This is a genomic window from Chitinophaga sp. SYP-B3965 (assembly GCF_009647655.1).
Taxonomy (GTDB): Bacteria; Bacteroidota; Bacteroidia; order Chitinophagales; family Chitinophagaceae; genus Chitinophaga.
This window is the reverse complement of sequence record NZ_WJFD01000001.1, coordinates 1,614,801-1,845,486: the sequence shown is the minus strand read 5'-3', so window position 1 is coordinate 1,845,486 and position 230,686 is coordinate 1,614,801. Positions and strand designations below refer to the sequence as shown.

At 45.8% G+C, this 230,686-nt stretch carries 167 protein-coding genes and 1 tRNA gene (2 of these 168 only partly in view); 95 read left to right on the top strand and 73 right to left on the bottom strand.

The window, feature by feature from the left end:
• The 3 genes in view from GFS24_RS07170 to GFS24_RS07160 are tightly spaced (at most 3 nt apart) and all read left to right on the top strand, a layout consistent with a single transcriptional unit that may run on beyond the window.
• On the top strand, positions 1 to 526 hold the 3' portion of the coding sequence (locus tag GFS24_RS07170) for a class I SAM-dependent methyltransferase (RefSeq protein WP_153658891.1). Its footprint begins 365 nt before the window's first position; 526 of the gene's 891 nt are visible here — the last part of the coding sequence; the start codon falls outside the window, past its left edge; its stop codon occupies positions 524 to 526.
• Between the two features lie 3 nt (positions 527 to 529).
• The gene (locus tag GFS24_RS07165; RefSeq protein ID WP_153658890.1) at positions 530 to 1,264 is read left to right on the top strand and encodes a bifunctional 2-polyprenyl-6-hydroxyphenol methylase/3-demethylubiquinol 3-O-methyltransferase UbiG; all 735 of its coding nucleotides are present in this window, start codon (positions 530 to 532) and stop codon (positions 1,262 to 1,264) included.
• On the top strand, positions 1,261 to 2,046 hold the full coding sequence (locus tag GFS24_RS07160) for a family 6 glucosyltransferase (RefSeq protein ID WP_153658889.1): 786 nt from the start codon (positions 1,261 to 1,263) through the stop codon (positions 2,044 to 2,046). The genes GFS24_RS07165 and GFS24_RS07160 overlap by 4 nt, the downstream gene beginning before the upstream one ends.
• Here the strand turns inward: GFS24_RS07160 and GFS24_RS07155 are convergent.
• Entirely contained in the window at positions 2,035 to 3,531 is a 1,497-nt protein-coding gene (locus GFS24_RS07155) for a polysaccharide biosynthesis C-terminal domain-containing protein (protein ID WP_173003002.1), read from the bottom strand. The genes GFS24_RS07160 and GFS24_RS07155 overlap by 12 nt on opposite strands.
• Before the next feature lie 109 nt (positions 3,532 to 3,640).
• Between GFS24_RS07155 and GFS24_RS07150 the strand changes: the two genes are divergently transcribed.
• From GFS24_RS07150 to GFS24_RS07135, 4 genes are read left to right on the top strand one after another with little or no spacing between them, the layout of a single operon-like run.
• Complete coding sequence (locus GFS24_RS07150) at positions 3,641 to 4,495, top strand: alpha-1,2-fucosyltransferase (protein ID WP_153658887.1); 855 nt, start codon at positions 3,641 to 3,643, stop codon at positions 4,493 to 4,495.
• Between the two features lie 4 nt (positions 4,496 to 4,499).
• The gene (locus GFS24_RS07145; protein WP_173003001.1) at positions 4,500 to 5,300 is read left to right on the top strand and encodes a glycosyltransferase; all 801 of its coding nucleotides are present in this window, start codon (positions 4,500 to 4,502) and stop codon (positions 5,298 to 5,300) included.
• The gene (locus GFS24_RS07140; RefSeq protein ID WP_153658885.1) at positions 5,279 to 6,586 is read left to right on the top strand and encodes a glycosyltransferase family 4 protein; all 1,308 of its coding nucleotides are present in this window, start codon (positions 5,279 to 5,281) and stop codon (positions 6,584 to 6,586) included. Before GFS24_RS07145 ends, GFS24_RS07140 begins: the two co-directional genes overlap by 22 nt.
• Complete coding sequence (locus tag GFS24_RS07135) at positions 6,583 to 7,500, top strand: glycosyltransferase family 2 protein (RefSeq protein ID WP_153658884.1); 918 nt, start codon at positions 6,583 to 6,585, stop codon at positions 7,498 to 7,500. Before GFS24_RS07140 ends, GFS24_RS07135 begins: the two co-directional genes overlap by 4 nt.
• Here GFS24_RS07135 and GFS24_RS07130 read toward each other — a convergent pair.
• Positions 7,497 to 9,995 (bottom strand): YfhO family protein, encoded by a 2,499-nt coding sequence (locus GFS24_RS07130; RefSeq protein WP_153658883.1) that lies wholly within the window; start codon positions 9,993 to 9,995, stop codon positions 7,497 to 7,499. The two genes, GFS24_RS07135 and GFS24_RS07130, sit on opposite strands and share 4 nt — an antisense overlap.
• A 62-nt stretch (positions 9,996 to 10,057) precedes the next feature.
• On the opposite strand from GFS24_RS07130, the gene GFS24_RS07125 reads away from it, so the two are divergent.
• The 3 genes from GFS24_RS07125 to GFS24_RS07115 are packed head-to-tail and all read left to right on the top strand — an operon-like array spanning position 10,058 to position 11,604.
• On the top strand, positions 10,058 to 10,339 hold the full coding sequence (locus GFS24_RS07125) for a hypothetical protein (protein ID WP_153658882.1): 282 nt from the start codon (positions 10,058 to 10,060) through the stop codon (positions 10,337 to 10,339).
• A complete protein-coding gene (locus GFS24_RS07120) occupies positions 10,336 to 11,133 on the top strand; it encodes a queuosine precursor transporter (protein ID WP_153658881.1) in 798 nt (265 codons plus the stop codon). The genes GFS24_RS07125 and GFS24_RS07120 overlap by 4 nt, the downstream gene beginning before the upstream one ends.
• A gap of 15 nt (positions 11,134 to 11,148) precedes the next feature.
• Entirely contained in the window at positions 11,149 to 11,604 is a 456-nt protein-coding gene (locus GFS24_RS07115; protein ID WP_153658880.1) for an NUDIX hydrolase, read from the top strand.
• A 42-nt stretch (positions 11,605 to 11,646) separates the two neighbouring features.
• On the opposite strand, the gene GFS24_RS07110 is transcribed toward GFS24_RS07115, so the two are convergent.
• The 3 genes from GFS24_RS07110 to GFS24_RS07100 form a co-directional block, all read right to left on the bottom strand.
• Positions 11,647 to 12,585, bottom strand: a complete 939-nt coding sequence (locus GFS24_RS07110; protein ID WP_153658879.1) for a magnesium transporter CorA family protein — start codon at positions 12,583 to 12,585, stop codon at positions 11,647 to 11,649.
• A gap of 44 nt (positions 12,586 to 12,629) precedes the next feature.
• Positions 12,630 to 13,409: a diaminopimelate epimerase gene (gene dapF / locus GFS24_RS07105; protein ID WP_153658878.1), complete on the bottom strand. Its 780-nt coding sequence runs from the start codon at positions 13,407 to 13,409 to the stop codon at positions 12,630 to 12,632.
• Between the two features lie 281 nt (positions 13,410 to 13,690).
• Positions 13,691 to 14,563 (bottom strand): nucleoside phosphorylase, encoded by an 873-nt coding sequence (locus tag GFS24_RS07100; protein ID WP_153658877.1) that lies wholly within the window; start codon positions 14,561 to 14,563, stop codon positions 13,691 to 13,693.
• 98 nt (positions 14,564 to 14,661) lie between these two features.
• On the opposite strand from GFS24_RS07100, the gene GFS24_RS07095 reads away from it, so the two are divergent.
• A tRNA-Cys gene (locus tag GFS24_RS07095) sits at positions 14,662 to 14,732 on the top strand.
• 240 nt (positions 14,733 to 14,972) lie between these two features.
• On the opposite strand, the gene GFS24_RS07090 is transcribed toward GFS24_RS07095, so the two are convergent.
• The 4 genes from GFS24_RS07090 to GFS24_RS07075 all read right to left on the bottom strand — a co-directional run bounded on the left by GFS24_RS07090 (position 14,973) and on the right by GFS24_RS07075 (position 19,682).
• Entirely contained in the window at positions 14,973 to 15,713 is a 741-nt protein-coding gene (locus GFS24_RS07090; protein ID WP_153658876.1) for a DUF1080 domain-containing protein, read from the bottom strand.
• A 4-nt stretch (positions 15,714 to 15,717) separates the two neighbouring features.
• Positions 15,718 to 17,004 (bottom strand): Gfo/Idh/MocA family protein, encoded by a 1,287-nt coding sequence (locus GFS24_RS07085; RefSeq protein ID WP_153658875.1) that lies wholly within the window; start codon positions 17,002 to 17,004, stop codon positions 15,718 to 15,720.
• A 66-nt stretch (positions 17,005 to 17,070) separates the two neighbouring features.
• The gene (locus GFS24_RS07080) at positions 17,071 to 18,567 is read right to left on the bottom strand and encodes a sigma 54-interacting transcriptional regulator (RefSeq protein ID WP_153658874.1); all 1,497 of its coding nucleotides are present in this window, start codon (positions 18,565 to 18,567) and stop codon (positions 17,071 to 17,073) included.
• A gap of 20 nt (positions 18,568 to 18,587) precedes the next feature.
• Positions 18,588 to 19,682, bottom strand: coding sequence for a VWA domain-containing protein (locus GFS24_RS07075; protein ID WP_153658873.1), 1,095 nt, complete (start codon positions 19,680 to 19,682; stop codon positions 18,588 to 18,590).
• A 120-nt stretch (positions 19,683 to 19,802) separates the two neighbouring features.
• Here GFS24_RS07075 and GFS24_RS07070 point away from each other — a divergent pair, with 120 nt between their 5' ends.
• Positions 19,803 to 20,645 (top strand): sugar phosphate isomerase/epimerase, encoded by an 843-nt coding sequence (locus tag GFS24_RS07070; RefSeq protein WP_153658872.1) that lies wholly within the window; start codon positions 19,803 to 19,805, stop codon positions 20,643 to 20,645.
• A 140-nt stretch (positions 20,646 to 20,785) separates the two neighbouring features.
• A complete protein-coding gene (locus GFS24_RS07065; protein ID WP_153658871.1) occupies positions 20,786 to 21,607 on the top strand; it encodes a hypothetical protein in 822 nt (273 codons plus the stop codon).
• A gap of 330 nt (positions 21,608 to 21,937) precedes the next feature.
• Here GFS24_RS07065 and GFS24_RS07060 read toward each other — a convergent pair whose 3' ends face one another.
• From GFS24_RS07060 to GFS24_RS07040, 5 genes are all read right to left on the bottom strand, one after another.
• Positions 21,938 to 24,679 carry a hypothetical protein gene (locus GFS24_RS07060; RefSeq protein WP_216647367.1) on the bottom strand — a complete coding sequence of 914 codons (2,742 nt, stop codon included), beginning with the start codon at positions 24,677 to 24,679 and terminating at the stop codon, positions 21,938 to 21,940.
• Between the two features lie 8 nt (positions 24,680 to 24,687).
• Positions 24,688 to 26,142, bottom strand: coding sequence for a RagB/SusD family nutrient uptake outer membrane protein (locus tag GFS24_RS07055; protein WP_153658870.1), 1,455 nt, complete (start codon positions 26,140 to 26,142; stop codon positions 24,688 to 24,690).
• A 23-nt stretch (positions 26,143 to 26,165) separates the two neighbouring features.
• Entirely contained in the window at positions 26,166 to 29,558 is a 3,393-nt protein-coding gene (locus GFS24_RS07050; RefSeq protein ID WP_153658869.1) for a TonB-dependent receptor, read from the bottom strand.
• Between the two features lie 180 nt (positions 29,559 to 29,738).
• Positions 29,739 to 30,773 (bottom strand): FecR family protein, encoded by a 1,035-nt coding sequence (locus GFS24_RS07045; protein WP_153658868.1) that lies wholly within the window; start codon positions 30,771 to 30,773, stop codon positions 29,739 to 29,741.
• A gap of 59 nt (positions 30,774 to 30,832) precedes the next feature.
• Positions 30,833 to 31,432 carry an RNA polymerase sigma-70 factor gene (locus tag GFS24_RS07040; RefSeq protein WP_253906409.1) on the bottom strand — a complete coding sequence of 200 codons (600 nt, stop codon included), beginning with the start codon at positions 31,430 to 31,432 and terminating at the stop codon, positions 30,833 to 30,835.
• 170 nt (positions 31,433 to 31,602) lie between these two features.
• On the opposite strand from GFS24_RS07040, the gene GFS24_RS07035 reads away from it, so the two are divergent.
• A complete protein-coding gene (locus GFS24_RS07035) occupies positions 31,603 to 34,065 on the top strand; it encodes an ABC transporter permease (protein ID WP_153658867.1) in 2,463 nt (820 codons plus the stop codon).
• Here GFS24_RS07035 and GFS24_RS07030 read toward each other — a convergent pair.
• Complete coding sequence (locus GFS24_RS07030) at positions 34,030 to 34,353, bottom strand: hypothetical protein (protein WP_153658866.1); 324 nt, start codon at positions 34,351 to 34,353, stop codon at positions 34,030 to 34,032. The two genes, GFS24_RS07035 and GFS24_RS07030, sit on opposite strands and share 36 nt — an antisense overlap.
• A 5-nt stretch (positions 34,354 to 34,358) precedes the next feature.
• Positions 34,359 to 35,693: a serine hydrolase gene (locus tag GFS24_RS07025; RefSeq protein ID WP_153658865.1), complete on the bottom strand. Its 1,335-nt coding sequence runs from the start codon at positions 35,691 to 35,693 to the stop codon at positions 34,359 to 34,361.
• Between the two features lie 462 nt (positions 35,694 to 36,155).
• Here GFS24_RS07025 and GFS24_RS07020 point away from each other — a divergent pair, with 462 nt between their 5' ends.
• The 5 genes from GFS24_RS07020 (at position 36,156) to GFS24_RS07000 (ending at position 44,215) form a co-directional block, all read left to right on the top strand.
• Positions 36,156 to 36,725 (top strand): RNA polymerase sigma factor, encoded by a 570-nt coding sequence (locus GFS24_RS07020; protein WP_153658864.1) that lies wholly within the window; start codon positions 36,156 to 36,158, stop codon positions 36,723 to 36,725.
• 67 nt (positions 36,726 to 36,792) lie between these two features.
• Positions 36,793 to 37,920, top strand: coding sequence for a FecR family protein (locus GFS24_RS07015; RefSeq protein ID WP_153658863.1), 1,128 nt, complete (start codon positions 36,793 to 36,795; stop codon positions 37,918 to 37,920).
• A gap of 154 nt (positions 37,921 to 38,074) precedes the next feature.
• Entirely contained in the window at positions 38,075 to 41,437 is a 3,363-nt protein-coding gene (locus GFS24_RS07010; RefSeq protein ID WP_153658862.1) for a SusC/RagA family TonB-linked outer membrane protein, read from the top strand.
• Between the two features lie 14 nt (positions 41,438 to 41,451).
• Positions 41,452 to 42,876, top strand: a complete 1,425-nt coding sequence (locus tag GFS24_RS07005) for a RagB/SusD family nutrient uptake outer membrane protein (RefSeq protein WP_153658861.1) — start codon at positions 41,452 to 41,454, stop codon at positions 42,874 to 42,876.
• Positions 42,860 to 44,215, top strand: coding sequence for a hypothetical protein (locus GFS24_RS07000; RefSeq protein ID WP_153658860.1), 1,356 nt, complete (start codon positions 42,860 to 42,862; stop codon positions 44,213 to 44,215). The genes GFS24_RS07005 and GFS24_RS07000 overlap by 17 nt, the downstream gene beginning before the upstream one ends.
• Positions 44,216 to 44,262: 47 nt before the next feature.
• On the opposite strand, the gene GFS24_RS06995 is transcribed toward GFS24_RS07000, so the two are convergent.
• From GFS24_RS06995 to GFS24_RS06980, 4 genes are all read right to left on the bottom strand, one after another.
• Entirely contained in the window at positions 44,263 to 44,535 is a 273-nt protein-coding gene (locus GFS24_RS06995) for a DUF6520 family protein (protein WP_153658859.1), read from the bottom strand.
• A 74-nt stretch (positions 44,536 to 44,609) separates the two neighbouring features.
• A complete protein-coding gene (locus GFS24_RS06990; protein ID WP_153658858.1) occupies positions 44,610 to 45,056 on the bottom strand; it encodes a MauE/DoxX family redox-associated membrane protein in 447 nt (148 codons plus the stop codon).
• Positions 45,057 to 45,066: 10 nt separating this feature from the next.
• Positions 45,067 to 45,624, bottom strand: a complete 558-nt coding sequence (locus tag GFS24_RS06985; protein WP_153658857.1) for a redoxin domain-containing protein — start codon at positions 45,622 to 45,624, stop codon at positions 45,067 to 45,069.
• Between the two features lie 205 nt (positions 45,625 to 45,829).
• Complete coding sequence (locus GFS24_RS06980; protein WP_153658856.1) at positions 45,830 to 46,162, bottom strand: AraC family transcriptional regulator; 333 nt, start codon at positions 46,160 to 46,162, stop codon at positions 45,830 to 45,832.
• A gap of 211 nt (positions 46,163 to 46,373) precedes the next feature.
• On the opposite strand from GFS24_RS06980, the gene GFS24_RS06975 reads away from it, so the two are divergent.
• The 9 genes from GFS24_RS06975 to GFS24_RS06935 all read left to right on the top strand — a co-directional run bounded on the left by GFS24_RS06975 (position 46,374) and on the right by GFS24_RS06935 (position 60,736).
• Positions 46,374 to 47,660: an alpha-L-fucosidase gene (locus tag GFS24_RS06975; RefSeq protein ID WP_153658855.1), complete on the top strand. Its 1,287-nt coding sequence runs from the start codon at positions 46,374 to 46,376 to the stop codon at positions 47,658 to 47,660.
• A 90-nt stretch (positions 47,661 to 47,750) separates the two neighbouring features.
• Positions 47,751 to 48,320 carry an RNA polymerase sigma factor gene (locus GFS24_RS06970; RefSeq protein ID WP_153658854.1) on the top strand — a complete coding sequence of 190 codons (570 nt, stop codon included), beginning with the start codon at positions 47,751 to 47,753 and terminating at the stop codon, positions 48,318 to 48,320.
• A 52-nt stretch (positions 48,321 to 48,372) separates the two neighbouring features.
• On the top strand, positions 48,373 to 49,623 hold the full coding sequence (locus GFS24_RS06965; RefSeq protein ID WP_153658853.1) for a FecR family protein: 1,251 nt from the start codon (positions 48,373 to 48,375) through the stop codon (positions 49,621 to 49,623).
• Between the two features lie 390 nt (positions 49,624 to 50,013).
• Positions 50,014 to 53,337, top strand: a complete 3,324-nt coding sequence (locus GFS24_RS06960) for a SusC/RagA family TonB-linked outer membrane protein (protein ID WP_173003000.1) — start codon at positions 50,014 to 50,016, stop codon at positions 53,335 to 53,337.
• Between the two features lie 10 nt (positions 53,338 to 53,347).
• Positions 53,348 to 54,766, top strand: coding sequence for a RagB/SusD family nutrient uptake outer membrane protein (locus GFS24_RS06955; RefSeq protein ID WP_153658851.1), 1,419 nt, complete (start codon positions 53,348 to 53,350; stop codon positions 54,764 to 54,766).
• A gap of 11 nt (positions 54,767 to 54,777) precedes the next feature.
• Entirely contained in the window at positions 54,778 to 55,545 is a 768-nt protein-coding gene (locus GFS24_RS06950) for a peroxiredoxin (RefSeq protein ID WP_153658850.1), read from the top strand.
• A gap of 11 nt (positions 55,546 to 55,556) precedes the next feature.
• On the top strand, positions 55,557 to 56,756 hold the full coding sequence (locus GFS24_RS06945; RefSeq protein WP_153658849.1) for a TlpA disulfide reductase family protein: 1,200 nt from the start codon (positions 55,557 to 55,559) through the stop codon (positions 56,754 to 56,756).
• A gap of 18 nt (positions 56,757 to 56,774) precedes the next feature.
• Positions 56,775 to 57,917, top strand: a complete 1,143-nt coding sequence (locus tag GFS24_RS29170; protein WP_253906408.1) for a peroxiredoxin — start codon at positions 56,775 to 56,777, stop codon at positions 57,915 to 57,917.
• Positions 57,918 to 57,931: 14 nt separating this feature from the next.
• Positions 57,932 to 60,736: a M16 family metallopeptidase gene (locus GFS24_RS06935; RefSeq protein ID WP_153658848.1), complete on the top strand. Its 2,805-nt coding sequence runs from the start codon at positions 57,932 to 57,934 to the stop codon at positions 60,734 to 60,736.
• 85 nt (positions 60,737 to 60,821) lie between these two features.
• Here the strand turns inward: GFS24_RS06935 and GFS24_RS28975 are convergent, their stop codons facing one another.
• From GFS24_RS28975 to GFS24_RS06885, 10 genes are all read right to left on the bottom strand, one after another.
• Entirely contained in the window at positions 60,822 to 62,411 is a 1,590-nt protein-coding gene (locus tag GFS24_RS28975; protein ID WP_173002999.1) for a DUF4919 domain-containing protein, read from the bottom strand.
• A gap of 240 nt (positions 62,412 to 62,651) precedes the next feature.
• Positions 62,652 to 63,056, bottom strand: a complete 405-nt coding sequence (locus tag GFS24_RS06925; protein ID WP_153658847.1) for a hypothetical protein — start codon at positions 63,054 to 63,056, stop codon at positions 62,652 to 62,654.
• A gap of 677 nt (positions 63,057 to 63,733) precedes the next feature.
• A complete protein-coding gene (locus tag GFS24_RS06920) occupies positions 63,734 to 64,360 on the bottom strand; it encodes a hypothetical protein (protein ID WP_153658846.1) in 627 nt (208 codons plus the stop codon).
• Positions 64,361 to 64,364: 4 nt separating this feature from the next.
• Positions 64,365 to 65,615 (bottom strand): RHS repeat domain-containing protein, encoded by a 1,251-nt coding sequence (locus tag GFS24_RS06915; RefSeq protein ID WP_153658845.1) that lies wholly within the window; start codon positions 65,613 to 65,615, stop codon positions 64,365 to 64,367.
• A 347-nt stretch (positions 65,616 to 65,962) separates the two neighbouring features.
• Entirely contained in the window at positions 65,963 to 66,814 is an 852-nt protein-coding gene (locus GFS24_RS06910; protein WP_153658844.1) for a hypothetical protein, read from the bottom strand.
• Positions 66,815 to 66,913: 99 nt separating this feature from the next.
• Positions 66,914 to 67,399, bottom strand: a complete 486-nt coding sequence (locus GFS24_RS06905) for a hypothetical protein (protein WP_153658843.1) — start codon at positions 67,397 to 67,399, stop codon at positions 66,914 to 66,916.
• Positions 67,400 to 67,569: 170 nt separating this feature from the next.
• Positions 67,570 to 70,794 carry a DUF2723 domain-containing protein gene (locus GFS24_RS06900; RefSeq protein WP_153658842.1) on the bottom strand — a complete coding sequence of 1,075 codons (3,225 nt, stop codon included), beginning with the start codon at positions 70,792 to 70,794 and terminating at the stop codon, positions 67,570 to 67,572.
• Between the two features lie 140 nt (positions 70,795 to 70,934).
• Complete coding sequence (locus tag GFS24_RS06895) at positions 70,935 to 71,222, bottom strand: putative quinol monooxygenase (RefSeq protein WP_153658841.1); 288 nt, start codon at positions 71,220 to 71,222, stop codon at positions 70,935 to 70,937.
• Complete coding sequence (locus tag GFS24_RS06890; RefSeq protein ID WP_153658840.1) at positions 71,219 to 72,046, bottom strand: S-adenosyl-l-methionine hydroxide adenosyltransferase family protein; 828 nt, start codon at positions 72,044 to 72,046, stop codon at positions 71,219 to 71,221. The genes GFS24_RS06895 and GFS24_RS06890 overlap by 4 nt, the downstream gene beginning before the upstream one ends.
• 95 nt (positions 72,047 to 72,141) lie before the next feature.
• Positions 72,142 to 72,960: an SDR family oxidoreductase gene (locus GFS24_RS06885; RefSeq protein ID WP_153658839.1), complete on the bottom strand. Its 819-nt coding sequence runs from the start codon at positions 72,958 to 72,960 to the stop codon at positions 72,142 to 72,144.
• Between the two features lie 170 nt (positions 72,961 to 73,130).
• On the opposite strand from GFS24_RS06885, the gene GFS24_RS06880 reads away from it, so the two are divergent.
• Genes GFS24_RS06880 through GFS24_RS06870 form a run of 3 tightly spaced genes read left to right on the top strand, consistent with a single transcriptional unit; the run spans position 73,131 to position 74,369 of the window.
• Positions 73,131 to 73,646 carry a GNAT family N-acetyltransferase gene (locus GFS24_RS06880; RefSeq protein ID WP_153658838.1) on the top strand — a complete coding sequence of 172 codons (516 nt, stop codon included), beginning with the start codon at positions 73,131 to 73,133 and terminating at the stop codon, positions 73,644 to 73,646.
• Positions 73,647 to 73,691: 45 nt separating this feature from the next.
• On the top strand, positions 73,692 to 74,126 hold the full coding sequence (locus tag GFS24_RS06875) for an SRPBCC domain-containing protein (protein WP_153658837.1): 435 nt from the start codon (positions 73,692 to 73,694) through the stop codon (positions 74,124 to 74,126).
• Between the two features lie 24 nt (positions 74,127 to 74,150).
• Positions 74,151 to 74,369, top strand: a complete 219-nt coding sequence (locus GFS24_RS06870) for a hypothetical protein (RefSeq protein WP_153658836.1) — start codon at positions 74,151 to 74,153, stop codon at positions 74,367 to 74,369.
• On the opposite strand, the gene GFS24_RS06865 is transcribed toward GFS24_RS06870, so the two are convergent.
• Both GFS24_RS06865 and GFS24_RS06860 read right to left on the bottom strand, forming a co-directional pair.
• Entirely contained in the window at positions 74,358 to 77,597 is a 3,240-nt protein-coding gene (locus GFS24_RS06865) for a M1 family aminopeptidase (RefSeq protein WP_153658835.1), read from the bottom strand. The two genes, GFS24_RS06870 and GFS24_RS06865, sit on opposite strands and share 12 nt — an antisense overlap.
• Positions 77,591 to 78,460 carry an ABC transporter ATP-binding protein gene (locus tag GFS24_RS06860; protein WP_153658834.1) on the bottom strand — a complete coding sequence of 290 codons (870 nt, stop codon included), beginning with the start codon at positions 78,458 to 78,460 and terminating at the stop codon, positions 77,591 to 77,593. The genes GFS24_RS06865 and GFS24_RS06860 overlap by 7 nt, the downstream gene beginning before the upstream one ends.
• A 177-nt stretch (positions 78,461 to 78,637) precedes the next feature.
• Here GFS24_RS06860 and GFS24_RS06855 point away from each other — a divergent pair, with 177 nt between their 5' ends.
• From GFS24_RS06855 to GFS24_RS06845, 3 genes are read left to right on the top strand one after another with little or no spacing between them, the layout of a single operon-like run.
• Positions 78,638 to 80,062 (top strand): sensor histidine kinase, encoded by a 1,425-nt coding sequence (locus GFS24_RS06855; RefSeq protein ID WP_173002998.1) that lies wholly within the window; start codon positions 78,638 to 78,640, stop codon positions 80,060 to 80,062.
• The gene (locus tag GFS24_RS06850; RefSeq protein ID WP_153658832.1) at positions 80,037 to 80,735 is read left to right on the top strand and encodes a LytTR family DNA-binding domain-containing protein; all 699 of its coding nucleotides are present in this window, start codon (positions 80,037 to 80,039) and stop codon (positions 80,733 to 80,735) included. Before GFS24_RS06855 ends, GFS24_RS06850 begins: the two co-directional genes overlap by 26 nt.
• 1 nt (position 80,736) lies before the next feature.
• Complete coding sequence (locus GFS24_RS06845) at positions 80,737 to 81,465, top strand: hypothetical protein (RefSeq protein ID WP_153658831.1); 729 nt, start codon at positions 80,737 to 80,739, stop codon at positions 81,463 to 81,465.
• Here GFS24_RS06845 and GFS24_RS06840 read toward each other — a convergent pair whose 3' ends face one another.
• Together GFS24_RS06840 and GFS24_RS06835 are read right to left on the bottom strand one after the other, a co-directional pair.
• On the bottom strand, positions 81,466 to 82,572 hold the full coding sequence (locus GFS24_RS06840; protein ID WP_153658830.1) for a FecR family protein: 1,107 nt from the start codon (positions 82,570 to 82,572) through the stop codon (positions 81,466 to 81,468). It lies immediately after the preceding gene.
• 41 nt (positions 82,573 to 82,613) lie between these two features.
• The gene (locus GFS24_RS06835) at positions 82,614 to 83,114 is read right to left on the bottom strand and encodes an RNA polymerase sigma factor (protein WP_153658829.1); all 501 of its coding nucleotides are present in this window, start codon (positions 83,112 to 83,114) and stop codon (positions 82,614 to 82,616) included.
• A gap of 177 nt (positions 83,115 to 83,291) precedes the next feature.
• On the opposite strand from GFS24_RS06835, the gene GFS24_RS06830 reads away from it, so the two are divergent.
• From GFS24_RS06830 to GFS24_RS06800, 7 genes are all read left to right on the top strand, one after another.
• Complete coding sequence (locus GFS24_RS06830) at positions 83,292 to 86,720, top strand: TonB-dependent receptor (RefSeq protein WP_173002997.1); 3,429 nt, start codon at positions 83,292 to 83,294, stop codon at positions 86,718 to 86,720.
• A gap of 7 nt (positions 86,721 to 86,727) precedes the next feature.
• Positions 86,728 to 88,404 (top strand): RagB/SusD family nutrient uptake outer membrane protein, encoded by a 1,677-nt coding sequence (locus GFS24_RS06825; RefSeq protein WP_153658827.1) that lies wholly within the window; start codon positions 86,728 to 86,730, stop codon positions 88,402 to 88,404.
• 1 nt (position 88,405) lies between these two features.
• Positions 88,406 to 90,007 carry an FAD-dependent oxidoreductase gene (locus GFS24_RS06820; RefSeq protein WP_153658826.1) on the top strand — a complete coding sequence of 534 codons (1,602 nt, stop codon included), beginning with the start codon at positions 88,406 to 88,408 and terminating at the stop codon, positions 90,005 to 90,007.
• Between the two features lie 3 nt (positions 90,008 to 90,010).
• Positions 90,011 to 91,618: a GxGYxYP domain-containing protein gene (locus GFS24_RS06815; RefSeq protein ID WP_153658825.1), complete on the top strand. Its 1,608-nt coding sequence runs from the start codon at positions 90,011 to 90,013 to the stop codon at positions 91,616 to 91,618.
• Positions 91,615 to 92,826 (top strand): MFS transporter, encoded by a 1,212-nt coding sequence (locus GFS24_RS06810; RefSeq protein ID WP_153658824.1) that lies wholly within the window; start codon positions 91,615 to 91,617, stop codon positions 92,824 to 92,826. Before GFS24_RS06815 ends, GFS24_RS06810 begins: the two co-directional genes overlap by 4 nt.
• Entirely contained in the window at positions 92,826 to 94,811 is a 1,986-nt protein-coding gene (locus tag GFS24_RS06805; protein ID WP_153658823.1) for an FAD-dependent oxidoreductase, read from the top strand. Before GFS24_RS06810 ends, GFS24_RS06805 begins: the two co-directional genes overlap by 1 nt.
• Before the next feature lie 61 nt (positions 94,812 to 94,872).
• A complete protein-coding gene (locus GFS24_RS06800) occupies positions 94,873 to 95,586 on the top strand; it encodes a DUF3667 domain-containing protein (protein ID WP_173002996.1) in 714 nt (237 codons plus the stop codon).
• 17 nt (positions 95,587 to 95,603) lie between these two features.
• On the opposite strand, the gene GFS24_RS06795 is transcribed toward GFS24_RS06800, so the two are convergent.
• The 3 genes from GFS24_RS06795 to GFS24_RS06785 all read right to left on the bottom strand — a co-directional run bounded on the left by GFS24_RS06795 (position 95,604) and on the right by GFS24_RS06785 (position 97,724).
• Positions 95,604 to 96,887 (bottom strand): DEAD/DEAH box helicase, encoded by a 1,284-nt coding sequence (locus GFS24_RS06795; protein ID WP_173002995.1) that lies wholly within the window; start codon positions 96,885 to 96,887, stop codon positions 95,604 to 95,606.
• A gap of 101 nt (positions 96,888 to 96,988) precedes the next feature.
• Positions 96,989 to 97,360 (bottom strand): hypothetical protein, encoded by a 372-nt coding sequence (locus GFS24_RS06790; RefSeq protein WP_153658821.1) that lies wholly within the window; start codon positions 97,358 to 97,360, stop codon positions 96,989 to 96,991.
• 13 nt (positions 97,361 to 97,373) lie between these two features.
• Positions 97,374 to 97,724, bottom strand: a complete 351-nt coding sequence (locus GFS24_RS06785) for a hypothetical protein (protein ID WP_153658820.1) — start codon at positions 97,722 to 97,724, stop codon at positions 97,374 to 97,376.
• Between the two features lie 157 nt (positions 97,725 to 97,881).
• Between GFS24_RS06785 and GFS24_RS29165 the strand changes: the two genes are divergently transcribed.
• The 9 genes from GFS24_RS29165 (at position 97,882) to GFS24_RS06740 (ending at position 114,497) form a co-directional block, all read left to right on the top strand.
• Positions 97,882 to 100,227 carry a TlpA disulfide reductase family protein gene (locus GFS24_RS29165; RefSeq protein ID WP_153658819.1) on the top strand — a complete coding sequence of 782 codons (2,346 nt, stop codon included), beginning with the start codon at positions 97,882 to 97,884 and terminating at the stop codon, positions 100,225 to 100,227.
• A gap of 92 nt (positions 100,228 to 100,319) precedes the next feature.
• The gene (locus tag GFS24_RS06775; protein ID WP_153658818.1) at positions 100,320 to 100,958 is read left to right on the top strand and encodes a hypothetical protein; all 639 of its coding nucleotides are present in this window, start codon (positions 100,320 to 100,322) and stop codon (positions 100,956 to 100,958) included.
• Positions 100,959 to 101,086: 128 nt separating this feature from the next.
• Positions 101,087 to 103,423: a family 10 glycosylhydrolase gene (locus GFS24_RS06770; RefSeq protein ID WP_153658817.1), complete on the top strand. Its 2,337-nt coding sequence runs from the start codon at positions 101,087 to 101,089 to the stop codon at positions 103,421 to 103,423.
• Between the two features lie 288 nt (positions 103,424 to 103,711).
• Entirely contained in the window at positions 103,712 to 104,263 is a 552-nt protein-coding gene (locus tag GFS24_RS06765; RefSeq protein WP_153658816.1) for an RNA polymerase sigma factor, read from the top strand.
• A 71-nt stretch (positions 104,264 to 104,334) separates the two neighbouring features.
• The gene (locus GFS24_RS06760) at positions 104,335 to 105,465 is read left to right on the top strand and encodes a FecR family protein (RefSeq protein WP_153658815.1); all 1,131 of its coding nucleotides are present in this window, start codon (positions 104,335 to 104,337) and stop codon (positions 105,463 to 105,465) included.
• A 250-nt stretch (positions 105,466 to 105,715) separates the two neighbouring features.
• Positions 105,716 to 108,949: a TonB-dependent receptor gene (locus GFS24_RS06755; protein WP_173002994.1), complete on the top strand. Its 3,234-nt coding sequence runs from the start codon at positions 105,716 to 105,718 to the stop codon at positions 108,947 to 108,949.
• 19 nt (positions 108,950 to 108,968) lie between these two features.
• Positions 108,969 to 110,582, top strand: coding sequence for a RagB/SusD family nutrient uptake outer membrane protein (locus GFS24_RS06750; protein WP_173002993.1), 1,614 nt, complete (start codon positions 108,969 to 108,971; stop codon positions 110,580 to 110,582).
• Between the two features lie 25 nt (positions 110,583 to 110,607).
• The gene (locus tag GFS24_RS06745) at positions 110,608 to 113,145 is read left to right on the top strand and encodes a discoidin domain-containing protein (RefSeq protein ID WP_173002992.1); all 2,538 of its coding nucleotides are present in this window, start codon (positions 110,608 to 110,610) and stop codon (positions 113,143 to 113,145) included.
• Positions 113,146 to 113,219: 74 nt separating this feature from the next.
• Entirely contained in the window at positions 113,220 to 114,497 is a 1,278-nt protein-coding gene (locus tag GFS24_RS06740; RefSeq protein ID WP_153658811.1) for a DUF5690 family protein, read from the top strand.
• On the opposite strand, the gene GFS24_RS06735 is transcribed toward GFS24_RS06740, so the two are convergent.
• Positions 114,447 to 114,818, bottom strand: coding sequence for a DUF1304 domain-containing protein (locus GFS24_RS06735; protein ID WP_153658810.1), 372 nt, complete (start codon positions 114,816 to 114,818; stop codon positions 114,447 to 114,449). The genes GFS24_RS06740 and GFS24_RS06735 overlap by 51 nt on opposite strands.
• Positions 114,819 to 114,968: 150 nt before the next feature.
• On the opposite strand from GFS24_RS06735, the gene GFS24_RS06730 reads away from it, so the two are divergent.
• Positions 114,969 to 117,383 carry an ABC transporter permease gene (locus tag GFS24_RS06730; protein ID WP_153658809.1) on the top strand — a complete coding sequence of 805 codons (2,415 nt, stop codon included), beginning with the start codon at positions 114,969 to 114,971 and terminating at the stop codon, positions 117,381 to 117,383.
• Positions 117,384 to 117,983: 600 nt separating this feature from the next.
• On the opposite strand, the gene GFS24_RS06725 is transcribed toward GFS24_RS06730, so the two are convergent.
• The 8 genes from GFS24_RS06725 to GFS24_RS06690 are packed head-to-tail and all read right to left on the bottom strand — an operon-like array spanning position 117,984 to position 129,625.
• Positions 117,984 to 118,901, bottom strand: coding sequence for a glycerophosphodiester phosphodiesterase family protein (locus tag GFS24_RS06725; RefSeq protein ID WP_153658808.1), 918 nt, complete (start codon positions 118,899 to 118,901; stop codon positions 117,984 to 117,986).
• Entirely contained in the window at positions 118,898 to 119,494 is a 597-nt protein-coding gene (locus tag GFS24_RS06720) for a histidine phosphatase family protein (RefSeq protein WP_153658807.1), read from the bottom strand. Before GFS24_RS06720 ends, GFS24_RS06725 begins: the two co-directional genes overlap by 4 nt.
• Complete coding sequence (locus GFS24_RS06715) at positions 119,487 to 120,968, bottom strand: FGGY-family carbohydrate kinase (protein WP_253906407.1); 1,482 nt, start codon at positions 120,966 to 120,968, stop codon at positions 119,487 to 119,489. The genes GFS24_RS06720 and GFS24_RS06715 overlap by 8 nt, the downstream gene beginning before the upstream one ends.
• Positions 120,929 to 122,362: an FGGY-family carbohydrate kinase gene (locus GFS24_RS06710; RefSeq protein WP_153658806.1), complete on the bottom strand. Its 1,434-nt coding sequence runs from the start codon at positions 122,360 to 122,362 to the stop codon at positions 120,929 to 120,931. The genes GFS24_RS06715 and GFS24_RS06710 overlap by 40 nt, the downstream gene beginning before the upstream one ends.
• The gene (locus GFS24_RS06705) at positions 122,362 to 123,363 is read right to left on the bottom strand and encodes an NAD(P)-dependent oxidoreductase (protein ID WP_153658805.1); all 1,002 of its coding nucleotides are present in this window, start codon (positions 123,361 to 123,363) and stop codon (positions 122,362 to 122,364) included. The genes GFS24_RS06710 and GFS24_RS06705 overlap by 1 nt, the downstream gene beginning before the upstream one ends.
• A complete protein-coding gene (locus GFS24_RS06700) occupies positions 123,360 to 124,625 on the bottom strand; it encodes an MFS transporter (protein WP_153658804.1) in 1,266 nt (421 codons plus the stop codon). The genes GFS24_RS06705 and GFS24_RS06700 overlap by 4 nt, the downstream gene beginning before the upstream one ends.
• A 28-nt stretch (positions 124,626 to 124,653) precedes the next feature.
• Complete coding sequence (locus GFS24_RS06695; protein WP_153658803.1) at positions 124,654 to 126,387, bottom strand: RagB/SusD family nutrient uptake outer membrane protein; 1,734 nt, start codon at positions 126,385 to 126,387, stop codon at positions 124,654 to 124,656.
• Between the two features lie 7 nt (positions 126,388 to 126,394).
• Complete coding sequence (locus GFS24_RS06690; RefSeq protein ID WP_216647366.1) at positions 126,395 to 129,625, bottom strand: TonB-dependent receptor; 3,231 nt, start codon at positions 129,623 to 129,625, stop codon at positions 126,395 to 126,397.
• Positions 129,626 to 129,956: 331 nt separating this feature from the next.
• Between GFS24_RS06690 and GFS24_RS06685 the strand changes: the two genes are divergently transcribed.
• From GFS24_RS06685 to GFS24_RS06660, 6 genes are all read left to right on the top strand, one after another.
• The gene (locus GFS24_RS06685; RefSeq protein WP_153658802.1) at positions 129,957 to 130,721 is read left to right on the top strand and encodes a DeoR/GlpR family DNA-binding transcription regulator; all 765 of its coding nucleotides are present in this window, start codon (positions 129,957 to 129,959) and stop codon (positions 130,719 to 130,721) included.
• 167 nt (positions 130,722 to 130,888) lie between these two features.
• Positions 130,889 to 132,673: a hybrid sensor histidine kinase/response regulator gene (locus GFS24_RS29415; protein ID WP_173002991.1), complete on the top strand. Its 1,785-nt coding sequence runs from the start codon at positions 130,889 to 130,891 to the stop codon at positions 132,671 to 132,673.
• A 179-nt stretch (positions 132,674 to 132,852) separates the two neighbouring features.
• A complete protein-coding gene (locus GFS24_RS06675; RefSeq protein ID WP_153658800.1) occupies positions 132,853 to 133,839 on the top strand; it encodes a hypothetical protein in 987 nt (328 codons plus the stop codon).
• Between the two features lie 86 nt (positions 133,840 to 133,925).
• Entirely contained in the window at positions 133,926 to 135,761 is a 1,836-nt protein-coding gene (locus GFS24_RS06670) for an ABC transporter ATP-binding protein (protein WP_153658799.1), read from the top strand.
• A gap of 14 nt (positions 135,762 to 135,775) precedes the next feature.
• The gene (locus tag GFS24_RS06665) at positions 135,776 to 136,492 is read left to right on the top strand and encodes a 3-ketoacyl-ACP reductase (RefSeq protein WP_153658798.1); all 717 of its coding nucleotides are present in this window, start codon (positions 135,776 to 135,778) and stop codon (positions 136,490 to 136,492) included.
• 66 nt (positions 136,493 to 136,558) lie between these two features.
• Positions 136,559 to 137,815: a TnsA endonuclease N-terminal domain-containing protein gene (locus GFS24_RS06660; protein ID WP_153658797.1), complete on the top strand. Its 1,257-nt coding sequence runs from the start codon at positions 136,559 to 136,561 to the stop codon at positions 137,813 to 137,815.
• 22 nt (positions 137,816 to 137,837) lie between these two features.
• On the opposite strand, the gene GFS24_RS06655 is transcribed toward GFS24_RS06660, so the two are convergent.
• The gene (locus GFS24_RS06655) at positions 137,838 to 138,932 is read right to left on the bottom strand and encodes a Fic family protein (RefSeq protein WP_153658796.1); all 1,095 of its coding nucleotides are present in this window, start codon (positions 138,930 to 138,932) and stop codon (positions 137,838 to 137,840) included.
• A gap of 554 nt (positions 138,933 to 139,486) precedes the next feature.
• Between GFS24_RS06655 and GFS24_RS06650 the strand changes: the two genes are divergently transcribed.
• Positions 139,487 to 141,955: a family 78 glycoside hydrolase catalytic domain gene (locus GFS24_RS06650; RefSeq protein ID WP_216647365.1), complete on the top strand. Its 2,469-nt coding sequence runs from the start codon at positions 139,487 to 139,489 to the stop codon at positions 141,953 to 141,955.
• 7 nt (positions 141,956 to 141,962) lie between these two features.
• On the opposite strand, the gene GFS24_RS06645 is transcribed toward GFS24_RS06650, so the two are convergent.
• Positions 141,963 to 142,820 (bottom strand): AraC family transcriptional regulator, encoded by an 858-nt coding sequence (locus GFS24_RS06645; protein ID WP_173002990.1) that lies wholly within the window; start codon positions 142,818 to 142,820, stop codon positions 141,963 to 141,965.
• A 127-nt stretch (positions 142,821 to 142,947) separates the two neighbouring features.
• Between GFS24_RS06645 and GFS24_RS06640 the strand changes: the two genes are divergently transcribed.
• Positions 142,948 to 143,745: a phytanoyl-CoA dioxygenase family protein gene (locus tag GFS24_RS06640; protein ID WP_153658793.1), complete on the top strand. Its 798-nt coding sequence runs from the start codon at positions 142,948 to 142,950 to the stop codon at positions 143,743 to 143,745.
• 42 nt (positions 143,746 to 143,787) lie between these two features.
• Here GFS24_RS06640 and GFS24_RS06635 read toward each other — a convergent pair whose 3' ends face one another.
• Positions 143,788 to 145,449: a DUF4932 domain-containing protein gene (locus tag GFS24_RS06635; RefSeq protein WP_153658792.1), complete on the bottom strand. Its 1,662-nt coding sequence runs from the start codon at positions 145,447 to 145,449 to the stop codon at positions 143,788 to 143,790.
• A 66-nt stretch (positions 145,450 to 145,515) separates the two neighbouring features.
• Entirely contained in the window at positions 145,516 to 146,361 is an 846-nt protein-coding gene (locus GFS24_RS06630) for a helix-turn-helix domain-containing protein (protein WP_153658791.1), read from the bottom strand.
• A 109-nt stretch (positions 146,362 to 146,470) separates the two neighbouring features.
• Here GFS24_RS06630 and GFS24_RS06625 point away from each other — a divergent pair, with 109 nt between their 5' ends.
• The 5 genes from GFS24_RS06625 to GFS24_RS06605 all read left to right on the top strand — a co-directional run bounded on the left by GFS24_RS06625 (position 146,471) and on the right by GFS24_RS06605 (position 150,941).
• Entirely contained in the window at positions 146,471 to 146,770 is a 300-nt protein-coding gene (locus GFS24_RS06625) for a DUF3817 domain-containing protein (protein ID WP_153658790.1), read from the top strand.
• Between the two features lie 53 nt (positions 146,771 to 146,823).
• Positions 146,824 to 147,414 carry a hypothetical protein gene (locus tag GFS24_RS06620; protein WP_153658789.1) on the top strand — a complete coding sequence of 197 codons (591 nt, stop codon included), beginning with the start codon at positions 146,824 to 146,826 and terminating at the stop codon, positions 147,412 to 147,414.
• Positions 147,414 to 148,157, top strand: a complete 744-nt coding sequence (locus GFS24_RS06615; RefSeq protein ID WP_173002989.1) for an LVIVD repeat-containing protein — start codon at positions 147,414 to 147,416, stop codon at positions 148,155 to 148,157. The genes GFS24_RS06620 and GFS24_RS06615 overlap by 1 nt, the downstream gene beginning before the upstream one ends.
• 145 nt (positions 148,158 to 148,302) lie before the next feature.
• Positions 148,303 to 149,388, top strand: coding sequence for a hypothetical protein (locus tag GFS24_RS06610; RefSeq protein ID WP_153658787.1), 1,086 nt, complete (start codon positions 148,303 to 148,305; stop codon positions 149,386 to 149,388).
• Positions 149,389 to 149,408: 20 nt separating this feature from the next.
• Positions 149,409 to 150,941: a prenyltransferase/squalene oxidase repeat-containing protein gene (locus GFS24_RS06605; RefSeq protein WP_153658786.1), complete on the top strand. Its 1,533-nt coding sequence runs from the start codon at positions 149,409 to 149,411 to the stop codon at positions 150,939 to 150,941.
• Here GFS24_RS06605 and GFS24_RS06600 read toward each other — a convergent pair.
• Together GFS24_RS06600 and GFS24_RS06595 are read right to left on the bottom strand one after the other, a co-directional pair.
• On the bottom strand, positions 150,938 to 152,110 hold the full coding sequence (locus GFS24_RS06600; protein ID WP_153658785.1) for a cytochrome P450: 1,173 nt from the start codon (positions 152,108 to 152,110) through the stop codon (positions 150,938 to 150,940). The genes GFS24_RS06605 and GFS24_RS06600 overlap by 4 nt on opposite strands.
• 103 nt (positions 152,111 to 152,213) lie before the next feature.
• Positions 152,214 to 152,711 carry a DinB family protein gene (locus GFS24_RS06595; protein WP_153658784.1) on the bottom strand — a complete coding sequence of 166 codons (498 nt, stop codon included), beginning with the start codon at positions 152,709 to 152,711 and terminating at the stop codon, positions 152,214 to 152,216.
• A 121-nt stretch (positions 152,712 to 152,832) separates the two neighbouring features.
• Between GFS24_RS06595 and GFS24_RS06590 the strand changes: the two genes are divergently transcribed.
• From GFS24_RS06590 to GFS24_RS06580, 3 genes are read left to right on the top strand one after another with little or no spacing between them, the layout of a single operon-like run.
• Positions 152,833 to 153,297, top strand: coding sequence for a hypothetical protein (locus tag GFS24_RS06590; RefSeq protein WP_153658783.1), 465 nt, complete (start codon positions 152,833 to 152,835; stop codon positions 153,295 to 153,297).
• A 3-nt stretch (positions 153,298 to 153,300) separates the two neighbouring features.
• Positions 153,301 to 154,158 (top strand): AraC family transcriptional regulator, encoded by an 858-nt coding sequence (locus tag GFS24_RS06585; protein WP_153658782.1) that lies wholly within the window; start codon positions 153,301 to 153,303, stop codon positions 154,156 to 154,158.
• Positions 154,159 to 154,191: 33 nt separating this feature from the next.
• The gene (locus tag GFS24_RS06580) at positions 154,192 to 154,590 is read left to right on the top strand and encodes a DinB family protein (protein ID WP_153660236.1); all 399 of its coding nucleotides are present in this window, start codon (positions 154,192 to 154,194) and stop codon (positions 154,588 to 154,590) included.
• Positions 154,591 to 154,620: 30 nt separating this feature from the next.
• Here GFS24_RS06580 and dusB read toward each other — a convergent pair whose 3' ends face one another.
• The 6 genes from dusB to GFS24_RS06550 form a co-directional block, all read right to left on the bottom strand.
• Positions 154,621 to 155,658 (bottom strand): tRNA dihydrouridine synthase DusB, encoded by a 1,038-nt coding sequence (gene dusB / locus GFS24_RS06575; RefSeq protein WP_153660235.1) that lies wholly within the window; start codon positions 155,656 to 155,658, stop codon positions 154,621 to 154,623.
• 83 nt (positions 155,659 to 155,741) lie between these two features.
• Positions 155,742 to 156,146: a hypothetical protein gene (locus GFS24_RS06570; RefSeq protein ID WP_153658781.1), complete on the bottom strand. Its 405-nt coding sequence runs from the start codon at positions 156,144 to 156,146 to the stop codon at positions 155,742 to 155,744.
• A 96-nt stretch (positions 156,147 to 156,242) separates the two neighbouring features.
• Positions 156,243 to 158,015 (bottom strand): peptidoglycan DD-metalloendopeptidase family protein, encoded by a 1,773-nt coding sequence (locus GFS24_RS06565; protein WP_153658780.1) that lies wholly within the window; start codon positions 158,013 to 158,015, stop codon positions 156,243 to 156,245.
• A 142-nt stretch (positions 158,016 to 158,157) separates the two neighbouring features.
• Positions 158,158 to 158,889 (bottom strand): metallophosphoesterase family protein, encoded by a 732-nt coding sequence (locus tag GFS24_RS06560; RefSeq protein WP_153658779.1) that lies wholly within the window; start codon positions 158,887 to 158,889, stop codon positions 158,158 to 158,160.
• Between the two features lie 7 nt (positions 158,890 to 158,896).
• Complete coding sequence (locus GFS24_RS06555; protein ID WP_153658778.1) at positions 158,897 to 159,451, bottom strand: GNAT family N-acetyltransferase; 555 nt, start codon at positions 159,449 to 159,451, stop codon at positions 158,897 to 158,899.
• 112 nt (positions 159,452 to 159,563) lie between these two features.
• Entirely contained in the window at positions 159,564 to 160,004 is a 441-nt protein-coding gene (locus tag GFS24_RS06550; protein WP_153658777.1) for a hypothetical protein, read from the bottom strand.
• 299 nt (positions 160,005 to 160,303) lie between these two features.
• Between GFS24_RS06550 and GFS24_RS06545 the strand changes: the two genes are divergently transcribed.
• Both GFS24_RS06545 and GFS24_RS06540 read left to right on the top strand, forming a co-directional pair.
• Positions 160,304 to 161,935 carry an FAD-dependent oxidoreductase gene (locus GFS24_RS06545; protein WP_153658776.1) on the top strand — a complete coding sequence of 544 codons (1,632 nt, stop codon included), beginning with the start codon at positions 160,304 to 160,306 and terminating at the stop codon, positions 161,933 to 161,935.
• Entirely contained in the window at positions 161,932 to 164,562 is a 2,631-nt protein-coding gene (locus GFS24_RS06540) for an alpha-L-rhamnosidase (protein WP_153658775.1), read from the top strand. The genes GFS24_RS06545 and GFS24_RS06540 overlap by 4 nt, the downstream gene beginning before the upstream one ends.
• 149 nt (positions 164,563 to 164,711) lie before the next feature.
• Here the strand turns inward: GFS24_RS06540 and GFS24_RS06535 are convergent, their stop codons facing one another.
• Genes GFS24_RS06535 through GFS24_RS06525 form a run of 3 tightly spaced genes read right to left on the bottom strand, consistent with a single transcriptional unit; the run spans position 164,712 to position 166,308 of the window.
• Positions 164,712 to 165,053, bottom strand: coding sequence for a DHCW motif cupin fold protein (locus GFS24_RS06535; RefSeq protein ID WP_153658774.1), 342 nt, complete (start codon positions 165,051 to 165,053; stop codon positions 164,712 to 164,714).
• Complete coding sequence (locus GFS24_RS06530; RefSeq protein ID WP_153658773.1) at positions 165,050 to 165,463, bottom strand: EamA family transporter; 414 nt, start codon at positions 165,461 to 165,463, stop codon at positions 165,050 to 165,052. Before GFS24_RS06530 ends, GFS24_RS06535 begins: the two co-directional genes overlap by 4 nt.
• An 8-nt stretch (positions 165,464 to 165,471) precedes the next feature.
• On the bottom strand, positions 165,472 to 166,308 hold the full coding sequence (locus tag GFS24_RS06525; RefSeq protein ID WP_153658772.1) for an AraC family transcriptional regulator: 837 nt from the start codon (positions 166,306 to 166,308) through the stop codon (positions 165,472 to 165,474).
• Between the two features lie 96 nt (positions 166,309 to 166,404).
• Here GFS24_RS06525 and GFS24_RS06520 point away from each other — a divergent pair, with 96 nt between their 5' ends.
• Together GFS24_RS06520 and GFS24_RS06515 are read left to right on the top strand one after the other, a co-directional pair.
• Complete coding sequence (locus GFS24_RS06520; protein WP_153658771.1) at positions 166,405 to 167,568, top strand: MFS transporter; 1,164 nt, start codon at positions 166,405 to 166,407, stop codon at positions 167,566 to 167,568.
• Positions 167,569 to 168,783 (top strand): MFS transporter, encoded by a 1,215-nt coding sequence (locus GFS24_RS06515; protein ID WP_153658770.1) that lies wholly within the window; start codon positions 167,569 to 167,571, stop codon positions 168,781 to 168,783. It begins immediately after the preceding gene.
• Here the strand turns inward: GFS24_RS06515 and GFS24_RS06510 are convergent.
• Positions 168,683 to 169,282, bottom strand: coding sequence for a pseudouridine synthase (locus GFS24_RS06510; RefSeq protein ID WP_153658769.1), 600 nt, complete (start codon positions 169,280 to 169,282; stop codon positions 168,683 to 168,685). The two genes, GFS24_RS06515 and GFS24_RS06510, sit on opposite strands and share 101 nt — an antisense overlap.
• 114 nt (positions 169,283 to 169,396) lie before the next feature.
• Between GFS24_RS06510 and GFS24_RS29155 the strand changes: the two genes are divergently transcribed.
• The 3 genes from GFS24_RS29155 (at position 169,397) to GFS24_RS06495 (ending at position 173,724) form a co-directional block, all read left to right on the top strand.
• On the top strand, positions 169,397 to 171,235 hold the full coding sequence (locus GFS24_RS29155; protein ID WP_153658768.1) for a family 16 glycoside hydrolase: 1,839 nt from the start codon (positions 169,397 to 169,399) through the stop codon (positions 171,233 to 171,235).
• A gap of 20 nt (positions 171,236 to 171,255) precedes the next feature.
• Positions 171,256 to 173,214, top strand: coding sequence for a c-type cytochrome (locus GFS24_RS06500; RefSeq protein ID WP_153658767.1), 1,959 nt, complete (start codon positions 171,256 to 171,258; stop codon positions 173,212 to 173,214).
• A gap of 69 nt (positions 173,215 to 173,283) precedes the next feature.
• Positions 173,284 to 173,724 (top strand): hypothetical protein, encoded by a 441-nt coding sequence (locus GFS24_RS06495; RefSeq protein ID WP_153658766.1) that lies wholly within the window; start codon positions 173,284 to 173,286, stop codon positions 173,722 to 173,724.
• Here the strand turns inward: GFS24_RS06495 and GFS24_RS06490 are convergent.
• Positions 173,685 to 174,251, bottom strand: coding sequence for a DUF4256 domain-containing protein (locus GFS24_RS06490; protein ID WP_153658765.1), 567 nt, complete (start codon positions 174,249 to 174,251; stop codon positions 173,685 to 173,687). The genes GFS24_RS06495 and GFS24_RS06490 overlap by 40 nt on opposite strands.
• Before the next feature lie 395 nt (positions 174,252 to 174,646).
• Here GFS24_RS06490 and GFS24_RS06485 point away from each other — a divergent pair, with 395 nt between their 5' ends.
• The 9 genes from GFS24_RS06485 to GFS24_RS06445 all read left to right on the top strand — a co-directional run bounded on the left by GFS24_RS06485 (position 174,647) and on the right by GFS24_RS06445 (position 198,956).
• The gene (locus GFS24_RS06485) at positions 174,647 to 177,052 is read left to right on the top strand and encodes a hypothetical protein (RefSeq protein WP_153658764.1); all 2,406 of its coding nucleotides are present in this window, start codon (positions 174,647 to 174,649) and stop codon (positions 177,050 to 177,052) included.
• A gap of 7 nt (positions 177,053 to 177,059) precedes the next feature.
• Entirely contained in the window at positions 177,060 to 178,160 is a 1,101-nt protein-coding gene (locus tag GFS24_RS06480) for a DUF928 domain-containing protein (RefSeq protein ID WP_153658763.1), read from the top strand.
• Between the two features lies 1 nt (position 178,161).
• A complete protein-coding gene (locus tag GFS24_RS06475) occupies positions 178,162 to 178,653 on the top strand; it encodes a hypothetical protein (RefSeq protein WP_153658762.1) in 492 nt (163 codons plus the stop codon).
• Positions 178,650 to 186,119 carry a hypothetical protein gene (locus GFS24_RS06470; RefSeq protein WP_153658761.1) on the top strand — a complete coding sequence of 2,490 codons (7,470 nt, stop codon included), beginning with the start codon at positions 178,650 to 178,652 and terminating at the stop codon, positions 186,117 to 186,119. The genes GFS24_RS06475 and GFS24_RS06470 overlap by 4 nt, the downstream gene beginning before the upstream one ends.
• Positions 186,116 to 186,904, top strand: a complete 789-nt coding sequence (locus tag GFS24_RS06465) for a hypothetical protein (protein ID WP_153658760.1) — start codon at positions 186,116 to 186,118, stop codon at positions 186,902 to 186,904. The genes GFS24_RS06470 and GFS24_RS06465 overlap by 4 nt, the downstream gene beginning before the upstream one ends.
• A gap of 10 nt (positions 186,905 to 186,914) precedes the next feature.
• Positions 186,915 to 195,653, top strand: a complete 8,739-nt coding sequence (locus tag GFS24_RS06460) for an RHS repeat-associated core domain-containing protein (protein ID WP_153658759.1) — start codon at positions 186,915 to 186,917, stop codon at positions 195,651 to 195,653.
• A 13-nt stretch (positions 195,654 to 195,666) separates the two neighbouring features.
• Entirely contained in the window at positions 195,667 to 196,275 is a 609-nt protein-coding gene (locus GFS24_RS06455; protein WP_153658758.1) for a hypothetical protein, read from the top strand.
• Between the two features lie 68 nt (positions 196,276 to 196,343).
• Complete coding sequence (locus tag GFS24_RS06450; protein ID WP_153658757.1) at positions 196,344 to 196,601, top strand: hypothetical protein; 258 nt, start codon at positions 196,344 to 196,346, stop codon at positions 196,599 to 196,601.
• A gap of 150 nt (positions 196,602 to 196,751) precedes the next feature.
• Positions 196,752 to 198,956, top strand: coding sequence for a hypothetical protein (locus tag GFS24_RS06445; RefSeq protein WP_153658756.1), 2,205 nt, complete (start codon positions 196,752 to 196,754; stop codon positions 198,954 to 198,956).
• Between the two features lie 39 nt (positions 198,957 to 198,995).
• Here GFS24_RS06445 and GFS24_RS06440 read toward each other — a convergent pair whose 3' ends face one another.
• From GFS24_RS06440 to GFS24_RS06430, 3 genes are all read right to left on the bottom strand, one after another.
• The gene (locus GFS24_RS06440; RefSeq protein WP_153658755.1) at positions 198,996 to 201,374 is read right to left on the bottom strand and encodes an ABC transporter permease; all 2,379 of its coding nucleotides are present in this window, start codon (positions 201,372 to 201,374) and stop codon (positions 198,996 to 198,998) included.
• Between the two features lie 124 nt (positions 201,375 to 201,498).
• The gene (locus GFS24_RS06435) at positions 201,499 to 202,197 is read right to left on the bottom strand and encodes a hypothetical protein (protein WP_153658754.1); all 699 of its coding nucleotides are present in this window, start codon (positions 202,195 to 202,197) and stop codon (positions 201,499 to 201,501) included.
• Between the two features lie 23 nt (positions 202,198 to 202,220).
• Positions 202,221 to 202,922: a hypothetical protein gene (locus GFS24_RS06430; protein ID WP_153658753.1), complete on the bottom strand. Its 702-nt coding sequence runs from the start codon at positions 202,920 to 202,922 to the stop codon at positions 202,221 to 202,223.
• Positions 202,923 to 202,987: 65 nt separating this feature from the next.
• Here GFS24_RS06430 and GFS24_RS06425 point away from each other — a divergent pair, with 65 nt between their 5' ends.
• Entirely contained in the window at positions 202,988 to 205,189 is a 2,202-nt protein-coding gene (locus GFS24_RS06425) for a trehalose hydrolase (protein WP_153658752.1), read from the top strand.
• 114 nt (positions 205,190 to 205,303) lie between these two features.
• On the opposite strand, the gene GFS24_RS06420 is transcribed toward GFS24_RS06425, so the two are convergent.
• Positions 205,304 to 206,290 carry an LLM class flavin-dependent oxidoreductase gene (locus tag GFS24_RS06420; protein ID WP_153658751.1) on the bottom strand — a complete coding sequence of 329 codons (987 nt, stop codon included), beginning with the start codon at positions 206,288 to 206,290 and terminating at the stop codon, positions 205,304 to 205,306.
• A gap of 150 nt (positions 206,291 to 206,440) precedes the next feature.
• Here GFS24_RS06420 and GFS24_RS06415 point away from each other — a divergent pair, with 150 nt between their 5' ends.
• From GFS24_RS06415 to GFS24_RS06395, 5 genes are all read left to right on the top strand, one after another.
• Entirely contained in the window at positions 206,441 to 207,019 is a 579-nt protein-coding gene (locus tag GFS24_RS06415; protein ID WP_153658750.1) for an RNA polymerase sigma factor, read from the top strand.
• Between the two features lie 39 nt (positions 207,020 to 207,058).
• On the top strand, positions 207,059 to 208,195 hold the full coding sequence (locus GFS24_RS06410; RefSeq protein WP_153658749.1) for a FecR domain-containing protein: 1,137 nt from the start codon (positions 207,059 to 207,061) through the stop codon (positions 208,193 to 208,195).
• A gap of 240 nt (positions 208,196 to 208,435) precedes the next feature.
• Positions 208,436 to 211,795, top strand: coding sequence for a TonB-dependent receptor (locus GFS24_RS06405; RefSeq protein WP_153658748.1), 3,360 nt, complete (start codon positions 208,436 to 208,438; stop codon positions 211,793 to 211,795).
• Positions 211,796 to 211,814: 19 nt separating this feature from the next.
• Positions 211,815 to 213,359 (top strand): RagB/SusD family nutrient uptake outer membrane protein, encoded by a 1,545-nt coding sequence (locus tag GFS24_RS06400; RefSeq protein WP_153658747.1) that lies wholly within the window; start codon positions 211,815 to 211,817, stop codon positions 213,357 to 213,359.
• A 64-nt stretch (positions 213,360 to 213,423) separates the two neighbouring features.
• Positions 213,424 to 214,857 carry a glycoside hydrolase family 30 beta sandwich domain-containing protein gene (locus tag GFS24_RS06395; RefSeq protein WP_253906406.1) on the top strand — a complete coding sequence of 478 codons (1,434 nt, stop codon included), beginning with the start codon at positions 213,424 to 213,426 and terminating at the stop codon, positions 214,855 to 214,857.
• 3 nt (positions 214,858 to 214,860) lie between these two features.
• On the opposite strand, the gene GFS24_RS06390 is transcribed toward GFS24_RS06395, so the two are convergent.
• The gene (locus tag GFS24_RS06390) at positions 214,861 to 217,038 is read right to left on the bottom strand and encodes a DUF5916 domain-containing protein (RefSeq protein ID WP_371729977.1); all 2,178 of its coding nucleotides are present in this window, start codon (positions 217,036 to 217,038) and stop codon (positions 214,861 to 214,863) included.
• Between the two features lie 97 nt (positions 217,039 to 217,135).
• Here GFS24_RS06390 and GFS24_RS06385 point away from each other — a divergent pair, with 97 nt between their 5' ends.
• Positions 217,136 to 218,749 carry a DUF4139 domain-containing protein gene (locus tag GFS24_RS06385; protein ID WP_153658745.1) on the top strand — a complete coding sequence of 538 codons (1,614 nt, stop codon included), beginning with the start codon at positions 217,136 to 217,138 and terminating at the stop codon, positions 218,747 to 218,749.
• A 35-nt stretch (positions 218,750 to 218,784) separates the two neighbouring features.
• Here the strand turns inward: GFS24_RS06385 and GFS24_RS06380 are convergent, their stop codons facing one another.
• Genes GFS24_RS06380 through GFS24_RS06365 form a run of 4 tightly spaced genes read right to left on the bottom strand, consistent with a single transcriptional unit; the run spans position 218,785 to position 223,512 of the window.
• On the bottom strand, positions 218,785 to 220,626 hold the full coding sequence (locus GFS24_RS06380; RefSeq protein WP_153658744.1) for a PQQ-binding-like beta-propeller repeat protein: 1,842 nt from the start codon (positions 220,624 to 220,626) through the stop codon (positions 218,785 to 218,787).
• Positions 220,623 to 220,943 (bottom strand): cupin domain-containing protein, encoded by a 321-nt coding sequence (locus GFS24_RS06375; protein WP_153658743.1) that lies wholly within the window; start codon positions 220,941 to 220,943, stop codon positions 220,623 to 220,625. Before GFS24_RS06375 ends, GFS24_RS06380 begins: the two co-directional genes overlap by 4 nt.
• Positions 220,944 to 222,197, bottom strand: coding sequence for a lipopolysaccharide assembly protein LapB (locus tag GFS24_RS06370; protein ID WP_153658742.1), 1,254 nt, complete (start codon positions 222,195 to 222,197; stop codon positions 220,944 to 220,946).
• Between the two features lies 1 nt (position 222,198).
• The gene (locus tag GFS24_RS06365) at positions 222,199 to 223,512 is read right to left on the bottom strand and encodes an AAA family ATPase (protein ID WP_153658741.1); all 1,314 of its coding nucleotides are present in this window, start codon (positions 223,510 to 223,512) and stop codon (positions 222,199 to 222,201) included.
• A 75-nt stretch (positions 223,513 to 223,587) separates the two neighbouring features.
• On the opposite strand from GFS24_RS06365, the gene GFS24_RS06360 reads away from it, so the two are divergent.
• Both GFS24_RS06360 and GFS24_RS06355 read left to right on the top strand, forming a co-directional pair.
• Positions 223,588 to 224,067 (top strand): RNA polymerase sigma factor, encoded by a 480-nt coding sequence (locus tag GFS24_RS06360; protein WP_253906405.1) that lies wholly within the window; start codon positions 223,588 to 223,590, stop codon positions 224,065 to 224,067.
• Positions 224,055 to 224,600, top strand: coding sequence for a hypothetical protein (locus tag GFS24_RS06355; RefSeq protein WP_153658740.1), 546 nt, complete (start codon positions 224,055 to 224,057; stop codon positions 224,598 to 224,600). The genes GFS24_RS06360 and GFS24_RS06355 overlap by 13 nt, the downstream gene beginning before the upstream one ends.
• 182 nt (positions 224,601 to 224,782) lie before the next feature.
• Here the strand turns inward: GFS24_RS06355 and GFS24_RS06350 are convergent, their stop codons facing one another.
• Positions 224,783 to 225,931: a putative sensor domain DACNV-containing protein gene (locus GFS24_RS06350; protein WP_173002988.1), complete on the bottom strand. Its 1,149-nt coding sequence runs from the start codon at positions 225,929 to 225,931 to the stop codon at positions 224,783 to 224,785.
• A gap of 110 nt (positions 225,932 to 226,041) precedes the next feature.
• Between GFS24_RS06350 and GFS24_RS06345 the strand changes: the two genes are divergently transcribed.
• The 3 genes in view from GFS24_RS06345 to GFS24_RS06335 are tightly spaced (at most 48 nt apart) and all read left to right on the top strand, a layout consistent with a single transcriptional unit that may run on beyond the window.
• Positions 226,042 to 227,985, top strand: coding sequence for a PKD domain-containing protein (locus GFS24_RS06345; protein ID WP_153658739.1), 1,944 nt, complete (start codon positions 226,042 to 226,044; stop codon positions 227,983 to 227,985).
• A 20-nt stretch (positions 227,986 to 228,005) separates the two neighbouring features.
• On the top strand, positions 228,006 to 228,515 hold the full coding sequence (locus tag GFS24_RS06340) for a GNAT family N-acetyltransferase (protein WP_153658738.1): 510 nt from the start codon (positions 228,006 to 228,008) through the stop codon (positions 228,513 to 228,515).
• 48 nt (positions 228,516 to 228,563) lie between these two features.
• A protein-coding gene (locus tag GFS24_RS06335; protein ID WP_153658737.1) for a glycosyl hydrolase crosses the window boundary here: on the top strand, positions 228,564 to 230,686 show its 5' portion. The gene runs 946 nt beyond the window's last position; the window shows 2,123 of its 3,069 coding nt (coding positions 1-2,123); its start codon is at positions 228,564 to 228,566; its stop codon lies beyond the right edge, outside the window.

Sequence of the window (230,686 nt, the reverse complement as noted above, 5' to 3'; positions counted from 1 at the left end):
AGCCATTAGTAACGCCATGCAAATGGTAAAACCGGGAGGTCACTTCCTCAGTATACAAATTGCCAATAACTTTTTCGGACATGGCTTTTACCAGTTCAGCCCGGAATTATTTTACCGGGTACTGTCACCCGAGAACGGATATGTGATGGAACAAATGTATTTCACCACTACACGCCCCTTTGCACCCTGGTACGAAGTGCCTGATCCCAAGGTCGTGAAGAGCAGGGTGTTGCTGGAAAACTCCCGGCAATCCTACCTGCTGGTGCTGGCAAAGAAAACGGCCCATTTACCTTTATTCTCCACCACGCCGCAGCAGAGTGATTATGAATTCATTGCCTGGCAGCAGGAGGGAACGCAGGTAGAGAAAAGCAAAGGTGCTGTACAATCCCTCGCGGCCATGTTACCCGAATCACTAAAGAACAAGATCCGGGAATGGCGCAAGGCTATCCGGAATAAAAGATGGCAGGTGATCACTAAAGATTCCGGCAACGGGCTAAAAGATTTTTTCAGGAAAGTAAATAACTAAGCTATGGATCTGGTGGAGCAACAATACTGGGATGATGCCTACAACAACTTTCAATATTTTGTAGCGGACGATATCGTTACCCAATGGATGGATAAGCAGGCTGCTTTCCTGAAAAAGGGCGAACAGTTATTTGAACTGGGATGTTTTCCCGGAAGATACATGGCGCACCTCGGTAAGATGGGCCTCGTGGTGAATGGAATGGACCTGGCGCCTAATATGAATGAAGGTTTTACAGCATGGCTGCAAAAACAGGGCGTAAGCACCGGCTTGCTGGAAAGAGGGGATGTGCTGGCGTATGCTGCCAATTCAAAAGACCGGTATGATGTGGTATGCTCTTTTGGATTTATTGAACACTTTCAGAATTTCCCGGAGATCATTGCCCTACATAGCAACCTGGTAAAACCCGGTGGCACACTCATGATCACTACACCTAATTTCCGCGGAGGACTGCAACAGTTCCTGCACAGGAACCTGGATAAAGAAAACCTGGATCGCCACTACCTGCCTTCCATGAAACCACATCTCTGGAAAGCACAGCTGGAACAATTGGGATATGATGTAAAGTTTGCCGGATACTTTGGCCGTTTTGATTACTGGTATGATGCGCAGGAACGCAGTTCACTGCAAAAACTGGGTAATAAGGTGATCGGTAAGCTCACGCCGTTGTTAAGGCAGTTACCGGATGCTGCATTTCAATCTCCCTACTGTGGTATCCTGGCCCAAAAGCGTCATGCATGAAAATAGCGTTACTATTTATTTGTACGGGCAAATACAGTATTTTCTGGAAGGATTTTTATACCAGTGCCGAACAATATTTTGTACCGGGCGCAGAGAAAGAATATTTTGTATTCACAGATGATGCGGACCTGCCATTTAAAGATGCGCCGGGTGTACATGTACATCACCAGGAAAAGCTGGGCTGGCCCTATGATACACTGATGCGCTTTTCTATCTTTTCCCGTGTGGAAAAAGAACTGTCAGCTTTTGATTACATCTTTTTCTTTAACGCGAATACAGAATTCATACGGCCCATTGAAGCGGCAGAAATATTACCGGGTGATGCAGAAGATGGTTTAACGGTAGTATTACATCCGGGTTATTATAACAAACCGCTGAAGGCAGCCCCTTTTGAAAAAACACAGAAAGAATCCACTGCATACATGCCCCGCGAGGAACGTAAACAGTATTTCCAGGGCTGCCTGAATGGTGGAACCGGCAAAGCTTATGGCCAACTCATCAAACAACTAACTGCTAATACGCAGAAAGACCTCGATAACGGCATCATCGCCATCTGGCATGATGAATCACAGCTTAATAAATACGTAGCCAATAAACACCCCAAAGTACTCACGCCTGCTTACGCTTACCCGGAAGGTTGGGAAATGCCTTATGAACCCGCTATCCTGATGCGGGATAAAGGCCGTTTTGGCGGCAGTGCCTTCATGCGCCAAACCGCACCGGAACCACCGCTGAATATCCTTCAACTTATTATCCGCAAGATCAAACGGTTATTTTCTTAAGTACTTCCGCACCAGCGCCAACCCTTTGTTAAAGGTTTCCGTAACATCCTGCGACCATTCAAAGTAGATGATAGGTCCGAGGAATACGGCCATGAACCATCCTGTACGCAGGATCACCCGGAGGTAATGATTTTCCGGAACGATCAGGTAATAACCTACCACCCAGCCCAGTAAGGCCAGTAACACCACATACAGGGTTTTCATGGTGAAGGGCTGCAGTTGATACATGCGCGCCAGGAAACTATATCGTATGAGGGTGAAAAGGAAGATAGTGATCAGTTGAGAAATACCCGGGCCTGTGATACCCAGTTGTTTGATGAACAGATACGTAAGCGGAACGCTTAAGGCGATCAGGATCAGGTTGGAAACAAAATCAAAGCGCCACATATTGGAAGTACCAATGATCTGCCCGTTCACACCGGCGCCTAATTCTATGATCCTGCTCACGCCATAAAACAGAATGATATAGCGGCCTTCCCAGTAAAGCGGATTCAGGTGTAAGATATTATAGGCAGATTCAAGGTTCAGCCAGATCATCATGAATATGAGCAGGGAGAAGATCAGCATGGTCATGGAAGACCGTTTATAAATGCGCTGAATGGCATGCATATCCCGGTCTTTCCAGGCTTTAGCCAGTACCGGTACGGCAATGGCCACTACGCTCCGTTGCGGTACCTGGATCACATTACTCACATAAGTATTGAATTCCAGTACCGCCGTGTAAGAAAGCCCCTTGGTGCTGGTGATCATTAAGGCATCTATATTTTGCTGTACCGCATTAAATACGCTGCCACCAAAGATCCACAAATTGAACGTCATCATTTTACCTGCCAGCCGCCTGGTAATACTGCTGGTCTGAAAAGTAAAGTGCAGGGTCTTTTGCGTTTTAAGGTATAACAGTAAAGCAAAAAAGAGTAAAGCATATAAAAAGGCAAATGCCCAGATGAAATCTACCGTAGTAAATAAATTAAAGATCAGCAGAACGATCAGGATGGAGGTTAATGCACGCAGCAATACTTCCTTCAAAAATATCGGGAATACAGATTTATAGTGGTTGTAACTGAAGTTTTCAAAGAGGGTGAAGAGTAACAGGAAAAAGGCAAAAGGATATAAGAGGTAAAAATATTGCAGGAACAAGGGCGCCATGAGCTGATACTTGCGGTCTATCACATCATGGAACACAATCGTGCCTGCCGTCACCAGCAGGAATCCCGTCATACTAACGATCAATACGATCCCGAAAAGGTCCCTGCTTTTAATAGGCAGGTAATCACGGTAGTAAGGATAGAATTTATTGAGCAGGGTAGCCGTACCGAAAGAGGCAAAGGCATAAAAGAGCATAGAGGTGCTGAAGAAGATCCTCGTAAGGCCGTATATCTCAGGGGGTACGTATTTACTAAAAAGGTAGGCATTCAAAGCACCGATGGCAAAACCTATATAGGTAATGAAGGAGGATCTGATACTTTGATTTCTGATAATTCCCATAATATTTGGCTCCGGCTGGTGCAACATTCGTTTATTTGCACCATATATAAACGTAATCAATAATAATGAACGCGAAAATAAATATTTTTACGGCCAAAATGAGAAAGCTTTGATCCTTGTTCAACTGAAAGGCGGCCTGGGTAACCAGATGTTTCAATATGCTGCAGGCCGTTCCCTGGCTGCAAAATACCAGGTGCCCCTGCTGCTGGATCCGGAGAGTTACGAGTCCCGGCAGAAAGGGATGTACGGGTTGAACGGGTTGAACATACAGGCAGGCATTGCTACCCCGGCAGACCTGGCTGCATTTAAACAGGGCACGGTGGGTAAGGTATTGAACCGGGTATTGCCCACGCCGTATCGCCGGGTTTATAAAGAACGGCATTACGAATTTGATGCGTTATTGTTTCAGGCGCAGCCACCTGTTTACCTGAAAGGATACTGGCAAAGCTGGCGGTATTTTGAACCGGTACAGGAAACTATTTTAAGCGATTTTACTTTTTCGATCCCCTTTTCTCCCAACATATTGAACAAAGCAGCAGAACTACAGGCTACAGAAAGTATTGCCATGCATTTCCGCCGTGGTGATTATACAGATGCTGCCACCGCTGCTTATCACGGGATCTGTGAACCAGCGTATTATGACGCAGCTGCCAGGTATATGCTCACGCGTCATCCGCATGCAAAATTCTATATTTTTACGAACGACCCGGCCTGGGTGAAAGATAATCTCCCATCGGGCATCACTTACGAGATCGTGAGCGGGGACCTCAGCCATACGCAGTATGAGGACCTGTTCCTGATGAGCCATTGCAGGCACCAGATCATTGCCAACAGTAGTTTTAGCTGGTGGGCGGCCTGGTTGAACACCTATAAAGAAAAACGGGTGGTAGCACCCGCAAAATGGTTTGCTGTTGCAGACGTGGATGCAAAAGACCTTGTTCCTGCCAGTTGGCACAGAATATAAACATATGCGTTTAACAGTTTTATTGCCGGTTTACAATAGTGCCGCGTTCATTGCAGCTACCATGCAAAGCATCCTTTCGCAAACGGAAGGAGACTTTGAATTGCTGGTGCTTAATGATGGCTCTACGGATGAAAGTGAACAGGTGATCAGATCTTTTTCAGATAGCCGGATCCGTTATTTCCATCATCCCAATATGGGATTGGTGGGTACGCTGAACCGCGGCATCGCAGAAGCGAAGGGCACTTATATTGCCAGGATAGATGCAGATGATCTCTGTTTGCCGGAACGCTTTGCCAAACAGGCTGCCTGGCTGGAAGCCTATCCGCAAACGGCGTTAGTGGGTTGCTTCATCACATTCATCAATGAGCAGGGGGTGGAAACCGGTACCTGGCCGGCAGACCGGCAGAATTACACAGCTGCACAGATCAGGCAAACGCTGCCTTATGCCAACTGCATCGCACACCCTGGTATTATGGTGCGAACGGCTGTATTAAAGCAATACCTTTACAATCCTGCACAACAGCATATAGAAGATTATGATCTCTGGCTGCGCATGCAGGCCGGGGGAGAAGTGATGGAGAAAGTACCGGAAACATTATTATTGTACCGCGTGCACAGTGCTTCCATCACAGCGGTGAATCTGAAACGGCAGAACCTTTTCTTTAAACAGTTCCGCTGCAAAAGACGTTTCCTGGCAGCCAGGCTGGCCAAAGGGGCGTTTAATGGTTTTGATGCAAGGGTAGTGGCAGGCATGTGTAAAGATGGGGTAACAGGCATCGCTAAATGGATCAAACAAAGGATGTAATGTATCAGTGGCTCATTTTAAAAAGACGGATAGAAGGGATCTTTATTTTCCCGTTTGCTTTGCTGGGCAGGCTGATAGCCCGTTTTAAACCATTACCGGAAGAATACGATCTCTTTTTGTTCTTTCCCTTTTACCATGTTGGTGGTGCTGAAAAAGTACACAGTGAAATAGCGCAGTTGTTCCCGGAAAAGAAAGTGATCATCTTCTTTACAAAGAAATCCATGAATGATGCGATGCTGCCGAAGTTTACAGGCAGCAATATCACCATCCGGAATATTTCTACTTATACGGATAACAAATACCTGTATTTCAATAACCTCATCTGGCGTGGTATCACCGCTGCTTATATCAGCAGGCAGCGCAACGCGCCGGTAGTGTTTAACGGCCAATGCAACTTCGCCTATAAACTCAGCCCGCATTTGCCGGAGGGTATCCGGCAGGTGGAACTGATCCATTCCTTTTGCAGTTTTTCTTATATACGCATACCTTTCATTCCTTTTTATACAACTACGGTGATGATCAGCCGGGATAGTATTGCTGAACACATCAAATTATATAAAGCATATAAGATCCCTAAAAGCTACGCGGAGAAAATTCAACTGGTGATGAACGGAATTCCATTACCACCAATGGAAACAACATTGTTGCAATCAGCATCGCTGCAGCCAGGTGAAACATCCTTGCAATCAGCATCGATGCAACCAGGTGAAACACCCTTGCAATCAGCGCCAGCAGCATCGCTGCAGCCAACGCAAGCCGCGCATGGCGAAGCCATGCCGCGCATGCTCTACGTAGGCCGCGGCACAGCAGAAAAACGCCCGCACCTCGTAGCCCGCATTGCACAACAAGCCAACACCATCGCCGGTTTTATGGGTGCCGTAGAAGATGCCATCCCAACAGAACTTCGCCCATACTGCCATTTTTACGGCGAACAAACAGATGCCGCCACCATAGACGCCATCTACCGGGAACACCAGGTGATCGTGATCACTTCTTCCCGCGAAGGTTTCCCCATGGTGATCATGGAAGCCATGGCCCGCGGACTGGCCGTACTGGCAACAGATGTGGGAGATATTCCGTATCATGTGAAGAACGGAGAGAACGGTTTCCTGCTGGACCATACCAAAAAAGAAAAAGACCTGGTATCACTGGCCGCAGACCTGCTGGAGATCTGGCAATCAGATCCCTCACTGCTGCAAACCATCGCCCGTAATAACATCGCCTATGCGCAGGAACATTTTGGCATGCGCGCCTTTGCAGAGGCCTACCGTAAGTTATTATTATGAAGCAATTATCCATCATCATCATCACATATAACCGCCCGGACGACCTGGGAATTTTGTTGCGCAACATTACAGAGCAGCAACAGGCCTCGGAGTTACTGGAAGAAGTGATCATCATCAATAACGCCTCCACAGCAGATTACAGCCCTATAGAACAATTTATAGAAACACACCCGGAGATCCCTTTCCGCTACCAGTATTCACAGGAGAACCTGGGTGTGGCAAGAGGCCGTAACCTGGGCATCGTGCAGGCTAAAGCTGCTTTGCTGGTAACGATAGACGATGATGCCTGGTTCCGGGATAAAGATGCGCTGGTGCAGATCGTGGATGCATTCCATTCTACTTACCTTACTTCCCATCATACCGGCATCCTCTGTTTTAAAGTATTATATGCCAGTACAGGGCAAATGCAGGTGAATGCTTTTCCGCACAAACAATTTGAAGCCTACAAAGATAAAGCACAGTTCCTGGCGCCTTATTACATTGGCTGCGGGCATGCTATAAGAAAAGAAGTGTATGATAACGCCGGTGTATATCCGGAAGATTTCTTTTATGGCATGGAAGAATATGATCTTACCTACCGGGCGCTGGACAAGGGATACACTATTGCCTATACCGCAGATATTGTAGTGCTGCACAATGAATCTCCGTTAGGGCGCACGCCGCTGATGATGAAGATGAAAATGTTGTGGATCAACAAAAGTAAAGTGGCTTACCGTTATCTGCCCTTGCGGTATTTCATCAGCACAGCCGCCATGTGGTCTTTTGAATTCCTGCAAAAGAGCGGCTGGAACTGGGGGGAATGGTGGAAAGGCTGGATAGCCATCCTGCAGATACCGGGCAAAGAAAAGCGGCAGCCATTACATGCTGCCGCCCGGAAATATCTGAAGGCCGTGAAGGCCCGTTTATGGTATTAAACTTTTGGTGCTGCTTTCGCACTCTTCCTCACCTCAATGGCGATGGCGCCAGCCAGCAAGATCAGCATCAGCACAGAAGACCAGCGCGTGATGGCATTACCCAGGTAATAAGAGCGTGGCTCGAATTTCATTTCAATCTTATGGTCACCAGCTGGTATTTTCACACCACGTAACAGGTAGTTCACCCGAACGATCTCATCTTTCTTACCATCAATATACACGTTCCATCCTGCAGGATAATAGATGTCAGAGAACACGGCAAAACCGGGTTTGCTGTTGGCACTTATGTAATCCAGTTGGTTCAGTCCGTATTTCGTGAGTTTGATATGGCTGGCGGAATCTTTCGCTGGTGCATATCCATTCAGTACAGGTTTAAAGCGTTGATCTATCACGGCAGCATGATCGGTAGGCAGGCTATCCAGTGTTTTCATTTCTTCATCTGCATTTTTTGCCCATACCAGGCTGTCTACAAACCAGGCATTACCCAATGCGCCGGGGTTCTGCTGATAAGCCAGCTGCTGGCTTGGCTGACCTTGTGGTCCCGGTTGATTATTGGCAAAGATCACATACTTGGCATTCAGCATATTGAGCACATGAGGATTGCCTTTGCTCAGCTGATGTTCTATAAGGTCCTGGTAAAGCGCCAGTTTCACCGGGCTGTAACCACCCACTGCCCTGTGATGATAAGAGCTCATGGCATCCATGAAATTAACGGTATTGAATACACGGTAATAAGGATCGGGATCTTGTTTGATGGCCTGATCTACCGGGCTGGGTGCAAATGCACTCTTATAATCTGTAGGTGTTACATAGTATTTTTTACCAAGGTAGCGGCTGTCTATCAGCATCTCGTCCAGCGCTACAATAATGGTGAGCGCAACGAGGAACTGAGCGCCCTGGATCTTCTGTTTAATGAAGGCCCAGATCAAACCTGCTGCCAGCAATACGATCACGAGGGTGCGGAAAGTATCTATCCGCATTAAAGAAGCGCGGTCTTCTATCAATGCATTCAATAAAGTATCAAAAGCCTGTTGATTTCCGCCGGTGAACTGCTGGTAGAAATTCTTCGCAGGGTCCGTAGCAGAACTGAAATTCATCATGCCAAAGGAAGCCACCAGCAACAGGAGGCAAAGGCCGCCTACGATATAAACTGTTTTCTTCAGTTGCTTCAGGAGCAGGTCTTTATTAATAGCGCCGGTCACCACATCATTCAATGCCCAGCAGGCGAGGAAAGGTACCAGCAATTGCGGTAACACCAAAGCCTGGGAAGGTGCGCGGAACTTATTATATAAAGGAAGATGATCAAAAATGAAATAGTTGAAGATGGCAAAATGATCGCCCCATGCCAGGAACACACCCAGGATGCAGCCTGCCAGGATCCACCATTTATGAAAACTCTTCACGGTGAACAATGCCAGCACAAACAGGAAAATGATCACAGCACCCCAGTAGATACCGCCATCCGTCATGGGTTGCGGCCCCCAGTAGCGGGGCATGCCCTCTATTATCTGCTCTGCCTGTACAGGCGGTACGCCCAGTTCAGTAATAGCTTTATAGGTTTTGCTGGAAGTACTCAGCGGTCCCTGTGTAGGGCCGCCATATAAGTTAGGTGATAAGATGGTCAATGTTTCAAAAGGCCCCTGGCTCCATTGGAAAGCATATCCTTTATCCAGGCCACCAGCAGATTTGTCTGACTCCTGGCCCGGAGGTGGTGTTAATTCAGAATGCCCGCCACGCATGGTGTACTTACTGAATTCAGTAGTGGTCCATAAACTTACCGTAGAAGGCAGTACAGACAGAATGCCAAAGAATAGCAGCACACCCGTAGCTTTTACATATTGCGGCACCTGTTTTTGCCGGATAGCATTTACCAAATGTGCAATGCCGATGAAAAGGCAAAGGAGCAGCATATAATATACCATCTGGTAGTGCCCTGAAGTGATCATCAGGCAGAGGGTGATACAGGTAATAATGCCTCCTATCAGGTATCTTCCCCGGTAAGTAAGCAGTATCCCCGCCAGCAACGGCGCCATATAGGCGATCGTAAACATCTTGGTATCATGCCCTGCGGAAATGATGATAGGTGTATAAGAAGCAAAAGCAAAGGCGATGGCGCCGAGAATGGTCACCCATTGCCGGAAACGCATTACCTGCAATAAAATATAAAAACCTACCATGGCCAGGAAAAAGAAATTCACCGGCTTAGGTAAACCCAGGGTAAGCAGGGTATGAAGGTGGTAAGTATAATTATCCTGTGCCATGAAGATCTGGTAGGTAGGCATACCACCGAACATGGCATTGGTCCAGATAGGATTGATGCCCGTGCTGTCTTTATAAGCACGCGCCTCCTGGCTCATGGCCTGCCATGATACCGTATCAGATTGCTTGATCTCCAGCCCGTTCAATACCGGAAAGCAAAATACGAAACTCAATGCCAGGAAAATAAGAATGGCATACACATGCGGAAGAACAGCTTTTTGCCAGTTTTGCTTCATCGGGTATTTCAGGTTTAATTTTAAAGAATCCAAAATAACTGTATTTTATCGGAAATTTCAATATGAGTTGGTTACGTTTCCTGTTAAAGTTCAGCTTTATCTGTAATTGCTGTTATTTAATAGGTTTTATTATCAGGATGGTGGAGTACACGGATTCTTATCAGCATGTGGTGAAACATATCATGGTATTGGGCGGACTGGTAGCCGCACCCCTCAATATCATCGTTTGCCTCTTAACAACCATACTATTATTGGTCAGGAAAGTGCAGTGGACCAACATCCATCCCTATATTTTTGTTTTGAATGTAATTATATTGCTGATCCAATTGGAACTCTTCATATGATAATCAATATTTTAAAGGATAAACCGACAAAACTCTTCGTTATACTGAGTGGGATTTTTGTAGCCAATGCACTCATTGCAGAGATCATCGGGGTAAAGATCTTTTCACTGGAAGCCACACTGGGCTTAGCACCCGCTAACCTGCACATCTTAGGGGATGTATACACCTTCAGCATGACTGCCGGCGTATTGCTCTGGCCGGTAGTGTTCATTATGACGGACATCATCAATGAATATTATGGCGTAAAAGGCGTGCGCTTCCTGTCCGTGATGGCCGCCTGCCTGATCGTATTTGCTTTCTTTATTTTCTTCTGGGCCATCCGTTTAACACCGGCGGATTTCTTTGTAACCAGTAAAGTGAATTCCGGCGTACCCAATATGGATAAAGCCTATCAGCAGATCCTGGGGCAAAGTTCCCTGATCATCATCGGCTCACTCACCGCCTTCCTGGTGGGGCAGCTGGTAGACGTATTTGCCTTTCACAAGATCAAAAAAGTAACAGGGGAGAAGAAGATCTGGCTGCGTGCCACCGGGTCTACGCTCATTTCCCAGCTCATAGACAGTTTTGTGGTGTTGTTCATTGCCTTTTATATTGGCCCCAAGATCTATAACCCTAACGGGGATTTTGTTTGGCCATTAAGCCTGATCATCAGTGTTTGTATTATCAATTACATGTATAAATTTGCAGTAGCTATCCTGTTAACGCCGGTCATTTATTGGGTGCATGGTATCATAGAACGTTACCTGGGCCATGAGAAAGCCGCAGAAATGAAACAGATGGCAATGAACAATTAATAATCAAAGTTTACCATGTCCGATCTATTTACAGTCCGTGTATACGGGATCATGATCAACGAAAAAAAGCAGGTGCTGGTGAGCGACGAACATATTCGTGGCGGATTATACACCAAGTTCCCAGGCGGTGGCCTCGAGTTTGGAGAAGGCACGCTGGAATGTATGGTGCGGGAATGGAAAGAAGAGATCAACCAGGATATTGAAGTAGTGGAACATCTTTACACCACGGACTTCTTCCAGATGAATGCATTTAATAACAAACAGCAGATCATTGCTATTTATTATCTCGTAAAAGGCATTTCCCCGTTTAATGTAAAAACAGGCAGCAAACCCTTCGATTTTGAATTACCGGATGATCCGATGGTGCAGATAGAAGGTGTGCGCTGGGTAGATTGGGAAGATTTTACAGAAGACGCCATTACGCTCCCTACAGATAAAAGAATAACGAAGATCGTAAAGGAAAGGTTTTAGAACCATTTCTTCTTCAGAAAAAATAGCTCATGATCACGGCCGTTAGAACCATTTCTTCTTCATAAAATACCAGCTCATGATCACCGCAGTTACAATGGCAATGGTGATAGGTATATAGAACGCATACGTAGAATGCGCATAAGGAATTTCCACGTTCATACCATAGATGCTGGCTACCAATACAGGCAGGGTAAGCACGATGGTGATGGACGTGAGCCGTTTCATCACAAAGTTGAGGTTATTGGAAATGATGCTGGCAAAGGCATCCATGGTGCTGCTGAGGATGTTGGTGTAGATATTCGCCATTTCAAGCGCCTGGGAAGTATCTACGATCAGGTCATGCAGGAATTCCTTTTCATCTTCATTCAAACCAAGGAAGTTGGTACGTTCCAGCTTCATCAGTAACAGTTCATTACTGCGCAGGGCCGTTACAAAATACACCAGGCTTTTCTGGATCCGCATCAGGTAGAGCAGTTCCTCGTTCTTATTGGAATCGTACAGTCTTTGTTCAGAAAGGTTACGGCGGTGGTTGATCTCCTTCAGGTAATCCAGGAAGTTCATAACCACTTTTTCAAACACTTTCAGCACCATCATGTTCCGTTTTTCCGGATGGCGGTTATGGAAGGTGTTCAGGAATTTTTTAATAGCCGCATTATCGAAAGAATTCACCGTTACGATCTGGTTGTGGGTAAGGATGATCACAATGGGGATCGTAATGTAAAAGGCGTCACTTTCGTTGATGGAGTTGTTTTCTGTGGGGGTTTTTAATACAATAAGCTTCACATTGTCTTCCAGTTCAAAACGGCTCTTTTCGTCAATGTCCAGGGAGTCCGTGAGGAAGTCCAAAGGAATGTCCAGTTCTTCAGACAACTGTTCAAATTCTGACTGCTTCAAAGGGGGCGTAATATTCACCCAGGCGCCGTTTTCGGCCTCCTCAATTGCAACAGTGCGCGCATCTATATTTTTAAAGTACTGGATCATCCGGGCGCAAAGGTAGGGGAATTAATTTACCTGTAGCCTGCGGGCTAAATTTTAATATTTCCTTCAAATACGAGCGTAGCGGGGCCACAGAGCCAGATGTTGGAGAAGCTGCGTTCCCCGTTCCTGGCAAACTGGATCTCCAGGTGCCCGCCGATGGTTTCTACGGGAATGGTGTATTCCCCGGCTTCTGCGGGTGCAGCTGTTAATGCTGCGGCGGTTACGCCCGTACCGCAGGAATAGGTTTCGTCTTCCACGCCCCGTTCGTAAGTACGTACAAAGATGCCTTTGTCCATTTCCTGTACAAAGTTCACATTGGTACCTTCTGCAGCGAAGCGTTCATTATAACGTATGGCGCGCCCTTCTTCGTATACATCCACTTCCTGTACATCCGTCACAAATTTCACGAAATGGGGAGAGCCCGTGTTGAGATAAAAATACGTATTGCCATTTTCCACCCAGTCCACATCCTGCATTTTGAGGTTCACCCAGCCGTTTTCCCGGAAGCTCGCTTCGTGGGGGCCATCAACTGCAATGAACTTTACTGCGGGTTTGTCAATGCCCATGTATTTGGCAAAAGCACTCAGGCAGCGGCCGCCATTGCCGCACATGCTGCCTTCCCGGCCATCGGAATTATAGTACTTCATCTGGAAGTCGTAATCCGCATGGTTTTCCAGCATCATCAATCCATCCGCGCCAATGCCAAAGCGGCGATCGCACAGATGTGCTATCTGCTGGGTGGTGAGGGAGCTGTATTCGCCGTTCCTGTTGTCTACGATCACAAAATCGTTGCCGGTACCCTGGTATTTATAGAAGTGCATGTTCATGACGATGCAAAGGTAAAACAGTTTTTTGAGGAATTATGGAACGGGCATTTGATGCGCAAAGAAACCAACATCCCCCAAAAAAGCTTCTGATGCGCAAAGAAACCAACATCCCCCAAAAAAGCTTCTGATGCGCAAGAAACCAACATCCCCCAAAAAAGCTTCTGATGCGCAAAGAAACCAACATCCCCCAAAAAAGCTTCTGATGCGCAAGAAACCAACATCCCCCAAAAAAGCTTCCCTCCAAAAGAAAAAAACTCCGCCCTTTCTTGCGCGGCAAAAGCTTATTCCGCGATCTTCTCCAGCGCCTGTACGATCAGTCTTTCCACCGCAGCCCCGCCATCCGCACTAAATTCCTTTTTGATCCTGTTAGCCACAATCGCGCTGATAGAAAGGCATTCATGCCCTAAAACGCGCCCTAAGCCATAGATCCCCGCTGTTTCCATTTCAAAGTTGGTAATGTGCTTATTTTCATAGCTGAAACCCGTGAGCTGATCAATCAGTTCAGGATGGGAGAGCGCACCGCGTAACACACGCCCCTGCGGTGCATAAAAGCCCGGGCAGGTAACGGTGATGCCTGTGTGAAAACCTTCCCTGAACTTTTCTTTCAGTTCTTTGGAAGCTTCTATGAGGTAAGGTCTTGCAGCGCTGGGCTGCATTCTGATCTGTCCGCGGAAAGCTTCCAGCAGTGCCAGTTCTTCCGGCGTGTTCTGGTAAGTATAGAAGGGCAGGAGGTTATCAAGGCCAAGGCCATGGGAAGAAACCACAAAGCTGTCCACCGGGATGGATTCCTGCAAAGAACCCGAAGTGCCCAGGCGGATGATGCGGAGCTTTACCAGTTCTTCCTTCACTGTTCTGGTAGCAAAATCAATATTCACCAACGCATCCAGTTCATTCAGCACAATATCAATGTTATCTGTACCAATACCGGTAGAAACAACAGAGATCCTTTTCTGTCCGATAAACCCGGTATGTGTCACAAATTCGCGGTGCTGGTATGTACCTTCGATCTTGTCAAAATGTTTGCTGACAGCTTTAACACGTTCCGGATCACCCACGGTGATGATGGTATGTGCTAATTCTTCCGGGCGTACATCTAAGTGGTAAACAGCTCCGCGAGCGTTGAGTATCAGTTCAGATTCTGCTATTCTGGTCATATTATCTTTCATTTTTTATAATCCGTAAATGAATATCTTTGAATCAGATTTGGCAAATATCGAAAATTTACTACTTTTGCAGTCCACAAAATATTGATGGTTTCGTGGCCGAGTGGCTAGGCAGAGGTCTGCAAAACCTCCTACAGCGGTTCGAATCCGCTCGAAACCTCCCAAAAAGGGCCTTCTCAGCTGAGAAGGCTTTTTTTATTTTATGCCTGGAAACAGTTGTTTCACAAAAAAGTCCTCTCTGCCGAGAAGGCTTTTTTATTTTATGCTTATAAACACAGCTATTTCGAAAAAAAACATCTTCCCCCAAAATAAAAAAAACCGCCCTTTGCTGCGCGGCAAACTCCCTACAAGCAAAAAAAGCCCCCCGCATAACACGAAGGGCTTTAAAAATATAAAGGAATCATAACTTCCTGATCCAGATATTCCGGTAACTCACCAGATCTCCATGATCCTGCAAAGCCAGCGGCATAGCCCCATGCTTCACATACTTCGGCTGACCAATGTATTCCGTTTTCCCTTTCAGTTCAGTATTATTCTGTACCAGAATATTGTTATGCAGTACCGTAATACGCGCAGGAGATTTCACGGAACCATCTTCATTAAAACGCGGTGCCGTCCAGATCACATCATACGTTTGCCATTCTCCGGGTTTCTTACAGGCATTCACCAGTGGAAGGGCTTGTTTATAGATACTTCCGGCCTGGCCATTGGAATAAGTCCTGTTATTGAAATTATCCAGCACCTGCAACTCGTAATAAGACTGCAGGAAGATACCGCTGTTGCCGCGTCCCTGGCTTTCGCCTTTTACAACTGAGGGAGAGCGCCATTCTATGTGCAATTGGAAATCTTCGAAAGATTCTTTGGTTTTGATGCCACCTTTCTTAGGAGTAACGGTCATAGCGCCATCTTCTATTACAAAAGTAGCGGCGCCGCCTTTTTCACTTACCCAATTATTCAGGTTCTTGCCATCGAATAGTACAATGGCGTCAGAAGGGGCAGCAGTACCAGCGCCGGGTGTTACAACAACGGGTACTGGTTCCCAGAACTCAGTGTCTTCAGGTTTGGCTTTTTCCTGTGCGTTGGCATGTATGACAGGCAACAGGATAGCTGAGCATACAACGAGCGTTTTGATCAGATACATTTATTTATAATTTAGGAAGTTTGTAACCATTATGATACTCCGCGGCCATCAGTTTATTGGCGGCTGCAGTCGTGAATTCCTGCTTTGCTTTATCCCAGAACACTTTGTTCCCGGTTTTAAAGGCAATGTTCCCCATCTGCGCATTCACGGCCACATTAGCACCCGTTTGAATATCGCAACGCAGATCACTGAGTTTACGGGATTTGATCACTTCCAGGAAGTTCTTCGTGTGTTTGATCAAACCATTATCAGATGCTTTTGTATAAGCGATGGCTTCCATTTTACCTTTCTCCGGTATCACTTCCCATCCGCCACGGTCCAGCACCAGCGTACCATTGTTGCCAATGAAGGCAATCCCGTGTGTACGGCCGTAAGGACCACCATCAATGCCGGTAGCATGTTCCCACTGCATATTGAAACCTTCAAACTCATAGATGGCTGTGAGGGTATCCGGAGTTTCTGCCGCATCATCCGGGTAAGCAAATTTACCGCCGGCTGCCACTACAGATTTAGGGTTGGAAGCTTTCATGCCGTAGAGTGCATAGTCGATAAGATGCACACCCCAGTCCGTCATCAAGCCACCTGCATAATCCCAGTACCAGCGGAAGTTGAAGTGAAAGCGGTTAGGGTCAAAGGCGCGTTTCTGCGCAGGCCCCAGCCAGGTAGTGTAATCAACACCTGCGGGAACAGGGGTAGCCGGTTGTTTGGGAACCGGTTTCATCCAGCCCATATAAGCCCAGGCTTTTACCAGCCTCACATTGCCCAGTTTGCCGGAATGCACAAAGTCTATGGCATCCTGGAAGTGCTGCATGCTGCGTTGCCACTGGCCTACCTGTACAACGCGGTTATGGCGTTGCTGGGCACCCACCATGGCGCGGCATTCTAAGATGGAATTGCCGATGGGTTTTTCCACATACACATCCTTACCGGCGGAACAGGCATCCGTCATTTGCAGGCAATGCCAATGATCCGGTGTGCCTATGACTACGGCGTCTATGCTTTTATCTTCCAGCAGTTTCCGGTAATCGCTGTAGAGCTTCACCTTGATATTTTTGGCAGCCAGTTCAGCCGCGCGTTTGTCCAGGACGTTTTTGTCAACATCACAAAGCGCTACGCATTCCGCTTCCGGGTGATTGAGCAGGGCGCTGAGATCGCTCCATCCCATGCCGTTGATGCCAATGGCGGCAAAACGGACACGGTCACTGGGGGCTATTGCCCGCAGTGAAGAGGGCAGCAAGGCTGAACCCGCCAGGATAGCAGAGGTATTGAGCAGGAAGTTCCTTCTGTGCATAAGATTTTCATTTGGTTAAGACGTGGAAATAATCTTTCAACCAAGATATAAAATTCAATCAGACAATTATAATTCTTCCTCAGTATCTTCTTCCGTTGTGCTAAAGTTCATCATGGTACCCAGCAGATCGGAGAACCGGGTAGAGTTTTCCACCGTCTTTTTGCTCAGCAGGGAATAGGCAGAGAGGCCATGGAGCACCATTTCCATCATCAGCAGGGATTCCTGTTTATTGGCTTTCGGGAAAAGCTGTTTCACCAGTTCCGGCAGGCCGGTCACTTTCAGCAAAGCCGCTTCGTATTGCTTGTCCGTAGTGTCCTGCAGCAGTTGAAGGCTGTTTCCTTTATCAAACCATTGAATGATACCGCGGTAAGGGTTCACGTCCGCTGCGCCTGCTTTGCGTTTCTTGAAAGCATCCGGGTTAGGGAAGTATTGGGCAAAAAGGGTGCGGAGGCTCTTTTCCAGCAGGTTTAAAGCTACCTGGAGGGGGCCTTCCTGTTCTCCTTCATATACCAGTTCTATTTTACCCGTGATGGCAGGTATAATACCCTGCAGATCATTGATCCGTACAAAAGTAGTTTTCTCCTTATTAATGATGGCCCTGCGTTCTGCGGCGCTCACGGCATTCTCAAAGGCCGCGATGGTGAGCCTGGCGGAAACACCGCTCTTTTTGTCTACCCATTCACTCGTTCGGGCTTCAAAAGCAACTTGTTCTATCAGCCTTTTGATGATATCCGGCATTTGCACGATATCCTGTTCCTTATGGATATTGGCTTCCTGTTCTGTGATGAGCAGGGAGTTTTCCAGTGTTTTAGGATAGTGGGTGATGATCTGGCTTTCTATCCGGTCTTTCAGCGGCGTAACGATGGCGCCACGATTCGTGTAGTCCTCCGGGTTAGCGGTGAACACAAACAGGATATCCAGTGGCATCCGCACTTTGAACCCGCGGATCTGGATGTCTCCTTCCTGCAGGATATTGAAGAGGGCTACCTGTATGCGGGCTTGCAGATCGGGTAATTCATTGATCACAAAAATGCCGCGGTTGGAGCGGGGGATGATGCCGAAGTGGATCACCCTTTCATCCGCATAGGTCAGCTTCTCATTGGCAGCCTTGATAGGATCTACATCACCGATCAGATCTGCCACGGACACATCCGGCGTAGCCAGTTTCTCTCCGTATCGTGCTGCGCGGGGTAACCATTCTATGGGTGTTTTATCGCCCATATTGGCTACCATGTCCCGGCCGTAATGGGAGAGAGGCGCGAAGGGATTGTCGTTTATTTCAGAACCGGCAATGATGGGGATGAATTCATCCAGTAACTCCGTCATTTGCCGCGCCATGCGTGTTTTAGCCTGTCCCCGTAAACCAAGGAACAGGATATTATGCCGGCTGAGGATGGCTCTTTCCGTATCGGGGATCACCGTATCATCATACCCGATGATGCCGGGGAAGGTGCTTTCTTTTCTTTTTAACTTCTCTATCAGGTTCTGGCGGATCTCTTCCTTTACAGACCTGTATACGTAACCGCTCTTTTTGAGATCACCAAGTGTTTTGATCTTTTCCATGTCTCGTGTTTCTTGTTATTTTAAACTCTTTTTCTTTTACCGCTTTCAAAATCACGGAACAGGAACTGTCCCAGCTGGTCTGTGCCGGAAAAGAAAGCTTTACCATTATTGGTTTCGGTGAATTCATTCACAAATTGCTGCAACCAGGGGTCCGTAGCTACCATAAAGGTAGTGATAGGGATCTTCAGCTTTTTGCATTGTGCCGCCAGGTTGAGCGTACGGCTCAGGATCTTGCGGTCCAGCCCGAAGCTGTTCTTATAATACTCTTTACCCTGTTTGAGGCAGGTAGGCTTCCCGTCTGTGATCATAAAGATCTGTTTGTTAGGGTTGCGCCGCCTCCGCAGGATGTCCATCGCCAGTTCCAGACCGGCCACCGTATTGGTGTGATAAGGCCCTACCTGTAAATAAGGGAGGTCTTTGATCTCGATCTGCCAGGCGTCGTTGCCAAACACGATGATATCCAGGGTATCCTTGGGGTAGCGGGTGGTGATCAGCTCGCTGAGGGCCATGGCCACCTTTTTAGCTGGTGTGATCCGGTCTTCCCCGTAAAGGATCATGGAGTGGGAGATGTCTATCATCAGTACAGTGGAGGTCTGGGTCTTGAAGTCCGTTTCCCGGATCTCCAGATCGTCCTGCTGCATGGAGAAGGCGTCTATGCCATGATTGATCTGGGCATTCCGGATGGAAGCCGTCATATCTATCTGCTCCAGCGGGTCCCCGAACTCGTAAGGGCGGGTTTCCGCATTCATTTCGTCGCCCATGCCGGATTTACGGATGTTATGGTCGCCAATGGAAGATTTCTTTAGTTTCCCAAATATTTCGTCCAAAGCGCGCTTTCGGATGGTTTGTTCTGTTTTCGATGTTATTGCAAAATTGCCGTTCTCCTCGTTTTCACGAATAAAACCTTTGTCTTTCAGATCCTGTATAAAGTCCCCAATGCCATACTCGTTGTTGCTCAGCTGGTATTCTTTATCTAACTCAGTGAGCCACTGTAGTGCTTCTGCCACATCACCGCTGGTGTAGGTGAGTAGCTGGGTAAAAATGTCCAGCAGCTTCTCAAATGGGCTCTGGCTATTTTCGGACGGATCGTACCTGGAGAAAATAAAGCCTTTCATATCAAGACTAAAATTACGATAAAATGAGTTACCACACCTTTTCTGGTGTTATCCTTGCATTACTGAGAAAAGGCGCTTATTTTTCCATCATCTTTCATTACGGATAAATTGAACACGTCTATGATTTCATTGAGAAAAGGCTTGTTGGCACTGGGTATGATGGCCGTTATGTACGCCATGCCCGCGGCTGCCCAACAAAAGGAAGCAAAACTGGGTTGGAAATTTGGCGCCCAGGCCTATTCATTCAGACTTTTTACCCTGGCGGAAGCCCTGGATAAAATGGATTCCTGCGGATTGCAATATGTGGAATGTTACCCGGGCCAAAAGATCGGCGGTGGAATTGAGGGCAGTATGGATTACAAAATGGACGCTGCCAAAAGGGCCGAAGTACTGAACCTTCTGAAAAGCAAGAAGAAAACCCTGCTGGCGTTTGGCGTAGTAAACGGCAATAACCCGGAAGAATGGAAACAGATCTTCGAATTTGCCAAAGCAATGGGCATTAAAAGCATTACGTCAGAACCTGCCCGGAAAGACCTGGACATCGTATCCAACCTCTGCGACGAGTACAAGATCAAGCTGGCAATCCACGATCACCCGAAACCGAGCCATTACTGGCATCCGGACAGTGTGCTGGCAGCTATCAAAGGCCGCAGCAAATACATGGGCGCCTGCGCGGATATTGGTCACTGGGTACGCTCAGGCCTGGATCCGGTAGAATGCATCCAGAAACTGAACGGCCATGTGATCAGCCTGCACTTTAAAGACCTGAATGAGAAATCGCCTAAAGCCCATGATGTGATCTGGACTACCGGCGTTTCCAACATGGAAGGCGTGCTGAAAGAACTGAAAAAACAAAAGTTCCAGGGGCTTTTCTCTGCGGAGTATGAGTATAACTGGACGAACAGTGTGCCGGACCTTACAGAAAGTGCAAAGAACATCCGTGCGTTGATCGAGAAGTTATAAGTTTTACAATATTGAAGAAAAGCCACCTTGCGTTTGCAGGGTGGCTTTTTTATTTAACGCAGTTCGTCATTTCTTGTCATTTGACAACCCGGCGGGAGCTGATATTTCGTAAATTGAAGGTTCACCAAAAAACAATCTTTATGGGATTTCAGGAAGGAGTAATAAAAGTAAACGGCAGCCTCGGTGATGAGGTCGGTTACAGGGTGGATGGAAAACTCCGCATCCGCAAAAAAGCAAAAAAGGTACGAAGAAGTGAGGCCACCAAACGCGCCGCTATCGATTTTGGCACTGCCAGTAAAGCCGGAAAGATCATCCGCCGGGGCGTAAAACAGGGGCTGGATATCCGCACGGATAATAAGCTGACCAACCGCCTGAATGTAAGAACGAAGCAGGTACTCTATGCCGGCAGCAATGAGCCCGGCGAGAGAACTTTTAAGCGGGAAGCAATAGCGGGATTAACAGGCTTTCAGTTCAACAGCCACACAGACCTGGGCCGGTTGTTAAATTTCCGGCCTAAGGTAAAACAGGATGGCAAAGGAAACCTCCGCATTGCCCTGCCTGCCCTGACAGCCAGTGATATCCTTCATGCAAAGAACACCACGCACATACAGATCAAAGCGATTGCTGTGGGTGTGAACTTCACTGATGGTGAATACCAGGATGCAGTATCTGACAAAGTATTGATCGATCTCAGGAAACCGGCAGTGGCAAACGAATTGATCCTGCCTTTCACTGCAGGCGATGATGAAACCATCGTAGTATTACAGGTGACTGCATTCAGGGAATATGGCGGACAGCTGTGTGCATCGGGCAACCGAAAATACTTCGCAGCAGATATCATTGATGTGATACCATCACTGGTGATAGAAGAAGCAAACCTTGTACACCACAGCCATGCAACAAGTAAACCGCTCTTCCGGCTGCACGGAAATAACACCTTCGCCACTCCGCAACGGGAATGAAACAAGGCGAGGCGGGTGACAGGAATTGATGTGAAGTTTTTCTTCCGCCAGGGAAATTATATTCATCACCCAAAAAATGCCCGTAAATTTGTAAAACGAAAGTGCATATGAAACATCTTGCTGTAAAAAACACCACTTCAACGCTTCAAAAAGCACTCAAAAGTGCAATCATCCTCCGTGCAAACAACTAAATATACCCTTCACCACATCTTCACCTCCGGTACACATTCTCTCCACATCAAGTCCACCTTCCCTTCGTCTTTCTCTAGGTAATCCTTCGTCAATCAAGCATCTTTCGCAAGTAACATACCCCAGATACAATCCCAGCAACTATTTACGATGAATAACCAGCGTCCCCGCCTCATTTGTAGCGGGTAGCGTAAGCTGTAGTACGCCCTTCCCTAAACGTTTAATAACAATCGGTTTACCGGAAAACTGTGCCTGATAGTCAAACGCCGGATTCATGCCTGCCAATAACGCACGTTTATGCGGAGCGGTAGCTTCATCAAAAGAAAGATCCGCTTTATACGATGAATGATCATTGTTAAACGACTGCCCGTTGATCCAGATCTCAAACCCCGGTGTTATCGTACCTGTTTTGTAATAGGCATCAAACCACAGCAGCACCGGTGTAGATAAACCGGAGAACTGATGCCAGCCAGCCCCTCTGCCGGACGCCGCCAGGAAGTGCTCAAAGGTGTAATAAGAAGCATCCGTTTCTCTTTTATATACATCCAGGCCCTTCGATGCCACCTGATAAGCAAGGTCACTTCTATCTATGTCCAGCAAACTTTTCCAGACAAACCACTGATGCGGCATCCATACCGCTCCGTTCCAGTATCCATCTGTACGATAGTAAGGAGCGGATTGATCCACCACGGTAATGCCGGAAGGGCTCCACATATGTTTGGGAGAAAATATCTTATCTGTTAAAATTTCCTGCTGGCCGGGTGTACAGATCCCGGATATAATAGGATAGGCCCCATCCAGGCCCATATTGAAATTAGCACCTGATGCAGGGTCTTTATAAAAGCCGGTAGCACGGCCGGCGCTGTCGTGCATCACATAGGAATAGTATCCGCTCTTTGCATCCCAGGAATGGTTTTGCAGGGCGGTAGTAAACCTTTTAATATCATCATCATATGCTTTGAGGTCTGAGCGTTTATCGAGTGCTACAGCCGCCATTCTCAGTATTTTGGCTACACGGATCACGTGTGCCGTGGTAACTACCGGCGTTACCCGTTTTTCCAGATGCTGGTTATGTACACCTACCTGCGGCGGATAATCATCCCAGCCGCCGGAATTGTAAAAATAGTCCCAGGTTTTCAGCAGATCGGAAGGCAACACATTGGTAGAAGAACTCCCGTAACGCCCAGCCAGGAATTCATAGTATTGTTTAAGCCTGGGATAAAAATAACTGAGCAATTCCCTGGATTGCGTTTTATTCCACAGTTCAAGGAACGCATACACCTGAACAGGCAGCGGCGATCCATGATGAACGAAGGCAGACTGGCTTCCCGGTGGTGTTACATAAGCATTGATACAATCCACTGCAAGCGCCGGATTAACGGATGAAAGGCCCAGCGCAACAAAGCCAAGGTCCCAGGTATACAAACTGTTCCACCACTTGCCGGGCGTAAAATGCCGGATGTATTGATCTTGCGTATAAACAGGATATACTACATTGGAAAGTAAAGTACTTTTCAGCATCTTATGGCTGAAAAGATATTTTTTCCCCGCTGCGAGTATGCCTTTTTCTTCCGGTATGGTATCTTTTAGCGGCACCTTATTTTTCAATGCGGCGAGTGCACCATCATGCGTACCAACACTAAGCAATGCAGTACACGTTTGCGAGGAAAAAGGCTTCAGTTCTACAGGCCTGATAAAAACATTGGCATAATCACCTTTCATATTTCCATTCAGCACTTTGGCTACATGGTTATGCGTTTCATTCCGGAGAAAAATATCCAGTTCATCATTTTTAATACTACGGACCTTAAAAGGTTCCTTATCCCATGTGATCCCATAATACAATGGCACATCGGGGTATTTCAGCAGCAGGGTGCGTGCTTTAAGGTCCTCTTCCGTTTCAGGCGTTTTAAGCATGGGTGTGGGAACGATCGTAAAAGGTTCTCCTGATTGTACGGTAGTGATAACAAAACCATTCAGCAGTATATTACCACCGCCAAGCAAAGTAAGGGGCAAATGTCCACCGGTTACTTCAAACGGGATGTCCAGTACAGCAAGCGTATCACTGGGCTTAAATATAACTTTCTGATTGATCAGTCCTGATAATTGTACAGCAGATTCCTTTCCGTTCTTCAGCGAATAAATAAAAAGAAGCCGGGCTTTTTTGCTACCTGATGGTATGGTTACATCATACTCGATTTTATCGCCTCCCTGAACACCACGGCCATTGATGAGCCGTGCATCCCGCACTTCTCCACGTTTCCATCCGTCATACACAAGATCGGTAGCAGGCTTCTTTACGGCATGTGAAAGAGAACGATAGTCCGCGGCATTATACCATTGTGTGCCTTCGCCATATTTCAATGTCCGCATACCATAGTTCTCCGGGTATTCCACAGATGCCACCAGGTTGAGCGAAAGGTTCTGCGGAAGCGCAGTATTGTTCACACAATGCATGGATACCAATACAGAAGATGTATCGATCAATGTATACGTAATATCTGTATACACCTGGTCCTTCCATTCCAGTTCATACCGGTAGGTAATAGCGCTAAGGTCATTTTTCACATTCCAGGGAAAATAGGAAGATTCAAACCGTACGTTGGGCACCAGTAACTTATTGCGGTAATAACCAGGCAGCACAGAGAAATCGAACCGTTTGCCGGTTGTAATATCCGGGATATGGGAAATGCCTGCATAATGTTTGGAATAGGGACCCCAGGCCGGCAAACGCAGGTCGTGATTGCCATTCAGTTTTGTCGTATCAAAGTTTTGCGCAACGCTGTAGGTAGTAAATAAGAATACCAGGCAGAAAGTAAGCCCTGCTATTTTTTTCATGGCAGATGTATTGAGAGAGAATGCCTGCCAATATACGGCAGGCATTCCTTTTTTTAGTTAGAACCTTCGTTCTGGGTGATCTTTGTTTTATTAATATCTATCTGGCTTTGCGGGATAGGGAATACCAGGTTCTGCGGTGTAACAGGATTTACGGGTTTGATCGTGCCGGCTTTTCCATTGATCACGGTGATGGCGCGATCCGTTCTTACCAGATCATACCAGCGCAGATTTTCAAAAGCAAACTCCACTCTTCTTTCATGTTCCATCGTTAACCGGAATGCTGCCTGATTGGGCACCTCCACAGCAGTGAGGTTACCAAGCCCGGCACGCCTGCGCACATCGTTCAGATAAGTGAAGGCATCTCCGTTGGCAACGAATCCTGCTTCATTCAAACATTCCGCATACATCAGTATCACATCTGCATAACGGATGATGGGGATATTATTGCCATTATCATTGGCAACGCCCGGAACATCAAAGTATTTTTTAACGAAGTTGCCCGGAATGGTGGTGCCACCGGGATTCACATAGGAAGTGGCAATGGTGGCCGTCTTCCGCTGATCGCCTGCTTCGTAGTCATTTACCAGGTCGTCAACCGGCACATTATTGCCGCCACCGCCAAACTGGATCACAGCATTCCCTGAATTCTGCGGGGCAAATGAATTGGGCCAGGAATTTCCCTGTCCTATACCGCCAGACCTGTATTGCACATCAAAGATGGCTTCTTTGTTGTTTTTGTTGGTCACTTTGAAGAAATCCGCATACGAAGTTAATACCAGCCCATACAGATTCCCGTCAATCACTGCTTTCAGTTGTATGGCAGCCGGTGCATATTTCTTTTGTGTGAGCAATACACGGCCAAGAATGGCCTGGGCAGCGCCTTTTGTAGCCCGGCCAATATCTGCACCGGTATAGGAAGGAGGCAACGCTGCTGCAGCTTCTGTAAGGTCTTTTTCTATTTGTGCATATACTTCTTCCTTCGGATTTCTGCCATAATCATACCCTTCATCCGAGTTAGTGATCTCTTTTAATACCAGTGGCACATCCCCGAATGTGTTGACCAGGTTAAAGTAAAAGAGCGCGCGGAGGAACTTGGCTTCAGCAATGTAGCGGGCCTTTAGCGCAGCGTCCATTGTAATAGGGTCTATACGCCCGAGAATGGCATTGCACCGTGCAATGGATGTATAGCTGTTACTCCAGCGGTTATTGATGAAGGGATTAGTGGTGCGTATATAAAAGCGGTCAAATTCGTCCTGGTCCGTTACGGAACCGGAAGCTACCGCCATGGAGTTGTCAGACCTGATCTCTCCGAAAATATAACTGTCCACGCCATAAGTGCCACCCGTTCTGAGTGCGTTGTAAGCACCGTTCACCGCGTTCTTAAAGTCTTCCGCGGTTTGGTAGAAATTATCCGTGGTGATGTTGGATATCGGCTTCAGGTCTACGAAACCTTTGCCGCAGGATGACAGCAAAAAGGCAACTAGTATAATGTTATGTGAAAATTTCATGAGTTTGTAGTTTAATGGGAACATTAGAAACCAACGTTGATACCAAAAGTCACTGTTCTTGCCAGCGGATAGCTGCCGTAATCAACGCCGCCTGTAAGCGGTCCTTCATAATTACTTACTTCCGGATTGAAATTCAGATAGTTTGTCCAGGTGTAAAGATTTTGTGCAGAAGCGTATATCCGTACCTGTTGCAGTTTAAGCCGGCTGATAAGCGCTTTGGGCAACTTGTAACCCAGGCTTACATTCTGGATCCGCAGATAAGAACCGTCTTCTACCCAGCGGGAAGAAACTGCATTGTTATTCCCTGTTGTACGCGCATTCGCCCTTGGTACCAAACCATTGCCGGGGTTCTCCGGAGAACGCCAGCGGTCCAACGCTACGGTCAGGTTGTTACCTCCGCCTTCCAGGTTATCAAAAAAGCGGCGGCTCAGGTTGAGGATCTGCCCGCCCTGCGTGCCCTGTATGGAAACGCTCAGATCAATATTCTTATAAGCGAAGGTGTTGGTCATACCGTAAATGAAATCAGGCTGGTTGTTACCAATGAGGGTCCTGTCCCTTGCATCAATGATGCCATCCCCGCTCACATCTTCATATTTCACATCTCCCGGCCTGGTCGTATTATCATGTGGATTAGTATGCAGGTCTGCTGCATCTCTGAAAATGCCGATCTGTTTATACCCGAAATAACTGCCGATGGGTTCGCCTATCATCGTAACATTTGTTTCGCCCACACCACTGCCGCTCAGGATCCGATCACCTGTGGGGCCCAGTTCCAGCACTTTGTTCTTGTTGAAAGAAAGGTTTGCGCTGGTATTCCAGGTAAAGGCGCCGGTAAGGTTGTAACTATTCAAACCAAATTCGAAACCCTTGTTACTCATCCTGCCGATATTCTTAACGGCAGAACTAAACCCGGTGAGTGTAGGCACATTTACGGACAGCAACAGGTCTTTCGTGATACGGTCGTAATAATCAACCGTGAGCGAGATCCTGTTCTGCAAGAGTCCGATGTCGATACCCAGGTCCAGCTGCTGGTTGAGTTCCCAGCTCAGGCCAGGATTACCGAGTGAACTGATGGCAAGGCCTGTAACCACATTATTGTTAAAGCTATAATTGGTAGCGCCTACACCGCCCACGTAGGGATAAGGATTGCTATACGCATTGTTGCCAGAAAGGCCGTAACTAACCCGCAGTTTCATCTCAGACAATACCGGCAGGTTTTTCATGAAGGGTTCTTCTGTTACTCTCCATCCTACAGAAGCAGCGGGGAAAGTACCAAACTTTTTATCCGGTCCGAAAATAGAAGAGCCGTCGCGGCGAACAGATACTTTCAGCAGGTATTTGGATTTATAATTATAATCCACCCTGGCAAAATAGGAAACGGTAGCCGTTTCGTTCAATTGAGAACTCACGGAAGCTGGTTGCCCGGCTGCATTCAGCGTTTGCACAATATCGTTGGCAAAGGTATTACCGGCTGCGTCGGAAGACTGGTATTGCAGTTTGTTGGATTCCGTGCCCGCCAGTATTTCCAGGTTATGCTTTTTATTGAAGGTTACATTATAGGTCAGTATCTGGTTCACCAGCCAGCTAAGCCCCTGGTCTGAAAACGCGCTGGCTACTGCAGCAGTGGGCGGCAATAGCTGGTTAAGCGGCATCTTTGAAGTGGTATAGGCATTTCTCCTGTTCTGGTAAAGATTAACATTACCGGAAACCCTGTATTTCAGGTTGGGGAGGAATTTGTATTCCGCGTATGCATTGGCCAGCAGGTTCGTTTCGTGGAACTTGCTGTTGTATTCAGTAATATTCGCAACAGGATTGGTGATGCCCGGCAGGTTGTACGGCGCTGCCAGCGCTGCCATCGAAGAATAACTGCCGTCCGCGGCGTAAATAGGCGCCATCGGCATGGTATTGAGCGCGGCATTAATAATGCGGTTGTCCGCCCAGTGCCCTTCAGCCCTTACTTCATCCGTTATCCTGTAAGATGGATTGAGGTTAACGCCGATAGTGAACTTCTCTGTGGCTTTAATATCCACATTAGCCCGCAGCGTATAACGGTCCATGGCGGACTTTTTGATAATACCATCCTGTGTGAGATAACCCGCACTCACGGTATACTGTACATTGTCCGTACCGCCGGAGGCAGAGAACTGGTAATTATGGATAGGGGCAGTGCGGAAGATGAGGTCCTGGTAGTTGTAGTCCGGAAGTGCAGCTATTTTTGCGGGATCATCAAAATTCAGCCAGTCAAAAACCTCTCCGCGCGGATAGCGGTAACGCAGGAAATTGGAAGGCCGCACACTGTTGGGATCCGAGATCTGTGCACCGGTTACATTATCCAGGTAAGCATTGTTAGATGCATCTTTGGCAAACTCCGCATACTCCTGAGAATTCAGTATATCCAGTTTTTTTGTCACCTGCTGAAATCCGGTATATACATTCAGGTTCAAACGTGTTTTGCCCGCACGGCCTTTTTTCGTAGTTACGAGGATCACCCCATTGGAACCACGGGAGCCATAGATCGCTGCGGAGGAAGCATCTTTCAGCACATCTATCTTGTCAATTTCCTCTGCATCAAACAAGCCAAATACCGCCGGTGAAACGATGTTACCGTCTACTACGATCAATGGGCTTGTGCCTGCGGACAAAGAGCCAAAACCCCTTACCTTGATAGCAGGTGTTCTGCCCGGGCTTCCTGAATTCTGTTGCACCACCACGCCGGCTATTTTACCCTGCAGGGCAGTGGCTACGTTGGACACGGGCATATCGCGGATCTCCTGCATGGGCACAGAAGCAATAGCGCCCGTAACATTTACTTTCTTTTGTGTACCATATCCTACCACCACCATTTCCTGGAGGTTGCTGGAAGTTGCCACCAGCGTCACATTGAGCGTTGTTCTGCCGGCCAGTGCCTGCTGCTGTGGTGCAAACCCGATATAGGTGAACAATAAAGTATCATTCACGGAAGGTACATTCAGTGTATAACGCCCATCCACACCTGAAGCGGTACCAATAGACGTTCCTTTTACATTGATGCTTACCCCCGGGAGCGGCTCATTCTTTTCATCCGTTATAACGCCGGTAACTGCAACCCGGGCAGGATTTGCCACTTCAACATTATTATTCCCCGCTGAAATAACGATCAGGTTATTGCCCATATCCCAGTGCCGCAGGCCGGAATGCTCCAATAGTTTATTGAGTGCATCCCCAACCGGTACGTTCTTTACGGAGAAGTCCATTTTTTTGGTGAGCGGAGTAAGGTCGTAATTATATAAAAACCTGACTTTGGCCTTTTTCTCGATCACATTCAGTATCGTGCGCAGTTCAACCTGTTCAAAACTGGCGGTGATCGTCTGGCTGAATACTTTCGCTGCATTGACCTGGGTAGCTGTAAGAATGATAATTAACACGGAAAGCTTCATACATAGAAGGAATTTAAGCAGACGTGGCGTCGTAACACCCCTCGCAGGCGGTGCATTTTTTTTCATAACTTTGGATTTACGGTTTAAGAAGAAAGAAACCCGTTGATTTTCCCGATCGGAGGTTTCTGGAACAATTAGACTTTTCGGGGAATGTTTCCGCATTTCCCGATTTTTTTGCTGTTACTTGTAGATGTTCACCTCATTATTGATGATTTTAAATGTGAAAGGAAGCGATAACCGTAAGGCAGAAAGGACTTCTGTGATACTTTCGTTCTCAAATTTTGCGTGGAACCTGTAACCCGCCACCGTAGAGTCATTAATGGATATTTTTACATTGTACCATCTTTCCATTTCGGCTACAATTTCCTGGAAATCCTCTCCGTCAAAAACTAGTTTATTATATACCCAGGCTGTTTCTGCCATGGAAGTATCTTTAGTGTTCTCTTTAAGATGTTTTACGATCATGTTATGGGGCACGGCGGTGCCTATATCGGAAACGCTTTTGCTGATCACCACTTTTTCGTGCGGGTGAAGCAGGAGTACTTCCTGAGGACCTTCGCCGGTTTTGGATACCTGCACCAGGCCCCTGATCAGGGTGGCTTCTGTTTTATTCTCATCCGGGTAACACTTCACATTGAAAGCGGTACCCAATACCCTGATATGAATGTCCCGCGTATGAACGATAAAAGGGCGGTTGGGATTTTTAGCGACGTCAAAGTAGGCTTCTCCTTCCAGTTCCACTTCCCGCAGCGAATCCGTAAAATTGGCAGGATAACTGATTCTGCTGCCTGAATTAAGCCATACAACACTTCCGTCCGGAAGTAATAATCTTGACCTGGCCCCGGGTTTAACAATAGTTTCTATACTGGATAACGCAGGCTGGCTCCGGTTTACGTATAACCAGGAGAAAAAGATCATCCCTGTAACCACGGCGGCCGCAGCAAGAATCTTACCTATATGATACGTGCGTCTTTCCCGTTCGGGGGTATCTTCGCTGGCGGCAGCGTTCAGTATATGGCGGAAATGCGCTTCTGCATCTGCGTCTTCATCAGCAATGGAGGAGAGGGGGGTGGTCCAGTAATCCGCTAAGAGGGAAAGTAAATAAGCATCTTCCGGATACACCGTTAAATGGGCATCCAGTTCCTTTATTTCCTCGGGAGATGCTTCTCCGGATAGCTTTCTGGCAATTAATTGTGTGATCTGTTCTTTATTCATTGAACCGTGGTTAATGATAAAGACAGGGAAAAGGAGAGATGACCTTAAAGGAAATGAAATTATTTTTTGACGGCCTTTTGGGGGAAAGTGGTAAAATGCGTCTGTACTTTTTCAGAAATGCGTTTAACGGCAATCACCATCTGGGCATCTACCGTATTTACCGTGAGGTTCAGGATCTCGGCCACATCCTTGTAACGGAGGCCATCTTCGCGCACCAGTTTAAAGATCATCTTGCACCGGGGCGGGAGGGATTCCACCGCAGCCGTGATCTTTCCCAGCAATTCTGCACTGATCATTTTCTCGTCCGGCGCGGGATCGTTGCTGAGCGCTATATCCAGATCATTGAAGGGTTCCGTGATCTGCCGGTGGGCTTTGGAAGAAAGATAATTAAGGGAACTGTTTTTCACTGCCACATAGAGATACACGCGGATATTGGCAATAGAAGGCGCCTTTTCCCTTTGTTTCCATAACTTAATAAATACATCATCCACTATTTCCGTGGCAACTTCCTTTATCTTAATGATGGAAAAGGCGAACTGGCTGAGCCGGGGACTATAATACTGAAATAACCGGCGAAACGCCTGTTCATCACCAACCCCGATCTGAGAAAGTGTTACAGATGACTCCGCACTTATCTGATGTGAAGTATTTCGCAGCAATCGATTATCAATGTTAGGTTGGTTCCAAAGTACACATTTTTAATCAAACCGGACATCCATTGTTCATATCCGAACAGATATGTAAATTTACTATTGTATAGATGCATTATTCCGAATACCTTCAAATATGGCAATCTTGTTGTTGTTAGAAAGCACCAAAATCCGCCCTGATGTTTAAAAACTACTTAAAGATCGCTTTCCGGAACCTGTTCAAGAACAAGGTGTATTCTTTGATCAATATATTTGGACTGGCCATAGGTATGGCCGCCTGTTTCTTTATATTTCAATACATCCGCTTTGAATTAAGCTACGATACCTTTCACAAAAACGTAAGCAATATATATCGGGTACCCATCACCTACAGCGGAGGTTTTTCACAAGGCACCCGCGCGGCTAACCACCCGGCGGTAGGCCCTGCCATGAAAGCGGAATTCCCTGAAGTAGTGGCACAAACAAGGGTAGCGCCCCAAAGCGTTTTTGCAAAAAGCCTCACCGTTTCTTTTGATAATGGAAAAGGAGATGTAAAACGATTTAACGAAAGCAGGATCTTCTCCGTGGATTCAACTTTCTTCAGCATATTTTCTTTCCCTTTGGTGGAAGGAGATCCCGCCACCGCATTGAATGCCCCCGGGAGCGTTGCGATCTCCGAAACTACCGCCAGGAAATATTTTGGTGATAGCAGCCCCCTCAATCAAACACTCAGCTTTAACGGTGGCCCTTTTAAAGTAACCGGTGTTTTTAAGGATGTACCGGAAAACGCGCATTTCAAATTTGATATGCTCGTTCCCTTCAGTGCGCATGGGGCGGATTTCGGCATAGCGGAATGGGGCTGGCCGGAGTTTTATAACTATGTCCAGCTGGCGCCGGGCGCCGATCCCCAAAAAGTGGAAGCAAAATTCCCGGCCTTCGTGAATAAATACCTGGGGAGCAAAATGAAAGAACTGAATTTTAAAGCCGCTTTCCATTTACAACCCATGGGAGAGATACATCTCAAGTCCCATTACGGGGAGGAACTGGAAGTGAACGGGAGCCAGAGCATCATTTATTTCCTTAGCCTGCTGGGTGTTTTTATCATCGTTATCGCCTGGATCAATTATATCAACCTGTCCACCGCCAAGTCCATGGAGCGGGCCAGGGAAGTAGGTTTACGGAAAGTGGTAGGGGCTACGCGTTTGCAACTGACCACACAATTCATTTTTGAATCCGTGATCATCAACTGCATTGCCCTGCTGATGGCAGTGGTACTGGTGATTACCTGCACGCCTTATTTTGAACAGTTCATCGGCAAACACATCGGAGAAGCTTTCTTTGCTTCCGGTTTATGGAAACACTGGTATTTCTGGGCTATCTTCCTGGGTATATTCATCGCAGGCGCCTTACAGGTAGGGGCTTATCCGGCTTTCATATTGTCTTCTTTCAAACCCATCATCGTATTGAAAGGAAGATTCCTTCCCGCAAAAGGCGGGATCTCCCTCAGAAAAGCATTAGTGGCATTTCAGTTCATCCTTTCTATCATATTGATCGCAGGCACCATCACCATGTACAGCCAGCTTTCCTATATGCGCAACCAGGAACTGGGATATAAGCAGGATCAGTTATTCGTTGTGAAAGCGCCACAACCTTCAGATTCTACTTACTTTTCAAGAATAAAGTTCTTTAAATCAGAACTTGAAAGGAACCCTGCTATTGCCCGCATGGCCCCTTCCAAAGATGTACCCGGTAAACCGATCTATGGAAGGAATGGGGTAAGAAAAGCAGATCAGGATAAAACAAAAAATACCGTAGTAGGACTAACAGAGATAGATAAGGATTTTATACCCGTGTACCAGATGAAACTGGCAGCCGGCACTAACATCCCGCAGAATGAAACAGAGAGTGTGTTTGACACAAAACAGGCGAAGGTATTGGTCAATGAAGCACTCGTAAAGAAACTGGGTTATAAGGATAACCAGGCTGCCCTCCACGAAAGCGTGATCTTTACATCCTGGTTCGGGGATATTAACTGCGAGATAGTGGGGGTGGTGAAGAACTATCACCAAAGGTCCCTGAAGGAACAATATGAGTCTATTCTCTTTTACTATTACAACCAGGCCGTACCGAATTATTTTTCCATGAATGTGGATACGAAAGACCTGTCTAAGGACCTGGCCTATATAGAAGATCTGTACAAGAAGGCCTTCCCCGGTGCTGCCTATGAAAGTTTCTTCCTGGATGATTATTTTAACCAGCAATATGCGGCAGATCAGCAGTTCGGGAATATATTCGGCCTCTTCACCATACTGGCTATTATTGTAGCCTGCCTGGGGCTGATAGGCCTGTCTACCTACGCCATTAAACTCCGCACCAAAGAGATCGGTATCAGAAGGGTGCTGGGTTCCACTGCTTATGGCATCGTATACCTTTTTTCGAAAGACTTCATTCTGCTGGTGGCTATTGCAGCAGTAGTAGCTATTCCGGTGATCTATGTAGCTGCTAATGAGTGGCTCAATGGTTTCGCGTTCCGCATCAGCCTGGGCTGGTTCATCTTTGTAACGCCGCCTTTGCTGTTGATGATGATCTCTTTGCTCACCATCGGCTGGCAGAGTTTCAAAGCAGCGTTATCTAACCCGGTGAAAAGTTTGCGAAATGAGTAAGCGGATCACCAGCGCAAGGATCGTCCAATAGATAGCAAATCCCACCAGGAAGAAAGGAGGAGGTGTATCCGGGTCCTGCTTCAAAAAATTAATGAAAGGCAGCATAGGGCCTATCAGGATTATTTTGACAGGGGAGAGGATGGTGGATATAACTGCCTGCCAGCCTGCCTGTGATGCCGATCCAAAGAGCGCCTCATTGGGCTGATCTAACAGTCCGGTAGTGCCAAAAAGAAAGGCAAATGCACAAACGAGGAAGATGAGAACGAATTTTATAGCGGACATTTTCATAGCTGTTAGTTTTCTTTGGTGAATATTCTTTCAACACCAACCCGGTTCATGATCATTTGTTTTTTTGCCACGTCGAATTCAAAAGTGACCCCGTTAACACCCTGGATATTGAATTTATTCGATGCCGTTGCTTCAAGCGGAGCAGGAGACCCTTCCCCTGGCGGCTTAATATAAAGTGTGCCGCCATTCCTGGTGATCGTAAATTTTACAGGTGCTTCGGTGGTGGCATAAACGCCCGTATATTTTTCCAGTATTTCTTCACTGATCACCATCGCTTCGAAGGTGGGGATCTCAAACGGTTTGTTGTAGTAGATCTCCATGATGCTTTTCATGATGTCTGCCACCGGGTGAACCTTTGCATTGGTAGTATAAGCCACCGCCAGCTTTTCTTCCGGCATATAAGCCAGCCACGCGCCAAGATTACCGCCTCCGCCTGTATGCCCGTAGAAGGTTTTACCGGCGAACAGAAAAGGTTCCATGCCTGAGCCATCACCATCTTTTATCGTTTTCATCAGCGTAAGATGTTCCGGTGAAATAAATTTTCCGCTAAACAGTGCGTGGATGAATTGAGCCATATCTGCCGGTGTAGAAATGATCGAACCTGCACCGAAAAGGATGCCGGCAGGTGTTTCAGGCTGCCGTAGCCAGCCACCCGTATACCGGTAGGTAAGACTTTCGTTTTTGTTCACATCCATATAGGCCGTAGCGATGTAGGTATCCTTCAGCCCGATCTTAGCCGTGATCCTTTTCCTGAGGGCTTCCGCATAAGACTGGCCGCTTAATTTTTCAACAATAACACCTAAAAGCGCATACCCGGAATTGCTGTACTGATGTTTTGTGCCCGGCTCAAAATCAGACTTGCCTTTGCAGACGATGGCCACTAATTCTTCCTTCGTGATCGATGCTGCCTTCACCTGAGAGAGCACATCCGGTTCCACGAGTACATCATGGATCCCACTGCGATGTGCAAGGATATGCGCGATGGTTATTTTACCGGCGTTAGCGATCTGCGGAAAGAATTTACCGATCGTATCCGTGAGTTGTAATTTTCCTTCCTCCACCAGCTGAAGGATCATTGCTGCCGTGTACATTTTAGTGATCGAAGCGATGCGGTACCGGCTTTCCGCGGTCAGTGGTTTCTTTGTGGTTTCGGTGATCTGGCCATAACCGATAGAGCGGGTGTAAATCTGCTTACCATCTTTGGAGATCACAAGGGTGCCCATCGCTTTATTCTTTTCAGCGAGCCGGTCGAAGTACTGATCCAGCTTTGCTTTATCAAAGGTTTGGGCATGAGTTGCCGTAAACGTCAGTAAAGACGCAATTAATAATTTTATGTTCATAGGGTTGAGTTTTAAAAGTGCTTTGCGTTACAAAGTTAAATGAAAATACTTTGCATTTCAAAGTGTTTTTAGAAATTTTCCTGAAAAAAGAGGGGAGATGGCTTATTTACGAGGTGTTCATCCGGCAGTCTGTTAACCTGCAGTTAATACCGCGGTTCGTCCAGAGAAGGAACAACAGGCAGAACATCCCGCTGGCGTAGCTTTTTACGGTTGCTGGCAAATGCGTATGTGTTATAATGATTAACAACATCTTCCATTGATGAAAATATTAAGTACATTGTTTGAAAGAATTTTATCATCTTTAGCCCCGTCGTATAGGGATTGAGGTTATTTACCTCACCGATCATCATAATTCACCCACCTGCTTCCTCCATTGCTGAATGACACAGCTATTTTTATTCATCTGGTTTTGATAGTAACTTTTGTTTCTATTTTTCGGGGTATGCTTTTTTCAATAAGGTAATGGAACAAAATTATAAAATATTATCGGAGGTTGACTTGTTTGCATTGTTTCTCGAAAGTGATCAACAGGCATTCACAGAATGTTATAACCGATACTCCCCGTTAATTTACAGCTACGCCAGGCGAATTTTGCGCGATGCATGCCAGACGGACGATGTGCTGCAGGACGTCTTTATCATTTTATGGGAGAAGCGCAGCAGGCTGGAAATAGAATCTGATCTGATTAACTACCTCTTTGGCATCACCAGGCACCGCGTCTTACACGAATTAAGAAAATCGAAAAAACTCCAAAACTTCATTGATACGCTGGAAAAGAAGATGGCGCTGTATGAATCTTCACCGGAAGAGTATATTATCAATAAGGAACGAACCAAAATCGTAGAAACAGAGATCAACCGCCTCCCCGAAAGAATGAAGACCATCGTGAACCTTAGCCGATCCGGTGATTACAGTTACCGGGAGATAGCCGAAGAATTTAATGTTAGTCCCGGTGCTATAAAAGATCAGGTTTACCATGCAACAAAAAAGCTGCGCCTGAAGCTTGTCAAACATTTCTTCTCTTTATTTTAAAAACTTTTGCGAGGTTTTACTTTTTCGCGACACTATATATTAGGGCCATCTACATAGCCTTGATGAAATGGGAAAACAAATACCTTCTGAACTACTCGATAAATACCTTAACGGAGAATGCACGCCGGCAGAGCGGGCTTTGGTAGAGTACACCCTCGACCAGCATGCCGGAGACAATCCGGAAGTGTATACTGAAAATGAACTCCGGGATGCAATAGCCTCATCCTGGCCTGTTATTGAAAAAGCTGTCTATAGCAAATCCAGGTTCAGGAGGATGCTTCCATACACAGCAGCGGCTGCTGCGGTAGCCTTGTTCGTGGCTTTCGTATACCTGTTTAGTGAAAAACAAACGCTGCCACCGCAGACGGTGCAATATATTCAGGATGTTGCGCCTGGTGGCAACCACGCGGTACTTACCTTACCTAACGGCAAACAAATTAACCTCAGTCAGGCGAATAAGGGAAATATACCCAATCAATTTTCTACTATTGAAAAAAGAGATGATGGGGAAGTAGTATTTACACCTTCTAACGCTGCTGCTTCATCTGAAATGAGCAGTATTACCACACCCAGGGGTGGCCAGTTCATTGTGCAGTTACCCGATGGCAGTAAAGTTTGGCTGAATGCAGCCTCCAGTCTCAAATTCCCCGTTGATTTCAAAGGCTTTAAAAACCGGCTCGTTGAGCTAACCGGAGAGGCTTATTTCGAAGTCGCAAAGAATACCAGCCAGCCATTCATTGTAGAAACACCTACTCAGCGTGTTCAAGTACTGGGGACACATTTTAACATCAATGCCTACCCCGAAGAACAGGTCGTAAAAACAACTCTTTTAGAGGGCGCTGTTCGATTATTCTCCACTCAGCTTAATACCGTAAGCGAAACATTAAAACCAGGCCAAATGGCCTACCACCAAGACAATAAGATCGAAGTTCTGCCGAAAGAAGAAAACGCCATTGCATGGACAGAAGGAAAAATGAAATTCTCCAATGTGGCACTTCCTCCATTGATGAGAGAAGTCAGCAGATGGTACAATGTGACTATCAAATATGAAGGTCCAATCTCCACAGAACGTTTTACAGCCAGTATTTCCAGGGATAGTAATCTATCTGAACTGCTTCACATTCTGGAAGGAATGGGGATACATTTTAGTATTGAACAACAGCCTGCGGGCAACGTATTGATCGTAAAGAATTAATTAACCATAATCAAATTACATGAGGGAAGACAACTAGCATATCTCCTTAAAGAAAAACCGGATACGTATCTCACACGCATCCGGTAAAGTGTTTTAAGGAAGATCAATATCACTATACAGAGACATTTTACTAACCATCAAACAAAGCAAAAGTATGGAATTATTTACTTGCTGCTCTCATCCCTTTTTTAAGGGGAAGAGAAGGTATTTCCTGTTGCCGAAAGGAGATCCTTCTACGAATTCAACCATAAAGAAAATAATCATGAGGATTCATATTGCGACCTTTCTGATCTTAATCTCCTGCCTGAACGTTTTCTCTAAAGCCAGCGCACAGAAGATCAGTTTGCAGTTTAAGCAGGTGGAGCTGGAGACGGTTTTTAAGGCTATTGAGCGGCAGACGGATTATGGGTTTGCTTATGGGGTGGCGCTGCTGGCGAATAGTGCACCGGTGACGGTTTTGCTGAAGGATGTGAGTTTGGTGGAGGCGTTGGATCATATTTTTGCGGGGTTGCCTTATAGGTATGAGATTGTTAATAAGACGATTTTGATTAAGGGGAAGGGGCAGGTGACTAGGCATACAGCCTCGGAAAATACCAAGCCCATACGTATTACTGGTAAGGTAACGGATATCAAAAACAATACCCTTATTGGTGTGAGTGTTAGGTTACGCGGCACTAACATCGGGACAATCACAGATAGAAATGGCAATTATCAAATTGTCGGTGAGCCTGATGGAACGCTAGTCTATAGCTTCGTAGGTTTCAAAACTATGCAGATCGAGGTAAATGGTCAGGCAGAAGTTAACTTGACCTTGATTGAACTTACAAGTAAACTTGAAGAAACTGTAATAAAAGGTTACTATAATACTACTAAGATTCGTAATACGGGAAATGTAAGTACGGTAAAAGCCGAAGATATTGCCAGACAGCCGATTGGTGATCCAATTGCTGCATTAATAGGTCGTGTACCTGGATTATTTATACAACCTGTCGACGGTACACCAGGGAGAGAATTAACAATCAGACTAAGGGGGCAAAATAGTTTAGCAAACGGTAACAATCCACTATTCATCATCGATGGGATACAATTTAACTCAAACAGTTTTACACTCATCGGCGCGACGGGAATAGCAACAGCACCGGTGGGTGGACCTATTAGTCCATTTAGTTTTCTTAATCCAAGCGATATCGAAAGTATAGAGATATTTAAAGATGCTGACGCAACTGCAATATACGGCAGCCGCGGGGCAAATGGTGTTATTTTGATTACCACAAAAAAAGGTAAGGCGGGTAAAACTCAGTTTGATGTGAATTTTTACACTGGGGGAAGTAAAGCACCACAACGTGTTAAGTTTATGAACACTCAAGAATACTTGTCAATGCGAAGACAAGCGTTTGCAAATGATGGTAAATCTCCCGGGCTAAATGATTATGATCTGAATGGGAAATGGGACACAACCAGTTATACCAACTGGCAAGATTATTTTGTAGGTGGTACAGGGAAATTAACTGAAGCTTCAGTTTCTGTTTCTGGCGGCAATGATTTTACCAATTTTAGAATAGGATCTACTTTGAGAAATGAGGGGACAATTTATCCAGGTGAATTTTTGACAAAAAAAATAAGCTTGCAATTCGGCTTAAATCATAGTTCGACAAACAAAAAATTTAATGCTTCTCTTATGGGCGCATATGTCTATAATGTGAATAATTTGCCATCTGGAGTATTCGAAGCTACAACATCATTTCGGTTGGCACCAAACCTCCCAAAGCCTTTTAAAGAAGACGGAAGCTTAAATTGGGCTCCTAATAGTGAATGGGTCAATCCTATGTCAGCATTCTTGCAGACCTCAGATGAAAAGGCCAATAACCTAGTGAGCAATCTATTACTAAGCTATAGGCCAATAAATAATTTAGAAATCAGAAGCAGCTTTGGATATAATGCTACGGATTTCTCCCAAAGTAATTTAACACCCTTTATTGCATATAATCCCTCATTGTCGGAATTTGCAAGTTTGCTGAGGTCAAATGAGTTCCTAGATAATAGATTGAAATCTTGGGTTATTGAACCTCAAATATCATATCAGGGTAAAGTTTTAGGGGGAAGGTTCGAAATGCTTGTTGGCACAACTTTCCAAAGTACAGTTAAAAATTATTTAGCAATGTCAGCCCGTGGATTTACCACGGATGCATTAATTGAAAACTTCGCTGCTGGTCCTACTGTAACAACAAAAGGGCGGTCAAACACAGTGTATAGATATAGTGCTATATACTCCAGAATTGGTTATTCATTTCATGATAGATATATATTAAATGTTACTGCTCGTCGGGACGGAAGCAGTAGGTTTGGTCCTGAAAATAAATTTGGGAATTTTGGAGCTATAGGAGCTGCCTGGGTTTTCTCTAACGAAGCGTTTTTTAAAGGAAGCCTTCCATTTGTTAGCCTGGGAAAAATACGATCCAGCTTCGGAAGTACCGGGAATGACCAACTGACAGATTATCAATATCTGGATACTTATAGCACTAATACTAGTTTTTATCAAGGCGTCAGCAGCTTAATACCAACGCAGCTTACAAACCCTTATTATGGTTGGGAAAGGGTTAATAAAATAGAAATTGGTTTAGAATTGGGTTTTATGGACAATAAGCTATTGCTGAATACAAGTGTATATCGTAATAAAACAAGCAATCAATTAGTTCAATACGGCCTGCCCTCTGTTGCGGGATTCACAAGCATCAGGGCGAATTTACCAGCTGTGCTTGAAAATTCTGGTTTAGAAATTGATCTACATTCAGATAACTTTAACAGTAAGGTATTTTCATGGTCAACGAATGTTAACATAACTTTTCCAACCAATAAACTCGTTTCATATCCTAATATTGAAGCATCAAGTTACGCGACTAGGTATGCCATCGGCCAACCGCTATCGTTACTGCGTTTGTATCATTACACGGGGAGGGATCCAGTCACCGGTTTATTTACATTTGAGGATTTTAATAAAGATGGAAACCTTACAACTGCATTCGATAATCAATTTTATTTTGTCGGTCAAAAATTCTATGGAGGCATTCAAAATAATTTTGGTTATAAAGGTTTTGAGCTTGATTTCCTGTTTCAGTTCACAAAACAAAACGGTAGAGCGTTTTTTAAGAGCATAATACCCCCTGGATTTTTTAACAGCGGCAATGGAAATCAACCTAACTATCTATTGGGTAGCGAGTACCAGTTGCCGTTCTCTCAATCTAAAGCATTGATATCTACATCAAATAACATTTTTAATTCTAGTGACGGGTTGTTAAGTGACGCGTCTTTTATGAGATTAAAAAATCTATCCCTCTCTTGGCGAATGCCATTAAATTATTCGATCCGCTCAATTTTAAAAAGTGTGCGATTATACGCACAAGGTCAGAATCTTTTGACATTTACAAAGTATGTTGGGTTCGATCCGGAGGCTCCATCTGATGCAGTAAGGCTACCGTCATTAAAAACGCTTACTATTGGTTTGCAGGTTACATTATAATTAAATCAAAAAAAATGAAAAATACGAGTCTATATATATTCATTTTTCTTGTAGCTATTACAGGGTGTAAAAAATTCGTGGAGATTGATCCACCTCAGGATAGGTTAGTTACTGAAAAGGTTTTTAGTGAGGATGCTACGGCTATCTCTGCTATGGGAGGATTATATACAAGTATGATGAGTGAACCACTACCCTATAACCTGGCTCTCTATTGCGGGTTGTATTCAGACGAACTTGATTATAAAGTAACCAATGTCGCTGGATTAGCTGTATATAAAAATGCATTAAACGCAAAAGACGCATTAACGAACGTGATTTGGGAAAAAGGTTATAATATAATTTACCAAGCAAATGGTATTATTGAAGGCTTGGGGAAATCTGAAAAAGTAACTAGTCAGGTAAAAAAGCAATTGTTAGGAGAGGCCCTCTTTATAAGAGCATTCTGGTATTTCTATTTGTGCAATTTGTATGGCGATATTCCACTGGTCTTGACTACTGATTATACCATAAATGGTGCTTCAGTACGTATCGCGGTAGCAGATGTGTACAGGCAAATTATTGCCGATTTAATCAAATCGGAAGAACTGCTGTCACCCAAATATGTATCCGGAAATGCGATAACAGAAACTGTTGATAGGGTTAGGCCCAACTTATTTGTTGCATCTGCTTTATTGGCACGGGTATATTTATACACCGGTCAATGGGGGTTAGCAGAGGAAAGGGTCAGTGCTATTGTCAACAGTTCATCAATATATTCTTTGGAGAAAATTGATGATGTTTTTAAGAAAGCGACAAAAGAAGCCATCTGGCAACTTCAAATGCCAACTGGTAACTCCGGGGCAGCTTTACGAGAAAATACTTATGAACAAAAGTTTATCTTGACTAGCATACCAACAGCGGGAAATAGCGGTTCGGATATTAGCAATAGCCTCTTAAAAGTATTTTCTGGTAACGATCTGAGAAAGTTAAACTGGATCAAATCTATCACTGTCGGAACAGGTACTTACTACTTTCCATTTAAGTACAAATCACGTGTTGTGAGTACAACAATTGAGGAAGTATCTATTGTATTTCGTCTTGCGGAAATGTTTATAATAAGGGCAGAAGCACGAGCACAACAGGGTAAAATATCAGAAGCTATTGAAGATATAGATAGAATTAGATCCCGTGCAGGAATAGATTTATTAAAAGATATCAATCCCGGCATTTCAAAAGTTGCAATGATAGATACAATATCTGTGGAAAGACGAAGAGAGTTGTTTTGTGAATGGGGGCATAGGTGGTTTGATATTAAAAGAACAAAAGTTGTTGATGTAATTATGAAACAGATAGAGTCTATTAAAGGGACGGTTTGGTCTTCAAAGTGGACTGTCTGGCCTTTGCCTTTAAATGACATTATAAATAATAACAAGCTCACCCAAAATGAAGGATATAATTAACAGTGTAAAAAAACAGTTTATTGATTTCATGCGAATCATCGTGATGCTTTCCTTGTTAATGTTTTTACATTCAGAAGTAAAAAGTCAAGATGAAAATTATCCAACTATCGGCAAGAAATTTCCAAATTTTACTTTGACAAACTTTCATGATGATCTTAAGGATGAACTATCTTTTGGTGATTTGTTTGGTAAATATGTAATAATAGATTTTTGGACCATTGGTTGTTCTTCCTGCATTGCAGGATTCCCAATGTTGAATTTGATTCAGAACAAGAATTCGGATAAACTCAAAGTGATTTTGGTTGGGCGTGAAGAAAAAATAAGGGACATCAGAAAATATTATGATATATATAGAAAGAAATCTTGTTTAACGCTTACGTCAACATATGACTCAATCTTTTTTAATAAGGTTGTACCTATGAGTGTGCCACATTACGTATGGATCGACAAGAATGGTTTAGTTAAAGCAATAACTTCATCTGACGATGTGACTGAACAAAATATTGAGAAATTCATTTCCGATTTGCCATTTTATTTTAGGGATATGAGCTACGCGAACGTCAAAGGAAATAAGCGCCAGGCGGATCAGTCAATGCCATTGCTTATTGATGGGAACGGAGGTGAATCAACAGACTACTTATTCAGGAGTATATTGATGAAACCAAATTATGGTCAAGGATGGTCACTAGTCCCTGATATCGCAAACTTTACATCAGATGGAAAAGTGAGGTACCAAGCAATGGCCGCTTCTCTTCCGGCGCTATATATGGTTGCTTATTTCGGCGCGCCATTTATAATCTCAAGGTACCCTAAAGTCTGGCCATGGCCTATAATTATAACGAAGGATTCACTTAGATTTCAGTATCAATCTGCAACTGCTGATGTTTATAACTATAGTATTGAAGCTCCACTAAGGAAAGGGACTCCCGCTGATCTAATGAAAATGATGCAGCGAGATTTAGAAAATTACTTTGGGTATAGGACAAGAATTGTCCAGAGGGACATGCCATGTCTGAAATTAGTTGTAATCAATAAAAATAAGGTTCGGAGAATTTTAAATAATGTTGGTGGTCCTTCCAGCGCTTGGGAACCAGAATCACGGATTAATCGATTTAATAATATAGCCATCGATAATATTCCAATTATTCTTTCATACAGATTAACGCATTCTAAATTTGTAACGATAAACGAAACAGGGATTACAGGTAATGTCAGTTTTTCAGTTGAGGCTGATATAGATGATCTTGAGAGCATTAGAGCCTCTTTGAGGCAAAGTGGATTAGACTTGATACCCAGTACCATGAAATTGGACGTCCTTGAAATAAGTGATAGCTTTTAATCTGAAAGCAACGACCGGTTTTGTGGTCGTTGCTTCCAGTTGATTGATTAAGGTTTTGGGAATGGAGTTTGGCATGGAACGTTAAGGGTCACACGCGTTTGGTAAATAGTGAGCAACTGTGCAGTTGTTTCACCTGGAGGAATAATGTTTAACTGACATTCACCACTGCTTCCTCCACATGGTGTTTCTTGAATGTCAAGGCACTGGTTATTAAAATTATAATAAACAGTTTGTAGTGCGGTGTTCTTGGCAGTAGCGAATGCACCAACGGCTGCGAATAAAATCAACGCCAGGCCCAAGAATAATTTTGAAACTTTCATAACTTTTCATTGAAGATTTAAAGATATTCCTACTCTGTTAAAGGTTTTCGGATTCCCCTTTTATCCCGCGAGAATTATTTTTTGGAGAGCGCTGTTGGGCTATGTCTGACGTTAGCTTCGCCATTTATTAAGTATAATCCCCAAGCAGCAAATCCAGTAAATAAAATATTGAATATCAGATGTTGTGGCCAGCTAAGTTCCCGAATGATTCCCCCGCAAGTGCAAGGGAGGTCTGGAGCAAACATTAGTACGTAGGCCACATATAAAGTAAAGGACGTCATCAGAATAAAGGATAACCAAAATCCGAACTTTCGCCAATTGGAAAATAAAAGCAACCCAGCGGCCAATAATTCTGAACCGGGAATAATAATGGAAATTGGCAATGCAAAAGCTCCTAACTCTGGTGATCGCTTGAGGTCATATAAATAAATCGGATATGAAAACCACTTACTCAATGCCGTGTAGACGAACAATAAGACAAAGGCGTAAGAGATTAGACTTAGGAATTTATCCCTTTGCATAGTTGAAAGTTTAACCATTAATACTTTTTGTGAGATCTTTCAAATCAGCTTTACCGGAGAAAATTGCACGGAGTATTTTGTTTTCATCGAATATTAAAGTTAGTGGTGTAGACCGTATTTTGAATTGTTTTGGTATTACAGATGCTGTATCAATGCCAATCTTTATATTACTATATGTATTCAATTTAAGATGGTCATGAAATACCATCATTTCATCATAAGGATGCCGTGTAATCAAATAAAAGTTAGTATTCTTAAACGAGCTAATATTGGCAAGAATTTCCTCCGTCTCTATCTGACAATCTCTACAGGCCGGATCAAACTGGATCAGCACGATTGTTTTTCCCATTGGTATGTCATTCGAATAAAACACTTTAGTGCTATCAGCCAAGCGCATTGAAAACTCCGGAATCGTTTGTGGCGTTTCCCCAACCTGGCAACCTGATATAAGTAATAGTATTAGCATCGCTAAAACTAGTGATCCTTTAATCATTGATGTAATAATTGAAAATGAATAATTACAGCACAAAACCATCCCCAGGCGGTTCCGGAAAATCCAAGCGCCCATAGATAAAAACAGGTTTCGTTAAGCTTAAGACAAAATTTGAATTGTATTCATAATTTGCGGAAAGAAGAATGGCTATCTGAATCTTACAGCTAAATAATATTAGTCGGGTTACTCTTTACTGTGTCTCTTTAATACATGCAATCTATACCACTTAAATTTACAAACCTAAATAATTCACCTGCCCAAAACCACATATACTACTGCATTATTTTCGCGCCTGAAAACTATTAGGACAAACAACAAACACCTTCCTGAATGCACGATTAAAATGTTCAGTAGAACTATAGCATAACAGGATAGAAAGTTCTTTCACCGTAAAATCCTTTTCCAGACAAGCTTTGGCGTACTCCATTTTTATAGTGGAGAAGTAATTGATAATAGTAGATTGATAAAGAAATTTAAAACACTGAATGAGTTTTGTCTCACTCATTTCTGCTGAGTCGCAAAGTTCCTTGATGTGTAAATGGCTAAAAATGGCAGATTGAACAAAGTGTCTGATCATTTCCAAGGTCTTGATATCGGCTATCGCTATACGCATTGACACTATTTTTTAAAACCGTGAACTAAATGGCAACATGAAAAAAGGCAGGATGGGCATTCTCAATTATGATGGAGGGGAACAAGATAATCGTTAAAGTTACCGATGTTATCTGCGCCAGCCTTGCAGTAATAACAATAACAGCGGATAGTCCATCAAACTAAAATGATAATCTATTGGTTCAGGTAACGCGACTCCCTAACTTTATCATATGATAAGAAGGATTTTCACGTTACTCTTTATTGTCTGCCTCTGTAGCAGCGCTATAGCCCAGCAAACCTCCAAAGCCGTAATGTCCGGCTTCATGGATAAACGTTTTGGCATGTTCATCCACTGGGGACCCGTAACCCTGAGAGGAACGGAGATCGGCTGGAGCCGGGATAAAGAAGTCCCAAAAGCAGATTATGACCAACTGTACAAAGAATTCAACCCTGTATTGTTCAATGCAGATGAATGGGTGAAAGCAGCAAAGGATGCCGGCATGCAATACCTCACCATCACCGCCCGCCATCACGATGGATTTTGCTTATGGCCTTCTGCCTTTACGGAGTATGATATCGCCGCTACACCTTATAAAAAGGATATCGTAGGTGCGCTGGCCAAAGCCTGTAAAAAAGCAGGCATTAAGTTCTGCATTTATTACTCTGTACTGGACTGGTATCACCCGGAGTATCCCATCCACTCCGCACACAACCAAACACCGGATCCTAAGTCTGATATCAATAAATACATTGTGTTCATGAAGGCCCAGCTGAAAGAACTGCTCACGAACTATGATCCTTACATGCTCTGGTTTGATGGCGGCTGGGAGAAGCCCTGGACAAATGACATGGGAAAAGACATCTATGCTTACCTTAAATCCATTAAACCGGATGTGATCATCAATAACCGCCTGGGCAAAGAAATGGCTGCCGTGGAAAATAAAAAGATAGACCCCGCAGCAATGGTAGGGGATTATGATACCCCGGAACAGGTAGTAGGCAGGATGAATATGACCATGCCCTGGGAAAGCTGCTTCACCATTTGCAATCAATGGGCCTGGAAACCGAACGATAAAATGAAATCGCTGAAAGAGTGCCTGACCATCCTGGAAAAAACGGCAGGCGGTAACGGCAACCTCCTCTTTAATGTAGGCCCTATGCCTGATGGCCGCATAGAGGCCCGGCAGGTGGCCCGTTTAAAGGAAATGGGAGATTGGCTGCAACAGAACGGTACATCCATCTATGGCACTTGGGGAGGCCCATACAACCCTACTGATCAATACACCGCTACCCGGAAAGGTAACAAGGTGTTTATACACATCCTTAAAACCGATGCCACACAACTTTCTTTACCAGCCATAAAGAAAGTAAAAAAGGCCTTTGTACTAAACACACACCAGGAGATCACATACAACCAGCAGGATGGAAAGATCCATCTAACCCTTACGCCTGCACCCATCAACTATGTGATCGTACTGGAAATGGATGGAGATGTGATGGCTGCCCCGGTTATATAATTAGGACACCTGCTCTGTCTATATAAGCCGCAAGTACTTACTTGCGGCTTTTTTGTTTTAAATTTACACACAGGGCAGACCTTACTATATATGAATGATGAGTTATTACAGCAGTTAGCAGACGGGCAGGCATCGGCTTTTACTACTATATATAATCAGTATTATCCAGAATTGTATTTCCTGTCCAGGCACCTGATAGGAGATGAAGCCCCGGACGTAGTAGCTGATGTTTTTATCCGTTTATGGACACAAAAGAAATTGTTTGAGAGCAGGCCCCATCTGCTGGGCTATCTGCGCGTAATGACCAGGAATGCCTGTTTTGATCATCTGAAGAAGCAACACCGGGATATACAGCAGTTGCAGGAACTTTTACACATCAGTGAACAGGAACATGAAGACCGGTATTTCCATGAGATCGTGGAAGCCAGGGTATTCACCCGCATCCGGGATGAGATAGAAGAACTGCCCCCACATATGCGGGAGGTATTTAAACTGGCCTATATAGACGGACTGAAGAACGCCGAAATTGCAGACCTCCTGCAAATGAAAGATGCTGCCGTAAGGGTCCGGAAGGCAGAAGCCTTAAAGATACTACGATCTTCCCTCTATCGTATCGAATTGATTATCATTATGAAATTGATAATTTTCCCACCACAATAAATATTTCTTATTTTTTTCCGTAACAATTATTTCATCCCGCAGTATATATAGTATGAGCGATGCCAGAGAGAGAATATCGGAACTAATAGTCAGGCTGCTGAAGCAGGAGGCAAGTGAGGAAGAAATAGCAGAGCTGGAAAGCTGGAAGCAGGCTTCTGCCGCCAATGCGGCGATGTTGGAAGCCATGCTGGAGGAAGGGTATGTAGCGAATGGCCTGAAAGAACTGGAAACAGCACAAAAGAGATCAACAGCGAAACTCGCGGAGGCGGGTATCCTGCTGCAGGATAATAACACTGGTGAAGCAGGTACACGCAGCAGCACGGGCGAAACGGGCACACGCAGCACCGATGAACGTCACGGCACAAGCGGATACAACAGGAAAACCGTATACAACCAATCACGGGTACGCCGCATCAACTACCGTCGTTGGGTAGCTGCGGCAGCGGTTCTGATGGCACTGGCTACGGGTTTTTACTTCTGGTCACAACGCTACCTCCGGCAGATCCCTGAATTAGCTGGTATAACACCGGGCAGCACAAAGGCCATCCTCACACTGGCGGACGGATCTACTGTAGCACTGGATAGCGCCGGCAACCAGGTGATTCGCCAGGGGAGCACCGCTATCCGTCAGCAGGGCGGCCAGCTGGAATATGATGTACAGGGTGCATCCAAAACTGAACACTTTAACACCCTGGTTACGCCAAGGGGCGGCCAGTTCCGGGTAACCTTACCGGATGGATCTAAGGTTTGGCTGAATGCCGCATCTTCCCTCCGTTATCCCACTGCTTTCATTAACAATACAAGAACAGTGGAAATCACCGGAGAAGCGTACTTTGAGGTAACACAGGATGCGCAAAAACCTTTTAAAGTAAAGGTGAACAACCAAACTGAGATCCTCGTATTAGGAACAGAATTTAATGTGAATGCTTATACAGATGAACCTACTATCAATACTACTTTATTAGAAGGCGCGGTAAGGATAAACACGCAGACCTTAACTCCCGGACAACAGGCGCAGGTAAATACAGATGGCGCAATAAAACTCATCAACGATGTGGATGTATCAGAAACAGTAGCATGGAAGAATGGCATCTTCTCTTTTAACAACGCAGATGTGCGTACCGTGATGCGGCAGATGGGACGCTGGTATAATATCGAGATCAATTATGAACAGGCTGTCTACACTGCCAAATTTAAAGGAAAGATAGACCGGACCCTGGATCTGACAGATGCATTAGAGGTATTAAAGAAAGCGGGTGTGAATTTTAAGATGGAAGGAAGAACATTGACCGTGATGCCTTAACACACATATTTGTACAAAAGAAGAATATAAATGGTCCCAACAAGATCATATCAGGATAATACTGCTTAGTCAGAAGAAAGAACCAACCAACATTAGAGGAATACATAGATCATAGACGGTACCCAAAACAGGTAAAAGAAAGTCGCTGCGGATTAGGCCCCGTAGCGACTGGATGCCTGGCTGGACCAAATGAAGTTACGCTTGTAAACGTCAATTATTTAATCAACCAAACTACTGCAAGTTATGCAAAAAAATGTGTATTGCAACCAGCCGGTTACGGAGCTTCATGCCCCGTATCATAAAGGCTGGGCATCAACCAGGATCCTGTTAGTCATGAGATTAATCACGGGAAGATCCCATCCCGCCAACAGGAGATTAATTTTGAATGCGATGAAACTAACTATCATCTTCCTCACCGCCGCTTGCTTACAGCTGAGTGCCAATAGCAAGGCCCAGTCTGTCACCTTCACCGGCAACAAAGTGGCTTTGGAAAAAGTAATTGCTGCTGCTGAAAAGCAAACCGGTTATTTTTTCTTTTACAATGAGGCGATACTCCGCAACATTGAGCCTGTAACGGTAAAAGCTACAGACATGCCGCTGGACCTCTTCCTGAAAGAAGTCTTTAAAAAACTTCCGCTGGATTATACCGTTCGCGGCAAACAAATTGTGATCAGTAAAAAGGCATTGCTGCCGGTAGACGGGCCCGCAGGTCGTCAACTGGAAGAAGCGCCGGTAGTAGTACCCGCTTACCAGGTGATTAATGGTGTGGTGGTCAGCGCTGATTTTACTCCGCTATCTGGTGCCAGTGTACGGTTGAAGAACAGTAAGGAAGGCACGCAGACAGACCTGAGAGGCCGTTTTTCTATTAACGCTAATGCGGGTGACATACTGGTGATTTCCTACATCGGTTATGAGGATAAAGAAGTAACCCTTGCCAATAACACACTTACTACTTATATCATATTAAAACCATCAGAATCCAAACTGGATGAGGTGCAGATCACTGCTTATGGTCAGACTACAAAGAGAATGAGCATTGGTAATATCTACACCGTTAAAGGAGAAGATATTGCCAGGAATCCTACACCTAACGTATTGCAGGCATTGCAGGGCCGTGTTCCTGGTATGTTTATACAACAGCAAAGCGGTCAGCCAGGTACACCTATCAGTGTTCAGATCAGGGGGAGAAGCACTTTAAACGGTAATAGTGCACCTTTGTTCATTGTGGATGGTGTGGCTTACCCCACTGAAGCGTTGCCATTTATTTTTGTGAATGGCCAGCCTAATATCCTCCGGGGCGGTAATGTTTTTGATTATATCAACCCTGAAGTGGTAGATCGCGTAGAAGTATTAAAAGATGCGGATGCCACTTCTATCTACGGTTCCCGTGGTGCTTACGGCGTAGTGCTGATCACTACCAAAAAAGGAAAACCCGGTAATCCGCAGCTGTCCGTGAATGTACGGTCCGGTATTACGTTAAAGGGGAAATCGCCGGAACTGCTAAATACAGAAGAATACCTGATGCTCCGCAGGGAAGCAATGAAAAATAATAATAATGCCCAGCCGACGGCTGCTGATTACGACCTGAACGGCACCTGGCCGGAAACCCGGTATACTAACTGGCTGAATGAACTGCAGGGTGGCAAGGCACAATATACTTCCACCAATGTGAGTTATTCCGGCGGTACAAATAATATCAATTTCCTGGTAGGTGGAAATTATAATGTACAGGAAAGCATACAAAGAGGAGCGGGTGCATCCAAACAGGGTGGCTTGAATTTTAATATCAACACTATTACCAACAACAGGCGGTTCTCTATTAACCTGAGCGGTCTTTATTCAATTACCCAGAACGACATGTTGCAGGTTGATTTCACCACCAATAGTACTTTATCTGCACTGGCCCCTAATGCCGCTCCTTTGTTCCTGCCAAACGGCGAGATCAACTGGGCGCCTGATGCTTTGTCAAATCCACTGGGCAGTGCGGGAACAAGTATTGTTTCTCCTTTTAAGATGATCTCCAAACACACCACTAATAACATTACCACTAATCTGGACTTTAAATACGAATTGGCGAAAGGATTAAGCATTCGTGCGCTGGTTGGATATAACTCGTTATATGGGAGGCAGCTGTATGGTAATCCTTCTACCTATTACAATCCCCAGAGCGCTTATATCACTACCAGCACCCTGAATCTTTTCAACGTTCGTACCTGGACGCTGGACCCTAACATCAATTATATAACCAAACTGGGATACCAGGGTACACTCACCGCCAGGGCCGGCGCCACGCTGATGGACAAGGTGAATTATGCCCAGGCCACCACCGGAAATGATTTCATCAGCGATGCGATGTTGTATAATCCAACATTCGCTGCTCCGGCAAATATAAGTACCAGCTACAACCAGATTCCTTCCCGATACCTGGGTTACTTTGGTCTTTTGAGATATGACTGGGCTAACAAATATTTTGTTAACCTGAGTGTTCGTTACGATGGATCTACCAAGTTCGGGCCTAATAAGCAGTTTGGTACTTTCGGTTCCGTGGGAGCCGGTTGGATCGTGAGTGATGAACGATTCTTTAAAGCTTTATTGCCTGTTGTGAGTTTTGCTAAAATAAGCGGAAGTTATGGTACATCCGGTGGTGATGGTATTAGTAATTACCAGTTCATGAACACTTACTTCCAGGGTACCGCTTACGGTGGAAGTCCGGGTTTGCGGCCGGGTGTGCTGGCCAATCCTGAGCTGCAATGGGAGCAAAACCTGAAAAGGGATATTGGCCTGAACCTTGAATTCTTAAAGGGAGGCCCCATTTCGCTGGATGTGTCTTATTACAGCAACCTCACCAAGAACCAGTTAATTCCGCAACCGTTATCTTCCATTACAGGGTATAGCACGATTACCCGTAACTCGCCTGCGCTGATCAGATCCACCGGGTTGGAAATGGTACTGAGCACCACCAATATTAAGAAGAAGAATTTTTCCTGGACAACTACGATCAATTTTTCTGTTCCAAAGAATATATTGGTTTCCTATCCGCAGAGCGAGAAATTGTTTGATTACGCTATCAAAGAAGGGCAATCCACCAATGGCCAGCCGATGTTTAAATATGCCGGCATAGATCCGCAAACAGGGGCGCATACTTTTTATAAGAATGGTGTGAAAGGAGAGTGGACCATTCTTTCAGGAGGAGCTTTAGATCAGATCAAAGACAGAACGGAGTTTGTGGACTTCGCGCCGAAGTTCTACGGCGGTATGCAGAATACCCTGAAGTACAAAGGTATCACGCTGGATTTCTTCCTGGTATATACCAGCAGGCTGGGACCTACTTACCTCGGCATGCAAACATATCCTTTCGGCATTTTCATGGGAAATACCACCAGGGATATCCTGAGGCGCTGGCAGAAACCAGGTGATGTAACAGACATTCCCAAACTGAGCAGCAGCTTCTTATCCTACCTGGGTCAGGTTAATTATCACTTTAGCACAGGTGCATATACCAAGGCAAACTACCTCCGCCTGAATAACCTGAACATCTCTTATGCCTTTCCTGCGGCACTGCTGAAAAGAGCGCATATTAAGGGAGCCAGCATTTTCCTGCAGGGGCAGAACCTGCTTACCATTTCCAAATATGGAGATCTTGATCCTGAGAACCTGGGAGCAGGCATGGCGCCGCTGCGGGTATTCACAGGAGGTATTTCAATGAACTTGTAAAAAAAGAAACATGAAACGTTTAATCATAGTTGGTATTGTTCTCGTTACAGCAGGGCTCAGCGGATGCGGGAAATTCCTGGAAATACCACTTCCAACAACAGCCATCGCAGGTAGCGGGGCTTATACAACAGACAAATCCAGTGCCGCCGTATTGAATGATCAGTTTGCCACATTGGCAAATGGCAGCGTGTTCGATGGAAGAGGCATTTCTTTTCAAACAGCTTTATATACGGATGAATTAAAGTGTATTGAACCCACGGCACTGACCGAAAATATTTTTTATTCCAACAACGTACAGGCTTCGAATACCGGCGCTATGTGGACGACCCTCTACAAACAGATCTATGCCGCTAACCTGGCCCTTGAAGGAATTTCCGGTTCACAGACGCTGAACTATAAAGACCAGTGGTTAGGAGAAGCTTATTTCTTAAGAGGTTTGCTGTATTTCTATGTAGCCAGCCTGTATGGCGATGCGCCCATTTCTACTACTTCGTTCTATAAAACGAATAACGCGCTTTCCCGCAGCCCGCAGAATGATGTGTACAAACAGGTGGTGAAAGATCTGTTGGAGGCGCAAAAACTTTTAAGTGTGGAATACAAAGGCGCAAATGGCCTGGTGGCCACCAACCGGGGAAGGCCTAATAAAGCGGCTGCCACTGCTTTGCTGGCCCGTGTGTACCTGTACCTGGGAGAATGGGAGAATGCAGAATTGCAATCCACTACCATCATTGCTGATCCTGCCTACATGCTGCCACAACCAGACCTTGCATTCCTGGCTGCCAGTAAAGAAACAATATGGGGGCTTATCCCCAGTGTAATAGGTTTTCAATTTGTAAGGGACTATGCCGCCTATAATAACGGTACGCCTGCTACAGTTGCACTCTTCCCATTCAATGGCGTGAATACGGTGCTCACTACAGACCTGTTGAATGCCTTTGAAGCAGGTGATGCACGTTTTACTTCCTGGACAAGAGAGGTCTCTTCAACAAGTGGTACACCTATCACTTACCGCTTCCCGAATAAATACAAAGTAAATACTACAGGCGCAGAATACCTCACGGTGTTCCGCCTCGCAGAACAATTGCTCATCCGCGCAGAAGCACGTGCGCAGCTGAATAAAATAACCGGTACCAACAGTGCAAAGGCTGACCTGGATGCGGTAAGGACAAGAGCCGCACTCACCGGCACAACAGCAACTACTAAAGATGATATGCTCGCTGCTATTGCAAAGGAACGCCGCATAGAATTCTTCACAGAAGGAGGGCACCGCATGCTGGACCTGAGAAGAACGAACAAACTGGAAGCATTGATGCTTACCGTGGCACCGCAAAAAGGCGGCGTATGGCAAACCTTCAAACAGTGGTGGCCTATTCCAACAGCAGATGTATTCGCTAATCCAAATCTGATCCAAACACCAGGGTACCAATAAACACCAATCATATGCGCTTTAGCTTATTAGCTGCGATCTTAAGTTTCGCAGCAGGGACCTTATTTGCTCAACCAAAAACGTTGCAGGCAGATAAAATTGATCCGAAAGTATACGCCAGGCAGGTAGCAGAATTGCAGGACCATATTGGCGACGAAACGGATAGTGCGATGAAAGCCTCGCTGGTACGAAGTTTTGTAGCACTGCATCCTGATTACTATCTCAGTCTGGTGAAGTTTCATGAAATGGTATTTACGGAATTGGTAGACCATGCAGAACGCCGCTTTGAGAAATTTTCGCCGCAGCTGCGGAATAGTGTACTGGGTAAAGAAGTAGTGGTGCTCATGAGAACACTGCAACTCATCCAGCCGGGGCAAATAGCGCCCGAGATCATTGCCAATACTGCAGAAGGCCAGCCCTTCAAACTATCAGACCTGAAAGGCAAGTACGTGCTCGTTGATTTCTGGGCCAGCTGGTGCGCACCCTGCCGTGCAGAGAGCCCTAACCTCGTGAAAGCATACGAACGCTTTAAAGATAAAAACTTTGAGATCGTAAGCTTTTCACTGGATAAAAGTCAGGACGACTGGCGGGCTGCTATTAAGCAGGATAAATATACCTGGCCACAGGTAAGTGATCAGAAAGAATTTCAGAGCGTGGCCGTGAAGAGCTACATGGTAGTGGTGGTGCCGAGGTCTTTCCTGCTGGGCCCTGATGGTAAGATACTGGCAACAGACCTGCGGGGAGATGCCCTCGATAAACAACTGGAAAAGATCCTTCATTAAATCATTCATTCATGTCACTTATGCAAAACAAATCGCTCTTATGCTGCCTCTTATTGACGGCAGTATCTGCAACGGCACAGAACAAACTGGAAAGCCCGATGCAGATACAGAACAGCAACACTTTTGTGCTGGAGGGAACACTGAAAGGTTTACCCATTATGCCTGAAAAAGTATACCTGATATACGATTCCACGAATGCAAAACCAGTGGATAGCGCTATCGTGAAAAATGGCCGGTATGCCTTTAAAGGAAAGATCAGCGATCCTGCACTGGTTTTTATCTCTCCAAAATTGCTCAACAGTATGGACTCCAAGGAGGCCGGTATACTGGGTACCAGTGAGTATGTGGCAAAGGTTTTCCTGGATAAAGGAAAATTGACGGCCACTTCTGACAAAAGCATGGATAATGTTACCGTTACCGGCTCAGCTGTTCATAAAGAGTATGTGGCCGCCGTGAAACAGGATAACATCTTGTGGAAGGATACGATCATGGGTATTGTGAAGCTTTACACGGAAACAAAGAACAGAACTTACTTCGATATGCTTTTCCTGAGTGGCAAATCAATGGAAAATACATACAGGGCCGGCCATTGGGATTTTATGAAGAAACATCCTGCATCTCCCGTAACTGCCTACCTGCTCTGCAGGGACCTGAAAATGAGTACCAGCCCTGCCGGGTATGTGGATAGCCTGGCCACGGTTTATAACCGCCTGCCGGAACATCTCAAAGCCAGCCCTGCCGGTATGAAAGCAGCTGAGTTATTGGATACGGAACTGAAATCTGCATTGGGCCATAAAGTACCGGACTTCACGCAGCTGGATAACAACGGTGATCCGGTGAGCTTGTCTTCTTTCAAAGGGAAATATGTGCTGGTCTCTTTCTGGAAAACTTCGGATCAGGGCTTTTATACAGGATTCCTTCCTTATATACAAAGAGCGTTTAACGATTATAAAGACAAAGGCCTGGCACTGATCACTGTATCGCTGGATGAAAACAGGGATACCTGGTTGCAGGCACTGGGGCAAGCCAAAATACCCGGTGCACACCTGTCAGACGGTAGAGGCGCAGCGAATGAAGTAGCACAACTGTTCGGCTACACTGCTTCCACCTATCCATTACACAACGTACTGATTGCGCCTAATGGAAAGATCATTGCCAAAAACCTGAGCGGCACATCGCTCACAGATATGATGACATCAATATTTAATTAACCGGATAAAAATAGGAATATGAATAAAGTTATGCTGACCTTACTCTTGGTCACTACGGCTTGCACACTCCATGCGCAGGATGTCAACTTTACGATCACCGGCCACCTGGAGAATGTAAAAGCTTCTTCCGTACAGGTCTCTTACTGGAGCAGCAAAGGTTATAAAACAGATGTAGTGGATGTAACAGGAAATACCTATAAGTTATCTATTGCTGCTTCAGCCAATGTGGATGTGGTATTAAAGGCCGGCAACCTGAATGGTATGCCTGATGCTAAAAATATGGTGCCTGTTTTCCTGGGTGGTACAGAGAATTTTTCCATTACGCATAAGAACACTTTTTCGAATGCTACTTTCACCGGCTCTCCGGAAAACATTGAATACCATAAACTGCTGGCCATCAATACAGCCTATAACGCAAAAATAAACGCGCTGAAGAAAAAACAGCAGGACCTGGACATGCTGGGGAATGGTAAAACAGACCCGGCTATAGATGAAGAGATAGCCACGCTCAACAAAAACTGGAATGATGAAGTGTATGGCGATTACATCCGGAATAATCCTTCCACAAAGATCCTGGCTTTTGCATTTAATTCATACGTGCAGAACATGGGCCAACTGGTAGGTGCTAAGCTCAATCCGATCATTGAATTGTTGCCGGACTCTTTCAAAGTAATGCCCGGTGTGAAAGACCTGCAGGCACGGATCAAAAATGCAGAAACCTTCGAGACCACTGTAGCCATTGATAAAATGGCGCCTGATTTCACCATGAAGGACCCTAACGATAATTCCATCAGCCTCTCTTCCTTCCGCGGTAAATATGTACTGATAGATTTCTGGGCCAGCTGGTGCGGTCCCTGCCGTGCAGAGAACCCCACTCTGGTGAAAGCCTACGAAAAGTATAAAGGTGAAAAATTTGAGATCCTGGGTGTATCGCTGGATGCTGAAGGCGCTAAAGAGAAATGGATGAAAGCCATCAAGGACGATGGGCTGACATGGCCGCAGATCTCTGATCTCAAATACTGGAAAAGTGAAGTAGTGAAATTATATGGCATCCAGGGCATACCGCTCAATTTCCTCATTGATCCGGATGGTAAGATCATTGGAAGAAGTTTGAGAGGTGCAGCATTAGAGCAAAAGCTGGGTGAGATCTTTCCTGATTAAAAATTATATAAACAGTGAACAATATCAAACAATGGATAGGTTTGGGCGCAACCGTATTGCTATGGCATACGGCTGCTGCCCAGAACATCCCCCTGGATCCTGCCGTAAAGCAGGGCAAACTGGCCAATGGTTTTACCTATTATATCCGGCACAACCAGGAGCCGAAAGGCCGCGCCAGTTTTTACCTCGTGAATAAAGCAGGCTCTATCCTGGAAGATGACGACCAGCGTGGACTGGCGCATTTCCTCGAGCACATGAACTTCAACGGCACCAAACATTTTCCCAAAAATAAACTGGTGGACTACCTGCAGAAAGCAGGCGTAAGTTTTGGTGCAGACCTGAATGCATATACCTTCTTTGATGAAACGGTATACAAGCTACCCATTCCTACGGAAGATCCTGCCATGGTGAAGAGCGCCGTGCAGATCATGCGAGACTGGGCGCAGGAAGCCACTTTGGACCCAGCCGAAATTGAAAAAGAACGGGGCATCATACTGGAAGAAGAAAGATTGACAAAAGGTGCGAAAGACCGTATGATGCGCCGTTATCTGCCCATGTTATTTAATAATTCCCGTTATGCAGAGCGTTTGCCAATTGGCCTGGACGAGATCCTCAAAAATTTCAACCAGGCCACTATCAAACGCTTTCACCAGGACTGGTACCGTCCTGACCTGCAGGCGCTGATCATAGTAGGGGATATAGATGTGAAAGAGGTGGAGAAAATGGTGAAGAAACATTTTGCCGATCTGAAGAACCCTGCAGGCCAGCGGGAACGCCCGGATTATACGATTCCACTTACAGGAAAGAACCAGTTCCTGGTGGTAACAGACCCGGAAGTATCTACCACTTCCATGCAGGTGTTTTTAAAGTACAGATCACCGTCCCTCCGTACGGAGGCGGATTACCTGGAGAGCATAAAGACAAACCTGTTCGTGCAAATGCTGGGATCAAGACGTTATGCAGAACTTACCCGTAAAACAAATGCAAGTTTCAGCAATGCTTCCACGGGAGTACAATCTTTACAGGGAGGCCTGCATGCGCTGACGTTTGAAGTAACCGCCAAAGAAGGGCAGTTGCAATATGCATTTGCGCAAACATGGGAAGTGCTGGAAAAAGTGAAACGTTTCGGCTTTACGCAAACAGAACTGGATCGCGCAAAAGAACAATATCTGCGTACCATGGAAAGATCGCTGAAAGAAAAGAGCAAAACTTCTTCCGTGAGCATGGTAGAAGAATATCAGCGTAATTTTTTAATAGGAGAAGCAGCGCCCGGCATTGAATGGGAACACAAATTTTCTTTGGGTCAAATTAAGGATATCACATTAGCAGATATAAAGGCCGTAGCGGAGAAATACATTTCAGATACCAACCGGGACATCCTGGTGATGGGACCTGAAAAAGTAAAAACCACCCTGCCGGACAGTGCCACTGTAATTACCTGGTTCAACAAAGCGCAAAAAGCAGACCTGGCAGCTTACCAGGATGTAGTGGAAGACCTGGCCCTCATGCCGGTGAAACCCACACCCGGAAAAGTGATCTCCAGGAGTGAAACACCCGCTATCGGCACCACCAGGTTAGTACTGAGCAACGGCCTCACCGTGATCCTGAAACCCACCACGTTTAAGAACGATGAGATAAAGTTCCGCGGTTTCAGCGCAGGAGGAAGTTCTGTATTGGAAGATGACGAGTTCGATGCCATTTCCGGTGTGGACAGGCTGGTAGAAAGCTTTGGCCTGGGCCGCCTGGACCCTGTGCAGCTTACCAAAGCGCTCAACGGAAAACAGGTAGCGGTGAGCACATTCATCAATCCCCGCTCACAAAGCGTTAATGGTGCTACTACCATAGACGATCTTGAAACAGCGCTGCAAATGGTATACCTCCGGTTTACCCAACCCCGGAAAGACAGCGCGTTGTATACTTCTATTATCAATAATTCGAAGGAAGCTATCCGCAACAGGTATGCGGATCCCAACAACGCGTTCAATGATACCATGGCCTACGCCATGAGCAATTATAATTACAGGAACAGTCCGCCCACGCTCATCAAACTGAGCATGATCACGCTGGACCGCTCGTTTGATCTCTACAAACAACGTTTTGCCGATGCTTCCGGTTTCACCTTCGTATTTACCGGCAACTTTGATATAGCCACTATTGAACCTTTGCTGGAACAATACCTTGGGTCTTTACCTTCCCTGAACAGGAAAGAGAAACCCCGTGACCTGGGCGTGCATATTCCTGCCGGTCAGCTGGTGAAGATGGTAAGAGGGGGAACAGAAGATAAAGCCATGGTGCGACTGGTATTTAGCGGAGATTATACCTATAGTCCGGCCAATAACACCCGCATGAATGCACTGAGCCAGATCTTACAGATCAAATTGCTGGAACGCCTGAGAGAGTCAGAAGGAGAGGTATACAGCCCTGCTGTGCAGTTTATGTACAATAAGCTGCCGAAGAACAGATATGCCTATGTAGTAGCCTTTGGCTGCGCGCCACGCAACATAGATCACCTGGTAACGATCGTGAAAGAGGAGATGGCGAAATTGGGATCGGAGGGTGTATCACCGGATGATGTGCAGAAGTTCAAAGCGGCGTATACAAAAAATGTAGAATTAGCATTGCAGGATAACAATTTCTGGCTGAACTACCTCTGCGGCCAGGAAGAAAATGGAGAAGATGTACTGGAAGTAACGAGGACTACAGCAACAATTAATGAAGTAACCCCTGCTGCGTTAAAAGAAGCCGCCAGTCTCTATTTAACAGGAAGGAATGCGATACAATTCATGTTGGTACCGGAGAGTTATTCGGTAATGAAGTAACAGGATGGAAATGAAGGATTATCAGGTAAGGAAATAATAGGTTGGAAATGTTCGATGGAAATACGGCCTCCGCTTTGCGGGGGCTTTATTTTTGCGATCCATAAAAACGATTCCTTGCTACCAGGTGATCAACAAAGAAATAGATGTCCCTTTTATATTCATCCTTATCAACGCATTTTATCAAATTTAATCTCATCCCATTAGTTAATCCTGCAGCAACATCTACTGATCCATTATTTCGGAGAGACCTTAGTTTTTTAAAGGACAGGTAATATCCATCATCAGCACCCTCCAGCTGAAAGATGGGATTTTCAGCAGTACCATCGCCGGTACAGGACATGGCATCAATGATCCGCATTATTTTCTTTGCACAATTCGTTTTCTCTTCTTCCATATTTAGTTGTTTATAAATGTCAAACATTTGTTCCAAAAGCGACAAATAAACAGGATATACTTCCGTCAGTTGTTCCCCTGTTTTCTTTGCTTCAGCCCATTGGCCGGCATCAACCATTGCCACTATCATCTTCAATGAATCACTATAGTTCGGATGATCCACAAATCCCTGTGTATTGGAAAACCCAACCAGTAATCCCACCATTTCAGTGTCTGTTAGCTCAGGATCATAATGGATAAAACGTTTTGCAAGATTAGGGTAATAGATAGGGGAGGCAGGATCTGCACTTAATGCCTGTATGTGTTTAAAGGCAGCCAGGTAGGCATTGCTGCCTTTTTCTTTCAATGGGAACAGAGTATAGAGGTTTTTAGGTTCGAAGAAGTTTTTAAGCCCTTTCCTCCCTGTTTCCTCATTAACGATGTTGAGGGTTATATTGAAATTGATACCCGGTCCATTGGGTTTGATATTTTCCGGATCTGTACTGAACCAGATCAGGTACTCTTTGCCCGGAACCAGTGGCTTGTGGGATTGCTGGTAGATCAGGCCTTTTTCATTATTTGTCAGGAAATTGGGAAATCGGGGTGATGCCGGATCTTTGTAATCTGTAAAGTATCTTCCTTCTTTATCCGTAATTATAAACCAGGACTTCTGCTTTTTAATATTATTGAAGGACCAGAATAGCATCCCCTCTTTGGTAGGTGTAAAGCGAAAGGCATCATAATAAACCAGACTTCCCTTTTCATAAAACTTTACAGGGTTTTTAAAAAGGACCACTTTTTGCGTGTCCAGTTCATTTTTGTATTCATTTAACCTCACCTGTGTGAAGGATTGCTTTTTAGCGATAAGCGCATCCTGTACTTCCGTTGTTTGCGCAGAATCACCAATAACCACAATGGACTGCCTGATGTTCTCTTTGGTAATGAACAGTACTACCGGTTCCCTTTTCCCATCCGTATAATCCGCTACAAACCAGGCACTGTCTTGTCCGGGCGCCCTGTCTGTGCCTGCGAAAAAATAATCTGCTTTCCATATGCCTGATACCACTCTTCCGTTCTGAAATATCATCTTTCCCTGTCCCTCTTTCAGATCATTTTTAAATTCCCCTTCATACCTGTTGCCATTAGTATAAGTGAGTTCACCCGTGCCATTTTTTTGATTGTTTTTCATCATGCCGGAGTAGCGGTTACCAAGAGAGTCGGTACTCGTGGTACGGCCTGCCTGTGCCATGGATGCAGAGAAGGCGAACATTGACAGTGCTATTATTAAGCTATTGCATTTCATGAGGTATAATTTATTGGGGGCAATAACTAAAGTAAGCTTAATAATTTAATTGTCAATCCTTTGGGATGTTATGAAATGGGGGTATAGGAGGATTTTTAATAAATTGAATTAGTTGTTTATGATTTGCACATTAATTATCAATCATCAGCAGGCTTTACTAATTACTTTCATCCCTTCACCTGATTTTGAAAATAAAATACTTATTTCTGGATATATGAAAATCATTTGCGCCAGCCTGGGTTAATCCGCAGCAAAAACTGTAATAATTTCATCAAATTTATCCACCCATAATTGTAATCCCCAATCATCAATGTCATAAACATCTTCTTCTCTCTCATCAAAAAAAGCAACCTTTTCCATTTTAATTTTATTCTTATCTATCTCAAATTTTGAAAAGAAACTATTAATATTCATCCCGGTTAATATCTCTCCCTTCATAAAGCAGTCTCCTCTACAAGCAATAGATGTAATAATCAGATCATCACCCGTATAAATATCCAGCGCGCCATCTTTGTAACTATAAGTATTCCAATCATCTTCTGAAGTTTTTGGAGTAAATACCATATCATATGTACTAAGATAGTTATCAATGCTTTTTTTAAACTCAAATGGTCCTACACTTTTAAAAGGAATTATTTCATACATATCATTATCTTTTATTTGCCCGTATTCCCGAATTTATATTTGCTGCTCATCAAAACTGTATTTGATTCTTTTATCCATAAAAATCCCCTCAAATAGTGTTTAATTATTTAGGGGAAGTACAATTTGCCAGGCTTTATTATATTTAACTCACACAAGAGTTGCTTTTATACTTCCATCCTATTTCAACTTAATCAGCATTCTAGCTAATGGGTACAATGATTTTTTAATCATACCCTAATGGGAACCAAACACCGCGATATATCGGAGGACTCATGCTTGGGATTACATGCCCTTGGTCAAGCATACTTATATCTACACCTTCAATCACCCTTTTGAAAGGAGGGCGACTAATTAAAGTGAATATTTTTTCATCTAAAATTTTAATTGCATCATCATAATCAAATGCGGTTACTCCACAACCAAATCCTATTCCAGGGGGTAGTTAAATGCAGAGTCTATTGTAAACTCGAACCAAAATCGTTTATACATATCTTTCATGAGTCATCTTAGTTTTGCCGTGGTATGATAGTAGGCTTTGCACCTGGCTAAACATCCTGCTCTGTTTCATTACTGGTGTACACATACAGGAACCCGCTCTTCTTTACCACCATTCTATCCTGTGCCAGCGTTTGTAACTGATCCGGCTTTGCTTTTAACTTCACCGGGTCATCATCTCATTACTTTTGAATAGCATTTGATACACTTTCATTCTCGAATATGGCAGTTTTCAATCCATCAAAGAAATTGCTATCAATACTGTTCTTTTGACGCATTAACTCCAGGTCCCTCAAAACTTCAGGTTTGCTTTCTATTTTAACTTTTGTAAAGAAGAGATCAGCAATAGCGTCTTTGTCTGATGGATTCCCTGCTACATATTCGGAGATCTCATGAATGATCTTTTTGTATTGTTTATAAATACCTGCAGAATCTCCCGCGCTTTCCAATGCCATTACCTTAAAATTTGCAAGGTAGAATTTCTTTTTATATGACTTATCAAATTTTGCTTCATCAAGAGAATCAATGAATTTATATCCACGATCATAGGTCTTTAGCAAGGTTAGGGACCGGACCTTCAAATTAACCATTTTGACTTCGTACTCCGGGCAGGCATTAATATTTTCATCAATAATAGATAAAACTGTATCCAGCTTTTTCTGATCAGCAAATTGATAATATTCATTCAATTTGTTATTGGCCTCTTTATAAAGCTTTTGACAATTACTGCTGTCGGACTTGTTGACCCCCTGGCAACTCACACATATTTTACTAAACATCAAAGCAAAAAGAAACAGATGCGATCTCATAAAATTATTTTTTATCAACGGTCCATTTGTGATTAAATGTTTTAGCTGTTGGAAAGAGCGGATGGGTCACCACTGGCGTCGTCAGATTTGAAGAGTTCTCAACCCAGAAGCTCCCATTTATTTTCACATTTGTCAGACTTTTTGATGAATTCAGATCTGATGCAGGAATAGTTGTTGCTCCCAGAAGGAGCTTTGTTCCTGTTTCATAAAAGAATTCACCCTGAGGTTTCGAAAGAGGGCTGGAATAAGTCTTCCCACCATAATTCGCGCTGATCTCAGCAATTAGAGTAACATTACCGTCTGCTACCGGGTCTTTTACAATCGCAGTTCCTCCAATAGCCACCCCTTCAAATTTTTTACCGCTTTTATTATCAGTAGTTGCCTCAGAAGGGTTTTCGCTCACTATAGCAGAAACAGATGCTTCACTTTTCACACGAAGATTTACCGTCGTATTAGTAACATATTTCCCTTCTTCAACATCACCGGCAATGAATCCAATAGTATTAGTCGATTTTTCAGCGAACCCTAAATGAAGACCCAGATCGGCTAATATATCCTTATTATTAGCTCCCACATATGTGGATCCCTTAGGAGTATTTTGGGCTGATGTCACATTATCCAACCAGGAATATTTCCCATTCTTATCTTTTACCCAGTCTTCTGGCCCCATTCCATCAGGATCAATAAACCTGATAGGGTTATCAAATGCATAATTAAATGGTGAATGACTCCTCATTTGATCTGCCAATGGATCCACCACATGCCATCTGCCGATCTGTGCATCATACATCCTCGCTCCATAATCGTAAAATTCTAAACCCGAACCATCTGAGAACTCATTATGCTGCAGTTCCTTTCCGTTGTAGAGATACTTGTTCTCCAGCGAACCTACTGCCTTCGATGAAATCCCCGCCATCGTCAACCCAAACGGATAATAATGCGTCTCCTCCAGCAATGCCCCCGGGGTATGCAGCAAAGTAACATTATCAAAATAAACATCCTGCTCCGTTTCATTACTGGTGTACACATACAGAAACCCGCTCTTCTTCACTACCATTCTATCCTGTGCCAGCGTTTGTAACTGATCCGGCTCTGCTTTTACCTGCTTAACCCCGCTATTCTCCTCTACTAATTTAAGATCATCATCGAATAATACAAAATTGAGATACGCCTTAGGGCGATCTGGATTCTGCCCGCTACCGGGTTCCTTTTCCTTTAATCGTTGGTATTCATTGCCCAGGAAACTGGCATTCATTAAGGAAGCAACACCTGCTGCGTTAATGAATGCCAGTCTCTATTTAACAGGAAGGAATGCGATACAATTCATGTTGGTACCGGAGAGTTATTCGGTAATGAAGTAACAGGATGGAAATGAAGGATTATCAGGTAAGGAAATAACAGGATGGAAATGTTCGATGGAAATAGGGCTCCCGCTTGCGGGGGGCCTATTTTTATAATACTTACCTGAAGCACTACAATGAAAAGATTTCCACTTTTTCAGCGAGTATCTTAATCTTGCTTCCGGTTGAAGATGTCTCAATAACGTAAGATTTTAATTTAACATGATCAAATGCCCCATTCCAGCTTGTAGGAATTGGCCAGTTATTGTTTAATGTCCTCCCACTTGTGTGTATAATGTCGTTTATTATCAAAACCAACATATTCCAGCTTTAATACCGGAGTTATATTTCCATCCACAACATTTGTATTCACAAAACTGAAGAACTTCAAATTTTTTAACTCCTGAATGAACTTTATTGAAGCCATCGGTCCACAGTCACCTAAGATCAATTTCTCTAACTTCTTAAGTTTGGCTAACACGGATTCATAATTAACTAATTTCCTGCAATAATCAAAAACAACTACTTTAAGGTGGGATGATAACGATTCCAATCCTTCCAGATTTTCCAGTTTTGATAAATAATGACCTTCAAAATGATTCAACGATTGCAGCGTTTCAATCCCTTTAAAAGATTCAATATTAGACTCAGTGATATGAAGATATTCTAATGCCTTACATCCGGCAATCACTGTAAAATCTTTTGACTTTGGCTTAAACTTCCATATACTCAGGCGTTTTATCTGATTCAAACTATCCAGTCCTGTAATTTTGTTATTCCAGTCAATAGAGCCTTCTTCCAGGTATTTGAATTTAGATAGATCAACAGGCTGCTTCCCATTGGAAAGGGACAAATATTTTAAATTAGTTAAATAATGAACACCTGATATTTCAATTAAGTCGTCTGTAATTGATATTTCTGTAATAAAATCATATGCCTTCAAAAAGTTCACGTTATCAAGTTTATATCCATCATAACTATGCATAAAAACCCTTGATATTTCATTGTCCAAAGCATATTTCATGCACTCTTCTATTCTATCCGATTCAATAGCTAATGCTAACCCTTTTTCCGAAGGGATTACCCTGAACCCATCAATTATTTGTATTCCCATACCTTACATTTTTAGTTCTTTTTCTTTGCTGCTGCCTGTGCTGCTTTTTTAGCATCTTCTTCCTCATATTTTTTCCCCGGAGAAGCTCTTTGGTTATAGTTATTTGTGCTTTTGTGGCCCCTGTTTCCCTGAGCATCCACATCGGAGATAGGTGATGGTAGCCCGCTCAGTTGGATCCAGATATGGTTTATTGAAATTGTTAACACCGTTGTTATACTGAGAACGCTCTTCATCCGGTAATCCTAAAGTAGTTCTTGTAACAGCTCCTCCGCAGTTTAAGCTCCAGCCCAGCCCTGTGTTGGAAGCCAGTTCATTTACACGGATGCCGTTTGAACTATAGTTCAGGGAAACCGGAAAGGAGATGAAACGGGAGGCCACATTAGCTATCGGGATCATCACGGTAGGCGCGCCAACAGACAAATTTACACTTACATCTCCTCCTTTGTTGATGGCAGCCGCCTCAGAAGGAGCAGGCAATATGGATTTGCTGTTAAAGTTCAATTCCTGGTCGTCGACAGGTGGCGTCATCATTAGCTGCTGTTGCTTTTGCTGCTTTTTTTGGGCAAAACCGACTTGTGCTATCATAAAAAAGCAGGCAAGAAGAAGGGACTTGGGTAAACAAGAAGAATGCATAGGTATATCGTATACGGGTTATTACATATTGGATACTAAAATAGTGAAAATCATAAATTTTACAGCATTAATTCCTGTAATAAAAAAAGCCCCTCAGTTTTTAGCTGAGGGGCTTTTTTTATCTATTTCTTACTCGTATCAGGCACCGTACTGATCTGCAGGTTACCTTCCTGCTGCTTCAGCGAATCCTTAGCGCCACTGAAATCAACTTTGAATTGTTTCAGCATCATTAAGAACTGCTCTGCGCGGCGGGAATCATCCTGCAGGTCATTTGTAAAGAGCCTTGCAGGTAGGCTGCGGTAGTAACGCATCTGTTGCTCAAGGTCTTTGGTAAGCTCGGCAGAGATCTTATCTGCTTTCTGAGAATTGCCGGCTATATAATAAGCATATACTATTTCCATGCTCCAGAGGTTATGCATATTACCCGGAGAGGTCATAGCATAAGGCATATTACCTGGCAGGAATACAGAATCCTGTCTATCTAATACTTCCAGCGCTTTCTCTTTCTTACCTTCTTTCACCAATGCAACACCCAGTTTGGTATAAGCATTCCGAACGCTTTGCAGCATACGGCGGTTAGGTTCATCAAAGTAAACACCAGCAATGTCCACACTGCCATACACGAATTTCTCCATGAGGTTAGTGTACATCTTGCGGGTTTGCACCTGGTCATTCAGACCCGGCAGCATTTCATCAGAAGGTAATCTGCGTGTAGGCACCAGGCGATAGGTAAGCCCTTCCACCTGCAGGAATTCATTGAATCCAAGATCAACCGGACTGGTGAAATAGATAGGCCGTTTAAAGGCGTTGGCTGCAATAATATCATATACGGCGAGGTCATTCTTGAAGACCGCCGTTTTTTGCTTAGGTATTACGATCGGCATCTGTGGCATGATGCGGCCGCTATCCTGGATATCCACCGTACCATTTTTCACCACTTCCTGTACATCTACCGGTACAAAGAAGTTCTGTGTAGGGAGGTAGTTCACTCTTTCGCCATTCTGTAAAGGTATCTTGGCACCTTCGTTATCTTCTCCAACAAACTGGAGTACTTCTTTCAGGTTGAAGAAACTGTTCTGCGGGATCTTACCATTATCATAGTACATCACGTAGTTACGATTTTCTCCACGGTATTTCTCAGGGCCAAGGATCATGTCAATACCCGGGCTTTGGTTCACCGCTTTGCGTTGCTGATCAATGTACCAGTCAACCCCTAAGAGGCTTAGGTTGATCACGCGGATGTCCGGCCGGATGCCTTCCACCTCTTGTGCATACCAGAGCGGGTAAGTATCGTTATCACCCACTGTGAAGAGGATGGCATTTTTATCGCAGGATTCCAGGTAATCACGGGCTACGTCGCGGGCAATCACTTTCTTGGAACGATCGTGATCATCCCATCCCTGCTGCGCCATCAGTAATGGCACCCCAACGAGGCTCAGACCAATGGCAACCGGTGCGGCAATAGCTTTTTGTTTCTTGGCAATGAAGTTATAGATGCTCAATACACCTAAACCGATCCAGATAGCAAACGCGTAGAAGGAGCCCACAAAGGCGTAATCCCGTTCACGCGGCTGGTTACCAGCCTGGTTGAGGTATACTACGATCGCTAAACCTGTGAAGAGGAAGAGCAGCCCTACAATGATGGCATCCCTTCTGTGGCGGTTATAATGGAAGAAGAATCCGAACAGCCCCAGGATAAGCGGGAGGAAGAAGAAGGTATTATGTGCTTTATTGTTCTTGAGGCTGTCTGGCATTTCAGACTGGTCTCCATATAATACATTATCTATGGGGGCTACACCGGAGATGGTATTACCATCACGGGGATTACCAAAACCCTGTACATCATTTTGTTTACCAATGAAGTTCCAGCCAAAGTAACGCAGGTACATGAAGCTTACCTGGTATTTTAAGAAGAAGTAAACGTTGTCTCCGAAAGTAGGTGCTTCACCATCTTTCAATCCCAGGAATGCCTTGTAATAATCGGCATGGCCCTGGTCATTGCTGGCATCCCATACACGGGGGAACAGCATTTTATCTTTGGCGGCATATACCGGTACCTGTTTTTTACCAACAACAACATATTCTTTATTGCCACGGGCATACAGGTTGCCTTGTTCCTCATAAGATTCAGGGCGGGCGGTGAACACCTGGCCGTACACTAATGGGAAGTCGCCATATTGCTCACGACCGAGATAACCTACCAGGGAAACCGGGTTGTCCACATTGTACATATCCACGGAAGGGTTGGCAGAAGAGCGCACCATAGTGGTTACGTAAGTGGAATAACCCATCAGCAGGAACAGGATGCAGGAATTGGCCAGCTGTGAAAAGTGCCGCAGTTTCTGTTCATTCAGTTCAATACCGAACAGTTTGATGAGGTAAGGAACGAGCAATACACCAGCAGCCACAACTATGCGGAAGATCATCAGGGTAGCGTTATCTCCGCCTGCAAATGCAGGGATCACGATAACGGAGCTCACGAGGATCAGCGGGCCATACCATCCATACTTAGGTTTGTAGTAGCTGAATATCAGCAAAGCAATGATGGCTATAAAATAGAAAGCGAAACCGGAGAAGAAAGGCATGCTCAGGCTGTTCACAAAGAACACGTCCATCATACCGGATGCCTTGATGGTATCTTGGATAATGAACTTCTGTACCATACCGGTGAGTACGCAACCTAATACAAATGCCCAGAAAGTACCGGCATTGGTAGGGTTTTTACTGCGTTTGTAGTAATAGATCATCACCATGGCGGGGATGGTGAGGAGGTTCAGTAAGTGCACCCCGATGGAAAGGCCCATCATATAAGCGATGAAAACGATCCAGCGGTCGCCGTACTTCGTATCTGCCTCATGTTCCCATTTGAGCATGGCCCAGAATACAAGGGCGGTGAAGAGGGAGGAAAATGCGTACACCTCACCTTCCACGGCGGAGAACCAGAAAGAATCAGAGAAAGTATATGCCAAACCACCTACTACGCCGGCGCCCATTACAGCCAGCATTTGCTGGTTGGTGAGTTCTTCTCCTGTTTTGGAGAACATGCGGCGTGCAAAGTGGGTAATGGTCCAGAATAAGAACAGGATGGTGAAACCACTGGCCAGGGCGCTCATGGTATTTACACCCAGGGCTGCTTCAGAAGGAGAGAAGGGAAGGGTAAAGAGCCTGCCCAGCAATACGAATAAAGGAGCTCCCGGAGGGTGAGGTACCTGTACCCTATAGGCCGCGGAAATGAACTCGCCGCAATCCCACAGGCTTCCCGTGGCTTCCATGGTCATTAAATATACACAGCAGGCAATAAAACACACGATCCAGCCTGTTATGTTATTAATCCGGTTAAAATTCATAAGGTTGTTTTAGATAATTCCGACAAAAATAGAAAAAGTAACCAATTAAGCTAATGTGAACAACAGTTTTAACTTTTTATAAATATTTTAACAATTGGATAGATGAGGGCCTTTGGGAGAGACGACAGTAAATCAGGGTGTTACGGAGTTCTGTTTTCCAGGCTCCAGGCTTCCGGTTTTCCGGTAAACCAGCCTTTGATGGCCGTCCAGATGTCCGCAAACATCTCAGAGTGCCGGTATACGTCCAGCGCCTCGATGTTTTCCCAGTGGCTGTAGGTGAAATATACCCCGATATGGGTTTTGTCTTTCCAGAGTTCCAGGTGGGTACAACCGGGAAAATGGCGGATATCTGCCTGGCGCTCAGCAAAAAGCAGTTCAAAGGCAGCCGTTTGTGCGGGGTCGAAGGTCAGTTTCACGATCCGGATCATTGTTCAAAGATGATTTTCACGGTTTGGTAAAAGGACAGCTGCTGGTAAACGCCCTGTTGCAGCTGGTCCCTCCGGAAGCCCTGCAGGCCAAAAAGCCCGGCGGCATTTCCCTTGTTCACGGCTATTTCGAGATACCCTGCGGCGTTAAAGAGCGCCAGTTTCTGTCCTTCCGCCACATCTGCATAGGTTTCACTGATCTGGGTGATCATTTCATCCCTGCGGAAGAAGATGGCGAATTTGCGCCCTTGCTGCTGGGCTATGAATTGTTCCCGGGTGATGTTCACCACCACGTTCTCAAAGTTGTCGATGTGAATGATCTGCCCTTCAATATAATCTTCTCCGGTGAGTGGCTGCAGGTTGTTCTTTTCCACCAGCGTTGCGGCGGCAGGGCCTACCTGTTCCATAGAAACGCCCTTCATCATTTGAGCAATGGCCAGGGCCATTACCTTCACCATGTTTAGCGTGTGTTTGCTTTCGCCGGGTATCAGGGGCAGGCGTACTACTTCGGCCGGTTTTTCCCCGGCTATCATGGTAACGATGCCGTTATCCGCACAGCAGATGAACTGGTTGTTGTGGCGGGCCATCAACAGGTAATCCGCTTTACGGTCAAACAGGTTGTTCAGTACCAGGTGAAAGGTGCCTTCCGGGAAATATTTAAAAGCGCTGCGGCAGATATAAGTGGCCTGCGGCAGGTTGAAGGGAGAGATGTGATGAGAGATGTCCACCACCTGAGCATCCGCACAGTGTTGCAGCAGCAGGCCCTTAATGGCGCCTGCGAGGTAATCCTGCAAACCGATATCGGATGTTAGTGTGATAATGGGCATGTTATAGTTTGGGCGCTAAAACCCACAAGGGTATTGCAAATCCTGTGCAAAGAAAGTCATTTTCACTGAGAGTAGGAGAATGTGGAAAGTAAAAATTATACACTTTTTAAAGGGGAGCCCGGTTCCTTTTTAAAGTGATTGAACACCAGCTTATCTGCAAGGCCAGGGAAAAGCTTGCTCAGCAGTACCGTGATCTTACCCTGAGAAGTAAGCACCAGGCTGCGTTTGCGTTTTAATATAGCCTTGAGCGTATGCTGTGCTACAGTCTCCGCACTCATCAGCTGGTCCTCATTTAAAGGTGTTTCTTTTTGGGACAACCCGCTTTTATCAAGCGCCGTATTACGGATATTGGAGGATGTAAAGCCCGGGCAGATCCACATCACATTAACGCCTGTATGTAAGTTCTCTGTGCGTAAAGCTTCGAGGAATCCCTGCATGGCAAACTTGGAGGCGGAATAACCTGTTCTGCCGGGTAAACCCCTGTAACCTGCTATGGAGGAGATGCCGGCCACTGTACCTTTATTCGCTAAGATAGAAGGGAAAGCATATTTAGTACAATACACCGTTCCCCAGAAATTAATATCCACCAGTGTTTTCAGCACTTCCACTTCAGCATCATGGAACAAAGCGCGCATGCTGATACCTGCATTATTGATCAGCACATCTATCTTCCCGAACTTTGCCAGTGCGCTTTCAATGAAGGCTTTACAATCTGCTTCTTTACTTACATCAGCCGGGAAGGTATGCAGGGCAGGTGTATTGAGTTCCTGCTGAAGGGCATCCAGGGTATCCTGCTTGCGGCCGCATACCGCTACATTGGCGCCGGCCTGTAAGAATGCAATAGCCAAAGCCTTGCCAATGCCGGACGTAGCGCCGGTGATCACAACCGTTTTATGCTGAAAGGAATTTTGCATGGCGCAAAAATAGCCAGATTTGTTGTTATATTTGCATTTCATGGACATTGCCTGACATACCCTCTCTGCCTGCTTCTAACGGCTCGCCTTTCACTTTAACATGGAGAGGGTTACCCCCCATTCTTACAGATATACATATTAAACGGGAAATCCCAGGTAAATTATTTTAAATGAAACCTAACGTCATTACTGTACAACAGGAAACGAAAGTTGACCGAAAATTTGTTTTTGAAGTTCACAAGCTGGCATTTAAACGGGAAGAGGAAGCGATTCTGGTAGATCGTTTACGCATAAGCCCTGCCTATATTCCAGCCCTTTCACTCGTAGCTATTATTGAGGACCACATTGTAGGGCATATCCTTTTTACAGAAATTAAGATTGATAAAAGGGATGTGCATGCGCTGGCGCTTGCACCCATTTCAGTACTGCCGGCTTTTCAAAACCAGGGGATAGGCGGTTTGCTGATCAGAGAAGGTCTTTCAAAGGCGGCAGAGACCGGATATGGTGCCGTGATCGTATTGGGGCATGAGCACTATTATCCGAAGTTTGGATTTGTGCCTGCTTCCAAGTGGCATATAACAGCACCGTTCGATGTGCCGGATAATTTTTTTATGGGGATGGAGTTGTTCCCTGGGGCATTGGATGGGGTTTCAGGGGAGGTAGAATATGCACCGGAATTTTATTAAGGTGCGGTTTTTGTACTAAGTAATTCCTCATTAATACTAAACACCATGTTGCAGGATTTCGTAGTCACCAAAGCGCTTGATATCAATGCTCCCGTTTCCAAAGTGTGGAATTTTATCACCACTCCGGAAGGCATTAAAGAATACCTGTTTGGCACCAATGCCATCAGTGAATGGAAAGTAGGCAGCCTGATCCGTTTTGTAGGAGTGTATGAAGGTAAATCTTATGAAGACAGAGGCACGATTGAAGTGTTTGATGAAGAGAAAGTGTTTGAGTATACTTATTACAGCAGCTTCAGTGGTGTGCCGGACCAGGCAGAGAATTACACGGTAGTAAGAATGGAACTGGAACCTACAGAAGAGGGCACCCGTTTAAAAGTAAAACACAGCAATTTTCCTACGGAAACTGCTTATCAGAATAACGAGAAGCAGTGGGATATTGTACTGGATATTATTAAAGATAAAACAGAAGAGCGCAATTAGCGCTCTTCTGATATTAGGAGGATTATGATGAAGAACTACAGGATTGTAATTGGAAGCCCGGTTGCTTATAAAGAATTAACGGCCGAAATTGTTATTAATGGTAAATATGTTGCATTAATACAAAAGGAAGAAGGAGATGATAAAATGATTATTGAGCTTTATGAAAAACCAGCTGATACAAAGATCTATTTCGATGATCTTATAGCTGCACTTCAGGAGGCTAAAGAAGAATTACTGAAATAACTCTAAAACCTTCATATTATCCTCCCGGTTCTTCTCCAATCGTAATACATCCGGATCAACCACTACCTTTGCGGGTTTATCTTTTACGATGATACGCGTTTGATCTCCTTCATACACTATCTTTCCGGCTGCATCATACAATGCAATGCCCAGCTTTTCTCCGGGTGCGTTGCTCTTCACCTGCAATATCACTTCATATTCACCGGAAGGTAATTGTTTCATACTGGCTTTACCTAAACTGAAATCATAGAGGAACAATGTTTCCCACCAGCGGTGTATCAATTCCTTTTGATAAGGCGTGGCAGCCGCATAGAAGGCAGAGAGAAGATCATTGGTGGTAGCACGTGTATGCATATTCAACAAGCTCCGCAATGCCGCGTTTATAGTATCAGTCCCTATTTCCACCATCATCGCCTGCATCACAATGCTTCCTTTCTGATAATGCACATAACCTTCCGTGCGGCTGTCTTTCAAAGGTGTTTCCTTATTACCCCGGGAAGAGATGTAAACGTTATGCTCAATGAGATGGTAATCCCTGAGCCAGTCTTTACCTTGCAACTGCTCCGTCATGATGGCTTCGGAATAATTGGCGAGTGTTTCTGTCAGCACTTTACTTCCGGGTATACCAACCGGTTCCAGTTGGTAAGCCCACCATTGATGTGCTACTTCATGCGCGGTAACAGAAGTGGCATAGTCCATCTTCTTGAGATCAGTACCGAATATGTAGTTCTCCCGAAGGAATACAATACCCGGATAAGCAGTGCCTGCACCAGGGTAATGTGGTATTTCTACCAAACGCAAGGTTTTATATTGATAAGGACTAAATATCTTACTATAAGTTGCAAGGGATTGCAAAGCAGAAGCTAACACAGCAGGCACATTCTGTTCATGATAATAATAAATTTCAACCCCATTCACCTGCTTTGAAAAGAACTTACCGGAAGCCAATGCAAACATAAATGCAATAGGCTGTTCTGTTTTGTAATGAAAATATTTCCGCCCGTTCTGTTCCCATTTTTTTAACAATGTGCCAACAGTCAGGGCAGTCTGATCCACCGCAGTGCCGATGGTAGTTTCGTATTGTATCCAGCTATAATGCCGCGTGCTGTCATCCTGCTCTATATCATACTCTTTCGTTAAACCGAGAGAAGGCGCATAACCGATGTAAGGGACATTTTTTTCCAGCTCAATGTAAGCACTGTTTTCCTGCACGGAGTTCTCCGGGTTGTAGTCAGTAAAGGCAGATGTGGATGTTTCTATGGCAAAAGAGAGTTCAATAGAATCCCCCGGCTGCAAAGGTTGTTGTAACCTGAACCGCTGCATTTTATAGTATTCATCGTTGGCCAGTAATTGCGCACCAGGGATGGAAATCGTGATACTGCTTACGCCCGGAGTAATACCTGTTAGTATTTCAGGGATGGTAGTTCTAGTCTTGTTCAGCAATTGGTAAGTACCTTTTACAGTATACCTTTTCTCCGCAGGATATAATTCAACGAAGGTTTTAACCGCTGTTATTTCAGGTTGTGGTAATGAGGAATAACGCATGTACTTCTCGCGGTATACATTGCCCCAGTTTTCATCTGAACGCGGTGTCTGATAAAAAATATAACCGGCTGTGAGCAACGCCAATGCACCAGCAGCATAACGCCAGATCCCCGCAACCAGTAAAGCAATACAAACACCCAGCAGCATATACCAATGGAAGGCCGCTTTATGATGGCCCCATCCGTTCAGCGCATCATACCGCAGTTTGAAAGGTGTAACAAAGTGCCACAGCGGATGTTTAAGTCCGAAGTTATCTCCTTCCAGCAGGATGTACAAGAGTATAGCACATAGTACCAGGCCGATGTATTTATTAGGGACACGCTGTTGTACGGCCAGAAATAGTATCCCGAAGATGATCATCGGAACACCGCTATAATAATAGAGGGAGAGGTAAACTCCCGGTTCATAATTTGTATACCCCACAGTGGTTTGCATGATGATAGAACACACAATATTCACCGTGACCAGCACCACCACGATAGTGATCATCGTGAGGCATTTAGAGAGGAACAATACCCGGCGTGGCGCTGCAGTAGCATCTATCAGATCATGGATGCGTGCATTCTTATCGCGCCAGATAATATCTGCAGCATAGTAGAGTAATACGAGCACTAACACATGTGTTTCCCGCAGTTTCGCCGCTATTTCCCCGGTGTAGGGAATGAAGCGCATACCAAACATCCCTCTCAGGATGGTCTGGTAAAATTCCATGCCTACCATGAAAAGCCAGAGCAGCACCATGATCAGGAACGGCACACTTTTCAGCACGCTTTTGATGCCCAGCCGCCAGGATGCCAGAAGAACCGAATAATTATTTTCAGTTACGGCAACTGCTGCATACGGAATACCCGGAGGGTTATAAACAACGAACTTCCTGACTTTTGCTGATGCAGAAAAAGAAGCAAAGGTAAAACGGAAATAAGTGAACGTGAGCAGCAGCAGGGAAACCAACATCCAAAACACCCTGTTGGCCATGAAATGAAGATCAGGCACAATAGTCAGCGTATTCATCTCAACCTCCGTCCAGCTTTTGGTTTGTGCTAATAGTGGCACAAAGCCAAAGGGATCTGCTAAGGCATACAGCAAGGTATGCTCCGTACCCGTAGGAGAGGCACCCGCTAACATCGGGGAATTACCTGCCAGCGAAGCCACAAAGTACAGGATATACAAAAGCACACCACCCGTATATACTGCCGCCACGCTACGGAAGAGGATAGCGATCATGAACAGGCAGGCAGCGCTGAAGAGCAGGTTAGGGATACCTATCAGGCACAACGCCTGAAAATAATACAACACCTGCACCGGCCCGCCCGGTTTCACCATGCCGCCTATGATCATGCCAATGATACTGGCCAGTAAAATACTCAACCCCGCTATCATCAGCCCGGAAAAACGCGTACCCAGATAAGTGTGTTTTTTAATACCGGTAGCATAGATGATCTCCTGCATCCGGTATTCACTATCACGCAGCACCGCGCTGGCACAGAGGATGGTCATGGCAAACAAGGCAGTGATGCTTACGAGGCATAGTATAAAATGGATGGCATAAGGCCCGTTGTTCCATACCAATGGCCCGCCAATACTACCTTGTGTGACGGCGAATCCCAGCACACCAAAGAACAGCACAGCGAAGAGGAACAGTTTCCTTTTATATTGATAGGTCCATTCAAATAAGATCAGCATGGGATAGCAGTTTTGGCGTAACCATAACGTTCAGAGAAATAAACATCTTCGAGAGAAGCGGCAGCAGGAGAGAAGCCTTCTCCGGGATCATCATCTGCATATACATGCAGCAATGTTCTCCCGGATACCATCCTTGCTGTGATAACGGGATAAGCTTTTTCATACACAGGTAGTTCTATTTTTGCGATGGTCTTCTTCCATACTTTACCTTTCAGCGATGCAATCAGCTCATCAGGTACCCCTTCCTGTATCACTTTGCCATGGCCCAGTATAGCCATACGCGGACAAAGCTCTTTTACATCTTCCACAATATGCGTGGAGAGGATCACAACAACCTGTTCACCTATTTCGCCCAGCAGGTTATGAAAGCGGTTGCGTTCCTCCGGGTCCAGGCCTGCGGTAGGTTCATCTGCAATGATCAGTTGAGGATTACCAAGCAGTGCCTGTGCAATTCCAAACCGCTGTTTCATACCGCCGGAATAAGTGCTCACGGCCTTGCGCCGCACGTTGTATAAGTTGGTCAATTCCAGCAGGGATAAGATCTGCGCCCTGCGTTCTCCTTTGTTGTGGATGCCTTTGAGAATAGCAATATGCTGCAACAGATCATACGCAGAGATGCCCGGGTACACACCGAATTCCTGCGGCAGAAAACCCAGTTGCTTTTTATCAACTGTCCCACCGTTAAAGGTAATGGTGCCGCTATCCGGCAATTGCAAGGTGGCAATGGTACGCATCAGCGTACTCTTTCCTGCACCGTTAGGGCCCAGCAGGCCAAACATGCCGCGTGGAATGCTGAGGGTGATGTTGTCCATCGCTTTCACACCGGTGGAATAAGTTTTGGTCAGGTGTTGTATCTCCAGCATTTTTTTAATGGCAAGCTACCGGTACAATGCTCCGCCGGAAAGTAAAAATGATCAAAGCACGCAGGCGCATGATGAAACGTTCAAATGAAAATCTGAGACCTTCATCACCCGAATGAGCGCCTTTGGCATTTATTTTTGCTCAACCCACCCGCAGGGCTTATTTTCAATGAAATGAATATGAAACGGGACACCTGGGTATACGGAGTAGTGGTGATCTGGGCTGCCATCTGGTTCGCTACCACCTGGCAACAGTATCTTTCTTCGCTAGCTTACTACGCATTGCTTCTCCTGCCAATAATGGCGTTTACATGGTTCAGGCAGGAGTTAAAAGCAAAACTGGCATGGTGGTTATACATAACGGCCTGGTTAACTGTTTTTGCAGGTTATGGTTTGCTCATCACTACGCTTACAGGTGGGAATACAGAAATAGCCACCGTATTCATTGTCTGCTGCTGCCAGGACCTTGTACTGGAAGCCAACGTATATCATTTTAAAGGCCTGAGCAAGATCAACCTGGATGCTGCCATCCTGCTGGGTATGGTATTGCTCACCGGGCTGGGCTCCGCCATGGCAGTGTCCGGCATCGGTGATCCCCGCTTTGATAACAATGGACTGTTACTGATAGGTGGCGTGTTCTCGCCGGCAAAGATTATAAACAGCTTCGCGCTCTTTCTGGGTTTCTGGTTGCAGTTCTTCCTGCTTTGGTTCACCGGTTTTATTATCTACTACCTGAATCATTATTTCCTGGTGCCGCGTTTGCTGAAAGAACGGGGCATTGTATATTATGCCGCAGGGGCAGCAGGCACAGTGGCAATATTGTATCCTGTGCTGGCACAGCTCATTATCTGGCTGCCATTTAATAAACGTTTCCAGATCGTCAGCAGCCAGGCCTTTGATGCGGAAAATGCCTGGGCAGTATTTGCTGTGCTCATTGGCACGCTGCCGGTGATAGTGGCTATTCACTGGTTCCGCCAGCATAGCAGGATAGCCTCACTGGAAAAGCAACAGGTACAGGCGGAACTGGATGTTCTCAAACAGCAGATCAATCCGCATTTCTTCTTCAATACTTTAAACAATCTCTATGCTTTAAGTCTCACCCGTTCCGCCAAAACACCGGAAGTGATCTTACAGCTTTCTGAACTGATGCGTTATGTGATCTATGAAGGACAGAAGGACCTGGTGACACTCAGTGCGGAAGTAAAATACATGGAAGACTACCTGCACCTGCAAAAGATCCGCATGCATAAATACGTAGATGTACAACTGGATCATGAAGGCTATGATCCTTCGCTGCAAATAGCCCCGCTCTTGCTGATCATCTTAATTGAGAACGCCTTCAAACATGGAGTGGAGCCGGCAGAAGGGGCATCCTTCCTGCACATAAAACTGCAAACTAAAAAAGATGAAGTATATTTCAGCTGCAAAAACTCCGTAGAACCATCTGGAAAAGAAACGGAAAAAGGGATAGGACTGGAAAACCTGCGCCGCAGGTTGGAACTGTTATATCCCGGCAGCCATACATTGCACACAGAAACAGATGGCCATACATTTTTCGCTTCCTTAAAATTACAACTGCATGCCGCTGCAAGCCCTCATCATTGACGACGAACCACTTGCCCACGAAGTGATCAGCCTGTATGCAAAGGACATTCCCTTCCTGCAAATTACCGGGCATTGCTACCAGGCCACAGAAGCCCTGGAATACCTCAGCAGGAACAACGTAGACCTCCTCTTCCTGGATATACAATTACCCCGCATCAAAGGCCTCGATCTCTTAAAGATCCTGAAGAGAAAACCACTGGTGATCATCACCTCCGCATTCGGAGAATTTGCACTGGAAAGTTTTGAACTGGATGTTTGCGATTACCTCTTAAAACCTTTTTCCTTCGAACGTTTCCTCAAAGCCGTAACGAAGGCGATGGAACAACACCGCCTGCAGCAACCCGTAGAAACACCCATAGAGAAGGCCACACCAGATCAGCTATTCATCAAAACAGATAAACGTTTTGTACAACTGGAGATGAAGGATATCTTCTACCTGGAAAGCGCCGGTAATTATGTGAAGATCTGGACGAAAGATGAATTCCTGCTCACCCCCCGCACGCTCACCAGTTTTGAAGAACAATTACCGGCCGGGGATTTTATCCGCATCCATAAATCGTTTATTGTAAATAAGCAACATGTAGATTATCTTGAGGGCAACATGGTGGTATTGAAGAATGGTAAAACATTGCTGGTGGGGAAGAATTACAAGAATGCTTTTAAGCTGATCTAAGATGAAACGTTCCGGTCTTTTAATGGTACTGGTTGTGGCCGTAGCCCTGGTATTAACAGGTTTGCGGTTTTTCCTGTTTGCTAAAAAAGAAGTAGCGCATTACACCAGCAAACCCTACCAGCGGGATGAAATGAAATATTTTCTTGAAATAGCGCCTGAAAATGGTAAAGTAATTATCAAATGGAATAAGGATATTAAAGTGCAGATACTCCCCGGCGCATCCCCTAAAGACTCCGCACACGTAAAGGCGATCATACAGGAGCTTATCCCCATACTGGGAAAAATAAAAATTTCCCTGGTGCCTGCCAATGGTAACCTCACCGTTAATTTTGTAAAGAGCGAAGAAGAATACAAGAAAATGGCGAATGGCATCTTCGATGAAGGATCTCCTAAAGGATATGCACAGCCGGATTTTAATAAGTTTAGAACACGAATAGAATCTGTAGCTATCGTAATCAGCCCATTGGCAATGGGAGTTGTAAGAGGAGAGGTAATAAGACATGAGTTTGGACATGCTTTAGGATTCTGGGAACATTCCAAAAGCTTTTATAATGAACCCAACCTGATGGGGAGAAAGAGTTTTAAAGATATAGAAAGTGCTATGAAGTGGAGAGATTCTCCGCACTTTACAAGATTAGACAAAGGAGCACTGGCCATTCTTTACAATGATAACATGCCTGTTGCCATTTCACATGCTGAACTGATGAAAGGGATCGATACTACAAAGTGATCACTTAAAATGCAACACCCTTCCCTTAAAATAATAATTCACCTCCGCAGTAGCCGTGAGGTTATCTAAGAACTCCTGCAAGGGCTGCTGTTTCTTAATGATCCCGGTAAAACATTTCTTACCCACAGTCTCATTATCAAATACCACTTCCATATCATAACAACGCTGCAGGATCTGAGAGATCTCCAGCACCGGCGTATTATAGAACACATATTGTCCCTTCATCCAGGAGAGCACCCTGCGCTCTTCAAATGCCTGCACCTGTATCGTTTCACCCGTTGAAACCATGCCCTGGAACCCCGGTTTCAACCCCACTGTTTCTGTAGGCGTGCGCATATTAACACCACCTTCCACCAGCGCTACTTTCACCACACCCGGATCATAGGAATTGATATTGAAAGCAGTGCCCAATACATGCACATCTGCACCAGGCAGGTGCACAATAAATGGCCTGGCAGCATCTTTGGCCACTTGCAGGTAAGCTTCTCCATTCACTTCTATCTCCCGTGTATCACCCGTGAAATGAACAGGGAACCGTGCGGTAGTAGCGGAGTTCAGCCATAAGGTGGAACTGTCTGAAAGCCTTACCTGGTAATCCATGCCGGCAGGTACAGTGATGGTGCTCCATTGTGTGCTCTGGCCACCTTCATAACTTAATACCTTCCCGTTATTATGCAATTTCGCATCTCCTGCAACAATCGCCTCATGCCCGGCTGCAGAAAGATCGATCGTTTCACCGTTATCCATTTTCAGGAGCACGGATTTAGGAGCCACTGATATAACAGCAGGGGCTGCTTTCTGTAAATTGAAATAGACTAATAAGCCCACAACAGCTGCTGCTGCGGCGGAAGCAAATCCTATATATCTTCTTCTCTTTGATCGTTTCAGTTGTTGTTGTAATGACTCCCATTCTTGCCCGGTATTCAGCCGCTCCATCACCTGCAAACCATCTCCTGAAACAAAGAGAGCCTGCATTTCATCCCATAGTTCCTGCACACGTTTATCCTCCGTAATGAGCCGCTGTAGCAGCAGCTCATCTTCCGGACCAATCTGATTGTCCAGCTTTTCTATCATCAGGCTCCTTATTTCTTCAACGTTGTGCTTCATATCTTCTTATTAGACTATTAATCCGGCAACCGGGTGACAGATCAGTGTATTTTTCCTCTTAAAAACTTCAGGGCACGGGATAAAACGGTTTTCACCGTATTAATGCTCACGCCTACTTCCATGGCCACATCATTGCGGCTCTTCTTCTCCATATAGTATAACTGGAATATCCTGGCTGTTTTAGGGGGCAGGTTCCGTATGGCCTGTAACAAATTTTCCGTTCGCTGCAGCGTTGCGGGGTCTTCTTCTTCCGTTTCTTTCACCAGGGCGGACAAGGAATACTGATAACCTATTTCTTTCTGCTCCCGGCTTTTGCTGGCCTTCAGTAAATTGAGGCAACGGTTGCGAACACTTTGGGTGAGGTAAGCTTTCACTGATACGATCTCTGCTATGTCATGTTTATGCCACAGATCAATAAAGATCTCCTGCACCACATCCTTTGCTTCCTGTTCATCACGAAGCAAATAAAAAGCCTCCATTACAAGCCTCCTGTAATGGGTGGAAAATATTTCGCTAAATGCATTCGGATCCTGGTTGGACATATGGTGGAATCAGTTCTGCAAACCTAAATAAAAAAAATCTTGAAAATCGTAACAAAAAATTGTCACCCCTTTTGTACCTCTGTTGTCTATAGCTCATATTTCACGTACTTGAAAAATTGATCGTTTATGCCGGGTAACGCACCACGTCCCTTACTTGTTTTTATTTTACTATGTATCATGTCTTTCTCCGCGCGTGCCCAGGCACTGCCGGAAAAGCTCTCCCTGCAGGTCAGGAATGTAACCTTAAAAGAGGTCTTTAACCAGATCACCGCCAAAACAGGGTACGACCTGTTCTATAGCAACCAGCAGATCAATGATCAGCAAAAGGTGACGGTGAACATGAAGGACGCCACAGTGCAGGAGGTATTGAAAACCGTGCTGGGAGAGAAGTTCACCTGGCGGGAAAAAGACAAGATCATCCACATCAGAAAAAAGGAGGACGCCTCTCCGGACAGCCTACCCAGCCCGTCCAAACCAATTGATTCATCCATTGTATCTATAAAAGGAAAAATAACGGATCTCAAAGGGGAGGGGCTTCCAGGAGCTTCCATCAAATTAAAGGGAACAGATAAAGGGACGGTGACCAATGAGAACGGGGTATTCAGCATACCAGATCCCACCAGGGGGAAAGGTACGCTGGAGGTATCTTTCATCGGTTTTCAAAGCAGGGAAGTACTGATAAAGGATCGGACGGTGATTAACATTAACCTTACCGGAGAAGGTTCTACGTTAAATGATGTAGTAGTGATAGGATACGGTTCTGTAAGAAAGAAAGATGTTACAGCGTCTGTGTCTTCCATTAACAAAGAGGCGATGTCTGAGCGGACATTATTCTCCCTGGCAGATGCCATGAAAGGTAAAGCAGCAGGTGTGCAGATCACGCAGAATGATGGTACACCCGGCTCTGAGAGCACCATCCGCATCCGTGGCGCCAGCTCTATCAGCGGCGGCAGCACGCCCTTGTATGTGATTGATGGCGTGATGCAGGATGATGCCAATAACATCAACCCCGGTGATATTGAATCTATTGAAATACTAAAAGATGCATCCGGTACGGCCATCTATGGTGCACGTGGCGCGAATGGCGTGATCATGATCACCACCAAAACCGGTAAAGCAGGGAAAACCAGGTTGGAATTATATGCCAACACCGGTTTCCAGAAACCGGGCCACCTGGTAGGTTTGATGGATGCTTCACAATATGCGCATGCGCGTTTCCTCGCTTCGTCTTATACCTATACACCGGCAGATGCCACAGACCCCAATAAGCCCGCTGCATCACTGGTGGGGTATACTTACTACAGAGATTCTCCACTGGGCACACCGGGCGGTTTCTGGGGCGTAGGCACGGATAACACATACCACGACTGGCAAAAATATAACAGCCCGGATTCCATTAACACGGATTGGCAAAATGCCATGTTCCAGAACAGCGCCATACAGGAATACCGCATTAACGTTTCAGGCGGTTCAAAGGATACCAAATTCTCCTTTAGCGGCGGTTACCTGGACCAGGGCGGATTGATCGTGTACAGCGGTTATAATAGGTATAACGGGCGTTTTAATTTTCAGCAGAAACTGGCGCCTTCCGTAAACCTTACCAGTAATATCTCCACCAGCCGCACAGAGATAGATGGTTATATAACGGGTTCCATGAATGGCGGCGTGGCCTCCAATAATGTGATCACCAGCATGTTTCACCAGCCGCCAGTTAAACCACTTACTTTTTCAGATGTAGAGGATAACGAAGGGGTAGACGGATACATCACTACCAACCCTTATTCACTGGCGCAGAAAGTAACCAACAGTCGTTACAATACAGAATGGATCACACGCCTGGCGCTGGATTGGACCATCAGCAAGAATTTCACTTTCAGAACAACCGGAAATTATTCTACTAACAACACTAATACAGACGCCTATTATCCCAAATATACTTCTGCAGGTGCCAAGTTTGGCGGGCGCGCAGTGCTGGCCCGCGGAGCCATCACCCGGTTCATGAATGAGAACCTCTTATACTATAAAGGGAAAGTGGGTAAGGACCATAGTTTTAATGTAATGGGCGGTGCCATATTCGAAACGAATAAGAACAGCATCATTACAGCAGAAAACCAGCATTATGATATAGAGATCCTGGGGCCATACGGCCTGGGAAATGGTACTGTTCCTGTTATCCCTACCTATAGCATTACCAAATGGGCCATGGCCTCTTTTCTCGGAAGAGCCGAATACAATTATAAAGAAAGATACATGGCCACGTTAACCATGCGCGGTGATGGATCTTCCCGTTTTTCCAGGAATAATAAATGGGGTTATTTCCCTTCTGCAGCTGTTGCATGGAGAGCCTCGGAAGAAAAGTTTCTGCGTAATGTACATGCGGTGAGCAACCTGAAATTCCGTGCCAGCCTTGGTCAGAGTGGTAACACGTCCATTCCTTCCTATCTCACTTTATCTACGATCGCTAATTATTTTTCGCCGATGGATGGCACTACACCAGACTATGGTGTAGTGGTGGAAAGACCGGAGAACGCAGATCTGAAATGGGAAACCACGACACAGTTCAATGGCGGTGTAGACCTTGGGTTATGGAACGACCAGGTGAGCATCACGGCAGACTGGTACGTGAAGAGAACGAAGGACCTGCTGATCCGCCAGGTAACACCGGGGTACAGCGGTTACAGAAGTTCCTGGACCAATCTCGGTTCCATACAGAACAGCGGTCTGGAAGTGAACGTAAGCGCACGCCTCATCACCCGGAAAGAATTCGGCTGGAACATAGATGCGAACATTGGTTTCAACCGGAGCAAAGCCATTGAAATAGGTCCGGACCTGAGTCTTGATCCCGCCGTAGTATCAGGTATCGGCACCACTGCTATTATCCGCAACGGGCAACCTATCGGCCAATGGTTTGGTTACGAAACGAACGGCATCTTTCAAAACCAGGCAGAGATAGATGCATCCGGCTTAACGGTGATCAACGGACAAGCCATCAGTAAAATACGCCCGGGTACACGGAAATTTATTGATCAGAACGGAGACAAGATCATCAATGCAAATGACCGTGTCATCTTAGGACAGGGCCAGCCCGCCTTTTCCGGTGGCCTTACTAACACCTTCCGCTATAAAGGTTTTGATCTCAACATTGTGGTGCAATACAGCTACGGCAACAAACTGTATAATGCCAACAGGGTAGCGCTGGAAGCAGGCAGAAGTGATAATAATATGTCCAGCGGCTCCGCCAGCAGCTGGTGGCCTTCTTTATACGACATGAATAGCGGCGCCCTGGTGGAGAAAGGAAATCCCAATAATACCTACCGCATGCCGGGCAGTCCGGAAGAACTGCTGATGTTATCAGACTGGATAGAAGACGGCAGTTTTGTACGCCTGAGTGATGTAACCCTCTCTTATGATTTTCCTGCCCGCAGGTGGGGTGCATTCACGCTTTTCTTGAGCGGCAAAAATCTGCTGATCAGCACAAAATATTCCGGTTACGATCCTGAAGTGAATACACGGCAGGGTGGCTTCGGCGATCTGATGCCATCACTTGATTTTGCATCCTATCCACGTTCAAGGGTATTCTCATTTGGTTTTAAAGCTCAATTCTAAATTAATTATGAGATCAGCAACCTATCTTATACTCGCGCTCCTGTTACTTTCTTCCTGCGAGAAGTTCCTGGAAGAGAAACCGGAAACACAATACACCACAGATAACTTTTTTGTAGATAAAACTACACTGGATGCAGGCATCGTAGGCATGTATTCTTCCGCTAAAGACCTCTTTGGCGTATATACCAACACGCCGCTGTTCATGACAGAGCTTGGCACAGATGAAGCCATGTTCAAAGGTACCTCCGGCGTACGATTCAATTTCGACCGCTATACTTTCTCCGTCAGCGAAGGATCTGTTTACGAATACTGGATCAGGCATTACGAGATAGCAGCAAGGGCAAACACGATCATTGCCGCTGCCGCTAAAGTACAAACCATCACAGAAGCAGACCGTAATGAGATCACCGGGGAAGCCCGTTTCATCCGCGCTTTCGTGTATTTCCGGCTCGTGCAGGCTTTCGGAGAGGTCCCCATGATAGAACAGCCTATCACCGGTAAGTTTGATTATGGCCTGCCCAGAAGGCCCATTAAAGATGTCTATGATTTTATCCTGGCAGACCTCGAATTTGCTGCAAAGGAAAACATACTCACACGTAATAAAACAAACAACGGCCATGCTAACCAGTGGGCGGCTAAAACCCTCCTGGGTAAAGTATACCTTACCATGGCCTCCGCGAAAGAAGCAGGTAAGGTACCTGGTTACCAGGACCTCGCTTCAGACCTGTACACCAAAGCATGGGAAGTATTAAAAGATGTGAAAGACAATAGTGGTGCAGACCTGCTGCCGGTGTATGGGGATGTGTTTAAGATAGAGAACAAGAACGTGAACATAGAATCACTCTTTGAATTACAATTCAGTTCCGTAGTGCCTTATGGTACACAATGGACCAAAGAGTATGGCATGCCTTATACCGGAGGCACCGTGAACGGTAACCCGCTATATTATACCAACTCGATGGCAGGTGTTACCAACCTGGTGTACGTGCCCAAGTTCTATACCTACTACAAAAAAGCACTGAAGGACCCGGATTATGATAAAAGAAGGGTGTGGAACCTCACAGATTCCATGATCAATGTGGCCAATAATGCCCCTTCTAAATTAACGTATAACTGGACCAGCCCTTACACCCCGGATTCCTATAACCAAACCATTATGGGCCGCTGTGGTGTAACGAAATACAGGTGGGGCAATTCCTGGAACACTACTTCGCAATACCTCTATTCCAATTGTCCAAATAATGTGATCGTACTTCGTTTTGCAGATGTATTGCTCATGTTTGCAGAAGCGGATTATAAAAAGAATGGGGTGATCTCTGCAGAAGGGCTTTCTGCCATCAACAGGGTGAGGCAACGTGCCCGCGGGCTGAATGCGAATGGAACGCCGGTAACGGAAGCAACAACACCCACCTTCAAAAACTACACGGCCGCCAATATTACCATAGACGAAATATTAATGGAACGCGCAAGGGAACTCTGCTTTGAATTCCAACGCTGGTTTGATCTGGCACGCACCGGAAAGTTTGAAACATTCCTGGCGCTTACAAGGTCTCCCACTGATACAAAGATCGTGAATACCAGCACGAGCTTTGATCCGGAGAAAAATTATTTATTCCCTATACCACAATCTGAATTAGACCTCTCAACTAACAAAGCAAACTTTAAACAAAACCCGAATTACTAATATGAAAAGAAGGACTTTATTGAGACTGGCCATATTGGTCATGCTGCCATTTTTTGCCCAGGCACAAACTGGTAAACAGTATGATGTAGTGGTATATGGCGGTACTGCATCCGGTGTAATGGCTGCCATCACCGCCGCCCGCGATGGCCTCAGCGTAGCATTGATAGAACCGAAACAACACTTGGGTGGCATGGTAACGGGCGGTCTTTCCGCTACAGACCTTGGCCGTAAGGAAGTAATAGGAGGGTATGCGAAAGAATTGTATTACCGCTGTGGAAAATATTATGGTTTAACGGATACGCTGGCATGGTTCCCGGAACCACAGGTGGCGGAAAAAGCGTTGAACGATATGGTGAGGGAAGCAAAAGTGACCGTTTTCCTGAAGCACCGGCTGAAAGAAAAAGGTGGTGTGAAAATGAAAGCAGGTAAGATCGCAACTATCGTCATGGAGAATGGTGCTTCCTTTGAAGGCAAGGTATTTATTGATGCCAGCTATGAAGGAGACCTGATGGCTTTTTCCGGTGCCAGCTACACTGTAGGCCGGGAAGCACAAAGCCTGTATAATGAATATTCTGCCGGTATCAGGGAAGGCTCCGGCCACAGAAGCGCGTACGATGAAAAAGGTAAATTACTACCCGGCATCCTGGCCAAACGCCCGGGTGCAGTAGGAGATGGCGACAGGAAAACACAAGCATATAATTTCAGGCTCTCTCTCACCAATGAAAAGAACAACAAGGTACCTTATCCTAAACCGGCTAATTATGATCCGGCCCGTTATATAGAGCTGTACCAGTCTACACTGGATGCTATTAAAACATTGGGTGCAGATTCTGCTGCTAAAAAGATGTTCCCCGGTCCCGGAAAAGTGCCCAATGGAAAAGTAGATCTGAACACAGCGGATTACATTGGCGGTAACTGGGATTACCCGGACGGCTCTTACAAAAGAAGAGCAGAGATCTGGCAGGACCATATTGAGTATGTACAAGGTTACATGTATTTCCTGGCCAACGATCCGCGTTTACCGGAAGCATACCGGAATGGCATCAATGAATATGGTTTATCGAAAGATGAATTTAAGGATAATAAGAACTGGCCCTATGAACTGTATGTGCGCGAAGCACGCCGCATGACGGGAGACTGGGTGATGATCCAGCGGGATGTAGTGGAGGAATTGCAGAAGCCTGACCCCATTGGTTTAGGTTCTTATGGGCTGGATGTGCACCGCGTACAGGGTTATGCAGATGAAAAAGGCATCCTGAAATATGAAGGCGGCACGCAACGCACAGAACCGGAAAGGATGAAACACATTCCTTACCAGATCCCTTACCGCGCGTTATTGCCTAAGAAAAAAGAAGTATCCAACTTACTGGTAACGGTATGTATCTCCGTAAGCCATGTGGTATACGCCAGCATCCGGATGGAGCCGCAGTATATGATCATGGGGCAGGCAGCAGGCGCCGCTGCCGTGTTAGCGGTGAAAGAGAATAAAGCTGTGCAGGATGTAGATACAAAAGTATTGGGCAATAAACTGATAGCACAAGGCGCTAAACTGTCATCAAAAATAAAAGCTGTCAGTGATCTGCCAGCCAGCTTAAGAGACTAATACATGAGAGCATTCGTATTCCTGTTGATATTATGGATACCTGCCAGGGCCAGTTGGTGGCCTATGCAGAAAAGCCCCAAAGCTATTGTTACCGCCAGGATAAAACATGCAGCAGATATGCGCGAGATGAACCTCGCTCAGTCTGTTGCAGGCCTGGCAGCACAATCGCTGAATGAGGGTACATCTAATGAAGGTGTTTGGATCAGCACCACCAACCCGAATTATAAGGTCTTTTATCAGTCACTGGTAAAAAGATTAAAGGCAAAAGAGCTGGGTGAAATGGATGTATGGGCTTTGGTAGACCGGTATAAAGCAAAGGGCATCATCAAAGGATATATCCTGTATGATTTCAGCAGAGGGGATAATTCCATCAACCTGGCTACCATTTATGCCGGTTTGTATAAAGGCATACTGATAGATGTAACGCAAGAAGGTATGGCATTGAATACAGGCCTGAAAATGCTGTATGATGCTTCTAAAGATACTTTGAACGCTACACAGTTCAAATCACTACAATCGAAACTGAACCCTCATCTGCTGGTATTAGCTAACCCTGCATTCTCCAATAACAGGGATTATGCCATTGCCCATAAAAGCATGGTCTATTATGGTGTGGATTCTCTATTTGAATCTATTGCCAGCTGGGTAAAACCACTTTCTCCTGTAATAGGATGGAACAAGGGAGATGAGTTTAAACACATTGCGCCCTGTTCCCGCTGGGGGCTTATCAACACAGCCTCAGACTGGTGCATGAACCTCTCGTTACTCAGCATTCCTTCTACAGAGAAACAGCAAAAAGTGCGCACCATAGATCCTGAAAAGATCAACTGGAAAGAAGAAAAGAACTACCACGCCTTTGTAATGAGCGATGGTGATAATATGCAATGGACATTCGGCGGGTTCCTGAACAGTAAAGACTATTGGGCTAATCCTTATAATAAGGAAATACCCATGTCTTTCACTACCTGCATCCTCAATTTGTCCATGGCCGCCCGGGATGTATATGATCAGCTGGTGAAGACTCAGCCGGCAGGGACCACTGTGGTGGAGTATGGCGGCGGTTATTACTATCCTGATCTCTTCGGTGCCGCAAGGCCTGATCCGGAAAAACTGCTTCGCCAGTATGCTGCTATGATCAATATCGAAATGAAAAGAACAGGCACCAAAGTGTTTGGTTTTATCTGCAAAGATGTGGCAAGCCCTAAGGCCCAAACCGCCTACAGGATCTTTGCGGAAGAGATAGAAGATCTCACCGGCATGATCGCAGTACAATACTCACCATATAACGGCGGCCATGGGCAAACATTTTGGTTCCAAAACAAAAAGGGGATGTCTATCCCCGTTGTTGCTGCCAAATACCAGTTATGGGTGAACCTCGATAAAGAAGGCTCAGGAGGCCCTGCTGCAGTAGCTGGCTGGATCAACGAACACCCTTCGCTGGACTGGACTATCGTACATGCATGGTCTGCCTTTGATCATCAACGTGGCGTAACACCTGTAAAATGGGCGAAGGATAAGATCAACGAAGGAACAAAGATTGTTTCCGTGGAGGAATTGCTCTGGCGCATCCGCATGAAACATAACGCTGCAAATACACAGAAAGAAATATGAATAAAAAGCAATTGTTTTCCATACCTGTGATCGTTGCCGCATTAGGGTATTTTGTTGACATCTACGATCTGCTTTTATTCAGCATCGTACGTATCCCCAGTCTGAAAGCGCTGCATGTGCCGGAAGAACTGCTATTGGATAAAGGTGTTTTCCTCATCAATATGCAAATGGCAGGCATGTTGCTGGGCGGGATTTTCTGGGGCATACTGGGTGATAAGAAAGGAAGGTTATCTGTATTGTTCGGTTCCATCTTATTATACTCGCTGGCCAATATTGCCAACGGTTTTGTAACAAGTATTGATCAGTATGTTACGTTGCGGTTCATTGCCGGCATTGGCCTGGCAGGGGAACTGGGGGCAGGCATCACGTTAGTGGCAGAGATCCTCCCAAAAGAAATAAGAGGTTACGGTACTACCATTGTAGCCTCCGTTGGTGTACTGGGTGCAGTACTGGCTTACTGGGTAGCGGATATGTTCGACTGGCGGATCGCGTATGTGATCGGTGGTGTGTTGGGCCTGGCTTTATTAGTGCTGCGCTTTAATGTATTTGAATCCGGCATTTTTAAAGAAGTGAAAGCACAACATGCTTCCCGCGGTAACTTCTTTATGTTATTCACTTCGGGCAAAAGATTACTGAAATACCTGCGCTGCATCCTGATCGGTTTGCCTATCTGGTTTGTGATCGGTATCCTGATCACGTTCTCTCCTGAATTCGCAAAAGCACTGGGTATCACTACAACTGTGGAAGCAGGTAAAGCGGTGATGTTCGGCTATATTGGCCTGTCCCTCGGAGACCTGAGCAGCGGCCTGTTGAGCCAGGTATTAAGAAGCCGGCGGAAAGCGGTATTGATCTTTGTACTGCTCACTTGTGTTGCAGTAGGCATTTATTTGTTCCAGTCTTCCCAAAGCTTATACGTTTTTTATGGCTTGTGCCTGTTACTGGGTTATGCCATTGGTTACTGGGCTTTGTTTGTGACCATCGCAGCAGAACAATTCGGTACCAACCTGCGTGCTACTGTGGCTACCACTGTTCCCAATTTTGTGCGGGGTAGCGTGAATATTTTTACCCCCTTATTCCTGTTGGGAAGAGATCATTTTGGCATCACCGGCGCTGCGGGTTTGGTGGGCATCACCACCATTGTATTCGCCTTACTGGCCGTGTGGAAAATGGAAGAAACTTTTTCGAAAGACCTAAATTATACAGAGTAATGAAGAAGATAACCATCCTGTTTATACTGGTTGCCGGCAGCATTATCGCAAAGGCGCAGCAGGCATATGATATATGCATATATGGCGGCACATCCGGTGGAGTGATCGCAGCTTATACAGCAAAGAAAATGGGTAAGTCCGTGTTGCTTATAGAGCCCGGCAAACACCTGGGCGGTTTAACTTCCGGGGGATTAGGCTATACGGATATCGGCAACAAATATGCGGTGACAGGCCTGGCCATAGACTTTTACAGGCGGCTGGGCAAATACTACGGCCACTTTGAATCATGGATCTTTGAACCACACGTGGCAGAAGATCTTTTCATGGAATACATCCATGCAGCGAAAATAGAAGTGCTCTATCAGAACAGGATACTTTCCGCTAAAAAGGAAAATGGCTACATCAAAGAAATAGTGATGGAAAGCGGGAAAACCATCCGCGCAAAAGTATTCATAGATTGTTCCTATGAAGGAGACCTGATGGCGAAAGCCGGTGTTTCCTACATGGTGGGCAGGGAAGCCAGTGATGTATACAATGAATCTTATAACGGTGTACAGGTGCAACCTTCGCAAACCCCGCAAAGAGGCAACCAGGTACCGGATGGTGTTGATCCTTACAAGGTGCCCGGCCATCCGGAAAGCGGCCTCTTATGGGGCATCAGCAATGCACCATTACCAGCAATAGGGAGCGGTAACAAACATGTGCAGGCATATAATTTCCGTATCTGCCTCACCAATGATCCCACCAACCGGATACCCATCACACGCCCTGAGAAATACGACTCCTCCCGGTATGAACTATTACCGCGTTACATTGCGAAACTCACCACGCAAAATGATATCAGGGAGATCCTGAAATTTGATCTCATGCCTAATCATAAAACAGATATCAATAACGGGGGAGGATTCTCCACGGATATGATCGGCATGAACTGGAACTACCCGGATGGCAGTTATGCTGTGCGTGACAGTATTCAGAAAGAACATGAACTATACAATAAAGGCCTGTTGTATTTCATTGGCCACGATCCGCGCATTCCTGATTCCATTCGTTTGTTCATGCTGGATTGGGGTTACCCGAAAGATGAATACAAAGATAATGGTCACTGGAGCCCGCAGATGTATGTGCGGGAGGCGAGGAGAATGATCGGAGCGTATGTAATGACACAGGCTAATTGTGAAAGGAAGGAAGTGGTGACCGATGGCATTGGTATGGCGGCATATGGTATGGATTCTCACAATACCCAGCGGTTAGTGATCAATGGCATGGTAAAGAATGAAGGCGATGTGGAAAGGGGTGGTGTGGGGCCTTATCCTATTGCTTACCGCGCACTTACACCAAAGGCAGCAGAATGTAAGAACCTGCTGGTACCTGTTTGTTTATCTGCCAGTCATATTGGTTTTGGTTCTATCCGCATGGAACCGGTGTTTATGGTACTGGGGCAATCTGCTGCAACCGCTGCCGTATTAGCTATCGAAAAAGGTACAACGGTACAGGAAGTAGATGTAAAGAAATTGCAAGCTTTATTAAAAACAGATCCGCTGGTAAATGGCCGCACACCGGAGATCCTGGTAGATAATGAAGATTCCCTGCACCTGAAAATAAAAGGCAACTGGGCATTCCGGAAGGGAGGATTCTATGGCCCTACGGCTTATCTCTCCGCGGTGAATGATCAGCCTAAATCCGTTCAGTTCATTCCGGAGATCAGCAAAGGTGGTGCATATGATGTATACACTTATGTATTACCAAGACTGAGTAATATCTCCTCCGTTATCACCTGTTCTATTTTTAACGGGAAGGAAGAAAAAGAAGTGATCATTAAGAAATCGGCGATAGATGTAAAAGGGCAGACTTCCGGCGAATGGGTACACCTGGGCCGGCATCAGCTGCCTGCCGGTAAAAGTGCTTATGTAGCTATTACCAATAAAGGAGCAGATGGGGTAGTAGCGGCGGATGCCGTTCTGCTGGTACCACATAATTTCTAAGGCGCATAACAGGGATAGGATAATTTCACTATATTTAGTTGAATACTATCCTATCCCTGCTATGACAAACTGCAAGAACTGCAACACTGCCTTTACCGGTAATTTCTGTCCCCAATGCGGCCAGAAAGCGGATACCCATCGTTTTACCACGCACCACCTGGTGCATGAACTGATCCATGCTGTTACGCATGCGGATAAAAGCATTTTTGGCTTTATTAAAGCCATGCTCACCCATCCGGGGCAAACGGTTAAGAACTACCTGGAAGGACAGCGGAAACGGTACTTTAATCCTTTTACGGCCTTTATACTCATGGTGGGTTTCCAGATCATCGTATTGGGCCTGGTAAAACATCCGGTGAGGGTAGGGGCTTCCCCAGAGGAACTGAGAGGTATTAGAATAGAGGAGTTCATCCATCATAACCTCAAACTGATGTTCGTGGCATTGCTGCCTTTTCTATCCTTTCTTACCTGGCTGTTTTACCGGCGGTATAATTATGCGGAACATTTTGTGCTGAATGTATTTAATGCCGGCATCATTTCACTGCTCTTCACCATCCTGTATGCCATCGCCGGTTTTATCTTCCATGTGGATAGTGCGGCATTGGGTTACTTTAACTTCGCTATTTCTTTTTTATACCCGATCTGGGTGATGTGGGTGCTCTTTGCTGATCTTCCCTGGTGGAGGATCATACTCTATGAGTTCCTTATCAGCATTATCTATTACGCTTTCACCATTGCGCTGGGCGGGTTGATGGTGGCCATTTTCGTACCATAAAAAAAACCGTAAGATACTTACGGTCTGTTACTTCTGCCTGCTGGTTTTTGCGATGGGCGTTTACCGCCGCCTCCGCTATGATGCCCATGTCTGGGTTTACCACCACCGCTATGACCATGACCTCCGCCACCACCGGGCCTTCTCATCTTAGGCGTGTACTGTGGGGCAGGGCCTAATTCTTCCGGCACAGGGGCTTTGGTTACAGGGTGCCCCAGCAATTCTTCGATCCTTACAAAGCGGTTCTGCTCTTTAGGACTGATGAACGTGTAGGCGGTACCGTCTGTTGCGGCCCTGGCTGTACGGCCGATCCGGTGGATATAATCCTCCCCGTCGTTCGGTACATCGTAATTGATCACCAGGTCAATATCTTCCACATCAATACCACGGCTCAGGATGTCTGTAGCCACCAGTATTTTCAGTTTACGGTTTTTAAAGTCAAGGAGCGTCTGTTCTCTTTTGTCCTGCTCAAGGTCCGAGTGGATCTCTTCCACGGAAAATTTGGACCTTTTAAGTACTTGCGTGAGCGTTTTAACATTCTGCTTACGGGAGCAAAAGATGATCACCGTTTCCGTTTTCCGCTTTTCAAGGATCATTTTGATCAGGGGCACTTTCTGGTCTTCGTTCACCACAAAAGCCTCCTGGATGATCTTCTCAGGTGGTTTGGAAATAGCAATATTGATCTGTGCAGGATCGTGCAGGATCTTCATGGCCAGGTTGCGCATCTTCGCGGGCATGGTAGCTGAGAAGAGAAGCGTCTGGCGTTTTTTAGGCAGGAAGGAGATGATCTTTTCAATATCATCATGGAAACCCATGTCCAGCATACGGTCTGCTTCATCCAGCACAAGGTATTTAAGGCCTTCCAGCTTTACATAACCCATGTTGAGGTGAGCGATCATACGGCCGGGGGTGCAGATCACAATATCTGCCCCGGAGGAAAGTGCTTTTTTCTCTAAGGCAAAAGAAGCGCCGTCTCCGCCACCATACACAGCAATAGAGCTGATATTGGTGAAATAGGACATCCCTTCCAGCGTTTGCGCTATCTGAACAGCCAGTTCCCGGGTAGGCACGATGATCATGGAATTGATCTGGTGTGCATCATGGGTATGGGTCAGCAGGTTTTGCATGGTGGGGAGCAGGAAGGCAGCCGTTTTCCCGGTGCCGGTCTGCGCAGAGGCGATAAGGTCTCTGCCGGATAATATGATGGGGATCACTTGTTCCTGTACTGGTGTAGCGGTGGTATATCCCATCGCATCTATGCCGTCCAGTAAGTCATCGTCAAAATCAAATTCGTGAAAATACAAGATATTTATGCTTTTTTTTTAATATAGGTGTTAGGTAAAGATAACGATAATATGTCAGTATTAATAAAGGGACTGACGGTTTGCCAGCCCCTTTGTATGAATTATGCCCTTAATTGTGCTCTTTGTTTGGATATTCTTCTTCCCCGGAAGAATAAATAGAGGTTCAGGAATAACATCACCCCAAGATAGATACAGAACCCGCCGATCTTAACGCTTAATGTTTCAAGCATCGTTCTGCTTTCGAAGATCTCATAACCGATCTTCATGATATAAAGCCCACAGCCAAGGTTCAGCAAATAGAAACCTGTTTCGAACAATTTGTTGGTGGCGAGGGCAATCTCTGTTTTTCCGTTAAAGATATCCAGCATAAAAACTTTACTGTTCTGGAACAAAGTATGCGCTACAAACCAGGTTAAAACAATCACCACAGGTAAGTAAATAAGATAGGCGATAAAGTTGAAGGAGGTACTCATTGTGTAAGGTTTATTAGTGAGTGAATTGATCTTTCTTTTTACTGATGATGTAAATAGCCGCCATGTTGCAGAAGTGGATCAGCGCCAGTGTGAGGATGATCCGGGCCGTCATGGTAGTGATGCTCAGCAGCAGCTCCGTCCAGTTGTGGATCGTATCCCAGAGGCTGATCATCAGGGCGGCGTATCCCAGGTTGAGTAAATAATAGCCCACTAAAAGTATCCTGTTGATGGAGTCCGTCAGCGGCACATCATTCTGTAATAAACTGAGTATAAATATCCTGCCGTTCCTGTAGAAGATGAGGCCTACGCGCACAGTGATCAGGTAAGTGAGCAGCAGGTAGATAAGATAAGCCAGCGTGTTCATGGGCAGGTTTTTTAGTTCATTTCCACCGTTTCGCTTTCATAGAACAAAGCTATTTAATTATTCCGAACTTTCAAAACTTACTGAAAGATAGTTATACTCTGTAATAATAAAAGACAATTTGTATATTGACGATCCAATACCTAACTCTTTAACCCGTATGAAAAAGCTACTCTCATTCGCAGGTTTGTTCCTGCTGATCTGCATTGCCGGCAAAGCACAGCAATTCACGCCTAAAAAAGGAAGTGAAGGTTATTACAAGGTCACTACCACAATGAAACACCGTTCCGGGAACGATAAAAATACCACCACCTGGTATTTTAAGGTGCTGGAAGTGACAAAAGACAGCCTGCTCCTCAATTGTACCCTGCTTAATTATGATGGAGGAATATTTAATACTGCACAGATTGATAAAAGCAGCCCCACTAACACGAGGGAACTGGAGGTGCTCGCCTTGTTGAACAGGCCATTCCTTTATCACTTTAAACATGAAAAGATGAGTGATCAGCCAGGCATCGCAACCATCTTCAACGAGCGCATTAAAGACTGGCAGCTGGATAACAACGCCGCCGGGAACATGAAGGTGAATGAAAGATCGTACCTGGTGAATGAACTGTACTGGATAGCACCTTTTCTGCCCGCTACGCCTGATAAGCTGCCTGATAGCTGGTTGTCAGAGGATAGTCTCTCGAAATTTACCGTTCTCGGCCGGGATGCCGCTTCTTTGCAATATAGTTTTGTACGGGAAGAGGATAAAGGGCAGAAGATGAATTTTACGGGCAACCTTTCTTTGGACCTTTCTACCGGAATGATAACGGCTGCTGCCTTAAAGAGCATCAGTAATGATATTGATTTTGAAAGGTCCATCATCCGGGTGGCTCCATCTGAAGGGAGTGCCTCTCCGTTCAGTGAGGATGTAAAGACGGCCATTGCTAAAATGTCTAGCTACAGCAAAGCACTGAAGAACGAGGATGGATATGACTCCTTAAAACTGGAAAAATATTTTTCACAATACGATCCGCTTTTGGGAAATATTACTTCCTATAGAGTAGCAAAGGCTGGCATGTTGCAGGGCTCTGATATGAAGGACAAGTATGAAAGGTACAATCAAATACTAACACAGATCGAAGATGCTGCTTTGGTAACCTATCCGCATCATTTGTTTAATAAACTCCAGGAGGTAAAGAATATCAGTGTAGACAGTGCCTACAATACCATTCGTTATCTCAGCCGTATGAAGCAAAGCTACGGGAGTTGGATCCAGCATACTTTCGCGCAGGATTTCCTGCACCAGGAGCCCATCGAAGAGCTACAGAAAGCCTGGAGAAAACACGGTGCTTCTGAAAAGGAGATAACATGGATCACAAAGAATGTGATCAACGGCAGGCGCATTGCTTATCCGCTGGCGGAGAAACTGGCCAATGATGAAGATACGCTGATCCGTAATGAAGTATACCCGATGTATCTGTGGGTACAGGCAACTAAACATGCATCCAATAAAGATTCCGTGCTCAGGATCGCTCATGAGCTGGAAAACATAGGTGGAAGTAAAGGGGATGGTAACCCTCATCGCTATACCTTGCTCCTGTACCGGCAATTGCGGGCAGCCGGACATACCAGAGAGGCCGGCGCATTGCTCAGCCGGGAGATCGCCACCATGGAAAAGAACAGGATGGATAGTTTGAATGCTGATCGTTATACAGAACAGAACATGCTGGCATACGCCTGTAAATTAAAAAGCGATGAACTGGCAGCTACCGATAAAAAGGCATCGATGGCGTATCTGGCTAAAGCGGCGAAGTATTCGCCAAAGAATATAAAGGAGCGGGCATCTTCCAGCTTTTACGACCGTGTGCTCCTGGAATCGAAAGAGAGTTACCGCGCTGATTTTGCTGAAGCACTGATTGCGCAGGGAAACAGCAAAGAAGCCATGAAAGTACTGACTGAGCAACTGAATGCCGATCCATCTATCTTTGAAGAGTTGAAGACCTCTTTTTCAAAGAACTTTCCCCAGGCAGATTTTTACAACTTCTTTCATAATTATATTGTCAGATCCTGGAAAACGGCCCCCGATTTTACCCTGAAAAGCCCGGATGATAAGATAACCTATAAGCTGGCTGACTATCGCGGGAAATGGCTGTTGCTGGACTTCTGGGGCACCTGGTGCCCACCTTGCCGCGCAGAAATGCCAAAGATCAATGCCTTTGCGCAAAAGATAAAAGGCCGTAATGATCTGTCTTTCCTTTCCATTGCCTGCCAGGACCAGCCGGAGAAGGTGATCAGTTATCTTGCCGCGCATAATTTTGATATGCCGGCTTCCATGTCAGATAACCAGGTGCAAAAAAAGTATGAGGTACCCGGTTATCCTGCCAAGTTCCTGATCAGTCCATCCGGTACTGTATTCAATATTCCTTTTGGGGAAGATTGGGAAAAGGCGGTAGAACAGATCACCGGTCTGCAGGAGAAAAAGGGCAAGGATGCAAAAGTGCAGACCCGCATAGATTGATTTATCCGTTTGTCGTAGGTTTTGATCCGTTTGGCGTAGCATCCGTTCTGTTGGATGGTTTTATCTTTGCGCCGTCAAAAGGATAAAATAAAATGAAAAAGTTAATTCAATTGTTTGTTTGGCTCGTATGCTCGTTCACGGTTATCATAGCCGGCGCCAAGCACCACAAAAGCCCCCGCCCAACCCCCGTAGTAAACCAGGAAGTAACTAAAGGCCCCGGAATATTAGTTACAGGCCCCGCATTTAAACTGCCGCAAGGCATTGTACTGGCTAAAAAAGCAATACCGGGATATGATTTCGGTACCAACTGTGAATTGGGCGCAGGCGGCCTTGTAAGCGTACGCCTTGGCTTACGCAATAAAACATCCCAACCAGTTACAGTGATCCTTCCTGCCGGCCTCACTTTCATTTCCCTGGATGAGAAAACACAGAACGGTATATTAATAAAGGAGGAAGCGATCGTAGTGCCTGCAGGAAGTACTACCAGCCATAACCTGGCACTGTTCTGCCTGAACGAAGAACGGGACATTACAAAAGCAAAAGATAAGTATAAGCTGGGCCCTGTTTCAGATGACCAGGATCTGAAAGTAATCATGGAATTGTTGCAGGATAAGGACCTGAAAGATGAGCATGATCATGCAATGGCACAGAAAGTCATCTGGGATGTAACAAAAGGTTTTGCGTTAACTGCTGCGCAACACAGGAACATCGCATCAATACCCCGTATCTGATGTGAGCAGGTTTAGAAGGCAATGGCTGTTCTCTTAAACAGGGGGCAGTCATTTTTTATTTTAGGAAGGGATAACGGTGAAAGGCGGTGAAACGATCTTATATAATGTAAACCAAAATCTCCCCTCACATGCCTAGAATTCTACACGTTATCCTCCTGTGTTGTTTAATACCCTTCCTGGCTTTTGCCCAGCAAGCCCCCAAACGGGAATTGCGTGGTGCATGGGTAGCTACCTACACGGGAATAGACTGGCCCAACCGCACGCAAACACCTGCACAGCAAAGGGCCGCCTTCATCACCATTGCTGATCATCACAAAGCCACCGGGCTCAATGTGTTATACGTACAGATGCGCAGCCAGTGCGATGCCATGTATAACAGCCCCATAGAACCCTGGTCTGCAGACCTTACCGGTACGCAGGGTGTTGCACCGGGCACACCCTGGGACCCCATGGAGTTTGCTATTGAAGAGTGTCATAAACGCGGTATGGAATTTCATGCCTGGCTCAATCCTTACCGCGCAGTAGGGAATTCCAATAACCTGCCTGTTTTTGCCGCTACCCACGTAGCGAAGCAACATCCTGAATGGCTGCTGAGCCAGGGCACTTTAAGGGTACTGGATCCGGGACTGCCACAGGTAAGGGATTATATCACTTCGGTAGTAGATGATATCGTTACCCGTTACGATGTAGATGGCATTCACTTCGATGATTACTTCTATCCACCTGCCGCACCCGCCGGCACCACACCTTATAATGACTCCGCTTCCTTTGCTGCAGACCCGCGCGGGTTCGCAGTAAAAGCAGACTGGCGCCGGGATAACGTGAGCATCCTCATCAAAAGGATCTACGACAGCATCCGTGTGATCAAACCATGGGTGAAATTTGGTGTGTCTCCTTCCGGTATTTACAGGAACAGCACCAATCCTGCTATTGGTACACCAACCTCCGGACTGGAACATTATACCACCTTGTATGCAGATACACGTAAATGGTTGCAGGAAGGATGGGTGGATTATATCATGCCACAGGTATACTGGTACATCGGGCAGCCGGGTGCTAACTATGCCGCTATCATACCCTGGTGGAATAACAATGCTTACGGCCGTCATATCTACATCGGTATGGCCGGATATAAAGTAAATGATGCCGCACAGGCCGCACCATGGATGGACCCCAAACAGATCCCCAATGAAGTAAGGATGAACCGCGACAGCCTGTACGCCAATATCTATGGCCAGGCCATCTATAATACTTCCAGCCTGCGCTCTGCTACCCGCTTAGGTTTCAGAGACTCCCTCCGGCTGGATTTCTACAAAAAGCCAGCCTTACTGCCGGTGATGCTCTGGCGGGACAATGCGCCGCCCGCAGCGCCCATCGCTTTAAATGCTACACCTTACGGCCTGGATTCCATTGCATTAACCTGGACCAATACTGCCAGTACCACAGATGAAATGGATAAAGCCCGCCAGTTTGTGATCTACCGTTCTGAAGATCCTGTGATGGATACGAATAACATCTACTTCATCACTACAAGAGATCAGACAACTTTCACAGATAAAACCATTGTGCCCAATACTACTTACTACTACGCCGTAACGGCGGTGGACAGGTTTCACAATGAAAGCGGTTTATCCAATCTCTCCGCTAACCAGGCACCGGATATCCTTTGCCCCGGAGACCAGGAGCTGACTGCTTCGGCTTCCTGCACAGCGCCATTACCGGATTACCGTTCACTGGCTTTGGTGAATGATCCGAGAGGTATAACGCTTACGCAGTTGCCTGCGCCGGGAAGTGCTGTGTCACATAACGATATCATCCGCCTGATTGCTACCAATGCAGGTGGTAAAGCGGATACCTGTTCTTTTGCGGTGATCGTGAGAGATACTATTCCTCCGCAGATCACCGGGTTAGCGGCTGATCCTTTCATCATCACCAATGCTAACAACCAGATGAAGGCAGTGACGCTGAATTACACCATAGCTGAATGCGGCGCTGTTACAAATGTGATCACCATTACCAGCAATGAAGCCGTGAATGGCGCACCTGATTGGGAAGTGATAGATGATCATCATATCAGGCTGCGTGCAGAACGTAACATACTCGGTAACGGACGGATCTACACTATCAAGGTTACATCAACAGATGCTTCAGGTAATGTAAGCGTTCAATCAACAGATGTACTGGTACCATCCAACAAACCATGGACGCATGGAGATGGCCTTGCAGTAGTAGCTATGCCTAACCCAACCATTCATCAGTTCATACTCCTGATGGCGAGCAAAGATCCGCTGCCATTGAGCATCAGGGTGTACAACAATAATGGTCAGCTGGTAGAGACCAGGAATAATATTGCACCGAATAGTTTGATTACGATAGGTGGTAATTACCATGGTGGAATCTACTATGTAGAGATCACACAGGGTACTAAGCGGCAGATATTGAAACTCCTCAAGCTGGGGAACTAAATAGTATTTGAAATGCCCTAAATATTTACGGCTGCCCGCATACGCGGGCAGCCGTTTTTTTTTATTAAGGGGAAGTTGTCGCCTTATTGTAGGAATAAATTATTAACTGGTGTTGGATTCACAATCCTCATAGCCAGAATTAACACTTAATAGCAACCATCAAGCATAATGCTTAATTTGGCCCAAGCTTTGCTAATATCCTACTATAAGTATCCCTGCAGAAGCGTATTTTGTTACATTTTTCTATTTTAGCCCAACAGAGATTGCAAGATAAAGCTAACACCTAACATGCCACATATGAATGAGATCCCTGAAAGAGAACTCATAGTCAGGTTGAAATCGGGCGACAGATCGGCTTTTGATGTGCTATACAAGCAGTACCATGCCGCAATTTACCTGAACGTAATAAAATTGATACGTGATAAAGAGGACGCAATGGACATTGTTCAGGACGTTTTTATCACACTTTGGAATAAACGCAGTGCGCTCAACGCCGAAGTATCCCCCAAAGGTTTTTTGTTTGTCATCAGTTATAACCGCAGCCTTGATTTCCTTCGGGGCAGGGCCCGCCATACAGCCGCCATGCGTGACCTGGGAGATTATTTTGCATTACAGGGTGTTAATGACATTAACGAAACCGCCTCCCAGGAACTCTATGCCCTCATCAACCAGCTTTCCCCTCAACAGAAAAGGGTCCTGGAGCTTTGCAAGCTGGAAGAAAAAACCTACAGCGAAGCTTCAGCAGAACTAGGCATCTCTAAACATACCGTTAACGAATACCTCAAAAAAGCAGTGGCTTTTCTCCGTATGCACCTTCCCCAAAAAACAGGCCCGGGATAATTTTTTTCTCTCACCCCCTCATTTCATCAATTCCCGCGTATTTATTATTAGATACTTAATTCTTTCCTTCATTGACAAACGAACAGCAAAAGCTCAAAGCATTATTGGAAAGTTCAAACTGGTCTGACGAAGATTACGAATGGCTCCGGTCTTTTCTGGCAGACAATAGCAGTCCTGAACTGAAGGCAATGCTCGAACGCAGGTTTGAAGAGCATTTGGCTCAGGGCGCTGTAATAGAGGAAGAACTATCGCAGGAAATGTATGGCCGCATTCAAAAAGGCATCGATACTAAAGTACGGACCATCGGAAGAAATGGCCGGCTTTGGTGGACAGCTGCGGCCGTTGTGGGAATGCTCCTTGGCATTGGACTGCTGCTCCGTCAAAGGCCAACGCAAACTACATTTCGCCAAACAGGGGTGGGACATAAATATATAGGTGGGGATAAAGCCACACTGCATCTCGCAGACGGCACTGTCCTGGCGCTGGATTCATTACAGGATGGGCGGATTGGTGAACAGGTAGAGAAACGGAACAATAGCCTGTCCTACTTAGGCGCCCGGCATATGTCCTGGCAAATATTGACTACCCCCAACACCGGGCAATATAAGATCACATTGGCCGATGGTTCAAAAGTCTGGCTCAATTCCGCAACAGAACTCAGATTTTCCACCGCATTCCATTCATCAACACGTGAAGTGGAATTGAAAGGGGAGGCTTATTTTGAGGTGGCGCCCTCTCCTGGTAAACCTTTCATCGTGAAGGTGAACGGCATGCAGATTGCCGTACTGGGCACACAATTTAACGTGATGGCCTACCCGGACGAAAACCAGATAAAAACGGTGCTGGTGGAAGGAGCTGTTAAATTAAGCACACCCAAAAGTGCCGTGGTCCTGAAACCAGGCAAACAGGGTAGTCTTACATCCGGCAGTGATAACTTCGATGTGCAGGACGTGGATGTAGAAGATGCCGTTTCATGGAAAACAGGTATTTACCAGTTCAGGAACGAAGGCATTGAGCCCATCATGCGGCAGGTGCAGCGATGGTACAATGTAAAGGTCGTATACACCGGAAGGCTGGAAAAACAAATGTACACGGGAACTATTTCGAGAACAGATACACTTTCCGATCTCCTGCAGCTGCTGGAAGAGACAGGAACCATCCGCTTCAGGATTGAGAAGGGAACCGTATATGCGTCACAGTGAACAACTTTCTAACAAGAATTTCATCCATCTATTATAAATAACATCAAGTATATAGACCGCCGTAAGATCCGGCATCTGCGGCGGTTGAAAAAACGGGATGGATAGTATTTATCGCAATTGCATAACAGGTTAACAAACATTTCAACCAAATAAAATAACAACAACCACGTCCCTGACACGCAGTGATCTGACATCTGCGGCCGGGCATGGTATGCCCTCTTCTTTCCGCAAAATTTAAATGTATGAAAGCATGAAAAAACGCTCAGACCGGCGGCAACCAGGCATCGTTAAATGCGCTGCCGTATTGTTCCTTCTCTTTCTTATGCAGACGGCCGCTTACGCCTACAGCCAGCAAAAGATCAGCATCTCCGTAAAGGATGCCTTACTGGAAGACGTATTCAAAGAGGTGCAGAAAAAAACAGGGATCAGATTCCTCTATAATGTATACGCGATTAAACAGGCGGCCAAAGTTTCCATAACAGTAAATGACGTATCACTGGAATCCTTTATGGCCTTATGTTTGAAAAATACCCCCCTCACCTGGAAGATCTCCGGCAACACAGTAATCGTCCGGGAAAATGAAACACCCTCAGTTGCAGTAAAACAGGCAACCCGAAAAGTGAGAGGAACGGTCGTAACAACAAAAGAGCCGCCAGATCCCCTGCCAGGCGTTACAGTAATGATAAAAGGTGTTGCCGGCAGAGGAGTAATTACAGATAGTGTGGGTTATTTCGAAATTGAGGCGAATGAAAATGACGTACTGGTTTTTTCCTTCTCCGGTTATAGTTCCAAAGAATTGAAAGTGGCTGCTGTCAATTCAAATAATGTTATTATTTCCCTCGAAGAGAAAGAAACATCGCTTAATCAGGTGGTAGTGATCGGATATAATGCACAGAAAGTAAAGAATCTTGCCAGCTCCGTTTCGACAATAAATATGGAGAATATCGTCAATAAACCAATTACCCAATTGTCTCAGGCATTACAGGGAGGAGCTACGGGGATCTTTGTTAACCAGAATTCAGGTTTGCCGGGAGGTGATGCGGCAAGTATCAAAATAAGAGGTATTGGATCAAACCTTGGTTCTGATCCATTGGTGCTGGTAGATGGTATTCCTTTTGACATCAACCGGGTGGATCCTGCAACTGTTGAAAGCGTAACCATACTGAAAGATGCCGCGGCAGCATCCATCTATGGAGCAAGGGCAGGCAATGGTGTAATTGTTATTACTACAAAAAGAGGGAAGGCAGGCAAAGTGAAAGTACAGTATAATGCATATGGCGGAGTGCAGGCACCTACTTATATACCCGATTTTGTGGATGCCGCTACCTATATGAAAATGATGAACCTGGCGGACCTGAATAGCGGCGGCCAGGGTCAGCTGTTTAGTGCGGATGCTATCAGTAAAACCGCCGCCGGAACTGATCCTGTGCATTATCCTGATACAAAATGGAATGACCTGGTATTTAATAAAACCGCCGGTATTCAGGAGCACTCCCTGAGTGTGTCCGGCGGCACAGGCACTGCGCGTTTTGCACTGAGCGCCAATTATCTTTCCCAAAAGGGCATGATCACCAGTTCCGGTTTCAGCCGCGGAACGGTAAGGGCAAATACAAGTATTGATCTTAGAAAGAACATAGTAGTGTTCATGGACCTGTTTGCCTCAAGGGAACAGCAAACAGAGCCTTATGCCGGAAGTAATGGAACAGCAAGGGTGATCGGATGGGCATATACGGCTCCTCCCAATATTGCAGCAAAATATCCGGCAAAAGACGACCGGCCTGGTTATACTTATTATGGCACCTATGGCGAAAGCTGGAATCCCGTAGCCAATCTTGAAAGAGGAGGGACGAAGGATAATATAAAAGATAACGTATTGGTTAATTTACGGCCCAAATGGGAGATCATCCCGGGGTTGGAATTAAAAGGACAGTTCAGTTACAGGGTATCTTCAGGCGTCTATAAAAATAACAGGGACTCCTATATTTTCTTCGACTATTTCACCAACCAGAAAACCGGCCGCGATTTTACAGATGTAAAAGATGCAGGCCCATTAACCAGGGCATCCTATTATTATATAGGATCAAACCTGGATTACCGTAAAGACTTCGGTAAACATTCCATCAATGCCATTGCCGGATATTCAAAAGAATTGAACAATGCGGATGCATGGAGCGAGAAGGCGCTCGTATCCGCTTTTGGAAAAGTATACTATAGCTATGATGAAAGGTATTTGTTAGAAGTGAGTGATCGCCAGGATGCATCTTCTCTGTTTGCGCAGGGAAAGAAATCAGGGAATTTTCCATCTGTTGCCGTAGGATGGAATATACACAACGAAAAATTCATGGAGCGGCTTACTTTGATTGATCAGTTTAAGATAAGGGCTTCCTATGGCTTACTGGGGAATAACAATATAGACCCCTATAAATACCAGTCAACCATCAATTCTGGAAATGGAACTGAAACTTCCGTTGGAAACCCGGATATAACCTGGGAGAAAATAAAGATCCTTGATCTTGGATTGAATGTAACATTATGGAAAAACAAAGTTGACTTTACATTTGATGTGTATGATAAAAAAACGACCGATCTGATCGTTAATCCCGCACCCACACTTACATCCGGAATGCCCGTAGCACCCATCAATTTTGGCAGTATGCAGAACAAGGGCTGGGAGTTAAAGATCGGTTATAATGAAACGATCAAAAAAGACCTGCAGCTCAGTGTGAACCTGGGATACTCGTATAATAAAACCCGTTTGCTGACGCTCGCCCAGAACCCTTTGAAATCAGGTACTACTATTAAACAGGAAGGATATTCATTCGATGAGTATTACGGATTCCAAAGCGAGGGCTTATTGCAGGAGAAAGATTTTAATAACGGCCAGGCCCAGGTACCTGTCATAGATGGACAAAAACCCGGAGATATAAGGTATAAGGATGTTGGCGGAGCAACAGGGAAACCAGATGGTAAGATCAATGATTATGATAAAGTGATCCTGGGGCCTACTGATCCATTATCTAACTTTTTCGCCAACCTGTCTTTGAAGTTCAAAAATTTTGATTTCGAAACACTATTTACAGGAATTGGGAAAGTGAACACCTTTTATAACGGAAGGATCGCATTGCCCTTAAATGTGGGCGGTGAAGGGGGAACTCCCATGAAATGGCATCAGGATTACTGGACACCTCAAAATACAACCGCCCGCTTCCCACGGTTGAGGCCTTCTCCGGGGGTAAATGGCAATTTCTCAGATTTCTGGGCAGAGAACGGTGCATTTGTAAGGGTGAAGTATGTACAGCTTGGGTATAATTTTAGTGCCTCATTGATCAATAAAATAAAACTGGCAGGATTACGGATCTACGTGAATGCGCAAAACCCGCTGACGTTCACCAAACTTCAGGTGATTGACCCTGAAAGCAAAGGTGATCAGACAACTTATCCTATTATGCGTGTCTACACATTTGGCCTCAATGCAAACTTCTGATCACACAAAATTGTCTGAAATGAGAAAAATTATTCATATTCTTCTGCTGATCAATGTTATGGCTTTGCTTAGTTGTAATAAAGATTTTTTAACCAGGGATAATCCAACAGCTACAACAGATGATAAATGGTGGAAACTGGAATCAGATCTGAAAGCAGCGCTTAACGTGGCTTATGGCGGATTACCCTGCGGCACATTAGGTAATTATGATTATATAGAAAACTCCAGGATGCATCTCTCAGGAGCTGCTGATGAATCTGTTCACAGAGCGAATTTCGGAGATTGGCAGAACTATCCATTAGGGTTAGCCACCAACACCGCCTGGTCCGCAACAGGGGTATATACACAAGATTATAAATTTATCCGAAATGCTTCCCGTTTCCTGGAACATTATGAAGGCGCCTATGTGGAAAATCCTGATCTGAAGAAAAGGTATGCCGCAGAAGCAAGGGCTTTAAGGGCCTGGTATCACCTTGAATTATTCCTGTTTTATGGGAATATTCCAATTGTAGATCATTCATTATTGCCCGATGAAGCCGCTGCTGTAAGGGCTACAAAAGACGAGGTGATCAGTTTCATAACTACAGAACTCGAAAAGGCGGCAGTAGATCTGCCGCCGTCATACTCCGATGATGACAGCTGGCGTATGACTAAAGGAAGTTGCTACGCAATGCAATCCATTTTGTATATCAATACCGGAGACTACGCTAAAACAATTGAAGCATCCCGTAAACTGATAGACTTAGGCGTGTACCAACTATACCGTAGCACCAATGCATCTGTAAACAACTACGCAGGGTTATTCTCTTATGAGGCGGTGGGCAGTAATAATAAAGAAAGGATATTTTTCCGCCGCAATGCCCAGAGCGAAGTTTTTTTCAGAAATGCCCCCAAAAGCCTGGGTTGCCAATCGGCTACAACGCCAACGGCCGCCATTGTAAATGCTTATGAAACTTTGCAGGGGAAAACCATTTTTGAATTAGGAACGGATAGTGTGGCAGTTTATACGGCCAGCCCCAAATTTAAAAGTAACAGAGACCCACGGATGAATGCTTCTATTCTTGTACCAGGCGATGTTTTTGTAAACAGAACACTAGACCCGTTCACAGATGGCAGTCCGGATAAGATCGGCCAGCCTCAATCAACATTTACAGGCTTCTGGACGAAGAAATATCTTGATCCTAAAGATGCCAGTCAGATCTATAGCGGAAGTCAGAATTTTATGATCATCCGTTATGCTGAAATTCTTTTGAATTATGTAGAGGCGTTAATAGAAACCGATGCCTGGCAAAACCCCGATGTTGTTAAATACCTTAATGAGATCAGGAATCGCGCAGGTATGCCAAATGTTGATGTGGCAGTCTATAATTCAAAAGATAAGATGAGGGAATTGTTGAGGAGAGAACGCCAGGTAGAACTTGCATTTGAGGGGCCAAGACTTTTTGATATCAGAAGATGGAAAATTGCTGAGCAGATATTGAACGGGCCTGTTTATGGAGCATATGACCCTGTAGCTAAAAAACCGATCATCGTAGAGCAACGAACTTTTAACCCCCAAAAGGATTATGTATGGCCTATCCCGTTGAATGAGCTAAATGCTAACAGGAATATGGTTCAAAATCCAGGATGGTAATAATTATAAACCAAAAGCATTTATTATGAAACAACTTCTAAAAGCACTTTTGTTGTTATTGCTAATGCAGGTACCATTGTTTGGTAAAGCCCAGATGTCACGTGCATCACAGGAGTTCGCCAAAAAAGGAATTGAACTGCAGGCCTGGATGGGAGTAGATGCAAGCCCCGGCATTCCGGACGTTGCTTCTACCATGAGCGTCAACCGCACCGGACGTTACATTCGTGTACAGTTGCCATTTACAGAATACCTGAGCATCGCAGAGATCCAGGTGTTCAGCAACGGTGTGAACGTAGCGTTGGGAAAAAATGCCACACAATCGTCCACCGAAAGCAGCGGTGTAGCCAGCCGTGCAGTAGATGGCAATACTTCCGGCATCTGGGCAAACAGTTCCATTACACATACCGGGCTGGAACAGGAAGCCTGGCTCCAGGTAGACCTTGGGCAGTCTTACACCATCAGTTCCATTATTGTATGGAACCGCACAGAAGATGGATTAGGACACCGGCTGCGTGGATTTTACCTCTTTGTTTCTGATACACTATTCACAGATGCTACTCTTTATAATACTTACACGCAAAGCGGTGTTTCCCATTATTACAAAGGCTCAGCCCGGCAATACCCCATCAACACAGAATGGTCCAATACCAACATGACCTCTGCTACCTTCTACGAAGAGCCTGGCTTCAACTTTACGTTCATGCAGCAGCCAACCGTTAACTGGTCGTTGGCTAAGGCACCTTACATGGCAGGTCTGAAAGCACGGTTCCCGGGTGAAATAGATATTCTTCAAAGAAGCCCTAACAGCGAGGAACTATCCAAGGGCTATCTAAATTCGATGCAACGGAGTGCCCTCAACAGACTGACCACAGTCTGCTTCGGTGACGAAGAAAATTATGGCAGCGATATCGTCAGCTGGCTGAAAGACTGGTATGCACTCAGCCACAGCAAATACCCCAACGTGCTTGTACATAACAATCAATATGGTGGCCAGTGGACTGAGGCCAATCTCCGTACCTACATGCAAACCGCACAACCAGACCTGCTGACCTATGACTTGTATTATTACTCGCCTGGCAATACTATCGGCTCTCCGGGTGGTTCCCTGAGGCGGATCTTCAACGATCTGCATTCATACCGCAAGGTGGCCCTGGAAGGATACGACGGAAACGGAACTTCGCCTCTGGCCTATGGTTTGTACCTGCCGGGGTTCCGCCTAACCGATAATGAGGTCCTGCCTGGGTACACCGTCTCAGAGTCGCAGATTTACGGTTTTGCATATGCCGGCGCGGTGATGGGAGCGAAATGGTTCAACATCTTCCGTTACGAAGCTGATCCCAGTTATTATTTCTTTCGTGATGGCAATGGCGGCTTTCAGCCACAGTACTGGCAATATGTGGCCTTGTTCAAAGAATTGCGTAATCTTTCCCCTCATCTCTCACGGCTTATTTCTACAGACGTACGGGTGATCCAGGGGCAAAACTCCAACGGCACTAACGCCAAACCTAACAATATGAACATCTGGGATAGCAATGCGGGACCCTACATCACAGGCATCTCTGCTGTTAACCTTGTAGCAGGTACTAACAATGGCCTGAAAGGTGATGTGATCATAGGGTATTTCAGACCGGTACATGGTCTGGACTATACCCCTGGGGTTTCCATGGGCCCCATCCCCAATATTAGCCAGCGATATTTTATGCTGATGAATGGCCTCACCAAACCCAACGGCTGCTGTAGCGCATTAGGCTCTGCCGGTATTCAGCAGGACACTGTTCAGGGAAAAGGTGTGTATGCACAGCAGGCCATCACACTCACCATCAACTTCGGTTCCAATCCGGTGGATACCTTATACAAGATCCGAAAAGATAATGGCCAGGCGGAAATAGTGACGCTCACACCCACTTCCGGAGGAAATTACACTTATACTGATAACCTGTATGGTGGCAGTGCCGACCTGTTCTACTGGAAAAATGCCCATTCCTCACCACAAGCCATAGTAAGGTTATATGGCGACTGCAATTATGGTTCATGGACCACAGGCATCCTCTCAACCGGCGACTATACACAAGGACAGCTTGAATCCCTGGGATTTTATAATGACGAAATATCATCATTGAAAGTGGCGCCCGGTTACCAGGCAATCCTTTACAGCAATAATAATTTCGCCGGATCATCATTGACCATAACAGGAGACAATGCCTGCCTGATCGACAACGGTTTCAACGACATCGTATCATCCATTAAGGTACGGCCAACCGGCACGCTGATGGCGAAAGCAGTGGAACAGTTCGATACTGAAAGAGAAGAAGAAAATGTATATCCGAATCCGTTACAGGGAGAAGTGGTGTATGTGAATCTTCAACTGGAGAAAGAAAGTAAAGTACGTTTCACGCTGTATGATAATAGCGGGAGAATAGTAAGAACATCAGTACAACAATTGCCAAAAGGTAAAAACAAAACCAGTTTCAACACTGGCCGTATTCCTCCGGGTATATACATATTAAAAATGAGTGGAGGAGGCAAGCTACGCAATAGCTATAGGATCGTTAAACTCACTTGATAACAAACCCAGCCCAAAAACAAAAAACCAATCCAGTTCTTAAAACGGAATTAACGCAGTATCTTCCAAAACATATGCCAGCAGTTCAATTTACAAAACGCCAGATCTGGGTAGCTGTAATGGCTGCCATCACCAGCTTTGCCGCCTATACCGCCATCTTTGCTTTCCGCAAGGCATTCAACGTGGCGTCTTACAGCGGGCATACATTGTTTGGCATGGATTTTAAAACGGTGCTGGTAGTAACACAAGTGTTAGGATATATGGCCAGTAAATTTTACGGCATCCGTTTTATATCAGAATTGAAACGCGTGCGCCGCCATTGGCTGATCATTGGATTGGTAGGTGTATCCTGGCTGGCGTGGCTTCTATTCGCCCTGTTACCTGCTCCTTATAATTTCTGGTGCCTCTTCCTGAATGGTTTTCCATTAGGGCTGTTGTGGGGCATTGTATTCTCTTATGTGGAAGGCCGCAGAACAACAGACCTCATCAGCGCAGCGCTGGCAGTAAGTTTCATCTTTGCCTCAGGGCTTGCTAAAAGCACAGCGTTATGGGTGATGAACAGCTTCCAGGTAACAGAATACTGGATGCCATTTGTAGTAGGCTGCATCTTCATGCCTGCATTGTTCTTATTTGTTTTTTTATTAGAAAAGATCCCTGCTCCCGATGAAGAAGATGTGGCGCAAAGAATGCACCGGCAGCCCATGTTGAAGGAAGATAGAAAAGCATTACTGAAAGGGTTCTTACCCGGCATTGTGGTATTGGTGATCATCTATATCCTCGTCACCATCTTAAGAGAAGTAAGGGATAATTTCATGGCAGATATGTGGCGGGAATCCGGCGAAGTATTCCAGGCAGGCGTATTCGCCAAAACAGAAACATCCATCTCGCTTATAATCCTGGTACTGATCGCCGTGATGATCTGGCTAAGGAACAGTTTCACTGCATTCATGCTGGCCCAGTGCATCATGCTGGCCGGTTTTATTATCTCGCTTATTACAACCTGGCTATACGCAGAGCAGCAACTGCCCATGTATCACTGGATGCTCTTTGTAGGCCTTGGCCTGTACATGGTGTACATCCCTTTCAACAGTATTTTATTCGATCGCTTCATTGCCGCCTTTCGCTTTGCAGGGAACGTAGGTTTCCTGATCTATATCGCAGATTCTTTCGGGTATCTGGGAAGCGTAGCCGTGATGCTCGCCAAATCAGTTTTTCATATTCAGACCAACTGGCTGCATTTCTACATGCAGTTAGTGATGATCACCGGTGTAGTGGGTGTGGTGGGGACTATTACCTCCATGTTATACCATATGCGCAAAATGCATCAGTATCAAAGCAATCAGCGCAGGTAAAGCTTGTATAAAGAAGATCTTCTTACTGGCAGTAGCAGCGCCATAGATCCCTGCAACGATCACACAGCACAGGAAAAACACCCCTACATTAAAAGCCCAGTGATGATCTTTGATGAGCAGGCTCCAGATCAACCCTGCCGCCAGGAAACCGTTATACAGGCCCTGATTGGCAGCCAGTACCTTGGTAGGTTCAAAGAGATGTTTGGGGATAGAGGAAAAAGATTTGGGGCCTTTGGTAGTCCAGGCAAACATTTCCAGCCAGAGGATGTACAAGTGAATGAGAGCGACTAAACCAATGAGGATCATGACAAGGATGTGCATAAGGTTCTTTTGCAACGAATATAATGAATGTTCAGAACCGGACACTTCCTGTATCATAAACGGACACACCCGGAATGTTAATCATCTGGCAATTAATTAATTACATTTTGACCCGCTTTTTGTAACGAAAGGAACATAATCCGTTACCTCATGCTGTATAACAACCTGAAGATCGCTTTCCGTTCCCTCTGGCGGAAAAAATCATTTTCCCTGTTGAATATCCTTGGCCTGGCTATTGGTGTAGCAGCCAGCCTGCTGATCTTTTCCGTGATCCGCCATGAAATGAGCTATGATGATCATCAAAGCAAAAAAGACAGGATCTTCAGGGTCACCAGCACTATTAAAAGCAGGAGCAACGGAGAAGTGAAATTCCGGGAACCGGCTGTTCCCAGCGCTTTACCTGCAGCCTTCCGTAATGACTTTCCGCAATTTGAACAAATGGCTTCCTGCCTGTTCATAGGGCAGGGGCAGTTTTATGTTCCCGGTAAAGAAGAGAAGCGGTTCAAAGAGGATCGGGGACTTGCCTGGGTGGATCCCGGGTTGTTTGAGATCTTTGATTTCACCTGGCTGGAAGGGAATGCCAAAGAACTAAAAGACCCTAATACCGTAGTGATCACAGAAAGTGTGGCAAGGAAATTTTTCGGAGGGCATGAAGCGGCTATTGGTAAGATCATCCAGTTATATTCTTTCCGGATCCCTCTCCGGGTAGTGGGTGTGTTTAAGGACCTGCCGGGTAATACAGACCTACGGCTCAGGATCTGCCCCTCTGTGGAAACGGTAAGAAAAAGAGAACCGGGTATTTTTGAGGATTGGGGCAGTTTAAATGACCATAGCTTGTATGTATTGACGAAAGAAGGTGTTAAGGCAGAAGCCATGATAAAACAGTTCCCTGCTTTTGTAAAGAAGTATTACAACGAAGATCAGCGCGATCCGCATAACTATAGTATACTGGGCCTGCAACCGTTAAAGACCATGCACATGGATAAAGATTTCCGGGCACCCATGGGCAATGATATTTCAACCCGGGAACTATGGACTATCGGCCTGGTCGGTATATTTTTACTATTGGTGGCCTGCATCAATTTTATCAACCTGGCCACTGCGCAATCCATTAGCAGGGCCAAAGAGATCGGTGTGCGCAAAGTGCTGGGCAGTAACCGTATACAGTTGCTGCGCCAGTTCCTGAATGAAACCGCTGTGATCACTTTCTTTTCCCTGGTACTGGGCGTTATGATCTCAATAGCAGCGTTACGGCCGCTGGGTCAGTTGATAGACCGGGAACTTACCTTTGGGCATCCTTCCATCATAGTATTCTTACTGGGTCTTGGTGTGTTGGTAACCTTCCTCGCAGGGTTTTATCCGGCAGTCATACTCTCCGGTTTTAATCCCATTGCAGCTATAAAAAGCAAGATCAGCACCCGTACCATTGGGGGTATTTCTTTGCGCAGGGGATTGGTGGTTGTGCAATTCGTGATTGCACAGCTGCTGGTGATAGGAACGCTGGTAGTGGTGCAGCAAATGAAATACTTCCGTGAAAAGCCGATGGGCTTTGATAAAGAATCTACCGTGCTGATCAATCTGCCCAGTGATAGTACATTAGCCACCCGGTATGATTTCCTGAAAGCCCGGCTCTCATCTGTGCGAGGGGTAGAGAAAGTGAGCCTTTGCCTGGATGGGCCATCCAACAAGTGGGGCTGGCAGTCCGACTTCTACTTTTCTAATTCAGCTGAAAAGCAGACCTTCCTGGCCACCCGGATGTATGGCGACAGTAACTATCTTGAAACGTTCCAGCTTACACTGAAAGCAGGTAGAAAACCATTCCACAGTGATAGTGCTGCTACGCAGGAAGTGCTGGTGAATGAAACCATGGTGAAGCAATTGGGATTGTCATCGCCGGAAGCTATCCTGGGAAAAACGATCGGGCTTGATGATTCACAGAAAATGCCGGTAGTAGGTGTGATCCAGGATTTCAATAACAGAACATTACGGGAAGATATCAAACCTCTGATCTTGCTGGCCAACAATAATTATGAATATGCTGCCTTGCAGATCCGCCCGGAACAAATGCCGGCTACGCTGCAGGAAGTGCAAAAGGTATTTGCATCAGTATATCCCACTTACATGTATGATCTTACCTACATGGATGAAAGGATCGGTAATTATTATAGATCAGAAGCCATCACCGGCCTGTTGTTCCAGGTGTTTGCCTTCCTGGCTGTATTAATTTCCAGCCTGGGGCTGTATGGCCTGGTTTCCTTTATGGCGGTACAGAAAACAAAAGAAGTAGGCGTGCGGAAAGTGCTGGGCGCTTCTGTGCAAAGTATTGTATATCTCTTCTCTAAAGAATTCACGGCTTTGGTAGGTATTGCTTTCCTCATCTCTGCGCCATTGGGTTATTATTTTATGCAGGGATGGCTGGAAGGTTTTCACAATCACATTACGATAGGGTGGGGAGTATTTGTTTCTGCCATCATACTTTCTATTGGTATTGCATGGATAACAGTAGGGTATAAGGCTGTGAAAGCTGCTATTGCTAATCCGGTAAAAAGTTTACGCGCAGAATAAAAAACAGCCCCGTAAACATTGCACACAGAAAAACACTCAGAATAAAAACTTTTCCAAAAAAAGAAAAGGAATCCGCCCTTTGTTGCGCGGCAGGCGCCCTCAATCATAAAACTTTCCTCAAAAAAGAAAAAGGATCCGCCCTTTGCTGCGCGGCAGGTGTCATCAATCATAAAACTTTCCTAAAAAAAGAAAAAGGATCCGCCCTTTGCTGCGCGGCAGGTGTCATCAATCATAAAACTTTCCTAAAAAAAAGAAAAAGAATCCGCCCTTTGCTGCGCGGCAGGTGTCATCCATCATAAAACTTTCCTCAAAAAAGAAAAGGAATCCGCTCTTTGCTGCACGGTAGGTGTCATCCATCATAAAACTTTCCTCAAAAAGAAAAAGGATCCGCCCTTTGCTGCACGGTAGGTGTCATCCATCATAAAACTTTCCTCAAAAAGAAAAAGGATCCGCCCTTTGCTGCGCGGCAGGTGTCATCAATCATAAAGCTGTCCTAAAAAAAGAAAAAGAACCCGCCCTTTGCTGCGCGGCAGGCTCCTCAATCATAAAAAACACCCGCAAACATTGTTTGCGGGTGTTAACATTACTTTTATCAAAGTATTACTTCTTACCAAAAAACTTCTGCTTTTCACTCTTTGCCGGCAAAAAAGGCTTAATCGCCTCCGCTGCTTCAATAGAAAGGTCCGCTTCAATAAAGCTCGCGCCATCTTTAATGATAGCTTCATACACCTTTTTACGCGCTGCTGCATCAGGCAATTTATCATACGTAGAAGCCGTAGAGATAAAACACATTACACCGCGTTTATTCAACTCAGCATACAGGGATTTTAACTCCGGTTTGTTATCTGCGCCTACATAAGCCATCATGTGCGTAAAGGGCACCTTCGCTGCTTCGTATTCATTCAGTGCTGTTTGTGTTTTTACAAACGCTTCAAAGAAGATATCCTTGTTATGCTCATGATAGTACGCCGCTTCTTTGGCAGAATGCACCGTTACCATTACATGTCCTTCTGCTTTATTCCTTTTAATAATAGCCAGCGTCATATCGAAAGGAACATCCTTTTTATCCAGGCTCAGTACTGTTTTTCCTTTAGCCCATTTGATGGCTTCTTCCAAAGTAGGAATGCGGTATTTAGTTACATTACCATCCACATCTTTCAGGTAGAGTTTTTTAAGTTCTGCCAGCGTGTAATCACCTACTTTTCCTTTGCCGGTGGTGGTACGTTCCAGGGTAGCGTCGTGCATTAATACTGGTACGCTGTCTTTGGAGAGGCGGGGATCAATTTCAAACATCGCCGGTGTATGACGCAGCGTGTTGGCAAATGCTTCAATGCTATTTTCCGGATAACCAGTGTTCACACCGCCACGGTGGCCACTGATAAAGGGTACATCTTTACCGGTGTACTTAAAGAACGCTCTCAGTTCAGCAGCATTATTGATCTTCAGCACGTTCATCTTTTGTGCCTGTACATTCAGCACCAGTGAAAGGGCCATCCCTATAACGAATATTCTTTTCATAGTTTTGAATTAAGATGTTGTAAAGTGAAATCACCTTCCGCAGAGAGGGTGAACATAGTGATGGAGGCATTCTCCTGTACCAGCATACGGTAGTTCTTCAAGGGCATGCCAAGTTTATACGCCAGGTATAAACGGTTCACACCATTATGCGCTGCCACCAGGATATTACCGGATGCATGCCGCTCACGCAGTTCCCGGAAGAAATCATCCACCCGGGTAACGATCTCCATACCGGACTCGCCGGTGCCGCCTGCTTTATATTTAGCGGGATCTTCCATCCAGTTATGCCAGAGTGTGGCATTTTCTGCAATGAATTCTTCCTTCGTTTTCTTTTCCCAGTCGCCAAAATCTGCTTCAATGAGGCGGGCATCCTTTTTTACATGAACGCCGCTGGCAATGTTGGCCGTCATGAAAGCCCTTTCCAACGGAGAAGAGTAAACGCCATCGAAGGTAATGCCCTTTAATTGCTCCTTTACGGCCTCTGCCTGCCGGATGCCTGTGGCGGTGAGGGAAATGTCCGTTCTGCCGCAATAGCGGTTGTTATCCGCATTCCAGGCGGTTTGTCCGTGTCTCAGTAAATAAACATTAAGCATATGCATGATCGGATATGTATCCTTTTTCTTTTAATGTTGAAATAAATGCCTGGTAGCTGCTTTCGTAAGCCTGGGCCAACGCGGCATCCGGGTTAACCTGTTTCTCCGTTTGCGTCATGGCGGCAGCTGCAGCCATGATGGAAGAAAAATGAGTTTTAGATGCAGCCAGTATAGCGGCGCCGGAAGCGCCGGTAACATATTTCATTTTATAAAGTGGCAGGTTCAGCACATTACTGCGGATGGTGAGCCATGTCTGGCTGTTGCTGGCACCGCCCGCTGTAAAAACTGCTTTCACCTTTTCGCCGGATAAATGTTCGATCACTTCGTACGCATACCGTTCAATATACGCCACGCCTTCCATGCTGGCGGCAAAACGTGCTTCGGCAGGCAGCCCTTCTTCCGTTTCAAATCCCTTTGCCTGTGGCGCTACAAAAGGAAAACGTTCTCCCTGTTGCAGCAGCGGGTAAATAAGATGACCGGTGGGAAGCAGTTTTGCTGCTGCTTCGTTCAGTGTTTCCAGGTCGCCGGGGAAGTTTTTGCTTACCCAGTCTGCACCCGTATTGCTGGCGCCGCCGGGCATCCAGTAACCTTCCGGATGGCGGTGGCAGTACAGTCTGCCTTCCGGATCACGGATCTCTGCAGTAGTAACACCTTTCACTACCAGTGTAGTACCAATGGTGGTGTTCCAGTCTCCGGGATTTACAGCGCCGGAGGCTATCTGAGATGCACAGCCATCCGTCATGCCGGCTACTACTATCACCTCTGCGGAGAGGCCCAGTGTTTGTAAACTTAGCTTTCCTACCGGTGTACCGGAGGGCACCACATCCTGCAACCACTCTTCCCGGATGGGCAATGTTTCCCAAATATATTCCGGCCAGCGTTGCGCCGCTACATCGAAACCGGATTTTAACACATTGGTAAAGTCGGTCACATCAAAATTGCCGCAAAGTTTACCAGTGATAAAATCCGCCGCATGTATGAATTTGTGCAGCTGGGGTATCTTTTCCGGGAAGTTATTTACAAACCATAACATCTTTGGCAGCCCGCTGGTAGTATTAAATGCCGTATAACCCTGTGGCTGATGCAGTAATGCTTTCTCTTTGCAAAGTGCGCCTTCTGCTGTTTGGCGGCCATCACTGTACATGATGGCATTGTGCAAAGGCTGATAATTTGCATCAACGGGTATTATCGTGCCTGAAGTGGAAGTAACCGCTATGGCTTTAATATTTGAAGCATCCACACCAGCCAGCAGCAGTTGCAAAGAACGCAAACAGGCATCCCACCATTCAGCAGGAGATTGTTCTTCCCTGGAACCGGCGCTTAAAGGGAACTGCTCTTCCTCGCTGCCCAGTAAATTACCGGCTGCATCCATCAGCACTACTCTTGCACCCTGTGTGCCAATATCTATTCCTATAAAACTATCCATGCAATAACTTAATTCATGTTCCTGAAATAACCCCTTGTCTTTTCCCATTCCGCATACAGTGTAGCGTAATAAGCTTCTTCCTGCGGAGCCACTACTTCCACACTTTCATCCATCTGCACTTTGATCTGTAAGGCCTCATTGCAGAGCAATGCACCACCTACTGCTGATGATTGCTGGTATTCTTTCCGCACATGCACTTTTTTGCCTGTGAGGTTGGCTATCAGCTGCCGGAGTACTTTACTCTGCAAACCGCCACCGCAACCCCAGATATAATCCGGTGAATGGCCCGCTACTTCTGCCAGGATCTTGTAATTCTTGGCAATGGAGCAGGCAATGTCCAGGATGGTAGCCCATACAAAAGAGCTGCGGGTGAGCAGATGAGAAACAGGTGCGGGGAAGATGAAACCGCCGCGGGTGAGGGATACTTCTTCATCTGCCAGTAAAGAACCAAGAGAAGCCATACAGAAAGTATGTTTGTTCTCCGCCAGTTCCTTCTCGATCACATCATATCCTTCATTGGGATAAAAGATCTCTTTCAGCCTTTGATAGTTCAATCCTGTAACACCGGCATTTGCTTCAAATACAAAACGGTCTGCTTCAATATCCCTGCTCGTCCAGGTGCGTTCCTGTTCATCCAGCGTATAAATGCCGGTGAGTTTAACGATAGGGGTTGTGGTGCCGGATACGATCACCATATCATTCACCGCAGGGCGTGTGCTCTTGATGGCGAGTTGCGTATCACCGCCGCCTACAATGATCTGCACGTTGTCGTTCAGTGATAATGATTGCGCTACATCCTGTTTGATCTTTCCGAGTATGGTGGCAGAGGAAGCAATAGGGCTGAGCAGGTCGCCGCTCAATCCAAATACTGTGCAAAGTTCTGCGGACCATTCTTTTCTCGCCACATCATACAGTAATGTTTCAGAAGCCTGGGAATGTTCATATCGCGCGATGCCGCTTAGTTTGTATTCTATCCAGTTGCTGATGCTCAGGAAGGTGGCCGTGTCCTGCCAGATCTTCGGTCTTCTTTCCCGGATGCCCACCAGTTTCATGGCAGAGAAGAGAGAAGTAGGGTAGCGGCCCGTGAGCTGGTACACCCTGCTTTTATCTGCGATGATATCTTCCCATTCCCTTCCGCGGTGATCAATGTTAGGCAGGCCTATCAATGATCTGCCATCTTTGGAGATGAGCACAATACCTTCCCGCTGACTGGTGGCCGTGATAGCCTTAACACTACCGGCAGGTATTTGAAGAAGTACCTGCGTGGCCAGCCGCAATACCTGCTCCCAAAGCTGTGCGGGATCAAAGTAAATGCTATCCGGGTACAGCGCATCTTTTACATATTGTATATCCTCGCGGGCAACGCCTAATACTTTGCCGTCTTCGGAAGCTGCCGCTACACGAACATTCCCGGTGCCAATGTCTACAATGATATAGCTCATTAAATCTGAATTGTAAGTAGTTCTTTATTCGCCAGTTCGGCTATCTTTTTATTTCCTTTTGCATACCACTGCAGGAGTGCCTTGTTGAGGATCTCCACATGATGATCTTCCACTTCATGTGTAGCGCCGGCAATGTGCGGGGTGGCTATTACATGCGGCATGTCAATGATGCGGTAATCCAGTGCATCCGGCGGTTCGTGATCAAACACATCCAGGATGGCACCTCTGATATCATTTTTCTCCAGTACCTCCAGCAGATCTTCTCTTTTTACCACAGAAGCCCTGGCCGTATTTACAAAAATGGCATCTTTTTTCATCTTTTTCAGCAGACTGCTGTTGATCATACCTTTTGTTTCATTTGTTACCGGCAAGTGAATGGACACGATATCGCTGGTAGCGAAGAGGTCTTCGATACTTGTTTTGCGGAAAGTTTTGTCATGTTCCACTACATAAGGATCAAAGAACTGGATGTTGCAGGGATAGTCCTTCACCAGTTTCGCGATCAGCTGGCCGATAGCGCCAAAGCCTACCAGGCCGATGGTCCTTCCTGCCAGTTCATTGCCTTTGAACGCAAGATAAGAATCATGCGCACCTTCCTGCCAGTTGCGGCCTTTCAGCCAGTTGATACCGGGAATGGTATTGCGCAGCAGCATGATCACATTGGAGATGAACATTTCCACTACTGCCTGTGCATTGCGGGCAGGGGTGAAAAATACAGGGATACCCAGTTCCGTGGCGGTAGCTACTGCTACGTTGGAGGGTGTTCCGCGGCATACACCAATAAACTGCAGCTGTGGGTTAGCGGCAATAACGGTAGCGGTTACATGATCGTGTTCTGTGATCAGTGCATCTGCTTTGCTATTGGCCAGCAATTCCAGTAATTCTGTTTCGTTGTAAGCACGTCCGTTAGGTTTCCATGATCTGTAAACAACTTCGCCGAACTGTGTTTCCAGTTCTTTCAGGCCTTTCTCATTATAAGGCGCCGTAATTAAAATTCTCATGCTATTTCAGTTTGTAACGTATGATGATGGAGGGTCTTGGCGTTATCCGGTAAAGTGATGAACCGGGCAAGGATAGCACTGATAACATACAGTACCGCCAGGATCCAGATCACCCCTTCTTCACCCACACTGCCAATGAACAGACCAACGATGGCTGGTCCAACAAACACCGGTAAACCTGCGCCAAGATTAAGGATAGCCATGGCTGCTCCTTTATCCTTTTTCACGAGGGAGGGCACCAAAGCCGTTAAAGGAACATAACCCGCCAGGAAAGCACCCCAGAGCACACCGCAGGTTAATACCATGAAGAAGCTGCCTTCCCAGATTTGAGGGGAATAATAGAATAAAAGTGTAGTGAGTGCGCAACCCACACCGCCAAACCACATGATCGTATTCCGCCAGCCGAAACGGTCTCCCACAAATCCGAAGATGAGGTTGAAGATGATGTTGGCCGTAAAGATGGTTCCCCAGATCTGTAACCATTGTGTAGTATCAAAACCATGACGGGCCATGTACATCGGCAGGAACACGGGGAAAGCAAATTGTGCGGTAGTATTGATCACGCGCACAATACCGCCTAATAACACCTTAGGTTCTTCTTTCACGATGGTGAGTCCTTTCAGTAACTCCTGCATCTGAGAACCGGTAGAAGTTTGTTTTTGTGCCGCTTTCTTATTCAGCACCAGTGCAAAGAAAGCGCCCAGTAATGCCCAGAACAGGGAAGTCCATAAAGTATTCAGGTGACCGAATTTTAAAATAGCCCAGCTGGAATAATAAGCACCGAGTACATTCAACCCGCCGGTGAACACAAACCAGAACCAGCCTACAGCACGGCCAAGTTGTTTCTGCGGACTGCTATACGCTATCCATACCAGGAAGGAATAAGCAAAGAGCGGGTATCCGAAACCACGTAACGCATACGTGAGCAGCATCACCGGGAAATTCAATTCCGGCATACCGAATCCCACAAAACCAACCGTACCCAGCATGTAAAGGATCAGCCCCATGAGCATGGTGCGGCGTACGCCAAATCCTTCTGCCAGTACACCGGAGAACCAGGCGGAGATAGCAATGGTGATACCATATACGGTGAACAGGGAAGCAGATTGCTGCACGCTCATGCCGTGGTCTACGAGGTAAGGGCTCAGCCATCCTTGTTCAATACCATCACCCATCATGAAGATCATGATACCGATGTAACCCCAGAGTAATTGCCGGGGGATGCCTGCTTTGTCAAAAATTGTTACGTTGTTTGTTGACATTTGATATCAGTTGTTTGTGATCGTGAAATTAATTCGTCCAACCTTCATTTTGATCGAGGTTTTTATTCAGAACGATCTCGTTGTAAGGGATCGGATAGTAGTATTTGTAGTCTTCATACTTGCGCAGCAGGTTATCGAAGAGGATGAGATAACCGCTGGTACCATTTGATAACTTGAATTGCACATTATCTATCACAATGTAATTAACGCCCGGCACTTTTACAGGAGGAGTGGTTAGGACAAAACTTACATCCATCTTACCATCTTCATTCAGGTCCATTAAAGTATTCAATGCCGGAACATACATGCCGGTATATTGTTGTTCCAGCAGCTGGCCCACTTTCCAGCGTTTAAGATCATCATAACGGAAACCTTCCAATGACAGTTCTATCCCTCTTTCTCTGCGTATTTCCAGCAGCACGGGATCAGTGATCAGTGGGAAATAGTTCAGTTGCAGGTAAGTGTCTGCCACCGTAGGAAGGGGAGCAGCTGTGATACCTGCGCGGGCGCGGAGCAATGCAATCGTATTGGTCCAGTCTGCTGCCGTAAATGTATTGGATTCTAACCTTGCTTCCGCATAATTCAGTAAAACTTCCGCGTAACGGATGAGTGGCAAAGAGTTTGGATTCTCTGCCACACCATCCGTGGCTTTTGCGTCTACTGTGAGTTTGATAGGCATGTAGCCTGTATAGGTATAGGTGAAATCAGGCGGTGCTGCGGCGCCATCGCGCGTGTAGTTACCCAAACGGATACTTTGTTTCAGGCGCAGGTCCCGGTTCTTTACTTCCTGCACAAAAGTTTGTGTAGCGTAATCCGGTTGCGCGGTGAAAGGTGTACCGTCTGTTTTCAGGTAAGTGTTGATGAATGTTTTTGTAAAGCTGAGCCGGCCGCCATAAGTAGCGCTGGTCCAGTACCAGTTGGCATCATTGAATACACGGAGGCTTTTACTGCCCACAAAGGCCAGCAGGATCTCTGTATTGTTGGGTGCTTCATTGATGAACAGGTCCCGGTAGTTCTTATCTGCTGCACCGGTAGTGAGCAGTTTGTACTGGTTGCCTTTCATAACAAGGTCTGCTGCATTCGCGGCTTCGAGCAGCCAGTCATTGGCCGTGGTTTCCTGTACTTTATGATACTTACGGAAAGTACCTTCAAACAAACATACCCTTGATTTGAAAGCAAGCGCTACCCAGCGGGTGATCTGAGAAGCAGTAGCATCTTTGGTGTTGCGGATGTTGGTGCAGGCAAAGTTGAGGTCTGCCAGCACACTGTCCATCACCAAAGTACGCGGGTCACGGGGTTTGTAAAGATCAGGATCATTTACATCCAGTGTTTTATTGTAGAAAGGTACATTCCCAAATTCTTTCACCATCTCAAAGTAGAACCATGCGCGGAAAAAACGGGCAAGGCCTATGAAGTGATTCTTTGCTTCGTCTGTGATCTTTGCCTGGCCTACATGTTCCAGGAAGTAATTCACCTTGCGGAGATTGGTCCAGGTCCAACCTGTGGCCTGTGTAGCCGTAAATGTACCAAAGATGTAATTGGAAGGCGTTCTGCCCACCAGGTAATCACTGAGTGCATCTGATTTTACGATGTCTGTACCCGTGGGCAGGTTCAGGTAAAAAGAATTGGCATATAACTGCAGGTCCTTTTCTGTATTAAATGCATTCTCCGGAGAGAGTTTATCAGGAGGCATCAGGTTAAGGTCCGTTTTGCAGGAAGCCAGTAGTACCGTTGCCGTAATTATATAGATAAAACGTTTCATGGCCATGTTATTTGAAGGTGACATTGATCCCTATCGTGTAGGTTTTCATCATGGGATAACTCATCCCGTTCCCCGCGCCGGCGGATAATTCCGGATCAGCGCCTTCTATCACTTCGGGGTCCATTGTTTTTACATATTTATACATCGGGCTCCACGTCCAGAGGTTCTGGCCGCTGAGATAGATCCTTGCTTGCGCAATACCGGCCTTAGCGATCCAGGAAGCAGGGATGTTATATCCCAGGCTCAGGTTCTTCAGCCGCATGTAAGCCACATTCTGTAAATATTTGGATTGTGGCACCTGGAGTTCCGCTTTGGAATTAAGTGCTGTATAACCACGCAAACGGGGGAAATAAGCATCCGGGTTTTCTTCAGACCACATCTTGTCTGCCACATCAGTTGGCATCCAGCTGTAGGGCCTGTTGTAAACACCCCAGAAGAGAGAGTTATCCGTACCCGGCCAGAAATCCCTTTTACCAACACCTTGCAGGAAAAGAGAGAAGGTGATCCCTTTCCATTCCAGGTTGGTGTTAAAACCATACGTATAACGGGGCGAGGTGTTACCGATCACCTCTCTGTCTCCCGGATCTTCTAAAGTGCCTGCACCTTCGTCTATCTTATGATCCTTATTCAGATCTTTGAACTTGATGTCTCCCGGCAGTACTTTATTGGTGGCAGATACCTTGATAAAGTCCTGATTAATACCACGGGTATCAATTTCATGCTGGTCTTTAAAGTATCCGTCATTTACAAAGCCCCATACATCGCCTACTTTCATGCCCGCATAATACGTATTGATAAGGCCTTGCGGATTATTGAAGCGGGTGATCACACTCTGGTTGTCTGCCAGTACCAGGCGGAAATCATACGTGAGGGGGCTGCTGCCTTTGGTTCTGTTCCGCCAGCCAATAGATAATTCCCAGCCTTTTGTTTCCAGGTCTGCATAGTTGCCTTTAGGTTCATTGGCGCCAAATACGCTGGGTAATGGCAGGCCATCTGTGAACATGTTGGTGGTTTTGCGGATGTAGTAATCAAAGTTGGCCGTAAGCCGGTTGTTGAGGAAAGTAATGTCCGTACCCATGTTGAGGGTAGTGGCTTTTTCCCAGGTGAGGCCATCAGGGATCACTGTGGGTTGCTGTGTATAATCAGGCCGTATGCTGCCCAGGATGCGGGAAGATTGTGCAACGGACATAGATTCCAGGAACTGGTAGGGCGATATGTTCCCGTTACCCAGTGAACCATAGGAGGCACGCAGTTTAAAATCAGATACCGTGTTTTGCGGCAGCGTCCAGAATTTTTCCCTGGATACACGCCATGCGGCAGATGCAGAAGGGAAGAAACCCCATTGCTGGTTTTGCGGGAACTTGGAAGTACCGTCATAACGGCCATTCAATTCCAGCAGGTATCTTTCATCGAAATTATAATTCAACCGGAAGAAACCACCGATCGTTCTCCATTCATTACCACCACCACGCAGGGTGAAGTTGAGCCCGTTGATGAGCGAAAAATCCGGCAGTGCATTATTGATCAGCCCATCTCTTTGGATGAAGCGGCTTTCCAGCAGAGAGTTCTCATAGTTATAACCTACCATGGCTTTGAGATAATGTTTGCGGAATTTGTGTTCATAGTCCGCATAGATATTCGCCGCCGTGTAAGTGGTTCTGCCCTCCGTTTCATTCATCTTGCTTTCGCCACGTTCCAGCATAGTGTTTGGCTTCTTGCTGTAAGGAACGGGGGTGTAAAGTTTGCCTTCCACATCATTCAGTTTCCAGAAAGTATAATCTCCGTTCAGCCTGATCTTATTATTAAAAAGGCTGGCGGTGAAGCGGGAAGTATTACGGATCTGGATCTTGTTCTGTTCAGACTGGTTGTTGCCGGAAATAAAACTGCCGAAAACAATAGAAGCATTTTCAGTTAAAGTGCCATCGGGGTTGCGGAGCATAGCAATGGGGAATGCTTCATCAGAGATCCTTCTCCATACCGGCGTATTGCTGGGATGGTTCAGGATAGGGTAGAAGTAATCCATCTGAGAAAAACTCAGGTCATTCTCGATCTTCAGCCATTTAAAAGCCTGTACAGAACCGCGTGCCCGCAGGTTATAGGTTTTAAAGTTATCCGGGTTGTAACGGAAGATACCTTTCTGGTACATGTATCTGCCGGAGAGGTAATAATTTATTTTACCGCTGCTGCCGGAAACGCTGAGGTTATGTTCAGTGGAAGGATTCGCGTCCGCATACAATTCTTTCAGCCAGTCCGTATTGCCATAATACACATACTCACCCGTAGTAGGGTTGATATCTGTTTTAGGAAGAGAAGGATCTTCGTTCCTGCGTTTCAGTTCATCCAGGTAATCCAGGGAGAAAGGAAATACAGAGTTGGCTTTCTGCGGGTGGGAGCCGTAATCATTCCAGGCATAAAAGGCATTGTCAAAATGTTTGGCCCATTCGTAACCGTTAGTCACCATTTTAGGTTTAATGGTGCGGTCATTCAGGGAATAGTTGCCCGTATAATTCACCGTGGTCTGGTCTTTTCCCGGGCTTTTGGTGGTGAAGAGGATCACGCCAAAAGTTCCCCTGGCGCCATAGATAGCGGTGGCTGCGGCATCTTTTAATACCGTTACACTTTCTATGTCATTCGGGTTTACCAGGTCGGGATCACCGGGAACGCCGTCTATCAGTATCAAAGCGCTGCCGCCTGCACCAATGGAGGTGGTGCCCCTTACATTATAAGTAGCGCCGCGGGTAGGTTTACCATCCGTCATGCGGATATTGAGGTTGGGAATGGCGCCTTGCAGGCCGCGGGTAACATTGGTCAGCGGCCGGTTTTCGAACACCTCTTTACCCACCTGGTCTACCGCGCCGGTGAGATTGATCTTTTTCTGTGTGCCGTAACCTACTACTACCAGGCCTTCCAGGTCTTTGGCGGTGGAGATTAGTTTTACATCAATGGTATTGCGGGTTCCTACCGGAATTTCCTGTTCGGCAAACCCTATGAAAGAAAATACGAGTACAGACTGATCGTTGGGTACCGCCAGCTGGTAGCGGCCGTTTTCGCCGGAGGTAACGCCGGTATTACTCCCTTTGATCCTCACATTCACGCCAATAAGGAGTTCTCCTTTATCATTGGTTACCAGTCCGCGCACAGTTCGGGATGTTTGCCCGTACAAAAGTGAGGGCAAAACGAGGAGCAGTATGCCAAGTATAAACTTGCGGCACATCACCAGGTTGCAATGATTGTTCATGATTGTTTTTTGTTTACAGTTCTAACATGGAAATAAATGGAAGTGGTTGACGTCTTTATCTGCTTATAAGTGATATGCTAAAGTAAAAATTAAACTTAATTAAACAAAATTAAATTAAAGTTAAGCTAATTGACCCCTTAAATAAAGTCCCTTTAAACGGAATGAAATGGTAATTATTCCTTTGTGAAACCTGAATATGTGGGACAAATACCCGCAATCCCTTGCCTGATAATAACTTTAGGTTAATTCTTAGGAGAATTTTAGAGAAAACACTACATTTGGTGAAAGCTATTTAAATATAAATAAGATAACCACCCTAACGGTTTCCAAGATGAACATTACAGACAGGCATCAGCTCATTCTTCAGAAGTTGCAGGAGAATGGCAGGGTTGATATACAGGAATTAAGTGATTCCCTCCAGGTTTCAGGCGTTACCATCCGCAAGGACCTGAAATTGCTGGAAGAAAAGAAGTTATTGTTCCGCACAAAAGGAGGAGGCTCTACCCAGAACCCCTATACGATAGAAAGACCTATCAATGAGAAGGAATTCATTAAAACAGACGAGAAGAAGAAGATAGCCAAAGCGGCGGTAGCGCTGATAGGCATGAATGATTCCATCATCATCGGTTCCGGCACCACGGTATTTGAATTAACAAGGGTGCTGCATCCTTCCAAACACCTCACGGTGATCACGCCGGCGCTGAAAGTAGCGATGGAACTTTGCAACAAGCCCTTTGTGGATGTGTTGCAGATAGGCGGCCTGATCCACCAGAGTTCTTCCTCAGCAGCCGGTTCTTTTGCAGAGCGCCTGCTGGACGATATTTCCTGCGGGGTATTATTTGTGGGGGTAGATGGTATTGATCCGGAATTCGGTCTTTCCATCACTAACCTGGCAGAAGCCAGCCTGAACATGAAGATGATCAACCTGGCGCAGACGGTAGTGGTGATGGCGGACAGTTCTAAGTTCGACCGGCGGGGCATTGGCAGGATCTGCAGCCTCGAACAGGTGGATTACATCATCACAGATAACCTGGTTGCTGCGGATACCGTGCGCATGTTAACAGACCGGGGTGTGAAGGTGATTATTGCAGAATAAAAATATTATATATAACAGCAGGGCGTTTCCACCAGGGAACGCCTTTTTTTATTCCGTTCACCCCGGTTACCCACATAATTACTCTTATCTTTACAATTAACCAGCGAATAACAAATTATAGGGTCAAAAACCTATAATTTTTGTGGCACCCTTATAACCTTATACATGTGGATATAGGTACAACATATAAATGGTTGGTTCAAGGAGGAGTAGAGACAACAGAAGATCTAACCGAACAATCCCGCATCAAACTGACCAACAGTATCTCCTTCATCCTGGCTATTACGTCAGTGGCATTCGGTTGGATATATTTCTGGGTGGTAGGGCACATTGAATTCGTGATTGCCACCACCATTGAAACGGCCATCTTCATTTACATTATTTACCTGAATCATCAAAAGCGCACGCTCCTGGCAGGGATCCTCCTGCAGGGCCTGATCACTGTTGCCGTTGTATATTTCGGGATCTTATTCGGTAAAGCGCTGGAGGTATACGTATTAGCTGTTTTCTTATGCGGTGGATCGATCTTATTCCTGAAATTCTCCAGAGCCAGGATGTTTTTCCTTGTTGTTGGTGTGATAGCCATTGTGGGAATAGAATTTAATAAATATTATCAGGTATTACCATCGCTTGTTTTTAATGACAGGGATTTCAGTTTTATAAAATACTCTTCTGTAAGTGTTGTACTGCTGCTAACGGTGATGGCTATCTGGTATAATGTGAACCAGCATCGGAAAGCACAGGTGAAACTGAACGAACAAAAAAGAGATCTGAAACAGGAGGTAGATAACAGAACAGATGACCTGCGGAAAATGGTGGAGTCCAAAAGCATTTTTATCAGGGAATTAACCCATGAACTCCGCACGCCCTTAAATAGCATCCTCTGTATTGCCCAGTTTAAGATCAAGCCGGATTATGTGGAAGACAGGGCCGATTCTGTGAATTTATATGCCGCCTGTTATAATACCCTGCAGATCGTTAATAATACATTAGACCGCTTTTTATTAGAGAATAATAGGAAACCCGCCATTGCCAGGCAATGGATCAATATCAATGATTTTGGCCGGGAAATGTTACTGGCCTTCCATTACATTGCTATTTCCGCAGAGGTGGAACTGGAATTGTTCATTGCGGAAAACATGCCCAGGACCGTTTATGAAATTGAACCTTACCTCCGGCAGATCATCAGTAACCTTTTAGGGAACGCTATTAAATATACCGCCCCCGGTACTACGGTGAAGCTAAACTTTGGCCTGGCAGAAGGCGGAGATAAGTGGATGATAGAGGTAGTGGATAATGGCCCGGGCATTCCTCCTGAAAAACAAAACCTGATCTTTGAAGAATATGCCCGTATCAATATTGCTACAGTAGAAGGTACTGGTGTTGGACTGGCTAATTCAAAAAGTTATGCAGTGTTACTGGGCGGAGATATCCTGGTAAGAAGTGTGCTGAATGCCCCCGGCATTACAGCCGGAGAAACCGTGTTCACCGTTGTATTACCCGTTATTAAGTTCAACGACGGATTCCAGTCGTCTACTATTAAGAACTATCCGCTGGCCTCTGTGAAATTCAACGGACTTACCGCTCTGCTGGTAGAGGACGACAGGATGAACAGGGCCTTGCAGCGGAGATATATTGAAGACCTGGGCTTTAATATCCTGGAAGCAGTGGATGGAGAAAAAGGACTGGCACTGGCAAAAGAAAATCATCCCGATATCATTATTACAGATGTGCGCATGCCGTTGATGAGCGGAAGGGAATTGCTCCATGCCGTGAGAGCAGATGCCACATTAAAACATATACCCATCATTTTTTGCACCGGCGAATATGGATTTGATCTTAGCCTCGAAGCAGATCCGCTTTGTAAATGCGTGGCCAAACCATTTAGTTTCTCTGTACTCCACAGAGCTATTCAGGAATTAATGTTAGCGCAGCTGGTAGGTGTAAAATAGCCTCTCTTTTTCTTACATTATAAATAGTTTGAATGAAGTCCGCCAGGCTTCATTTTTTTTGTTAATTCCCTTTCCACACTGCTTTATATTATGTTAATTTATCTTATACGAAAATATAATAGTGTAAATTAGTTAGCGTAAGACACACATTTTTTTTTAACCATTAAAAGTACCCGCAGATGGAAACGATCACTTCCATCCCGGATCTGTATTGCCCGTACCCTTCCCGCATGAGCCCTCATGTGGAAGAGGTTGCTGCAGCAACAGATGCCTGGATGAAACGATTTGCGCTGTTCCCAAATGAACAGGCATTCGAAGAATTCTCTAATTACAAAATGGCCTGGATGACGTGCCGCACGATTCCAGATGGAGATCTCCCGCTTCTTATCACGATCAACAATTTTTACTCCTGGCTTTTTGTGCTGGATGAACAATTGGATCACATCAGCCCGGAAACAGCTGCTATCCGGGACAAGAATTTCCTGCAGAACTTTATCAGCGGATTTGTGAAGATCCTGCGTAATGATCATTTTGTAAGTGTTGCTGAAGGTGGTAACGTACTCGCCGCATTCAGCGATATCTGGCAAAATCTCATTCCCGCCAGCAGGGCTACCTGGCAGTGCCAGTTCACCATTTCGCTGAAAGCCACTTTTGAAGCCGCTATCTGGGAAGCCGCCAATGCCACCAGTAAAACGCCGCCCACTGTAAAGCAATACATGCGGATGCGTCCTTACTTCTCAGGCGCCAACCTGGGCACGGACATCAATGAACTGGCAGTAGGCAGCTCACTGCCGGTGTATGTGCTGCAGGACCAGGATTTTGTACGGATCGTTGATCTGTGCAGGCGCGTGGTTTGCTGGGCAAACGACATCTTCTCCCTCGCCAAGGAACTGGCGCATGGAGACAATCACAACCTCGTGATGGTATTGAAACATAACGAGGACTTAACGATGGAAAAAGCACTGAATGAAGCAGCACGGATCCACGACTACGAAATGCATCAGATAGAACAGCTGAGGCGTAAGCTGCCGGACTTTGGCACACAGCTGAACAAAGATGTAAAAGTGTACCTGGATGGACTGGAAACAATGGTTTCCGGCTTCTTCTGGTGGTCTTTGGAAGACACGCCAAGGTACATGTCCCACTTACAGGAGAAAGTAGTATAAGTGTAAACAAGTGAATGCTTCTTAAGTAACCCGGGCTGCCTCCAAAAATAAGAGGCAGCCCTTTTTTACTTACCTTTAATTACAATATGAAAAGGCCAAACAGAAAACCAGGGGAACCAGATGTGAGCTTTAAAGAAAGGATGGCCGCTTTGCGCAACCTGCCTTCATTTTTCAAACTTGTATGGCAAACAAGCCCCGGGATGGCGCTCAGCAATGCTATCCTGCGCGCGGCACAGTCTGCCACCCCGCTTGCATTACTGTATGTAGGTAAGCTGATCATCGACGAAGTTGTGCGGATGACGAAGGTGCAGGGAGACCTCTCTTACCAATACCTCTGGGAACTGGTAGCCGTAGAATTTGGCATAGTGATGATCACCGGCATATTAGGCCGGCTGATAGGCCTGCTGGACGGGCTGCTGGGCGAAAAAGTAGCCAACCATACTTCCGTGCGGATCATGCAGCACGCCGCCACGCTGGACCTGGACCAATTTGAAGATTCTGCTTTTTACGATAAACTGGAACGCGCGCGGCAGCAAACCGTAGGCCGCACCATTCTGCTCTCACAGGTGCTCAGCCAGGTACAGGACGTTACCACCATGATCTTCCTCGCCGCGGGTTTAATCACCTTCAGCCCCTGGCTTATCCTGTTGTTGTTTGTTTCCGTACTGCCCGCTTTCTTTTCTGAAACCTATTTCAACGATAAGTTCTATGCACTGGCATGGGGGCAAACCTCAGACCGCCGCGAGCTGGATTATATCCGCTTCCTGGGCGCCAGCGATGAATCGGTGAAGGAGGTAAAGATCTTCAATCTTTCCAGTTACCTCGTAAACCGCTTCAAAGGATTATCCGATAAATTCTACAATGATAAAAAGGACCTTTCCATCAAATACCAAAGCTGGGCGGTGGTGTTTGCCATTGTAGGCAGCGCCGGTTATTATGGCGCTTACGTGTTTATCATCCTGCAAACGGTGAAAGGGCAGCTGAGCATCGGGGACCTGGCTTTCCTCGGCGGTTCATTCCGGCAGTTGAGGGGATTACTGGAAGGTGTGCTGATCCGCTTCACCAGCATTACACAGGGGGCTATTTATCTGCGTGATCTGTTTGAGTTCTTCGAGATCCAACCACGTATTACCCAGCGGGCTAATGCAAGACCTTTCCCTAAGCCCATCCTCGAAGGTTTTACATTTGAGGATGTTGGATTCAAATATTTAAATTCAGACAGATGGGCGAACCGCCACCTGAACTTCACGCTGCATGCCGGGGAAAAGCTGGCGCTGGTAGGAGAGAACGGTGCCGGGAAAACTACCCTTGTGAAACTACTGGCACGCCTCTACGATCCGGTAGAAGGCCGCATCCTGCTGGATGGGCATGACCTGAAGGAATATGACCTGCAGGAACTGCGCATGCAGGTAGGGGTGATCTTCCAGGATTTTCAACGGTACCAGATGACGGTGTCGCAAAACATTGCCATCGGGAATATCAGGGAACTGGGTAATCAGGACTTAATCGAAAACGCCGCGCAGAAAAGTATGGCGGACTCCTTGATGGAACGTTTGCCTGGCGGGTATGATCAGATGCTGGGCCGTCGGTTCAATAACGGTATAGAACTATCTGGTGGAGAATGGCAGAAGATCGCTTTAGCGCGGGCTTATATGAAGAATGCGCAATTGCTCATCCTGGATGAACCTACCGCTGCACTGGATGCACGTGCGGAGTATGAAGTATTCCTGCGTTTTGCAGACCTCACCAAAGGGAAATCTGCAGTTCTCATTTCTCACCGTTTTTCTACAGTAAGGATGGCAGACAGGATTCTTGTTTTGGAGAAAGGAGAGTTGATAGAGATAGGCAGCCATGATGAACTGCTTTTGAAAAATGGCCGGTATGCGGAGTTGTTCCATTTGCAGGCAAAAGGATATCGATAATAAACTAAAAACATATGGAATCTTTAAAAGGGAAAAAAGCCCTGATCACCGGTGGTGGTAAAGGGATAGGACGGGCAGTAGCTATTGCACTGGCGAAGGAAGGTGTGGATATTGCATTGATGGGGCGTACGGCTTCATCGCTGGAATCTACGGCCAAAGAAGTGGCTGCTTTTGGTGTAAAGGTAACTTATGCCATAGCGGACGTTGCGGATATCAATGCCGTAAATACCGCGGTGCAAGAACTTACGAAAGTATTACCGGAGATAGACATTCTCATCAATAACGCAGGAATTGCGTCTTTTGGCGGTTTTATGGACCTGGAGCCATCTGAGTGGGAGAATATCGTGCGGGTGAACCTGCTGGGCGTATATTACGTTACAAGGGCTGTTTTACCGGGTATGATTGAGCGGAAGTCCGGGGATATTATCAATGTGTCCTCTACGGCCGGGCAGCGGGGTGCGCCTTTAACGAGTGCGTACAGTGCTTCTAAATTCGGGTTGTTGGGGTTAACGGAGTCCCTGATGCTGGAAGTACGGAAGCATAATATACGCGTGAGTGCTTTAACACCGAGTACGATTGCTACAGATATGGCTATTGAGCTGAAGTTGACGGATGGTAATCCGGAGAAGGTGATGCAGGCGGAAGATCTGGCGGAGTTTGTGGTAGCGCAGTTGAAATTGAACAGGAGGGTATTGGTGAAATCTGCGGGGTTGTGGTCTACGAATCCGTAATATCAGGCAGAAATATAAAAAGATGAATGATAAAAAAAGGCCGCTCTATTAGAGCGGCCTTTTCAAATGGCACGTTTTTGGTTCCGGATTGTTATTATGACCCTTACAGGATTAACCATATTAAATGCCTTTTATAAGATATTAGCTTCTCCCGCTGTAAGCACCAGAAGGTGTTATGTGACAGATAGGGAGGTGGGTATTCTTATGGAGATGTTCAACTTTGAAGAATCTTCGTTTACTAAGCCGGTGGTACTGGCAAACAGATTTGGGTTAACAGAGAAAGGTGTCTTACGGCTTTATCGCAAAGCATTAACCAAGATAGCTAAGCGCGCAAAAAGAGGGAGTGTGGTTTTCCCTGCATCAATTATAAGAAATGTCATCAACAGTAGGCAAAAGCTGGAAGATAAAAGTATTGAGGAAGCAATTTTCAGAATCGTGTCTGAAGATCTTAATGACTTTCCGGCTCATATTGTATTCGATTTTTTATCGAGACTTTATTTTGTAGAAAATAGTGAGCGTGTAAAAGCCAAAGAAACATATCGTATTGAATTAGAAAATGCCAGGGCTGAGAGATATATAAAACGCGCAATAGTTAAAACTGAAAAGCAGGAAACTAAGTTTGAATTGGTTCTGCAAACCGTTATTTGGTTCGATAATATCAAAAAATGGAGTAGAGCAGCCTTTGAACGTCAGGCTCCTAAAAGAAAAGTGAATGAAAGCGAAAAATTCCGTCACGGCACATTTTGGAGTGATAAATGTAATCGCATGGTTCAATATGAATCAGGACAGGAATTGTACTTCATTAAGTTGTTGGAAGCAAGTCCACAAGTGAATTATTATTTTGAACAGCCCGTTAAAATAGAATATAACCGCAATGGCCTGCAACGTTGCTACACCCCCGATTTTGTGATACGATTAAACAATGGCCACAGCATTTTGGCAGAGGTGAAGGAATTGTCTGACATGGCTTATGCTGTCACCCACAGAAAGATGGAAGCGCTGATTGAGTATTGTGAGTATCATGGATTTGGTTTTTTGTTAACGAATGGCAAGTATTCAATCAACAAGCTGCTAACGCATAAATATGATCTGGCATTCGAGTCAGCCTTAAGGGAGCGCCTTTATGAGCCCGGGGCCGGTACCCTTTATTTTAGTGAATATAAAGATATTATGGAAAAATTCAAGCCCCGGTATATGGACTTAATTGCTATAGTGATCAGGAACGGCTGGGCATATTACCCGTCAGTGTTTAGATTAAACTCCAAATGTAGATACCCGCAATTCAGAAGTAAGGTTATTTATTACTTTGGTCAACTTAAGTAGCTTTTGCATAATATGAAGTAACTCAGTCATTGACAAATAAATCCATTAGCCTGAAATTGATATAATAAGTAGTTCTGCCCATTTTCATAGGTCTCAAAATATCAGCATCAATTAGTTTCTTTAACCAAACCGACGCTGTCTGACGATGCGCAATGTTCCTCTTTTCCAGCAATTCGATTTTTAAATAAGGCAATGTAAACATCAACCGAACCAAATCATAATTAAATGAAGACCCCAGAATATGCTTCACTGATCTTTCGTATTCCTGCTTCAAGGCAAGCATACTTCTAATTTTATATGTTGTTAACTGAGCTGTTTCACTAATAGCAGTAAGCATATACATAACCCAATCATGCCAGTTATTATTTTCTGTGACACCTCTCAATAACTGATAATATTCTGTTTTATATTTTACAATATAAGAGCTTAGATACAAAACAGGTTGAGAAAGCAGCCCCTGTTGTACCAGGTACAATGCGTTTACAATTCTTCCGGTTCGCCCATTTCCATCTGAAAACGGATGTATAGCTTCAAACTGATAATGTATAAGCGCCATTTTTATTAATGGATCTAATGATGAAAGCGCTGGATCATTAATGAAACGTTCCAGACTCTCCAGCTTTTCCCTTAATACATTTTCGCAACAGGGAGGTGTATAGATAATTTCACCACTGATACCGTTTTTTAAGGCGGTACCCGGCGTATTTCTTATTCCGGCTTTATTTTGCTTGATTGTCTGAACAATTTCTATCATTGTATTTGTTAGCAGTAAATTCTGTTGGATCTGCATTCTTTCCAGGCCAGTGTATAACGCCTTACGATAACTCAATACCTCTTTTGAGGTATGATCCAATGTTTTTTCTTCCGTAGCTGCCCGATATAATTCATCCTGAGAAGTAACAATATTTTCTATAGCCGAACTGTCTTTACTTTCCTGCAATACGATTGTATTGATCAATATTTGAGGATCGGGCAAACTCGCACAAAGACCATTCAGTTCCCCCAAATGCCTGGATGCCTTTGCTAACTGGCGAAAAATTTCAGGAGTTTCCAAATTTACTTCCACTGGAAAAAGAGGAGGTAAATCATTAAATGCCTGAAGTCTGTTATAAGCCATATATGTCGATTTATTGTCATTCAAGAATGGGTTTCATGTCGATCATTTCGACACGAAAATCAATTGATGTCGAAAATAGCCTATTTTTTCGACATGAAACTGATGTTACGATGGATCATTCGACATGAATTATCATTAGAAAAGGATTTGGCGGAATTTGCGGTGGCGCAGTACAAAGCCAGGTACCCGGGGGTATCTATGACTCTACCATGGGCCTGCCATGGGCCAACCCCGGGGATGCCCCGGGCCATCTCCGGAAATAACACCGTTTGACGGCAGAATTCTTCTTACATTATGCACTTTTCGCCATTGCATTAGCTGTTGAACTGCTTTTTACCACTACATAAAAATATTAAGTGAAAATAATTTCTACCTATATTATTCTATGCCTCTTTATTCCACTTGCTATTTTGGCTAAACCGATTGAAGTGAAAGTTGAAAAACTCTCATGCGAATATCTTTCGAACCCCATAGCCATTGAGAATATACAACCAAAACTCAGCTGGCAACTAGTGTCTGAGTATAAAGCAAAAAAGCAAACTGCTTACCGGATAATGGCAGCAAGTAGCATTTCCTTGCTGCAGCAAAACAAAGCGGATTACTGGGATAGTGATAAAGTAAATTCAGATAATTCTGATCAGGTTGTTTACCACGGCAAACCTTTAACATCGCGAAAGAAGCTGTATTGGAAAGTGATGGTATGGGACGAGGATAATTCTCCGTCTGCATGGAGCGGGGTGGCCTCCTGGTCAATGGGCTTATTACATCCTTCAGACTGGCAGGGCAAGTGGATCGGGGCTATGGAGGACCTATATCCTGATTCCGCAATAACCTACCCGGCTCCTTTTTTCCGTAAGGAGTTTACTGTTGATAAAAAGATAAAACAGGCAGTAGTGTACGTCAGCGGGCTAGGGTTTTACGAACTGTTCCTGAATGGGAAAAAGATTGGAGATCAGGTGTTGGCTCCTGCGGTCACCAATTATGATAAAAGGCCGCTTAAAAATTTGCTTTACCCTTATGATGATCAGAGTACACAGCGTGTGTTGTACAATACTTTTGATGTCACCCAAAATATCGCTCCAAAAGGCAATGCCATTGGTGTACAGCTTGGTAACGGATGGTATAATCAACGAGACAGAAGGGTAGAAGGGGATATGTGGTATGATGTTCCGAAGCTGATCTTCCAGCTTGAAATAACGTATGCAGACGGAAGCAGTAAAATAATCGGTTCTGATGATTCCTGGAAAACAGCAACCGGGCCGCTATTAAAGGATGGCATTTTTACAGGTGAAATATACGATGCACGATTGGAATTGGGAGAATGGAATAAGGTGGGTTATGCTGATGTTCGGTGGAAATCAGCTTTGTTGGTTAGGCCGCCTACGGGTAGTTTGCATCCCCAAACTGCACCATTTGATAAAATTACGCGTACACTTATACCGTCTTTTGATGGTAAATATTCTTATCATCTGGATGAAACGGTGTCAGGCTGGGCATCTATAAGCGTTAAGGGCAAAGCAGGGAGCCGCCTGAAGATCAGGTACGTTAGCGAGGAAGGGGACGACTACGGCCAGTTTGATAGCTATATTCTTAAAGGGGAAGGGCTGGAGCAGTGGGAGCCGAAATTTACCTGGCATGCATTCAGGCGGGTTGAAGTGATTGCTGACGATGTAGACCTGGATAAGAGTAGTTTAAAAATAAAGGTGGTACATACGGATGTGGCATCAAATGGGAGTTTTGAATGTTCTAATCCCTTCCTGAATAAGATAAATGAAGCGTATATCAAAACGCAGAATGCAAACTTTCATGGGAGTGTGAGCAGCGATTGTCCGCATAGAGAGAGACTTGGTTATACCGGGGATGGGCAGGTGATTGTGGAAAGTTCGATTTTCACCTATGATATGCGACAGCTTTACAATAAGTGGCTGGACGATATGAACGATGCAAGGAATAAGAAGACCGGGTTTGTTACGCACACAGCCCCTTTTGGAGGTGGCGGTGGCGGTCCGGCATGGGGATCGGCATACGTGATCATGCCCTGGGCGTATTTTTCTTATTATGGTGACAGTACAATATTGGCCAGGCATTATGCAGGGATGAAACAATGGGTAGAGTATCTGGAAACGAGAACAGACAAGGGTGGGCTGGTAACCAGGGAAGAACCAAACGGTTGGTGTTTGGGAGACTGGTGTACACCTGCCAGTATAAAGATCCCAGAACATTTCGTAAACACAGCATACTTCTATCATGTAACTAATATCATGAGTAAGGTAGCGCTGGTGCTGGGGAAAAATGAAGATCATGTAAAGTTTGCAAACCTTGCAAAAGGAATAAAAGTAAATTTTAATAAAGCTTATTATAACGCTTCCGAAAATCGTTATTGGGAAGGCAGGCAGGGTGCTAATGTCTTCGCTTTAGCATTTGGTTTAGTGCCTGAGGAAAATTATAACCTTGTTTTTAATGCGTTATTAGCCCAGTTGAAGGATCTTAATTACCATTTTGATACGGGTATTTTAGGTACACCACTGTTATTGAAGGTGCTTTCTCATAATGACAGGGATGACATTGCCTACCAGATCATGAATCAAAAGGATTTTCCAGGTTTTGGATATTTACTCGATGCTAAAAATAGCACCTTATGGGAAACATGGAAGGGGGGCGGTTCAAGGTGCCATCCTATGTTTGGAAGTGTGGTGGAATGGTTTTATTCCGGTATCGGGGGGATAAAAGTTGACCCGAAAAGTGCTGGTATGCAACATTTCATAGTTGAGCCAAAACCCATAGGAGATCTGAGTTTTTGCAAATCATCTTTTGGGAAAATACGTTCAGAATGGGAAAGGACCCCTGAAGGGAAACTCAGGATCTTAATTGAAGTACCAGAAAATGCCTCTGCAACATATGTATTACCACTTAACAAGCAGCGGATCAGGAATGAGGCTGGTAAGGAAATCTCAGGTGCCGAAGTAAATGGTAAATATCAGCTGGAGTTTCAATCCGGGGTGTATCGGTTTGATGTATTGTAAGCGTCTATCAAAAAACACCAAACTGCTGCCGGTAATGCAACGGACTTACCTGCATTTTGGCTTTGAACATTTTATAGAAATGAGAGATATCACCAAATCCGCTATCGAAACAAATGTCGGAAATGGTTTTGTCAGATTGAATAAGTTGCTGGGTTGCGTAATTGATCCGGTATTCAATCACCGTTTCCATAAATGTTTTGCGGGTGATGCGCTTGAAGTATTTACAAAATGCATTCGGTGTCATGTTTGCAATTGCGGCAGCTTTGTTCAATGAAACCTCCTTCCTGAAATTTTCTACGAGGTAAGCAAAGATAGGATTGATCCTGGCCTGATTGGCTGGCGAGAGTTCCGCGCTCAGCCGTTGCTGATCCAGTAATACATACTCCTTCGAAACAGCCAGTTGCTGTAATATTTCCAGTAACAGGATCAGTTGTTTAAAATTATTCTTCTCCTCCGTGAGTTCCTTTATTTGTTCCTGCACCAGCGCGGGTGTTCTTTTTATAAACTGTATGCCACAGCTGCTGCGCTGGAATAGCTTTTGAATATTGACCATTTCAGCTTTGGAGAAAAACCCTTCCCCTAAAAAATCCGCTGTGAACTGGATAACCACAGAACGTGCATTTTTCCCGGCTGGCTGCAATTTCCAGCAATGCGGTACATGAGGCCCTAATAATACCAGGTCCCCATCAGAAAATCCTGCCATATTGCTGCCTGCATACCGCTTGCCGCTCCCTTTTACGATCCACGTTAATTCATATTCCGGGTGAAAATGATAAGGAGCTGCGAACCCTGTTTTCCCGAATGTTCTCACAAGGAAAGAATGATTTCCTGCGGGTTGTAAAACTTCGTAGGAGGCTTTAAGCATTGCCTTTTTTATTATAAATCTAGCATTTTTACGATAAACGGATAAAATACCCCAATAAATAACCAATGGCGCCATTTTTTTCACGCGGGCGGATGCTTTACTTCGTAATACTAAAACTTACCCACGTATGGAATTAAATGATGCCAGAGAAATTTCCCCTGCACAGGCAGAAGCTTTCCGTAAAAACGGACATATTCTGATCCCCAATGTGCTGGATGCCGGTGAAGCAGCTGTTTACCGGGAGGTGATTGCTGATGCTGCCAGTAAGTACAATACCGAGAAACGAAAGATGGAGGAAAGGGACACTTACGGCAAAGCATTCCTGCAGATCATGAATTTATGGCGCGTAGATGAACGGGTGAGGAAATTTGTACTGGCCAAACGTTTTGCAAAGATGGCCGCGGACCTGATGGGTGTATCCAACGTACGGATCTATCACGATCAGGCTTTGTTCAAAGAACCCGGTGGTGGCCCCACACCCTGGCATCAGGATCAGTATTACTGGCCCATTGATACCCCTAATACCGTTACGATGTGGATGCCACTGGTAGATATTGATGTGGAAATGGGCATGCTCACCTTTGCTTCCGGGTCACACAAAAATGGCGTTGTGTTCGATTATGAAATATCTGATGAATCGGAGGGTGCATTCAATGAATATGTCAGTGAGCATCAATTCCCCATCACCCGCGCATCTACTATGAAGGCCGGCGATGCTACCTGGCATTATGGTTATACCATTCACAGCGCACCCGGCAATAACTCGCCGGACATGCGGGAAGTAATGACGGTTATTTATATCGCTGATGATGCAAAGATCACAACGCCCAAACATAAATGGCAGGAGAACGACCATGCTACATGGCTGCTGAATTTGCCCATAGGCGGGCCTGCTGCTTCAGAATTGAATCCGCTGGTATTATAAAAAGGATGGTCTGCGAAGAAAGCAGACCATCCTTTTTTATACTTAATCACAAACCCAGATCAATCCATTCCTTTTATACTCACCCATTTTATAAGTGACCAGATTCTTCATGATATGATAGTTCGATCCCCCGAAAGGAGCGCGGTTAAAATCTAACATGTCATCGGGATGCAGGGCTGTTATGATGGTCATCACCTTTTTGGTGTTGCCGGGGTTCACCCACCCGGACATCAGCATATAACCTTTACCATCGTATTTCTTTTCACCGATCACACCATTTTCGTTGAGCTGAACAGGCAACTGGGGCAATACTTTTTGCATGACGGAATTGCCGGCAGGCGTACCTACGATAAACAGGTTATACAGGCTCAGGTCATAGTTACCGGCTTCGGCATCGGTGATGGTTGTACCCTTTGTCAGACTGGGGATCAGTTTTATAAAGCTTTTTATAAATTCTTTCAATCGCCTGTCTGCGGCCGTATCGCTTTCATGAGAAGAAAGGATGATCAATACACTGTCTTTATTGAATACATCGGCGATCTGGGGCATTTTGTCAATATCGGGCTTCCGGATAGCCTCTGTGGCTGCCATCCATTTATCAATGTCCGCCTGGGTGATCTTTTGGAAGGATTCCACGATACGCGGCATGAAATCTTCGAGGGTAGGGTATTTTGCCCGGTTGCCTTCGTATTCTTTCAATGCATCGAGCAGAGGATTCAGGTAGATCCACCTGCGTCCTTTTTTTACGCGCACAACGTTTTGTTCGGTAAAGGCTTCGCCAAATTTCTGTGCTGCAAGCCGGCAGGCCACCGCTTCGGTTAAATGCTCTTTAACTACCGCCATCCACTCCGCATAAGATTGCTGGCGCATGGATTCTTTAATGGGCTCATGCAAATGCGAGAGGGCCTTCAACTGATCTTCAAAGGGCTTCTTTTCAACGGCCGGATTGGCAAAAGAATGCCCAAACTCATGCCAGACGAGATCATACAGCCTGGTCTGATCGAAAGTAGGTATGCGTATGTAACTCTTCTGGGGGGCGATGACGGCATACATCTCCCTGCCCTTACTGGTACGCAATCGGGGACCAAAATTGCCCCAGCCCAGGAAATTCAGAATGAGATTGAAATCAATGCGTTCATTTTGCTTAACGCCGTAATAATTGAGTACCCGTTCCTTTTCGTTAAAATCTTCCAGGTTGAACTGCAGGTTGCGCAGGCTTATATTGTAAAATGCTTCGTTGCTATTGAAAAAATGAATGTAGTCGGTTTCTTCAACAAACTGTTTGAGATAGCGGCGGAAGGAATCGATGGCCGTATTATTACGCAATTCATAAGTGACATCCTTCCTCCATTCAAAATTGTTATCGAGGTGCAGTAAAAACGTGATAGGCGCATCGATGTACTTAAAAATGTTTTTTCTTTTAAGATACTGCTCCGAAAAAACTAACAGGGGATGGTTTTTGTATCTGGCCATCTGTTTATCCACTTTGAGCTTATAATCTATATCCACATAGTTGGTTACCGGCATGCCTGAAGCCAGTACTACGGCCTGGTATAACTCGATACGCGGATCCACACTAAAGGCTATACCCCCGTAAACGAATTTGAATGCTTTAAACCGCTCGCGTGGGCCGGCATACGAAAATGCCTGTATGCAGCAGGAGGAGAAAAACGTGATGAGTATCAGCTTGTTGAAAAATTTCATAGCGACGGGCTTTTTTTAATGTCCGTGCCAAAAGTAACTGATTAGAGAAGGCTGGAATTGTAAAAATCATGCATTTTTACTGGCGGGGATAAGGATGAGTTCTTCCTGGACAACGGTAGTTATCTTGTGGATCAGGCCTGGGCTGTAATCGGAGAACAGTGAAAAATCCCTGATGAAATGTGATTGATCGTAATAACCCAAACCGTGCGCGAGGTCTGTGAGGCTTGGGTACATTTTCTGTTGAAGCGCCCGCAAGGCCTTTCTGAACCTTACAACCTTAAGGTATTCTTTGGGGGCCAGGCCAACATACTGTTTAAACTGCCGGTAAAGGGTTGACGCATCTTTGTTTTCGGCAGCCGCCATGGACACAACGCGGGAGTTAGGATTTTGATGATCAAGATGCAATAAAAAATGATCGATATGTTGTTGTCTGTTGTTATCATGAAGGGCGTTCAGGAGAAATTGATCCAATAGCTGTAGCCGGTCAGCCACCCGGTCGGTGGAATAGAGCCTCTCAGCGAGGTCGCGGCCTGCACGTCCAAACATAGCTTCCAATACGTCCGTTTCCTCCATGAGCTCCGCATAAGGAATGCGGGTAAACTTCCGGAGTCCGCCTGCCTGGAAGATGACGGATACCTGATCCATTTCTCCGTCAATGACTACATCGAATGGTTTTTTATGAAATCCCCACAGCCTGCTGTGCATATTGCCTCCTGCCTGTACAAAGCAGTTGTTTTGCGTGCGTGAGACCTGTTTCACCACGGTGTTTGCCTTATAAATGGATAAGCAAAGATTGGTAGCGGGAAAAGTTTGGTACTGGAAGTTTTCGGCAGCCTTTTGCGTGGTAAATATGTAGTATAACCCCAACGCCTGCAGTGCTTTTTCGGCCGGATACCTGATTAAAATGTTCATAATGTCAACTTAGGTACTTTAACCGCTTCCATATACATGCAAAAATACGAATATTCAAGTCCTGACGAGGATCATTTTCCATCCACCATTTGCGCCGTAATATTGCATCATGGAAAATAAGCCGCCGAAATCCATCAAAAGACTCAAGATCATAGCCCTGCTGGAAGGTATTTCCTTCCTGGTATTGCTTTTAATAGCCATGCCCCTCAAATACCTGGCAGGCGAACCCTGGTTAACCAAACAGGTGGGTATGGCGCATGGTGTGCTGTTCGTACTGTACGTGATCCTGGTGATAGAAGTGAAGCTGGCCCTGGACTGGTCCATCAAAAAGATGCTGATTGCATTGGGCGCTTCCATCATTCCCTTTGGCACGTTTTACATTAATGATAAATTTATCGCCCGCAAGTAACTTTCCGGGGAACCACCCCGTTTAGTATAAGGATCAACCCTAATATCATCCTTATGCTAAGAACTGTTACACTCTTCCTCATGGCAATTGCTTTCTGCGGTTGCGATTTTCGCCTTTTTGAACTCCGGAACAGGGATCTAAACCCTCCTGAACCTCCGCCACCCGGTATTGTAGACACGTATGTACCCATTTATGCTGCAGAAGGTTCCGATGAACTGAAAATAGCTACTCAGGCAATCCGGCCTACGCATAAGGCAGGTAAGATCTTCGTAATGGACAACAGGTTGTTCCAGGTGGAACAGGATTCCGGTATTCACATTATTGACTATTCAGACAAGGCCAACCCTGTAAAAGTGGCTTTTTTGAATGTACCTGGCTGTAAAGAGGTGGCCCTCAAAGGCAGTAACGTGTACACGAATAACTTTGAGGACATGATCATCCTGGACCTCAATACTTATCCGGATATCAAAGTGAAAAGCCGCATGCCTAATGTTTTTCCTGAATTAAAATATGCTCCGCTTCCGCAATTGATAATGACAGGAGGAACAACTATTCGTTATTACGAGTGCCCGGATTACTCCAAAGGAAGGATCGTGAGATGGGAAGTTCAAAAAGTTAATAACCCTAAATGCCGCTACTACTAATGAAAAAATTATACTACTTACTGTTTGTTCTGCTGATCATGATCTCCTGCACCAAAGACAACGCTAAAAGTTCGGACTCTTTTGCAGATGGAGGTAAAGGTGGCTCCCTGGCAAGGTTTGCCATCGCAGGTAATTATCTCTACGTGGTGAACCAAAATGCGCTGAAGGTATATGATATCACGGATGCCACCGCGCCTGTGGATAAAGGAGTGACCCAATTACCCTGGGGGATCGAAACCATTTTTGCCTATGATCAGAAATTATTTGTAGGCTCAACAAATGCCCTGTTTATTTTTGATATCACAGATCCCGCCAAACCTAAACCGGAAAGTCGCGTCCAACATTTCAGAAGCTGTGATCCCGTTGTTACGCAGGGCACTACTGCTTTTGTAACATTAAGAGGAGGGAACACCTGCGGCGGTACACTGAATGCGCTGATGGTATATGATGTAAAGGATGTAAAAAATCCGGTGATGAAAGCGCAGGTGGAACTTACAGGCCCATATGGCCTGGGTGTGCAGGATAGCGCGCTCTATGTTTGCGATGGCGCAAAAGGACTGGGCGTGTTTAATATCAAAGACCCCTATCTGCCCAAAGTTTTGGAATACATCAATGACGGCAGTATTTATTACGATGTGATCCCGTATAACGGCATACTGATCGCTTATGTAGAGGGTGGCGTGCGTTTCTTTGATATCAGCAAACCACAGAACCCGGTGGCGTTATCTGCTTTGATGAATTAATGAAGTACCTGTACACTGCCATAAGCTGGTAGTGTACAGGATATTTATGTAGAATAAATACTACTGAGGCGGGAGTTCTGCTGACCTGCTATAGATTTGATCCTGTAGCTTCAGATAAAGGAACTAAGAATAAAGCTTAACCCGTATGAACCCTCAGATCAGCCCTGTACAACTTCCCCCATTCTACCTGCCAATGCCATCTATGGTTCATCCATTCACAGCTATTGCACAGGAAAAGTCAGCGCATTTTATCACCCGCTTCCGGCTCTATCCTAACGAGGAGCAGCGTAACCGCCTGATTGCAGGTAATTGCGGAGGGGGCCTTGCCGGATGTTTCGCGCCTGTTGGCAAAGAAGAATTGCTGCAGGTGGCTGCCGATTTTTCCATGTGGGCATTTGCATTTGATGATGACTATTGTGATGAAGGTCCAACACGCAGGCAACCCATAGAACTCGCGGTGGCTACTGCCAGCATGATGCGCGCTGCGGAAGCACCTGAATTTATAATAGATGAAACAGCTAATTATCCATTGGCACTGCGTGATATTGTACTGCGTATGGGAGAGCATACGGGTAAGGAGCATGTAGAACGGTTTGTACAGGGGCTCAAAGGATGGTTCTACGTGGAGGTACTGAAGGCAGGTTATGCTGCAAGAAACATTATACCTAACCTTAGTGACTATACGTATATTCGTTTATACAGTGGTGGTACCATGGCATTTGTGACACTTCCCTATATTATTGAGGAGTTAGACATGCCGGCATGGTTGATGGAGGACAGACGCATACGCGCGCTCACAGAAATAGCTGCGCTGGTAGCAGATTGGGACACCGAAATCTACTCTTACCCCAAAGAATTGCATCGTACCAGTGATGGCTTTAACATTGTAGACGCCATTCAGCATGCGTATCATTATAATGTAGAACAGGCACTCATCACTTCCATGGCCTTCCGCGATCGCGCCTTTTGCCGCTTTCTGCGCCTGCGTGATATAGTGTTGGAAGACAAAACGCTGCAATCGCATATCCCACTTCTTGAACGCTATTTCACAGGCCTTTGCCAATACATCAGGGGAATTAACGATTGGTGTACGGGCACTCTCCGCTACACTTCCCTGGATGGTATGGGTGTAATGCCCGCCATACAGCAAAACGGGTACAGCAATACACCCAGCGATGTCAGTGAAGAACCATTACCCATTGGCTGTATTGCCTGGTGGTGGCATGTTTGAACCCACATAAAGTAAGCGAGATGAATACTGCACGATACGCTAAAGAAGCCCTGATAGAACAAAGTACCTATGATCTGAGAGAACATCTGAGTGATCACGTGAGTGATAGCGGAGGAATTCAGGAACGCTGCAACAGCAGGGCACTGGAATCTGCACTAATGCTCCGGTTATTGCAACAGGAGAACATGTATCCGCAGGTGCAAACTACGATCATTCGTTTTTTGCATGCACGCTACAATGCGCCTGACCTTAGTAAGATCGAACAACTGCTGATAGACGTTTCACTTGGAAAGCCGATAACCGGCGATGCTTCCATATCTGTTATGTTGGCAGACTTTAGGCATTTCACTTCCAGCCGTAAGCGGCTCATGTTTGAAACATATCTTGCGGTATTAGAAGCAGTTCCTTACAATACAACCATAGATCCCTCCTTATTGGAATATCACGGGTATGCTTCATGGGTAGGGCTCACGCTTTGTGCTATCAAGATACTGAATGCATACGGGCAGGGACGCGCTGAACTGGTTACTTCTGAAGATAAAGCATTCCTTATAGAACAACTCACAGGCAGTACTTTCAGAGAGGTCTGGGAATGCCATTTTTCCTGTCATCTGCTGGCCCTGCTGGCATTGCATAAATGGACCCCCGGGCATCCGGTGATCCGCAACGGGATCAACAACATGTTACGCCATAGTAACCCCGATGGCGGATTACCCTTCATTCCGGATATGACGGTATTCCTTACAACACTGGCAGGTACTGCGTTGGCTAAAACAGGTGCCCGGCCTGCTCTCTTACAGCAAATGGCGGATTATATCACGCTCTTGCAAACGCATAAAGGAGGCTGGCCTTATACAGAAGGAGTGCAACAAACAGATGTAGATGATACCTGTTGCGCAGTTGAATTTCTGCGTATTGTAGATGCGCAGCGGTATGCGGAACCAATAGCTGCTGCCACCAATTTCCTGATCAACATGGTCAATACTGACGGAGGGTTTCCTACATATCAGCATGGTCATCCTTCAGAAGTGACGATGACCGCTAATGCCATCATTGCGCTCGCTCCAGATGGGGAACGTTATGCAAAACTGCTGCAGGCGGCAATAACATTTTTGTACCAGCAGCAACAGTTGGATGGCTCCTTTGAGCGTAGCTGGAGTTTAAGTGAAACATATGCCATTGCACGGGTTACTTCTGCCTTAAAACAGGTACCTCCCAGGTATGTGGAACCAGTGCAAACCTACGTTGATCACCTGCTTGAAAAACTCCTGCACTACCTGGTAAATGCACAACATGCAGATGGTGGATGGGGGCATAAAGCAGGAGGCCCCAGTGATGTTATCAGTACTGCACATGCTATGACAGCAGTAGCCCAGCTGAATGGGCCTGTGGAGCTTCAGCAGGGATGGCATTATCTGCTGCAACATCAGGATGCAAACGGAGGATTCAGATCTATCCCTGACCAGGCTGCACCACGGCCTATCCCTTATGATTTTCCTGTATTGGCAGATATTTTTGTGCTGAACGCGTTTGGTATGTATCAGAGCAACTAAAGGGCTTCATGTGTGTGAAACCTAATGGGCAAAGATTTCAAACCATATACCAGCCCACTGGGTTTACGGGATAATGCTGCTCCTGGCTGTAAATGTATCTCTCTTAAATACTTAAAGATCACCTCAAAAAAGATCCTGGCTTCTAACTTTGCCATAGCAGCGCCCATGCAATAATGAATACCGTGGCCAAAACTTAAAATGCGGGAATTATCCCGGTTAATGTCAAAAGTATCCGGGTCTGAAAATACGGAAGGGTCCCGGTTGGCAGCTCCCAGGGAGAGATTGACCATATCGCCTTCCTTGATTTGGTGACCCTGGAATAAAATATCCCGTTTTGCCCGGCGTGGTATGGAAGCTGCAGGAGAACGATAACGCAGTACTTCATTGATCGCCTTTGGAATATCCTCGGGATAACGTATTAAATGTGCCTGCAGTTCCGGTATCTCCGTAAAAGTAAACATGGCATTTCCCAGCAAGTTTACGATTGTTTCACTGCCTCCGATCAGTACTATAAAATAGTAAGCAAGCAGGTCCGTCTCACTCAGTTTTTCGCCATCTACTTCTGCCTGCAACAGGCCCGTAATGAAATCAGATCCGGGTGCTTTCCTTCGTTCTTCCACCTGCTCCAGTAAAAAAGCCCGCATTTCCTGGTTGGCTTTGGAATGAGCTTCTATTCCGATAATAGCCGGGTCACCTACAAAGGTGTCTACCCACTTCACCACTTGCTCATGATATTCCGTAGAAATACCCAATAACTTCGCGATCACTATTGTTGGCATAATGGCAGCAAAATCAGTTATAAAATCCATTTTGCCATGCTGTAACCAGGGACGGAGCATTTCTTCACAAAGGTCATACATCCATTCTTTCGTATTGGAAATAGCAGAGGGGCTGAAGAAATGATTGCCAAATGTCCGTAATGTTTTGTGATGTGGAGGGTCTGATCCTGCAAGACCTATGCTGAACAAGTTTTCCGTTGATCTTGTCATATATTCATTGGAGAATGTTTCCGGGTCATTTGCAACAGCGCGCACATCTTCATGCCGGAATATATGCCATGCGCCTTTAGCGCCAAAGAAAAAAGTGAAATCAGGGTCGTAATATATCGGGTTTTCTTCTCTCATCTGGTGGTACCAGTTAGAGGGGTCTATTGATGTATTGTCAAGCATGTAATAAAGCTATATTACTTAACTGCAGTAAGATCGCAATACACTTGTTTCGGGCAATAGCTCCTTTTAAATAATAAAAGAACTATTGCCCGAAACAAAAAACCTATCCGTGCATCTCATCCGCACTAGGCCCATAGCTACCAGGAATCGGCACATCCAGCAAACGCAGGAAAACACCCAACTGCGCGCGGTGATGTACGATCTGGCAAAAGGTCATACGAATGGTTTCCGCTTTTGATTGTTCTGCAAGGATCGCATCTCCCATACGCAGGGTCCAGGTTTCCGGAAAGGCAGCTTCATCTGCTTTTACCAGGTGGGCTTTGCCATCTTCCAGGGCTGTTTCAAAATATTTCAGCAGTTCCCCGCTGCTTTTGATCTTCACCGGCTCATAAGGGGTGGTGGCAAAATCCAGTCCATCTGTAGTTACCGCCATGGTAACCCAGGTAGGAAGCTCCGCAATATGCGTAGCCAGCTGGCGCACCGTCATGCTCTTGGGATGCGGCTGCCAGTCGAACTTATCTTCCGGTACAATAGATAACATTTTACGGGTTGTAGTTGCTTCGTTCTCCATTTCTTTGAGGAGGGCTGGAATGATTGACATATACTTGTGTTTTTGTTTGTAATACAAAGGAACTACGGGGTTGTGACAGCCCTATGTCAGCAGGAAAATACGGAACCGAAATTTATTCCGTATTTTTATGAGATCACCGAAACATGCATATATGAGAACTGCTATATCCTTTGTATTATTACTTTCCACCGCATTCGCCGCCTGCAACCAGGCCGGTACCACCGCTAAAAACGACTCCACCACCACAGAAGAGGCCAGCACAGAGAACACCATCGCAGGATGTTATCATAAGATCTCCGGGCGGGATACGGCTAAGTTATCCCTGGTTATAGATGATAATAAGGTGAACGGCACACTGGAATACCGTATTTATGAAAAGGATAAGAACAGCGGGGTTATAACAGGCACCTTACAGGATAATATCCTGAGAGCTACGTATGAATTCCAGAGCGAAGGCATGAAAAGCACCCGGGATGTAGTGTTCAAGCTCATGGGAGAACAGGTGTACGAAGCGCAGACGGATAGCCTGAATGCAGAAGGCCTGCCTGTTTTTAACGCCGATGCAGCACTGCTAAAATTTGAACCAACACCTTTTAAGAAAACGGCTTGTGAATAAACGATGGATGCAGACATTCATACGCTTTATACATCTGACTACTACCGGATCATGGATTTCCGTTGCCGGTGTACAGATTGCCGCACTTCCAAACCGGAACAGAGCGAGAACTTCTGTATCAGCTTTGTAAGGAAAGGCAATTTCCTCTTCAATGTTTTCCGGCAATCGCTGGATTCCTACAGCGGTTGCATCCTGATCACCAAACCGGAATACGAACGTACCGTTACCCATACACATGCTGTGCCCGATGAATGCACCATCTTCGAAATCTCCAGCGAACTGTTGCGGCAGCTGAAAGAACAATACGGCCATACAAAGTTCTTCAGCGATACGGACCTCCATTCCACCCTCATCCGCACCACCCCGGAAACAGAGTTCCTGCATTTCTATATTACCCAGCTGGTGCTCACGCGTGCCGGCAGCAAACTGCACATAGATCAGCTGATCTTTGACATGATCCGCAAAGTGCTGAACGACATCACGGATTATGAACCGGATGAACGTATTCATGCCAAACTGAAAAGGAACCACCTGGCTACCATTGAGCGAGCCAAAGAATACCTCACCCAACATTTCATGGAAGATATTTCCCTGAAGGAAATAGCAGAATACAGCCTGGTGAGCCCCTTCCATTTTTCCCGGATCTTCAAAACCTTTACCACTTATTCTCCCTACCAGTTCCTGCAGGACATCCGCCTGCAACATGCGGCCCTTTTACTCGAAAACACGCCAACGCCTTTATCAGATATAGCCTTTACTTCCGGGTTCACGAGCATGGAGTATTTCAATGCGGCCTTCCGCAAGAAATTTGAACTGCCGCCGGCAAAATACCGTAACGCAAAAATGAGCAGGATATCTTAATCCTTTCTTTTCCCGGCTGCCTAGTTTTGGTACATGAAAGCACAACTCTTACAACATTGGGAAAACTCCCGCGCGTACACATTAAGTGTGGCGGAGTTAATGCCTGAAACGGCTTATGACCTTAAACCGGTGGACGAAGTATGGAGCTTCGGGGAACAACTGAACCATATTACTTATGGTATTCACTGGTGGTCTGAAATGTTCATCCGGAAGGTGGAAACAGAATGGGCGCCGCCTAAGCCTAAAACAGGTAAGAAAACGATCATCGCAGCGCTTGAAAAGGCGTACGATGCATTGAAGAAAACATATGAGGAAAGTTCCGGGAAAGAGGATGGTCTTTACACTACGCTGGACCACATTACGCACCATCGCGGGCAATTGATCGTGTATCTGCGTTTAAAGGGGATCCAGCCGCCGGAGTACGTGTATTAGACGGGGCAAAAGGTTTGCCGGCAGGATATCTTACACCGGGCAATTCTCATGATAATTCACCAGCTGGATGGGTGTTCTCTGCACTTCAAAACCATCATAGGTGCGGAGCACTTCATCCAGCACTTCTTCTATTTCCGGCACGGTGTTAAGGGTAACGAGGCGCGTACGGAATTCTTTGATGCCGGGTAATCCTTTCAGGTAGTTCAGATAATGCCTGCGCATAGCATACACGCCTGCGCCATCACCTTTCCACTGCAGGGATTTGCGTAAATGCTGTTTGCATACTTCCACCCGTTCTGCTACGGTTGGCGGTGCCATTTCCTCCCCGGTGTTCAGGTAATGCCTGATCTCCCGGAAGATCCAGGGGTAACCGATAGCGGCACGCCCTATCATGATCCCATCCACACCATAACGGTTCTTATATTCCAGCGCTTTCTGCGGACTGTCAATATCCCCGTTCCCGAAAATGGGAATATGGATGCGCGGGTTGTTCTTTACTTTAGCGATGAGGCTCCAGTCTGCCTCGCCTTTATACATCTGGCAGCGGGTGCGGCCATGGATGGTGAGGGCTTTGATCCCTGCATCCTGCAACCTTTCCGCTACTTCTTCAATATTTTTGGTTTCATCATCCCAGCCCAGCCGTGTTTTCACGGTTACCGGCAGGGTAGTGGAACGTACACATCTTTCCGTAAGGCGTACCATTAGGTCAATATCCTTCAGCACCCCGGAGCCTGCGCCCTGGGCTACGATCCCTTTTACGGGGCAGCCAAAATTGATGTCCAGCAGTTCAGGGTTGGTGACGTCTACGATCTTAGCGGCCATGGCCAGCCTTTCTTCATCCCCGCCAAACAGCTGTATGCCTACCGGCCGTTCTTCGTCAAAGATCTCCAGTTTGCGGCGGCATTTAATGGCATCACGGATCAGCCCTTCACTGGAAATGAACTCCGTGAACATGAGATCTGCGCCGTTATGCTTGCAAACCACGCGGAAAGGCGGGTCGCTGACATCCTCCATAGGAGCCAGCAATAACGGAAAATCCGGAAGGGTGATATTGTCGATCTTTACCATTTGCGGGGGCAAAAGTACGAATTTTTTCAGGGATGCCTTTCAGAGGTGTCTGTTACTATAAATACCAAGTATTTTTTCACAGTTTATATTTTTTCTATTACCTTTGTAGCGTCCTTAATTAGTTTAGTAACGTCAGCGGAATTGGACTGCTGTTTACAAAACCAATTAAGGATTTTTTCTTTATTGGCATATGCTATGAGATCATCCTGTGCGATCCATAGCAGAATGTCCCTGATATTATCCTTTGGATAGACGCTTCTGACACTATTAACCTCCCGCCTTCCACATAATTTATTCATTTCTATTGCAACAACCATATTTATTCCTTTATCCTCCATTTCTGTTAAAATGACTTTACAATCTGTTCTTGTTTTACTTTGAAAAACCGCAATGGGTTCTGCCAGGTATTCAGGCATATGAACTACAGAAACAAGAGAGAAAGGATGGTTGCTTTGGAGTTTTTTATCTACTAATCTTTGCACTGCCATTCTCAAAAATAAAAAGCAGGATGCCCTTTGAGGAGCATCCTGCCGGTATTAGTAGGTGTTATCAATATTGTGCCTTAAGCACATATGGAGAAAAACTTATTTACCCCAGATAGCACTGAAGCGCGCATTATCATCATAGTTCTGCACTTTGATGAGGCGCAGGCCTTCTGAGCTGGCCTGGTTAAACTTGGTCTGGTAAGAAGCAGATGTCATACCATAATAAGCAGCATAGTTGTTCTTTTTAGGACGCCATACACCGCCAACAGTATTACCATTTACGTTAATACTTTTCAGTTCCCAGTTCTTGTAGAGTTCGTTGAATTTCTTATCGAAGTCTGTACCGGCCATGCCATAGTACAGGTAGAAACCATTGTCGTTAGGTTTGTTCACAAACACGGCTGCATGGTAACGTTTACCGCCTACGGTATAATCCACGTGTTCCTGTACATGCCATTTCTTGGTATCTACATAGTTCTTCCAGGTAGTGCCAAACAGGGCATCATCCTGGTTGTGTACAGAGGCGGCAGACTGGCCGGCAGGTTTCTTTTCCCAGATAGCAGAGAAGCGCGGATTGCCGCTGCCGTCTTTGGTAACAGAGATCTGGCGCGGGCGGTAGCCTTGTGCATCGTAGGTGTTGAAGTAGGTTTGGTAAGTAGCGCCGGTCATATAGAAACGGGCATACCATGATCCGGGGATACCCCACTGGAAAGAACCTGCAGCATAGAGGTTGCCGCCGTTCTTGTCCACACTCACGGTTTGCAGTGCCATACCCATACCGGTATAATAACCCCAGAATTTATTCACGAGGTCCAGCGGAACATTGTGGAAGCTGGGGTAGAAAGGTGCGAATAAACGTGCATAAGGTGTGGTGGCATCCAGATCATAACAATCTACGCCGCCATGATTATAAGAGCCGTATGGATCTACCAGTACCCATTCTCCGCTATGTCCTGTGCGGGTATCCTGTACACGTACTTCAAAATGGAGATGTACGTTGAAAGAACGCATGCTGGCATTGTCAGTGAAAGTACCATCATCATCCAGGATCACGCCAATACCGCCAGATCCGGTGTTACCGGCATAAGCGATGAACTGGCCGGCCGCTACATTGTCACCTTCTTTTACCGCGATCTTTTGGGTATTGGTACCCCAGCATAAATTGCTGTTGGTGCCGTTAGTGGCAAATGTTTTGTATTTGCCGGAAGTGCCTTTGGCTTTTGCCTTGTCGTTATCATGGCCATTACGCAAATGAAGATGTGTGCTGCGGTATTTGTAACCATCCGGTGCGGTGTGTTCAATGGTAACATAGTTACCGCCGCCGTTAGACCATTTCACGTCGATCACTTTTCCCGGGGCGATAGCATATACGCCAAAGGTAGGATCTTCATTTTCTGCTATGGATGTTTTACCATAGTCAATAGCCCGGTGGGCATCTTTCTTACCATCCTTATCATTGTCCCAGCTGTAGTAAAAGCCCTGCCAGAGACCAGTGGTGCTGTTCTTGAAAGGAAGGAACAACGGCATGTGTGCTTTCACGGAACTGTAAACAGGTTCCAGTGCAGCTTCTACAACAGGTTGTGCACAAACGCCGGCACGTTCCATTTTGGCAATGCCTGGTGCATCTGCTTCAATGAACAGCAATTGTGTTACAGGTTTAATACTGCGTGTAGCCGTAAACGGTTTGAGGGCGCCAACTTTCATGTTGCTGGTTTTCTCGTCTCCGTCCGGGCCTTCGGCAGGAGCTACAGTAGGTCTTTTCACTTTTTGATAAAGGACTTCGGAAGCATTTTCTTCTTCCTGGGGAATCTGCTGAGCATCAGCATGGAAACAAACAAGAAGGGTCGCCATGGCGAGGAATACGCGTTTCATAATCAGTAATTTGGTGTTAACATTAAAATCGGTTGGCAAGCTACCCAGAATAGGAGCGGGGAAAAAACGGGACTTTGTATATGGTATGATTTAACCGATAGCTGGTGGATTTAGTCCTTTAATGGGTTAGTTGTTATAACACTTAAGGATTCCTTCCTTTCTCATTTGGATATAGTTTTTGCGGCGGATCACTTTGTGTCACTTTTTTGGAATCGATGTCAAGCGCAGATAATTTTCCATAAAAAGCAGCGCCGGTATCTACGTTCCATAGATTGGCCGCTTTCATGGGTTTGTCCATATTATAATTGATGGTAGGTGTATGACCGATATAGATCTCGAAGAACAGCTGTAGCCGCTTGGGATATAACAACGAATCCCGTGATAAACGTTTGTTCATGCTGCGGGCTGTTTCCCATAAGGTACGGTCCCACAGGAAACTGTTTTCATGCCGTTCATGTTCGGGGCCATGCATGGAGGCAAAACCTGCGTGAATGAATAAACGGTTCCTTTCATCTATATAGAATGGCCGCAACCGATTGTAAAATACAAGATGCTGGTGTTTCTCTTCTGCGCTGAGCTTTTCATAGCTGGCCACGGTACTCCTTCCGCCATGAAATAACCATACCGGGTCTGCCGGTTCACCTGCCAGCCAGGATTCACACCACTGATCATGATTGCCTTTGAGGAAGATGCAGTTGTATTGATCATCCAGTTCCATTAAACGGGAGATCACCTGGGCGGATTCAGACCATCCGTCTACATAATCTCCGAGGAAGATCAGTTTATCGTCCGGCTTCGGTTTAATTTTAAGGATGAGCTGGTCCAGTGCTTTCAATGCACCATGAATATCTCCGATCGCGAAAGTTCTTGCCATATATAGTTTACCGGAATGGTGTCAGCAGGGAATAGATGATAGCATCCATAAACCTGCCTTCATAAAACATGTTCTCTTTAAAATGCGCTTCTTTTGTAAAATTATTCTTTTCCAGGAGTTTGGCGGAAGCAATATTACCGGGGTCTATCACTGCGGCTATGGAATGAAATTTCAATACACGGAAGCTATGGTCCAGTACGGCGGGTAAAGCCTCCGTCATAATGCCTTTCCCATGCCAGTTATCATGCAGCAGGTAACCTACCTCACAGCGGAAATTTTCTGGCTCAACATTGAAAAGCCCTATCATCCCGATCACTTTATCTTCTCCGGGAATAGTAATAGCCCAGTTGATCGCTTCGTTTTTGCGTGTCAGTTCCAGGTGGTCCCGGATGAATTTGATGGCGTCGTCCCTGTCCTTTTGCAGGGGGCGGGGAATGTATTGCATAATATCCTTGTGAGAGCGGAGGTAAAGGACTTCATCTGCATCACTTTCCCTTAACTTCCGCAGCACGAGGCGCTGGGTGGTTAAAATGGGATAAGGGTCAAAGTTTAAGGTAAGCATTTAATGAAAATAAGGCAAACGGGGGGTAAAAACAAGCGGGCAGTGAACAGATTCTTCCATTCACTGCCAGGGGCCCCTTAGACCATCCATTTATAAGAAAGTTTAAAACCGTTTAATGCTTTTTATGGCCTTTACCATGTTTGCCACCTTTGTTCCCTTTGCCATGATATTTTTTGTCAGGGCTATCTCTTATGATAGTTTGTTTACCATACCATCCTTTGTATTTGCCATATTTTTCCCTGTAAACAACAGGTCTTAAATAAGGCCTTGGTTCATTCACCACCACTTTGTACCCACTGTACAGGTCATAGTGATAAGCCGCCGGCAATGCGCGGGCGCGCACCCATCTGTTACCGTTTAAGTAGATGAACTGACGATCCGGAATATAGTAGTAGGCATCCACATCCGGTAAATAGTAATACTCTGCATAATCATACCCCACAGGACCCCAGGCTGGCTGGCTACCAATGTTCACGTTTATGCTCACCTGGGCGTTTGCGTTAAACGCAAAGCCGCCGAGCATAAAACAAATAACAACCGCGATCTTTTTCATAAAAAAATGTTTGAGTTACTATACAATATCCAAATAGGATGCCAGATCGAATTATTTTAGCAAGCCCACTACGTATAAGTACCTCCTGAAAGTGTCCTTAAAGAAGATTATTTTGTACAACAGCCTGTTGAGCGGAAAACGATGCTGACGCTACCTGCAGCCATTACTCCCGAAAGCGCCATGTTTGCACAGCATGACAGGGCAGGATGGTTCAAAGTAGCTAAATTCGGTATATTTAGCCATGAAGGCCTGTACATTGGATCTGGGTTATCAAATCGGTTATGAAAAAACAGACAGTTATGCGAAAGATCTTCTTACTTACTTTACTCTATTCCGGCCAGCTGATGGCACAGGAAAAATTACAGGCAGATGTGATCGTTTACGGCGGAACAGCAGCGGCTGTTACGGCGGCGGTACAGGTGCAGCAGATGGGAAAGTCCGTGATCATTGTTTCACCGGATGTACACCTGGGCGGATTGTCCGCCGGGGGACTGGGCTTCACGGATACCGGCAATAAATCCGTTATCGGCGGACTGGCCCGCGATTTCTATCACCGCGTGTACATGCATTACCAGCAATCCAATGCATGGGTATGGCAGCCCAAAGACGCCTATGGCAACAAAGGCCAGGGCACACCTGCCATGGATGGAACAGAACGCACCATGTGGATCTTTGAACCGCATGTGGCAGAACAGATCATGGAAGACTTCATCAAAGAACACAATATCAAAGTATACCGCGATGAGTGGCTGGACAGGAGCAAGGGTGTTGTGAAGAAAGGCGGCCGCATTGTTTCCATCACCACTTTGCAAAAGAAGACCTTCACCGGTAAAATGTTCATAGACGCCACTTATGAAGGAGACCTGATGGCCGCCGCCGGTGTAAAATACCATGTAGGCCGGGAAGCCAACAGCGTATATGGCGAAGAATGGAATGGCGCGCAAACAGGCATCCTGCACCACAGGCACCATTTTATGACAAACATCAGTCCGTATAAGATAGAAGGCGATAAGAACAGCGGATTGCTGCCCCGCATCTCTGATAAAGACCCGGGCAAAAGGGGAGAAGGCGATGATAAGATCCAGGCTTATTGTTTTCGTATGTGCCTCACCGATGTGCCGGAAAACCGCATCCCTTTCCCCAAACCTGTTGGATACGACCCCATGCAGTATGAATTACTGCTGCGGGTGTTCAAATCCGGCTGGCGGGAAACATTCGACAAATATGATCCTATCCCTAACCGTAAAACGGATACCAATAACCACGGGCCTTTCAGCACGGATAACATTGGCATGAACTACGATTACCCGGATGCCTCTTATGAGCGCAGGAAAGAGATCATCAAAGAACACGAACAATACCAGAAAGGACTGTTATACTTTATGGCCAATGATCCGCGCATGCCGGAAGATGTGCGCACGGCCGTAAATAAATGGGGATTGCCGAAAGATGAATTTAAAGATAACGGCGGATGGCCGCACCAGTTATATATCCGCGAAGCCCGTCGTATGATAGGCGTGGAAGTAATGACGGAGCATGAAACCCTGAGCAAAAAAGACGTACCGCAATCTATTGGCATGGGCTCCTATACACTGGATGCGCACAATGCACAACGGTACGTAAAACCGGATGGTTTTGTACAGAACGAAGGAGACATCGGCGTATCTGCCAAAAAACCTTACCGCATTGCCTACGGTTCTATTATCCCGAAAAAGAAGGAATGTGAAAACCTGCTGGTGCCTGTTTGCATGTCCAGCTCACACATTGCCTATGGTTCTATCCGTATGGAACCGGTATTTATGATCCTGGGGCAAAGCGCGGCTACTGCTGCAGTACAGGCTATTAATGGTAAAACGGCGGTGCAGGATGTGAAGTATGAAGCGCTTAAGGCACAATTATTAAAAGATAAACAAAGACTGGAAGTACCATGAGAATGATCAATATCCTGATAGCTTTTTTTCTGCTGTCCTCTGCACAGGCGAATGAAAGCCCTTCTGCATTTTCCCTGCAATGTGAATACATGAGCAATCCTATTGGCATTGACACAAAGCAGCCCCGTTTTAAATGGTGGTTGATGGACGACAGGAAGGGGGCAGCACAGAAAGCCTACCAGGTATTTGTATCTACAGACCCATCGGCAGACGGGAAGGTCTGGACATCTCCGAAGGTGAATTCCTCTTCCTGTTTTGCCGTATACCAGGGGAAGGCTTTACAGCCTTTCACTAAATACTACTGGAAAGTGCAGGTGTATGATCATCTGGGAAATAAATTGGTGGCCTCAGAGATCGCCACATTTGAAACCGGCATGATGAACATGCAGAACTGGCAGGGCGCCTGGATCAGCGACGGGACGGATGTGAAGGTGAAACCGGCTGCACAGTTCCGCAAGGTGTTTGAGGCGAAAAAGAAGATTAAGGCCGCGAGGGCTTACATTGCCGTAGCCGGATTGTATGAACTGTACATCAACGGAGAACGGATGGGCACCCAGCGGCTGGATCCTATGTACACGCGTTTTGACCGCAGAACATTGTATGTAACGCATGATGTAACGAAGCAGCTGCAAGCCGGTAAAAACGCCATTGGCGTGATGCTGGGAAACGGATGGTATAACCACCAATCCACGGCAGTATGGTTCTTTGATAAAGCGCCCTGGAGAGGAAGGCCCACCTTCTGCATGGACCTTCGCATTACATATGAAGACGGATCAATAGAAACGATCAGTTCAAAAAAAGACTGGAAAACGGCATTAGGCCCCGTTATTTTCAATAGTATCTACACAGCTGAGCATTATGACGCAAGGCTGGAACAAGATGGCTGGAATAAGCCTGAATTTGATGATGCCAAATGGAAGAATGTAACCCTCCGTTCTGCACCTTCTGAAAACATCGTGGCACAGGTAATGCGCCCCATTGAAAATGTGGAAGAGATCCCCACGGCTAAACTGAACAAGATCAATGACACTACTTATGTCTTTGACCTGGGCAGGAACATTGCCGGTGTAAGTAAGATCAAAGTACAAGGCGAAGCAGGCACAGTACTGCGTTTAAAACACACAGAACTGTTACAGGCAAATGGCATGGGAGACATGTCCAACATTGATATGCACTATCGCCCGACTGATGATAAAGATCCTTTCCAGACAGACATTTTCATCTTAAGTGGAAAAGGCGAAGAAACATTTTCTGCCCGCTTCAATTATAAAGGTTTCCAGTATGTGGAAGTAACCAGCAATAAGCCCATTTCCTTAACCGAAAAGAGTTTAGTAGGTTATTTCATGCACAGCAATGTACCAGTGATCGGTAAAGTCGCTTCTTCCAACCCCATGATCAATAAATTATGGGCAGCTACCAACAACGCTTACCTCTCCAACCTCTTCGGCTATCCCACAGATTGCCCGCAGCGGGAAAAGAACGGCTGGACGGGAGATGCACACATTGCCAGCGAAACAGGCCTCTATAATTTCGACGGTATCACCGTCTATGAAAAATGGCTGGCAGATCACCGGGATGAACAGCAACCTAATGGTGTACTGCCTTCCATTATCCCAACCGGCGGCTGGGGCTACGAATGGGGTAACGGCCCGGACTGGACGAGCACCATCGCGATCATCCCCTGGAACATCTATCTCTTCTACGGTGATACTACTTTGTTAGGTGCCTGCTACGATAACATCAAACGTTACGTAGATCGCATTGATACAGATTATCCATCCGGCCTCACCACCTGGGGGCTCGGCGACTGGGTACCGGTAAAATCTAAAACCTCGGTAGAGCTTACTTCTTCTGCATATTATTTTGCCGATGTAACGATCCTCTATAAAGCAGCCAAACTGCTGAATAAAAACGCAGATCATCTGCATTATAAAGCGTTAGCAGAGAAGATCAAAACCGCTTTCAACGCGAAGTATTTAAACAGGCAAACCGCTATCTACGGTGATGGTGTACAAACCGCCATGAGTGTTCCGTTATATTGGGGATTAGTGCCGGAGGATATGAAAGCCAAAGTAGCCGCTAACCTCGCCAAAAAAGTAGAAGCAGATAATTTTCATCTGGATGTAGGCTTGCTGGGTACTAAAGCTATTTTAAGTGCATTGAGCGATAATGGTTACGCAGATGCAGCCTACAAGATAGCCAGCCAGGAAACATTCCCTTCCTGGGGCTGGTGGATCGTGAACGGTGCTACCACTTTACCGGAGAACTGGCGCATAGAAAGCAAAAATGATAATTCCCGTAACCACATCATGTTCGGAGAGATCGGTGCATGGCTATACAAAGGTCTTGCCGGTATTAAACCGGATGAGAAGGCACCAGGCTTTAAGAACGTTCTTTTAGAGCCGCATTTTGTACAGGGCTTAGATCAGTTTGAAGCATCGCATAATGGCCTGATATCCTCCTGGAAAAGAAGCGGTAATAACATTGTTTACAACGTTACCGTTCCGGCTAATGCTACAGCCACTGTTCGTTTTGATGCAGGGAAAAGCATTATGTTGAATGGAGCACCGGTGAAGGATGTGGTTTCATTGGTGGCAGGGCGGCATGAGTTTTTCATTCACCCCTAAAAGAAAAAATACAAGAGATCAATCAGAATGATTGATCTCTTTTTATTTCAAAAGAAAAAAAACTCTCGTAGCACTGAATGTTTATTCTTTGTTAGAATAACTCTTTCATCTCAAAAGAAGAAACCCTCTCGTAGCACTGAATGCTCTCCTTATTTCTTTTGCAAAAACGCCCCATCAACAATAAACAACTTCGCACCCACATCCGTAAAAGACCGATGTGAACTAAGATCATCTGTTACCTGGTAACTCATCCCTTTCTTCATAAAATGAAAACTCCCATCCGCCAGTTCCGTAGTCATTTCCCCCTCCAGGCAATAGATGATATGGCCTTTCTGGCACCAATGATCCGCTTTATAACCTTTGGAATATTCTACCACACGGATACGCAGATCCCCCAGCTGTAAGGTGCGCCAGTAAGCCACCCCCGTTTCTCCTTTATGCTCAGTAGGAGCAATCGCCTCCCAATCAGTTGTGAAAAAATCAATGTTCATACTACAAGGATAATTGTTCCGCCAATAATGCACAATGCACCAATAGCCGTTTTAACAGTAAGCGCTTCTCCCAGGAAAATAACAGAAAAGAGAATAGCAAGTGCAACACTTAGTTTATCAATAGACGCCACCTGCGCCACTTTTCCCAATTGCAGCGCACGAAAGTAAAAGATCCAGGAAAGCCCCGTAGCCACACCCGATAATCCTAAAAAGATCAGGTTGTTCTTTGTAAGCAACTGAATATGTTGCGTAGCCCCTCTGAAATAAGCAATCCCCCAGGCAACGAAAAGGATCACCACCGTACGTATGGCAGTAGCCAGATCAGAATCAACCCCCTTCATGCCCACCTTCGCCAGGATAGCCACCAATGATGCAAAAAATGCTGATAACAATGCATAGACCCACCACATATGAACAGTTATTTGATGTAACGTTTTTTAAACTCACGCGGATTTTCTCCCTCCAGTTTCTTAAATACTTTATTGAAATAGGAGAGCTGCTCAAACCCTGTGGTAAAGCAGGCTTCCCCCACAGAACTATCCTGCAGCAACAGGTTCTTTGCCTGGTTGATCCTGCAACGGTTCACAAAATCAGTGAACGTTAAACCCGTTTGTTTTTTGAAATACCGGCAGAACGCAGCGGTAGTCATGTGTACTTCTTTAGCAATATGGTTCACATCCGGTTTTCCCTGATAATGTGTATCCACATAATCATAGATAGCAGACATGCGCTCTTTCTCCTTATGTTGCTGATTCACGGAATCATTCAACTGTACCACTTCCTTACTCGTAGCCATGATCTGGAAGATCTCTAACAAACTCATCAACTGACCGAAATGTTCCTTCGTTTGCATGGCTTTCAATTTCTCCGCCACAACAGCCTTTGTTTGCCCGGTAAAGGACAAACCATATTTCGCTTTCTGAAACAGTGCTTTGATGGCAGATAATTCCGGGGCATTCAGGAAAGCATCTCCTAAAAAGTCCTCTTTCAGCTGCACCACGATCTGGTTGATCTCGTATCCCAGTCCGTAATCGAAATTCAAATGGGGCACATCGGGCCCTATGAAAATGAGGTCGTTATCCACGTAGCCTGACAAATGCTGCCCCACATGGCGGGTGCCGGAACCCCCTTCCACATACACAATTTCATATTCCGGGTGAAAGTGCCAGAAGAAGCTCTTTTTGAAGCAGGAAGTATTCAGTTTGAAGGACTTACCGGAATCCGGCTTTATCTCTTCCAGTTGAATTTTGCTCATAGGGGCAAAATTAAGGCATTTAATGATCAATGGAGTGCAAATATTGATCATTATAGAGGTAGTTGAGCATTACACCTTGTAATAATTTTGTGGCCAATGCAAATAGCGAATACATTATCATTACCAGTCCCAAGGATCTACCGGATAGCCCTGAGCATCTTCTTTTTTGTGCAGGGATTGATCTTTGCCAGCTGGGCCAGCCGTATCCCCGATATCAAGCTGAAATTTAACCTGAGCGATGCGGAACTGGGCAGTCTGTTGTTTGCCTTACCAGCCGGACAAATGGCCGGCATGGCGCTTTCCGGTTACCTGGTATCTAAATTTGGCAGCCGTTTGATGCTGCTGATCGGTGTGGTGATATATCCCGGAACATTGATCCTCTTAGGGGCTGCGCCTACTATAGCTTTACTGGTAACTGCCCTTGTGTTCTTTGGCCTTTGTGCCAACCTCATCAACATAGCCGCCAATACACAGGCGATCAGTGTGGAAGCCCTGTACCGCAAAAGCATCATGGCCAGCTTTCACGGCCTGTGGAGTCTGGCAGGTTTCACCGGCGGACTGATAGGCGGTTTTATGGCAGCGCACAAGCAAACACCCTTTGTGCATTACTGTATGATCTTTGGTCTCACCATGCTGCTGGCTTTGTTATCAGGTCCGTATCTGTTACCAAGGGATGCTTCCCGGAAAAATAAACAAACCTCCATTTTCGTAAAACCGAACAAGAGTATCATCATATTAGGCATGATCACCTTTGCCTGCATGATCTGCGAGGGCACTATGTTTGAATGGAGCGGTGTATATTTTCAGCAGATCGTTCATGCACCTGTAAACCTGGTGGGCCTTGGGTTCACCGCCTTCATGAGCACCATGGCAGGTGGCCGTTTTGCAGCAGATTATTTCATCACAAAATTTGGCGTGAAACGCATGTTGCAGGCCAGTGGTATTACCATCCTAACCGGTCTGTTAACCGCCGTGATATTACCCACCATTGTACCTACTACTATCGGGTTCCTGTTAGTAGGGTTAGGCGTGGCATCTGTAGTACCCATGACATATAGCCTGGCGGGCCGTTCGCGCACTATTCAACCCGGTGTGGCATTGGCCATGGTATCTTCTATTGGTTTCCTGGGCTTTCTGCTGGGACCGCCACTGATAGGGTTTGTGGCAGAAGCATTTGGCCTCAGATGGTCATTTACATTAATCGCTGTGTTAGGATTAGGTACTACCTTGCTGGCAGGCAGTATTAAAAACGAGGAATAAATGAATTCACCGCGGCAGGCACGTATAGCGATCGCATTATTTTTCTTCCTTTCAGGTTTTGGTTTCTCTTCCTGGGCTTCCCGCATTCCGGATCTGCAGCACAGGCTGCAATTGAACAATGCGGAATTAGGTATTGTGTTATTCGCATTGCCGGTGGGGCTGTTCTGCACGATGCCTGTAACAGGTATACTCCTGCAACGTTTCAGCAGCAGCAGGATCATGTTCATTGGCGCATTGGCCTTCAACGGTATGTTAAGCCTGCTGGGTTTTGTAACTTCTGTGTGGCAGCTGGTGATAGGGTTATTGTGTTTCGGCGCATCCCGTAATATGCTCAACATTTCTATGAATGCACAGTCTGTTGGTGTGCAGGCATTATATCAACGGTCCATCATCACTACCTTTCATGGTATCTGGAGTGTAGCGGGTTTTTGCGGTGCCGGGTTGGGCGGCATCATGGTGTATTTTAAAATAGCGCCGCAGTGGCATTTTATGATCGTAGGGGTGCTGATGGTGATCCTGGGTTTCTTTGCCTATCCCGGTAGTCTGAAGCAACCGCCGGCCACGAGTGGCAGAGGTAAGTTTGCATGGCCGGATAAAGGACTGATGAAGTACGGCCTGATCTGTTTCGCGGTCATGTCCTGCGAGGGCACGATGATAGACTGGTGCGCGATCTATTTTAAAGAAGCCGTGCAGGCATCTGAAAAAATAGTAACGGCAGGGTTTGTAGTGTATATGGGGGCGATGGCTGCCGCACGTTTCACCGGGGACAAGCTCCTGCATAAATTAGGTATCGTTACCATGATCAAATACAGCGGGCTGCTTATCTTCTGCGGCTTATCGCTGGCGGCGCTGGTGCCGCACCCTATACCGGCAGGGATCGGTTTTATGATGACGGGTGTAGGTGTTTCCTGTGTAGTACCGCTGGTGTTCAGTATGGCAGGAAAATCCACTACCATGGCAAATGGTCCTGCTATTGCAGCGGTATCTACGATCGGTTATATTGGTTTTTTACTGGTGCCGCCTATGATCGGTTTCATGTCTGAAGCAGTAGGGTTGAGGTGGACGTTTGCTTTGATGGCCCTCTTCGGTTTACTGATCACCGCATTGATCACCATCAGTTCCAGTTCGAAATTTTCAGCTTCTCAAAAAACTCCGCTTCCGCAATCTCCAGCACACCACCCGGCGGAAGATCACCCAGTTCCAAACCTTCAATAGATACGCGGATCAGCCGCTGGCAGCGGTGATGCACAGCCGCTACCATTTTACGTACCTGGTGAAATTTTCCTTCCGTTAAAGTAATGAGGAGCCAGGTATGCGGGATGTCTTCTCTTAATTCAATGGTACGGTCTGTTAAGTTGGCGGGTTTCTGTACGATCTCCACTTTGCAGGGAGTGGTTTTGTATGTTGCACCACCGGCTATCTGGATAGAAACGCCGGTACGTAATTGTTCCAGCCTTTCCGGTGTTACAACGTTCTTCACTTTTACGAGATACGTTCTGCCATGGGGTTGCTCACCCTGGAAAAGCAGGCGGGTTACTTTTTTATTGGTAGTAAGGATCAGCAAACCTTCTGAATGATTATCCAGCCTGCCTACCGCATGTATGCCTTCCGGAAAATCATAATCCAGCTCGCCGATCAGCCTTCCTCCCTCCACGCCGCCAATGAACTGGGAGAGCATGTTGAAAGGTTTATGAATAATAAAGTAACGGTTCATGCGTGCAAAGAAAGGAAATTTTTATTTAGCAAATCGTTTAGCAGAAAGGCCTTTCAGCCTACCATTCCTCAAGAATAATTTGAACCGGAAGGAAACTATTTATATTTTGCGACTATGGTACTAAGATCGAAAAACAGTTTTCTAAGCCGGTCCTGGATCGGTTTTTTTGTATGCGGTGCCGGGCTGATCATTGGCCAGCCGGCCATCGGCCAGTCAGGCCAGATCCCGCTGCAGGATTTTTCTTCTTTTAAGAATCCCGGAAGTAGCTGGCAAATTGCAGGCGATGTATCCGCCAGCCTGAATCAGCCCAATGTGCTCAACACCGCCAAAGGCGCTGGTATCCTGGTGAATATGCCCGGTAAAAAGGCGCACGGGGAAGATCTCTTTTCCAACCTGGAACATGGAGATCTTGACCTGGAACTGGATTATATGATGGCAGCAGGCTCCAATTCCGGTATTTACTTACAGGGCCGGTACGAACTGCAGCTGCTGGACAGCTGGGGCGTACGCTCCCCCAAATCCGGCGATAACGGTGGTATCTACGAACGCTGGGACGATAGCAAACCAGAAGGCCAGAAAGGCTACCAGGGTTATGCTCCCCGCCAGAACACCAGCAAAGCACCCGGTTTATGGCAACACCTGAAAGTTTCCTTCCAGGCACCCCGTTTTGATGTTACCGGCAAGAAAATAGAGAATGCCCGCATCATCCGCATGGAACTGAACGGTGTGATGATCCATGAGAATGTAGAATTAATGGGCCCTACCCGTGGTTCCATTGGCGGCGGCGATGAAAAAGCCACCGGCCCCCTGCGTATCCAGGGAGATCATGGTGCGGTAGCCTTTAAGAATATTACGATCAAACAATTTGATAAGGCGCTTCCTGAACTTACTAATCTGCAATACAGCGTATATAAAGGCCGCTATGAACCCAATGTAAACCTCTCTGCCCAAAAAGCAGAAGCACAGGGTACCGTAGCTAAGCTCACCGCTAATGCAGGCCCCTTAAGCAAAGAATACCAGATCCTGTATAAAGGCACCCTGAAAGTAAAAGAGGCGGGAGAATACAACTTCGCCCTCAACGGACAAGGTGGCGGCGCAGAGGTGAAGATCAATAACCAGGTAGTAGTGCCATTTGGCCAACGGGGCGGGAAAGCAAATTTATCCGCCGGTGATCTGCCAGTAGAGATCATTTACGGCAGGGCAGGAGACTATGGAAACCCTGCTTTAGGGCTCAGCATCGCAGGCCCTGGCATCCGCGAATTCTATACCGGAGATGCCATCACACCGGATGATACAGATCCAATCCTCGTAGGTGCAGAAACAAACACCATCCTGCGCAGCTTCATGGATGTGGGCAACCGTACAAGAGTTGTACATGCCGTATCTGTAGGCAGCCCTGAAAAACTGCATTACACATATGACCTGGATAAAGGAAACTTAGTGCAATTGTGGAGAGGCGATTTCCTGGAAACCACCCCAATGTGGCATGAAAGAGGAAACGGTACTGCCCGTCCGCAAGGCGCTGTGCAACGTTTTGGTTTGCCTTTCTTTACACTGGGCAGATTAGCTAACGAACAGGCTGCATGGAATGCAGATTCCACCGGCACCAGCTACCGTCCTAAAGGATATGTACTGGATGAAAAGGACAGGCCCACCTTCAAATACCAGATCTTCGGTTCCAACGTAACAGACGCCATCCGTGTATCAGAAGACGGCCATGGCATCTCCCGCGAGATCACGGTAACAGCACCTGCCGGCGACCTTTATGCGAAACTCGCAGAAGGTGCGCAGATAGAAGTAGGAGAAAAAGATCAGTATGTAATAGATGGGAAGTCGTATTACCTGCAGTTACTGGATGCCAGCGGCGCCAAACCTGTAGTGCGTGATGCCGGCAACCGCAAAGAGTTGATCATACCGGTGAAAGGCAAGTTGAGCTATTCCATCCTTTTCTAAACATTTACAGAACTGACGCAATGAAAAATATTATAAAGAAAGCTGCATTATACTTACTTCCTTTCTGCGCTGCTGTTTCAGCATTTGCACAGGAAACGCCGAAGGAAGAAGATTACTTCAGGATACAGAAGATGAGCTCGCCGGAAGGCACCCTGCTGGAAGTAGGCGGCCTCACCGTATTGCCGAATGGCGATCTGGGTGTATCCACCCGCCGCGGTGATGTGTACATTGTAGAAAATCCTACCAGCAGAAGACCTTTCTTCCGCAAGTTTGCCTCCGGTTTGCACGAAATACTGGGCCTTGCCTGGAAAGACGGCGCCCTCTATTGCGCACAAAGAGGTGAACTCACCAAACTGGTAGACACCAATATGGACGGTAAAGCAGACGTATATGAAACCGTATACGCATGGCCTATTTCCGGTCACTATCATGAATATTCTTTCGGGCCTAAATTAGCGCCCGATGGTTCTTTCTTCGTATCCGCCAACGTGGCGTTCGGGGATGAAGAATGGTGGCGCGGTGAGAGCCGTGTTCCCTGGAGAGGATGGATCATGCACATTTCCGCAGACGGAAGCAAAATGGAGCCATGGGCTACCGGTATGCGTTCCCCTTGCGGTATCAGTATGGTGGATGGTGAATTGTTCTACACAGAAAATCAGGGTGACTATATGGGCTCCGGTGGTGTATGGCGCGTAAAGAAAGGAGATTTCGTGGGTCACCCCGCCGGTCTCCGCTGGACGGGCGAACCTAATTCCCCGCTCAAGCTCACCGCCGCAGCATTCAATGCAGTACTGGATGAGCGCAAAGTAAGAAATGCACAGGGCAGGGCGATCAAACCAGAGAACGTGATTGATGAAAAATTCAAAACCATGTTCGAGGTAAAGAAAACTATTCCTGAATTACGTCTTCCTGCTGTATGGTTACCACACGGTGTACTGGGTATCTCTAACTCAGAAATGGTAAAGATCCCTGAAGGTGCATTCGGTCCTTTTGCCGGTCAGACACTCGTTGGTGACCAGGGTCAAAGTAAGATCATGCGGGTGGTGATGGAAAAAGTGAACGGTGAATACCAGGGTGTGGCATTTGATTTCCGCCAGGGTTTCCAGTCAGGTGTATTACGTATGGCATGGGGCCAGGATGGTTCTCTCTTTGTGGGAGAAACTAATCGTGGATGGGGTTCTGCCGGTGATGCCAACGAAGGTTTACAACGCCTGGTATGGAACAACCGCATACCTTTTGAAATGCAAACTGTGAAGGCGATGCCCGATGGTTTTGAAATAGAATTCACTTTACCGGTAGATAAGAAATCAGCAGAAGACCTGGCTGCGTATTCTGTAGAAAGTTTTATCTACAAATACCATCCTATATATGGCAGCCCTACCGTGAACATGGAGAAATGTGAAGTGAAAGGGGTGAAGGTGTCTGAAGATGGATTGAAAGTACGTGTGATCGTAGATAATCTTCGTCAGTACTACATTCACAACATCACACTGGAAGGTGTGCGTTCTAAAGATAACTTCTATTCACTTGTACACCCGACTGGATATTATACACTGAATAATATTCCTGAGGGTAACAAGCTGGCTATGAGTGGAGTAAGCACCCGCAATTCTGCGAAGGAAGCTGCTGCTGCTGTGAAAGCTAAACCGGTTGCTGCAGTGAAGCCTGGAACTAAAGCTGCTGCAACAACAACAGCCGCAGTTAGACCTGCTGCACCGAAAGTAGCCACTTATGAAGAAGTGAAACCATTGCTCCTGAAATACACCTGCGCTGCGTGTCATAACGCTGATAAGAAACAGGTAGGACCTGCGTTCAAGGATATTGCCAAGAAGCATTACAGCAATGAAATGATGGTGAAGCTGATCTACAATCCAAACCCGGAGAACTGGCCTGGTTATGCTACGGAGATGCCTCCTATGCCACAGGTACCAAAGGCAGATGCCCTGAAGATCGCCGGCTGGATCAATTCTTTGAAGTAAACGATAGTGTTTTATAATGAAAGGCCTCCTGATTAACAGGAGGCCTTTTTATTTGTATATTGTTGCGCTATGCCATTATTTGAATTCAGCCTCGCCGGAAAAAACACCTATGAAATAAGACGGAATCGTGCGCTTCAGTTTAATGCAATTATGACCAGCGTTATCTTTCTTACCTGTGCACTGACTACATTCCTTACTGCCGCGTTGGGGACAGCTATCATCTTTTTTGTGCTGCGATATTTAAAGATAAGAGGAGAAGAACGTTACCGCATTGTTGCTATCAGGATGGATGATAGTAATATTAATATCAGTTATGATGACAGAAGCATCATCAAACAGCTAAGCGGCAGCCATGCAGATTTTAAGTTTAAAAAAAGGAATGTTTACCTGGCTGTATATTACCAGGGAAAATTAAAAATAAAGCAATTTGAGCAGGATGAATTAAGGCTGCCAGTGTTTGATAGGATTATTCAAACCCTTAACGAACCCCTGAACGCCCTGGCGCCATAATAAGAATCAGCGCCGTTATGATACAGAAAAACAGTGTTATAGCGGCGATCCATAAAGAGGGCCCCACCCAGTTCCCTGATATCTGAAGGGGTGACTATCCAGCTGGACGTTTTTGTATCGAAACTACCCAGCTGTTGCAACGCACGGTATTCTTCTTCTGTTAAAAGCTTAATACCCATGGCAGCTGCCATATCAATGACGTTATTTTTTGGTTTATGTTCTTTCCTGGCAGCCAGCGCTTCATAGTCGTAACAAATACTTCTGCGGCCTTTAGGGCTTTCTGCTGAACAATCATAGAAAATGTATTCGCCTGTCTTTTTATCAAACCCCACAACATCCGGTTCTCCGCCAGTACTTTCCATTTCATTAAGCGACCATAATTTATCAGCATGATCTTCCAGTTTCGCTTGCACTTTATCCCATGTAATACCTTTATGGCGGCCCATGTTTTTCTCAAAACGGGCTTTTAATGCAGTGAGCAGTTCTTTACGTTGTTCAGGCGACAACTTTTTCTTGTGGGTAGTCATGTTTTCAGGCTTTATTACTACGAATATAAATGTAGTTATTTAACTACGCAAATTTTCCTGGGATATTTTCTATCCATTTGACACCCTTTTTATGCTGGTGGCTCCTTTACTTATATCTTAGTTTTTTTTATTAGAATTTATTTTGATTATTGAAATTTGTTTATATTTTTGAGAGGTGATTCAGAAAGACAAGAGACATGTAACCTTATAAAACCCGTGAATATCCCGTATACCAGAATAGATTGTGTTTGAACCCGGAATGATAACCTAGCCTAGTGATACAATCCAATTCCCGTAATACATAATGTTTACCTGTACCGATAACCCGTAATGGTTTTCACTGCAGCTTTTGCTGTATGTGTTAGTCCATGCTATGTAATTCTTAAACGTGAACTATGACCTTGCTCCGTTATGCCGGCATTATTGTTTGCCTTGCAATTGCTTTTCCCGTGCATGCGCAACAATCGGTTCCCCCCCTGGATACAGGAAAAGTGATCTTAAACAACATCTCTTTTGCAGGTAATGCCGTTGTTAGGAAAGTATTGGTGGACTCACTGAATAAACAGTTCTCCCGCTTTTCTAAACCAGTCTTACCCTCCAGCCCGATACCCGGTTTTACCCGGCCTCACAACTTAAAGGGGCTTAACGATACCGCAAAGCAGCAGTTCTTTGCATATGTGCAGGGCACTTCCGGCGCGCTCAAAACGCATCAGCTGGAGGAGGGATATAAACTGCTGAAAGATACGTCCCGCATGAATAAGTTCATTGATGATAAGCTCAGGGGCTTTTATGCTTTGATGAAAGATGATCCTGCCATGGGGGCTTTAAAACTGCCCGGTAAACCCACCAATAAGTTGTCGCAGGCAGGAGCAGAGGCCAGTTACGGAGATACTACGGGTAATTCTTCCGGATGGTGGAACAACATACAATTGCATGACCAGGTTACTGTAGGTAGTATTCCTGTCAATCTTCAATATGCTAACGTTTCAGGATATAGCCAGTTTGATTCCAAAATGGAAAACGACAACCTGGTGAAGTTCAATTTTGATAAAGAGGCTTATGTGAAGAAGATCAATGCCCACCTCCAGAAAAACTACGACCTCAAAAAATACTTCCTGGACGACATTGATTTTAAATCCCATCTGCGTGCATTCGTAGACGAGAGGATGAAAGCCTTAAAAGGAGGGAAAGACAGCCTCCTGCGCCATGTGAACGCCGATCAGCTGATGCATATGGACAGTTCACAGTTACGCAATCTTGTATTAAATAAAGGGCAACTGCCGGATAGCGCTTTGGAAAATTATTACGGCCAGCTGATGCAGTTGAAGAATGAATTGGGTGGAGGCGCACAGATGTTGAACAGCCAGCATTTGGTGAAGGATAATTTAAATAAATGGATGGAAGATCCTGCATCCACCACAAAACTGGCGGAAGACCTCATACCGATGGGTGGCCTGCAAAAGATCTTATTGAAAGTAAAAGAACTGAACGTGGGGAACATTGCGGCCAATGCCAGCAAGGGTACGGTGTCTGATCTGTTTATGACAGGCGCAGCGGGATCACTGCTAAACGATAAGAATAAATTTATAATGGCAGCTGTGGGAAAGAGCCGGGAAATGACCCCACGGGATATGGGGCTGAATGCTACCATGGATGCGCCTGCTAAAAGCCTGCAGTTCCTGCGTCTTGGCCCGGGAGACATCGGGAAAGGGCATACCCATATTTCTGCATTGAATGCTAACGCCCGCAATTCCCCTGGCCGTGCGCCCAATGTAATGGCGCTGGCACAGAATACATTCGTAGGTACTTTCTCCAAACAACTCAGTCTTGGTGAATATGGTTCGATAGAAGCGGAATTCTCTAAATCGGCTAACCGCACAGGCGGTTCAGGATCCGGACTGGAGCATGCGGCCGTTTCTAAAGCCGCTATTGCCGGTTTCTTTGATGATTTCCTCGTTACCGCTTCCGCCGGATTGAGCTACAGTGGTGAAATATCAAAATGGAGAACAGGGCATACAGTGTACCTGAACTATTCCGGTTTAGGATATAATAATCCAGGTAACCCTTATTCCCGCCGCGGTATGCTGCAATACGGCCTCAACCTGAAACGTACCTGGCTGAAGAACAAAGCCAGCATACAATTCCGTTCCGATGTAAAGAACATGGCCCGTTCCGCCGTTACCGGAAGCCAATGGAAGAACTACACTTTTTCACTGGATGGGCGCTACCGTGTTTCCCGCAAACTAACGTTCAGCAGCCGGATACATCAGAGCAAAATGAATACGGTGAGCGACAAAAATACAGATGCTGTATTCCTGAACAGGAAGATCAATTTCTCTTCCCAGATGAATGGAAAAATGTGGGCACGCCCATTTACGAGTTTTGCCATGCTGGGATTACAGCAGCTGAATTATGAAAATGCCCTGCAACCTATACGCAGCATGTTCATCAACACACAGGTGAGTCATAGTGTAATGATCGGTACCCGGATGGTCACCGGTAACCTCTTTTATAACCGCGACCTGAAGAATGCAGCAACTTACAGTAACCTGTTAAACATAGACGCCGGGTACCACTACGCATTGCTAAAAACGATCCAGTGCAGCAGCAGCCTCACCTTCCTGGACAATAAGGATGTAGTAAGGCAAATAGGTGTTCGCCAGCAGGCGGCTGCACAATTGATGAAGCGCTTTAGTGTGAATGTGAGCGTAGATCTGCGTAAAGACCTTATCAATACGCCACAGAATTACCTGTATGGAAACTTCCGTACAGAAATGTCATTGCATTACCAGTTGAATTAGAATGAAGATGAATAAACGTTGGATCACCATTTTGGTGTTGCTGTTATTGCCGCTGTTAAGCAGGGCGCAACTGGCCATTTCTTTTCTGCCGGAAACGCAGGGCCGTACGCTGGAAGGACTGATGATGGCCCGGATCATGAATCCTGGCACACAGCAGCTTTCCTGTTTCCTGGTCATTAAAGTAACGGAAGGCCGGTCTGGTAAGATCGCTGAAACCCGCACTGCCGCTTTTAGTGTGCTGCCAGGTTTAAGCAGTATCCCGCCTGCGATTGCTTACAATGCCTCCTGGCAATTCGGCGCCAGCCCCACTGCCACGGTGATCAGGCAAAGCCATCATTTCCCGGAAGGAGAGTATGAGTATTGCTATGAGTTATACGCAAATGATAAAGACAAACCGGGAGAATTACTGGCGGAACAATGTTTCGATTACTTCCTGGAGCCTTTCAGTCCTTTAATGCTCACAGAGCCATACGATGGAGATCAGATCTGCGATAAGCGCCCGACACTCTTCTGGCAACCGATGCTGCCCGCTATACCCGGTATGATGTACCGTTTGGTATTGGTAGAAGTAAAACAGGGCCAGGCAAAAGCAGAAGCGCTGCATTATAACATGCCCATTATTCAACAGCTGAATATTCAAACACCTATGTTGTTCTATCCACCCATCAGCCGTGAGCTGGAAGAAGGAAAACGTTATGCATGGCAGGTGCTGGCCAACAGGGGCGATATGGTGCTGGGGAGATCAGAGATCTGGGATTTTACGGTGAAGTGTGTGGATAGTACGAAAGCATTACCGGTAGAGAGCTACAGGAATATTGAAGACCTGGCTAAGGGGAACTTCTATATCGCAAAAGAGCGGATCTTCTTTGCTGTGAACAATACTTATGATAAAGCCACCTTGAAGTATGACATACAATGCATCAATAAACCAGAGATCAAAATAAAGAAGCTGCCGGAGATCATGTTGAAGCGTGGCCGCAATGAAGTAATTATTGACCTGGAAGACGTAGATGGTTTTACAGATGGGTACTTCTATCTTTTAAATATGCGTTTGCCGAATGGAGAAGCGCGTCAGCTGAGGTTTGTTTACAAAGCAGAAACGGAATAACATGAAATATATACTTGTGATAATGATGGCTGCACTCGCTGCTTGTTCAGGTGGCCGTCAGGAAAGGATGAAAGCATTGATGGCGGATTCCGTTAATGGCCTGTTCCAGGTCAGGGAAATAAATGGGCACAGGTTCAGGTTAACGTATCTGCCGGAGGAAAAGCAACAGGGAGAATGGTGTTTCAAACTCAATGTAGAACTGTCTCCGGAAATGAAAGCCTCAAAGGGGGAAAGCCGGCAGGGTAGTTATGGTGTGGATACCCTTTTCTCACTGGTGTCCGGCCGGGATACCATACTGCCTGTACATGCTATGCGCGTAGCAAATGGCAATATGAACGGTGTTGAATACATGATCATTTTTGAAAAGAAGCCATGGCAGGTGGAAAATGCAAAATTCTGTTTTAGTGACTGGCTGTTTACCCACCGCTTCCTTGAATTTCCCATACAACTGCCTGCAATTAATAAGATTGATTCTATAAGCTCACGGATATGATTAGAAAAGCTGCAACCAGGAAAACCCTTGCCTGTTTCTTTCTCGGCATCCTTACCCTGGAAACGCTGTTGCCAACACGCTCGCTTGCACTTACTTCCGGCCCTAAACAGCCGGAAACATCGCAATTCGCTGCTGCAAGCACCAGTGAAATGGTGGATTTATTTACCGGAGATTTTAAATACAATATTCCCCTGATAGATGTAGACGGGTATCCTGTAAACCTGAACTACGCATCCGGTATAGGAATGGATGATGAGGCCAGCTGGGTAGGGCTGGGATGGAACCTGAATGTAGGGGCCATTAACAGGCAGCTGAGAGGTATCGCGGATGATGCCAGCGGAGATGATGTGATCGTGGAAAACTACATGAAGCCCAAGATCACAGTAGGCGCAAGAATGACCCATCGTGCGGAAATAGCCGGATGGAACGACTATGGAAGAATTGGGCTTAACGGCAGCCTGAATGTGAGCATCTTTAGTGATAACTATAATGGATATGGTGCGGATGTAGGAGTGGGTGCGGGCGTCTCCCAATCATTATCCATGGGTGGCAGTATGACCACCGCCCTCACTATGGGAGTGGGTATATCCATGAATTCCAGTACACAGGATGGTGTAACCCTGAGCCCCTCGCTATCGCTGTCTGTACAGCAGAATATGGACGATGTTTCCAGTGTATCAGCAGGTTTATCTGCTAACCTTGGATATAATACAAGAGAAGGATTGAAAAGCACAACACTGGGTGCATCTTTTTCATTAGCCAGTGGTGCGGATGATGATGATACTGACGGGGTGGATGAGATCACTGCCAGAGGCAGCACAGGTTACAGTACTTCAGCTTCAAAAACCACTTACAATACCCCGCCGTTCTATCCACGGTCTGGAACAGCTTTTAAAACGAAAAGTACCTCCTATGGTTTTGATATCGGTGGCGAAATTTACCTGTTAAGTCTTTCTGGTGGACTTACCGGATATAAAACAGTAAGAGAGATCCTAAATCCCCTTACAAAAACACATGCATATGGGTTTATGTATGCTGAAAGAGGAAAACAGAAAGGAGATGCCTTGTTGGATTTTATGCGGGAGAAGGATAACCCTGTTGTTCCAAATTTGCAGAACCTCGCTATTCCTATTGCCACGCCGGACCTGTTCTCTTATTCCGGCCAGGCCGGCGGAGGTCAGTTCCGTTTGTACAGAGGAACTACAGGTGTGTTTGCAGATGCCTATACAGAAGATAAAACAGATATCAGCTCACTCTCCACAGAATATGGTTTTGGTGCTTATTTCCATGGAGGGATGACGTACACTAAAGAACATGTATCAAATAAAACAGGGAAATGGCGGGCTGAGAATGATTTCCTGGTAAGAGGGGATTATCCTGCTATGGAGAAGTTGGGAGAAGAACAGGCTTACTTCAAGATGGTAGGAGAAAAGAACATGAGCGATCCTGCTTTTGATAATCAGGTCCATACTGATGGTGTGGTTAAAGTTGGTTTGAATGGCCGGCATTTAACTAATACATTTCAAGGGGGAGAGAATCATCATAGCGGAGCAAATCCACTGCCGGAGGAGCCATTTAGAAAGAAAGGCCGTCAGTATCGCCGTTCGCCTATTTTAGCATTAACCGCTGAAGAAGCTGAAAATGCTGCGTTGGATAAGGAGGTGTTTTCCTGGCCTTTCAATGCAGCCAATACTTTTTCTCCGGATCCATGTAATCTACTGTATAATCCACTCCTTGTCGGGCGGATAACTGCAGACAGGAAACCACATCATTTATCTGAAATGACGATACAGGATGATAATGGAGGCCGCATGGTATATGGCATTCCTGTATATAATACCAAACAGATAGAATATACTTTTTCTGTGGATCCATCCCTGATGACCCAGGATGATAAGGATAAGAACCTGGTGCCCTATCAGTTTGATGGTGGTGGGAATATCAAACATAAACACGAAAAAACAGATCATTACTACAGGAAAGAAACACAACCTGCTTATGCAACATCGTATTTGCTGACAGGAGTGCTTTCTCCGGATTATATAGATCTTCAGGGAGATGGTATAACAGATGATGATCCGGGAACCGCAGTTAAGTTTAATTACTCTAAAGTACAAGGGACGTATAAATGGCGCGCGCCATTTGCTGTGCCGGGAACATTAACCGGCAGGGCGCAGTATAATAAAGGCCTTCAGGCAGATGATACGGACGATAAGGGGAATATTGTTTACGGAGAAAAGGAATTATGGTATTTGCATTCCATCCAGTCAAAAACCAAAATTGCTTACTTTATTACAGAAGACCGGGAGGATGCATTGGGTGTAATGGACGAACATGGTGCCATCAATACAACGGTGAGGCAGAAGCTGCTGAAGGAGATCCGCATTTTTTCAAAAACAGATCTGGAAACCCCTATAAAAACTGTGGTTTTTGATTATGATTATTCCCTGTGCCAGAATTCTCCTAACTCTATCAGCACCGGAAAGGGAAAGCTCACATTAAAAAGAGTATACTTTAAATATAATAACTCGGACAAGGGGAAATACCATCCTTACACTTTCACTTACCAGGAGAATCAACCCTACAACTTCCTGTCGTCTGACCGTTGGGGCAGTTACAAAGGAATTACAGACAATGCAGATGCCAATGAAGGTTTTGCTGCGTTGAGGAATGATGAGTTCCCTTATACGGACCGTTCCGCACTGGCAGATGAAAATGCTAAGACCTGGCATCTTTCAAAGATCGAATTGCCCACAGGAGGAGAAATTGAGGTAGACTACGAATCGGATGACTATTCATATGTACAGGATAAGAAGGCCATGCAAATGACCGCGATTGACGGGCTGATCAAAAACGGCACCGGAGAAGCCGCCTTGAACTTAAGGGATGCACAGGGTTTCAAATTTAAACTCACGGAAGAACCTGAAGACGTTCCGGAAGACGCAGCATTAAGAAAAGATTGGTTTATACGAAATTATTTAAGCGGGAAACCATACCTCTACGCAAAGTTATTTATAAATATTTCCGATCATCCTTTATCACAGGATGATCAGTACTACGATTATATTCCCTGTTATGCAGAAATAAGTGATGTGCAATTTGATACCGGAGACAGTAAGATCGTATATCTTCTCTTTAAATCTGCAGAAGTAGGGAATGTAACAGGTAACCCGTTCTCATTTGCCGCCTGGCAAAAAATGAGGCTGGAATATCCTCGTTATGCATATCCCGGATATAAGAACAGGATTGATGATGACAGGCCTGTAGCTGCTGCTGTAACTGCCCTGGCAAGTGCCATCAGCAATTTCTCTGAACTGAAAATGAACTTCAACAAGAAGGCAGATAAAAAACATTTTGCTGAAGCCGTAAAACTGGAGAAGAGTTTCTTACGCATTGCGGCTCCCAAAGCCGGGAAGAATGGAGGAGGAGTGAGGGTGAGCAAACTGAGGATATTGGATAAATGGGATGCGATGGCAGAAAATACGGCAGGAGCAATTTACGGACAGAGTTATGATTACCGGATGATGGAGAACGGCAAGCTGATCAGTAGTGGTGTGGCTGCTTATGAGCCATCCATTGGGGGGGATGAAAATCCTATGCGCATGCCATTGCCCTATTCACAGGAATCTATGTGGGCACTCACCAATCTGTTCTACCTGGAAGAACCGATGGTAGAAACTTTGTTCCCGGCGCCGCAGGTAGGATATCGCAGAGTGGCCGTTTCTAATCTTGCTGCCGACGGACAGGTGTCTGATGCAATGGGGAGTAGTGTGAATGAGTATTATACTGCCAAAGAATTTCCTGTAATAGTAGATAACAACATGGCGGAAAAGGTAGAAGCAGAGTCCAAAAGATGGTACCCGTTCTTTGGTGCGGATTATTCACATGAATTATACATGTCCCAGGGTTACCAGATCATCCTTAATGATATGCATGGAAAGCCCTTCAAAGAAACGATCCTTAATAAAGCAGGAGAAGAGATCTCTGCGGTTGAATATGTATATAATTCAATTGAAAATGGAGGGCGCCTTCAGTTGGACAACTCTGCTATTCCGGTCATGAAGGATTATGGTAAAGTCCAGGAAGGTTACATGTCTCGTGAAATAGAGTTGTTTGCAGATATGAGGGAGCAGGAAACAGCCAGCACTAACAAGATATATAATTTAGGCGTGGATGTGATCCCCACTTTCCTGCCTTTCCCTACACCTTTCCCACATATTCCGGTAGGAAAGAATAACGATTACAGGTTATTCCGGTCATCCAGTGTGCTTAAAACAGTAGCAAACTATGGTGTGTTAATGGAAGTTATTAAAACGGTGAACGGTTCAACTATTAAAACGAATCATCTTGCCTTTGATCATGAAACGGGAGAAGTGCTGCTCACAAAAACACAGAACGAATTCGAAAGCCCAATATACACATTAACCATTCCGGCCTATTATGTACATGGAGGCATGGGGATGGCATACAGATCATTGAATGCGGTGATCTCTGATTTTGAAGTGAACGCTGCTGCGGAGATACCGTATGAATATGAGTCAGTCCTCGTTCCCGGAGATGAGATCATCAACCTGGCAACAGGCAGAAGGAGCTGGGTCATAAGATCTGCTATCGGAGAAGCCGAATCCAAATTGCGCCTGATAGATATCGGAGGAAGGCTGGAAAGGGATTATGTAGCAGGCAAAGTAAAAGTATGCCGGTCCGGCTACCGGAACTTATTAACGGCAAAAGGTGCAACTTTTGTTACCCTCAAGGACCCAAGAGGTTATCCGCATGAAGACCTGAGTGGTTTTTTCAATGAAGAGATCACAGCTAACTTCCCTATGCTGGATACCAAAGCTATTTTGTATCATGAAGCGTGGGGCAGGCCTGCTGATTGTGTGAGCAACAGCTGCCCTGAAGGATATGTGGATGCGGGTGATGGAAAAGGTTGTGTAATAAATCCAACCGCTAATACCACTTTAAGTGTTGTGCCTGGTGATACGTATTGGCAATACGGAGATCATGGTGTAAGGTTGTATAACGACCAGGTTGTTAATGATAATGCCGGATGGTATGATGACCTTGGGAGTGGTTATTGGATGGGGGGCAGTAACAGCCGGTTATGGCAGGCTGGCGTTAAAATGCCCAATGTTCCTACCAACACCTGGTGGGGCCTGGAAGCCTGTTTTACGGCACCAAGAGAGGGCTGGTATTATTTAGGGTTTGCCTCTGATAACTTCGGGCATTATTATATTGATGGATTCCTCAAAGCTTCCCAGACTGCCTTAGACCCTGAAACTTCTTTATGGTGGCGGATCATCCAGGTTCATTTAACGGCCGGAAAACATACTGTACGGGTAGATGCTGCTAATGGCGGATCGGGTAGCAGTAATCCTGAATCAGTGGCGGTGGAGATCTATGACGCAACCAGGATCCAAATGATGAGCGGCGCACTGAGCCTTGGCAGCAAACGGATATTTTCAACAGAGTGGTTGCGGGATGATGCCAGCGTATCCTGCTTTACATTATCCTCCGCTCCTTTTGGACCTAGAACTGCGGCAAGGTATACTTGTAAGCCTGGGAAAACATTGAATATATGTGATGGTACACCTAATTGCGGATATAAATTGAAAGGAGATTGCCCTGATGGATATACGAAATCAGCAGATGGTATGTCCTGCATTGCGCCTAAGATCGTAGATAACGGAACGGAGCTGGATGTTGTTCGTGCACCTGATCATCCGCTCTATGACAGGTTTGGAGCGCGTTTATATGATGAAGCAACGCCTTCCGGCCAAGTTATTACGAACAGTTATTACGGGGGCGTTGACTGCCCTCCCATAGAAGCCAGGACTTCTGCTGGTCCTTACTTTTATTGTGGCCGCCTGAATTCTTCGGGCGTAAGATTAACCAGTGATTTTAGCCCTCTGACTGTGGCGCACAGAGGACTCAGCGATTGTGTAACAATACCATCTACAGGAACTTATTACATTGGGCTTGCAGGTATAAAAAGTACACTGGTATCTATTGATGGTGAAGCATGGAAAGCAAGAACTGATAATAATAGCACGGAATTATGGCGTATTTACCCCATTGAGTTAACCGCGGGGCAACACGTTATTACAGTAGAGTCGGAGGGCGTGGATCCGGGAGATGTGCCTATCATAGGCGTTGAATTATATAGTGGTTCCAGGGCTGATGTTGTTGATGGGTTGGATGCAGAAGTGTTATGGTCTACTACCATGGCCCTGACGCATACCTATAACAGCTTTCTCCGTGGACCCGGTAGTTCAATCTACAGGGCAAAATCCTTATGCGGAACTGTTTTGACTAATCCCTGTACAAATTCCTGCGAGATCTCTGTTAATGGGGTAATGAATCCTTACTATACCGGTTTCTTAGGAAACTGGTCTGTATGGAAGGAATACGTATACATGGATACAAAACCCGATAACGGCATCTTTGATCCTGCTGTAAAAGATCTGAACATCCGTAAAAGCGGAGCCTATGTTCTTACAACACCTTTTTACGGTAAACATCTCAATGGCGGGTATACAACAATGCCGCATAATAATACTATCCCGGGATGGGTAGTTGCACGCGAAGCTACCATGCAGGACAGAACATCGCAGGAACTGGAAAGCAAAGATGCGCTGGGGCGTTATAGTTCCGCCCGTTTTGGTTTCAGAGGTGTATTACCTGTAGCCGTTGCATCCAATGCACGCCACAGGGAAATATTCTATGATGGTTTTGAAGATTATAAGTTTTATAATAACTGCCTGGCCAAACCTACCTGCGATGCAGGGGATTTTGATATCAGAAAGACATTAGGCACTGACTACGATACCAGGCTGGAAAAAGACGATGCACACTCTGGTAATTTCAGCCTAAAATTAAGTAGTACAGAACATCTGATATTAAACACCTGGCAGTTTAATAATGAACATACTCCTGGTATTTACCTCAGTAATAATCTTAATGGAGAATTTTACCGGAGCTTAATTCCCTGGTTAGGACTTTGGGGATTTGCGCCGATGGATGAGAAACAATACGTTTTCTCCGCCTGGGTAAAAGATGCGGCACCATTGACAGACGAAACGAGCATTCGGGTAAGTCTTAATGGCGGCGCAGACATTACGCCTACGCGAAATGCAACAGTAGAAGGATGGAAGCTGGTGGAATGTACTTTCACGATGCCTTTAAATACGGAAGGTGTTAAAGCAGTGAACCTCACCATCAAAGCAGGAGCAACTACCCTGATAGATGACATCCGCATATTCCCTTTTGATGCACAGATCAAAACTTTCAGTTACGATGACAGAACGCTCCGCCTCATGGGTGAGATGGATGAAAATAACTATGCCACGTTCTATGAATACGATGATGAAGGTTCATTAACAAGGGTAAAGAAAGAAACAGACAGAGGAATATTGACCATTAAGGAAAGTAAAACAGGCTATAAGAAAAAACCATTCCTGCCATGAGATCATTGAAAACGATATTAATACCTGTTTTGATAATAGCTACCGGCATCACCGCGTGGGCAATAACGCCTTCGATCAGGAAAATGTTCCTTGCGGGTACTAAAACGCCCGCCGTACAGGCAGCTGTTCCGGCTGATAGTTATAACGAAGAGGCGGATAGCCTTTTTAGTGAGCTGGCCGGGATCTACAACAGGATAGGGCAATTGACCACCTATATGGCGGAGGGAAGCATCCGGTTAACAGACCAGGCAGATACCAGCAGGTCCATGTTCACCCGTTTTCGCTATTGCCATAAAGATTCCCTTACCTATTACCAGTTGGGAGAGCAGGAAACAATTGCAATACCCGGCATCTACATCACCGTAAATCACAGTATTCATAAGATATTCCTGTCTCCAAGAGAAAACAAAGCTTCCGGACCACAGTTTTTTGTGAGCCCCGAACAATTGAATGAATTGAAGAAGGAGCGGTATGCCATTTCCAAAGAGAACATGGAACCATTAACCGTGATCCGGCTCAGGAATGAAAGGCATATCAGTTGCCGGGAATACAGGGTGTCCTATGACAGTACAAGGTTTATCCGGCGGATCTTTATGCGTAATTCAGATGAAACCGCGCCAGGGGACCTGTCGATGGATAAACTCATCACGATCACTATAAATGCCTGGCAAACCGAAAATTTACCGGTGCAGGTATTTAATGTGAACAGGTATGTGCAGCAGAAAGGAGATAATTGGTTGCCTGCAGCTGCCTTCCGGGATTATGAAGTGAAATATATCTATTAAAGTTAGCCTGATGAAATTATCAATTATTCACAGATCAGTTATAACAGGTCTCTTACTTTTTTGCAGTACGCTATTGCGTGTATCGGCTGCTACCGAGCCCTATCAGCATACCTTACAGGGTAAGATCAAAAAGGGCGATACCTTAATTGTAAAGGACGAAAAGTTCCGGAACAGCAGCTATGAATGGTCGCGGATCAGGAACAAAACAGTAGATAATATCATCACTTTCGGTTTCTACCGGGATACTGCAGCTTTGCCGCAAAAGGCATTCAAATGCAAGCTGGACCTTAAGGTAGAATACTGGAGCCAGCCGGATCAGGTAGACCCGGTTACAGAAGATCATGTTATCCTTGAAATAGGATATGATCCTGCCAAAGGCGCAATATACCAGGCAGAAAAAGCACATTATTTCAAGAACGGGCATCGGGTGAAGATCACCGTGAATGATATTACCAGCGCAGAGCTGGGTGATGAACTGCCACCCGCTTTTAAGCTCACCAATAAGATCTTCATTGACCGGCAATACGACAGGGATCCCAATGTAACAGAAACGAATAGCCCTTTTATTATACCCACGCCTGCAAAAACAACCAATAATGGCGCCCTGCGTTCCGTGGCATTTGATGATCCTGTGGAGAGCGGGGGAAAAGTACTGGTCGGATGGCTGGTGGACGAACCATCTGAACATTACGATCTGGACTGGACATTCATTGATGAAGAATCGAACTTCGGTAAACAACTGGTATTAGAACAACCCGCTACACATGCAATGTTCCGCAATAATTTTACACGCGTAACAATAGATGCGAACCATTACCCTATTACGCTGGTGCATCAGGCAAAATTCCTGCTGGTAAGGGTCCGTGGGGTAAGTATGGAAAATGGGATACGAAAAGAATGTGGCTGGGGAGATATCCTGGTGTATAGCCTGGATAATTCCTGGCATCAAACGGAGAAGAACTGGCAGTATAACGCTACTTATGCGGAAGAGGGAAAGAAAAAAGAGATCATCAGTTATGCAGATGGTTCTTTACGAAACAGGCAGTCTGTAACAGTGGCAAATGCCGGCACTTCTTCTTCAGAGGATGCAGATAAATATGTAGTGGTACAGGAAATGATCTATGATGAATTCGGCAGGCCTGCTATGAAAATTTTGCCGGCTCCCTTAAAAGAGAAGGAAATAAAATATTATCCCAGCCTGCATTTGAACGAAGACCTGCTGCCTTATAATTTTGCTAATATGTATGGTACTTCGTCAACATCTCCGGATAAACCGGATCAGTTGTTTGGAAATGGAGCATCAACGTATTATTCTCCCAATAATCCTTTTTTAAATGATGATATAGCGGGGATTAAATTTGTCCCGGATGCTAAGAAATATCCTTTTTCCGTTACCCGTTATACACCTGATAATACCGGCAGGGTAAAGATCCAGGGGGGCGTTGGCGAAACATTCCAGCCAGGAGAAGATGGGAAAACAAATATGTTCTTTTATGGTAAACCAGAAGCATGGGAACTAGACCGGCTCTTTGGAAATGATGTTGGATTTGCGCATCATTATCTTAAAAAGATGTCAGTAGACCCCAATGGCCAGGTATCTATCTCATATGAGAACGCCTCAGGTAAAGTAATTGCTACTGCGCTTACTGGAGCTGCGCCGGCAAACCTCAAGCCACTGGCTTCTCAACCCGTTGTTGCTTCCAAAACCACACCGTTATTAATTCCTTCGCAGTTCAGGTTTGACCCTTCCCGGTTAACGCTGACCGCAACGGCAAATTACATGGTGTCTTTGCCTAACCAGTCATTCCAGGTAGACTATAGTGTAGAACAGCTAATGGCTAAGTACCAGATTCAGAACAACGGGCAACCGGAAGGAGAAATATGCAGCAATTGCTATTATTCAATAAAGATCACTGTTTCTGATGACGATGGAAATATTGAAACAGTCATTACACAACCATCTTTTGCTGGCAGCAAATTCAGTGATTGTGATCTGGATCAGCCCAAGGTGGAATCATTTACTTACATCCCCCGGAAGATAGGTACTTATTATATCCGCTTTGAACTGGGCATGAGCGAAGATGTTATTGCTGAGTTTACAGATGATTATATCAAGCGGAATACAGACCTGCGTTCTGAGTTTGATGCGGTGGTGTGGCAGGTGGGTAATACAGAACTGCTTAACTGCCTGCAGGATTGCAAGACAGCTATGGCAACACTGGGAGAAAGGCCGGAATTTATAAACAGGCTTAAACAGCAGCTTGCACTGAATCAGATAGACGCAGATGAGGATGTTGAGCAATTTGAGAACCTGGCAAATTATATGTATGACAGGATGTATGAACATTGTCAGAACATTAGCCAATATTGTTTCCCATCCCCCTGTGATGAATATAAAAATATAATGTTAGCAGATGTCAGCCCCGGAGGGCAGTATGCGCTCTTTACCAGTGATCATACTCCTTTAGAGCCAACTATTAACGTTATTGCACTGCACTGGAGAACTGTATTTCCAATTCGGGAAAAAGAACACCCGGACTACAAAGCCGTACTGATAGAATTAGAAAACGGTAAATTAATATCTCCCCACGATGTAGATTTTACTTTAGCACAGTTACTACAGTATTGGGATCCTGCCTGGGCGCAGGAATTCCTCAAATACCATCCTGAAAAATGTGCACTTGATTACTGCGAGCGCAATGCAGAATATATTCGCTGGGATAATAAAGTAAAAGAAAGCATTCAAACAGCCGCACAGATCCCGTTATTGAAGGAAGGGCTGGAGTATCTCCACAACCAGGCAGACTGGTTGATAGCCGCAGATCCATTCTTTCAGGGTGGTCCTGGTGAACCAATGCAGCTTGATTATTTCCGGGCAAGGCTATTATATTATTCACAAAAGATCGCCGGGGACCAGCTCTATCCAAGGAAGGGGCTTACAGAGTTTGTAGATTATACGCTCTATTGTGCAGATCCATTTGGCAATACCAATACCGATATTGATGTGAATACCTGGGCCAATTGTACACCTGCTGAAAATTGCAGGGTACCGGACCGGGAATGGCAGTTATATCGCAACCTGTATTTTGATCTCAAAGAGGAGATCTACCAGATCATCCGGGATGGTGAATGTTTGAATCAATGTAAACCCGGCAAACCTGTTTCCGCAGCAAGTGCGTGCCCTTCGCCGGGGATGTTCTCTTTTTATAAATACAGCACGTCTTCCGGTGGGATACAAAACGTTAAAGTGAAGTATGATGGTGTGATGCAATGGTATCAATTCAGATTACACCTGAAATTCCCTCCCGGATATGAGACCGTGCCAACATCAATAGAATTGAATCCTCGTGGATTTAGCTGGGCGTTGGACGAAGATCTGAATCTGAATGAGATCATTATAACCAGCGTTGAATGTATTCCTTTGCCTGCAGCAACCGTTCCATGCAACGGAGACGGAGGTGAGTTAGACCTGTCTGCAACAGATGGCAAAAGAACAGGTGAATTTACTTTTACGGATGAAGTGAGCGGATCAACTGTAACTTACCATATTGAAAAGGGTTATTCAGATGAACAGCCTGTTCTCACAGATTATTGTGAAGGAGCTACGGCAGATTATTATAATTGTTTTAAAGTAACCATAGGCGATGCTGTATATCCGTTTTACAATGTATGGCTGATAACCTGTGGTAATGTGGCAGGGAGAGCGATGCCAATGGCAATGAAGTCTGCTTCCATAATGGCAGGGGCTTGTTATACTGAATCAGACTTTCAGCTTCAGAATACAGCTGCACTTCCTAATCAGTTCAGAAGTGAGATCACTTTTATCGGGGCACCGATACCCGCAGATGTTAAAGTGACTGTGCAGGTCAGTATTACATTCGACCTCTCAACTGCACAAGACATTATTGAATTTACTTCGGCGGATAACAATGGCACACCCAAATATGGTGATCTGCATACAGGAGTTTCCAGTATTGATCATTTCGTGTTGGCGACAATGAATGTTACCTGTGAGCCAATAGAACCTCCCGAACCTGAATGTGATCCCTTATACCAGCATAAAATACCCCGTTTTGGAGAGATCGATTTTAGTGCAACTCCCAGCGTAGATATTGATCAGTTAACAACAGAAGCATTAGCAGGTTTGCAGGATCAGATCTATAATAATTGTGAGGGTAATGCAGAATCGTGGGTAAAGAAAATGGAGGACTGCCTCCTGGCTAATACTACCCCTCAAAATTATGCAGCAAAGCGCGTTGCACTAAAAAACGGATTTATAGCCGTATGTGCATTAGGTGGCGATCCGGATCATATGTATGGAGCCAGTGTAGCTCCTCCCGGCAGATCTACCCAGACTGGTGGGTACACTTCTTTTGGAGATGTGATCAAACAGGTATTGAATGTTTCCGTTTACAACATGTCTTGTAACCCATGGCTGATCGAGGGGCCGTATCCATACAAAACAAAAGTACAGGGAGCTACTCTTTCAATCGGCAATACAAGTGAAGCAATATGTGAAAAGCTGGAGTTACTTACAGAGGAGCATACCAACAATGCAGGAAGCGAATCCTTCTATGAGTTTATAAAGAGCAAGTTTGGCGATGCCGCGAACCTTACAGAAGATGACCTCAATGTGCTTATAAAAGGATGTACCAATTGCAGGTACTTACTGGATAGAACAATAGACCTGCCCGTATTTTTAGAACCAGGTACTAAAGGTTGTATCACTGCTTTAGAATATACCACAGCTAAATCCGCATTTAATACTGCGCTTGGCGGTTCTCCGAATGTTGAGCATGAAGATTATAATAGCATGCTGGCCACTTATCTGAATCACCAATGGGGATTCACGATGGGGCATGATCAGTATAGAGATTATGAAGAGCTGCTGCTCACAGAGCCGGAGGCCGCTTTATGCAATATTCCGGCTTTTGGAACAACTGTCAAAGATGATCCGCTGGCTTGTATCATGAGGACAGTGAATGATCACATAGAACAGGGAAAGCTGATATATCTGAAGGAGACCCAGGAAGCGCGAAGACTGTTCCGCCAGGAGTATTTAACAATTTGTGGCAGAACGAAAGCCCAGGCTACATTAATAGCACCACAACAGATCTATCATTATACACTTTATTATTACAACCAGGCCGGGCAGTTGATCCGTACCGTTCCGCCAGAAGGTGTAATGCCATTGTCCGATGAAGATGTTTTAAAAGTACAGGAAGCCCGTGCAAATGAATGGCAGGAATGTAATTATGATGGGCCCGATGAAGAGTCTGAGAAGGAATGGATAGCCTCGGATCTGGATTATGTGATGAACAATGGCCCTGCTGCCCTGGAGTATTGGCTGCAGAATGATGGCTCAGCGCCTCTTCAGGTAGCGCATGCTTCAAGTGGTGAACATAATTACATGTTTAATACCTGTATCAATGGCAACTATCTGAATGTAGATATATATGAACTGATGCCGTCAAATATGGCCATATTGATCAACCACACGGCTGTAAATATACAGAATGCACTGCCCCTGCGAGAGTTCATACATGTTGTGATCCAGGGAGATAATTTCGTTAGAGAGGATCTGGAAGTATATGTAAATGGCGTGGCTTGTCCTGTTGCGCCGGAGGCCCCGGCTGCCAGCTGTGAATTAGAGCAGGATCCGGGAGGCGTATATCAGGAAAAGTATGATGCTATCAGGCATGTAAGGATGTATTATGCTTTGCTTTCAGCTTCGGATATTACAAAACTGGTGGCAAATACATGCATGACTTTTGACTATGAAGAAGGAGAACCCGGTTACAACAGATTTACCTGGCATGTACTTAATATTCCCGACGGCGGGCTTGAAGAAGGAACGCTACCCTCCGGAATAGTATTCAAAGGAAAGTACCCGGACCATAAGATGGCCACTTCTTACGCTTATAATACTTTAGGGCAGGTGGTGCAGCAGAAAACTCCCGATGCAGGGATTTCAAAATTCTGGCATGATTACCTGGGAAGACTGATCTTATCTCAGAATGCAGAACAACTTGATCCGGCTCAGGAGAATGCTGAGGTTAACCGGTATTCCTATACAAAATATGAAAGGCTGGGGCGCATAGAGGAAGTAGGGGAGGTTTTAGGTATTTCAGAAATTCCTTCAACACCATTCCTGACGGAAACGGAGTATGGTGACTTAATGGGTGGTACAACACGCCAGCAGATCACCAGGACTTATTATGATGTGAGGCCCATGGAGATCACAGAAACACTTGATAATCTTCGGAAAAGGGTGGCGGCTTCCATGTATTGGGAAAATGACGGAGGCGACCCAGAACAGCTTACATACTATAGTTATGATCAGCTGGGTAATGTGAAGTCCCTGTGGCAGAAGATCAAAGACCTGCCTGTTAAACAGATGGATTATAACTATGATCTGGCAAGCGGGAAAGTGAATAAAGTTAGATACCAGCTGGCCGGCAGCAACGATAGATTTATTTATGGATATGTATATGATGCAGAGAACCGGTTGGTGAAAGTAGAGAATGGAAGCGGCTTTACGGGGAATGATAATTGGGATATTGAAGATGCCAAGACGCAAGCCGTGTATAAATATTATCCTCATGGATGGTTATCCCGTATAGAATTAGGAGAACATGCCATTCAGGGGATAGATTATGCATATACAATACGGGGATGGCTAAAAGGGATGAATGGGAATTACCTGGATCCATCACTGGATATGGGAATGGATGGCTCTGATGATCCTGGTGGCAGAGCAACTTTTGCTGCTGATGCGATGGCATATTCTTTAAATTATTTTGATGAAGATTATAGTGCTATTTCAACACCTTCGCCATTTTCATTGAAATATGCCCCGGGCGCACCGTATGATGGAAATCAATTGTTCAATGGAAATATTGCTGGAACTACATTGGCACTCAGTAAATTAGGTGAGGGTGCTACTGTTGGTTATACATATGCATATGACCAATTGAACCGATTGAAGCATATGCGCCAGCAGGATGTTAGTGGGTCATGGACACCTCGTCCTAACCCGGATGCCAGTCCATTTATGGAAAATGTCACCTATGATGGCAATGGTAATATTCTGACGTATGAAAGGAATGGCAGCGGTTTTAATGGAAAACCACTGGGGATGGATAACCTGTCATACACTTATGAAACAGTTGCAGGAGAAAAGACAAACCGCCTGGCTAATGTAGTGGATGGTATCCCGGGTAGTACCGATTACGAAAACGATCTTCAGGGAACAAAGAATTATAGTTATGATAAAATTGGTAACTTAATTGCTGAAACGGCTACCGGAACTGACAAAATATTTTGGACAGTTTATGGGAAGGTCAGTAAAGTAGTTAAGAGTGATGGAAGTTCTTTGGAATATAGATATGATGTTGAGGGTAACAGGGTAAGCAAAACATATATCAGACCAGGCCATAATACAGTTACGACCTGGTATGTAAGAGATGCGCAAGGGAATACGCTTGCCACTTATCAGCAGGAAGAGGAAGGAGTTGTGATTTGGAAAGAACAACACTTGTATGGCAGCAGCAGACTGGGACTCTGGCAACCTAATATGAATGTTACTGATGAGGATACCCACGATAAGTGGTTATGTGAGGGAAACAAACGGTATGAACTTACTAACCATCTTGGGAATGTAATTGCTGTTTTGTCTGATAAAAAATTGGGCTCCGGTGATTATAAACCTGAAGTTATCAGTATGCAGGATTATTATCCGTTTGGGATGCCAATGGAAGGGAGATATGGGACAATTGGAGATGATGGGAATGGGAACCCTGTGATATCCGGGCTCGCATCAGGTTATCGTTATGGATTTAATGGTAAGGAGAATGATAATGAAGTAAAGGGAGAGGGAAATCAGCAGGATTACGGGTTTAGGGTGTATGACCCAAGGTTGGGGCGTTTTTTGAGCGAGGACCCGTTAAAAAAGGATTTTCCATGGTATACACCATACCAGTTTGCTGGCAATAAGCCAATATGGGCTAAGGATCTCGATGGTTTAGAAGAAAGATATTTTCAAATTGATATATCTTTCTCGCATACAGGTGCAATTCTTTCAAAGAAAATAACAGAGGATGAGACGAAAAGATCAGGATGGAAATTGGGAGAAAAGTTTGGCGGATATGGGTTCGTTAGGGATAATCCAGTTGGGCAATTTGGAATCGGAAACCAGTACCAGATTAATATTGAACGTGAGACGTCAAAGGGTGTTTGGACGCATACGACAATTACTTTGTTTGTAGCACGGAAAAAAAGTTGGTATGAATTTGGTCACAAAGAACCGACAAGAGGAGGGGGAATTGTTTTTACCTCTTCAAAAGATGGATTTGGACAAGATAATAAATACAATGCATCAGCAGAGCATCCTGATGCTTATTTGGTTTCGATTGACGACCTTTTTGATCTTGCGGGTTCTGTAAGTTCAATTGGATCAAAAGCAGAACTTATTACAGGTGGGCCTGCAGATGGAATAAAAACACTGCTTGAAAATCTTAGATATGGCTTTGACGCTCTGGGAAATACAAAGACTGATGACCAAATTACAGATTTCCTGAAAGAACAACGTGAGGCTTTAAATAGGAGGACAACAGCTGTCACTTATTGTAAAGCATGTAAATATAATTTTATACCACTAAAGGACAAGATGTTTGATGCGGTTAAAGAAAAGGCCACAGATACTGTTGAAGATCATTCCCGTATACCTGTACCTGAAGACGAAAAATAATTGCGAAATAATTATGAAGAAAATAATTTTCTCCCTGGTCTTTTTTACCTCCTGCCTGAACGTTGTTAAAGAGCCTTCTTTAACAAGGCAGGAGGCCATTGAACTCTCTAAACAAAGAGACAGCATAATTGTAAGAAGAGAAATTGATGCGAAGGATAGGGTTCTGTTGATTGAAACATATAAAAATGGAAATGTATGGGGTAATACCGTGAAGTTATATAAAACCGGAAAAGTGCACCAGTATAAATTTTTTACAGATTCACTAAATTATACTTATGCTAAGAGCTATGATGATGTTGGGAATTCAATCTTTGAAATAGGTAGTCCTGCCGCATATAATCTGATAGGAGGAAGCAGTGATACAATTGTGATAAATGTGGTTTTTGCAGATTATATCTTCAAGGAATTTAAGGTAAGATATTCTGAAGATGGGCTTAATTATGATACTGCTCATCTGGATAAAAATGTGATGCCATTCAAACCTTATGCTGTTTTTACCTATACCAAAGACATAAGATCAACAGATCGGATTGATCTTTACCTAGAAATGGAGACTACTGATATTATGAATAATAATCGTAAATATTATGATACAATTAAATTACAACAGCGGAAGGAATGATATTAATTAATTGTTGCTTAGCATTTCCGATCCCCGCAACCCCTAACTTTGCTCAAAAAGAAAAGAAAATGCAGCGAAAGTTAGGCACCATCAACACCCCCGAAAACTTATCCGAGATCATCAATCTCCTGGCCCAAAAAGGCCTCCCCATGCCACGCCCGGAAATAGCCCGCTGGATAAAGGAAGTATTCGAAGTAAAGGAAAACGCACATCCGGATAATATGTTGGAACGCGTATTTGCTTCTATAGACAATAGCACAAACAGGATAATTTTGGATGACGAGAGAGATTATGCAGACGATACCGACGACCTACGCATGAAGTAATAATTTCTACAATATATCTCCCTATACATTCCCGTATTAATACGCATCCCTTTCCCATACATCTCCCCTAACTTTATATCCGGTCTTTCTCCATTAGCCCCAGATTAGTATTCGAAACACCCCAAATAGTACACCCCAAAAACAAAAATCATGGAAAAACTGAAGATCCCCAACGTGTCGGCGGCTCAGCTCTCAGAGCTATTATACAACCGCCAGACCTTCCTGCTCAACAAATTCTTCCTGCAGGACCTCAAGGCAGCCAGCATCACACAATGGGAAGAGATCACTTGTGTAGGCTTTAACCCTGAAAAATCAAAACTGGAAGCCATCGTGAGCATCAAACTGGCCTCCGGTTACAGCGGCGGCCTCTGCTCCAACGGCTCCAAAGAGTATGTACGTTTCTTCGTAGACTTTAAAGACGGTAACGGCTTCCAGGACATGGGCTATTCCAGCTTCAAGGTGGCAGACATCTCCGAAGCCCCCGCCGGTCCCCAACACCCCCTCAAGTACATGACGCATCTTTTCATCGACGATGAAAAGTACCGCAAGTTCCTGACCTGTAGCACGGCTGTGATCCCCACCGTCCGCGCCGTATTATCCTGGAACGTGATACCTTCCACAGACCCCAATGTTACCCCGCATTACGGCAATGTAAAAGATGTGGACATCCAGCTGAAACGCAGAAGGCGTTTTATCTGGGGAGATCTCTTCCAGGCACTGGACGTAAAGATCAAACCAGACTTCCTGGCCCACATCAACATCAACGAGGAAATTCACATTCCCCAGCCACCCAACCCGCCGCTGGAAACTTTCTACGCAGCATACAAACGCGCCAAAGTACCTGATCACCGTACTTTCTATTCCACCGTGGCACCCCTGATCACCAACGCGAAGAAGTTCAAAACCCTCAGCAGTTACAACCTCTTTGAAGTACAAAAACTGAAAGTGGACGTAAAGGCCATTACGGACTTCATCCTTAAACCCATCAGCCAGGCAGACGTAACATTCGAGGAACTGATGTGCGTAGGCTTAAGTACGCCCCTGGACACCCTCGGTGCAGTGATCAAACTAAAGAAGAACAGCGGCTTCAGTGGCGACCTTTGCCACAACGGCTCACAGGAACACGTAGCTTTCTGGGCAGACTGGAATAACAATGGCATCTTTGATCAATACCTGGGCACTGCCAGTATCACCGTACACGATATTGACAACATCCCCGCAGATGGTTTGTACTACAACGTAGACCTGCCCATCAATCTCACCAACCGCATCCGCACCTGCGCACAACCTAATGTGATCAGGGTACGCGCTGTGCTTTCCTGGTCATCTTTACCATCTACTACAGACCCCAATGATCTCAACACCTGGGGTAATAGGGTAGATGCTGTGGTACAGATCCGTCCAAGCCAGGCTGCACACGTAGAAGCAGAACTGACACATGTGGGTGGCGTTGACCGTGATCTGATCCATCCGTTAACCTTCCTGGTGAATTCAGATACTACCAATCCAACTTCCCATAACAATCGTCCATATGGCGGATGGGTAAGTTTCCATGGTATCATCAACCGCGCAGGATTCAATGGCATCATCAAATACAAGATAGAGTACAAGAAATATGGCGCGGCAGACAGCACCTATGCATCCGTATCTACCGCAGAAACATTCCAGATGATAGATTTTGCGCCTGATCCGAATGTGGAATTCAGTGATCCGCAATCGCCGGCTGATGGTTGGTTTATTTATAAAGAAAACCCTGCTATCGGTTTGTATAATCAAACCCATTACCTGGCAGGCTGGAGCACCGGCGGTTTAACAGACGGTAATTATACCATCCGTTTCACACATACAGATGCACTGGGCAATGAACAGGTAGCAGACCTCTTCTCTGTAGTGATCAACAACGTACACATGTCCATCAGCACAACGGCCAATGTATCCGTAGATCTCACGAAGACATTAGACCTGGTAATAGATGGCGGTGATTGTCATTGCTATGATAAAACGGCTACTAACCACACCGTAAGTGGTCACCTCAGGGCAATACATCCATATTTCGCACTGTGGAGTTTAGACCTGCAACCATCTTCGCATACGCATGGCACCGTACCAACACCTTCCAGCCGTTACTATGATGCATTGCCGAATGCCGGTGATGTAGGTAACCTGGCAGATAATACAGATGACGGAGATGAAAATGCACCATGGAGTGTAGATGTATCAGCCATGGATAATTGCGGATATACAGTAAGCCTGGCTGCACGTAGCCGTGTGATCAGGGATAGTTCTACTGTTTTCCCATGGTATGGTATTAAGGCTGTAGGATTCTCAGTTACAGATAAATGTCCGAATACTTAACCCCAAAAGTAGCGCCTCGTGTAAAAGCGGGGCGCTTATTTATTCGCTTCCCAAACTATCCACCGGGTTCACGAGCGCTGCCCTCACTGATTGCAGGCTAACCGTTAAAAGTGCGATCAGCAACGTCACCCCACCAGCTGATGCAAAGATCCACCAGGGCATAGAAGCACGTAATGCAAAATCCTTCAGCCATTGCTGCTCTGCCCACAGGGCAATCGGAATCCCGATCACCATCGCCAGCAACACGAGCTTCACATAGTCCCGGGCAAAAAGATGAACGATCTCGGTTACGCTGGCTCCCAGCACTTTCCGGATGCCGATCTCTTTTGTGCGGCGTGCAATATTATGTGCGGTAAGGCCTAATAATCCAAGGCAGGTAATGAAGATGGTGAGTAGAGAAAATACAGAAATGATCTGACCGAATTGTACATCGGATTTATATTGCTGATTATACAACTGATCCAGGAAGAAGTAGTCAAAGGCCCTGCCCGGATAATGTGCCAGCCACACTTTCTCTGCTGCAGCAATTACTTTACCGGCATCATCTGTATTGATCTTTACTGAAATATATTTCGCATCATCCGGACGATAATAATTGATCATAGGGATCGGGGCTTCTTTCATGGAAAGCTGGCTGAAATTCTTTACCACCCCGATTACCGTAACCTGGCCATGATAGGTGATCACCTGGCCCACTGCTTTTTCAGGAGAAGAGAAACCCAGCAAACGGACACTTTCTTCATTGATCAATACTTCCCTGTTATTACTGGCACTATTGCTGAAGTTCCTGCCTGCCAGAAGCGTCATTTTCATCATGGGCACAAAGCTGGAATCCACTGCATACGTAGAGAAATTGTATCCATTCCTTTCTGCTCCCAAACGCATGACGTTATTGGTGGTGTTCATGTAACTCGCATCCACGCCAGGTAAAGCACCTGTTGCAGATACTTCTTTAGCGGCAGAAAGTTTGAGCAGGTCATTACGCATAGCTTCGTGCAGGCTTACCCGTACAGAATCGTTCTTTCCATCTTCCAGGTCATTGATCACAAGGATCTGTTCAATGTTCATGCCTTTATCCTGTTGCCGCATGAATTGTAATTGCCGGTAAATAACAATGGTAAAGGCAATCACTACCACTGCCACTGCAAATTGACCTACTACCAATGTTCTTCTTAATGCGCCACCCTTAGCACCGCCTCTTGCAGAAGATCTGTTCATGATCACTACCGGCTTCACAGCGGAAAGCATGATGGCTGGCTGCAGGCCGGAGAGCAGGCAGTTCAATCCAAACAGGAGCGCACAGGTGGTCCAGAAAGAATAAGCATGAAAGATATCTGCATTCAAAGGTTTGCCTACCAGTTGCAGGTAGTAGGGGATGGATATATAAACTAATGCCAGCGCCAGTATAAAGGCCAGCAGATTTACGATCAATGACTCGAGGAAGAACTGGCGGATCAATCCCAGGCGGGTGGAGCCTAATACCTTTCTTATACCAGCTTCCTTCAATCTTTCGGAAGACCGGGCAGTAGTAAGGTTCACATAATTCACGGAACCGATCACCAGGATGAGGATAGCAATGATCAGCAGGAACTTCACGGTGCCTGCGTTGCCGGGAGGTTCGGGCTCGTAGGTGCGTTTGGAATGGAGATGAATATCTTTAATAGGCCCTGCGGTCATTATTTCACTCTTCAGCCGCTGTTTGGATAAGGTAGCCAGTTTCTGATTAAGCGCAGTAAGGGAAGCGCCTGGCGCCAATTCAACGTAAGTGAAATTATTGTTGCTGGTCCAGTCATTCTCCATCTTTGTTTTGGTAACGATAGAGAACGGAACTAACAGATCGAATTTCAAATGGGTGTTTTCCGGGATGTCTTTAAATATGCCTGCTACTGTTAAGGTGAATTTACCCACTTGCAAAACTTTGCCCATAGGGTTTTCTGCAAGGAAGATCTTTTTGGCAGTAGTTTCACTCAGCAGTGCCTGATCAGGCCCCGTCAACGCCCTGCTTTTATCTCCCTGGATGAAGTCTATATTAAAGATGGAGAAGTATTGGGAATCTGCAGCATACACCTTGTCTACAATAAATCCTTTATTATCATATTTTATTTCTGTGTTGCCTACATGCTCAATCCGCGTGTAATTCTTTACCTCGGGCATGTCCTTTAGCATGGTAGGTCCCAGCTGCGGATAGGTTTCGCAATCTGTGGTCACATATTCAGCACCATTGTAAATGTCCAGCGTTACGCGGTAGATCTGATCCGCTTTGGCATGGATGTTCTCATAACTATGCTCAAACCGCACATAATGGATGATCAGGAGAAAGATAGCCGTAGCCAGTGCAAGGCCCACAATATTGATGGCGCTGTAGATCCTGTCTTTCCAGATACTCCTGTATGCGATCTTGAAATTGTTCCTGAGCATATCTTTTTATTTACGGGTAACCGGCCACAGGAATTATGCCATAGGGTAAGTGATTGAAAATCAGATAACTGAATCTAAATGCCTGTCCGTATGCGGACAGTGTCCGTTCATCTCCGGCCACAACTTACCATTTTGTCCGGCTTATCCAGCTATCCATCACCTTCCATTCCTTTCGTGGGATTTCCCTTGTTTCATAGGTAAGCCGGACGGTAATAGAGGGATGAGGTGATCCAACATCCCGGGTATCTACCCAGACAAATCTGCCTTGCGCTTCTGATTCGATCTTTCGATGATAGGAGTAGGAGGAAGTATTGGGAACCGGTAAGAGGTAAGCTGTAATTTCCCTCATCGTCTTGCCATCCATTCTTAATTTGAACGCGCGGTAGCGGATGTACTTAATATCATCCATGGTAGTGTCTGCTATCCTGGAAGCACTATCCAGCGTAGGGGCGTTCTTTATCAGCAGACCCAGTTTTTTCAATGGCAGGTCCTGCGCTGAGGTTGCTTTTGCCGAAACGGCAAAAGCATCAAACTCCACAAATTTTTGCAGTGCTGTATTGATGAAATAATAACTGCTATCATTGTAGAAAGGAGGTTTTATATCATCCGGTTTCTTTATTTTCTCCATATCCATCTTAAAGATCCGTTCAATGATATATTCCTTGTAACACCTGAAATAACTCTGCATCACTTCTTTTTCCAACAGCTTATTCCTCCCCATGAAGGAAAGGGAAACATCCACAGTGATAATTGTTTCAGATTGTGCACGAACCTGGCTTCCAAATAATAATAAACAACAAAAGGCAATAGGTTTCATTTTCATAGGGCTTGAGGATAGCAGTAAAGCTACCATTTTGTTTTGGAGATCCAGTCCTGAATGATCTCATATTCCTGCGCGGGGATCTCCCTGTCTTCATATTTGAACCGGATCTGGAGATAATCACCTGTGTTTACATCACGGTAATCTATCAGCACAATAGTGCCGTTTACTGCAGTTTCTATCTTTTTTTGCATGGAAAAGACAGCCTTGTTTTTAACCGGGATCAGATAAGCCGTGACTTCTTTCGTTGCCTCATGAACGCGGTAACGCATATAACTAATACCATTCATGGCCGTGTCTTTTAATCTTACGGCGTCTTCTTTCAATTCCTTTATATCATCCATCTGCACTCCCTGCTTTTTTTCTTTCAGATCTGCTGAAGCAGTAGGGCTGGCATTTTTAGAGAATGTATCAAAACGGACAAACTTACGGTTGTCCATATTGATCAAATTATAGCTGGAATCATAAGTTACAGTTTCTTTGTCCGGAACAGCAGGATCTGCACTGCTTACAACTAACCGGTTTGTTTTTAATGTTAACTCAATAATGTATTGCTCAATACACCGTAATTCTGACTGAAAGCCTTCCATTTTTACGAACTTTTGTTCAACCGGATGCATCGCCCAGATCTCCATCGTTACAAATGTTTCAGCAGGAGAGCCCGGGCCGGCGGAAAAGCCGGTACATAATACCAGCAGGAGACTGTATATAGATAGTTTACGCTTCATACTTCAATATTAATAATTTCTTCCCTTTTTTTGTACTTTAGGTACCAGATTACAAATTCCACCGCATGAAAATTAGCCGCCTGTTGCTAAGCTTTTGTTTTATTACACAAGCTGCCGCACAAACGCCGGGTAACTATAGTTTTGTCTATACGTCTGCCCCGCAGAATGTTCCCACTGCTAAAGTACCGGATGCTCCACTGGCAGGTAATGGTGATATAGGCCTCACTTTTGGAGGAACACCGGAACACCTGAAACTTTACATCGGAAAGAATGATTTCTGGCGGGCATACCCCGTGTATCCCGGAGGAGGTATTGCTTTCCCTGGCGGACTGGATATTATCATCAATGAATTAAAGGATGCACAGTATTACGCAGAACAGCTGCCCACCAAAGGTGCTATCCATGCCGTTTTTACAAAGAATGATCTGAAGGTGGAAGTGAACTCTCTTGTTACCGCCATGCATAATACCGTGATCACAGAGATCACCACCAACAAAACCTGCAAAGTTAACTTAGATCTCTGGGCACCGGAAGGGAATACCGCCGTTGTAAAGAAAGGTCCAAACTGGGTATCCCGTTCCTTTTCCGGTACGCCGCTGCTGGAATGGCCCACAGAGGTGGTCCTGGCCATGAAAGTATATGGAGATCAACAATTGCAGCCCGGTAAAAAACTGACCGTTACAGTTACGGTTGGAAAAACGAACAAACCAGAAGAAAATGTAGAAAAAATGAAAGCAGCACACCAGCAATGGTGGAATCAGTTCTGGAAACGTTCCAGTATCCGGATCAACGATACGATGCTGGAAAAATACTACACCAATTCCCAATACCTTTTTGCTTCTTCTTCCCGGGAAGGCAAATATGCACCTGGTATCTGGGGTCCTTTCATCACCAAAGATTCTTCCGCATGGGGCGGTGATTATCACCTCAACTATAATTACCAGGCGCCTTACTGGGCAGCCTTTTCTTCCAACTACATAGACCTTACTGATAACTATGATCAGCCCTTGCTGGATTATATGGAAAAGGGGAGATGGCATGCGAAAGACCTCCTGAACATGCGGGGCATCTATTTTCCGGTAGGTATTGGCCCCAGGGGATTGTGCACCACGTTATGGCCACTTACGCCGGATGAAATGGAAGCCCGTTACGGTACCCGCGAAAACACCATCGATCATGGTTATAAATTCCTCGGCCAAAAGATCAATGCCGTATTCGGTGCTGCCAATATGCTGATGCGTTTTTACAGCACTTACGATGAAAAATATGCAGAAAAAGTATACCCTTACCTGTTAGCCTGTGCCGACTTCTGGGAAGATTACCTCAAATTCACGGATGGCCGTTATGTGATTGAAAATGATCATTACGGAGAAGTAATGCCTAACCTGAAGAACAAAGGGCAGTGGCGCCATATGCTGGGAGATTATAATTCCACGCTTTCACTGGGCCTGGTTAAAATGCTGTTCAAAGGCATGATCAACGTAAGTACTTATTTAAATAAAGACGCGGCAAGGCAGGCTAAATGGCAACATATCCTCACGCACCTAAGTCCATTCCCCACACAGGAAATAGATGGCAGGGTACGCCTGAAAAGTGTAGAGAAAAGTCCTTCTCCTTTTCATAGCGGAGCAATGGGCCTTGCAAGAGTTTCTATTCACGGCCTGATCCTTCCCGGAGAAGTGTGCGGGCCTGTAACAGATTCTGCTTTCAACGCGATATTATTAAGTGATGTATCTCACTGGAAAGACAAGATGCAGGAACCCGGCAGCTGGGGAAATACATTTGGCAATGGTATTGAAACCTGTTTTCCTGCAGCAGTGCGGGTAGGGTATGATGCAGATGAGATCATCAAACAGTTGAAAGCACGTATCAATGCACAGTCATTACGCAACGGCTGGATCACAGCAGCAGGAGGGGGGACTGAAACATTGTCCGCCGTACCACTTACCATCAATGAAATGCTATTGCAAAGTTATGAAGGCCGCATCCGTATTTTCCCGAACTGGAATCACAGCAGAGATGCAAAGTTTAATAACCTGCGTGCTTACGGCGCGTTTGTGATCAGCAGCAGTTTGAAGAACGGACGTGTGGAATATGTAACACTGCAAAGTGAAAAAGGCCGTACCTGCGAGATGGAAAATCCATGGCCGGGTAAAGCGGTAAAACTTACACGCAATAACAAACCAGCATCCTCCACCTTAACAGGCAGGGCCTTTACTTTTAATACCAGTAAGAACGAATTAATTCAATTAAGCCCGCTTGAATAAAAAGCGCTTGTAGCCAAAACCATGGGTATTGCTACCCAGTAGATAGAGGAACTGCGCATAGGAATTGATTTCCTGTTTATACGCAGGCCTTCAAAAAGTAGCCTTATGGAAATGTTAAAGTGCGAATTCCTTCGCCAGTAATTTAAACGAAGTGATCCTTTCTTCCGGGTTTTCTGAAATGGTACACAGCACTACTTCATTCACACCATATTGTGCGCAAAGTGTTTCAATCTGCTGCCGCATTCTTTTAGGTGTGCCGGATATCATCCGCCCGCGGTTATAATTGATCCGCAGTTGTTCTTCAGGCATATATTCCATCGCGGCAATTTCTTCATACGGAGGAATAGGTGTATCCCTGCCTCTTTCAATGTTCAGGATGCGGTAATCAAATTCTGTTTGCCATCTTTCGATCACTGCTTCATCTTCAGAACAAAAAGCAAAGATGCCAAAATTAGCTTCTGGTGCTTTCAAAGTTGCAGACGGTTTGAAACGTGCGCGGTATTGTGCTACTACTTCAGGGCCGCCGGTTGGATTAATGAATTGTGCGAAGGAAAGCGCGGAACCGAAATGCGCTGCGAGATTAGCACTGCCGCCACTGGAGGTAAGCATCCACAAAGGAGGAACAGTTTCTGCCTTTGGCATAGCTTTCACCTGGTGATGTTTATCTGTAAGGAAATGTTGCAGGTCCATGATCTGCTGCACAAAATCTGTTTCGCTGAAAGTATTGCCGGGATTCAGCAAACGTGCCGTTACCCGGTCGCCACCCGGTGCGCGGCCAATGCCCAGGTCAACCCTGCCCGGGAATAAAGCTTCCAGCATCCGGAAGTTCTCTGCTACTTTCAACGCGCTGTGGTTGGGTAACATGATACCTGCCGCCCCCAGCCTGATCTGTTTGGTTTGCCCGCCAAGGAAACCCAGCAGCACTTCCGGTGTAGAGCCGGCTATATTGGTGATATTATGATGTTCTGATACCCAGTACCGGTAATAACCCAGCTCATCTGCCAGTTTTGCCAGCCGGAGGGTTTCCTGCATGGCGTCTGCCGTTGTACTGCCCAGTCTTACATGAGACTGATCCAAAATACTTAATCTGATCTTTTCCATCCGCTAAGCTGTTTCCGTTTTGAAAGCGTAAAGGTAGGTACAATGCGGCGGCGCAACAAGTAGGCACTTTTTAGTAACCAGTTACCTTGAGTATAGTATTTTTCTTTAGATTTACACAACACAGGTCTGCCAAAATCTACAAATATTACCATGGATAGTGAATTGGTGATACGTATGAAGCAGGGAGATGAAACAGCGTTTACTGCCATTTACCGTCAATTTCATCCTTCATTGTACGTTTATATGCTCCGGTTCTGCAAGATACCCTCGCTTGCGGAAGACCTCGTGCACGATGTATTCCTCCGGATCTGGGAGATCAGGGAGCGTATCAACCCGGACCTTCCCTTTGCAGGTTACCTCTACCGGATTGCCCGGAACCACACCTTTAAGACCCTTCAAAAGCTTGCCACCGACCGTATTTTAAGAGAACAACTCCTCAAACACATTGAAGCACAGGAATCCGAACAGCCGGAACAGGTGGTGAAAGCCAAAGAATACGACCGCCTTTTCCATGAAGCCCTCAACCATATGCCTCCGCAGCGCCTCAACGTTTTCCGCCTTTGCCGGCAGGAGGGCAGGAGTTATGACGAAGCGGCCGCCATCCTGGGCATTTCCCGCAATGCCGTAAAGAAACACATGGTACTCAGCATGCGTTTCATCCATGATTATGTGTTCCGTTACGGGGATGTACTCCTTGCCCTGTATGTGTCCGGAAAAATTATTTTTTAAGCGGGGTACCCTACTTCGCCTTTTTCGGATATTATAGATATGCCACACAAAGAAGAAGAACTATTGCAGCGTTACCTGGAAGGGAAATGTACTACGGAAGAAGTAGTAACATTGATAAAATGGCTGCAAACCACTGGTTCTCACCGTTCCCTGCTTAAACAGATGAAGGAGGAGTTCCTGCGTTCCATGGCCGCGCAGCCGGAAATATCGCCCGTGGTAAGCGACCGTATAGAAGCCCGCCTGTTGCAGGATATCAGCGCTGTAAAAATAGTGAGGATGAGGATTTCCCGCCGCTGGATAGCAGCCGCGGCTATTCTTGCATTTGTTGTGACTACCGGTACAGTGTTACTTGTTAAAAAGAGGCCTGTAACCCTGGCTAAAAAAGAAAGCCCTGTAGATGTGGCTCCCGGCACCAATAAAGCTCAGCTCACCCTGGCCAACGGTTCCACCCTTACACTGGACAGTGTTGGCAACCAGGTGATCAAACAGGGTGCTACTGTGGTACATCAGAAAAATGGTCAACTCCAATACGATACAGAGAGCAACACAGCGGCTGTAGGTTACAACATACTCACCGTACCGCGTGGAGGACAATTCCACGTGGTGCTCCCGGATGGGAGTAAAGTATGGCTGAACGCCGCTTCCAGCCTTAAATATCCCACTGCTTTCACCGGGAATGAGCGCCTGGTGGAATTGCAGGGGCAGGGTTATTTTGAAGTAACTAAAAATGCACAACATCCCTTTATTGTGAAAGTAGACGACATGACCATTAAAGTACTGGGCACCAGCTTTGATGTAATGGCCTATAAAGATGAAAAAGCCATCAACACCACGCTCATAGAAGGCGCCGTAAAAGTGAACGATCAACTATTGAAACCCGGCCAGCAGGCCTCCCTGGATAATGCCAATGGTTGCATGTATGTGTACAATGCAGATATCCAGCAGGTAATAGCCTGGAAAACTGGCTTCTTTGAATTTGATAACGTAAAACTGGCGGACATCATGCGCCAGGTTTCCCGCTGGTACGACATTGATATCACTTACAATAATAACATCGAACCAAAACTATTCGGCGGGCGGATCAGCAGAAATCTGCCCCTGTCCGAAATATTACATATGCTCGAAGCTAACGGAGCAAAGTTCAACATGAAAGGAAGAAGTTTAGTAATAGAATAATCCACGTAAACCTAAATCTAATCGTTATGAAAAAAACTACTACAAGTTAAGGTGAAGGTATGCCCATAAAAAAACCGGAAGCGCTTGCAACACCTCCGGAAACGTCTGGGTATTCCCGATCGTCCCGTTAAGAACTGATATTTCGTAATTCCCAAACACTACAAAAGTATGAAATTAAACTTTAGTGGCGGAGCTGGCACCGCTCAAATCCCACATGTACTCTGTAAATTCCTCGTCGTTATGAAAATTACCACCTTCCTGCTGCTCGTAGCCTGCCTGCAAATCAGTGCAAAAGGCCTGAGCCAGCAGATTTCCATCAAGGAAAGAAATGCCCCTCTCAAAAGGGTGCTGAAAGAGGTAGCCCGCCAGGCAGGTATTTCAATTGTGTACGATGAAAGCCTCATGGCTCGCGCTAACCCGGTTAACATAGACCTTAAAAATGCCACAATTAAAGAAGCTTTAGACCTGTTACTCCTGAATCAACCGCTTTCCTTTTCTATGGAAGGCCAGCGGATCACCATACAACAGCTATCGGCGGAAGTAAAGCCCATGGCTGATACCGGCATTCTGGTCGCAGGCCGCATACTGGGAGATGCCGGTGAACCTATCCCCGGCGCTACCGTTAGGATCCTTGGTACCACTTCCGGTACCACCGCAGATGCCAATGGCCAGTATTCCCTCAGGGTACCCAATGCCAAAACTTCCCTCGTTTTCAGCTTTATTGGTTATGCACCGCAAACCCTGAAGATCAGTGGCAAAACATTGAATGTAAACCTGCAGCTTTCTGAAACTGCCTTAACTGAAACCGTAGTGGTGGGTTATGGCATACAGAAGAAAAGCGTAGTGACAGGAGCTATTTCCAGCGTACGTGCCAAAGAACTGGAAGATATGCCCATCACCCGTCTGGAACAAGCGCTGCAGGGCCGCACCGCTGGTGTGATCATTGCCCAGAACTCCGGTCAGCCCGGCTCTGCCGCTGCTGTAAGAGTGAGGGGGATCACCTCTTTCTCCAACAACGATCCGTTATGGGTAGTAGATGGTGTGGTAGTAGACAATGGCGGTATCGGTTACCTGAACCAGTACGACATTGAATCCATAGAAGTATTAAAAGACGCTGCCTCTCAGGCTATCTATGGTGCCCGTGCTGCTTCCGGCGTTATCCTCGTTACAACTAAAAAAGGGAAAGCTGGTAAAGTAACGGTGAACTATAATGGTTACTATGGTACCTCAGCCCCTGCACGTAAACTCAAATTACTCAACGCAACAGAATATGCCACACTCCGCAATGAGGCCGCAGCCGCCAATGGCAGCCCCTTACCTTATGCGGACCCTAAATCTTTTGGTGTGGGAACAGACTGGCAGGCGCAGATCTTTAATAACGATGCCCGCCGCCAGAACCATGAACTGAGTGTAAGCGGTGGTAACGAAAGATCCACTTATTATACTTCTTTCGGTTTCCTGAAGATGGAGGGGATCGTTGCATCAGACATCTCTAAATACGAGCGTTTCAATCTCCGTATCAACTCTGTACATAAGCTCACAAAATGGCTCACCTTCGGAGAGAACATTGGTTATGCATATGATAAGAATGTTGGCCTCGGTAATACCAATAGTGAATTCGGCGGACCGTTAAGTTCTGCCATCAACCTGGACCCCATCACACCGGCAGTGGAAACAGATCCTGCTAAAGCGGCCGCTGCTCCCTATAACAATGTAGGGGTGAGGAAAGATGCGCTGGGCCGCCCATATGGTCTATCTTCCGCAGTAGGGCAGGAAATGACCAACCCGCTGGCCTTCATCGCTACCCGCATCGGCAACTATGGCTGGAGCCATAACGTGGTAGGTAACGTTTACCTGGAAGCAGAACCCATCAAAGGATTGAAATTCCGTTCTACCATTGGCGCCAAGATCGCTTTCTGGGGCGGAGAATCTTTCACACCCATTTCATGGCTCAACTCTTCCAACATCTCCTCCCGTACTTCCTTCAACCGCAGTATGAACCAGGGTTACAACTGGAACCTGGAGAACGTTGTGTCCTATACCCGCACGATCAGCAACCACAACTTTACGGTACTGGCCGGAACAGGTGCTTATATGGATAGCCGCACGCGCAACATCAACGTTACTTTCAATGATGTACCGGCAGATAATTTCAGAGACGCTTCCCTCAACTTTAAAGTGCCGGCAGATAAACGTTTGTCTGATGGCGGAGAACAGGCAGATCACCGCGTGGCTTCTTTCTTTGGAAGAGTGAACTATAACTACAAGGAAAAATACATGGCAGAAGGTATCATCCGCTGGGATGGTTCCACCCGTTTTGGTTCCAACAATAAGTATGGTACTTATCCTTCTTTCTCACTCGGATGGGTGCCTTCCCTGGAAGCATTCTGGCCGGAGAATAAAGTGGTGGACCGCCTGAAGATCCGTGGTGGTTATGGTGTGGTAGGAAATGATAACATCACGGACTTTGCTTATCTCTCTACAATAGGAAGCGGCCGTAATTATGCTTTTGGCAATAGCGGCAGCTACCAGGTGGGATATAGTCCTAATGCACCTGCTAATCCTGACCTGGCATGGGAAGAAACCAGCCAGACGAGTATTGGCCTGGATGCGGACCTCCTCCGGAATATCCACCTTACATTTGAATGGTTCAGGAAAACTACTTCAGGTATCCTGCAAAACCCACGCATCCCTGCTTACGTAGGTGCCATCGCCAACCCTGCAGATAACATCGCCACGATGAACAATACCGGCGTTGAACTGGAACTGGATTACCGCAACCGCATCGGAGAAGATTTTGAATTTAGTGTAGGCGGTAACGTTTCTTATGTGAAAAATGAAGTAACAGATCTTGGCCCCGGTATCAGTTACCTCGCTGGCGGACAAAGCTTCCAGACCATGGGTGCTATCACCCGTACTGCCATTGGCCAGCCCCTGAATAATTTCTACGGCTACAAAACCATGGGTGTTTTCCAGACACAGGCAGAAGTAGATGCTTATATCGGAAAGGGCGGCACAAAGATCCAGCCCAACGCAAAACCCGGAGACTTCCGCTGGCTGGATAAAGACGGTGATGGTAAGATCTCTGAACTGGACCGTGAATTCATGGGCACACCCACGCCTAAATGGACGTATGGCTTTACGATAAACGCAGCCTATAAAGGATTTGATGTGGTGATCTTCGGACAAGGTGCAGCAGGTAACCAGATCTTCCAGGGCTTGCGCCGTTTGGATATCGGCAATGCCAACTGGCAGACGAAAACGTTGGGCCGCTGGACGGGTGAAGGGTCTACCAATTCTTATCCCAGGCTGATCACCTTAGATCCTAACAAGAACTTCACAAATCCATCAGACTTCTACCTGGAAGATGGTGATTACTGGAGATTGAAAACCGTACAACTGGGTTACTCCTTACCAAAATCAATGATCAACAGGATCGGTCTCCAGAAAGTGCGCGTGCATATTATGAGTGAGAACCTGCTCACTTTCACTAAATATACCGGCTATGATCCTGAGATCGGTGGCGGCGTGTTAAGTATTGACCGTGGTATCTATCCACAGGCACGTTCTTTTATGGCAGGTCTGAATGTTACTTTCTAATGTTTAAAAGCTGATCAAAATGAAAAGAAGATATATTCTATACGTTTTAACCTTGTTATCCATCGGAGCCTGTAACAGGTTCCTGGACGTAAAGCCCAAGGGCACAGACCTTGAATCCAATTTTTACCGTAATGAAGATGAAGCTTTCAAAGCGCTCATTGCTGTATATGATGTGGTAGGCTGGCAGGGCAATGGTTATGTAACAAGGATAGGTACTTTCAATGCCGCTTCAGACGATCATGTGGCTGGCGGCGGCGGCCCTACTGATATCAACGATTACCAGGTGATCTCCAATTACACCCTCACATCTGAAGTCGGCCCGCACAATGAATTGTGGCGCAAAGGTTTTTCTGGCGTGTTCCGTTCAAACGTGATCCTCACCAAACTGCCGGACATTCCGATGGACGAAAACAAAAAGAAACGATTTACGGCAGAAGCAAAATTCCTGCGCGCATATTTCTATTTCGATCTGGTGCGCATGTTCAAGAATGTACCCCTGTTCACTAAACCAGTACTCACCAGTGAAATGTACGATGTGGTACAGGCGCCACCTGCAGATGTATACAAACAGATTGAACAGGACCTGAAAGATGCTATCGCAGAAGCTAATTTACCGAACACGGTTCCTGTTGCCACAGAAGGCGGCAGGGTGACGAAAGGAGCAGCGCATGCTTTATTAGGTAAAGTATATCTCTACCAGCAGCAATGGGCGGCAGCCGTAACTGAATTTGAAAACGTGAATGGCGCAACACCCGGGCAGGTGAACCCAACATACGGGTACAAATTGCTGGATAATTTTGCGAATCTCTGGAAGTCTGATAACGCTACCAAGTTCAACAGCGAATCTGTATTTGAAATATCCTATACTTCTACTTCAGCCGGTGGCTGGGGTTGTGTATCCTGTACAGAAGGAAATGTACTGAATATCATGGTAGGGCCGAGGGGTTATAAAACCCTCGTGGCCGGTGCACCGGACTATGCTTCCGGATGGAGCTTCCTGCCCGTTACTGCCTCTCTTTTTGATGCTATCCATTTTGACCCCCGTTATAAATCCACTGTTGCCAACCTGGACAGCCTGGAAAAGAATAATATCGTTACGTACGAAAAAGGATACATGAACACCGGTTATTTCTTAGAGAAACTCGCCGGCAGGTTATCCAACAAAACCACTGGCGGTGGTGCGGTAGAACTGAACTATCCGCAGAACATGTATGATATCCGCCTGGCAGATACTTACCTGATGGAAGCGGAAGCACGTGTGCGTGGCGGAGAAACCGGTGCCGCAGGTACCCGTTCCTATGCATTGCTCAATGCGGTGCGGGCGCGTGTGGCCTTAGGTCCCATCCAGGCTACCATCGATAATATTTTTGATGAAAGAAGACTGGAACTGGCAGGAGAAGGGCATCGCTGGTTTGACCTCGTAAGGTCCGGCAAAGCTGCTACCAATGCTGCCCTGCTGCTCCGCGGTTTTAAACCGGAGAAACATTCCATTCTACCCATTCCATTACTGGAACTGGATAATACGAAGATGGAACAAAGTAAAGAGTGGGGAGGAACTAAGTAGGAATAATTATATTAGAGAAACGGCTGGTGGCAGTTTGTTACCAGCCGTTTAAATGAAAAGCACAATGAAGCAAAGAATATCGTTAACATTATTAGCATTGGCCTTTAGCGCTATCTGTTGTAAAGGAAGCGGAGGCACTGTAAGCCCGCCACCTAACCCTCCGGGGCCGGTAGCCACAGACGTGGCTTTCTGGCTCACCAACCCGGACAGGTCTTCATTATTTCAGAAGCAAAATGTGAGCCTGCTGTTTAAGGAAACTGCGAATGCATTTCCTACCATCACAGTAGATGATACACAATCCTTCCAGGGCATAGACGGTTTTGGTTATACCCTTACAGGAGGCAGCGCCACACTGATCAATTCCTTATCACCCGCCAAACAGGATGCCCTGCTAAAAGAATTATTCCTGTGGGACAGTACTTTCATCGGTGTTAGTTACCTCCGTGTAAGTATTGGCGCCTCTGATCTGAGTGCCAGTACTTTTTCCTACAATGATCTGCCAGCGGGGCAAACAGATCCCACCCTGGCGCAGTTTTCTATCAGCAAGGAACAAACAGACCTGATCCCTGTGCTGAAGAAGATCGTGGCACTGAATCCGAATATAAAGATCCTGGGATCACCCTGGAGCGCACCTGTATGGATGAAAACCAACAATGATTTCAAGGGCGGAAGTCTTAAGCCGGAATATTACAGCGTATATGCAAAATATTTCGTAAAATACATACAGGCCATGAAAGCAGAGGGTATTACCATTGATGCCATTACCCCTCAGAATGAACCTTTGCATGGCGGTAATAATCCCAGCATGGTGATGCAGGCCGCAGAACAGGCCGCCTTCATCAGGGACCATTTGGGACCGGCCTTCCAGGCAGCCGGTATCAACACGAAAATTATCACCTATGATCATAATGCAGACCGCCCTGATTATCCTGCTGATATCCTCAAGGATGCTGGAGCCAGGCAATTCGTGGATGGTTCGGCTTTTCATCTTTACGGTGGTCCTATTACTGCTTTAACCCAGCTGCATGATGCTTATCCCGATAAGCACATTTACTTCACAGAACAATGGGTTGGCGGCCCGGGCAATTTTGCCGGAGACCTGAAATGGCACGTAGGCACACTCATTATCGGCGCTACCCGCAATTGGAGCCGTAATGTGCTGGAATGGAACCTGGCCGCAGACGCTAATTACAAACCACATACAGAAGGAGGATGCACCACCTGCCTTGGTGCGCTCACCATTGGAACAGATGTTTTACGGAATGTGGCGTATTACATCATCGCACATGCTTCTAAATTCGTAAGGCCGGGCTCGGTACGCATAGCATCAGACATTACCAGTCAGCTGGAGAATGTGGCATTTAAAACGCCGGATGGAAAGAAAGTACTCATCGTGCTGAATAACGGGAATGCACCCCAGACGTTTAATATTCGTTACAACGGAAAAACGGTGACCACAGACCTGGTGAATGGGGCTGTTGGTACCTATGTATGGTAAACACTAGAGGTTGAACCAATACACGAATTTGATCACCAGGGCCCTGTTTTTCACGTAATAAGGTTCCGGCAGGTAATTATCAGTATATACAATGAACAGGTCAGAGGCGGGTCTGTAACGCCATTGCAAACGCGTATTCAGGTTCACGTTCTTCATCTGTTCATTGTATTGCATAAAACCAGTGAAGAAAAGTGTATTGGTCATCGTTACATCCACACGCGGCCCTACCAGCCAGAAAGCCTGGTTACCCCAGGGCTGCGGTAATCTGATATCATTATAGTTGGCGCTCAATGCCAGGCTCACATAAGGCTGGAAACGATATCCCAGCTCACCCGTAAAAGTGAAGCGTTTGCCATCTGCATAATAACCGCCATAGCGGGTGGACAATGCATACGTAAAAAGACTTTGTGGTTTGGACACATAATCCGCACCAACCGTGTTCCAGCTATGCGCAGTACCCGCAGCCAGGCTATCTTTCCCGATATTCACCGGATCAAAGGGCTGCAGTAATTTGATATAACTCGTAGAACTCCACAACGTGAAAGTATTCCGTTTGCGGAACACCATGCCGTAGGACAATAACACTTCATTATCCGTACGTTTCATTTTCTCATCAAAGAAATTGGTAGTGCTCAGTTGTGGCCCGTGACTCAGCAACGATCCCTTCTTCGGAAAGAAGAGCCGGGTGATCTGCGGGTTTATTTTGATATACCCCTGGCGCGGCACATAACCTACTTCCGCATTGTAATTCTTGCCCACATATTCATGCTGCCAGCTTACGTTCCATACGCGGCTGGTATATTGCAGGTTGGCGGCATGCACCCAGTCCTTTCCGGACCTGCCCGGTGTATTGGACTTCAGCACCATGGCTTTGCCCGTCCAGAAATTATTGGCAGAGGCCAGGTTGTATTCCAGGCCGTAGTTGCGGTTATAGCGACTGTAAACAGGTTCGCCCGGCAGGGCTTTATCCGGGTTGTAATTCAGCGACTCTTTATTGATAAAGATGAAGCCTACATTGGAACGCGCAAATACGCGCCGTTGCAGGGCTGCCACCGTAAAGTTCTGTGCAGGCAAAGCCGTAGCCGTTTGTTTGCCGGTTTGCATATTCATTACACCCAGCCGCCAGTCTTTATTCAGTTTACCGCTCAGCCGCGCACCAAAATGAATGGGCACGCCAAGGCCTATACGCCGTGAGAAGAAAGGACGTATGGTAGAATAGCCAAAGTTGGTGAACTGATCGCCGTTCTCCAGGAAGAACTGTCTTCTTTCCGGGAAGAACAACTCAAAACGGTCCAGGTTAGTGACTTGTTTATCTACATCCACCTGGGAGAAATCAGGATTTACGGTAAGGTCCAGGTTAAGGGAGGAAGTGATGGCTACCTTGGCATCCAATCCTGCATCTCCACGGAAAGCAGCTGCTTTGCCGGTTTCGAAATTCTTGTTAACACCGCCCAGCAAATAAGGGATCAGGGACACATTCACACCGGGATCTGGTGGTGGTACATCCCATACCAGCACACCCGTATAAGCCAGTGAGGCAGAAGGGAATTGCCGGGGTACCGGTGCCCAGCTGCTTTTCTCCGTTGTTTTCAGATCGTTCCGGCCGAAATTGATGCCCCATTGCGTAATGCCTTTTTTATAACGGATGGATTTGAAAGGAATAGATGCTTCAAAGACCCATTTGTCAGGATAGTTCTTTACTACAGAGCTCCATTTGTTTTCCCAGCTCAGGTCTATTTTCCCGCCATCGTACATCATGCCGTCCCATTGTGCGCCTGCTGCATTGGCGCCAAAGGAGAAACCATTTGTCTGGTCATCAAAGGGATCCATGAAAAGAAGGAAGTTATCATTCTTCAGGAAAGCGAAGTCACGGCGCAGGGATTCTACCATATAAGGACCGGGTGCGCCATTATAGTTCACTACCAGCAGGTAAATGTTCTTATCGTCGTAAGTCATTTGTACATCCGTACGCACTTTGGCGTAACTCGTGTCCATGGGCAGGATCATGTAAAAGTCAGTAGCCGTATCAGATGCTGCCCAGGCTGGTTCATCCACCACACCGTCAATTTTAACGGGGGAAGTGGCTTTGCGGATATGCAGCTGGTAGGCATCGTTCTTCTTTTGCGCAATAATGGGCAGGCTGAACAGACAACAGAAAAGTAGACAGGAATAAAGTCGCACGCTAGAGTAGTTTCCGGATTAAGCGTACAAAGTACAGAAATAGGTTCATTTATGCAATGTTAAAGAATATTGCATCTTTACTGAAAATTGTGAGTTTATGAAAGTCTTATGGATCTCTGTTTCTTTATGCCTCATTACCTTTTACACGATGGCCCAAAACCCGGTAACGGGGCAGGCCAGCCTTGAATCTGTGACCGTTTACCGCCAGGGTGCAGAATTGAATCACAAAGCCCGTATCAATGTTCCCAAAGGCAGGAGTGAGCTGGTGATCAATAACGTAGCCAATGAAGTGGATGAAAACAGCATCCAGATAGCAGCAGGTACCAATGTCACCATCATGTCCGTGACCTTTGAAAAGAATTTCCTGAAAGAAGAGCAGCACAGCTCCGCTTACTGGAAACTGGACGACAGTCTCAAGGTGATCACAAGGGAACTGACCAAAACACGTAATGCGCGTGTGGCGGAAGAAAATACGCTGGTGTTGCTGGATAAGAATCAAAGTTTGAACGGTGGCACCAATGGCAGCACCGTCGCTGAACTGATCAAGCTGGCAGATTATTATAAATCCAAACAAGTGGAACTGCGCAACAATGTTGCCGTCTTAAAGGAAAAGGAACTGGTACTGGAAAAGAAGGCCACCCAGATAGGGCAGCAAATGCAGGAGGTAGATGCTAATCCGAATAAAACAGGTGGTAGTCTGATATTACAGGTAATGGCGGAGAATGCCGCTGCCACAGATATTGCCATTAGTTACATTACTCCTAATGCCTACTGGACGGTTTACTACGATCTGCGTTCAGATAAGACCACAGAGCCATTAAAGATCCTGTACAAAGCCAATGTGATGCAATCTACCGGGATAGACTGGAAGAAAGTAAAACTCACGCTCTCTACGGGTAATCCTTCCCAGAATGGTACGGCGCCTGTATTATCTGCATGGTTCCTGCGTTATGGTGTTGATCCGGCCACGCTGGTACGGCGCGATGGACTGGTGATGCAGAACAGGCTTCAGATGATGGAACAAAAAGCAATGCCTGCGGCACCGCCCATGGCAGAAGAAGATACCAAAGGCATAGCTGACTTCACCACCGCTAATGAAAACCAGCTCAGCGCTACTTTTGATATTGACATCCCTTATGATATTGCGCCCACCGGCAAGCAACACAGCGTAACGCTGAAAGAGTATACACTGCCTGCTCGCTACAAATACTATGCAGTACCCAAATCAGATCCCGATGCCTTCCTGATGGCAGAGATCACGGATTATGAGAAGTTTAACTTTTTACCCGGAGAAGCGAATATTATATTTGAAAACATGTACGTAGGGAAATCATTCATTGACCCCAATGCTACATCAGATACACTCAACCTCAGTGTAGGCCGTGATAAGAAAGTGATCGTGAAAAGAGAAAAGATCACGGATGTGGCCGGCGTGAAATTCTTAGGCAGCCAAAAAAGACAAACATTCACGTATGAGATCCGTGTACGCAATGCCAAGAAAGAAGCGGTGGACCTGTTGCTGAAAGATCAGTATCCTGTTTCTACAGATAAGAACATGGAAGTGGAATTACTGGAATCTTCTGACGCGGCAGTGAATACAGAAACAGGAGTGTTAACCTGGAAGCTGAACATAGCACCCGGAGAAACGAAGAAAGTGCGGTTGAGTTATTCTGTGAAGTATCCGAAAGATAAGATCATCGCCAACTTATAATTAAAAAGCCGGATCGTTTTGATCCGGCTTTTTAATTAATATTCTAAACACAACAACTTCCCATCCATAGAAGAAGCGATCAGTGTTTTATCATTCACCGGTTGCACCGTATTCACTAAACAGTTGGAAAACTTATGCTGCCAGATCAGTGAACCATCTTTGGCAGACAATGCATGTACTACACCAGATTGACCCGCTACATACACTACGCCATTAAATTCATTTATAGGGGAAGGGCAGATCTCATAACCCATTTCCACCGGAGATTTCCACACGATCTCTCTGGCATTGCTCCGTGCATTAAATGCCATCACATTGCCCTGCATCGTTTTCGCATAGATGCGGTTGCTATCTACGGAAATACCCAAAGCTTCCCGCACCCAGTTGGCCGTATCCCGGAAACGCCAGAGCTCGCTGCCGCTATCCGTGTTCAGTACCGTCATATATCTGTCGGGAGAAACTAAATAAGCTTTATGATCAATAGCCACAGGCCACATGGCAGCAGGAGAGAACATCCTGTTGTTAGCGCCGTTGCTCCAGGTCCAGGCGGGCTGGCCGGTGGCAGCATCTAAGGCATAGAACTCATTGCCCCAGGAGCCGAAGAGTACTTTGCCTTCATACACCATCGGTTTCGTTTCCACAAAACCTTTTACGCTGTCATAATCCCATTGCATTTTGCCGGTGGGGATATCCCATGCCCTGCAATGCCCGTCGGAACCAGCTATGATAGCCAGTTTGCCGGATAAGGCGGCAGAGGATACAATGGCTTTTCCTGTTGGTTGTTTCCAGGCAAGTTTGCCTGTTTGGGTAGAGAGGCAATACACATTTCCGTCCGTAGAAGGTACTACTACATATTTTTCATACACTAACGGGGTAGCATATATTTTCCCTGCTGTGTGATATTTCCAGGCAGCTTTACCTGTTTGCAGGTTCACCGCTTTAACGTCTCCGTTGGTATTGGTATAGATCACCTTTCCATCTGCAACGGCTACTGCACTGCCCATATCGCCCGCTTCCTGCACCATCCATTTTACTTTTACAGAAGGATAGGTAGTGTTGACGCTGTAAGAGGGGCGGGGTGGATCTTGCATCCAAACCGGTCCGTTAAGCGCTACATGTGTCCATGCCTTGCGTGTTTCCACACCCGGGGTGCGTTCATTGAAATGCAGAGAGTCCGTTGTAACGGAAATGATATTATATCCGCCGATTTCCGCCTTTGCGCGAAGGTTGGAACGGCACATGATACCCGGTTTGCCTTCAAAGTCAAATGCTTTGTTGACATGCCCGTGCCCGCAGAGCATGGCTTTCACATTCCTGTTGCGGAGGCGGTCCAGCACATCATACCAGTTATTCAGCCCGCTGTCCTGCGGGTAGTGGTTCACATAGATGATGGGCTGTTGTTTATCCTTTTGCTTTTTCAATTGCTCATCCAGCCATACAATATTTTCCCGCGGTACCTGTCCTGGTCCCATGCGCATATTAGGGCCGCAGTTAGTGCCTAAGAAGAGGTATCCTTTATGTTCAAAGCGGAAGGTTTCATCTCCATAAACCGTACGGAAGGAATTACAGCCGCTTTCAGACCATTTGGTATCATGATTGCCCGGGATGATGTGCCAGGGTTTAGTCAGTTTGCTGATAATGCTTTTAGATAAACGCAGTTCTTCATCAGAACCAAACTCCGTGACGTCCCCGGAGAAGATCACGAAAGCGATATCTGTTTGCTTATTGATGTCAGCTACGGTGCGTTCCAGGTCTTCTGCGCCTGTTTGTGTGCCTACATGTGTATCTGTTACCAGGGCAAAACGGAAGAGCGTATCCTGTGCGCCGGCCCTGAAGCCAAGGCAAACACAAAGGAGGATCAAAAAGGTATTTTTCATTTGTAATCTTCTCTAACAGGGCTGAAAGAATCAATTAAACGGCAATCCGTGATGGCTTTTCCGCCATGTGCCACATTAGAAGGGATCAGTACCACGTCGTGTGCCTGTAAAGTATGCACCACACCGTCCAGCTCCATTTCTAAAGTACCGGAGAGCAGGTAGGTCATCTGCTCATGCGGATGCTGGTGTACCGGCAACAAGGTACCTGCTTTCGCTTCCCAGTAAGCCAGTGTATGTTTTTCTCCGTGTATAAATCTGCCTGTCATGCCCGGTAATGTTTCGCGGGAAGGAAGGTCCTGGAAGGATACTGGTTTCATTTATTTGTTTTGTTCTTTTATGACTAAATAATTTGCCAGCCAGGAGAACAGCATAATGCCGATCACATAGGCTAATATAAATCCGTTCACCAGTTCCTGTGTGAGGAAGCTGGCGATGATACCCGTTATGCCCAGCACCGCTAACACCGCCGTATAAATAACGAGCAGCGATCTGTTCTTTGCAGAATTGAACATAGAACTAAGTGGTACCATCATGGAAATACCAAAGATCACAATGGTGAGCATATGTTCCTGCCCGGTGGCCAGGTATAAAGCGCCGCCTGCTACCGCTGTTACAGCACTTATACCTACGAAGTTGGAAGAGATGATCTCCTCCCTGTCCAGCAGGTGTTTGCCGTATTTATTCAAACGGAGGAAGAGGTTGCTCAACGGTGTAATGATCCAGGTAGAAAAAGCAAAGATGGCAATGAGGATGATAACAGGGTAGAGGTAAGGCTCAAATGCCGGGTAAGTACCTGCAATGAAACGCAGGGCGCGGGAAGCAGTGAAGATCCCGATGATCACTCCCCATTGGTATTTGGCCGTAAGGTTGCCCATGAAGAAGGCGTACTTCAAAAAGATCCTGTACAGGAAATATTTTGCCTTCAGCGCTTCGATCATGCCGGCCTGCGCCAGTTGCAGACTGGGATCAATGCGCAGGGCTTCTGTGAAATGATAGAGCGCTTCTTTCGGAGAACCCTTTTCCAGCAAACCCCAGCCGTAATTGGCATGTGTGTAGGCGTTGTGGGGATCCTGCCGCAGGGAGCCTTCAATACTGCTGAAAGATTCTTCTTTACGGTTCAGTTTTAATAAAGCCGTGCTGCGGGCATTCAGGGCATTGATATTTTCCGGATCGCGCTCCAAAGCTTCGTCTGCTAATTGGAGAGCCGATTCAAATTGTTTCCTGTCCAGCTTCAGCAAGGCATATAAAGCAAAATAATCCGCATCGTCCGGATCAATGGTGATAGCCTGTTGGAGGTCTTTCTCCGCCAGGTCGTATTTATCATCGTGCACATAGATGCGGGCACGGATATAAAAGAGATGGCTCAATGCCGGGTTTAAACCGATTGCAGTGTTCACCAGGTTTAAAGCTTCTGTGTATTTATCCTGCTGGATCTTTACTTCACAAATGATGCTGACCACGTTCACATCATTCGGATCCTGGGCAAAGAGCCCGTTCAGAATGTTTTCCGCTTCCTTGTACTTGCGCTGCTGCAAAAGCAGGATGGCGCGTTGGATCAATTGATCAGACATCTTACTTTTTGATTTTCATATAGTGAAGGATATCGTCGTATAAACCCGCATCGTTGGCATACAGTGCAAAGTTCTTCGCAATGGCAAACCATTCCTTTGTGCTGGCTTTGTGTTTCTTCGCGGCGTTCAGCAGGTCTTTCGTTTTTAACGGGAGCGGAATACCATCCTGGAAAGAAGCTTCCAGTTTTTCTTCAATGGCCATGTCGATCATAGCCCCGATATCTGCGCCGGAAAATTCCGGTATGTTCTTACTGAGTCCTTCGTAATCTATTTGTTCCGCGGGTTTGCCTTTCAGTTTTAATTGCAGCATGGCAGCGCGGGCTTCCTGGTCTGGCGGCGGCACAAAGATGATCCTGTCAAAGCGGCCGGGGCGGCGGAATGCAGGGTCCAGGTGCCAGGGGATATTGGTAGCCCCGAGGATCAGCACACCTTCATTCGAATTCTCCACGCCATCCAGTTCCTGTAAGAACTGGTTGATGAGATGCCTGCCGGAAGATTGTTTCATATCACTTCTGCTGGCCCCCAGTGCATCTATTTCATCAAAGAACAATACGCAGGGTGTATTCTTGCGGGCATATTCAAAGATGCGGTGCAGGTTCTTTTCACTATTTCCCATCCACATGTCCAGGATATCATTCAGCCCTACATTGATGAAACGTGCATTCACCTGGCCGGCAGTGGCTTTCGCGATCATGGTCTTGCCGCAGCCCGGAGGCCCGTAGAGCAGGATGCTGCCGCCTGTTTTCTTGCCGTAGGCTTTATAAAGGTCAGGATGTTTCAGTGGCTGAATGATCTTTATTTCGATCTCTTTTTTCACCTGCTGCATGCCGCTCACATCAGAGAAATCAATATCCGGTTTCTGCATGAAAAGCGAGATCTCGTCATCTTCGTCTTCACCATCCGCTGCCTGGAACTGCTGGCGTACGCGCAGTTTGGCATCCAGTTCCTCATCAGAGAAATGCGGGTTGCCTTCCAGGATCTTCTGGTAGGCTTCACGTGCATTATCCCAGGCATTTTCGCGCAGGGAAGATTTGGCGTAGAGCAGGAGGATCTCCTGGTTGTCCGGATGGCTTTTAAGCAGATCTTCGAGGATCACATTGCAGGTGGTGTAGGCCTCTTTTTTAAAGTATACATTGGCCAGGCCTATGAGGCCTTTTTCGTTATTTTCAATGCCCAGTGCAGCCAGGTATTCCTGTTCTGCCTCGTCTAACCTGTTCAGCTGGTACAGGGTTTCCGCAAGGTGAAGTCTCAGTGGCACGTTCTCCGGCGAGAATTTCAACGCTTCTCTTAAGCTGTCTATAGTACTTTGTGTCATATCAGTTACTAAGATAGATAATTTTGGAGGCAGCTGTAAGTTTTTGTAGAAAAGTACAACTTACCTTTAAACCGCATGATGGAGGAAACCGCATTTTTACAGCAGATAGACCAGCACCAGGGGATCATTCATAAGATCTGCCGCCTTTACCGGGATACCCCGGAGGACCGGGAGGATCTTTTCCAGGAAATTGTGTTCCAGTTATGGAAAACGAAACACACATTTGAAGGAAAAGCGAAGTTCAGCTCCTGGATGTACAAAGTGGCGCTGAGCACTGCGGTGGCCACCTTCCGCAAAAAGAAACCCGCTATCATTTTTACGCCGGAACTGCCGGACCTTCCGCAAACGGAAGACGAGAACCAGCACCGCCAGCAGCTCTTTGATGCGCTGAAACAGCTGGATGATGCGGATAAAGCCCTCATGGCCTTATACCTGGATGATCTGAGCTATGAAGAAATAGCAGAGATCACCGGCATCAGTGAAAATTATGTAGGGGTGAAATTAACCCGTATCAGGAACAGGATCACTAAAATCTTACAAACATGGACCCGTTAAAAGCAGCCTGGAAAGGCGAAGACACAAACACTAAAAGCACCGCGGATATTAAGAAAATGTTAAAAGAGAATAAACACCCGGTGCTTAAAAAGATAAGAACGCAAATGATCATAGAAATATTGGCTTTCAGCGTGATCGGCGTAGTGTATTACGATTTTTTTGATGGGCATCAGAAACCGCTGTATGCCAATATCATACTGGTGGTTTCTCTGCTGCTGGTGATCGTTCACAATGTGATCGGCTACCTGAGTGCCCGGAATCCGGTGAAGGGCAGTAACATGCGTGCCTCACTGGAAAAATACCTGTCGGATCTGAAGATTTTTGCGCGGTTGTCTATCCTCTCCAGGATATTATATGCCGCAGGCTTACTAACATTTTTCATCAGCGTGATCACCATCACAGCTACTAAGCAATGGATCATAGCTGGTGTGATAATAGTATTCCTCATTCAGATCGGTATCCTTGTAAAGCTCTGGCAGAACAGGATCCGTGGGATCAGTATAACAGTGGGGAATTTAAAAATGGGGGAGTGATGTAAACTCCCCCAAAGGTGTGATGTGTGTATAGGGGGAAAATTCAAAACCCATTTAATCTTTGATGTCTAATGTATGCATGTATCCGGAGGGCTTTGCAAAAGATTCATTTCACATTACGAATGTTGCAAAATATCTCTTTGGCTACCGTTATTTGTTTGTTAAAACACTTAACGTTTATCTTACAAAAGCAGGATATCTATCCGGTGCGCCTGTACCATTTCTGCTTCCGCAGACCAGGAGAATACGGTGAAGTACCCATCCTGACTGGCTACCAGCGCCAATGCATCTCTTTGATCATGAATAAACTGTGCTGCGGAAAGATGGCGTGTGCCGCCTATACCGGAAGGATGCAGGATAATTGTGTTGCCACCCATCACCGGTTCAGACATACGTACCAGTTCTACCGGAGAGGAGCGGTTGGCGCGTGTGATCTTTGCACCGAAGGCCATTAGTTCATGCTGGTCATTGATCACGGTGGCGCCATCTACAGCTGTTAGGCCCGTCACATTTTCCACTTCCCGCCGCAGGGCATTCTGCCAGTATATTTCACTCACAATATTCCCGTCTTTCCGGATCAGGTCCGCCACACCGGAAAATGCAGGGGATACAGGATATTGCAGGGGATGGATAATGGATTCCCGCCAGTTGTCGTGCGCAGAAGGCACCACCAGTAAAATGCCGCCGCGTTTATGTGCGCGCATGGAAACAGCCATTTGTATCAGCACATTCACCGGTTCATTCCATACAATGGAAGCATTCAGGCCCAGCAGGTTGGTGAGTATTTCCGGACTGTCCGGCAGCTGGCCAATGTCTTCATTCACCACCCGCACCTGGTCGCCTTTCAGCATGGCCACATTGGTGAATTTGCCCAATCCTGCCAGGCGGCGGTGTTTGATCACCAGCAGTCCCGGTTCGGATACATCCAGTACAAAGCAAAAATTAGGGAGTTTGATCGTGGTGCCCCAGATGTATAATCCTTCTTCATCATACCAGATCCCTACATGCACACCCGGCCGCTCTACACCCGGCGCCAGTTTTGTTAATACTTTGGCAGTGAGCGGGATGCGCTGCTCAAACAGCAGGGGTTTGCCGGCCTGTTCCGGCCGCAGGAAAGCGAGTGAAATACGGGTCACATATCCTTCTTCCTTGCGCAAGCTGGCCCAGAAAGCTACATCTATGATTATTTCTATGACCTTCTGGGAAGGAGCGGTGGCCAGTTCTTCTTCTCCGTTGTATGCTGCACAGGACAAATGTTTGTCGAAATGTGCGGCCACGATGCCGCAGACCTTTGTGGCTGCCTGATAGGTTGATTCGTACGTCAATTCCATACTAATGCTGTTGGTTTCTTTTCTTCCCGCCAAAGATACGTTGATCCCGTTTTAATAGGATAATACACCCAGAAGTATTATTTTGCCAGCACGTTCCAACTATTCCTCCCATGAAAAGACTTTTATGCCTGTGTAGCAGCATACTATGCCTATTGGGAATAGTTAACGCACAGCCATCACAACAACCTTACATACTTAATGGCGCCGCTACACAACGGACGTGCAACTGTTATGTGCTTACACCAGACGCGCAGAACATGAGCGGCACGGTATGGAATAAGAACAAAGCAGATCTCACCCAGTCTTTCAATTACGTATTTGATATAAACCTTGGTTGCAAGGACGGCACGGGCGCGGACGGCATCGGCTTTATCCTGCAAACAAAAGGCACCAACCTTGGCGCCACCGGGCAGGGCCTTGGTTTTAAAGGCATCAGCCCTTCTCTCGGTGTGTTAATTGATACTTATCAGAACAATGATGAAAGTGATCCGGGTTATGATCACCTGGCCATCCAGATGAATGGCTTGTCCGACCATGCCAGCAGCGGCAACCTGGCCGGACCTGTGATGCTGATAGACGGGCAGGAGAACATAGAAGACTGCAACTGGCACTTATTCCGTATTAAATGGGATGCTGTTACGCATGAGCTGGAAGTGAGTGTGGACGGCCAGGTACGGCTCACGATCCAGAAAGACCTGGTGACAGATATCTTCGGCGGAGATCCCCTCGTGTACTGGGGTTTTGCCGGTTCCACCGGTGGTTCCTCCAACGTGCAGCAATTCTGCGCTGCCCTGCGCCCTGAGTTCCGCTTTGATGCCCAGCAGATCCTGTGCGATGGTACGGCAGTGAATTTAAATGATAATTCCAGCTCCTTCGGTGTGATCACCCGCCGCTGGTGGGACCTGGGAGATGGTACACTTTCCACCGCATTACAACCGCCGCCGCATGTGTATCCCAAAGCCGGTCATTATGAAGTGAAACTGGTGATCGAAGATAACAGCGGCTGTATTTCAGATACGCTCAAAGCCCCCGTGACCATTGGTTCTTATCCCGTTGTGGACTTTGAACCGCCCATTCTTTGCCTGGGCACACCGTTGCAGGTGAAAGATGGAACCACTGTTGCCGTAGGCACACTGGAAAAGTGGTATTGGGATTGGGGCGGTGGCGTAACCTCTACCGTAAAAGATCCTATTGCACCTTATACAGCTCCCGGATTTTACAATGTACAGCTGACCGTTACCTCTAAAGAAGGTTGCAGTGCAACAGGTGGTACGCAGGTACAGATAGCAGAACAGCCGGTTATTTCTGCTACGGGCAGGAATGCCTGCCTGGGAGAGCTGAATGTATTCACCGGCACCAATGAAACACCCAATGTACTTGTGCATAAATGGTATTGGGACCTGGGCAATGGTGATAACAGCACACAGCGAAATCTCAGTTACCGCTATGCAGCAGGAGGGAAGTATCTTGCACGGCTACACGCCGTGAGCGATCTGGGCTGCGCAGCAAAACCCATTGAAACACCGGTGGAAGTACTTGACTTAAAAGTATATGCAGGAAGAGATACATTGATTGCCCGTGATCAGCCGCTGCAAATGAATGGAATAGCAGCAGGCACAGGGCTTACCTATACCTGGGAACCAGCGCTGGGCCTCAGTGATCCGCATCTGCCGGACCCGGTGGCAATATTGCAGAAAGATCAAAACTTCCGCCTCGTGGTTACTTCTCCGGAAGGCTGCCAGGATATTGATACCATGAATGTGAAGGTATATGCAGGCCCTGAGTTCTATGTGCCTACGGGTTTTACGCCCAACAATGATGGCATGAATGATTACTTCCGTGTCATTGCACCCGGTGTTCCTAAACTGGATTTCTTCCGCGTGTGGGACAGGTGGGGACAGGAAGTATTCGCCACCACTTCACTCTCTGATCAATGGGATGGCAGCCTGAAAGGACAACCCGCCGCTTCCGGCACTTATGTGTGGATGGTACAGGGCGTGGATTATAAAGGAAAGTTGTTCAGCAGGCAGGGCACTATTACGCTGATCCGGTAAATTTTCCTTTGTTTTGCATCATGGAGATCATTCAAAGCACCGAAAAAGACCTGGCGGAAATATTCCGGCTGTATGATGAAGCTGTCGCTTTTCAAAAGACTGTTTTTCATAAACACTGGAAGCCGTTCGACAAACCCATGGTGGAAATAGAGATAAAGGAAGGCCGGCAATGGAAGATCCTGGAGAATGGTGTGATCGCCTGCGTTTTTATGATTGCCTACAGTGATCCCTTCATCTGGGGCGCCCGTGGCCATGGGAAAGCTATCTATATTCACCGCATTGTTACCAACCCTGCATTCCGGGGCAGCGGTTATGTGAAAGCGATTGTAACCTGGGCTAAGGAGCATGTAAAGGAAACCGGCAATACTTATATCCGCATGGACACCTGGGGAGATAACGATCGCCTCATCGAGTATTACACCCACTGCGGTTTTACATTCCTCGGTGTATTTACACCGGATGATACCTCCAAACTCCCTAAACATTACAGTGATATTTCCCTCGCCTTTTTTGAAATGGAAGTAAAGTAGGACGGTACAGGATGCTATGAGCCGATATTCTCCTTATTTTACGGGGATATGAGATATTTACTGATCCTGTTCTGCGTCTGCTCCATTCCTGTATTTGCACAGCAAACCGCTGTACAGAAAGGTTTCGCCACACCGCCTGATAGTACTAAACTAAGCATGTACTGGTACTGGATGAGTGATAACATCAGTGAAGAGGGTGCGAAAAAGGACCTCGCAGCGATGGCGGATATTGGTGTTGGCCGTGTTTTCATCGGTAATATCGGCTACAATGAAAAAGAAGTTCCTTACGGCAAAGTGAAACTGTTCTCCGATGAATGGTGGAAAGTAACGCGTACGGCTATCCGCACTGCCAGCGAAAAAGGTTTGCAGATAGGATTGTTTAACAGTCCGGGATGGAGCCAGAGCGGCGGGCCATGGATCAAACCTTCTCAATCCATGCGGTATCTTGCGGGAGAGGAAGTGATGGTAAAAGGCCCGCAGCAGTTATCACAAAAATTGAAAGGAGACTTTCAGGATGTAGCAGTGCTCGCTTACCCTGCTCCTGCAGAAGATGAGCTGGAATTCATAGTGCTTAATACAGATACGCTTTCAACCGATATGCATATTGATCTGGACCTGGCAGCAGAAAATACGGCCAGGAGCCTTGTGCTTTATATGCATAAACCCTTCAGGGCAGCAGTGGAATTACAAGTGAAAGAAGGGAACGATTACCGCACTATTACAAAGTTCCAGGTGGATCGTACTAATCCCAGCCTGAATGTAGGTTTTAAACCATTTGCACCCTTCAGCGTTTCTTTTCCGCCTGTTAGAGGTAAAACGTTCCGCGTCACTTTTAAACAGCATTCGAAGACAGGGCTCGCGGCCATCGTCCTTTACAAAGCTCCACGTATTGAAAGGTATGAGGAAAAGCAGCTGGCTAAAATGTTTCAGCAACCATTACCACTGTGGAATGAATACCAATGGCCGCAACATCCCACTGCCACAGATACAACGCTGGCAGTTGTTCCCGCACAGATAAAGAACATCACGCAATATTTAGGGAAAGACGGTATCCTCCGCTGGAATGTACCTGCAGGCAACTGGATTGTTGTACGGTATGGCATGCTTACCACAGGCGTAACAAACGCACCCGCCTCTCCGGAAGGAGCTGGCCTGGAAGTAGATAAGATCAATCGTGTTCCGATACAACATCATTACGATGAATTTATTGGTAAGATCTATAAAAGCATTCCCGCAGCTGAACGCACTTCCCTGAAATGGGTGGTAGCAGATAGTTACGAAACTGGTTCCCAGAACTGGACAGATGGTATGGAGAAGGCCTTTAAAAAACAATACGGCTACGATCCCTTACCCTGGCTGCCTGTTCTTTCCGGCAGGGTAGTAGGTACACCAGATCAGAGTGACCGCTTCCTCTGGGATCTGCGCAGGCTGATTGCAGACCGTGTGGCCTATGAATATGTAGCCGGTTTGAGAGATGCCAGCCACAAAGATGGAATGCGGCTATGGCTGGAGAATTATGGCCACTGGGGTTTCCCATCTGAATTCCTCAAATATGGCGGGCAATCTGATGAGGTGGGCGGCGAATTCTGGAATGAAGGCACATTGGGTAATATTGAATGCCGGGCAGCATCTTCTGCTGCACATATTTACGGCAAGAACAAAGTAGCTGCAGAATCTTTTACTTCCGGCGGACAGGCCTATGTACGTTATCCGGCACTCCTCAAAAAGCGGGGCGACTGGTCCTTCACAGAAGGGATCAATCATACCTTATTGCATGTATTCATCCATCAGCCTTATGAAGACCGCAACCCCGGTGTGAACGTAGGTTTTGGAACAGAATTCAACCGCAAGAATACCTGGTTCTACCAGGGTAAAGCATTTGTAGATTATCTCCGCAGGTGTAATTTCATTTTGCAGCAGGGAAAACCAGTGAATGATATTGCTTATTTTATTGGAGAAGATGCACCTAAAATGACGGGTGTCAGAGACCCTGAAATACCGCAGGGTTATTCTTACGATTATATCAACGCAGAAGTGATCCTCCAAAGGCTGAGTGTAAAGGATGGCTGGTTCGTATTACCGGATGGCATGCGTTATCGTTTACTGGTATTGCCACAACTGGAAACCATGCGCCCGGAATTATTACAGAAGTTGTATGATCTGGCGAAACA

What these genes read in the sequence shown, in the direction of transcription:
- GFS24_RS07165 (WP_153658890.1), top strand. Translation starts at nt 530, where the DNA reads ATGGATCTGGTGGAGCAACAATACTGGGATGATGCCTACAACAACTTT.
- GFS24_RS07160 (WP_153658889.1), top strand. Translation starts at nt 1,261, where the DNA reads ATGAAAATAGCGTTACTATTTATTTGTACGGGCAAATACAGTATTTTC.
- GFS24_RS07155 (WP_173003002.1), bottom strand. Translation starts at nt 3,531, where the DNA reads ATGGGAATTATCAGAAATCAAAGTATCAGATCCTCCTTCATTACCTAT.
- GFS24_RS07145 (WP_173003001.1), top strand. Translation starts at nt 4,500, where the DNA reads ATGCGTTTAACAGTTTTATTGCCGGTTTACAATAGTGCCGCGTTCATT.
- GFS24_RS07140 (WP_153658885.1), top strand. Translation starts at nt 5,279, where the DNA reads ATGGATCAAACAAAGGATGTAATGTATCAGTGGCTCATTTTAAAAAGA.
- GFS24_RS07135 (WP_153658884.1), top strand. Translation starts at nt 6,583, where the DNA reads ATGAAGCAATTATCCATCATCATCATCACATATAACCGCCCGGACGAC.
- GFS24_RS07130 (WP_153658883.1), bottom strand. Translation starts at nt 9,995, where the DNA reads ATGAAGCAAAACTGGCAAAAAGCTGTTCTTCCGCATGTGTATGCCATT.
- GFS24_RS07125 (WP_153658882.1), top strand. Translation starts at nt 10,058, where the DNA reads ATGAGTTGGTTACGTTTCCTGTTAAAGTTCAGCTTTATCTGTAATTGC.
- GFS24_RS07120 (WP_153658881.1), top strand. Translation starts at nt 10,336, where the DNA reads ATGATAATCAATATTTTAAAGGATAAACCGACAAAACTCTTCGTTATA.
- GFS24_RS07115 (WP_153658880.1), top strand. Translation starts at nt 11,149, where the DNA reads ATGTCCGATCTATTTACAGTCCGTGTATACGGGATCATGATCAACGAA.
- GFS24_RS07110 (WP_153658879.1), bottom strand. Translation starts at nt 12,585, where the DNA reads ATGATCCAGTACTTTAAAAATATAGATGCGCGCACTGTTGCAATTGAG.
- dapF (WP_153658878.1), bottom strand. Translation starts at nt 13,409, where the DNA reads ATGAACATGCACTTCTATAAATACCAGGGTACCGGCAACGATTTTGTG.
- GFS24_RS07100 (WP_153658877.1), bottom strand. Translation starts at nt 14,563, where the DNA reads ATGACCAGAATAGCAGAATCTGAACTGATACTCAACGCTCGCGGAGCT.
- GFS24_RS07090 (WP_153658876.1), bottom strand. Translation starts at nt 15,713, where the DNA reads ATGTATCTGATCAAAACGCTCGTTGTATGCTCAGCTATCCTGTTGCCT.
- GFS24_RS07085 (WP_153658875.1), bottom strand. Translation starts at nt 17,004, where the DNA reads ATGCACAGAAGGAACTTCCTGCTCAATACCTCTGCTATCCTGGCGGGT.
- GFS24_RS07080 (WP_153658874.1), bottom strand. Translation starts at nt 18,567, where the DNA reads ATGGAAAAGATCAAAACACTTGGTGATCTCAAAAAGAGCGGTTACGTA.
- GFS24_RS07075 (WP_153658873.1), bottom strand. Translation starts at nt 19,682, where the DNA reads ATGAAAGGCTTTATTTTCTCCAGGTACGATCCGTCCGAAAATAGCCAG.
- GFS24_RS07070 (WP_153658872.1), top strand. Translation starts at nt 19,803, where the DNA reads ATGATTTCATTGAGAAAAGGCTTGTTGGCACTGGGTATGATGGCCGTT.
- GFS24_RS07065 (WP_153658871.1), top strand. Translation starts at nt 20,786, where the DNA reads ATGGGATTTCAGGAAGGAGTAATAAAAGTAAACGGCAGCCTCGGTGAT.
- GFS24_RS07060 (WP_216647367.1), bottom strand. Translation starts at nt 24,679, where the DNA reads ATGCCTGCCGTATATTGGCAGGCATTCTCTCTCAATACATCTGCCATG.
- GFS24_RS07055 (WP_153658870.1), bottom strand. Translation starts at nt 26,142, where the DNA reads ATGAAATTTTCACATAACATTATACTAGTTGCCTTTTTGCTGTCATCC.
- GFS24_RS07050 (WP_153658869.1), bottom strand. Translation starts at nt 29,558, where the DNA reads ATGAAGCTTTCCGTGTTAATTATCATTCTTACAGCTACCCAGGTCAAT.
- GFS24_RS07045 (WP_153658868.1), bottom strand. Translation starts at nt 30,773, where the DNA reads ATGAATAAAGAACAGATCACACAATTAATTGCCAGAAAGCTATCCGGA.
- GFS24_RS07035 (WP_153658867.1), top strand. Translation starts at nt 31,603, where the DNA reads ATGTTTAAAAACTACTTAAAGATCGCTTTCCGGAACCTGTTCAAGAAC.
- GFS24_RS07030 (WP_153658866.1), bottom strand. Translation starts at nt 34,353, where the DNA reads ATGAAAATGTCCGCTATAAAATTCGTTCTCATCTTCCTCGTTTGTGCA.
- GFS24_RS07025 (WP_153658865.1), bottom strand. Translation starts at nt 35,693, where the DNA reads ATGAACATAAAATTATTAATTGCGTCTTTACTGACGTTTACGGCAACT.
- GFS24_RS07020 (WP_153658864.1), top strand. Translation starts at nt 36,156, where the DNA reads ATGGAACAAAATTATAAAATATTATCGGAGGTTGACTTGTTTGCATTG.
- GFS24_RS07015 (WP_153658863.1), top strand. Translation starts at nt 36,793, where the DNA reads ATGGGAAAACAAATACCTTCTGAACTACTCGATAAATACCTTAACGGA.
- GFS24_RS07010 (WP_153658862.1), top strand. Translation starts at nt 38,075, where the DNA reads ATGGAATTATTTACTTGCTGCTCTCATCCCTTTTTTAAGGGGAAGAGA.
- GFS24_RS07005 (WP_153658861.1), top strand. Translation starts at nt 41,452, where the DNA reads ATGAAAAATACGAGTCTATATATATTCATTTTTCTTGTAGCTATTACA.
- GFS24_RS07000 (WP_153658860.1), top strand. Translation starts at nt 42,860, where the DNA reads ATGAAGGATATAATTAACAGTGTAAAAAAACAGTTTATTGATTTCATG.
- GFS24_RS06995 (WP_153658859.1), bottom strand. Translation starts at nt 44,535, where the DNA reads ATGAAAGTTTCAAAATTATTCTTGGGCCTGGCGTTGATTTTATTCGCA.
- GFS24_RS06990 (WP_153658858.1), bottom strand. Translation starts at nt 45,056, where the DNA reads ATGCAAAGGGATAAATTCCTAAGTCTAATCTCTTACGCCTTTGTCTTA.
- GFS24_RS06985 (WP_153658857.1), bottom strand. Translation starts at nt 45,624, where the DNA reads ATGGGCGCTTGGATTTTCCGGAACCGCCTGGGGATGGTTTTGTGCTGT.
- GFS24_RS06980 (WP_153658856.1), bottom strand. Translation starts at nt 46,162, where the DNA reads ATGCGTATAGCGATAGCCGATATCAAGACCTTGGAAATGATCAGACAC.
- GFS24_RS06975 (WP_153658855.1), top strand. Translation starts at nt 46,374, where the DNA reads ATGATAAGAAGGATTTTCACGTTACTCTTTATTGTCTGCCTCTGTAGC.
- GFS24_RS06970 (WP_153658854.1), top strand. Translation starts at nt 47,751, where the DNA reads ATGAATGATGAGTTATTACAGCAGTTAGCAGACGGGCAGGCATCGGCT.
- GFS24_RS06965 (WP_153658853.1), top strand. Translation starts at nt 48,373, where the DNA reads ATGAGCGATGCCAGAGAGAGAATATCGGAACTAATAGTCAGGCTGCTG.
- GFS24_RS06960 (WP_173003000.1), top strand. Translation starts at nt 50,014, where the DNA reads ATGAAACTAACTATCATCTTCCTCACCGCCGCTTGCTTACAGCTGAGT.
- GFS24_RS06955 (WP_153658851.1), top strand. Translation starts at nt 53,348, where the DNA reads ATGAAACGTTTAATCATAGTTGGTATTGTTCTCGTTACAGCAGGGCTC.
- GFS24_RS06950 (WP_153658850.1), top strand. Translation starts at nt 54,778, where the DNA reads ATGCGCTTTAGCTTATTAGCTGCGATCTTAAGTTTCGCAGCAGGGACC.
- GFS24_RS06945 (WP_153658849.1), top strand. Translation starts at nt 55,557, where the DNA reads ATGTCACTTATGCAAAACAAATCGCTCTTATGCTGCCTCTTATTGACG.
- GFS24_RS29170 (WP_253906408.1), top strand. Translation starts at nt 56,775, where the DNA reads ATGAATAAAGTTATGCTGACCTTACTCTTGGTCACTACGGCTTGCACA.
- GFS24_RS28975 (WP_173002999.1), bottom strand. Translation starts at nt 62,411, where the DNA reads ATGAAATGCAATAGCTTAATAATAGCACTGTCAATGTTCGCCTTCTCT.
- GFS24_RS06925 (WP_153658847.1), bottom strand. Translation starts at nt 63,056, where the DNA reads ATGTATGAAATAATTCCTTTTAAAAGTGTAGGACCATTTGAGTTTAAA.
- GFS24_RS06920 (WP_153658846.1), bottom strand. Translation starts at nt 64,360, where the DNA reads ATGAGATCGCATCTGTTTCTTTTTGCTTTGATGTTTAGTAAAATATGT.
- GFS24_RS06915 (WP_153658845.1), bottom strand. Translation starts at nt 65,615, where the DNA reads ATGAATGCCAGTTTCCTGGGCAATGAATACCAACGATTAAAGGAAAAG.
- GFS24_RS06910 (WP_153658844.1), bottom strand. Translation starts at nt 66,814, where the DNA reads ATGGGAATACAAATAATTGATGGGTTCAGGGTAATCCCTTCGGAAAAA.
- GFS24_RS06905 (WP_153658843.1), bottom strand. Translation starts at nt 67,399, where the DNA reads ATGATAGCACAAGTCGGTTTTGCCCAAAAAAAGCAGCAAAAGCAACAG.
- GFS24_RS06900 (WP_153658842.1), bottom strand. Translation starts at nt 70,794, where the DNA reads ATGAATTTTAACCGGATTAATAACATAACAGGCTGGATCGTGTGTTTT.
- GFS24_RS06895 (WP_153658841.1), bottom strand. Translation starts at nt 71,222, where the DNA reads ATGATCCGGATCGTGAAACTGACCTTCGACCCCGCACAAACGGCTGCC.
- GFS24_RS06890 (WP_153658840.1), bottom strand. Translation starts at nt 72,046, where the DNA reads ATGCCCATTATCACACTAACATCCGATATCGGTTTGCAGGATTACCTC.
- GFS24_RS06885 (WP_153658839.1), bottom strand. Translation starts at nt 72,960, where the DNA reads ATGCAAAATTCCTTTCAGCATAAAACGGTTGTGATCACCGGCGCTACG.
- GFS24_RS06880 (WP_153658838.1), top strand. Translation starts at nt 73,131, where the DNA reads ATGAAACCTAACGTCATTACTGTACAACAGGAAACGAAAGTTGACCGA.
- GFS24_RS06875 (WP_153658837.1), top strand. Translation starts at nt 73,692, where the DNA reads ATGTTGCAGGATTTCGTAGTCACCAAAGCGCTTGATATCAATGCTCCC.
- GFS24_RS06870 (WP_153658836.1), top strand. Translation starts at nt 74,151, where the DNA reads ATGATGAAGAACTACAGGATTGTAATTGGAAGCCCGGTTGCTTATAAA.
- GFS24_RS06865 (WP_153658835.1), bottom strand. Translation starts at nt 77,597, where the DNA reads ATGCTGATCTTATTTGAATGGACCTATCAATATAAAAGGAAACTGTTC.
- GFS24_RS06860 (WP_153658834.1), bottom strand. Translation starts at nt 78,460, where the DNA reads ATGCTGGAGATACAACACCTGACCAAAACTTATTCCACCGGTGTGAAA.
- GFS24_RS06855 (WP_173002998.1), top strand. Translation starts at nt 78,638, where the DNA reads ATGAAACGGGACACCTGGGTATACGGAGTAGTGGTGATCTGGGCTGCC.
- GFS24_RS06850 (WP_153658832.1), top strand. Translation starts at nt 80,037, where the DNA reads ATGCCGCTGCAAGCCCTCATCATTGACGACGAACCACTTGCCCACGAA.
- GFS24_RS06845 (WP_153658831.1), top strand. Translation starts at nt 80,737, where the DNA reads ATGAAACGTTCCGGTCTTTTAATGGTACTGGTTGTGGCCGTAGCCCTG.
- GFS24_RS06840 (WP_153658830.1), bottom strand. Translation starts at nt 82,572, where the DNA reads ATGAAGCACAACGTTGAAGAAATAAGGAGCCTGATGATAGAAAAGCTG.
- GFS24_RS06835 (WP_153658829.1), bottom strand. Translation starts at nt 83,114, where the DNA reads ATGTCCAACCAGGATCCGAATGCATTTAGCGAAATATTTTCCACCCAT.
- GFS24_RS06830 (WP_173002997.1), top strand. Translation starts at nt 83,292, where the DNA reads ATGTCTTTCTCCGCGCGTGCCCAGGCACTGCCGGAAAAGCTCTCCCTG.
- GFS24_RS06825 (WP_153658827.1), top strand. Translation starts at nt 86,728, where the DNA reads ATGAGATCAGCAACCTATCTTATACTCGCGCTCCTGTTACTTTCTTCC.
- GFS24_RS06820 (WP_153658826.1), top strand. Translation starts at nt 88,406, where the DNA reads ATGAAAAGAAGGACTTTATTGAGACTGGCCATATTGGTCATGCTGCCA.
- GFS24_RS06815 (WP_153658825.1), top strand. Translation starts at nt 90,011, where the DNA reads ATGAGAGCATTCGTATTCCTGTTGATATTATGGATACCTGCCAGGGCC.
- GFS24_RS06810 (WP_153658824.1), top strand. Translation starts at nt 91,615, where the DNA reads ATGAATAAAAAGCAATTGTTTTCCATACCTGTGATCGTTGCCGCATTA.
- GFS24_RS06805 (WP_153658823.1), top strand. Translation starts at nt 92,826, where the DNA reads ATGAAGAAGATAACCATCCTGTTTATACTGGTTGCCGGCAGCATTATC.
- GFS24_RS06800 (WP_173002996.1), top strand. Translation starts at nt 94,873, where the DNA reads ATGACAAACTGCAAGAACTGCAACACTGCCTTTACCGGTAATTTCTGT.
- GFS24_RS06790 (WP_153658821.1), bottom strand. Translation starts at nt 97,360, where the DNA reads ATGAGTACCTCCTTCAACTTTATCGCCTATCTTATTTACTTACCTGTG.
- GFS24_RS06785 (WP_153658820.1), bottom strand. Translation starts at nt 97,724, where the DNA reads ATGAACACGCTGGCTTATCTTATCTACCTGCTGCTCACTTACCTGATC.
- GFS24_RS29165 (WP_153658819.1), top strand. Translation starts at nt 97,882, where the DNA reads ATGAAAAAGCTACTCTCATTCGCAGGTTTGTTCCTGCTGATCTGCATT.
- GFS24_RS06775 (WP_153658818.1), top strand. Translation starts at nt 100,320, where the DNA reads ATGAAAAAGTTAATTCAATTGTTTGTTTGGCTCGTATGCTCGTTCACG.
- GFS24_RS06770 (WP_153658817.1), top strand. Translation starts at nt 101,087, where the DNA reads ATGCCTAGAATTCTACACGTTATCCTCCTGTGTTGTTTAATACCCTTC.
- GFS24_RS06765 (WP_153658816.1), top strand. Translation starts at nt 103,712, where the DNA reads ATGCCACATATGAATGAGATCCCTGAAAGAGAACTCATAGTCAGGTTG.
- GFS24_RS06755 (WP_173002994.1), top strand. Translation starts at nt 105,716, where the DNA reads ATGAAAAAACGCTCAGACCGGCGGCAACCAGGCATCGTTAAATGCGCT.
- GFS24_RS06750 (WP_173002993.1), top strand. Translation starts at nt 108,969, where the DNA reads ATGAGAAAAATTATTCATATTCTTCTGCTGATCAATGTTATGGCTTTG.
- GFS24_RS06745 (WP_173002992.1), top strand. Translation starts at nt 110,608, where the DNA reads ATGAAACAACTTCTAAAAGCACTTTTGTTGTTATTGCTAATGCAGGTA.
- GFS24_RS06740 (WP_153658811.1), top strand. Translation starts at nt 113,220, where the DNA reads ATGCCAGCAGTTCAATTTACAAAACGCCAGATCTGGGTAGCTGTAATG.
- GFS24_RS06735 (WP_153658810.1), bottom strand. Translation starts at nt 114,818, where the DNA reads ATGCACATCCTTGTCATGATCCTCATTGGTTTAGTCGCTCTCATTCAC.
- GFS24_RS06730 (WP_153658809.1), top strand. Translation starts at nt 114,969, where the DNA reads ATGCTGTATAACAACCTGAAGATCGCTTTCCGTTCCCTCTGGCGGAAA.
- GFS24_RS06725 (WP_153658808.1), bottom strand. Translation starts at nt 118,901, where the DNA reads ATGAAAAGAATATTCGTTATAGGGATGGCCCTTTCACTGGTGCTGAAT.
- GFS24_RS06720 (WP_153658807.1), bottom strand. Translation starts at nt 119,494, where the DNA reads ATGCTTAATGTTTATTTACTGAGACACGGACAAACCGCCTGGAATGCG.
- GFS24_RS06715 (WP_253906407.1), bottom strand. Translation starts at nt 120,968, where the DNA reads ATGGGAAAAGACAAGGGGTTATTTCAGGAACATGAATTAAGTTATTGC.
- GFS24_RS06710 (WP_153658806.1), bottom strand. Translation starts at nt 122,362, where the DNA reads ATGAGCTATATCATTGTAGACATTGGCACCGGGAATGTTCGTGTAGCG.
- GFS24_RS06705 (WP_153658805.1), bottom strand. Translation starts at nt 123,363, where the DNA reads ATGAGAATTTTAATTACGGCGCCTTATAATGAGAAAGGCCTGAAAGAA.
- GFS24_RS06700 (WP_153658804.1), bottom strand. Translation starts at nt 124,625, where the DNA reads ATGTCAACAAACAACGTAACAATTTTTGACAAAGCAGGCATCCCCCGG.
- GFS24_RS06695 (WP_153658803.1), bottom strand. Translation starts at nt 126,387, where the DNA reads ATGAAACGTTTTATCTATATAATTACGGCAACGGTACTACTGGCTTCC.
- GFS24_RS06690 (WP_216647366.1), bottom strand. Translation starts at nt 129,625, where the DNA reads ATGAACAATCATTGCAACCTGGTGATGTGCCGCAAGTTTATACTTGGC.
- GFS24_RS06685 (WP_153658802.1), top strand. Translation starts at nt 129,957, where the DNA reads ATGAACATTACAGACAGGCATCAGCTCATTCTTCAGAAGTTGCAGGAG.
- GFS24_RS06675 (WP_153658800.1), top strand. Translation starts at nt 132,853, where the DNA reads ATGGAAACGATCACTTCCATCCCGGATCTGTATTGCCCGTACCCTTCC.
- GFS24_RS06670 (WP_153658799.1), top strand. Translation starts at nt 133,926, where the DNA reads ATGAAAAGGCCAAACAGAAAACCAGGGGAACCAGATGTGAGCTTTAAA.
- GFS24_RS06665 (WP_153658798.1), top strand. Translation starts at nt 135,776, where the DNA reads ATGGAATCTTTAAAAGGGAAAAAAGCCCTGATCACCGGTGGTGGTAAA.
- GFS24_RS06660 (WP_153658797.1), top strand. Translation starts at nt 136,559, where the DNA reads ATGGCACGTTTTTGGTTCCGGATTGTTATTATGACCCTTACAGGATTA.
- GFS24_RS06655 (WP_153658796.1), bottom strand. Translation starts at nt 138,932, where the DNA reads ATGGCTTATAACAGACTTCAGGCATTTAATGATTTACCTCCTCTTTTT.
- GFS24_RS06650 (WP_216647365.1), top strand. Translation starts at nt 139,487, where the DNA reads ATGGCAGCAAGTAGCATTTCCTTGCTGCAGCAAAACAAAGCGGATTAC.
- GFS24_RS06645 (WP_173002990.1), bottom strand. Translation starts at nt 142,820, where the DNA reads ATGCTTAAAGCCTCCTACGAAGTTTTACAACCCGCAGGAAATCATTCT.
- GFS24_RS06640 (WP_153658793.1), top strand. Translation starts at nt 142,948, where the DNA reads ATGGAATTAAATGATGCCAGAGAAATTTCCCCTGCACAGGCAGAAGCT.
- GFS24_RS06635 (WP_153658792.1), bottom strand. Translation starts at nt 145,449, where the DNA reads ATGAAATTTTTCAACAAGCTGATACTCATCACGTTTTTCTCCTCCTGC.
- GFS24_RS06630 (WP_153658791.1), bottom strand. Translation starts at nt 146,361, where the DNA reads ATGAACATTTTAATCAGGTATCCGGCCGAAAAAGCACTGCAGGCGTTG.
- GFS24_RS06625 (WP_153658790.1), top strand. Translation starts at nt 146,471, where the DNA reads ATGGAAAATAAGCCGCCGAAATCCATCAAAAGACTCAAGATCATAGCC.
- GFS24_RS06620 (WP_153658789.1), top strand. Translation starts at nt 146,824, where the DNA reads ATGCTAAGAACTGTTACACTCTTCCTCATGGCAATTGCTTTCTGCGGT.
- GFS24_RS06615 (WP_173002989.1), top strand. Translation starts at nt 147,414, where the DNA reads ATGAAAAAATTATACTACTTACTGTTTGTTCTGCTGATCATGATCTCC.
- GFS24_RS06610 (WP_153658787.1), top strand. Translation starts at nt 148,303, where the DNA reads ATGAACCCTCAGATCAGCCCTGTACAACTTCCCCCATTCTACCTGCCA.
- GFS24_RS06605 (WP_153658786.1), top strand. Translation starts at nt 149,409, where the DNA reads ATGAATACTGCACGATACGCTAAAGAAGCCCTGATAGAACAAAGTACC.
- GFS24_RS06600 (WP_153658785.1), bottom strand. Translation starts at nt 152,110, where the DNA reads ATGCTTGACAATACATCAATAGACCCCTCTAACTGGTACCACCAGATG.
- GFS24_RS06595 (WP_153658784.1), bottom strand. Translation starts at nt 152,711, where the DNA reads ATGTCAATCATTCCAGCCCTCCTCAAAGAAATGGAGAACGAAGCAACT.
- GFS24_RS06590 (WP_153658783.1), top strand. Translation starts at nt 152,833, where the DNA reads ATGAGAACTGCTATATCCTTTGTATTATTACTTTCCACCGCATTCGCC.
- GFS24_RS06585 (WP_153658782.1), top strand. Translation starts at nt 153,301, where the DNA reads ATGGATGCAGACATTCATACGCTTTATACATCTGACTACTACCGGATC.
- GFS24_RS06580 (WP_153660236.1), top strand. Translation starts at nt 154,192, where the DNA reads ATGAAAGCACAACTCTTACAACATTGGGAAAACTCCCGCGCGTACACA.
- dusB (WP_153660235.1), bottom strand. Translation starts at nt 155,658, where the DNA reads ATGGTAAAGATCGACAATATCACCCTTCCGGATTTTCCGTTATTGCTG.
- GFS24_RS06570 (WP_153658781.1), bottom strand. Translation starts at nt 156,146, where the DNA reads ATGGCAGTGCAAAGATTAGTAGATAAAAAACTCCAAAGCAACCATCCT.
- GFS24_RS06565 (WP_153658780.1), bottom strand. Translation starts at nt 158,015, where the DNA reads ATGAAACGCGTATTCCTCGCCATGGCGACCCTTCTTGTTTGTTTCCAT.
- GFS24_RS06560 (WP_153658779.1), bottom strand. Translation starts at nt 158,889, where the DNA reads ATGGCAAGAACTTTCGCGATCGGAGATATTCATGGTGCATTGAAAGCA.
- GFS24_RS06555 (WP_153658778.1), bottom strand. Translation starts at nt 159,451, where the DNA reads ATGCTTACCTTAAACTTTGACCCTTATCCCATTTTAACCACCCAGCGC.
- GFS24_RS06550 (WP_153658777.1), bottom strand. Translation starts at nt 160,004, where the DNA reads ATGAAAAAGATCGCGGTTGTTATTTGTTTTATGCTCGGCGGCTTTGCG.
- GFS24_RS06545 (WP_153658776.1), top strand. Translation starts at nt 160,304, where the DNA reads ATGCGAAAGATCTTCTTACTTACTTTACTCTATTCCGGCCAGCTGATG.
- GFS24_RS06540 (WP_153658775.1), top strand. Translation starts at nt 161,932, where the DNA reads ATGAGAATGATCAATATCCTGATAGCTTTTTTTCTGCTGTCCTCTGCA.
- GFS24_RS06535 (WP_153658774.1), bottom strand. Translation starts at nt 165,053, where the DNA reads ATGAACATTGATTTTTTCACAACTGATTGGGAGGCGATTGCTCCTACT.
- GFS24_RS06530 (WP_153658773.1), bottom strand. Translation starts at nt 165,463, where the DNA reads ATGTGGTGGGTCTATGCATTGTTATCAGCATTTTTTGCATCATTGGTG.
- GFS24_RS06525 (WP_153658772.1), bottom strand. Translation starts at nt 166,308, where the DNA reads ATGAGCAAAATTCAACTGGAAGAGATAAAGCCGGATTCCGGTAAGTCC.
- GFS24_RS06520 (WP_153658771.1), top strand. Translation starts at nt 166,405, where the DNA reads ATGCAAATAGCGAATACATTATCATTACCAGTCCCAAGGATCTACCGG.
- GFS24_RS06515 (WP_153658770.1), top strand. Translation starts at nt 167,569, where the DNA reads ATGAATTCACCGCGGCAGGCACGTATAGCGATCGCATTATTTTTCTTC.
- GFS24_RS06510 (WP_153658769.1), bottom strand. Translation starts at nt 169,282, where the DNA reads ATGAACCGTTACTTTATTATTCATAAACCTTTCAACATGCTCTCCCAG.
- GFS24_RS29155 (WP_153658768.1), top strand. Translation starts at nt 169,397, where the DNA reads ATGGTACTAAGATCGAAAAACAGTTTTCTAAGCCGGTCCTGGATCGGT.
- GFS24_RS06500 (WP_153658767.1), top strand. Translation starts at nt 171,256, where the DNA reads ATGAAAAATATTATAAAGAAAGCTGCATTATACTTACTTCCTTTCTGC.
- GFS24_RS06495 (WP_153658766.1), top strand. Translation starts at nt 173,284, where the DNA reads ATGCCATTATTTGAATTCAGCCTCGCCGGAAAAAACACCTATGAAATA.
- GFS24_RS06490 (WP_153658765.1), bottom strand. Translation starts at nt 174,251, where the DNA reads ATGACTACCCACAAGAAAAAGTTGTCGCCTGAACAACGTAAAGAACTG.
- GFS24_RS06485 (WP_153658764.1), top strand. Translation starts at nt 174,647, where the DNA reads ATGACCTTGCTCCGTTATGCCGGCATTATTGTTTGCCTTGCAATTGCT.
- GFS24_RS06480 (WP_153658763.1), top strand. Translation starts at nt 177,060, where the DNA reads ATGAATAAACGTTGGATCACCATTTTGGTGTTGCTGTTATTGCCGCTG.
- GFS24_RS06475 (WP_153658762.1), top strand. Translation starts at nt 178,162, where the DNA reads ATGAAATATATACTTGTGATAATGATGGCTGCACTCGCTGCTTGTTCA.
- GFS24_RS06470 (WP_153658761.1), top strand. Translation starts at nt 178,650, where the DNA reads ATGATTAGAAAAGCTGCAACCAGGAAAACCCTTGCCTGTTTCTTTCTC.
- GFS24_RS06465 (WP_153658760.1), top strand. Translation starts at nt 186,116, where the DNA reads ATGAGATCATTGAAAACGATATTAATACCTGTTTTGATAATAGCTACC.
- GFS24_RS06460 (WP_153658759.1), top strand. Translation starts at nt 186,915, where the DNA reads ATGAAATTATCAATTATTCACAGATCAGTTATAACAGGTCTCTTACTT.
- GFS24_RS06455 (WP_153658758.1), top strand. Translation starts at nt 195,667, where the DNA reads ATGAAGAAAATAATTTTCTCCCTGGTCTTTTTTACCTCCTGCCTGAAC.
- GFS24_RS06450 (WP_153658757.1), top strand. Translation starts at nt 196,344, where the DNA reads ATGCAGCGAAAGTTAGGCACCATCAACACCCCCGAAAACTTATCCGAG.
- GFS24_RS06445 (WP_153658756.1), top strand. Translation starts at nt 196,752, where the DNA reads ATGGAAAAACTGAAGATCCCCAACGTGTCGGCGGCTCAGCTCTCAGAG.
- GFS24_RS06440 (WP_153658755.1), bottom strand. Translation starts at nt 201,374, where the DNA reads ATGCTCAGGAACAATTTCAAGATCGCATACAGGAGTATCTGGAAAGAC.
- GFS24_RS06435 (WP_153658754.1), bottom strand. Translation starts at nt 202,197, where the DNA reads ATGAAAATGAAACCTATTGCCTTTTGTTGTTTATTATTATTTGGAAGC.
- GFS24_RS06430 (WP_153658753.1), bottom strand. Translation starts at nt 202,922, where the DNA reads ATGAAGCGTAAACTATCTATATACAGTCTCCTGCTGGTATTATGTACC.
- GFS24_RS06425 (WP_153658752.1), top strand. Translation starts at nt 202,988, where the DNA reads ATGAAAATTAGCCGCCTGTTGCTAAGCTTTTGTTTTATTACACAAGCT.
- GFS24_RS06420 (WP_153658751.1), bottom strand. Translation starts at nt 206,290, where the DNA reads ATGGAAAAGATCAGATTAAGTATTTTGGATCAGTCTCATGTAAGACTG.
- GFS24_RS06415 (WP_153658750.1), top strand. Translation starts at nt 206,441, where the DNA reads ATGGATAGTGAATTGGTGATACGTATGAAGCAGGGAGATGAAACAGCG.
- GFS24_RS06410 (WP_153658749.1), top strand. Translation starts at nt 207,059, where the DNA reads ATGCCACACAAAGAAGAAGAACTATTGCAGCGTTACCTGGAAGGGAAA.
- GFS24_RS06405 (WP_153658748.1), top strand. Translation starts at nt 208,436, where the DNA reads ATGAAAATTACCACCTTCCTGCTGCTCGTAGCCTGCCTGCAAATCAGT.
- GFS24_RS06400 (WP_153658747.1), top strand. Translation starts at nt 211,815, where the DNA reads ATGAAAAGAAGATATATTCTATACGTTTTAACCTTGTTATCCATCGGA.
- GFS24_RS06395 (WP_253906406.1), top strand. Translation starts at nt 213,424, where the DNA reads ATGAAGCAAAGAATATCGTTAACATTATTAGCATTGGCCTTTAGCGCT.
- GFS24_RS06385 (WP_153658745.1), top strand. Translation starts at nt 217,136, where the DNA reads ATGAAAGTCTTATGGATCTCTGTTTCTTTATGCCTCATTACCTTTTAC.
- GFS24_RS06380 (WP_153658744.1), bottom strand. Translation starts at nt 220,626, where the DNA reads ATGAAAAATACCTTTTTGATCCTCCTTTGTGTTTGCCTTGGCTTCAGG.
- GFS24_RS06375 (WP_153658743.1), bottom strand. Translation starts at nt 220,943, where the DNA reads ATGAAACCAGTATCCTTCCAGGACCTTCCTTCCCGCGAAACATTACCG.
- GFS24_RS06370 (WP_153658742.1), bottom strand. Translation starts at nt 222,197, where the DNA reads ATGTCTGATCAATTGATCCAACGCGCCATCCTGCTTTTGCAGCAGCGC.
- GFS24_RS06365 (WP_153658741.1), bottom strand. Translation starts at nt 223,512, where the DNA reads ATGACACAAAGTACTATAGACAGCTTAAGAGAAGCGTTGAAATTCTCG.
- GFS24_RS06360 (WP_253906405.1), top strand. Translation starts at nt 223,588, where the DNA reads ATGATGGAGGAAACCGCATTTTTACAGCAGATAGACCAGCACCAGGGG.
- GFS24_RS06355 (WP_153658740.1), top strand. Translation starts at nt 224,055, where the DNA reads ATGGACCCGTTAAAAGCAGCCTGGAAAGGCGAAGACACAAACACTAAA.
- GFS24_RS06350 (WP_173002988.1), bottom strand. Translation starts at nt 225,931, where the DNA reads ATGGAATTGACGTACGAATCAACCTATCAGGCAGCCACAAAGGTCTGC.
- GFS24_RS06345 (WP_153658739.1), top strand. Translation starts at nt 226,042, where the DNA reads ATGAAAAGACTTTTATGCCTGTGTAGCAGCATACTATGCCTATTGGGA.
- GFS24_RS06340 (WP_153658738.1), top strand. Translation starts at nt 228,006, where the DNA reads ATGGAGATCATTCAAAGCACCGAAAAAGACCTGGCGGAAATATTCCGG.